Raw genomic sequence first — 230,686 nt, forward strand, 5'->3', positions numbered from 1 at the left:
CTGGCGGTTAACGGCCAGTTGCCGGTAGGTTGCAGCAGGCCGGATAGATCCAGCACCAGGCCGTCCCGCTGCAGGTGCACCGAGTCAATCTGCATGCCGGCAGCGGTCCAGTGCGCCGCCAGTTGCAGGCCCTGGAGTTCTTCGCTGCCGTTGAACAGCAGGCTGCCGACGCGGATGTCACCCAACTGAAGGGCGACCGGCAATTTCAGGTCCGGCAGGGTGATCGGGCCGCTGCTTTCTTCCGCGCTGGGTGGAAATTGCAGGCTCACCTGCTCCACATCCAGTTGGTTGATGCACACCGTCATGCGCATCAGGCACGCCGGCGACCAGTCGAACTTCGGTGCTTGCAGCTCTACGTGGCTGCTGTCTTGTTGCCATAACAGATGGTCGGCACTCCACTGCCCGCCCAGGCGACCCTGGAAATTTTCCACGGTCAACCCCGGCACCTGGCCCAGCACCCAACGGCTGCCAACTTGGGTACCCAGCACCGTCCACAGCGCCAGCACTATCACCGCGAGGACCGCCAGCACGGCCAGCCCCGCTATTTTCAAACCACGCATCACAGCTCAGGCCCCATGGAAAAGTGCAAACGAATGCCGCCCGGATCTTCGAGGGCATGGGCCAGGTCGAGGCGGATCGGACCGACCGGCGACACCCAGCGCACGCCCACACCCACACCGGTTTTCAGGCTCGGCATTTCCAGGGTGTTGAACGAGTTGCCTTGGTCGATAAAGGTCGCGATCCGCCATTTTTCGGCGATGGAATATTGATACTCGGCGCTCAGGGCCACCATGTAGCGGCCACCGATGCGGTCGCCACGGTCATTCTCCGGCGACAGGGTCTGGTACTCGTAACCGCGCACGCTCTGGTCGCCGCCGGCAAAAAACCGCAACGACGGCGGCACGGACTTGTAGCCATTGGTGGCACTGCCGCCAAATTGCGCGCGGGCCAGGAAGCGGTGGTTGTCCCACAACGTGGTCAGGCCCTTGATCGTCGCCGTGCCGTAAAGCAGGTTGGTGTCGGAACCCAGCCCTTCCTTGGCGACCTTGGCGTCGAACAACAGGCGATAGCCGTTGTGCGGGTCGATGCGGTTGTCACTGCGCAGGTAGGAGTAACTGATGCCCGGCATCAGCAGCGTGCTCAGGCCCGAGTCGTTGCCCAGGCGATATTCTTCGCGCTGCCACTTGAGCGAGATCACCCGCGTCCAGCCGCTGGGCAACTTGCTGTGCCACTCGGGGCCGAGGGTGAGCAATTTACTCAGGGTGTCGGTGTTGGCGATTTCTTCATTCTGGTAGCCGCCGGCGAAACGCAGTTTGTCGGTCAGGGGCGGGTCCAGGGGAATGTCGTACCACAGCCCGACGTTCTGCCGGGGCGCCGACAGCTCGGCTTCCCAGCCATAACTATGGCCCTGGGGGTTGACCCAATGGCGCGTCCAGTTGGCCTTGCCGCGCGGCCCGACGTCGGTCGAGTAACCCAGGCCCAGGCCCATGGTGCGGGGCTTGCGGGTTTCGAGTTGCACGGCCACAGGGATCACGTCGTTAGTCGACGCGGCGGGAGCGGCGTCCACGCGTACGCCTTCAAAAAAACCGCTGCCTTGCAGGTTCTGGTTGAGTTCGGCGATCAGTTCGGAGTCGTAGGGTGCGCCGCTCTTGAACGGCACCATGCGTTGCAGCAGGTCTTCATCGAAGGGGGTGTCGCCGGCAAAGCTGACCTTGCCCAGGGTGTAACGTGGGCCGCTGTCATAAATGAGTTCGATATCGGCCACGCCCGCCTGGGGGTCCACCGAGAGTTTCTGGCGGGTAAAGCGCCCGCTGAAAAAGCCGTAGCGTGATGCCTGGTTCTGGATAACGCGCTTGGCGTCTTCGTAATTGCCATGGTTGAGCACGGCACCGGGTTTGAGTTCGTCGCTGCCGGGCACGCGAAAGGCTTTGAGGTCGGCCGCCTGGCCATCGACCCTAATAGTCACATTGCGCAAATGCACCGGTTCGCCGGGGTCGATGGTGAGGATCAGGCGCGGGTTCTTGCCGCCCTTCACGTCACTGGCGATCTGCGGCTGGTAGAAACCCAACGCCTGGGCGGCCTTGCGGGCCTGCTCCTCGGCGCCACGGCTGAACCGTTGCAGGGCTTCTTCGTCACGATCGCCGACCCCGCCGATATAGCCTTCGATGTTGGCTTTCAACGCGTCGTTTGAAGGTTTGATGCGCACATCCAATTCGCTTTGCGCCAAGGCGCCGCAGCTCGTGAACAGCAGAATCAAGCCGCTGGTAAATCTTCCTGGAAACTTCATAGGCCGGGATGCTACACGAGCTTGGGAGCGGGTTAGAACCCGGATTTGTCTGAATAATTCTGTCTTAAACCGTTGCAGCCTGTAACACCTGCGGATTTGCGTGAAAGAAAACGTGCTCCAGGACAGGTCCTACAGCCACCTCGCCGATCTCTTCATAGCCCTGGCGTTTATAGAACTCCAGGTAGCGAGAATTCCCCGTATCCAACACCACACCGGAAGAATGCGGGTCTTCGGCGCACCAGTTGTGAACCGCTTCGAGCAATTGCTCGCCGTAGTGTTTGCCCTGGAATTGCGGGTGAATCCCCAGCAGCGGCAGCACATGCACCGAGTCCGAGGGCAGGCACGCCAACACGGCCTGGTGATATTCCAGGTAGCGCCGGGTGCCACGCACCCCGGTGCTCAGCCACATGCGCAATTGCCAGGCCCAGCTTTCGGTAATGCCCAGGCGTCGCGTGGGCGGCGCGATCAGGGCGATGCCGATCAACCGGTCGTTGACCAGCAGGCCAATAGCCGGCAGGTTCTGGAAGAAGTGCTGCTTGACCAGCTCACGCACCGTGGCGCGCACCCGCTGTTCGTAGCCGGGACGTTCGGCTTCAAAGATGTAGGCGAACGTCGGCTCATGGCGATAGGCCTGGTACAGCAGGGAACGGGCTTCGCGGGAATAGCCGCTGTCGAGCATGTGAATCTGGGCGATGGCAGTCGAGGTGTCAGGCATAACAGTGAATCTCCCCTGGGCGCTGACTCAAAAAGGTTGCGCTCTTGTTAGTACGAGCCCACAGCAACCGACTCGTTCCCTCCTTTCAGACCTTAGCAGTGCCCAACTCCTACCGCCACGCTGGCCCCCGTCCGACTTGTCGGCTAGCATCGCCCTTTTGCCAGACTGGACTGCCGACCATGAAAATCGTCTCTTTCAATATCAACGGGCTGCGCGCCCGCCCTCATCAGCTGGCGGCACTGATCGAGAAACACCAGCCGGACGTGATCGGCCTGCAGGAAACCAAGGTCCACGACGACCAGTTCCCGCTGGATGAGATCAAGGCCCTGGGCTATCACGTGTATTACCACGGGCAGAAAGGCCACTATGGTGTTGCCCTGCTCTCGCGCCAGGAACCGCTGGCGCTGCATAAAGGCTTTGCCAGTGACGAAGAAGACGCCCAGCGCCGGTTTATCTGGGGCACCTTCGCCGATGCCAACGGCAACCCGATTACCATCATGAACGGCTATTTCCCACAGGGCGAAAGCCGCGACCACCCTACCAAGTTCCCGGCCAAGCAACGTTTCTACGAAGACCTGCAAACCTTGCTGGAGTCGCAGTTCAGCAATGACCAGGCCGTGGTGGTGATGGGCGATGTGAATATTTCCCCGGAAGACTGCGACATCGGCATCGGTGCCGACAATGCCAAGCGTTGGCTTAAAACCGGCAAGTGCAGCTTCCTGCCGGAAGAGCGCGAGTGGATGGCCCGCCTGAAGAACTGGGGCCTGGTGGACAGCTTCCGTCACCTCAACCCGGACGTCGCCGACCGCTTCAGCTGGTTCGATTACCGCAGCCGCGGTTTTGAAGACGAGCCCAAGCGCGGGCTGCGGATCGACGTGATCATGGCCTCCCAAGGCCTGTTGCCGCGGGTGAAGGACGCCGGTGTGGACTACGACCTGCGCGGTATGGAAAAACCCTCCGATCATGCGCCGATCTGGCTGGAACTGAGCTGATCTGGCACAGAGGGCCGGGTAACCGGCCCTCGTCATATTTATGCAACCTGCCTGACTTAATCTCGCGGCACTCCCTTTGGCTTGAGAAGGTGCCGGCATGATGCTGCGCGTTCTATCCCTGCTGGCCCTGCTCAGCGCATTCCCCCTCACCGCCTTTTCCACCCCGCTGCCCTTCCCCGATCACGGCCCGGCCTTGCGTATCCAGGGTTCCAACACCATCGGCGCGGCACTGGGCCCGGCGCTGGTCAAGGGACTGATGGAGCAACAAGGTTTGCAAGGCGTGCACAGCGAGCCGTCTGACCAAGCCAACGAACAGCAGATCGTCGGCAAGACTCGCCAGGGCCAACAGGTGACGATAGAAGTGGCCGCCCATGGTTCCAGCACCGGGTTCGCCGCACTGAAAAAAGCCAACGCCGACCTCGCGGCGTCGTCCCGGCCGATAAAAGACAGTGAGTTGGTGGAGCTGGAGCCCCTGGGCGACCTGAAAAGCCCGGACGCCGAACAAGTCATCGCGATTGATGGCCTGGCGATCATCCTCAACCCGCGCAACCCGCTGAATACATTGAACACTGAGCAACTGGCGCAGATTTTCAGCGGCGACGTCTCGACCTGGGAACAACTGGGCGGTATCGGCGGCAAGATTCAGGTGTACGCGCGGGATGATCAATCCGGCACCTACGATACGTTCAAGGAGTTGGTGCTCAGCCGTCGCGGCAAATCCCTGGAGGCCAGCGCCAAACGGTTCGAGTCCAGTGAGCAGTTGTCGGATGCGGTCAGCCACGATCCCCAGGGCATCGGCTTTATCGGGCTGCCCTACGTGCGCCAGGCCAAGGCAGTGGCCATTGTCGACGGTGACTCGCAGCCCATGCTGCCGTTGAACAGCCTGATTGCCACCGAGGATTACCCGTTGTCACGCCGGTTGTTTTTCTATCTGCCGCCGGTTGCGCAGAATCCGTGGGCCAAGGCGTTGGTGGACTTTGCGCAAAGCAGCAAGGGCCAGGCGATCGTCGCCGCCAACGGGTTTATCGCACAGCAGGTGCAGGCCATGACCGTGGAGCCGCGCGCGCCGATGCCCGAGGATTACCAGGGGATTGCCCGGCAGGCACAACGGCTGACCGTGAACTTCCGGTTTGAGGAAGGCAGCGCCAGCCTCGACAACAAGGCGCGCCAAGACTTGACGCGTGTGGTGGCTTATATAAAGAGCCACCGCAAGCTGGACAAGCAGGTAACGCTGGTGGGGTTTGGGGATGCCAAAAATGATGCGCAGCGAGCGGCGCTGCTGTCGAAACTGCGGGCGATGGCGGTGCGCAGGGAGTTGGTTAAAAGTGGCGTGGTGCTGAGGGATATCCGCGGCTTTGGCGCCGAGATGCCGGTGGCGGCGAATACGGCGGATGAGGGGCGGATCAAGAACCGGCGGGTGGAGGTTTGGGTTTACTGAGATGCTGAAGTAACAGAAGGTTTCTGTGGCGAGGGGGCTTGTCCCCCGTTGGGCTGCGCAGCAGCCCCATAAGTCCACCCGCATTCTTTCAGGCAGAGTGTGGCGGCAGGTTTGGGGGCTGCTGCGCAGCCCAACGGGGGACAAGCCCCCTCGCCACAAAAGCGCCTCTGCCGCAAAAACACTGCGAGCCTCGGTTTTACTGCCCGCTGCGCATCATCTCCCGCGGTACATACTTGCCGATCTCGAACTTGCCGATCGCTGCCCGGTGCACTTCGTCCGGGCCGTCGGCCAGGCGCAGGGTGCGCTGCATGGCGTACATGTAGGCCAGCGGGAAGTCGTTGGAAACACCCGCCCCGCCGTGGATCTGGATCGCCCGGTCGATCACCTTCAACGCCACGTTCGGCGCCACCACCTTGATCTGCGCGATTTCGCTTTTCGCGACCTTGTTGCCCACGGTGTCCATCATGTAGGCGGCCTTCAGGGTCAGCAGGCGCGCCATGTCGATTTCCATCCGCGAGTCGGCGATCTTGTCGATGTTGCCTCCAAGACGGGCCAACGGCTTGCCGAAGGCGGTACGGCTGACAGAGCGCTTGCACATCAGCTCCAGGGCACGCTCGGCCATGCCGATGGAGCGCATGCAGTGGTGGATACGGCCCGGGCCAAGGCGGCCCTGGGCAATTTCAAAGCCCCGGCCCTCGCCCAGCAGCACGTTTTCGTACGGCACACGGACGTTCTCAAACAGCACTTCGGCGTGGCCGTGGGGCGCGTCGTCGTAGCCGAACACCGGCAGCGGGCGCACGATCTTCACACCGGGCGCATCCACCGGTACCAGAATCATTGAGTGCTGTTGGTGGCGCGGTGCATCCGGGTTGCTCAGGCCCATGAAGATCAGGATCTTGCAGCGCGGGTCGCAGGCGCCGGAGGTCCACCATTTTTTGCCGTTGATCACCCACTCGTCGCCGTCACGTACCGCACGGGCAGCCATGTTGGTGGCATCGGAAGAAGCCACGTCCGGCTCGGTCATGGCGAACGCCGAACGAATCTCGCCCCGCAGCAACGGTTCGAGCCAGCGTTGTTTCTGCTCTTCGTTGGCGTAGCGCACCAGCACTTCCATGTTGCCGGTGTCGGGTGCGGAGCAGTTGAACGGCTCCGGCCCCAGCAAGGAGCGGCCCATGATTTCGGCCAGGGGGGCGTATTCGAGGTTGGTCAGGCCGGCACCCAGCTCGGACTCCGGCAGGAACAGGTTCCACAGGCCTTCGGCTTTAGCCTTGGCTTTCAACTCTTCCATGATTGCGGTGGGCTGCCAGCGATCTCCTTCGCTGACCTGGCGTTCAAACACCGGCTCGGCCGGGTAGACGTAAGCGTCCATGAAGGCGGTGACGCGTTCACGCAGTTCCTGAACCTTGGGCGAATAGGCGAAATCCATGAGCAGCTCCCTTTTTGGAAGGTTGTTTAGGTCATGAAATTGATGCTAGATCAGCGCTGATAATTTACCTAACCTATTCTCGGCGTGTATTAACATTCATCACCGATATATGATCGGCGTATGGACACCTAACAATAAGAGCGCAGCGAAATGAATCTGAGCAAGGTCGACCTCAACCTTTTCATCGTCTTTGACGCGATCTACACCGAAGCCAACCTGACCCGCGCCGGGCAGATTGTCGGGATTACCCAGCCAGCGGTGTCGAACGCTCTGGCACGCCTGCGGGAGACGTTCAACGACCCGCTGTTCGTGCGCACTGCCCAGGGCATGGTGCCCACCCCCATGGCCCAGAACATCATCGGCCCGGTGCGCAATGCGCTGTCGCTGCTGCGGGTGTCGGTGCAGGAAAGCCGGATTTTCAACCCGCAGCAGGCCGCCAAGACCTACCGCATCAGCATGACCGACCTTACCGAAGCGGTGATTCTGCCGCCGCTGTTCCAGCGCCTGCGCCGCCTGGCGCCGACGGTGGTGATCGAGAGCTTCCTGTCCAAACGCCGGGAAACCACCAAGGAACTGGCCGCCGGTCGCCTGGATTTTGCCGTGGATGCGCCGCTCAACACCGACCCGCAAGTGCGCCACGTCAAGCTGATGGAAGACCGCTACGTGTGTGCCATGCGCAAGGGCCATCCGATGGCGGGCAAGGAAAAGCTCACCCTCGATGACTACTTGTCCCTGACGCACATTCATATCTCCAGCCGGCGCAATGGCCTGGGCCACGTGGACCTGGCGTTGGGCAAGATGGGCCTGCAACGCAAGATCGCCCTGCGCTCCCAACATTATTTGATGGCCTCGCAAGTGCTGCAGCAGACCGACATGGTCATGACCGTGCCGGAGCGCTTTGCCCGGCGCCATGAACTGCACTGGTTCAACCTGCCGGTGAACGATGTGCCGATGGTGGAAACCCATTTGTACTGGCACGAAAGCACCGACCAAGACCCCGCCAACCGCTGGATGCGCGAGCAAATGATCGAGTTGTGCCAGCAGGTGACGGCTCATGAGAAGAAGCTGGATAAGCAGCAGGCGTGATGTGTTGCTTGACGTTAACGTCAAGCAACCTTTAGCTTAACGCTCAAGACACTCCTTGAGCGCCCCCATGAGCACGACCTACAGCATCTCCGACCTCGCCCGCGAGCTCGATATCACCACCCGCGCCATTCGCTTCTATGAAGAACAAGGCCTGCTGTCCCCGGAACGCCGGGGCCAGGAGCGTATTTATTCGCCGCGTGACAAGGTCAGCCTGAAGCTCATCCTGCGGGGCAAACGCATCGGGTTCTCCCTGGCCGAGTGCCGGGAGCTGATCGAACTCTACGACCCCACCAGCGGCAATCAGAAACAGCTGCACAGCATGCTGGCGAAAATCGCCGAGCGTCGCGAACAGCTGGAGCAACAGTTGCTGGACATCGAACAGATGAAACTGGAACTGGACACCGCCGAAGAGCGTTGCACCCAGGCGCTGGAACAGACCATTCAGAGCCAGGTTGGCCATTCATAAAAGGTAGCTGCCATGTCCCTCCCCTCTCATGTGCGCCTGGTGGAAGTCGGCCCCCGCGACGGCCTGCAGAATGAAGCGCAACCCATCAGCGTCGCCGACAAGGTGCAATTGGTGGACGCCCTGAGCGCCGCCGGCCTGGGCTACATCGAAGTCGGCAGTTTTGTGTCGCCCAAGTGGGTGCCGCAAATGGCCGGGTCCGCCGAGGTGTTTGCGCAGATCCAGCGCAAGCCCGGGGTGACCTACGGTGCGCTGGCGCCAAACCTGCGGGGCTTTGAAGATGCCCTGGCCGCCGGTGTGAAGGAAGTCGCGGTGTTTGCGGCAGCGTCCGAGGCGTTCTCCCAACGCAACATCAATTGTTCCATCAGCGAAAGCCTGGAGCGCTTCGCGCCGATCATGGACGCGGCCCGGCAGCATGGCGTGAGCGTGCGGGGTTATGTGTCGTGCGTGTTGGGGTGCCCGTACGAAGGCCAGGTCGCGCCGGAGCAAGTGGCGGCGGTAGCCCGGGAGCTGTTTGCGATGGGCTGCTATGAAGTGTCCCTGGGCGACACCATCGGCACCGGTACGGCGGGCGCCACCCGGCGGATGTTCGAGGTGGTCGGCGCGCAGGTGCCACGGGACAAGCTGGCCGGGCATTTTCACGACACCTATGGCCAGGCCATCGCCAATATCTACGCCAGCCTTGAGGAAGGTATCCAGGTATTCGACAGCTCTATCGCGGGCCTCGGCGGCTGCCCCTATGCCAAGGGTGCCAGCGGTAACGTCGCCACTGAAGATGTGTTGTACCTGCTCAATGGCCTGGGCATCGAGACGGGTATCGACATGGACAAGCTGATTCTGGCGGGCCAGCAGATCTGTACGGTATTGGGCCGCCCCACCGGTTCACGCGTGGCCAAAGCCCGTAACGCCACCTGAGTACCGCGCCCGTGACGATGTGTTACCTCGCGGCTACACATCGGGTAACACGGGAACATATTTTGTCGCATTTCCTGAAAGAAATTTCCCACCAAAAAATCAAACCATTGATTTTAAAGGACTTTATAAAGTTGGCACGGCTCCTGCTATCTCCATTGCATAACAAGAATAAAAAGCACCAAACCTAATAAAAATAAGACGTAACGACTCTGACATAACAAAAACAACACGGCAGAGACGCAGCTAACAGATTTTTTTGGAGAAGATGTGCTTTGCAGGGTACGGCTAGCCGAAACCCGCAACCGGATAGAGAAGAACAAAAAACTACCTCAAGGTAGCTACCCTCTGGTTGGATCGCGTGCGAAGAAGCAGATCAGCGTTCAAAAAAATACGTTTGCTCTTGACCCCGGATGGGGGTCGCCAAAAACAGCGGTAAAGGGCCACGGTTGCCAAAAACAACAACAGACCGCCCCTCAATAATAAAAAAAGAGCACGCAACGACAAATTAAAGGGGACCCTCGGGTCCCCTTTGTGCTTTCTCGTGGAAGGTGATTTGCGTGTATATCCGTTTTTTGGGTAACGGCTGGTACGGGTTCCGCTCTTACAGCGGGTCACTTTTGAAAAGAGCCCAAAAGTAACCAAAAGGCTCTTGCCCCACCACTCGGCACCTCGCCTAGGCTCGGTGTGCCCTCACTCCGGCATTACTCCGCGGGCCGCCGCGACGGGGCGTCCCTGCCCCGTCGCGGCTAAACCGGCGTCCTGCCGGTTTACCCGCTCCGTACTACCTGCGTTCGGCCAGCGTGGTTTAACGGGGCGCCTAAGATCAAGATCAACAGCAGATCAAGAACACAGCGGCCTACAGGCCGGCTTGAGTGGTGTGAAGCAAAGGCAACATCAAGATCAAAATCTACAGCGGCCACGGTCAAATGTGGGAGCTGGCTTGCCTGCGATGGCATCGCCTCAGTGCATCTGAAAAAACGAGGTGTCTGCATCGCAGGCAAGCCAGCTCCCACAGAAAAGCAGAGCTGCATCCGTTTCAGATTTGGTTTTCGCTTTGGCTTTTGCTGTGGCTTTTGATCTGGCTTCTACCACTCAAGCCGGCCTGTAGGCCGCTGTGCTCTTGCTTTTGATTTTGATCTGGCTCTGACTGCCCCAATAAGCCCGAGGCCGAACGCAGGGATTGAGGAGCGGGTAAACCGGCAGGACGCCGGTTTAGCCGCGACGGGGCAGGGACGCCCCGTCGCGGCGGCCCGCGGAGCAATGCCGGAGTGAGGGAACACCGAGCCTGGGCGAGGTGCCGACAGGCGGGGCAGAGCGTTTTGGTTACTTTGCCGCTTTTGCAAAGTGACCCGCTGTAAGAGCGGAACCCTAAGTAGCCGTTACCGCAGCAACGGATATGTACACCATCAATCCCCCCCCTCCCCCAACTCCTCAATCATAATCTCCCGCATCCGAAACTTCTGAATCTTCCCCGTCACCGTCATCGGAAACTCATCCACAAATTTGAAATGCTTCGGCATCTTGAAGTGCGCAATCCGCCCCTTGCACCATGTCTGCAGCTCAAGCTCGTTGGCGACATGCCCGGGGTGGAACTTGATCCACGCGACGATCGCCTCGCCATAGCGCTCATCGGGAATGCCGATCACCTGCACATCCGCCACCGCCGGGTGGGTAAAGAAAAACTCCTCCAGCTCCCGCGGGTACACGTTCTCGCCGCCGCGAATGATCATGTCCTTGTTGCGCCCGGCGATGCACACGTAACCGTGCTCATCCATGGTCGCCAGGTCGCCGGTGTGCATCCAGCCCGCCTCATCAATGGCCCCGCGGGTGGCCTCAGGATTGTTCCAGTAACCAAGCATCACGCTGTAGCCACGGGTGCACAGCTCGCCTATCTGGCCCCGGGCCACAGTGTTGCCTGCCTCATCGATAATCTTGCTTTCCAGTTGCGGCTGGGTACGCCCAACGGTGGTCACCCGCCGCTCCAGGTCGTCATCCGGCCCGGTCTGTAATGACACCGGGCTGGTTTCGGTCATGCCGTAGGCAATCTGTACCTCGCTCATGTGCATCTCGCTGATGACCCGGCGCATCACCTCGATCGGGCAGGTGGCGCCCGCCATGATCCCGGTGCGCAGGCGCGACAGGTCGAATTCGCCGCGGCGCGGGTGATCGAGCATGGCAATAAACATGGTGGGCACGCCGTAGAGCCCGGTGGCCTGTTCTTCGGCGACGGCGGTCAGGGTCAGCAGCGGGTCGAAGCCGTCATTCGGGTAGATCATGGTCGTGCCGTGGGTGATGCAGCCCAGGTTGCCCATCACCATGCCGAAGCAGTGATACAGCGGCACCGGAATCACCAGGCGGTCTTGCGCCGTCAGGCCGAGGCTTTCGCCGACCATATAGCCGTTATTGAGGATGTTGTGGTGACTGAGGGTGGCCCCCTTGGGGAAGCCGGTGGTGCCGGAGGTGTACTGGATGTTGACGGGTTGATCGAAGTGCAGGCTGGCCTGGCGGGTGTGCAGTTGCTCGGGCGCGACGCCTGCGCCGAGCGCCGCCAATTGAGACCAGGGCGTGAACCCCGGGGGCGGGTTGGCATCGAGGCTGATGATGCCGCGCAGGTCGGGTTTCAGTTCCTGCAACATGCCGTGGTAATCGGAGGTCTTGAATGACCCGGCGCACACCAGCCACTGGCAACCGGATTGCTTGAGGACGTACTCCAGCTCACTGCTGCGATACGCCGGGTTGATATTGACCAGAATCACGCCGAGCTTGGCGCTGGCAATTTGGCTGATGCACCACTCCGCGCAGTTGGGAGCCCAGATGCCCAGGCGGTCGCCGGTTTGCATGCCCATGGCCAGGAACGCACGCGCATGCAAATCAACCGTCTCTGCCAGTTGCCGCCAGGTGTAGCGACGCGGTTGATGGCGTACCACCAGCGCTTCGCCGTCAGGGTACTGCGCAACCGTGTTATCGAAGGCTTGGCCAATGGTCATGGCCAGCAAGGTCTTGTCCTGCCTGCCACGGCTGTAACTCTGATTCGTCTGATCCATAACGACCCCTGTTGTCTTTTTTGTAGGTTGACGTAAACGTAAACTACGATTGACAGTCCTGCAACGCAAGCTTACGTTAACGTAAAGGTGATCGCCCTCCCCGGCGCATCGGCCACACAAAAACAACGTTAAAAGGTGCCCGTCCATGAGTTACCCCTCCCTGAACTTCGCCCTCGGTGAAACCATCGACATGCTGCGTGACCAGGTGCAGTCCTTCGTGGCCAAGGAACTGGCGCCGCGCGCTGCGCAGATCGACATCGACAACCTGTTCCCCGCCGACATGTGGCGCAAGTTCGGCGACATGGGCCTGCTGGGCATCACCGTGCCGGAAGAATACGGCGGCGCCGGCCTGGGCTACCTGGCCCACGTGGTGGCCATGGAAGAGATCAGTCGGGGTTCGGCTTCGGTGGCGTTGTCCTACGGCGCGCACTCCAACCTCTGCGTCAACCAGATCAACCGCAACGGCACCCACGAACAAAAACTCAAGTACCTGCCCAAGCTGATCAGCGGCGAACACATCGGCGCCCTGGCCATGAGCGAGCCGAATGCCGGCTCCGACGTAGTCTCGATGAAGCTGCGCGCCGATAAACGCGGCAGTGTGTACGTGCTCAACGGCAGCAAGACCTGGATCACCAACGGCCCCGACGCCAACACCTACGTGATCTACGCCAAGACCGACCTGGAAAAGGCTGCCCACGGCATCACCGCGTTTATCGTCGAGCGTGATTCCAAGGGCTTCAGCCGCAGCAACAAGTTCGACAAGCTCGGCATGCGCGGCTCCAACACCTGCGAGCTGTTCTTCGATGACGTCGAAGTGCCGGAAGAAAACATCCTCGGCGTGCTGAATGGCGGCGTGAAGGTGCTGATGAGCGGCCTCGATTACGAACGCGTGGTGCTGTCCGGCGGCCCCACCGGGATCATGCAGGCCTGCATGGACCTGATCGTGCCCTACATCCACGACCGCAAACAGTTCGGCCAGAGCATCGGCGAGTTCCAGTTGATCCAGGGCAAGGTCGCCGACATGTACACCCAACTCAACGCCAGCCGTGCCTACCTGTATGCGGTGGCCCAGGCCTGCGAGCGCGGCGAAACCACGCGCAAGGACGCCGCCGGGGTGATCCTCTACAGCGCCGAGCGCGCCACCCAGATGGCCCTCGACGCGATCCAGATTCTCGGCGGCAATGGCTATATCAATGAATTCCCGGCGGGTCGTCTGCTGCGTGACGCCAAGCTGTATGAAATCGGTGCGGGTACCAGTGAGATCCGGCGCATGTTGATCGGTCGCGAACTGTTTAACGAAACCCGCTGAACGGAGCGCGCCCCATGGCAACCCTGCACACCCAGCTCAACCCGCGCTCGACGGAATTCGCCGCCAACAGTGCGGCGATGCTCCAACAGGTCGACGCCCTGCACAGCCTGCTCGCCCAGGTGCAGCAAGGCGGCGGCGCCAAGGCCCAGGAACGCCACACGTCCCGGGGCAAGCTGTTGCCGCGGGAGCGGATCAATCGTTTGCTCGACCCGGGCTCGCCGTTTCTGGAACTCAGCCAACTGGCGGCGTATCAGGTGTATGGCGAAGACGTGCCCGCGGCCGGCGTGATTGCCGGGATCGGCCGTGTGGAGGGCGTCGAATGCATGATCGTCGCCAACGACGCCACGGTGAAAGGCGGCTCGTACTACCCGCTGACCGTCAAGAAACACCTGCGCGCCCAGACCATCGCCGAGCAGAACCGCCTGCCGTGCATCTACCTGGTGGACTCCGGCGGCGCCAACCTGCCGCGCCAGGATGAAGTGTTCCCGGACCGCGAGCACTTCGGGCGGATCTTCTTCAACCAGGCCAACATGAGTGCCCAGGGCATTCCGCAAATCGCGGTGGTGATGGGTTCCTGCACCGCCGGTGGCGCCTACGTGCCGGCGATGGCGGACGAAGCGATCATGGTCCGCCAGCAAGCCACCATCTTCCTCGCCGGCCCGCCGCTGGTGAAGGCGGCGACCGGCGAAGTGGTGAGTGCCGAAGACCTGGGCGGTGCCGATGTGCACTGCAAGATCTCCGGGGTGGCCGACCACTACGCCGACAGCGATGAGCACGCCCTGGCCCTGGCCCGCCGCAGTGTGGCCAACCTCAATTGGCGCAAACTGGGCCAACTTCAACAGCGCACGCCGGTGGCGCCGTTATACGGCAGCGAAGAGCTGTACGGCGTGATCCCGGCCGACGCCAAGCAACCGTTCGATGTGCGCGAAGTCATCGCGCGGCTGGTGGACGGTTCGGTGTTCGATGAGTTCAAGGCGCTGTTCGGCACTACGCTGGTGTGCGGCTTTGCGCACCTGCACGGCTACCCGATTGCGATCCTGGCCAACAACGGCATCCTCTTCGCCGAAGCCGCGCAGAAAGGCGCGCACTTTATCGAGCTGGCCTGCCAGCGCGGGATTCCGCTGCTGTTCCTGCAAAACATCACCGGCTTTATGGTCGGCCAGAAATACGAGGCCGGCGGTATCGCCAAGCACGGCGCCAAGCTGGTGACGGCCGTGGCCTGTGCCAAGGTGCCGAAGTTCACCGTGATCATCGGTGGCAGCTTCGGCGCCGGTAACTACGGCATGTGCGGCCGCGCCTACGACCCGCGCTTCTTGTGGATGTGGCCCAACGCACGCATCGGCGTGATGGGTGCCGAACAGGCCGCCGGCGTGCTGGTGCAGGTCAAGCGCGAACAGGCCGAGCGCGCAGGCCAGGGTTTCAGCAGCGAAGAGGAAGCCGCGATCAAACAGCCGATCCTCGACCAGTACGAAACCCAGGGCCACCCCTACTACTCCAGCGCACGGTTGTGGGACGACGGCGTCATCGACCCGTTGCAGACCCGCGACGTGCTGGCCCTGGCCTTGTCCGCCGCACTGAACGCCCCCATCGAGCCGAGCCGCTTCGGCGTGTTCCGCATGTAAATGGAGCTGCACCCCATGAGCGATTTCAACACCCTCGAACTGGTCACCGATCCGCGTGGCTTTGCCACCCTGTGGCTCAGTCGTGAAGCCAAGAACAACGCGTTCAACGCCGAAATGATCCGCGAACTGATCATCGCCCTCGACCAGGTCCAGGGCGATCCAGCCCTGCGTTTTTTGGTACTGCGCGGGCGCGGCAAACACTTCAGCGCCGGCGCCGACCTGGCCTGGATGCAGCAGTCGGCCGAGCTGGATTACCACACCAACCTGGACGACGCCCGGGAACTGGCGGAGTTGATGTACAACCTGGCCAAGCTGAAGATTCCGACGCTGGCCGTGGTTCAGGGCGCGGCCTATGGCGGTGCCCTGGGGTTGATCAGTTGCTGCGACATGGCCATCGGCACCGATGAGGCGCAGTTCTGCCTGTCGGAAGTGCGCATCGGCCTGGCGCCTGCAGTGATCAGCCCGTTCGTGGTGCAGGCGATCGGCGAGCGCGCAGCCCGTCGATATGCCCTCACGGCTGATCGCTTTGGGGGCCAGCGCGCACGGGAAATCGGGCTGCTGGCGGAGAGTTATCCGACGGCCGATCTGGATGTGCAGGTTGAACGGTGGGTTACCAACCTGCTGCTCAACAGCCCGGCAGCCATGCGCGCCAGCAAGGATTTGCTGCGTGAGGTCGGCCATGGGGCGCTCACCCCGGCACTGCGTCGCTACTGCGAAAACTCCATCGCGCGGATCCGCGTCAGCGCCGAAGGCCAGGAAGGCTTGCGCGCCTTTTTGCAAAAACGCTCGCCCAACTGGCAGTCCCAGGAGCCGCGTTCATGAAGACGCTTACCACTGTATTGGTGGCCAACCGCGGCGAAATCGCCTGCCGGGTGATGCGCACCGCCAAGGCCATGGGCCTGACTACCGTGGCCGTACACAGCGCCACGGACCGTGACGCACGGCATTCCCGCGAGGCGGATATTCGTGTGGACCTGGGCGGCAGCAAGGCCGCCGACAGTTACCTGCAAATCGACAAGCTGATCGCCGCGGCCCAGGCCAGCGGCGCCCAGGCCATTCACCCGGGTTACGGGTTTCTGTCAGAGAACGCCGGGTTCGCCCGCGCCATTGAAGCCGCCGGGTTGATCTTCCTCGGCCCGCCCGCCTCGGCCATTGATGCCATGGGCAGCAAGTCGGCGGCCAAGGCATTGATGGAAACTGCCGGCGTGCCGCTGGTGCCGGGTTACCACGGCGACGCCCAGGACCTGGAGACCTTTCGCCAGGCGGCCGAGCGCATCGGTTACCCGGTGCTGCTCAAGGCCACGGCGGGCGGTGGCGGCAAGGGCATGAAAGTGGTCGAGGACGTCAGCCAGCTGGCCGAAGCCCTGGCCTCGGCCCAGCGTGAAGCGCTGTCCTCGTTTGGCAATGCGCAGATGCTGGTGGAGAAGTATTTGCTCAAGCCGCGTCACGTGGAAATCCAGGTGTTCGCCGACCAGCATGGGCATTGCCTGTACCTCAACGAGCGCGATTGCTCGATCCAGCGGCGCCACCAGAAAGTCGTCGAGGAAGCACCGGCACCGGGCCTGAGTGCCGAGCAACGCAAGGCCATGGGCGAGGCGGCAGTTCGTGCGGCCCAGGCAATCGGTTATGTGGGTGCGGGCACGGTGGAGTTTCTGCTGGACGCACGGGGCGAGTTTTTCTTCATGGAGATGAACACCCGGCTGCAGGTGGAACACCCGGTGACCGAAGCCATCACCGGCCTGGACCTGGTGGCCTGGCAGATTCGTGTGGCCCAGGGCGAGCCACTGCCGATGACTCAGGAGCAGGTGCCACTGCGGGGGCATGCGATTGAAGTGCGGCTGTACGCCGAGGACCCGGCCAATGATTTCCTGCCGGCCACCGGGCACCTGGCGCTGTACCGCGAGTCCACGCCTGGGCCGGGGCGCCGGGTGGACAGCGGCGTCGAACAAGGCGACAACGTGTCACCGTTCTACGACCCGATGCTGGGCAAGCTGATTGCCTGGGGCGAAGACCGCGAGCAGGCGCGACTGCGGCTGCTGGGTATGCTGGATGAATTTGCCGTGGGTGGCTTGAAGACCAACCTGGGCTTTTTGCGGCGCATCATCGGCCATCCGGCGTTTGCGGCTGCCGAGCTGGATACCGGGTTTATCCCGCGTTATCAGGATGAGCTGCTACCGGCCCCCGGCGAGTTGAGTGATGAGTTCTGGCAGGCCGCGGGCCAGGCGTTCATGCAAACCCGGCCGAGCGCTGATTCCAGTTCACCCTGGGCCGACACCCATGGCTTTCGCGCCGGGTTGCCCGCCGAGGTTTCCCTGCATTTGAGCTGCAACGGCCAGGATCGCCTGGTCACCCTGCAAGCCGGCGTCAACCCGCCCCGGTTGCACGGCGAGCAGTTGCTGATCGACCGGCAAGGTGTGCGCCGCTCTCATCTGGCGGTGCGCGAGGGCGCCAGCCTGTTTCTGCGTTGGGACGGCGAAGTGCACAGCGTCAGCCTGTTCGACCCGATCGCCGCCGTCGACGCCAGCCAGTCCCATCAGGGCGGCCTGACCGCACCGATGAACGGCAGCATCGTGCGGGTGCTGGTGGACGTCGGCCAAACGGTGGAAGCCGGTACGCAACTGGTGGTGCTGGAAGCCATGAAGATGGAACACAGCATTCGCGCGCCCCATGCCGGGGTGGTCAAGGCGCTGTATTGCCAGGAAGGTGAAATGGTCAATGAAGGCAGCGCACTCGTGGAACTGGAAGCCGCGAGCTAAAACCTTGTGACCGCCTGTACCACCACACCGATGATGCGGCACTCCTCGCTGAACAGCATTTTCGGGTAAGTCGAGTTGAGCGGTACCAGGTAAAGCTGACCGCTGTCCTTCACCAGTTTGCGCAAGGTGGCCTGGGGATTAAATGCCCATTGGGCCACCACCAGTTTGCCCGGCTCAGGCCGGATGGCCGGGTCCACCAACACCATCATGCCTTCGGTGATACTCAAGCCGGCGGGGGCGGTCATGGCATCGCCGATCACCCTCAGCCAGAACGCCTTGCCACGGGCCTGATAGTCGCTCATCCGGAAACGTGCAGCACCGTAAGGCCGGGATTCTTCCTGCAATGGGTACCCTCCTTTCCCTTCGCTCACCGGGTAACGGTAATGGGGGTTGTAGTGCGGCGTTGGCTCCAACTCTTCTTCCACCGGTGCGACCGCTTTTTCGCGAACCACCAACGCGACCTCAAGGTCGCCAAGGCCCAGTTCGTCCATCACCCGATTCATGTCGGCAAGGCTCGGCACCCGGCGCTTGTTCAGCCAATGGCCGACTCCGCCCTGGGACATGCCCAGGCGTGAGGCCAATTGATCCTGCGTGACCTTGAGATCTTTCATGCTGGCCTTGACCAGCGCTATCCATTTATCCATGGGGCCTGACAATACGTTGTGTACTCGCAGCGACAATAAACAGTTTGTAGTAATCAATAAAACGCCATAAATACGATTAGTACTAATATCGGTTGCAGGCTTTCGACATCCACCCAGAGCACCGACTTCATGACGACAACCCCCTATCCACTGCCCGAAACCTGCGACGAAGACGAGCTGCTGTTCATGCGCAGCAGCGGCGCTGCCCAACGCGCGCTGGACTATTACTTGAAAGAGGATCTCGCCACGCCGTCCGTTGACGACACCTTGTTTGCAGTCAAACCGGGCATCAGTGATGAGGAAGCGCTGGTGCACGCCTCCGACCTGCTGCGCAGTGCCGCAGCCACTGCCTACGAATCGGCAAACAGCAGCCACGGCAACAGCCGGGACCTGGCGTTTTCAGTGGTCTATTTGATTGATATGGCGAAGGTGATGGTGGAGCGGTCGCTACGGCTTTCGACCCGGGAGGCCGAACACTCGGCGAGGATGTAACAGACGCGAAGGAAAAATATTTCTATCTGGCGGATAAAAACATTTGACTTGCAAATGATAATGATTATTATTGGACCTAGCTGATCGCGAGATCAGTCGATAGACCAAGAGACCTTAGGTCGGACTCTTGGAATATCTCCTCATCAGGCTAATCACGGTTTTTGACCCGGCTCTTTGGCCGGGTCTTTTTTTGCCAGTTTTTCCTGGCGTGGCTTCAGGCTAATGAAGACTGTGTGTTGCTTGATGGCGCGCATGGTAGCAAAAGACTATCGCCAAAAGAAAGTCGATCCGGCGCTCTGGCCCGGTTCTTTCAAAAATAGCACTTGAGAATCAATCTCATAGATTCTAAGCTGCTGCGGCGTCATGGACGACGCCCCCCTCTTCCCCCACAAAAAATTGCATCCAGGCTTTACCCCGCTCCGGTGTAAAATGCCCGCCACAACACTCATATTCAGGCAACCAGACTATGACCGTGGCCTTGACCTCCATCAAGATCAGCACCGACTTCGACAGTGGCAACATCCAGGTGCTCGACGCCAGTGATGCCCACCAGTTGCTGCTGGCCATCAAGCCCGATACACGCAGCCAACACTTCCAGTGGTTCCACTTCAAGGCCGAAGGCATGCACGTGGGCCACAGCCACACCTTTCGCTTGAGCAACGCCGGCCACTCTTCCTACAAGCACGCCTGGAGTGGTTACAACGCCGTGGCGTCCTACGACCATATCAACTGGTTTCGGGTACCCACCCGCTTTGATGGCGAGACGCTGCACATCACCCTCGAAACCCGGGAAAAACAGGCCTGGTTCGCCTACTTCGAACCCTACAGCCGCGAACGCCATGCCTGGCTGATCGACCAGGCGCTGAACCGCGCCGGCACGCAATTGCTGGCCACCGGCAAGAGTGTCGAAGGGCGTGATATCCCGCTGCTGCGCCGGGGCAAAGGCGAGTCCAACAAGCGCAAGGTCTGGATCATCGCCCAGCAGCATCCCGGCGAGCACATGGCCGAATGGTTTATGGAAGGCATCATCGAACGCCTGCAACAGGACGGTGACGCCGAGCTGAAAAAACTGCTGGCCGCCGCCGACCTGTACCTGGTGCCCAACATGAACCCCGATGGCGCGTTCCATGGCCATCTGCGCACCAACGCCATGGGCCAGGACCTTAACCGGGCCTGGCAAAGCGCGAGCCAGGAGATCAGCCCGGAAGTGCTGTTCGTCCAGCAGCAAATGGAAAAGTATGGCGTTGACCTGTTCCTGGATATCCACGGCGACGAAGAAATCCCCTACGTGTTCACCGCCGGCTGCGAAGGCAACCCCGGCTACACGCCGCGCATCGAGCAATTGGAAAAACACTTCCGCAGCCACCTGAGCGGCCTCACCCGCGACTTCCAGACCGTGCACGGCTACACCCGCGACCTGCCGGGGGAAGCCAACATGACGCTGGCGTGCAACAGCGTCGGCGAGAAGTTCGACTGCCTGTCCCTGACCCTGGAAATGCCCTTCAAGGACAACGACGACGCGCCCAACCCGCACACCGGCTGGTCGGGCAAACGCTCGATGCAGTTGGGCAAGGATGTGCTGAGCACCGTGGCGGACATCGTCGGCGTACTGCGCTGATCCCTGCACCCGGCGACCGCTGCGCAATCGCAGCGGTTGCCGGGCAAGGTGTCAGTCCTTGGTTCCAGTCATGCTTTGCAGCACGCCGTCACGCCGGATCAAACCGTGGAACAGCGCCGCCGCCAAGTGCAACAGCACCGTCAGAAACAGCAAATACGCCAGATACCCGTGAGCTTTGCGCAACACCGCAAACAACGGCGCATTCGCCCCGACCAGCGCCGGCAGCTGCACCGAACTGCTGAGCATCACCGGATCGCCGGCCGCCGAAATCATCGCCCAACCCAGCAGCGGCAACACCAGCATCAGGGCGTACAGCACCACATGGGACGCCTTGGCCGCCAGCGCTTGCCACAGCGGCAAGTCCGCGGGAAGCGGCGGCTGACGCGTGGAAAAACGCACGACCAAGCGCACGATCACCAGCGCCAGGATCGCAATACCCAACGGCTTGTGCAGATGGATCAGCCACTCATGGCGCTCCGACACCGACGCCACCATGCCCGCGCCAATAAACAGCATGGCGATGATCATCAACGCCATGAGCCAATGCAGCAGCCGCGCCAGCGGGGCGAAAAACCGGGGTTGAGCATTCATGGCTTCGACTCCTGTGGGGCGCTGTGCAACTGGCTGACTTCGCTGGTGCGACGCAGGTAAGAACTGGCGTACGCCGCCGAACGGGCGGCCAGCAGTGGGTCATTCGAGGCTTCGATACCGCTCGGCAGAATCAGTGGATCAAAGTTGATGTCGCGGCAGTCGCCGTCCATTTGCGGCTGGCTGCTTTCCAGCACCAGCGTGCCCGCGTTCAGCACTTTGTGCTCGCCGCTCCAGGTCTTGCTGGCGTCGTCCACCGGGTCGCCCGGGTTGGCCAGTGTGACGTTCAACTGCCAGCGCAACGGGCCGGCTCCCAGGCGCTGCGCCAGGTCTTTTTCAAGGAAATCGCTGCCGGCTGGCGCCGTGGCACCCGGTGCATCCTGGCTTTGTGGCACGACGCCCCAACGCACGGCCTGGCGCTGGCCACTGGCGTTCACCAGGTAAAACGCGTTGATACCGTTATAGGTTTCGGTGGCATAGCTGGCGGACGGCTTGGCGGTCTTGACCCAGGCCAGGAACGGCACGGTCTCGGGATGCGCCGCGAAAAACGCCGGCATGGCAGTCGGATTCGGCTTGCCGGTGGCCGGGTCTGGTGCACCGGCCTTGAGCATTGCAAAGAAGGCCTCGGGCGTGCCCACCGGGAACACCGGCATGCTGTTCATCCCGGTGCGCCATTGCTGGCCGTTAGCCAAGCTGAATTGCAGGGCAAAACTGCGGATCGGTACGCTGCTGTCCGGCGCATAAGGGTTGCCGCTGGGCAGCGCAAAACGCCCGATAACCGGCGTGCGCGCTTCACTGAAGACCTGGGCACTGGAGTACTGGCGCGCCTCGGGGCTGCTCTCGAAATAACCGGCCACGCACACGCCCTTGGCATGGTTGCGACGGTAACCAGGGTGCAAACCGTTGTTGGTTTCCAGGGCATTGACCAGGGTTTTGGGACGCAACCGTTGTGGGTCGAGGCTGCCATTGACGTAGGCGAACGCCCCGGCCACGACGGCAACCACCACGCCGATGCTGGCCAACCGAATTATCAGGCTTGCGGTGCTCAGCGGCGGACGGGGCGGTGATGAGTGATCTACCATGAAATAACTCCAGGGCCCAAGGCCTTGAGTGGGTGAAACATAAGGTCGGAACACTTGGGACGTACGCCAGCGCACTCTATTCCCTGGCCGGCTGTTTATTTTTATTGGCCTGGAATAACCTTCAACGCCGGACGTCTTCCTAGTCCCAGCGTAGTGACTAGCCAGAATCCCATGCACGAACTCGACGAACAGTTACGTGAACTCATCCCCAGGTTGCGGCGTTTTGCCGTGTCCCTGACGCGTAACAGCAGCAGTGCCGACGACCTGGTACAGGCCAGCCTTGAACGCGCGATCATCAGTTGGGCCGACAAACGCCTCGAAGGCGACTTGCGCGCCTGGCTGTTCTCGATCCTGTACCGGCAGTTTCTCGACGCCCACCGGCGTTCCCGGCGGTACACGCGCATGTTGGAGTTTTTCACCGGCCGCGATGATTCGCAGCCGTCGGTCGAGCGCACGGTCATCGCGCAATCGACCCTGCAAGCCTTCGATAAATTGAACACCGAACAACGTGCCCTGCTGCTGTGGGTGTCGGTGGAAGGCTTGAGCTACAAAGAAGTCGCCGACATCCTCGAGGTGCCTGTGGGCACCGTGATGTCGCGCCTGTCCCGTGCGCGCCAGGCCCTGCGCCAGCTCAGCGACGGCGAAATCACCAGCCCTGCCCTGCGGATACTCAAATGATCAGCCTGCCTCCCAGCGAACGCGATTTGCATGCCTACGTCGATCACCAGCTCCTGGACGCCGACCGCCGTCAGCTCGAAACCTGGCTGGCGGCCCACCCGGAGGTCGCCGCCCAGGTGCATGCCTGGCAGCAGGATGCACAGCACCTGCGGGCATCCCTGAGCGGCGCACTGCAACAGCCGGCCAACCCCGAGCTGGACCCGGCCCTGATTCGCCAGCGGGTCAAACGCCAGTCACGCCGTCACCTCGCGACCGCTGCCGTGCTGTTGATCGCCGTGAGCGTGGGCGGCCTCGGCGGCTGGCAGGCCCGCCAGGCAACCCTGGCCGACAACGTGTTGCCCATGACCGACGCGATGCAGGCCTACCGCCTGTTCGCCCAGGACGGCATCCTGCCCGCCGACTACCACGTGCAAAGCGATGGCGACATGCAAGGCTGGCTCGACCGTTACTTCAACCAGGCCTACCGCCTGCCAGACCTGAGCCAGGCCGGGTTCAAGGCGGTCAGCGGGCGCCTGCTCAGCACCGAACAAGGCGCGGCGGCCATGGTGCTGTATGAAGACCCCCAAGGGCGGCGCATCAGTTTCTACATTCGCCCGCCAGGCCCGGAAAACAAATTCCTGCCCCGGGGCAGCCGCAGTGCCGACGGTCTGCAGGCCGAGTACTGGTCGGGCGCGGGCTACAACTATGCGATGGTCAGCCCGCAAGACCCGTCGACCACACAATTGCTCAAGCAGACGATGCGCTTCTAGAAGCCCACATCCAGCACCACGTTGTCGGTGTAGGTGCCGGCCGGTGGTGTGGCCTGGTTGGGATAGATCGCAGCGTTGTAGTTGAACACCTGGCTGCCGGTGCCCAGGCCATTTCCGGGATTCACCTCCGCCGTGGAGCTGGCGCGCCGGGCGGTGGTCACGCTGCCCCAGCGGGTGGTGGTGGCGCTTTTGAAGATGTCGTAAGTCAGGAAGTTGCTCCCCGAGACCATCCGCCGCTGCCCCCCCACACTCACCGGGTTCAGTCCGTCGCTGATACCCACGGTGTACGCACTGCCCTTGGTGCAGGTAATAGTGGCCTGCCCGTTCACGCTGGAAAAACCACTGATCACTGGCGCGCTGCCAAAACTGATATTGGGCGCGGTGATCTGGCAGTCGTTGCTCACCGTCATGCTGACCGTCAGATTAGCCGTACCCGTGCCGGAATCCCGGAAGACACACAGCGTCCCAACCCCCAGGACCGAGCAATAGTTCCAGACCCAGGCGATGCTGAGTGTCTCGGTGTAGAGGCCGGCAGCCACATTGCTTCCCGTGATCGAGCTCAGGTAAAGCGGCAAGGTTTTGGTGCCCGGCCCGGAAACCAGGCCAACGCTTTGAGCAATGCCGGTAGCACCGAAATCGAATTGGACGCCACGGGTAATCGGGTAACTGGTGCTGTTATTGCCGTAAATCGTATAGCCGATGACATCCCCGGTAGGCCCCACCATGCCGCTGGTCGCCGAGGTGATGGTTGCATAGAAGTGATCACTGGCCGCCAGCAGCGAGATCAGCGTGGCCCCGCAGTTCAAGCCGGCATTGGTGGTAGAACTGGTCTGGGCGGCGGTGCGTACCGTCATCGAACTGATCGAGCCAAAGCTGGCCGGCGAGGTGGTTCCCGGCACCGTACACGCGGCCATGGCCGGGGTCGAAACCCCCAGGCCCACCAGCACCAGCCATCCAACTATCCATCCCTTGCCCCGCACACTCACACTCCTTATGTCATTGGCAAACCAGCGGCCCGATCAGCGGCACCTGCTCCTCGTTGATATCCAGGTCGAACGTCGCCTGGCAGGTACGGCCCTCGCCCACAGTGACCTGCAAGGTGTTGTGGGCCGCCAGGTTCTCCAGGTACACCAGGCCATCCCAACCCACCACCGCCCGCGCCCCGGTTTGTTCATGGCGCACCTGACTGCCCAGCGGCAGGTCCTGATGCTGTGCATCCACCAGGGTGATACTGGCCGCTACCACCCGGCGCAGCGGGAACTCCAACAAGTAGCCACTGCCGCGCCGTACCGCCACGCGCTGCTCGACGTTGGGGGTCTGCACATTGACCGGCAGGTTCAGCGGGTCGATTTCATATTTGCCGCGGTAGTAAGCGCTGCTCCACGGCACCAGCAGATGCCCGTTGCGATCGGTTTCACCCACCAACTGGTTTTCGTAGAGCACCGGCACCCCGGCATAACCGTCGGTGCTCACCACCACAAACGCGTCATTGACCCGGTTGGCCGTGAACACTTGCTTGTCCATCCACACCAGCGAGCCGCTGGCGTCCGCCCAACGGGTCTCGGCGTCGCTGCTGCCGTACACGCCCGCCTGCAATTGCACCGACTGCATGCGCCAGGTCAGGTCGGCCTGGCGATACGCCGGCCCGTCGCCGCTGGCGTAACCCAGGTTGTAGCCCACGCCGCCCTCGGAGGGCACCGCACGGCTGTAGTTGACCCGCTGGCGACTCTCGCCGGCCTGGCTGCGCTCGTTGCTCAGGGCCAGGCTGCCGTAGATGTCGAACGGGATCACCAACTGCGCCTGCATGGCCCAGTTGCTGTCGCCCACCTCGCGGTTGGCCGACAGATAGAAGCTGGTGTTGCGCCACAGCTGCTTGCTCCAGGTCAGGTTCAACAACCGGGTGCGTGAATCATCGGCGGCCTGCACATCGAAATAGCCGGCGCCGATGCTGCCGTAATCGTTGAGGTTCAGGCTCAGGGTCACCTGTTCGCTGCGTTTGCTGAGGCTGGCGTAAGGGGTGTCGACCAGGGTCAGGTCGGCGTACTGGTCGCGGCGCTCCACCCGCTGGTACGACAGGCTGTAGCGCTGGTTGCTGTATTGATAACCGAAGCTCAGTTGCTGGCCGGTCTCGCCGTCAAACTGGCTTTGGCTGAGGGCCGTGTTGAGTACGCCGAAGTTGCCCAGCCTTACGTTACCGCCCAGCCCGCCCAGGGTCAGGTCGCCTGAGGCTTCGGCATGGCTTTCCAGGGTGACGTAGTTCGAGACCCCGTAACGGAACGTGCCGCTGGCCACGCCGGGTCCGTAGCCAAAATCCCGAAGGGTGTAGTCCCGACGTAAATTACCGGCCGCCACCGAAAAATCCGACAAGCCTTTTTGCAGCAGGGTGCTGGTGACGTAGAACGGCACCGTGGTCGACACTTGCCGGCCCAGGGCATCGGTGGTGACCACCACGGCTTCCCCCGCACCGTTGATAAACGGTACGTTGGTCAAGGTGTAAGGGCCCGGCTGCAAGTCGGCGCTGCTGGATTTGTAGCCGTTGATAAACAGGTCCACCGACGACGGCACCGCCGCCTCCCCGGCAAACTGTGGCAAGGGATAGGTCACCAGGTCGGGCCGTACGCCGAAGTCCCGCGACACTTGCACCCCGCCCAGGCGCACCGAACTGCTCCACGGCAACGCGCCGCTGATCACGTCGCCTGCTTCGTAGGTCAGCAGGCGCTCATCGTCGGAAAAGCGCCAGGTGGTGTCATAGCGCCGATAGCCATTGTTCAGGGCGCTGCCATTCGTCTGGCTGCCAAACGTGGTGCGGTATTGGCCGGTATTGGACAGGGTGCCCCACGTGTCGAACAGCCGCAGTTCGTTGAAGACGCCCAGGTAAGTGCCGGCATCATCGGTGTCATTCAGGTAGGCATCGTAGTTGAGCAACGCACCAAAACTGGTGAGCGCCTCGCTGCGCGGATAGTTATTGCGGTTGCCGATAAACTGCTCCGGCAGCCACGCCGGCGGCACCGTCAGCATCAGGCGCTGGCCCTGGCTGTCATAGTCGGTGTGCAGGCCGGGCACGTGGTCCAGCGCGACCTCGCTGGTGATCTCAGCCGGCAGTTTCATGCCGACATCCCGCAACGTCGCCGCCGGCAGAAACAACCCGCCGGCACGCTGATCCACAGCGACCACCCGGCCGGTGTCCATCTGGTTGACCACCAGTTCGAGGAACAACTGTGCATCGGCAACAGCCTCCATACTGCTGGGGGGCGGTGGCAACGGAGCGGCCACGCCAAGCGGCGCAAGCGCCAGGCCAGACAGGCCTCCCACCACCCACACCGATCGCCATAGACTGCGAGCCCGATCATGGCTCACCAAGGCTTTGTGTCCATCAATGGACATCTCCATCCGTTAAGACCAAGGGCTGCTCCATGCCCTATTCCATCGCGTTACCGTCCCGGTGCAAGACTCTCCAGTTGCGTTGCGCCATTGACCCGCACCTGCAACGGCTGATCGCCAGCGACCCCTTCCGGCACCAGCCAGCGCATGGTCGCCCCCGGCAGCACATAGCCCAGCAGGCCGTCCACCAGCGGCCGGGTTTGCCCGCCCTGCTTGAACGCCACATCGGTCAGCCGCGCGTGCACCGCGCCCTGGTTGCGCATCTCCACATAGTTGCGCCCGCCGACGCTGACTTTTTTCCAGCTCAAGTCAGGTTTGCCCGCGCCCTTGGGGTCGCGTTGGCGGGTGGCGTCTTCCTTGCTCCACAGGCCTGCGCCGTAGGCGAACAAGGGTACCGAATAGCGCATCTGAAAGCGGATCGCGGCGGCTGTCTTGCCGTCAGCGGCGGGCGTTTCAGGGGCGGCGGCAGGAATTTCGTCGATGATGATCCGATACGCCAGCTCCTGGCCCGGCGGCACTTCGCGGGTACGGGTCAGGCGCACCAGTTGTTTTTGCCCCGGCTCGATCTTCGCCACCGGCGGGCTGCCAATCACGTCGCGCTGGTTCTGGTACTGCTCGTCAAACCCGCCCTGGCTCCAGGCAAACACTCGAATCTGCAGGTTGGCGGTCTCTGTACCGCGGTTCTCCAACCACAAGGCGCTGGCCTGTTGATCGGCCTCCAGCACCGGGTCGATGGGCCAGATCAGCACTGAGCTGGCGGCCTGGGCCTGCCCCGCACCCAACGCCACCAAACCGATAAAACCCGCAACCCAATACCGCCGGGAAGCTGCAAACATAGATTTCACTCCTTATGCCAATCGCCTTACCAGGACAGCTGCACCTGCAGCACGTCGCTGTACGTCCCCCCAGGCTGATTACCCGGTAACACCACCCGGCCGTAAATCGGCAGGGTTATAGCGTTTGCGTTGCTGTAGCTCACGCTGACGCTTTGGCTGATCCCCAGGCTTTGGCTAAATGCCGCGTCCCGAAACAGCTGATACGCCACTTGGGCACTGCCACTATTGAGCTGCATGCGCCGGCCACCGACGTTGTGCAAACCGCCATCCACGGTCATGTTCAAGGTGACGCCCGGCGTGCACTGCAGCGTTACCCCGCCGCTCAGCGCCACCGAGACCGTACTGGTCGACAACGACGAATAGCTGCCGAACGCCAGGCTGCCGTAATTCGTGCCGCCGCCCACCACCAGGCAGCCCGCGGCAATCGTCGCGCTGACCTGGATTGTCTGGCTGGTCACCGCCAGCAACGACAACGGCATCCCCCAACCGGTGATGACCGCCAGCGTCGCCCAGCAGGCCCGCTTCATGGCACTAGAACGTCAGTTGCACGGACACCGTGTCGGTATAGGTACCGGCCGGCAGCCCCGTCTTGCCCACGGCCTGGCCGTAGATATTCACGGTTTGCGCAACGCCGGTGCTCGGGGCGAGGTTGATGGTGCCGTTGATCGCCAGGATCGATGAATGCCCGGTGTCGGTGTAGAAGTCGTACGGCACGTAATTGGCGACGCCGTCGTACAGCGCCCGGGTGCCGCCGGTGGATTGGCCGTCATGGGACCCGGCCCCCACAGTGATCACCGGCGAGGTGCCCGATGAACACTGAATCGACAACGCGCCCCCGCCGCCGCCCAGCACCTGGCCGGACTGCGTGGTGAACTGGCTGTTGGTGGTACCGAAATTGATCGTACCGAAGTTCAACCCGGTGGTGCCGCCGACGCCGTTGACCAGGCAACTGTTGGTCAGGATCAGGGTCGAGCTGATCTGCCCGGTGACCGTGGTGGCCGTCTGGGCACTCGACACCCAGACCAGTGCCATCAGTGGAAAAACTGCTTTCGAAACAAGTGCATGCATGATGTCCATCCTCATGGTTTACCAATCCAGAGTCACCGTCAGGGTGTCTGTGTAGATGCCGGCCGGTAGGGCCCTGGTATTCGCCACCACCGAGCCGAATACCGGGATCGGTACTTGTGCGCCCTTGGTCACGACGAAATTGCGTTGCTGGCCGATGCTGTAGGTGTTCCGGCCTGCGGGGTCGGCCGACAGCCGATACGGTATGGTTTGGCGGCCATTGCTCAGGCGCCGGGTGGTGCCGTCGCCATGAGCGCCGCCGTCGATGGTCACGGTGAAGCTGCTCACCACCGACGGGTTGCAGGAGACCGCCAGCGCCGCCTTGTCGCCGTCACTGACACTGGCACCCAGGCGGTTGTCCCAGGTGGGCCCGTGGCTGCCAAAGTCCAGCAAGGCCGAGCCTCCGTCGGGGCTGACCGGCGCGCTGTCGGCGCCTTTGCTCACCTGGCAACTGGCAGTAATCACCAGCCGCGCGTGAATCTGACCGGTGACCGCCGCCGCCTGGGCGTCCTCCGCCAGGAGCAACAGGCCGCCCAGCACGATGCAGGCCAGGGCCCGGCTTACCATGTCACCGTCACTTTGAGCAGGTCGGAATAACGCCCCACCGCCGGGACTTCCTTGAGCGGCTCAATGCGCCCATAGAGCGGCAGGTCCACCGTGCCGGAATCAGGCACGCGGCCACTCACCGGTACGTCCACGGCCAAGGGGATACGACGCGCCGCGTCGGCATAAATGCGGTAAGGAATGGGTTTGATCGAAGGGGCGGCGGCGCCCAGGTAACGCACGTCACCCACGCCGCCATGCAGGCCGCCGTCGACACGCACCTGATACGGCGTATCCGGGTTGCACTCCAGGCGTGGCTGGCGCTGGCTGATCAAGGCAGCACTCAACGGGCCCGCCGGGTCATCCAGACGGGAACTGCTGCCAAAATCCAGCACGCCGAGTTGCTCGATGCCGGCCTCGCGGGCGGTGCCCACCAGTTGGCAACCGCGCTGCACGTCGATGCGCACTTCAACCTGGAGCTGAGCGCCATAAACCGTGTTGCAGAGCATCGCGCTCATGATTGCCAAGACTGCGTGTCCCTTCACTGCCCCAAATCCTTATACAGGGGTGACTGCTTTGTATGAGGGTAGTCACTCAAGGGGATTCCGCCAGTCAGGTCACTGGTTTGGATCCCATTGAGCCATGCCTTTTCCAGATAGCTCGCGCCGCGCTTCCCTATTGGTCAAACCGCAACCGGCGCTCTAAAGTGGGCGACCACCGAAACACAGAGTGACTGACATTGGCTGCGTTACCGCCCCTGCTCAAACGGTTGCTGGGTAAACCTGCGGCGCCTGATTCCGCCCCCGGCATTACGACTTTTTTCCAGGACAAGGCCCGGCAACAGGGCTACACCCTCAGCGCCAGCCAGCTGCAGGTCATCGCGTGCATGGCCCGGCAAACCGCCCACCTGCTGGCCGGCCGTCCAACCCGCAGCCTGTACCTGCACGGTGCCGTGGGCCGGGGCAAAAGCTGGTTGCTGGACGGTTTTTTCCAGGCGCTGCCGATTGCCGAGAAGCAGCGCGTGCACTTTCACGATTTTTTCGCCCGCCTGCACCGCGGCATGTTTACCCATCGCCAGCAGCGCGACGCCCTGGCCGTGACCCTGGACGAACTGCTCGAAAGCTGCCGCGTGCTGTGCTTCGACGAGTTTCACGTGCATGACATCGGCGACGCGATGCTGATCAGCCGTCTGTTCAAGGCCCTGTTCCGGCGCGGGGTGTGGGTGCTGGTTACCTCCAATTACCCGCCCGCCGGGTTGTTGCCGAACCCGCTGTACCACCAGCGCTTCAAGCCGGTGATCGAGCTGATCAGTGCGCGCATGGACGTGATGGAAGTCAGCGCGCCCCAGGATTATCGCGGCCTGGCCCAGGCTCACGGTGAGCAGCGTTTCACCACCGGCCAGTTCGTCTGGCCGGGTACACCCGCGCAACGCGAGGCTCTGGATCTGCCGTCAGCGGATCACGCCCCGATCAGCCTGGCCGTCGGTGCCCGGAAACTGATTGCCCGCAGGCACCAGGGCCGCAGCATCGCCTTCACCTTCAGCGACCTGTGCGAGCAACCGACCGCCGTCATGGACTATCTGCAACTGTGCCGCGACTACGACCGCTGGATCATCGATGGCCTGCCACACCTGGCGGATTGCCCGATTGCCGCCCAACAACGCTTTATCAACCTGGTGGACGTACTTTACGACCAGGACAAGCAACTGACGCTGATCGGCGAGCAGCCGCTGGAGCAATCCCTGGGTGGCCAGGCCATCGACCTGGCGCGCACCGCCAGCCGCCTGGGGCAGTTGCAGAAGATCGGGCCACAACCCGCTATCATGAGCGCCATTCACGCCCCTATTGCCGAGTGACGCGCTGTTCATGGATACCCTTGCCCAACTCAAGGCCGGCCAATTGGCCGGTATCAAACGCCTGGACCTGCGCTGCGGGCTGACCGAGTTCCCCCGGGAAATCTTCGACCTGGCCGACTCCCTGGAAATCCTCAACCTCACCGGCAACGCCCTCAGCAGCCTGCCGGATGACCTGCACCGCCTGCCCCATTTACGCGTGCTGTTCTGTTCGGAAAACGCCTTTACCGAGCTGCCGGAATGCCTGGGCCAATGCGCACAGCTGAGCATGATCGGCTTCAAGTCGAACCAGATCAGCAGCGTCCCGGCGGCCGCCTTGCCGCCCCTGCTGCGCTGGCTGATCCTCACCGACAACCGCATCAGCCAGTTGCCGAGCGAACTGGGTGAACGGCCATTGCTGCAAAAACTGATGCTGGCCGGCAACCACCTGGAGCACCTGCCGCCAAGCCTGGCCCAGTGCAAAAACCTCGAACTGATCCGCATCGCCTCCAACCGCATGACCCGCCTGCCGGACTGGTTGCTGACCCTGCCGAGCCTGACCTGGCTGGCCTACGCCGGCAACCCGGTGGAAATGGCCGTGGAAGTGGCTCGCGATGACGCGACGCCGAACATTCCCTGGTCAGAGTTGGCACTGGGCGAGGTGCTCGGCGAAGGCGCTTCGGGGATCATCCGCAAGGCGTCCTGGACCCCGCCCACCGGGCCGGCCAAGGCGGTCGCGGTCAAACTGTATAAAGGCAGCATCACCAGCGACGGCTCGCCGTTACACGAAATGCACGCCTGCATCGCCGCCGGGTTGCATGCCAATTTGATCAAGGTAGAAGGCCGGGTCGTCGGCCATCCCGAAGGCCAGGCGGCGCTGGTGATGCAACTGATCGAGCCGAGCTACCGCAACCTCGCGGCCCTGCCGAGCCTGGCGTCGTGCACCCGTGATATCTACGAACCCAGCACCCGCTTCAGCGCGGACGTGGCGTTGCGCATGGCGCGAGGCATTGCTTCAGTGGCGGCGCACCTGCACGAGCAAGGCATCACCCACGGCGATCTGTACGGCCATAACATTCTGTGGAATGAAGCCGGCGAGTGCCTGCTTGGGGACTTTGGTGCCGCGTCGTTTCACGCCAGGGTCGACAGCCTGGAAACCCGGGCGTTGCAGCGTATCGAAGTGCGGGCGTTCGGGGTGTTGCTGGGGGAGTTGCTGGAACGGATTGATGCGGGGTTGAGCGAGGAGAAACGCGTGGCACTGGAAAGCTTGCGGGATAACTGCTGCCAGCCGGAGGTGCTTGCCCGGCCTGGGTTCGAGGAAATCACAACTCTGTTGCGGTCTTCCTAACTCCGCTAAACCAAATGTGGGAGCAAGCCCGCTCCCACATTTAGATCGGGTTCTCACATCAAATGAGCGTTAACCCGCCAACCCGACAAACATATCCTGCACATCGTCATGGTTGTCCAGACCTTCCAGGAAGGCTTCGACTTCGGCCATCTGCTCATCGCTCAAACCGCTCACCGGGTTTTTCGAGATGTAGCCCAGCTTGGCCGACAATACGGTGAAGCCCTGCTCCGGCAACGCTTTCTGTACGGCGTCCAGGTCGGTGGTTTCGGTGATGAACAAGGTGGTGCCTTCTTCCTCGCCTTCCTCGAAATCCTGCGCACCGGCTTCAATCGCAGCCATTTCCGGATCGGCGTCCGGGCTGTCCGGCGAGGCTTCGATCAGGCCCACATGGTTGAAGTCCCAGGCCACGGAGCCGGAAGCGCCGAGCTGGCCCTTGCGGAACGCCACGCGGATTTCCGCCACGGTGCGGTTGATGTTGTCGGTCACGCATTCAACGATCAGCGGCACCTGGTGCGGGGCAAACCCTTCGTAGGTCACGCGGTGGTATTGCACGGTCTCACCGAGCAGACCGGCGCCTTTCTTGATCGCGCGTTCCAGGGTTTCCTTGGGCATCGAGGCCTTTTTGGCCTGCTCCACCACCAGGCGCAAATGTGCGTTGGTGGCAGTGTCGGCACCGTTGCGGGCGGCAATGGTGATCTCTTTCACCAGCTTGCCGAAGATCTTGCCCTTGGCATTGGATGCCGCTTCTTTATGTTTGACTTTCCACTGTGCGCCCATGACTCACTCTCTTCTGTCCATCGCGCCGAGACGTCTACTGGCCGGCGCTTTGGGGGCAGAGTTTATAGCGCTGAAACACTCTAATCCACCAAAAAACCGGCCATGCCCCTCAGGTGCGCAAGGGATTGATTGCGCGCTCACGGTCCGGCACAAAGTCGCCCACCTGCGCCAGCACTGCGGGCCTGGCATTCCAGTAGGGCATCAACACCAGCGAGGAAAACAGCGCGGCGCCGGCAAACACGATAAACACCGTGACCGTGTCAAAGTAGCCCGGCAGCAAGCCGCCGAGGATCGCCCCCACCGAACCGCAACCGTTGACGAACCCCGCCGCCGTCGCGCCGGCCTTGGCGGTGCCGAAGTCAATGGCGGCGGTGCTGCTGATCATCGAGTCCGGCCCGTACAGGGTCAGGCCCATCACAAACAGCAGCGCCATCACCAGCGCCACGCTGCCAGTGTGCAAGGCGCCCATGAACAGTGCCAGGGCCACGGTCAGCGCCAGCAGGCTGAGGACACAGGCCGGCATGCGCCGCGCACCGAACAACTTGTCGGAAGCCATGCCGATCATGATCGGCCCCAGCAATCCCGCCAGCTCGAACGCCGTCGGCACAATCGCCGCGCCGACCTTGCCCACCGACGGCATCTGCTCATACACAATCACCGGCCCCCACAGCAGGATGGCGTAACGCGCCGGTTTCAACAGAAAGTACGCCAGCCCCAGGGTCAACACGGTGCGGTTGCGCAAGATGGCCCGCAGCGGTTCCAGCACGCTGGCGTTCTTCTCGGCGGCCGTCTGTTCCGGTTCGGGTTCCACTGCCGGCAACCCCACATCCTGTGGCGTGTTGCGCTGGAAGATGAAGAACAGCGCCGCCACCACGAAGACCACGGCGGCACTGGAGATAAACGCCGCATGCCAGGTGCCGATCAGCGTATAGGCCCACCATCCGGCAAACGGCGACGCCACCAGGCCACCAAAGGCGTAACACGAACTCCACAGGCCCAGCACCCGCCCCCGCTGCTGTGCCGGGAAGAAGCTGCCAAGGTTCTTGCACAGCCCCGACCAGCCGGTGGACTGCGCCAGGCCTTGAATCAGCATGCAACTGATAAAGATCGGCAACGTGGCGAACGTGCCCATCACCAAGGCGGCAGCGGCGGAAATCAACAACCCGCCGAGCACCACCACACGCGGCCCGAAACGGTCGGCGAGCATGCCCCAGGTGAACTGGCCGACGGCATAGGCCGCGAGGTAGATGCCATCCAGGTTGGCCATCATCATCTTGTCCAGCGGGAAACTCGGGTCGTCGACGATCCCCGGTTTGGCCACCGAAAAGGCTTTGCGGGTGAAATAGAAGGCCGCGTACGCCAGCCAGGTGATAGCGAAAATCTGCACGCGCCAACGCTTGATGCTACTCAAGGGAGTATTCATGGTGGTTCTGACCTCGGGTGTGAGTGTGCCGGCAGAATGAAAAGCAGACGCCTGTATTTTTATTGTTGAGCACTGCAATACCGACGCCTCGGAGGGCGCGGTACTGGTCAGATGAGCCCTGCTGGTAAGCACGCAAAGACCCATGGCCGCCTTAGGTGCAGGACTCGACCCGCGGCGACTGAGGGCTATCAAAGCAATGGCTGACTAATAGGTAAAATCGATTTATCGTATTTCAAATATAAGCTGAGCTTGTAAGAGGATTCGCGATGTCGGTGTCCCACGCCCAACTCAAAGCCTTCCATGCGGTGGCCGTGCACGGCAGTTTTACCCAGGCCGCCGAGCGCTTGTTCCTCAGCCAGCCGGCCATTTCCGACCAGGTGCGCAAGCTCGAAGAGCGCTTCGGCGTACTGCTGTTTCATCGCAACAAACGTTCAGTGCGGTTGACCGACCTGGGGGAGCGGCTGTTAAGCGTCACCCAGCGCCTGTTTGCGGTCGCCGCCGAAGCCGAGGAGCTGCTGCAGGATTCCCGCGCCTTGCAAACCGGCACCCTGACCCTGGCGGTGGATGCCCCCGTGCATGTGTTGCCGCAGATCGCGCGCTTCTGCCAGTTGTATCCGGGCATCAGCGTGAAGATCGAAACCGGCAACACCGATGAATCGCTGTTTCGCCTGTACCACTACCAGGCCGACCTCGCGCTGCTGGGCCGCGATGTGGACGACGAGCGGCTGCTGTCACTGCCGTTGCCCGATGATCAACTGCTCGCGTTTGTTTCCCGTAACCATCCGTGGGCGGGCCGCGAATCCATCTGCCTGGCGGACCTGGACGATACGCCGCTGGTGTTGCGGGAAATCGGCTCGGTCACCCGCCAGACCCTGGAGCAGGAAATGCACCAGGCCGGGCTGCGGATTCGCCCCGCCATTCAGGTAGAAGGCCGGGAAGCCGCGCGGGAGGCGGTGGTGGTGGGGATTGGCGTGGGGGTGGTGTCGGCCGCGGAATTTGGCGCGGACTCGCGGGTGTATGCGATGCCGATCCGCGACTGCACCCAGCGGATGAAGGAAACCCTGGTGTGCTTGAAAGAGCAGAGCTCGCGGCGGGTGGTGGCGACGTTTCTGGAGATTGTGCGGGAGAGTTTGCGGTGAACTCACGGGCCTCATCGCGGGCAAGCCCGGCTCCCACATGTTGATTTGTGAACATCGGTCCACTGTGGGAGCGGGCTTGCCCGCGATGGCGCCAACTCGATCTTCAGCCAACCCCCACTCAGGGCGCCAATTCGAAAAACGCCTGAATCAACCGCAACTCCCGGCGCCGCTCCATGCACCCGATCACATGCCGGTTCACCAGCCCCTCCCCGTGGATCGGAATCGCATGCACCCGTGGGTCCCGGCTGACCTCCATCGACGACACCACGCCCACCCCCAATTCAGCCGCCACCGCTTCCGTCACCGCCTCACGGCTGTCCAGTTCCAGCAACACCTTGGGCTGCACGCTCGCCAGGGCGCAGGCATCGTCAAAGGTGCGGCGGGTAATCGAGCTGGGCTCACGCAGCACCATGATCACCTGATCCAACTGCTCCAGCCGAATCCCCGCAGGCTCCGCCAGCCATGGATGCCCGGCCGGCACCAGCGCGCAAATCCGTGACTCGATCAATGGCTGCAGGTGCAGGCCCTTGCGCGGTTCCACCTCCGTCAACACCGCCACATCGGCCCGCTCCGACAGCAGCGCGGCGAGGGTTTCCTGAGCGTTGCCCAGGCGCAGATTCACGGTAATCCCCGGGTACCGCTCCCGCAGGCGGGCCAGCATCGGCATGACCATGTGCGGTCCGTCCGCCGCCACTTCCAGGCGCCCAGTGAGCAGTTGCCGGTTGGCTTCCAGCAAGGTCTGCGCCTCTTCCACCAGGCCGAAGATCGCCCGGGTGATGGCCGCCAGCTTGGTGCCCTCCTCGGTCAACGCCACCTGCCGTGCGGTACGTCGGAACAGCGCGATCTGGTAGTGCTCCTCCAGCGCCTTGATATGCCCGGTCACCGCCGGCTGGCTGATGAACAGCCGCTCGGCCGCCCGGGTAAAACTGCCCTCGCGGGCCACGGCATCAAACGCACGCAGTTGAAACAGGTTCATAGTTATCGGCCTCACTGATAGCTCGCATAACAACAAACAATTTGATTGATGACAAGCCAAACTGCAATTTATGCCCCGTAGCTTCATCCCAACGTTTTGCGAGGACATGAGAATGAGTACTGCCGCGCCGATCCTGCTGACCCCCGGGCCCTTGACCACTTCGGCCCGCACCCGCCAGGCCATGATGGTCGATTGGGGTTCATGGGATGACCGCTTCAATCAACTGACCGCCAGCCTGTGCGAGCAACTGCTGGCGATCGTCAACGGCACCGACAGCCACCATTGCGTGCCGTTGCAAGGCAGCGGCACCTTCGCGGTAGAAGCGGCCATCGGCACCCTCGTCCCGCGTGACGGCAAGGTATTGGTGCTGATCAATGGCGCCTACGGCAAGCGCCTGGCGAAGATTTGCGAAGTGCTCGGCCGCGCGTTCAGCACCTTTGAAACCGCCGAAGACGAACCCACCACCGCCGCCGACGTCGACCGCCTGTTGCACGCTGACAAGAGCATCACCCACGTCGCGCTGATCCACTGCGAAACCAGCACCGGGATTCTCAACCCGCTGCCCGAGATCGCCCAGGTCATTGCCCGTCACGGCAAGCGCCTGATCATCGACGCCATGAGTTCCTTCGGCGCGCTGCCGATCAACGCTCGTGAAGTGCCGTTCGACGCACTGATCGCCGCCTCCGGCAAGTGCCTGGAAGGCGTACCGGGCATGGGTTTTGTGTTCGCTGAGAAACAGGCACTGGCCGCTGCCCAAGGCAACAGCCATTCACTGGCGATGGACCTCTTCGACCAGCACAGCTACATGGCCAAGACCGGCCAATGGCGCTTTACCCCGCCGACCCACGTGGTGGCGGCGCTGCACGAAGCCCTGCTGCAATACAACGAAGAAGGCGGCCTGCCCGCCCGCCACCAGCGCTACGCCGACAACTGCCAGGCGCTGCTGGACGGCATGGCCGAACTGGGCCTGCGCAGCTTCCTGCCCGCCGCGATCCAGGCGCCGATCATCGTCACCTTCCACGCGCCGAAAGACCCGCGCTACCAGTTCAAGGAATTCTACGAGCGGGTCAAGGCCAAGGGTTTCATCCTCTATCCCGGCAAATTGACCCAGGTGGAAACCTTCCGCGTGGGCTGCATCGGCCATGTGAACCAGGCCGAAATGCAAGCAGCTGTCGCGGCAGTCGCCGAGGTGCTGCAAGAAATGAACGTGCTCGACATCTGATTGCCAACTTCCAACAGGATCTGAACCATGAACTACGCAAACCCAACCAAGCTTCAAGCCGCGATCCTCGACTGGGCCGGCACCGTGGTCGATTTCGGCTCGTTCGCACCGACGCAGATCTTTGTCGAAGCCTTCGCCGAGTTCGACGTACAGGTCTCCATCGAAGAAGCCCGCGGCCCGATGGGCATGGGCAAGTGGGACCACATCCGCACCCTGTGCGACCAGCCGCAGGTAGCCGAGCGTTACCGCAAAGCCTTTGGCCGCACGCCCACCGATGATGACGTCACCGCCATCTACCAGCGCTTCATGCCGCTGCAGATCGAGAAAATCGCCGAGCACTCGGCCCTGATCCCCGGCGCCCTGGACACCATCGCCAACCTGCGCCGGCAAGGGATCAAGATCGGCTCGTGCTCCGGCTACCCCAAGCAGGTGATGGACAAGGTCGTCGAACTGGCCGCCACCAACGGCTACGTGGCCGACCACGTGGTGGCAACCGACGAAGTGCCCAACGGCCGCCCATGGCCGGCCCAGGCCCTGGCCAACGTGATCGCCCTGGGTATCGATGATGTGGCGGCCTGCGTGAAGATCGACGACACCGTGCCGGGCATCCTCGAAGGCCGTCGCGCCGGGATGTGGACCGTGGCGCTGACCTGTTCGGGCAACGCCCTGGGCCTGACCTACGAACAGTTCCGCGCCCTGGACGCCGGCACACTCGCCAGCGAACGCAAGCGCATCCAGGCCCTGTTCGAAGGCTCGCGCCCGCACTACATGATCGACACCATCACCGACCTGCCGGCAGTGATCGACGACATCAACCAGCGCCTGGCACGGGGCGAAATGCCGCAGGGCAACTGATCGAGATCAAAAGATCGCCTCTGCACCCTCCTCCCACGGGCAAACCTCGTAAAACAGGCTTACATTGAAAGGACTCCGTCGCGAAAGAACGGAGGTTTGCCCTGATGAGTGAGGAAGAAAGCGATGCCCTGGAAAAATTCCGATACGCGTTACAGCACCATGTCGATTGCGTTGCACTGGCTGATGGTGGTGCTGCTGGCGGTGGTTTACGCCTGCATTGAGTTACGCGGGCAGTTTCCCAAAGGCAGCGGCGGCCGTACGTTGATCGTGGAAATGCACTTCATGTTCGGCCTGACCGTGTTTGTGCTGGTGTGGCTACGGTTGTTCGCCCGCAGCCTGGGCGTGGCGCCGAAGATCGTGCCGGCGCCGCCACAATGGCAAACCCTCCTCGCCACCCTGATGCACATGGCGCTGTATGCCTTGATGATCGGCATGCCCATCGCCGGCTGGCTGATTGTCAGCGCCGAGGGGCATTCGGTGATGTTCTACGGTATCGAGTTGCCGCCGCTGATTGCCGAAAACAAGGCCCTGGCCAAGGAGATTGAGCACTGGCACGTGCTGTTCGGCAAGATCGGTTACTGGCTGATCGGGCTGCACGCGTTGGCGGCGATCGTTCACCATTACATCCTGCGCGACAACACGGCGCTGCGGATGATGCCTGGCAAGAGAGGGAGCATTCAGTAACCCCCCCAGGAGCGACACAGCTCCAATGTGGTCGGCTTGCTGTGGTGAGCGGGCTTGCTGTGGTGAGCGGGCTTGCCCCGCGCTGGGCTGCGAAGCAGCCCCATCAATCTGTGGTGAACCCGACGGGGGGCAAGCCCCCTCACCACAGGGCAAGCCCCCTCACCACAGGGCAAGCCCCCTCACCACAGGACAAGCCCCTCACCACAGCAAGCCAGCGCCTACATTAACCGGGCGCAACAGGGAATCCCCGGCGGCCCTGCAAGCCGCCGGTATGAACGAAGATCAGGCGGGTGCCGGGAGCGAAGTACCCCGCCTCAATCCGCTGCTTCAACGCCAACAACGCCTTGCCGGTGTACAGCGGCTCCAGCGGCAGGCCACAGGCTTGCTCGGTGGCGGCGATAAATTCCAGCAACTCTGGATCCACCTTGGCGAAGCCGCCCCGGCTGGCGTCCAGCAATTCATAACCCTCCTGCACCAGCGCCTGTACCTGCTGCGCCACCCCGTGGTCATCGGGCACTGCCAGCGCGCCGTACACCGGATGCGCGCCCGCTTCGGCCAGCACCAGTCCCGCCAGCGTGGTGCCCGTGCCGGCTGCCAGCCACCAACCGTGATAGTCCGTCCAGCCCAGGCCCTTCAATTGCGCCTGCGCATGACTCACCAACACCCCGCAGCCCAACGCCCCCGCCAGGCCACCGCCACCTTCGGGCACCGGATGCAGGTGTGGATACTGCTCGCGCCACGGCAGCCAGAAACCCGGCTCATGGCGCGCGCGATAGCCGCCATAACCCAACCAGTGCAGTTGCATGCCAAAGGCTTTGAGGTCGAGCACTGTGGGGGTGTCTTGCGGATGGCCACGCAGCAGGCCAACGGTAGGAAAGCCGAAGCGTTTCCCGGCTGCCGCCAGTGCATGCAGGTGATTGGAGTAAGCGCCGCCCAGGCTGATGATCCCGCGGGCACCCGCAGCCCGGCCTCGGGCCAGGTGCTCGGTGAGCTTGAACCATTTGTTGCCGCTGATCAGCGGGTCGATGCGGTCCAGGCGCAGCACGGCGACCTCCACCGGCCCCATCCACTCCAGCTTCAGGGGTTCAAGGGGCGCGTGGGGAAGCCAGTCGAAAGGACCCATGAGGGCAGTTCTGCACAAGAAAAGGGGCGGTAGTCTACCACCGCCCCTTGGGGCTTTTTACAGCTCGGCCGCCAGGCGCGAACCCTGGTTGATGGCGCGCTTGGCATCCAGCTCGGCCGCCACATCGGCACCGCCGATCAGGTGCACGTTCTGCCCGGCCGCCACCAGGCCGTCCTGCAGCTCCCGCAGCGGGTCCTGGCCGGCGCAGATCACGATGTTGTCCACCGCCAGCACCTTCGGTTCACCCTCGGCGCCGATGCGGATGTGCAAGCCTTCATCATCGATCTTCAGGTACTCGACGCTGTTGAGCATCTGCACCTGCTTGTTCTTCAAGCCCGTGCGGTGGATCCAGCCGGTGGTCTTGCCCAGGCCGTCGCCAACCTTGGAAGCCTTGCGCTGCAACAGGAACACTTCACGCGCCGGCGCATGGCGCTCGGGCTTGATCCCGGCCACACCACCGCGGGCTTCCAGGTGGGTGTCGATGCCCCACTCTTTCCAGAACGCCTCGCGGTCCAGGCTGGTGGACACGCCCTGGTGCACGAGGAATTCCGACACGTCAAACCCGATACCGCCCGCACCGATCACGGCCACGCGATGGCCCACCGGCTTGCGCTCCAGAATCACGTCCAGGTAACTCAGCACCTTGGCGTTTTCCACGCCGGGAATTGCCGGTGTACGCGGCGCAATGCCGGTGGCCAGGATGATTTCGTCGTAACCGCCCGCCACCAGTTGCTCAACGTCGACCCGGGTGTTCAGGCACAGCTCGACATGGGTGGTCTGCAACTTGCGCTTGAAGTAGCGCAGGGTTTCGAAGAACTCTTCCTTGCCCGGCACGCGTTTGGCGATGTTGAACTGGCCACCAATCTCGCTGGCCGAATCGAACAGGGTCACCTGGTGTCCGCGCTCGGCGGCAACGGTGGCCGCCGCCAGGCCCGCAGGACCGGCACCGACCACGGCGATTTTCTTGATCTGCTTGACCGGCAAGTAGTTGAGCTCGGTCTCGTAGCACGCACGCGGGTTGACCAGGCAGGTGGTCAGCTTGCCGCCGAACGTGTGGTCCAGGCAGGCCTGGTTGCAGCCGATGCAGGTGTTGATCTCATCGGCGCGGCCTTCGGCAGCCTTGTTGACGAAGTCCGGGTCGGCGAGGAATGGGCGAGCCATCGAGACCATGTCGGCATCGCCTTCGGCCAGGATCTGCTCGGCGATTTCCGGGGTGTTGATGCGGTTGGTGGTGATCAGCGGGATCTGCACCGCGCCGCGCAACTTCGCGGTGACCTTGCTGAACGCACCACGCGGCACCTTGGTGGCGATGGTCGGAATGCGTGCTTCGTGCCAGCCGATGCCGGTATTGATGAGGGTCGCACCGGCCTGCTCGATGGCCTTGGCCAACTGCACGATCTCTTCCCAGGTGCTGCCGCCTTCCACCAGGTCGAGCATCGACAGACGGAAGATGATGATGAAGTTCGGGCCTACCGCGTCACGCACCCGACGCACGATTTCCACCGGCAGGCGCATGCGGTTTTCGTAGCTGCCGCCCCAACGGTCGGTGCGGTGGTTGGTGTGGGCGGCGAGGAACTGGTTAATGAAGTAGCCTTCCGACCCCATGATTTCCACGCCGTCGTACTCGGCGACCTGGGCCAGCAGCGAGCAGGTGACGAAATCATTGATCTGTTTTTCGATGCCTTCTTCGTCCAGCTCTTTGGGCTTGAACGGGTTGATCGGCGCCTGGATCGCGCTCGGTGCTACCTGCTTCGGGCTGTAGGCATAACGGCCGGCGTGGAGAATCTGCATGCAGATCTTGCCGCCCGCCTCGTGCACCGCCTGGGTGACGATCTTGTGCTTTTGTGCTTCTTCGTCGGTGGTCAGCTTGGCTGCACCGCCATACACCCCGCCTTCATCGTTCGGGCCAATGCCGCCGGTGACCATCAGGCCCACGCCGCCACGGGCACGCTCGGCAAAATAGGCTGCCATGCGCTCGAAGCCGCCGGGTTTCTCTTCAAGGCCGGTGTGCATCGAGCCCATCAGGGTGCGGTTACGCAGGGTGGTAAAACCCAGGTCCAACGGGGCCAGCAGGTGCGGGTAGGCAGCAGCGGTCATGGTACAGCTCCACAACGGATCATCACGGGACGTGGAGCGCTCGAATGGCACTCCATCGGTTTATGTCCCACAGACTAAGAGTCCGCCGGCTGACGCTCAATGACCGTAAGTGACAACTTAATGATCAAAGTGCGCAGCAGAAAGCATGGCAGCGGTAATCTTCTCCTGTTTTTGCCCCTGCCCGATCATCCAGCGTTGAAACCCGCGGCACTGTTGTTTATGCAGCGTATTGGGGTGCCAACTCAGGTAGTACGGCGCCGCCAGCGGCACGGCGAACCGCCAGGGAATCACCAGCCGACCGGCCCGCAGGTCCCCGGCGATCATTGAGAACTGCGCCAGCACGATGCCTTGCCCATCGATGGCCGCCTGGATCGCGGTAATCGATGACGAATAATTACGGCGGATCACGATGGGCTGGCCGGTTTGCCCTTCCAGCTCGCTGAACCATTGGGTCCACGAAGGCGGCGAATCGAATTTGGGCCGCGAGTCGATGCCGATCAGCCGGTAATCGAGCAAGTCCCGCGCGGACGCAACCCGTTCCAGCAACTGCGGTGAACAGGTGGGCACCACACAATCGCGGAACAGCGGCACGCTATGCCCGGCATGCTCGGGGTGCTCGCCATAACCGATGCGAAAGTCGGCACTTTCCTCCCCCGATGCATCATCGAGGGTGCTGTCCAGGTAGATGTCCAGATCAGTTTCGTCCTGCCCCCATTCGTCGATCAGCGGCGACAGCCATTTGGTCATCAGCGAAGGCAGGCAACTGACATACAGGTTGTTGGGATTTTTCGCCCGCTCAGCCTCGGCCACCGCCAGCCTGAGTTCTTCGAACGCCGCGGTGCAACGGGCATGCAGGCGTTCGCCGACGCTGTTCAAGCGCAGGCGCTGGCCGTCCTTGAGCGTCAGCTTCATGCCCAGAGCCTCTTCGAGCAGTTTCATTTGCTGGCTGACAGCGCCCACCGAGATCTCCAGGCGAATCGCCGCCTGGGAGATACCGGCGCAGTGGCCCACCACTTCAAACACTTGCAACGCGCGCAACGGCGGTAAACGGCTCATGGGGGGAATCTCGCGACTTCAGTAGTTTAGATTTTCTACTAAAAGTAACAGAAAACCCCATATTTTCTTCAGTCAGTGCAACCCGTAGAGTGAAACCACTTTCCAACCCATTGCGTTGCGCCCAGCTGGAGTCACTGATGAAAACCCTGCCTGAACAAATCACCCATGTCGTGTTAGGCGACAGAGAACCCAGCATCGAAGAGTTCGTGGCGATCGCCCGCTATTCAGCCACTGTTTCGTTTGCCGACAGTTACAAGAATCGGGTTAAAAAGTCCCGTGGGTTGATCGAGCGATTCCTCGATGAAAACCGTTTGGTGTACGGCGTGACCACAGGCTTTGGCGACAACGTGCGGCACGTCATCTCGCCGGAAAACGCCAAGGAACTGCAGGTCAATATCGTGCGTTCCCACGCTGTTTCCGTCGGTGAGCCGCTGGTGCGTGAACAGGTGCGTGCGATCCAGTTGATGGTGTTGATCAGCCTGGGCAAAGGCTACTCCGGGGTGCGCCTGGAACTGCTGGAACTGATCGCCGGCCTGCTAAACCACGACGTGGTGCCCTTTGCGCCGGGCGAAGGCTCGGTAGGTTACCTCGCGGTAGAAGGCCACCTGGCCCTGGTGCTGCTCGGCGAAGGCCGGGCCAGCGTCAAGGGCGGTGCACTGGTGGATGGCGCAACCGCCCTGCAACAGGTCGGCCTGCAACCGACCGACCTGCAGTGCAAGGAAGGCCTGGCGATGTTGAACGGCACCACGTCGGTGACCGCCATCGCGACGCTGGCGCTGTACAACGCCATGCAGGCCGCCGACCTCGCGGACGTGGCGGCGGCCATGTCGCTGGAGGCGCTCAAGGGCACCATCCGCGCGTTCGACCCGCGCTACCACTCGATCAAGGCCCACCCTGAACAGGCCGCAACCGCCGCCAACATCAAGGCCATCCTGCACGACAGCCAGCTCATCGAAGAAAATATCGATTATCGCCTGCAGGACGTCTACAGCCTGCGTGCCATCCCCCAAGTGCACGGTGCTTCCCGGCAGTTCATCAATTACGCGCGGGAAACCATCGAGCGCGAAATCAATTCCTCGGGCGACAACCCGGTGATTTTCCCGCTGGACGACGGTGATGGTATCGCGATTTCCGGCGCCAACTTCGACGGCACTTACATCGGTATTTCGGCCGACACTCTGTGTGTGGCGCTGACCAACCTGGCGAAGATTTCCGAGCGCCGCACCGACCGCATGATCAACTCGCACTTCAGCGAAATGCCGGCCTTCCTGGTGCGCAACCCGGGCCTGAACAGCGGCTACATGATTGTCCAGTACACCGCCGCCGGGCTGTACGCCGAGATGAAAACCCTGTCGATGCCGTCGTCGATCGACAGCGTCTCGACCTGCGGCAACCAGGAAGACCCGGTCAGCCTGGCCTACAACGCGGTGATCAAGGCCTACAAAGTCTCGCAAAAACTCCAGTCGGTGGTGGCCATCGAAGTGCTGGTCGCGTGCCAGGCCCTGGATTTCCACGACGTGAACAAGGCATCGACCGCCACCAAGGCTGTCTATGACCTGGTGCGCAGTGAAGTGCCGGTGGCGGACAACGACCGCGCGTTTTACGCTGACATGGCCAGTGTGATTGACCAGGTGCGCAGCGGGAAAATCAACGACCTGGTGGCCCATCACCTGAACTGACAACCACGCCGTCAAACGGCCTGCCCTCCTTTTTGGACGGCGGGCCTTTGGCATTTTCGGCGCAGACAACGCGATACCGGGGACCTTGCCGATGCTTCAACCCACAGACGTTCTACACCTGCTCGACACCTGCTCCATTACCTACGAATACGTGGAACACAGCGCCGTGCGCACCTGCGAAGAAGCCGACAAACTGGACATCGGGATTAGCGGGCAGGCGGTCAAGAACATCTTCCTGTGCGATGCCAAAGGCTTGAATCCCACCCTGGTGGTGCTCAAGAGCGACCAGCGCCTGGACCTGCGCGCACTCTCGCAGACCCTTGGCCTCAAGGGCTTGAGATTCGCCTCGCCGCGCCGCCTGATGGAAACCCTGGGCGTGGAGCCGGGGGCGGTGTCATTGCTGGGGTTGTGCAATGACGTGCAGCGCGCCACCCAGGTTGTGATCGCCGAAGAGGTGTGGAACGGGGACAGGATTCTCTGCCATCCGCTGGTGAATACCGCGACTCTGTCGATCGCAGTCCGCGATATGGCGCGACTGCTAGATCATCTGGGCTTCACGCCGATACTCACCGCCGACGCCTGACAGCGCACGGGCGGGTGCAAAACGCTACCTATCGACCCAAAACAGGGCGACAAAATAGCGCGGAGTTTCTACCTCTGTTTAATTTCTTTTAAAAATCAACAGGTTATTTATTTGTAAAAGCTGGCAAATATTTTGCAATGACATGTATGTACATGTGGAGTCATGTGCAGACTGGAGAGCGAATCGACCAGTCCCCAAACCTGTATGCGTTCGAGAAAAAGTCCTAAGCCCACATCAAAACATTGGTAGGAAATAGAAATGACCGCTAAAAAATCGAATTGGTTAGGCTCTGTTGCTGTAGCGACCTTAGTGATGGCAAGTGCTTCCGGACTGCAGGCAAAGGACTGGACGTCCGTGAACATCGCGACCGAGGGCGCGTACGAGCCCTGGAACCTGACATTGCCAGGCGGGAAGATCAGTGGTTTCGAGCCTGAGCTGATGGACTACCTGTGCGCCAAGATGAAGCTGCAGTGCAAGATCACCGTGCAGAACTGGGATGGCATGATTGCCAGTCTCAACGCAGGGAAGTTTGATGTGTTGATGGATGCGATCGTTATCACTGACGACCGTAAGCAGGTCATGGATTTCTCGATTCCCTACGCGCAGACGCCGGCCAACTTTGTCGCGCAGGATGCGGCGTTGCTGCCGGGTAAAACCGGGGCGGCGAATGCGATTACGCTGAGTGCTGATCCGAAGGCGATTCACGATGCGATTGAGCCGTTGCGTCAGGCGCTGAAGGGTAAAACCATCGGGATCGCTTCAGGCATCATTTACACCAAGTTCATTGATGAGAACTTCAAGGACGTGGCGACGATTCGTGAGTACAACACGTCCGCTGATGCAATTCTTGATCTGCAATCGGGCCGTATTGACGCGATTTTTGATGACGTTACGTTCCTTGATTCGATCATGTCCAAGCCTGAGAACAAGGGGCTGGCGTATACCGGGCCGCAGATCAAAGGCCCTATCTGGGGTGATGGCGAGGGCCTGGGTTTTCGCAAGAGCGATCCGGAGTTGAAGGCCAAGTTCGATGCGGCGTTGAAAGAAGCGATTGCTGATGGGACTGTTAAGAAACTCAGCGAAAAATGGTTCAAGGTGGATCTGACGCCTAAGTCCTGAGGCGCTCTTGGTTGGGGTGGGGGCATATCCGTTATTTGGGTGATGGCTGAGATTGGTTCCGCTCTTACAGCGGGTCACTTTTGAAAAGAGCCCAAAAGTAACCAAAAGGCTCTTGCCCCACCACTCGGCACCTCGCTAAGGCTCGGTGTGCCCTCACTCCGGCTTTGGACCGTGGGCCGCCGCGATGGGCCATCCTTGGCCCAGCGCGGCTAACCCGGCGTCCTGCCGGGTTACCCACGCTCCAAAGCCTGCGTTCGGCCAGCGTGGTTTAACGGGGCGCCTAAGATCAAGATCAAAAGCAGATCAAGAACACAGCGGCCTACAGGCCGGCTTGAGTGGTAGAAGCAAATCAAAATCTAAAGCGGGCACGGTCCACTGTAGGAGCTGGCTTGCCTGCGATGGCATCTACTGGGTGTACCTGACGCACCGAGGTGTCTGCATCGCCGGCAAGCCAGCTCCTACAGAAAAGCAGCTCTGCTTTCGCTCTGGTTTTTGATCTGGCTTTTAACACTCAGGTCGGCTTTCAGGCCGCCGTGCTCTTGCTTTTGATTTTGATTTTGATCTGACTGCCCCAATAAGCCCGAGGCCGAACGCAGGTATTGCGGAGCGGGTAAACCGGCAGGACGCCGGTTTAGCCGCGACGGGGCAGGGACGCCCCGTCGCGGCGGCCCGCGGAGCAATGCCGGAGTGAGGGAACACCGAGCCTAGGCGAGGTGCCGACAGGCGGGGCAGAGCGTTTTGGTTACTTTGCCGCTTTTGCAAAGTGACTCGCTGTAAGAGCGAAACCATAAGCGGCCGTTACCGCAGCAACGGATATGTACTCAAACCCAACCAACACCCAACCACTACTCCGCACTACGCTGCGTATGACTCGATACAAACTGCCGAAACCGCTCCGTCGGCAACCCCTCAAACAACTCCGCCGGCGTGCCCTGGGCATCAATCAACCCATTGGCCATAAACACCACCCGATTCGACACATGCCGCGCAAACCCCATCTCATGGGTCACCACCAACATGGTCCGCCCTTCCTCGGCCAGCGACCGCATCACCCGCAACACCTCCCCTACCAACTCCGGGTCCAGCGCCGACGTCGGCTCATCAAACAACATCACTTGCGGGTTCATCGCCAACGCCCGGGCAATCGCCACCCGCTGCTGCTGCCCACCCGACAAATGCGCTGGGTAATAATCACGGCGGTCATAAAGCCCCACCTTGTGCAGCAGTTGCTCAGCTTCCTCCACACACTCGGCCTTCGAACGCTTGAGCACCCGCATCGGGCCCTCGATGACATTTTGCAAAACCGTCATATGCGACCACAGGTTAAAGCTCTGGAACACCATGCCCAACTTGCTGCGCATGGTCTCCACCTGCCGCGTACTGCCAGGCAACAACCGACCATTGCGCTGACGCTTGAGCTCGATGGTTTCGCCGTCGAGCACGATACTGCCCTCGTCCGGGGTTTCCAGCAGGTTGATACAGCGCAGGAAGGTACTCTTGCCCGAACCGCTGGCGCCGAGGATGGAAATCACGTCACCTTTGTGAGCCTCCAGCGAGATCCCCTTGAGAACCTGTGCCGAACCGAAAGCCTTGTGAATGTTGTTAACCGAAAGGGCGCTCTGAATGTGAGTACTCATGACAAGCTCCGCTGCAATCAGGAATGAGAAATAGGTTCGGGGGTTTGCTTGACCGGTACGTCGTTCGGCCGCTCACGCAGGTGGGGCGACAGACGATGTTCAATCCAGGCCACCACACGCACCACCAGGAAATTCAGGATCAGGTAGATCAGCGCCGCACAAATGAACACTTCCATGGTGCGGTAGGTACGCTGGATGATTTGTTGCGCCACGCCGGTGACGTCCCATACGGTGACCAGGCTGGCCAGTGCGGTGGACTTGACCAGCAAGATGGCCTCGGTGGAATAGGCCGGAAGCGCCTGGCGCAAGGTGACCGGGCCGATCACTCGCCACAACAGGGTCCAACGCCCCATGCCCACTGCCTGCCCCGCTTCGATCTGCCCTTGAGGCACGCTCAGCAGGCCACCGCGAATGATTTCAGCGGTGTAGCCGGCGGTGCACATCGCCAAGGAGACCACGGCGCAGCCATAAGGCGACCTCAACACCACCCACAGGAAGCTGTCGCGAATCGCCGGGAACTGGCCCAGGCCGTAGTAGATCAGGAACATCTGGATCATCAGCGGCGTGCCGCGAAACAGCATGATGTAGAAACGCGCCGGGTAGCTGAGGAATGGCCAGCGGCTGACGCGCATGGACACCACGCCCAGCGACAGCAGCAACCCCAGGGTCAGGGACGAAAAAAACAAGGCCAGGGTGATGGGCAAGGCACCCAGCAACTTGAGCATGGTGTCGGCAAGAAAGGCGAAATCGATCATGGCAAACGGTCCCTTCTCACGACTGTGCAGGATTGCGCCGCTGCGTACGCTGTACGCGCGCTTCGGCAATATTGAAAAGACGGCCAGAAAGCCCGGTCAGAATCAGGTAGCACACGCCGCCGACGATGTAGAACGTGAAGTATTGGCGCGTGGAACCCGCCGCCACCTGGCTGGCTCGCATCAGTTCCACCAGGCCAATCACCGAAATCAGCGCGGAGTCTTTGAGGCTCATTTGCCAGACGTTGCCCAGGCCCGGCAGCGCATACCGCCAGATCTGCGGGATCAGCACCCGGCGAATCCGCGTTGCGCGGTTCATGCCGATCGCCAGTGCCGCCTCAAGCTCACCCTTGGCCACCGCGATAAAGGCACCGCGATAGACCTCAGCCTGATACGACGCCGAGATCAATCCGACGGCGATGGCCCCCACCATGAACGGTGGGACATCGACATAGCCTTCGCCGCCAAACCAGTGATTGACGGCCGTCACCACACTGGCACCGCCGAAATAGAACAGGTAGATCACCAACAGCTCCGGGATCCCCCGGAACAGGATGGAATACGCATCACCCAGGTATCGCAAGGCACGCTTTTTGGAAAGTTTGGCCATGGCCACCAGGCTGCCGACCAGCGCACCGACCACCAGCGCCGCAAGGGTCAACAACACGGTCATGAGGGCGGCCTTGAGCAAGGCCATCCCCCAACCCGTGTCGCCAAAACTGAGCATCTGCATGAGACTCATCAAGTCACTCCTACCGAAAACACATAAAGCACCGGAACCTTGAAATCCGTCTCAACCTGCCCGACGTCCATGAAGCAAAGGGTGCAACTGCCTGACTCTTTCGCGAGCAAGCTCGGCTCCTACAACATCGGCAGGTTCAACCCCTGCTCCTTGGCGCAATCGATCGCGATCTGGTAACCGGCATCCGCATGACGCATCACGCCGGTCGCCGGGTCGTTGTGCAGCACGCGGGCGATACGCTCGGCGGCTTCGTCGGTACCGTCGCAGACAATCACCATGCCCGAGTGCTGGGAGAAGCCCATGCCCACGCCGCCGCCGTGGTGCAACGAAACCCAGGTCGCGCCGCTGGCGGTGTTGAGCAAGGCGTTGAGCAGTGGCCAGTCGGACACGGCGTCGGAACCGTCCTGCATCGATTCGGTTTCACGGTTGGGGCTGGCCACCGAGCCGGAGTCCAGGTGGTCGCGGCCGATCACCACCGGTGCCGACAGCTCGCCGCTGCGCACCATTTCGTTGAACGCCAGGCCGAGCTTGGCGCGCTGGCCCAGGCCAACCCAGCAGATACGCGCCGGCAGGCCCTGGAAGCTGATGCGCTCGCGGGCCATGTCCAGCCAGTTGTGCAGGTGGGCGTCGTCCGGGATCAGCTCTTTGACTTTGGCGTCGGTCTTGTAGATGTCTTGCGGGTCGCCCGACAGCGCAGCCCAACGGAACGGGCCGATGCCACGGCAGAACAGCGGACGGATGTAGGCCGGTACGAAACCCGGGAAGTCGAAGGCGTTTTCCACGCCCACTTCTTGCGCCATCTGACGGATGTTGTTGCCGTAGTCGAACGTCGGGATGCCTTGTTTCTGGAACTCAAGCATGGCCTTGACGTGCACCGCCATCGACTGCTTGGCGGCCTTGATCACTTCGGCCGGTTCGGTCTTGGCGCGGGCGCGGTACTCGTCCCAGGTCCAGCCGGCGGGCAGGTAGCCGTTAAGCGGGTCGTGAGCGCTGGTCTGGTCGGTGACCATGTCCGGGCGCACGCCGCGCTTGACCAGTTCCGGCAGGATTTCCGCCGCGTTGCCCAGCAGGGCGATGGAGATCGCGCGGCCTTCCCTGGTGTATTTGGCGATGCGCGCCAGGGCGTCGTCGAGGTCGGTGGCTTGCTCGTCGACATAACGGCTGTTCAAGCGGAAGTCGATGCTGACCTGCTGGCATTCGATGTTCAGCGAGCAGGCACCGGCCAGGGTCGCGGCCAGTGGCTGGGCGCCGCCCATGCCGCCGAGGCCGGCAGTCAGGACCCAACGGCCCTTGAGGTCATCGTTGTAATGCTGGCGACCGGCTTCGACGAAGGTTTCGTAGGTGCCCTGCACGATGCCCTGGCTGCCGATGTAGATCCAGCTGCCGGCGGTCATCTGGCCGTACATGGCCAGGCCCTTGGCATCCAGTTCGTTGAAATGCTCCCAGCTCGCCCAGTGCGGTACCAGGTTGGAGTTGGCGATCAGCACGCGCGGCGCGTTGCTGTGGGTCTTGAACACGCCGACGGGTTTGCCGGACTGCACCAGCAGGGTTTCGTCGTCATTGAGGTGAGTCAGGCTTTCGACGATCTGGTCGTAGCATTCCCAGTTGCGCGCGGCACGGCCAATGCCGCCGTACACCACCAGTTCTTTCGGATTTTCGGCAACCTGCGGGTCAAGGTTGTTCATCAGCATGCGCAGCGGCGCTTCAGTCAGCCAGCTTTTGGCGGTCAGCGTGTTGCCGCGTGCGGCACGGATTTCAACGTCACGGTACTTCGTAGGCTTGGTCACAAAAAAATCCTCAACGATCAATGCGCGAACATGATGGGTGCGAAGAAGATGTCCATGGACTCTTACGCACACATCTTTACTTGTACATACAAGCATATGCAAGGTTGTTGCCAACTCGACGCGTCGTTGTACAGAGAGGCCTGTAAAGCGCTGAAACACTTGAGTTACGCGGCCAGCCCTCCGCGAACCCATCGCACGAATCAACTTCGGCGAGGAACTTGCGCACGGTATTGAGGCACAAAGTAACAATCTGCCAGAAGCTGGTGCGCGCACGAGTAACATCCCACGGCGTTGACCAGCGCGCGTGCACCTGTGGCCACAACCCGTTACTGTCGACCCTGGAAAGATCCGGCCCGCGGCGAAAACACGCACTCAAGGCTTTTGAGATTTTCGTGCCAAACCACGGTTTTTCGTACCCTGCCCAGAAATTTGAGAGAAAATGCAAACCCAGCACACGGTCCGTTGTCATTTGCCCCATGCGTAAACTTCTTGCCTTCACCCTCATCATGGCCCTGGTCGCCGCCGTTTCCGCCTATCTGGTCTGGACCCAGGAGCGCCCCGTGGGCCATTACCTGTCCGACCTGCGGATCAACCTGGCTGTCGACGAAGGCGTGCCCGCCGACCGCGGCAACCTGCTGGGTATCCAGCCGGAACTGTTCCCCGCCGACTATCAGAGCCTGGAACGCCTGCACCTGAAACTCGCGGCCTATCTGCAAAAGGCCCGGGACCAGGGCCTGGTCAACGACAAGACCATCGTGGTACTGCCGGAACATATCGGCACCTGGCTGATGGTCGGCGGGGAAAAGAACGAGCTGTATCAGGCCACCAATCTCAAGGAGGCGATGAACTGGTTGTCGGCGAGCAACCCGCTGCTGTTCCTGCGGGCGCTGATCAGCGCCAAGGGTGATGACCGCATCGACGACGCCTACCTGCGCATGAAAGCCCCGACCATGGCCCGTGACTATCAGGTGCTGTTTGGCGGCCTGGCCAAGGAGTTCGGCGTGACCCTGGTGGCCGGCTCCATTGCCCTGCCCAACCCGAGCGTGAGCCAGGGCCAACTGCAAATCGGCCATGGCGCGCTGTACAACACCAGCGTGGTGTTTGATCGCGATGGCTTGCCGGTGGGCCAGCCGCAACGCCAGCTGTATCCGATTTTCGACGAGCGCGGCTTTATCGAACCGGGTGACGAAAACACCGTCAGCGTGGTCGACACGCCAGCCGGGCGCCTGGGCATCCTGATCGGCAGCGACAGCTGGTACCCCGACAACTACCGCAAGCTCAACGAGCAAGGGGCGCAATTGGTCGCGGTGCCGGCGTTCGTGATTGGCCGCGAGACCTGGGACAAGCCGTGGCGCGGCTTCAAAAGCGTGTCGACCCCGCCGGAGATCAGCCTCAAGCCCGAAGAACTCAGCGAAGGCGAAGCCTGGCACCGCTTGACCCTGATCAGCCAGCAACCCATCAGCCAGGCCACCGCCGGCATGAGCGTGTTCCTGCGCGGGCAGTTCTTTGACATGGGCAGCGCCGGGCAAAGTTTCCTCAGCAGCAACGGCCAGGTGTTTGCCGACGGCAATGCCCATGGCGCGCGCCTGCTGAACGTGTGGCTGTAAGACGATGAAGCCGGTGCGGCTGGGGGATTTGTCGGTGGGCTTCGTCCACACCTTGGCCGATGCGATCCACAGCCATGGCCTGGACCCGCAACCGTTGCTGCTGCAATACGGCCTTGACCCGGCACGCCTGGCCGAGGCTGGTGCGCGCTTGTCGATCCCGCGCTATATGCGCCTTGGCTTTGCGGCCATCCAGTTGACCGGCGACGCCAGCCTGGGCCTGCGCATGGGCCAACTCAGCCGCTTGAGCCAGGCGGGTCTCGCCGGTGTTACCGCGGCCCAGGCGCCCACCGTGCGCGAAGCCGCCCGCACCCTGACGCGCTTCGAAGCCTTGTACGGCTCCAACTATCGCGGCCAATCAAGCTTTCACGAGGATGCCGACGGCGCCTGGTTGCGCTTCTATTCCATCAGCCCGTACAACGCGTACAACCGGTTTGTGGTGGACTCGATCATCGCCGGCTGGCTGCATCAATTGTCGAGCCTGAGTGCGCAACCGGTGCAGGCGCAGCGTATCGAAATCGAGTTCCAGGCCCCCGACTACAGCGAGCGCTACAGCGTGCTGGGGGACTGCCCGATCCAGTTCGGCGCCGAGCACAATCAACTGCGCCTGAGCCAGCAGACCCTGGCGCTGCGCAACCCGGAACATTGCCCGAGTACCTGGCAATTGCTGGTGCAGTTGTGTGAACGGGAATTGGAGCAGTTGACGCGCACCCGCAGCCTGCGCGAGCGCATTACCCGGTTGCTCGGGCCGATGCTCAACGGTGGCCGGGAACCCGACCTGGAAGAAGTGGCGGCTCGTTTGAAACTGCCGACCTGGACCTTGCGGCGCAAGCTGGCGGAAGAAGGGACTCAGTTCCGGGCGATTCTCAACGACACTCGCCGCGACCTGGCCATGACCTACATTCGCGATACCGAACTGGCGTTCGGTGAAATTGCCTATTTGCTCGGTTTTGCTTCAGCGGAAGCCTTTCAACGGGCCTTCAAGCGCTGGAACAGCCAGACCCCAGGGGAATTTCGCCGCAGTCAGCGGCATTCCGCCTGACGTCTGTCTTACAGCTCGGTGGCATCATCGGCCGGATCCAGCGGATCCAGTTCAAAGGCGTGGTACTCGAGCAGTTCTTCCTGGTAATCGTCCATTGTTGACTCCTTGTTTTATGAAAAGGGGTTGCCTAGTGACCTGCACAACCAGCCTAAAGTGCCGTCATGACGAAAAAATGTCCGGGGCATGACGTTCCTGCACTTCAAGATTAAACGTAGCAGTGTTGGCTGGATTTAGCCGGAGGAATTTTAGATGCAACTGCAATCATTGCAATTGCAATCATAAGCAAGAATACATTAGGGTGGGGCATCCGTTGCCAAGCGACCCAGCCCATGACTGCCGCCACCGAACGCTCCGCCCTGATCTGTATCGACGCCTTGAACGCCGCGCAGCAGCCCCGCTGCTCACCCCTCTACAGCGTGATGAGCATGGCCAACACCCTGGAGTCCAGCCGGCAGGCGTGGGTGATTCGCGGTCAGTCGCGCTCCCGCCGCGTGGTGAGTTGGCCCACCTGGTTCGCGCGCAATACCGGGGAAAAACCGCTGCTGTATCTGCACACGGCCGCTTCGTCGGCGCAGTTGCGGGCGCTGTCCGGCGAGACCCGCCAGCGGGGCATCCTCTGCAACGACAATGCAACCCAGCCCTCCCCTTCACTGCCCTTATGGCTGGCCAGCAATCCTCACTGCACACCTTATGACCCGGCCTCCGGCGAGGAGGCCCGGGCAATTGTGCTGGCGGGTTTGCAGGCGCTCTATGTCGACGGCGAGCCGGGGTTTTACTACCTGGCACTGCACGATCAACACGAAGGGCCAGGGTTGAGCCCGCAGGAGAGTGACCATGCGCTCAGGGGCATGTACCGGGTCCGGCGCTCATACACGAGTGAATTGAGGGTGCGGTTGCTGGGGGCGGGTCGAGCGTTTGAAGAAGTCGTGCACGCCGCGCAGTTGCTCGAGACGGATTGGGGCGTCGAGGCGCAACTGTGGAGTTGCCCCAGCTATACACGGCTGGCCCGCGAGGCGCAGGCGGTGCAGCGCTGGAACCGCCTGCACCCGTTGGCACCGAAGCGCAGCTGCCATCTGCGGGATTACCTTGGAGGCAATGACGCGCCGGTGATCGCGGTCACGGGCTACCCGCAGCCAATCGTCGATCAGCTGGCGGCGCATGTGGATGCACGCTTTGTGGCGTTGGGTGCGGGCTCGGTGGAGGCGTCAGCACCGAGTCGTTACTGGATTGCCACGCTGGCGTTGAAGGCACTGGCGGATGACGGGTGTATCGAAGCAGAACACGTCGAAACCGCCCTGCATCGATATCACCTGAAATGAATCAGGTCTTGCGCCGCCCCCGGGTCTGCACACCCGCCTCCATCGCCAGCCCTGCGGTGCGTTCCAGCGCCTCGGCAAAGCCCCGGCGCTGCTCGCTGTCGAGCTGGGACAAAAACAACTCATCCACGCTGCTTTCGTAGATTTTCCACATTTTTTTACGCAACACGCGGCCCTCTTCGGTGATCGAGACAAAGGCTGCCCGCCCGTCACCATCGGAGCGCGAACGCACCACCAGGCCGTCCTTTTCCAGGCGGTCGACCAGGCGCGTCAGGTTGTAGCGTTCGATGGCCAGCACATCGGCCAATTCGTGCATGCGCCGGGTGCCGTCAGGGCCGCTTTCCAGGCCCCACAAGGCGTCGTACCAGGCGTAAGGCGGCAGACCGGCATCGGCCAGGCGCCGTTCGATTTCACGGATGACCGTCCTGTGGGCCCGAACAAAACGGAACCAGACATCAGGCTCTTTCGACGACATGCAACACCATCCGGGGAATTTCAAGAAGGTTGCAATAGTAGCTCATCCCGCGCTAGATTCAGCCATGTAGTTGCAATTGCAACTACATTCGCAAAGCTCCCACAAAGAGCCCACACGTTGAAACCCGTCCACCCTGGAGCCTGACATGACCCCGAACACTGCAGTACGCCTCGACGACGACCCACAGGAAACCCGCGAATGGCTGGAGTCCATCGAATCGGTGTTGTCCACCGAAGGCCGCCCGCGCGCGCATTACCTGATCGATCAGTTGCTGGATTTCGACGTGGCGCGGCATGGCGACTTCTACGGGCGGGTGACCACGCCTTACGTCAACACCATTCCGGTTGATCGCCAGTTGCCCTACCCCGGCAACCTGGCCACCGAGCGCCGGCTGAATGCGTTTATCCGCTGGAACGCCATGGCCATGGTATTGCGGGCCGGCAAGCACTCAGGCGTAGGTGGGCATATCGCGACGTACGCGTCGGCCGCCGTGCTGTATGACGTAGGCTTCGACCACTTCTTCCGTGGCCGCACCGACAGCTTCGATGGCGACCTGGTGTACATCCAGGGCCACTCCGCGCCGGGCATTTACGGGCGCGCCTACCTCGAAGGCCGGATCAGCGAGGCGCAGCTGGACAACTTCCGTCGGGAAGCCGGTGGCGACGGTTTGTCGTCCTATCCGCATCCACGGCTGATGCCGGACTTCTGGCAATTTCCTACGGTGTCCATGGGCCTTGGGCCGATTACCGCCGCGTATCAGGCGCGCTTCATGCGCTACCTGGAATTCCGCGACCTCAAGCGACACCAGGGTCGCAAGGTGTGGGCGTTCCTCGGTGATGGCGAGATGGACCAGCCGGAATCCCTGGCGGCCATTTCCCTGGCCGGACGCGAGAAACTCGACAACCTGATCTTCGTGGTCAACTGCAACCTGCAACGCCTGGACGGCCCGGTGCGCGGCAATGCCAAGGTGATCCAGGAATTCGAAAGCCTGTACCGCGCCGCTGGCTGGAACGTGATCAAAGTGATTTGGGGCGGCGGCTGGGATGCGCTGCTGGAAAAGGACAACAGCGGTTTGCTGCGCCAACGCATGATGGAGTGCGTGGACGGCGACTATCAGAACTACAAATCGCAAAACGGCGCCTACGTGCGGGAACACTTCTTCGGCAAATACCCGGAGTTGCTGGCACTGGTGGCGGACATGTCCGACGACGATATCTGGAAACTCTCACGGGGCGGCCATGACCCGGACAAGGTCTACAACGCCTATGCCGCCGCCGTGCGCCACAGCGGGCAGCCGACGGTGATCCTGGCAAAAACCGTCAAGGGCTTCGGCATGGGCGAAGCCGGCGAAGGACAGAACATCAACCACCAACTGAAAAAGATGGGCGCGGAGGCCGTCAAGGCCTTCCGCGATCGCTTCGGGCTGGAAGTGGCCGACGATCAACTCGCCGAAATCCCCTACCTCAAGCCCGCCGCCGACAGCGAAGAAGCCCGCTATTTCGCCGCCCGCCGTCAATCATTAGGCGGTTACGTACCGGCCCGCCACAGCGCGGTCGAGTCGTTGAAGATCCCGGAACTGGACGCCTTCGCCACCCAGCTCAAGGACACCGGCGAACGCGCTATCTCCACCACCATGGCCTTTGTGCGCATCCTCGGCACGCTGCTCAAGGACCCGAACCTGGGCAAACTGATCGTGCCCATCGTGCCAGACGAGTCCCGCACCTTCGGCATGGAAAGCCTGTTCCGCCAGATCGGCATTCACTCCGCCGTCGGCCAGCTCTACACCCCACAGGATGCCGGCCAGCTTTCCTACTACAAGGAGAGCAAGGACGGACAGATCATGCAGGAAGGCCTGAATGAATCCGGCGCCATTTCCTCGTGGATCGCGGCGAGCACCTCCTACGCCAACCACGGCGTGATGACCGTGCCGTTCTACATCTTCTATTCGATGTTCGGCTTCCAGCGGGTCGGCGACCTGGCCTGGGCCGCAGGCGATGCACGGGCGCGGGGCTTCCTGCTGGGGGCGACCGCCGGGCGCACGACGCTGATGGGTGAAGGCCTGCAGCATGACGATGGCCACAGCCATGTGCTGTCGTCGGTGATTCCGTGCTGCATTTCCTATGACCCGACCTTTGCCTTCGAGCTGGCGGTAATCATTCGCGAGGGCATGCGCCGGATGTACGTCGAGCAAGAGGACATTTACTACTACATCACCCTGCTCAACGAAAACTACCCGCACCCGGCAATGCCCGAAGGCGTCGAGGACGGGATTCTCAAGGGCATGTATCGGTTACAGGCGGCTGAGGACGCCGCACAACCAAGGGTGCAATTGATGGGCAGCGGTTCGATCCTGCGGGAAGTGATCGCCGCCGCTGACTTGCTGCGCGATGACTTTGCCGTGGCCAGCGATGTGTGGAGTGTCACCAGCCTGACCGAGCTGCGCCGTGAAGGCCATGCCGTGGAACGCTGGAACCTGCTGCACCCGGAGAGCGAACCGCGTACCAGCTATGTCGAGCAGTGCCTTGAGGGCCAGGCTGGCCCCGTGGTGGTCGCCACCGATTACATGAAGATCCTTGCTGACCAGATCCGCCCGTTCGTGCCGGGCCGGCGCTTTGTGGCGCTGGGCACTGATGGCTTCGGGCAATCGGATACCCGCGAAACCTTGCGTGAGTTTTTTGAGGTGGACCGCTACTTCATCGCGCTGGCGGCCCTGAAGGCGCTGGCGGACGACGGCCTGATCAGTCGCGCCAGGGTGGCGGAGGCGATCAGCCGCTACGGGATCAACGTCGACAAGGCCAACCCCGTAGCGGTGTAGTTACTGCACAGGCGTCGGCAGGGGCGGAATCGCTTCGGTCGGCGCCGGCAGCGTCGGCTGGGTAGCCTGCGGCGCAGGTGCCGGGGTTTCCTTGGGAGCAATCGGCGCGGGTTCTGCCGGCGGTGCAACCGGCTCCGATGCCGCAGGCTCTACCGCTGGCGTCACCGGGGCTGCCGGTGTGGCGGGCACTTCTTTCGGCGCTTCTTTAGGCGCCTCGACCTTGTCAGCCGCCGGAGCTGCCTTGGGTTCCGGGATGCCCAGGTCAGCCTTGGGCTTCTCTGGAATATGCGCAGCCTTTTTCACTTCCTGGGGCAGGAAAACGTCCACCAGCGCGAAATAACGCTCATAAAATTTCGGCGCAGACACGGTCTCGCTGGCCACCTTGACCATGGAGTCGTCGGTGGAGCCAATCGGCATCGACACCGAGCCCAACACACCCACGCCGAGGCTGGCGGAGTTGTTGACCTTCTTCAGCGCATAGCGGTCCTGCAAGGCGTTGGCGAACATCGTCGAGTGATGATCACCGCTGCCATCGTCGGCACACACCACGTTGAAACTGATTTGCAGGTGAGTCTCGCCGGTCTGCTGGAAACTCTTGTTACCCACCACCAGCTTCGGATCGCTGCTGGTGATGATGTAACCCTGGCTCAACAGCGCACGCCGCGCCGCTTCACAGGCCGCGGTGTCACTGACCGGGTAATCACGGGAAAACGTACCGGAGTCGTCGAAATTCTCATGTTCATAAATAGCGGTCTTGGGTGACGAGCAGCCCGCAGCGCCCGCCAGCACCAGCGCCAACCCGAGGCTACGCAAGTGAAATGATGTCGACATCGAAAATCCTGAGGAAAACAGTCAGGGCGGTATTGTGCAACAGAACGTGGCCTTGGCGCGCGAATTCCTGTCGGTAAAACGTCACAGCCTTACGGGACGGTGTCTGCAGGAAAAAGCCGCTCGCCCATATGGTCGATAAACACGCGCAGTTTCGCCGAGGCATGGCGACTTGATGGCCAGAGCATCCAGAAGCTGCCGCTGTGTTCCAGGTAATAGTCCAGCACCCGTTGCAGCCGGCCCTGCTCCACCGACTCCCGGACCATAAAGTCCGGCAGGCAGGCAATCCCCAGGCCTTCGTGGGCCACGTGCATCAGCGATTCGATGGTGGTGGAGACCAGTGGTGCACGCAGGACCGGCTCCGGCATGCCCGGCTCCGGGCGCAGCGGCCAGGCTTCCAGCTTGCCGGTGGCGCAGAACTTGTGGCGCAGGCAGGCGTGGTTGTTCAAGTCCCGGGGCTGACGCGGCGTTCCGTGCAGGCGCAGGTACTCGGGGGAAGCCACCAGCACCAGGCGGTAATTCCCGAGGTGGCGTGCCATCAAGCGTGAATCCTCGGGCTTGCCGGTGCGAATCACAGCGTCGAAACCTTCTTCGATCACGTCCACCATGCGGTCGGAGAAGTCCACGTCCAGCTCGATCTCGGGGTAGGCCCGCATGAAATCGGTGAGCACCGGCATCAACAGCCCGCGCACTTGCGGCAGACTAATGCGCAGCTTGCCCCGGGGCGTGGCGGATGCCTGGCTCAGCTCCTGTTCTGCAGCCTCGACCTCGGCCAGGATGCGCCGGGAACGTTCCAGAAACAGCGCGCCCTCGCTGGTCAACGTGATGCTGCGGGTGCTGCGATGGAACAGCCGCACACCCAGGCGCTCTTCGATGCGCGCAATGCTTTTGCCAATCGCCGAGGACGACACCCCCAGCAGGCGCCCGGCCTCGGTAAAGCTGCGGGTTTCCGCCACCTGCACAAACACTGAAATACTGCCGAGGCTGTCCATCGTCTCGCTCCCGAGGATTGCGGACGTTGGCGTCCGATAAGTTCGGAACCTTAGCCTGTTTTTCTCCACCGCGCAGCACCCTACTCTGGCTCCCTGCCCTTTCGTCTGAAACCCGGAGCCACGAAACATGAGCGACAGCGCCTTATCTTCCCCGAGCCTTGCGGCGAGCCGTGAGCGACTGCCCCTGGGCGGCTTGCTGGCACTGGCAACCGCCGGCTTTATCACCATCCTCACCGAGGCCATGCCGGCGGGCCTGCTGCCGCAAATGGGCGCCGGTCTTGGAGTGCCCGACGCCCTGGTGGGCCAGTTGGTAACCCTCTACGCCCTCGGCTCGTTGCTGGCGGCCATTCCCCTGACCATCGCCACCCGTGGCTGGCGCCGGCGGCCGTTACTGATGATTGCCATCGGCGGGTTTGCATTGGTCAACAGCGTAACGGCGTTCTCCAGCGACTACCTGTTGACCCTGGTGGCCAGGTTCTTCGCCGGGGTGTTCGCGGGGTTGCTCTGGGCGCTGCTGGCCGGTTACGCCAGCCGCATGGTTGCACCGCACCTGCAAGGGAGGGCGATTGCCGTGGCCATGCTTGGCGCGCCACTGGCGTTGTCACTGGGCGTGCCTGCCGGGACATTCCTGGGCACCACGGTGGGCTGGCGCCTGAGCTTCGCGATCATGAGCGGCCTTACGGTACTGCTGCTGGCGTGGGTGCGCTGGCAGGTTCCGGACTTTGCCGGGCAGCGAGCGGAAAAACGCCTGGGGCTGCGCCAGGTATTGGCATTGCCGGGGATTCGTCCGGTGCTGTTTGTGACCTTCACCTACGTGCTGGCCCACAACATTCTCTACACCTATATCGCGCCGTTCCTGGTGCCCGCCGGACTGGCCGCAGACATCGACCAAGTGTTGCTGGTATTTGGCCTGGCAGCGCTGCTGGGCATCTGGATTGTGGGTGCGCTGATTGATCAGCGGCTGCGCGCCTTACTGGTGATCAGTTGCGGGATGTTCGCGTTGTCGGCCCTGGCACTGGCGTTCTGGATCACCTCGGCGGCCGTCATCTACACCACGGTGGCGTTGTGGGGGCTGGCGTTTGGCGGACTGCCCGCATTGCTGCAGACGGCGCTGGCCAAGTCGGCCGGGGATTCAGCCGATGCGGCGCAGTCGATGCTGGTCACCGTGTGGAACCTGGGCATCGCCGGTGGCGGGCTGCTGGGCGGCATGTTGCTGCAGGGTTGGGGCGTGACGTCGTTTCCATGGGCCGTCGTCGCATTGGTCGTACTGGCCCTGCTGGCGACACTTCGTTTAAGCGATGTTTAAACAGAAACGTGACGTGATGTTTCTTAACTCTTATGATCGCACCGGGTGCGCTGCTGCATACGCTACAGCGCAGGTTAAAGGATAAGCATTGGTCGGGCCGCCAATGGAGACTTGTCGTGCCTGATAAACACCCTGCTATTCCTCGCCCCCAGGTTTTGGTTGAAGGCGCGCTGTCTGCGCTGGAACGGTTTTCACGCATCGAAGCGGTCAGTGGCATCGTGTTGCTGCTGGCGGCGATCATCGCGCTGATCTGGGCCAACAGCCCCGTCGCCGATTCCTACGAACACTTCTGGAACACCCCACTCACCATCGGGCTGGGGGACTTCACCGTCTCGCGCTCATTGCACTTCCTGGTGAACGACGGGCTGATGACCATCTTCTTCCTGGTGGTGGGCGCCGAAATTCGACAGGAGATCAGGGACGGCGCGCTCGCCAACCTGAAACTGGCCACCTTGCCCCTGGGTGCTGCGCTGGGTGGCGTGCTGATGCCGGCGCTGATTTACACTCTGCTCAACCATGGCACCGTAGCGGCCAGCGGTTGGGCGGTACCCACTGCCACCGACATCGCATTCGCCGTGGGTGTGCTGGCGCTGTTGGGTAAATCCATCCCCGCCGGCGTGCGCATCCTGCTGCTGGCACTGGCGATCATTGATGACATCGTCGCCATCCTGATCATCGCGATTTTCTATACCGCCAGCCTGGACTACATGGGCCTGGTGATTGCGGCCTGCGGGCTGGCGCTGGTGCTGATTTTTCAGCGGATGGGAATTGGCAAGGCGGTTGTGTACCTGCTGCCGGGGGCGATTGTCTGGTTTGGCCTGCTCAAGACCGGTGTGCATCCTACGCTCGCCGGCGTGATGCTGGGCCTGATGACGCCCGTCACGTCCAGGCCCACCCGGGAACGCCCTCTGGACACCATCGGGCGCACGTTCAACGAGCTGATGGAGCGGCTTTCGCAATCGGCTGAAAGTGCCCATCAAGTCGCCAAACCATTAAAGCAACTGAGACAGGCCCAGCGGGAAATGCTGCCGCCGGTGCAACGTATTCAAGCGGGCTTGCACCCGTGGGTCGCCTTTGGCGTCATGCCACTGTTTGCCCTGGCGAACGCAGGGGTGAGCCTGCAGGGTTTCAACCTGGACGACCCGCTGCCCCACGGCGTGTTCATGGGCGTGATACTGGCGCTGGTGCTCGGCAAGCCGCTGGGTGTGATGCTGGCGAGCGTGGCGCTGGTGAAACTGAACATCTGCCAATTGCCGGAGGGCGTGACCTGGAACGGCGTCGCCCTGGTGGGCCTGCTGGCGGGAATTGGTTTCACCATGTCGATCTTCATCTCGTCGCTGGCCTTCTCCGACCCGACGCTACTGTCGGCCGCCAAGCTGAGTGTGCTGACGGCGTCGTCCCTCGCCGCAGTGATTGGCCTGAGTTGGGGCAAGCTCAAGTTTGCGCGCTGACTCAATCGTGGGTTGACGGCTGTTGAGTCAAACCGGAAATCGCGGCGACGACCTTTGTCACACTCTCGGCGACCGCGATTTCCCCGTTTAATCGAATGGCCGGTGTCGTCAGTTGCTTGAGCCACCGCTCATGCCTGGGCCGGCTGCGCCCGGCCCGGTTGCCCGCCTCATAGCTCTCGGCCCATATGAGAAACTTCTGATAGTTCTCGTGCATATCCCCGCCCGGCAAGATCCGCATGCCGAACCGTTGCGACTCGCGCGACTTCAAGCGCTCTATTCGCAGTGCCGTTGGCGTATCGACGAACACCACCAGGTCCGCATCTTGAATCACCTCGGCGCCCCAGCCGTCCATTGATCCGGACAGCACCCAAGGGCCGTCTGCCAGCGCTTGAGTCAACAGCGCGACCCGTTCTTCAGGGGGGCGTGATTTCTCAAAGGGAGGATCCGTTGGGTACCAGTAGTAATCATCGACATCCACATGCGGCAGGTTAAGCCTGTCAGCCAAGGCGCCGCCCAACGTGCTCACGCCTGCGCCCGAAGCCCCGCTGATATAAATCCGTTTGCTCACTGTTTGGCCTCCTGGGTTACGTATCTGAATACTACGTAAAAAAAAGACCCCGGCCTCTTCAGGCCGGGGTCTTTTTATTCAGGCGGTAACGAGATCAGAACTTCTTGATCTCAGCCTTGGTTTCCAACTGCTTGCGATAGGCGGCGAAGTCTTGCTGGCCGACACGGGACGCGAGGAAGCGGCGGTACTGAGCCTTCTCGTCATCGGTCGGTGCAGCCGCTTCGTTGACCGCGTTCAAGCGCACGATCATCAGGCTACCGTCTGGCAGGGTCACGCTGGTGAAGGTCGGCTTGTCCTTGGCCGCAGGCTTTGGCATGCGGAACAGGGCTTGCAGCACCGCTGGCTCGACGCCTTCCTGGCCACGGGTGGCCGCTTCGGTGACTTTCCAGGCCTGGCCATCAACCGGCTGGTTGAGCGGTGTCTTGCCATCACGCAGGCTGGCAATCAGCTCGTCCGCGTGAGTCTTCGCCGCAGCGCTTGCGCGCTCCTTGGTCAACTGGGCGCGGATGGCAGTGGCAACGCTTTCCAGCGGCAGCTGGGTAGGCTTCAAGTGCTCTTTGGCACGCAGCACCACGATGGTTTCCGGATCCAGCTCGATGGCGGTGCTGTTGGCACCTTCATCCAGTACTTCAGGGCTGAATGCAGCGGTCACCACGGCACGGTTTGCCGCGATACCTTCGCCACCTTCACGGCCAAACGGCGCAGAGGTGTGCACGGTCAGCTTCAGGTCCGACGCCGGCTGGGCCAGGTCGGAAGCTTCGAATGCAGCGTCTTCCAGCTGTTTGGTTGCATCGACGAAACGCTGTTCAACCTGTTGGGTCTTGAGCTCGCGGGTCAGCTTGTCTTTCAGGCTGGCGAACGATGGCACTTCCGGTGCTTCAACGCCCAACAGCTTGATCAGGTGCCAGCCGAAGCTTGAACGCACCGGTGCCGAGACCTGGTCCTTGTTCAACGCATACAGCGCTGTTTCGAAGGCCGGGTCGTAGACGCCAGGACCCGCGAAGCCGAGGTCACCGCCGTTGTTCGCCGAACCCGGATCCTGGGAGAACTCTTTCGCCAGGGCTTCAAACTTCTCGCCCTTGGCCAGACGTGCCTGGATCTCTTCGATCTTGGCCTTGGCCTGCTCGTCCGTTGTCTTGTCGTTGACTTCAATCAGGATGTGCGCCGCACGACGCTGTTCAGCGAGGTTGGCGGTTTCTTTCTGATAGAGGGCTTGCAGCTCATCGTCCTTGACCGCGACCTGGTCAAAGAAGGAAGCCTTCTTCAGCTCCAGATAGTCGATGACCACCTGGTCCGGGGTCATGAACTCTTTGGCGTGCTGGTCGTAGTAAGCCTTGACCTCGTCGTCGGTGAGTTTCACCGCCGCCGGATCAGCCTTGACGCTGACAGTGGCGAAATCGCGGGTCTGTTTTTCCAGACGGGCAAAAGCCAGCACTTCGGCATCAGTCACAAAACCGCTGCCGGCAATGCCTGCACGAACCTGCCCGATCAGCATTTCCTGGCTCAGCATCTGACGGAATTGCATACGGCTGTAGCCCAGCTGACGGATCACCTGGTCGAAACGCTCGGCGTTGAACTGGCCATCCACCTGGAATTCCGGTGTCTGCAGGATCACTTGATCCAGCGCAGCTTCGGAGAAAGCGAATTTCGAATCGGCCGCGCCTTGCAGCAGCAGCTTGCGATCGATCAGGCCTTTGAGGGCGGCGTCGCGCAGCAGTTTTTCGTCCAGCAAGGAAGCATCGAAGTCCTTGCCCAGCTGTTGCATCAGCTGACGACGTTGCATGTCGACGGCCTGGCCCAGTTCGCTTTGGGTGATTTCTTCACCGTTGACCTTGGCCACGTCCTGCTTGTTGTTGGTCGAAGCCTGAAAAATAGCCTCGATACCGGTGAACGCCATCAATGCGACGATGATCCCGATAATGGTCTTGGCAATCCAGCCTTGTGAATTGTCCCTGATATTCTGCAGCATGCGTCCCCCAGAAACGGTTGAACTTCAAAATTAGGCAACCGTGGAGCGTGGGTAGAGTCCGGATAGAAGAAAGGCGCATCCGAGGATGCGCCTTCTCGTAACTGGCGGAGCGGACGGGGGTTTGAACCCACACCCCCGGCGTGGCGACCCGATGGATACTTGGGTCAGCTGCCGCTCCGCTGCCAGGTCAGACCTGCGTCCGACCCGGATGGGTAAGGCTTGAACGAAGCTTAGTTAACGGCTTCTTTCAGGGCTTTACCGGCTTTGAAACCTGGTTTTTTGGCAGCGGCGATTTGCAGAGCCTTGCCAGTCTGTGGGTTACGGCCAGTGCGAGCTGGACGATCGGTCACAGAGAAAGTACCGAAACCAACCAGTACCACAGAGTCGCCGGCCTTGAGAGCGCCAGTGACGGATTCGATTACTGCGTCCAGCGCACGGCCAGCAGCGGCTTTCGGGATATCAGCAGATGCAGCGATAGCATCAATCAGTTCCGACTTGTTCACTCTAAGTCCCCTTATATCTATTGAGTATGATTCTAAGTTTTTTGGTGAAAGCAAAAACCAGTGCTGAATGGCCTACAGACACTTAAGAGCCGCTTTATAACAAGGGCTCTAAAAAGCTGTCAAGGAAGCCCCCAGGCTTAAACGTATTAATGCGTGCTAATTCTTTCCTTAGAGTCAGTCTCGCGTTTTTCGTCCTTCGCGACTATCTCCGGAGCCACATCTGGCAAGGGCTCCGGCGCGTATTGCAGCGCAATTTGCAGGACCTCGTCAATCCATTTAACCGGTTTAATCTGCAGATCCTGCTTGATATTGTCAGGAATCTCCTTCAAGTCGCGAACATTCTCTTCAGGAATGATCACGGTCTTGATACCACCACGGTGTGCAGCCAGCAATTTCTCTTTGAGGCCACCAATGGCCAGTACCTGGCCACGCAGGGTAATTTCCCCGGTCATGGCCACATCGGCGCGCACCGGAATGCCGGTCAGGGCTGATACCAGTGCCGTGCACATGCCTACGCCAGCGCTAGGGCCGTCTTTCGGGGTCGCCCCTTCCGGCATGTGGATGTGAGTGTCGTGCTTCTCGTGGAAGTCCAGGGGGATCCCCAGGCTCTTGGCGCGGCTGCGCACCACGGTCTGCGCGGCAGTGATGGATTCGACCATCACGTCACCCAGGGAACCGGTCTTGATCAATTGCCCCTTGCCCGGGATAACCGCGGCCTCGATGGTCAGCAATTCGCCGCCCACCTGGGTCCACGCCAGGCCTGTGACCTGACCCACCTGGTCCTGCTGCTCAGCCAGGCCGTAACGGAATTTACGCACGCCCAGGAAGTGTTCCAGCAGGTCGGCAGTGACCTTCACCGAGAAGCGTTTTTCCAGCGCATGTTCCTTCACCGCCTTGCGGCAGATCTTCGCCAGTTGACGCTCAAGGCCGCGTACACCGGCCTCGCGGGTGTAGAAACGAATGATGTCGCGGATGGCGTCGGCATCAAATTCGATCTCGCCTTTTTTCAGGCCGTTGGCCGCAATCTGCTTGGGCGAGAGGTATTTGACGGCGATGTTGATCTTCTCGTCCTCGGTGTAACCCGGCAGACGAATCACCTCCATCCGGTCCAGCAGGGCTGGCGGAATATTCATCGAGTTGGAGGTGCACAGGAACATTACATCGGACAGGTCGTAGTCGACTTCCAGATAATGGTCGTTGAAATTGTGGTTCTGCTCGGGGTCGAGCACTTCCAGCAATGCAGAGGCCGGATCGCCACGCATGTCGCTGCCCATCTTGTCGATTTCATCGAGCAGGAACAGCGGGTTGCGCACACCCACCTTTGTCATCTTTTGAATCAATCTTCCGGGCATCGAACCGATGTAAGTCCGGCGATGACCACGAATTTCCGCTTCATCACGCACACCACCCAAGGCCATGCGCACAAATTTACGGTTGGTTGCGTGGGCAATCGACTCCGCCAGGGAGGTTTTACCCACACCAGGAGGACCGACCAGGCACAAAACCGGACCGCGAATCTTCTTCACGCGCTTTTGCACGGCGAGGTATTCGAGAATGCGTTCTTTGACTTCTTCGAGGCCGTAGTGATCGGCATCCAGGATGTCTTCGGCACGGGCCAGGTCCAGACGCACTTTGGTCTGGGCCTTCCACGGCACCTGCACCAGCCAGTCGATATAGGAACGAACCACAGTGGCTTCGGCCGACATCGGTGACATTTGCTTGAGCTTGTTCAGCTCGGCAGTGGCTTTGGTCAAGGCGTCTTTCGGCAGGCCGGCGGCATCGATGCGCTTTTTCAGCTCTTCGATTTCGTTATGGCCTTCCTCGCTGTCACCCAGCTCTTTCTGAATGGCCTTCATCTGCTCATTCAGGTAGTACTCGCGCTGGCTGCGCTCCATTTGCTTTTTGACACGGCCACGGATGCGCTTCTCAACCTGCAGCAGGTCGATTTCGGCATCCAGCAGCGCCAGGACGTGTTCGACCCGGGCAGACAAATCGATGATTTCGAGAATGTCCTGCTTCTGCTCGATCTTCAGCGCCATGTGCGCAGCCATGGTGTCGACCAGGCGGCTTGGCTCATCAATGCTGTTGAGGGAAGAGAGGACTTCTGCAGGGACTTTCTTGCCCAGTTGCACGTATTGCTCGAACTGGGACAGCAGGCTGCGAACAAACACTTCAGATTCGCGCTCAGGGGCGTCGACTTCGTCGATCAGCGCCACTTCGGCACGCAGATGGCCGTCCACTTCCATGAAGCGTTCGACCGCACCGCGCTGCTCACCTTCCACCAGCACCTTGACGGTGCCATCAGGCAGCTTGAGCAGTTGCAGGACAGTTGCAACGGTACCAACGCGATACAGGGCATCTTCGCCCGGATCATCGTCAGCAGGATTTCTCTGGGCCAGCAGCAGGATCTGCTTGTCGCCCGTCATCGCGGCCTCGAGGGCTTCGATAGACTTCTCGCGCCCCACGAACAGCGGGATAACCATGTGCGGATAGACGACGACATCACGCAACGGCAGGAGAGGCAATTCGATGGTTGTCTTCATGATTTCGCCTCTATGACAGATGAAAGTAAGCTTGAAACCAAGATGGGGGCTGCCTGCAAAAAAAACAAGCGTAATGGCATCAGTTAAACGCAGTAAAAACAAAGGGGCCCCTGAAGGCCCCTTTATTTTGTACAGCTCGGCGGTGCAACGCTTACGCGTCTGGCGCAGCCTTGGCAGCCGGCTCACTGTTTTCGTAGATATACAGTGGCTTGGACTTGCCTTCTATAACGCTTTCGTCGATCACCACTTTACTCACCTCGGACTGCGAGGGGATTTCGTACATGGTGTCGAGCAGTACGCCTTCGAGGATCGAGCGCAAACCACGGGCGCCGGTCTTGCGCTCCAGTGCCCGCTTGGCCACCGATTTGAGCGCGTCAGCACGGAACTCGAGGTCCACACCTTCCATCTCGAACAACTTGGCGTATTGCTTGGTCAGGGCGTTTTTCGGCTCGGTGAGGATCTGCATCAACGCAGCCTCATCCAGCTCGTCCAACGTCGCCAGGACCGGCAGACGGCCAACGAATTCAGGGATCAGACCAAACTTGACCAAATCGTCAGGCTCGACTTCACGCAGGGATTCACCGACCTTCTTGCCTTCTTCCTTGCTGCGTACTTCTGCACTGAAGCCAATGCCACCACGGGTGGAACGGTTTTGAATAACCTTTTCCAGACCGGAGAACGCACCGCCACAGATGAACAGGATGTTGCGCGTATCAACCTGAAGGAATTCCTGCTGTGGATGCTTGCGGCCGCCTTGTGGCGGTACGGAAGCAACAGTACCTTCGATCAGCTTCAACAGCGCTTGCTGCACGCCTTCACCGGAAACGTCCCGGGTGATCGACGGGTTGTCGGATTTGCGCGAAATCTTGTCGATTTCATCGATGTAGACAATCCCCATCTGGGCCTTTTCCACGTCGTAATCGCATTTCTGCAGCAGCTTCTGAATGATGTTCTCGACGTCTTCACCTACGTAACCGGCCTCGGTAAGCGTGGTTGCGTCGGCGATGGTGAAGGGAACGTTCAGCAGGCGAGCCAGGGTTTCTGCAAGCAGGGTTTTACCCGAACCTGTAGGACCGATCAGCAAGATGTTACTTTTGCCGAGCTCGACATCGTCACTTTTCTTGTCACGCTGGTTCAGACGCTTGTAGTGGTTGTACACCGCTACGGCCAGAACCTTCTTTGCACGCTCTTGACCAATCACATACTGATCAAGGATGCCGCTGATTTCTTTAGGCGAAGGCAATTTATGCGCGCTGCTTTCGGCCTGGGCTTCCTGCACCTCCTCACGGATGATGTCATTGCACAGGTCGACGCACTCGTCGCAGATAAACACCGAGGGGCCGGCAATCAACTTGCGTACTTCATGCTGGCTTTTGCCACAGAAGGAGCAATAGAGCAGCTTGCCGTTGTCCTCGCCGTTGCGGGTGTCAGTCATTCGTTCGATCCAAATCCGATAGGCTTGCAACACAAGATGAAGGCTATTGAGGGCTTTTTCAAGCCCACTGGTGGTCGGACCTGCCGACCAGCCCTATTTTGAGCTGCTTATATTAAGCGGGGCGCTTTTCGATCACTGCGTCGATCAACCCGTATTCACGTGCGGCTTCGGCGCTCATGAAATTGTCACGGTTGGTGTCGCGCTCGATCTCTTCCAGGGTGTGCCCGCTATGTTTGGCCATCAGCGTGTTGAGACGCTCACGAATGAAGAGGATTTCCTTGGCATGGATTTCGATGTCCGATGCCTGGCCCTGGAAACCGCCCAGTGGCTGGTGAATCATCACGCGTGAGTTCGGCAGGCAGTAACGCTTGCCCTCAGCACCAGCGGTCAGCAGGAAAGCACCCATGCTGCACGCCTGACCGATACAGGTGGTCGATACGTTCGGCTTGATGAACTGCATGGTGTCGTAGATCGACATGCCAGCCGTTACCGAGCCGCCCGGGGAGTTGATGTAGAGATGGATGTCCTTGTCCGGGTTTTCCGCTTCAAGGAACAGCAGCTGCGCACAGATCAGGTTGGCCATGTAGTCCTCTACCGGACCAACCAGAAAGATCACTCGCTCCTTGAGCAGGCGCGAGTAGATGTCATAGGCGCGTTCGCCACGAGCAGATTGCTCGACAACCATCGGGACCAGGCCGCCAGCGGCCTGGATATCAGAGTTCTGCTGAATATACGAATTACGGAACATGCTCTGCAGTTACTCCCAAATAGTCATGTCTTGAATACGCATAAGCCAGCGCGAGGCTGGCTTATGGGTGTATTTTCAAACGAGTTGAGCGATCAGTCGGCTTGTGCTGCTTCAGCCGGCTTGACTGCTTCTTCGTAAGAGACCGCTTTATCGGTCACCTTAGCCTTCTGCAGAACAGTATCCACAACTTGCTCTTCCAGCACAACCGAACGCACTTCGTTCAGCTGCTGGTCGTTCTTGTAGTACCAGGACACAACAGCCTCAGGCTCCTGGTAGGCCGAAGCCATTTCCTGGATCATTTCGCGAACGCGGGTTTCGTCAGGCTTGAGGTCGAATTGCTTGACCACTTCAGCCACGATCAGACCCAGTACAACGCGGCGCTTGGCTTGTTCTTCGAACAGCTCGGCCGGCAGTTGGTCAGGCTTGATGTTGCCACCGAACTGCTGAACAGCCTGCACGCGCAGACGGTCAACTTCGTTGGACAGCAGGGCCTTAGGCACTTCGATCGGGTTGGCAGCCAGCAGACCGTCCATCACCTGGTTCTTGACCTTGGATTTGATGGCCTGACGCAGTTCACGCTCCATGTTCTTGCGAACTTCGGTGCGGAAACCTTCGATACCGGTTTCCTTGATGCCGAACTGGTTGAAGAATTCTTCGTTCAGTTCTGGCAGCTTAGGCTCGGAAACGGTGTTGACGGTCACGGTGAACTCGGCGGTTTTGCCAGCCAGGTCCAGGTTCTGATAGTCAGCCGGGAAAGTCAGGTTCAGAACGCGCTCTTCGCCGGCTTTAGCGCCAACCAGGCCGTCTTCAAAACCAGGGATCATGCGGTTGGAACCCAGCACCAGCTGAGTGCCCTTGGCGGAGCCGCCAGCGAATGCTTCGCCGTCTACCTTGCCAACGAAATCGATGTTCAACTGGTCTTCGTTCTGGGCGGCACGATCGGCCACTTCAAAACGGGTGTTCTGCTTGCGCAGGATTTCCAGCATGTTGTCCAGGTCCGAATCAGCCACTTCAGCGCTCAGGCGCTCGATAGCGATGGATTCGAAACCGGCAACGGTGAACTCCGGGAACACTTCGAAGGTTGCGATGTATTCCAGGTCCTTGCCTTTTTCCAGCACTTTCGGCTCAACCGAAGGAGCGCCGGCCGGGTTCAGCTTCTGCTCAACCACAGCTTCGTAGAAGGAAGACTGGATGACGTCGCCTACTGCTTCCTGGCGCGCATCAGCTTCATAACGCTGGCGAATCACGCTCATTGGCACTTTGCCCGGACGGAAGCCGGCAATCTTGGCCTTTTGGGCAGTCTGCTGCAGACGCTTGTTGACCTGAGTCTCGATGCGCTCAGCCGGCACGGTGATGCTCATGCGGCGCTCAAGAGCAGAAGTATTTTCAACAGAAACTTGCATGGATATTCCTCGTTGCACAGACGTTAGCCGGCCGTTTCCGACCCCAGAATCAAGGGCATGCATTCTAGTGGGTCAAACTCAAGAAGTCACCCTACTGAAAACGGGTAAAAAAGCAGCAGGCAATTTATAGGTGCGAATGCACGAATGCACCTCGCCCCGGTAGCAAATACATCCCATCACGCCAGGGCTCTGCGCCAACCCTTCTATATATAGAAGCGGTTGCCGATCATCTCCCTGACAACCGACCCTGCGAGCAAGGCCGGCGGGCAGCGCGGCATCATCGAGCAACATAAATACGACGAAACGCCCTGCCCTTGCAGCCCAGCACCTGCGACCGCGTTGAAACTTCAAACCGCTGAAACAAAAAAGGCGCCAGACTATTAATCTGGCGCCTTTCGAAATATGGGGTGGACGAAGGGGATCGAACCCTCGACAACGGGAGTCACAATCCCGTGCTCTACCAACTGAGCTACGCCCACCATATTGCGTGACCAAAAAGCCTGTCAAAACGGCTATTTGTTGAGCCTCGCGACGACCAGCAGGCCTTCACGAAACTTATTTGGTGCGGATGAAGAGACTCGAACTCTTACGCCTCGCGGCGCTGGAACCTAAATCCAGTGTGTCTACCAATTCCACCACATCCGCATGAAGCTCTTAAAGCAAAGGCGCCAGACTGTTAATCTGGCGCCCTTTGAATATGGGGTGGACGAAGGGGATCGAACCCTCGACAACGGGAGTCACAATCCCGTGCTCTACCAACTGAGCTACGCCCACCATATTGCGCTACTTGTGCCAAAGCTGCCTAATGGCGCACCCGGCAGGACTCGAACCTGCGACCATCCGCTTAGAAGGCGGATGCTCTATCCAGCTGAGCTACGGGCGCCTTATTAATCTGTACTCTTGGAGGATTACAAACTAACCAGTGCTAGGCTGTGCCCGACAAGTGCGACGAATAGTATAGATGCACCCGAAACCCGTCAAATCCTTTTTATAAAAAATTCATTTTATTTAAGGGGTTAGGGGAATTTGCAGACCAAGCGCCTTTGCCCTCACGCCATGGCATGCGAGAATGCGCGCACTTTTCTTCCCCCTCTCGATGGTTAATCACGCGTAATGACTGCACAACTTATCGACGGCAAATCAATCGCCGCCAGCCTGCGCCAGCAGATCGCCAAACGAGTCGCCGAGCGCAGCCAACAAGGCCTGCGCACGCCGGGCCTCGCGGTGATCCTGGTCGGCAGCGATCCTGCCTCTCAGGTTTATGTCTCGCACAAGCGTAAAGACTGTGAAGAGGTCGGCTTTATTTCCAAAGCCTACGACTTGGCTGAAGACACCACCCAGCAGGCCCTCACCGACCTGATCGACAGCCTCAATGACGATCCGGCCATCGACGGCATCCTGCTGCAGCTGCCGTTGCCCGAGCACCTGGACGCGTCCAAATTGCTCGAACGCATCCGCCCGGACAAAGACGTCGACGGTTTCCACCCTTATAACGTCGGCCGCCTGGCCCAGCGCATCCCGCTGCTGCGCCCGTGCACCCCGAAGGGCATCATGACCCTGCTGGAAAGCACCGGCGTCGATCTGTACGGCCTGGATGCCGTAGTCGTGGGCGCATCCAACATCGTGGGGCGCCCGATGGCCATGGAACTGCTGCTGGCCGGCTGCACCGTGACGGTCACCCACCGCTTCACCAAGGACCTGGCCGGCCACGTTGGCCGCGCCGACCTGGTGGTGGTTGCCGCCGGCAAGCCGGGCCTGGTCAAGGGTGAGTGGATCAAGGAAGGCGCCATCGTGATCGACGTGGGCATCAACCGCCAGGACGACGGCAAGCTGGTGGGCGATGTGGTGTACGAAACCGCCCTGCCCCGTGCCGGCTGGATCACCCCGGTACCGGGTGGCGTTGGCCCGATGACCCGCGCCTGCCTGCTGGAAAATACCCTGTACGCAGCCGAAACCCTGCACAGCTAATAACCAGCCGCTCTGAAAAAGCCCTGCCTTATCGCAGGGCTTTTTATTGGCCGGATAAAAAGTACTTTTTTCTTTGTTTTTAAGGGGTTTCATCTGTTTCTAGAAGAACATTCGACAGTTTCTGATCCATACTTCTAGAATGTAACGTTATTTGTCAGAACCTCCGTTGCAGAACGGTATATCCCTACTTTTTTAGCGAGTTCATCCGCGTGAAAATTCATCTTTCCATTGTCAGCCTATTTTTTGCATTTACAGGCACCTTCGCGAGCGCAAGCGAAACCACGATCGCCCCCCGCGACATGTCCACCCTGCACATCGCCTCCGGCAGTGCGATGGTGGTGGACCTGCAGACCAACAAGGTCATCTATGCCAGCAACCCGGATGTCATCGTGCCGATCGCCTCAGTGAGCAAACTGATGACCGGCCTGATCGTGCTGGAAGCCAAGCAGAACATGGATGAATACATCGACATCAACATCAAGGACACGCCGGAGATGAAAGGCGTGTTCTCCCGGGTCAAGATCGGCAGCGAGATGCCGCGCAAAGAGATGCTGCTGATTGCCCTCATGTCTTCGGAAAACCGTGCCGCCGCCAGCCTGGCCCACCACTACCCGGGCGGTTACCCGGCGTTTATCGCGGCGATGAACGCCAAGGCCAAGGCGCTGGGCATGACCAGCACCCATTATGTTGAACCTACCGGCCTGTCGATCCACAACGTGTCTACCGCTCGCGACCTGAGCAAGCTGCTGGCCGCCGCACGCAAATACCCGATGCTCAGCCAGTTGAGTACCACCAAGGAAAAGACCGTCTCGTTCCGCAAACCCAACTACACCCTGGGCTTCTCCAACACCGACCACTTGATCAACCGCGCCAACTGGGACATCAAGCTGACCAAGACCGGCTTCACCAACCAGGCCGGCCACTGCCTGGTGCTGGTCACCAGCATGGGCAATCGCCCGGTGTCGCTGGTGATCCTCGACGCCTTCGGCAAATTCACCCACTTTGCCGATGCCAGCCGTATCCGCAGCTGGGTCGAGACTGGCAAGAGCGGCTCCGTGCCAGACGTGGCGCTGCGCTACAAGGCTGACAAGAACCTGAAGAACCGTCCACGGGCAAATGTCCAGGTGACCGAGTCCCGCTGACAGGTAAACAGCGGCATAAAAAAACGGCGCCCTTGAGCGCCGTTTTTTATTTGGCCTGACTGGCCAGGGTCTTGACCGCCTGGGCCGCTGCCTGTTCCTGGCCCGCCTGGGCCGTGGCACTGGCAGCCTGCTGCCAGCGCTGGGCGTCGACCTTGACCGGCAACTGGGTAGGCCGCTGAATCAGCACGGCCCACTTGCCGCCGTCTTTCCATGCCGACTCAAAGGCGCTGAAGTCCATCGGCATGCGACGCGCCAACCCCGACCGCAGCAGCACCATGCTCTTCTGCTTGTTGTAGCCCACCACCACGACATACCGCGGCCCCGCCCAGAAGGTCGAACCCTGGGTGATACGCGCCATCACCGGGTACCCGGCCGCGACCTGCGCCAGCATCGCCGGCAACTGCTCGTCCAGCGGGTACACCAGCATCCCGTATTCACGGGCCAGCACCTGCATGTTGCGCTCGAGGTCTGCCTCGGCGCCCGGCAAATGCAGCGGCTTATCCAGCAAGCCCGGTGTAATCACAATGCCTTGTTGAGACAGCATGCTGGCCAGAGCAGCCGGGCCACCGAGGTAAGTCTCGCCGCGAAACGCCGGCACGCCCTTGAGCTCGACGCTCTCCGGCAGGCCCGGGATGCTCGTGGGTTTTGGGTGCGAGGAGCAGGCTGCCAGCCCCATGAAACAGGCTGCGACCCACCAGGAGGTTTTAATGTTCGAGGGAAACCGCAACTTCGTCACTCACTTGATCAACGGCCGACGTGGGCCCTGATCATAGGACGCTCTTGAGCGCGGGTATAGCCTTGTACCGCAGTAAAAGGCCCGCCATAGAGCAAACAAGTTGGACGCACACGACCATTGGTCAATAGCAGGCAACCTGCGGATAGCTAGACTGTCCATTGAGAAGACAGTGTGTGCCCTGTACCGGGCGAAAGGAGGCACTTAATGAGCCTGACAACAACGATTTTGCTTTTGATCTGTGGCTGGCTGGCCGTCGCCGCCGCCATGCTCTGGGGCGTGATGCGCGTAACCCGTCGCCACCATCACCCTCAAGTAAAACCCGCAGCACCCGGCAAGCTGCACAAACCCGCCGGGCACCACGCCTGACGCCTTAGCCAGGCATGCAGCTGAAGTCTTCAGTCTGCGCCAATTCCTTGCCGTGGCTGTCCTTCAACTCGGCGCGTACCGTGGTACCGAGGCTGGATTCCACCAGGGTGTAATGCTCGCCGGCCTTGAAGTTGCCGTAGGTAACATGCCCGCGACAATCCTGCTGGTTGTCATCCCCCGCCTCTTCTTCAAACAAGGTGACATCCAGGCGATGGGCGCCGGGTTTCACTTCGAAGTAGCGACCATCATCAATGTTTTTCCCGTCTACCCGCTCGGCCATCAGGTCGTTGGGAGCCTCTTCTTGCAGGCCGATCCAGGCTTCGCTCGGGTCCGCTTTCGGAATCGGGCCGGCGCACGCCGACAACAGCAGGACCGCACTCAAGGCCGGGATCAACAACAAGGGTTTAAGAGACATGGCAGAACTCCAAATGGATAAAGAGTGAACGGGCAAAACGACTTCCGTTCGATCGGTATCCAGCTTGGTACTGTCACCATTATTGAACAAATGAATACATATGAAAGGATCTTCAGCCGTTAACTAAATCTTCCTTCACCTGGCTGAAAGGTGCGTGTTAGGTGGGTCCGTCAAGACTGCGAGCGTTTGCAATCCCACTCCTTTGGAGGTTACGGCATGCTCGGGCTGGTAAAGACCGCACTGCTCAAGCCCTACACGTTTATCGTGCTGGCAATTTTCATCTGCATCATTGGGCCCATGGCGGCCTTGCGTACCCCCACCGACGTATTTCCCGACATTGGCATCCCCGTAGTCGCGGTGGTCTGGCAGTACAACGGCCTGTCTCCGGACGCCATGGCCGGTCGCGTGATCTACACCTACGAACGCTCCCTGAGTACCACCGTCAACGACATCGAACACATTGAATCGCAGTCGTTACCCGGCATGGGCATCGTGAAGATTTTCTTCCAGCCCGGCGTGGATATCCGCACCGCCAACGCTCAGGTAACAGCGGTGTCACAAACCGTACTCAAGCAGATGCCACCGGGCATCACCCCACCGCTGATCCTCAACTACAGCGCCTCCACGGTGCCGATCCTGCAGATGGCGTTCTCCAGCCCCAGCCTGTCGGAAGCGAAGATCCGCGACCTGGTGCAGAACAACATCCGCCTGCCGCTCAGTGCCCTGCCCGGCCTGGCCATGCCAACCCCGATGGGCGGCAAGCAACGCCAGATCACCCTCGACCTCGACCCGCAGGCGCTGGCCGCCAAAGGCCTGTCGGCGCAAGACGTGGGCAACGCCCTGGCCTTGCAGAACCAGATCATCCCCGTGGGTACCGCCAAACTCGGCCCCAACGAATACACGATTTTGCTCAACAACAGCCCCAAGGCGATTGATGAGCTCAACGACCTGCCGATCAAGACGGTCGACGGCGCAATCATTACCATCGGCCAGGTGGCCCACGTGCGTGACGGCTCGCCGCCGCAGACCAATATCGTGCGCGTCGACGGCCACCGTGCCGTGCTGATGCCAGCCCTGAAAAACGGCAGCATCTCCACCCTGTCGATCATCGACGGCATCCGCCAGATGCTGCCGCGCATCAATGAAACCCTGCCGCCTTCGCTGAAGACCTCACTGCTGGGGGACGCCTCGGTGTTCGTCAAACAGTCGGTGGGCAGCGTGGCCCAGGAAGGCATCATCGCGGCCCTGCTGACCAGTGCGATGATCCTGCTGTTCCTCGGCAGCTGGCGCTCGACCATCATCATCGCCGCCTCGATTCCCCTGGCAGTGCTCTCGGCCATCGCGCTGCTGGCGGCCACCGGTCAAACCCTCAACGTCATGACCCTCGGCGGGCTGGCGTTGGCGGTGGGGATCCTGGTGGATGACGCCACGGTGACCATCGAAAACATCAACTGGCACCTGGAACAAGGCAAGGCGGTGAAGGACGCGATCCTCGACGGCGCCAAGCAAATCGTCGGCCCGGCGTTCGTGTCCCTGCTGTGTATCTGCATCGTGTTTGTGCCGATGTTCATGCTGCAAGGCATCGCCGGCTATCTGTTCCGCCCGATGGCCCTGGCGGTGATTTTCGCCATGGCCAGTTCGTTCATCCTCTCGCGGACATTGGTACCGACCCTGGCGATGTTCCTGCTCAAGCCTCATGTGCCGGAGCAGGGCGAAGGTCATCACCCGGAAGATGCATTCATCAACCACCACGAGGGCGACCAGCACAAACCCCAACGCAACGCCGTGCTGCAATCGGTGCTGAATTTCCAGCAGGGTTTCGAGCGTCACTTCTCCAACCTGCGGGACGTTTACCACAGCCTGCTGACCCTCGCCCTGGGCGCACGCAAGCGGTTCATCGTGGGGTTCCTGGCGTGCATCCTCGCCTCGTTCCTGCTGTTGCCAAGCCTGGGCCAGGACTTCTTCCCGGCCACCGACGCCGGCGCCATGGCCCTGCACGTGCGCTTGCCGCTGGGTACGCGGATCGAAGAAAGCGCTGCGGCGTTTGACCGGATTGAAGCGCGGATTCGCGAGATCGTTCCGGCAGACGAGCTGGACACCATCGTCGACAACATCGGCATCCCGCTGAGCGGCATCGACATGGCCTACAGCAGCAGCGGCACCATTGGCCCACAAGACGGTGACATCCAGGTCACCCTGAAAAAAGACCATGCACCGACTGCCGACTACGTGAAAAAACTGCGCGAAGCGCTGCCCGAAAGTTTCCCCGGCAGCCAGTTCGCATTCCTCCCGGCAGACATCAGCAGCCAGATCCTCAACTTCGGATCGCCGGCACCGCTGGACGTGAAAATCTCCGGGCGCAGCGATGAAGAAAACCGCGCCTACGCCATCGAACTGGAACGTCGCCTGAAACACATACCGGGCATTGCCGACCTGCGTATCCAGCAGTCCACCGGCTACCCGTCACTGCAGGTCAACGTGGACCGGATGCGCGCCAACGGCCTGGGCATTACCGAGCGTGACGTGACCAACAGCATGGTTGCGTCCCTGGCCGGCAGTTCGCAAACGGCGCCGACCTTCTGGCTCAACCCGGCCAACGGCGTGTCGTATTCGATCGTGGCTGCAACGCCGCAATACCGCCTCGACAGCCTGCCGTCCCTGGAAGCGCTGCCGGTGACCGGTGCCGATGGCCAGTCGCAGATCCTCGGCGGCGTGGCGACGATCTCCCGCGTGCAAAGCCCGGCGGTGGTGACCCACTACAACATCGAACCGACCCTGGACCTGTACGCCAACGTGCAAGGCCGCGACCTCGGCGGCGTCGCCAGCGACGTGCAAAAGGTGCTGAACGACATGGCCCCGATGCGCCCCAAAGGCGCGACCATCAGCCTGCACGGGCAGATCGATGCCCTCCATGAGGCGTTCAACGGTTTGAGCTTTGGCCTGCTCGGTGCAGTGGTACTGATCTACCTGCTGATCGTGGTCAACTTCCAGTCCTGGACCGACCCGTTCGTGATCATCACCGCACTCCCGGCGGCCTTGGCGGGCATCGTGTGGATGCTGTTCCTCAGCGGCACCTCATTGTCGGTGCCTGCACTCACGGGGGCCATCCTCTGTATGGGCGTGGCCACCGCCAACTCGATCCTGGTGGTGAGCTTCTGCCGAGAGCGCCTGGCCGAACATGGCGATGCACTCAAGGCGGCACTTGAAGCGGGCTACACACGCTTCCGTCCCGTGTGCATGACCGCCCTGGCGATGATCATCGGCATGCTGCCGCTGGCCTTGTCCGAAGAACAAAACGCGCCGCTGGGACGTGCCGTGATCGGCGGCCTGATCCTCGCCACCACTGCCACTTTGCTGTTTGTACCCGTGGTCTTCAGTCTGGTCCACGGTCGTCACCCTACTCGCGCTGCTGCTGGAGAAACCCCACATGTCGTCTGATCACAAACCCTCGCGCAAGCGTCTGATGCTCATGGGTGTCGGCGGCCTGACACTGGCCGCCCTGTTGGTCGCCAACGGCCTGCACGCCCGTACGATGCATGAAAAATCCGTCACTGCCTGGACTGAAACCGCCGCTGTCCCGCAAGTGCTGGTATTCCAGCCCAAACAGAACGCGGCCGGCGACACCCTGCGCCTGCCCGCGCACCTCGAAGCCTGGAGCAAGGCACCGATTCATGCACGGGTCAGCGGTTACCTGAAAGACTGGAAAGTCGACATCGGCAGCCAGGTCAAGGCTGGGCAAATCCTCGCCGAAATCGACAGCCCAGACCTCGACCAGCAAGTGGCGCAAACCCACGCTCGCATGGTGCAGGAACAGGCCAATGCACGCCTGGCGGAAACCACCGCCACCCGCTGGAAAAACCTGCTGGACAGCCATTCGGTTTCGCGCCAGGAGGCCGATGAAAAAACCTCGAATGCCCTGGCCGCCAAGGCCAACGCCCAGGCTGCCGAAGCTGACTATGCACGGCTCTCGGCGCTGGAAGACTACAAGACCATCCGCGCACCGTTCGCCGGTGTGATCACCGCGCGCAACACCGATATCGGCCAACTGATCAAGGCCGACAGCGACAGCGATCCGGAGCTGTTCGACATCGCCGACACCCACCAACTGCGCCTCTACGTGCCGGTGCCGCAGAACTATGCAGCAGTGATTCATCCGGGGCTCGCCGCACAACTGACGGTACCCGAGCATCCCGGCGAACACTTCAGCGCGAAGCTGATGGGCGACTCCACCGCCATCGACCGCCGCTCCGGCACCTTGCTTGCGCAGTTCGTGGCCGACAACCCGGACGGCAAGTTGCTGCCCGGCGACTACGCAGAAGCCACCCTGGCCATCCCGGCCGATACCCATGGCGTGAGCATCCCGGCCAGCGCATTGATCTTCCGCGCCGAAGGCACCCAGGTCGCGGTACTGGATGCAAAGAATCACGTGCACCTGCAAGACATCCACATCGGCCTCGACCTGGGCGAACGCTTGGTGATCGACCAGGGCCTGAAACCCGCCGACCGCGTGGTCGACAACCCGCCCGATGCGTTGCGCGAAGGCGACGCCGTGCAAATGGCCGACGCCGGAGGTGCCCATGCGCCCAAGGCTTAAACCCCTCGCGGCCCTGGTATTGCTGGCACTGCACGGTTGCTCGCTGGCGCCCACCTACAAGGCACCGACCCTCGACCTGCCGGCCAAGTACCGCGAACAGACCAGCGACGGCCCGTGGCACAGCGCGCAACCGTCCGATCAACTGGCGCCGAAGTGGTGGCAGCTGTACCAGGACCAGCGCCTGAACGACCTGCAGGAACAACTGCTCAAGGCCAACCCGGACCTCGCAGCGGCGCTGGCGCATTTCGATGCGTCCCAGGCCTACGCCAGCCAACTGCATGCCGGGTTGTTCCCGCAAATCACCGCCAGCGCACAACCGTTGCGCCAGCGGCAATCAGACAGCCGGCCGCTGCGGGGCGATACCCAGCCTTCGGTGTACAACAGCAACACGGCCGGTTTTGCGCTGAGTTTTGATCTGGATCTGTGGGGCAAAATCCGCAACCAGGTGGCAGCGGGTGACGCACAGGCACAAGCCTCCGGGGACGATTTGGCGGTGGCACGCCTGAGCCTGCAGCATCAGTTGGCGACGCTGTACGTGCAGCTCAACGGGCTGGATGCCCAGAGCCGGATCCTCAGCAGTTCCCTGGACGATTTTGGCCAGGCGTTGCAACTGACCCGCAGCCGGTATGAAGGGCAGATCGCCTCGGAACTCGACCTGACCCGCGCACAGAACCAGCTGGCTGAAGCCGAGGCGCAGCTGGATGACGTGCGTGGCCAGCGCAATCTCACCGAGCATGCGATTGGGGAGTTGGTGGGCGTCTCCGCCAGCGAATTCCAACTGCCGCCGAGCACGCAACTGATCGCGTTGCCGGGAATACCACACCAGCTGCCGAGCCATCTGCTGCAACGCCGACCGGATATTGCGGCGGCGGAGCGACGGGTGTTTGCCGCCAACGCGAACATCGGGGTGGCGAAGGCCGCGTGGTACCCGGACTTCAGTTTGACCGGGTTGATTGGCGGGCAGACCCAGGGTGTCGGTAACTTGTTCTCGGCGGCCAATCGGTATTGGGCGTTGGGGCCGCTGGTCAACCTGCCGATCTTTGATGGCGGGCGGTTGAGTGCGAATGAGCGCCAGGCCAAAGCCGAGTTTGAAGAGGCTTCGGCGCATTACCGTAGCCAGGTTTTGCGGGCGGTACGTGAGGTGGAAGACAACCTTGGGCAATTGCGTGACTTGCAGCAGGAAGCGATGGATGAACAGGCCGCCGCGAATGCAGCCGAGCACACGCAGGCGCTGGCGATGAACAGTTATCAGGCGGGCGCGGTGAGTTATCTGGATGTGGTGACGGCGCAGACGGCGGCCTTGCAGGCGCAGAGGACGTTGCAGGCGGTGCAGACGCGGCAATTGCAGGCGAGTGTAGGGTTGGTGACGGCGCTGGGTGGCGGCTGGAAGCCCGACGCCTGATACCCATCTCAAGAACAACGAAGATCAAATGTGGGAGCGGGCTTGCCCGCGATGACGGTGGATCAGTCAAACATATCTAGACTGAGCCACCGCCAATTTCAGCCTTCCGGCCGACTATTCAAAAAAACACTCACCACGGTGTAATCCCTGCCATTGGCATGTCGATACAGCGTACTGCTGTGATAGTCAGATACCTCTCCCGCCACGGACACAGTAATCGCAGCGCCCTGAACATCAATCTTTGCCGCTGCGTCACTCGTAACGAGAAATGGACTGGCATCCCTCAACGCAGCCAATATTTCACTATCGTCCTTCAGGTTGCGGTAAACGTAATATCGATAGCTGAACGGAACAGTTGCACCTCCACGATCATCCTTGACGCCATAAACGGCCCCGTCGCCGCCAAGTGGCACTCGCAGCACAACCTCTGCCAATTGCGGGCGACCCGGCGAAAGCAGCCATTCACCGCCGATATACACCAGGCACAGCGCCAGCAGGATCGTAGTGACAACGGAGTAAACCGACTTTCTAGTGGTTCCTGAACCTGGCATACCTGATTCCTTCCTTGATCCAATATTGGTCGACCGGATCATCACCGAAAGGTGCCTCTCCCCACCAACGACCGAACTCGGGTTTAACCGTGCCGGCTCTGGTTTGGCCAAGCCCAGCTGCGCGCAAAAGCACTTCTTCGCTGAAACCTGCCGCGATCCCCACGGCACCATAATGAAAGTTACCAAAGGCTTCATATTCTTTGGATAGTTGCCTGTAGTCCCAAGGACCGCGATTGCGGACCTGAGTATAAAACCAAGAGTACATAAACGCCGAACCAGCCTTCAGAACGTTCTTTTTGTGGAACGCGGTGGCCATGTTTTCGTCGAGCGATGCGCCGGGTGGTGGCATGGGGTTAGCCATCGAATGCTTCCTCTGCATTAGGTTTTTGCGTGGCGGAACCTAACACTGGAAGGCCGAAATGATGAGCGGCTCAAGGAACAAAAGAGACTTCGTACAAAGAATAAAGACATGCCTTACAACGCACCCTCGAAACGACATATTTCCTACGTTTCTTTCGGGTTGCTGGTGGGAACGGGGCCCACTAGTCTTCGTCGGTCGCTGCCAATTCAGCGACCGGACGTGAGAAATCCGAATGACTCCATTGGCGCAAAAGCGCCCGCCGTATACAGTGCAGGCGCTTTTTCTGTGCTCGCTGTTATGGCGGCTGTACGCGGGCACGCTTCGGCGTGGCCAAGCTCCTGGGGTCTTGGTTTTCTCACTCCGCGTACAGCTGCCACCTTCGTTCGTGAGAAAAACCTGGTGGTAGTCCCTAACTCTCCAGGAACTACATCATGATCAAAGACAGTCCAAACCCTCCTTCCGATTCAAACCTGCTCTTCACCCTCCGTCCTGGTCTCGATACCGAAACCCTGCTGGTTAACGCCTCTCAGGATCTGGAGTCCATCAATGCCATTGCCGCGCACCTGGCCTTTGAGGTTGATGGTTCGCAGCGCAGTGTGGTGCTGGGGATGTGTCGGATGCTGGAAGGCGTGCAATTGCTTGTAGATCGGGTGGTGGATGTGACGGTAGCCGCGCGCTGACCCTTTAACTGTGGGAGCCGGGTTTGCCCGGGATGACGGAGTGTCAGGCACCGCCTACTGTGTCTGAAACACTGCTATCGCGGGCAAGCCCGGCTCCCACAGTTGATCAGTGTGAAGCCGGTTGATTCAGGCGGCCAGCTTGCCGCTGGCAATCGCCTGTGATGCCGCCACCATCGCGCGCAACAACACCGCACACCCCGCCGCCAGGTCATCGGGCGCTGCGTTCTCGATTTCGTTATGGCTGATGCCGCCTTCGCACGGCACAAAGATCATGCCCGCCGGCCCCAGTTCTGCGACGAAAATCGCGTCGTGCCCTGCCCCGCTCACAATGTCCATGTTCGACAGGCCCAGACCATTGGCCGCATCCCGCACGGCATCCACGCAGCCTTTGTCGAAGTACAGCGGCGGGAAATCGGCGGTGGGTGTCATCTCGAAGGTCAGGCCGTGCTTGGCGCAGGTTTCGTCGATCACCTTGCGCACCTGGCCGATCATCGAATCCAGTCGCGCCGGTTCCAGGTGACGGAAGTCCAGGGTCATGCGCACTTCGCCAGGAATCACGTTGCGTGAACCCGGATAGGCTTGCAGGCAACCGACGGTGCCGCAGGCGTGAGGCTGATGGCCCAGCGCGGCCGCATTGACGGCGGCGACCACAGCAGCGGCGCCTACCAATGCGTCTTTGCGCAGGTGCATGGGCGTTGGGCCGGCGTGGGCCTCGACGCCGCGCAGTTTCAGGTCGAACCATTTCTGGCCGAGGGCGCCCAGCACCACGCCAATGGTTTTCTTTTCATCCTCAAGAATCGGGCCTTGCTCGATATGCGCTTCGAAATACGCGCCCACCTTGTGCCCGCTCACCGGCCGGGAGCCGGCGTAGCCAATGGCATTCAGCGCGTCACCCACGGTTACACCGTCGGCGTCGGTCTTGGCGAGCGTGTCTGCCAGGGTAAATTTCTCGGCAAACACGCCGGAGCCCATCATGCAGGGCGGAAAGCGCGAGCCTTCTTCGTTGGTCCACACCACCACTTCCAGCGGCGCTTCGGTTTCCACTCTCAAGTCATTGAGGGTGCGCAACACCTCAACGCCCGCCAGCACACCAAAACACCCATCAAACTTGCCACCGGTGGGCTGGGTGTCGATATGGCTGCCGGTCATCACCGGCGGCAATTCGGGATTGCGCCCCGGCCGGCGGGCGAAGATATTGCCCACGCCATCGATGGTCACGGTGCAGCCAGCCTCCTCGCACCACTTCACAAACAGGTCGCGGGCCTGGCGATCGAGGTCGGTAAGGGCCAGGCGGCAGACGCCGCCTTTGGGCGTAGCGCCGAGCTTGGCGAGTTCCATCAGGGACAGCCACAAACGGTCGCGGTTGATGTGCTGATGGGTGGATTGCAGAACGTCTGCGGCAGCGTTCATGGGGATCTCCTCAGGCTACTTTTTTATATGAATCGACTCGGTCAACGGTGGGAGCTGGCTTGCCTGCGATGCGGGCGACTCGGTCTTTCAGTTGCACCGGGTCGATGCCATCGCAGGCAAGCCAGCTCCCACATTGACCGTGTTCACAAGGGTGTTTTTACGGCGACTACGCGGGCGCCGCGCTTCATGCACAGGCCGTAATACAACAACCCGCCCAACGCCGAACCGGTGAACCAGCCGTAGCTGTAGAACCAGCTGAATGCGTCGCTGCCCAGGGACAGCAGGGTCAGCACCACCGGCACGCCGAAGGCCAGGAAGCCATGCCAGTTCCACGCCGGGTACACGTCATCGCGGTACAAACCGGCGAGGTCCAGTTGCTGTTTCTTGATGATGAAATAGTCCACCACCATGATCCCGGCTATCGGCCCCAGCAGGCTTGAGTAACCCAGCAACCAGTTGGAATACACTGTTTCCAGGCTCACGTCGGAGATGATCAGCCCGAGTTTTTTCAGCAGTTCATGGGCCATCAATGCGAGGCCTACCAGGCCCGTCAATACCACCGCCGTGGTGCGGTTGATCAGCTTCGGCGCGATGTTCTGGAAGTCGTTGGTGGGCGAGACGATGTTCGCCGCGGTGTTGGTGGACAAGGTGGCGATGATGATCAGCGCCATCGCCACGGCCACCCACACCGGGCTCTGGATATGGCCGATCAGGGTCACCGGGTCGGAGACGCTGACGCCCACCAGTTTCACCGAGGCAGCGGTCATGATCACGCCGAGGGCGGCGAACAGGAACATGGTCAGCGGCAGGCCGAAAATCTGCCCGAGTATCTGGTCTTTCTGACTTTTGGCGTAGCGGCTGAAGTCGGGAATGTTCAACGATAAAGTGGCCCAGAAACCCACCATCGCGGTCAGGCCCGCCATGAAGTAGCCGGTGAGGCTCGCGCCTTCGGGACGCTTGGGCGGGATCGCCATCAGTTCGGTCAGCGAGACGTTGGGCAAGGCCCATACCAGCAGGCCGATGCCGACCGCTACCAGCAGCGGTGCCGACAAGGTTTCCAGCCATTTGATCGACTCGGCGCCGCGCAACACCACCCACAGGTTCAGCGTCCAGAAGATCATGAAGCCGATTACTTCACCGGTGCCGCCGAGGGATTTCCAGCCCTCGAAAATCGAGCCCAGGAACAGGTGAATCGCCAGCCCGCCAAACATCGTCTGGATGCCAAACCAGCCGCACGCCACCAGCGCGCGGATCAGGCACGGCACGTTGGAGCCCAGCACCCCGAAAGAGGATCGTAGCAATACCGGAAACGGGATGCCGTACTTGGTGCCGGGGAAGGCGTTGAGGGTCAGCGGGATCAGCACGACGATATTGGCCAGCAGGATCGCCATCAGCGCCTCGCCCACCGACAACCCGAAGTACGCGGTGAGCACGCCGCCCAGGGTGTAGGTCGGCACGCAGACCGACATGCCGATCCACAGCGCGGTGATGTGCCACTTGTTCCAGGTGCGTTCGCGCACCTTGGTCGGTGCCATGTCGTGGTTGTAGCGAGGGCTGTCGAGGACGTCGGGGCCGGCGTCGAGTTCGTACAGTCCGTTGCGCTCAATGACTTGCGATCTGTTCTGTTGCATGGCCGCTCCACGGTTTTTTCGAATTATTTTTGCTCATCCCGTGACACGCACAGGATGGCCGGAGTACCTCGTTGACAACATGACATCCGGGACCCGGCCAACCGCCACTGCACTCAATAACCGTGCCGTAAACCGTTACCTTGCCCGCACCGCTTATATAACTCGCTGATGTTTATCAGCTTTATTGTCTCGACCGAAAAGCCCTTCGTTACTTTCAGCGTTACTCAGGCCAAATAACGCAGAAGTTGTCCGAACCCTCAGGACTCAATCTGGTGCAACACAATTATTTTTATTTACCGGCCCCGTCAAGAGGCATGTCTCAAGCGTCTGATTTGCAATAAGAAATGTTGCTCATATTGGGAACCTGTCAAGTGCGTCAAAATGGTGAGAGGTCGCAACATTTTGGTGATTTTGATTTTTTATCGTTTTAATTCAATAAGTTAATACTGATATAAGCTTATGAAAAATATTCTTGCTCATTCGAAAAACTCAGGCTAGTTTCTATTCCTGTCACCGCTGACAGGAATTAACTCTCCAGCGGCGCGATGCATTACAACACTTAGAACTGGCACAAGCCGGTCAAGCCTGTGAGGAACTCGACATGTCGCTGTTGATCCGTGGCGCTACCGTTATTACCCATGATGAAAGTTACCGAGCCGATGTTTTATGCGCAGACGGTCTAATCCGCGCCATTGGCACTGATCTGGATATTCCCGCCGGCACCGAGATACTCGACGGCAGCGGTCAATACCTGATGCCCGGCGGCATCGATCCCCATACCCATATGCAATTGCCCTTCATGGGCACCGTGGCCAGTGAAGACTTTTTCAGTGGCACGGCCGCCGGGTTGGCGGGCGGCACCACGTCGATCATCGACTTTGTGATTCCCAACCCGCAGCAATCCCTGCTGGAAGCTTTCCATCAGTGGCGCGGCTGGGCCGAGAAGTCGGCGTCGGACTACGGTTTTCACGTGGCCATTACCTGGTGGAGCGAGCAGGTCCGCGAGGAAATGGCCGAGCTGGTCAGCCACCACGGCATCAACAGCTTCAAGCACTTCATGGCCTACAAGAACGCGATCATGGCCGCCGACGATACGTTGGTGGCGAGCTTCGAGCGTTGCCTGGAGCTGGGCGCGGTGCCGACGGTGCATGCCGAAAACGGCGAGCTGGTGTACCACCTCCAACGCAAGCTGATGGCCCAGGGCATTACCGGGCCTGAAGCGCATCCGTTGTCGCGGCCTTCGCAAGTGGAAGGCGAAGCCGCCAGCCGGGCGATACGGATTGCCGAAACCATCGGCACGCCGCTGTACCTGGTGCACGTGTCTACCCAGGAAGCGCTGGACGAAATCACCTATGCCCGCAGCAAGGGCCAGCCGGTGTACGGCGAAGTCTTGGCCGGGCATTTGTTGCTGGACGACAGCGTGTATCAACACCCCGACTGGCAGACCGCTGCCGGCTACGTGATGAGCCCGCCCTTCCGCCCGCGCGGGCATCAGGAGGCGCTGTGGCACGGCCTGCAATCGGGCAACCTGCACACCACCGCCACTGACCATTGCTGCTTCTGCGCCGAGCAAAAAGCCGCCGGGCGTGATGACTTCAGCAAGATCCCCAATGGCACCGCCGGTATCGAAGACCGCATGGCGCTGCTGTGGGACGAAGGCGTGAACACCGGGCGTTTGTCGATGCAGGAGTTTGTGGCGCTGACGTCGACCAACACCGCAAAGATCTTCAACCTGTACCCGCGCAAAGGCGCGATTCGCGTGGGTGCCGATGCCGACCTGGTGCTGTGGGATCCGGCAGGCACCCGGACCATTTCCGCGAAGACTCACCATCAGAAAGTCGACTTCAACATCTTCGAAGGCAAGACCGTGCGCGGCGTGCCAAGCCACACCATCAGCCAGGGCAAGCTGGTCTGGGCCGATGGGGATTTGCGCGCCGAACGTGGTGCGGGGCGGTACATCGAACGGCCGGCGTATCCGGCGGTGTTTGAGCAGTTGAGCAAGCGGGCGGAGCGTTCCAGGCCGGTTGCTGTGAAACGCTGAAAGCGGCCTTCGGCCTATCGCGGGCAAGCCCGGCTCCCACATTTTTGAGCGGTGAATACTTCCAAATGTGAGAGCTGGCCTGCCTGCGATGAGGCCGGTACAGGCAATAAAAAAAACCACTGCCCACCAGAGGCAGCACCTCAAAAACCGTGAGGCCAATACCGTGATCCAGACCCTGAACCATCTTCCACACCCCCCTGAAGATGCGGCCGCACTCGCCGCGCATTTCACCGACCTGGCGCCGCCGCTCAATGCCCGGCAAGCCCAACTGGAAGCCTCGCGCTGCCTGTACTGCTACGACGCCCCGTGCGTCAACGCATGCCCCAGCGAGATCGATATCCCTTCGTTCATCCGCAATATCCACACCGAAAACGTCCAGGGCGCTGCGCAGAAGATTCTCTCGGCGAATATCCTCGGCGGCAGTTGCGCCCGGGTCTGCCCGACGGAAATCCTTTGCCAGCAAGCCTGTGTGCGCAACAACGCCGAAGAATGCGCCCCGGTGCTGATCGGCCTGCTGCAGCGTTACGCCGTGGACAACGCGCACTTCAGCGAGCACCCGTTCCAGCGCGCCGCGCCCACCGGCAAGCGCATCGCCGTGGTCGGCGCCGGCCCTGCGGGGTTGTCCTGCGCCCATCGCAGCGCCCTGCACGGTCACGACGTGGTGATTTTCGAAGCCCGGGAAAAAGCCGGTGGCCTGAATGAATACGGGATCGCCAAGTACAAACTGGTGGATGACTTCGCGCAAAAGGAACTGGATTTCCTTCTGCAAATCGGCGGCATTGAAATCCGCCACGGCCAGCGTCTGGGCGACAACCTGACCTTGGGCGAGTTGCACCAGCAATTCGATGCGGTGTTCCTTGGCCTCGGCCTGGCCGCCAGCAAACAGCTCGGCCTGCCTCACGAAGATGCGCCGGGCCTGCTCGCCGCCACCGACTACATCCGCGAACTGCGCCAGGCCGATGACCTCAGCCAACTGCCCCTGGCCGACCGCTGCATCGTCCTCGGCGCCGGCAACACCGCTATCGACATGGCCGTGCAAATGGCCCGCCTCGGTGCCCGTGACGTGAATCTGGTGTACCGCCGTGGCCTGACCGAAATGGGCGCCACTGGCCACGAACAGGACATCGCCAAAGCCAACCAGGTTCGCCTGCTGACCTGGGCCCAGCCCGAAGAGGTGCTGCTCGACGATCAGGGCCATGTGCGCGGCATGCGTTTCGCCCGCACCCGCATGGTGGATGGCCGCCTGCAAGCCACCGGCGAGACCTTCGAACTGGCCGCCGACGCGATCTTCAAGGCCATCGGCCAGGGCTTCGATGACGCGGCGCTGCACGACCCGCTGGCGCACCAACTGCAACGCCAGGGCGATCGTATCTTCGTCAACGAACAGCTGCGCACCAGCATCCCCGGTGTGTATGCCGGTGGCGATTGCGTCAGCCTCGGCCAGGACCTCACCGTGCAGGCCGTGCAACACGGCAAGCTGGCCGCTGAAGCCATGCACGCCCAACTCATGCTGAATGTGGAGGCTGCGTAATGACCGATCTCTCGATTGTGTTCGCCGGCATCAAAGCCCCCAATCCATTCTGGCTGGCCTCCGCGCCGCCCACCGACAAGGCCTACAACGTGGTCCGCGCCTTTGAAGCCGGCTGGGGCGGCGTGGTCTGGAAAACCCTCGGCGAAGACCCGGCCGCGGTCAACGTCTCGTCGCGTTACTCGGCGCACTTTGGCGCCAACCGTGAAGTGCTCGGCATCAACAACATCGAGCTGATCACCGACCGTTCCCTGGAGATCAACCTGCGGGAAATCACCCAGGTGAAAAAGGACTGGCCCGACCGCGCGCTGATCGTGTCGCTGATGGTGCCGTGCGTTGAAGAGTCGTGGAAACACATCCTGCCGCTGGTGGAGGCCACCGGTTGCGACGGCATCGAGCTGAACTTCGGCTGCCCCCACGGCATGCCGGAACGCGGCATGGGCGCGGCGGTGGGCCAGGTGCCGGAGTACGTGGAACAGGTGACCCGCTGGTGCAAGACCTATTGCTCGCTGCCGGTGATCGTCAAGCTCACGCCAAACATCACCGACATTCGCGTGGCGGCCCGGGCGGCGTATCGCGGTGGTGCGGATGCGGTGTCGCTGATCAACACCATCAACTCCATCACCAGTGTCGACCTGGAGCGCATGGTTGCCCTGCCAATGGTCGGCACCCAAAGCACTCACGGTGGCTATTGCGGCTCAGCGGTGAAACCGATTGCCTTGAACATGGTGGCGGAGATTGCCCGGGACCCGCAGACACAAGGCTTGCCGATCTGCGGGATTGGCGGGATCGGCAACTGGCGCGATGCGGCGGAGTTCGTAGCGCTGGGCTGCGGCGCGGTGCAGGTGTGCACGGCGGCGATGCTGCACGGGTTTCGGATCGTCGAAGAGATGAAGGACGGGCTGTCGCGGTGGATGGACAGCCAGGGCTACAGCAGCCTGCAGGAGTTTTCCGGGCGGGCGGTGGGCAATACGACGGATTGGAAGTACCTGGATATCAACTATCAGGTGATCGCCAAGATCGATCAGGAAGCCTGTATTGGCTGCGGGCGCTGCCATATTGCCTGTGAAGACACATCGCACCAGGCGATCGCCAGCTTGAAGCAGGCGGATGGGACGCATAAGTACGAGGTGATCGATGATGAGTGCGTGGGGTGCAACCTGTGCCAGATCACCTGCCCGGTGGCGAACTGTATCGAAATGGTGCCGGTGGACACCGGGAAGCCGTTTTTGAACTGGACGCAGGATCCGCGCAATCCCTACCGGGAAGCGGTGTAGGCCTTTAGATCGCTATCTCAGGCAAGCCAGCTCCCACAGTAGGAATGCATTCCCCTGTGGGAGCTGGCTTGCCTGCGATGAGGCCCTCAAGGTCACGCTAAGGCTCAAGGCTCCAACCCGATCCCCCGCAGGATCACACTCGTCACCGTCTGCACCGCCCGCTCAAACTGCATGTCCGACAACGGCTGATGGTCATTCAGGATTTTCACCTGATGATCAAAGTCAGCGTAGTGCTGGGTCGAGGCCCAGATCATATACAGCAGGCTCGACGGTTCCACCGGCAGGATGCGTTTGTCTTCCACCCACTGGCGAATCTTCGCTTCCTTCATCTTGGCCCAGTCGTACAGGCTCACGTCCAGCGCCTCACCCAGGGTCGGCGCGCCGTGGATGATTTCATTCGCCCAGACTTTCGAACCGTAAGGCCGGCTGCGGGAGTGCTGCATCTTGGCGCGGATGTAGCTGCTGAGCACTACCCGTGGGTCATCGAACATCTCGAAGCACAAGGCGTCCTGCTTCCACACCTCCAGCAGGTCGAACAACACCGCGCTGTACAGCTCGCTCTTGGTGCTGAAGTAGTAATGCAGGTTGGAGCGCGGCAGCTGCACTTCTTCAGCGATGTCGGCCATGGCGGTGCTGCCATAACCCTTCTCGGCGAAGACCTTTTCAGCCGCCAGCAGAATCTTTTCGACGTTGACCCGACGAATACCGATCTTGTGATTGCCCATACGGGCTCCCTGACAACAACATGGCCTCAAGACTACCATCCGCTCCAGTCCGCGCGACACGCCACTGTGAAACTTCGTACAAGAACCTTCCCCGTGGAAACCGGATTGGTTAGCATCGCCATCCCCTCGAAGGATCCTCTCCATGACTATCCGACAGCGAGACGCGTGCGACGACCCGGTGCTTGGCGCACTGTGGGAACGCTCGGTGCGCGCCACCCACGACTTTCTCAGCGAAGACGACATCCAGCGCCTGCTGCCCCTGGTGCGCGACTGCTACCTGCCGATGCCCGCACTTGAAGTGTGGGTGTACGAAGACGCCCAGGGCATTGCCGGCTTTGTCGGCACCGGCGGCAATAACGTAGAGATGCTGTTTATCGACCCGAGCCGGCGCGGCCAGGGCATCGGCCGCCAGTTGCTGGACTTTGTGCGTGCCCGCCACGACACCTTGCGGGTGGATGTGAACGAACAGAATCCACAAGCCGTGGGTTTCTACCTGCACTATGGTTTTACCCGGACCGGCCGCTCGCCCGTCGACGGCGAAGGCAAGCCCTTCCCCTTGTTGCACATGGCTCTACCGAACGACTGACTCTCACCTGAAGGTATTGAACAATGTTGATCAAGAAGACCCTCACCACCGTCGCCCTGCTCGCCTCCCTGCTGGGCGCCTCGGCCGCGTTTGCCCACGCCCACCTGAAAAGCGCGGAGCCTGCCGCCGACACCAGCGTCACCGCCCCCAAGGACCTGCGCCTGACTTTCTCCGAAGGCGTTGAAGCGACCTTCACCAGGGTGTCCCTGAGCAAGGACGGCACTGAAGTGGCGATCAAAGGCCTGGAAACCCCGGACGCCGACAAGAAAGTGCTGGTGGTGACACCGGCCGCACCGTTGGCCGCCGGCACCTACAAAGTGGTGTGGAACGCCGTCTCGGTGGATACCCACAAGAGCAACGGTGAATACAGCTTCAAGGTCGGCCAATAATCCATGGCCACCCTGCTGGTGCTGTGCCGCTTCCTGCATTTCATCGTGGTGCTGTTGATGTTCGGGGCCTGTGTGTTCAGGCCCTGGTTGCTGGGCGCGGGACCGCAACCGGTGCTGGACCGCCAACTGTCGCGCATCACCCAAGGGTTGGCGTGGCTGGCACTGGTGTCGGGGGTGGCGTGGCTGCTGTTGATCAGCGCGAGCATGGCCGGTGTCGGGCTGGGCGGGCTGGAATGGTCGACGGTGCAGTTGGTGCTGGGTAAAACCTTTTTCGGCCAGGTCTGGACCTGGCACCTGGTGCTGAACGTGCTGCTGGTGCTCGGCCTGATGACGCCGTGGAAGGCGGTGCGCCTGCCGCTCTGCGCATTGTTGCTGGCGACGCTCGCACCGGTGGGCCATGGCGCCATGCTCAATGGCCTGGCCGGGCAATTGCTGATCCTCAACCAAGTGGTGCACCTGGTGTGCGTCGGTGCCTGGCTGGGTGGCTTGCTCATGCTGGTGTTGATCCTCAGGCAATCGCCCCGCTATCCATTGGAGCCGATCCTGCAGCGCTTCAGCGGCGTCGGTTATGGCCTGGTCACGGGATTGCTGGTGACCGGCCTGATCAACGTGCGCGTCCTCACCGGGCAGTTCTGGCCAACGCCATTGTTCAGCGGGTTCGCCCTGATCCTGCTGATCAAGGTGCTACTGGTATTCGGCATGCTCGCGCTGGCGCTGTTGAACCGCCTGCGGATCCATAACTGTGAGCAGCGACTGCCAGCGTTGAAGGCCAGCGTGAGGCTGGAACTGTTACTAGGTGTTTCAGCAGTAGCCGCCGTTTCGTTGCTTGGCACCTTGCCGCCCATGGTTCTGAACGGCTGAAAAAAATAGCCCGGGCACGCTCAATGTGGGAGCTGGCTTGCCTGCGATACAGGCAACTCGGTCTTTCAGGTACACCGAGGTGATGCCATCGCAGGCAAGCCGGCTCCTACATTTGATCGGTGGCGCGACCAAAGTCATCGTATAACTTTCGATTGACAACCCCCTGAAACCCCGCAAATATCGCCCCCAATGTTGTACGACAACGTATAACAAAAAATAAAAACAACAAAAGACAAGGGAGCGTCACTGTGAGCCAACACGTCCGCCATTTCTCCTGCACCACCCGCTTCGCCGCCATCGGTTTGAGCAGCCTGGCCTTCACCCTCCCCGTTACCGCCTCGGCAGAAGGCTTCATCGACGACGCCAAAGCCACGCTCAACCTGCGCAACGCTTACTTCAACCGCAACTTCACCAACGCCGCTCACCCGCAGGCCAAGGCCGAAGAGTGGACGCAAAGTTTTATCCTCGACGCCAAGTCCGGCTTCACCCAGGGCACCGTCGGTTTCGGCCTGGACGTGCTGGGCCTGTACTCGCAAAAACTCGATGGTGGCAAAGGCACCGCCGGTACCCAATTGTTGCCGACCGGCAGCGATGGCCGGCCCGTCGACAATTTCGGCCGCCTGGGCGTGGCGCTGAAAACCCGGTTGTCGAAGACCGAATTGAAAGTCGGCGAATGGATGCCGGTGCTGCCGATCCTGCGTTCGGATGACGGCCGTTCGCTGCCGCAAACCTTCCGTGGCGGCCAGGTCACTTCCAGCGAGATTGCCGGCCTGACCCTGTACGGCGGCCAGTTCCGCGGCAACAGCCCGCGCAACGACGCGAGCATGGATGACATGTTCCTCAACGGCAAAGCCGCGTTCACCTCCGACCGCTTCAACTTCGGCGGCGGCGAATACACCTTCAACGACAAACGCACCCAAGTAGGCGTGTGGTACGCCGAACTCAGCGACATCTACCAGCAACAGTATTTCAACCTGACCCACAGCCAGCCCGTGGGCGACTGGACCCTGGGCGCCAACCTCGGTTACTTCACCGGCAAGGAAGACGGCAAGGCCCTGGCCGGCGACCTCGACAACAAAACCGCGTTCGCCCTGCTCTCGGCCAAATACAAAGGCAACAGCTTCTATATCGGCCTGCAGAAACTCACCGGCGACAGCGCCTGGATGCGGGTCAACGGCACCAGCGGCGGCACCCTGGCCAACGACAGCTATAACGCCAGCTACGACAACGCCAAGGAAAAATCCTGGCAGGTGCGGCACGACTTCAACTTCGTGGTGCTGGGCATTCCCGGGCTGACCATGATGAACCGCTACATCAGCGGCGATAACGTGCACACCGGGGCGATCACCAATGGCAAGGAATGGGGCCGCGAGTCGGAACTGGCCTACACCGTGCAGAGCGGTGCGCTGAAGGACCTGAATGTGCGGTGGCGCAACGCGACGATGCGTCGGGATTTCAGTACCAACGAGTTTGATGAAAACCGGATATTCATCAGTTACCCGTTGTCGTTGTTATAGCGGCTTACAAACAACAGGAAAGGCTTTTGTGGTGAGGGAGCTGGCTGTAGTGAGGGAGCTTGCTGTGGCGAGGGAGCTTGCTCCCGCTGGAGTGCGAAGCGCTCCCAGGATTTTGGGGCTGCTGCGCACCCCAGCGGGAGCAAGCTCCCTCGCCACAGGAAGCGATGACCCTCTATCAACTTCGACCAATAGCGCGTTGACAAGTGTAGGAAACCCTAACGATACTTCGGATTAGTCATACGACAACCTACAACAATAACGGGACCACCATGACCACCACAACCGCTCCTACCCCGTTCAACCGCCTGCTGCTCACCGGCGCCGCCGGTGGCCTGGGCAAAGTCTTGCGCGAACGGCTGCGCCCTTACGCCAAGGTGCTGCGCCTGTCGGATATCGCCGACATGGCCCCGGCCACTGATGACAGCGAAGAAGTATTGCCTTGCGATCTGTCCGACAAACAAGCGGTGCACCAATTGGTGGAAGGCGTCGACGCGATCCTGCATTTCGGCGGCGTGTCGGTGGAGCGCTCCTTCGAGGAAGTGCTGGGTGCGAACATCTGCGGGATTTTCCACATCTATGAAGCCGCCCGCCGTCACGGGGTCAAGCGGGTGATCTTCGCCAGCTCCAACCACGTGATCGGCTTCTACAAGCAGGACGAAGCCCTCGACGCCCACTCCCCCCGCCGCCCGGACAGCTACTACGGCCTGTCCAAGTCCTATGGCGAGGACATGGCCAGTTTCTACTTCGACCGCTATGGCATCGAAACCGTCAGCATCCGTATCGGCTCCTCGTTTCCGGAACCCCAGAACCGCCGGATGATGCACACTTGGCTGAGCTTCGACGACCTGACCCAATTGCTCGAACGCTCGCTGTACACACCGAACGTCGGCCATACCGTGGTGTACGGCATGTCGGACAACCTCGATGTGTGGTGGGACAACCGCTTCGCCGCGCACCTGGGCTTCACCCCGCGGGACAGCTCCGAAGTGTTCCGCAAACAGGTGGAAGCCCAACCGCTGCCCGCGGCCGACGACCCGGCGCGGGTCTACCAGGGCGGCGCGTTTTGTGCGGCCGGCCCGTTCGGCGACTGACCACAGACCAACCCAAGGGAATGAGTGGCCATGCAAGCAGAACTGATTGTCGACGCCCGCAACGCGGTGGGTGAATGCCCGGTGTGGGTGCCCAGGGAAAACGCTCTGTACTGGGTGGACATTCCCAACGGCGAACTGCAACGCTGGAGCGCCGCCAGCGGCCAGGTGCAGGCCTGGAAAACCCAACAGATGCTCGCCTGTATCGCGCGTACCGACGCAGGCAATTGGGTCGCAGGCATGGAGACCGGCTTTTTCCAGCTGACGCCCCACGACGACGGCAGGCTCGACACTGCGCTCCTGGCCAACGTCGAGCACGCCCGCCCGGACATGCGCCTGAACGACGGCCGCTGTGATCGCCAGGGCCGGTTCTGGTCCGGCAGCATGGTGCTCAACATGGGCGCCAATGCCGCCGAAGGCGCCCTGTACCGCGTTGAGCACGGCCAGCCCGTGCACACCGCACTCAACGGCTTCATCACGCCCAACGGCCTGGCCTTCAGCCCCGACGGGCGCACGATGTACCTCTCGGATTCACACCCGCTGATCCAGCACATCTGGGCCTTCGACTACGACATCGACAGCGGCACGCCGTCCAACCGCCGGTTGTTTGTGGACATGCACCAGTTCCTCGGCCGCCCCGACGGTGCTGCCGTGGACGCCGAAGGTTGCTACTGGATCTGTGCCAACGACGCCGGGCTGGTGCACCGTTTTACCCCCGACGGTCGCCTCGACCGTTCCCTGGCCGTACCGGTAAAAAAACCCACCATGTGCGCCTTCGGCGGCAGCCGGATGGACACCCTGTTCGTAACCTCGATCCGCGACGATCACAGCCCGCACTCCCTCGCCGGCGGCGTCTTCGCCCTCAACCCTGGCGTACAAGGAATGCCGGAACCCAGCTTCATCCTCTAGCTGCATCGCTGTGCCTTGAACAAAACAATAACAAGACTGGAGAGACACCCCATGGACTTCAAACGCACCTTGCTCGCCGCTGCACTCCCGTTCGTTTTTACCCTCGGCAGCGCCGCCCACGCGCTGGAAATCAAATTCGCCGATATCCACCCCGCCGGCTATCCCACCGTGGTAGCCGAAGAGCAACTGGGTAAAACCCTGGTCGCTGAAAGCAAGGGCGGCCTGACCTTCAAGATGTTCCCCGGCGGCGTGCTGGGTTCGGAAAAGGAAGTGGTCGAGCAGGCCCAGGTCGGCGCAATCCAGATGGCCCGGGTCAGCCTCGGCATCGTCGGGCCGGTGGTGCCGGACGTGAACGTTTTCAACATGCCGTTCGTGTTCCGTGACCAGGTGCACATGCGCAAGGTCATCGACGGTGAGATTGGTGATGAGATCCTCGCCAAGATCACCGATTCGGAATTCAACCTGGTGGCTCTCGCCTGGATGGACGGCGGCACGCGCAACATCTACACCAAGAAACCAGTGCGCAAGATCGAAGACCTCAAGGGCATGAAGATCCGCGTGCAGGGCAACCCGATCTTCATCGAAACCATCAACGCCATGGGCGGCAACGGCATTGCCATGGACACCGGCGAGATCTTCAGTGCCCTGCAGACCGGGGTGATCGATGGCGCGGAAAACAACCCGCCCACCCTGCTGGAACACAACCACTACCAGAACGCCAAGTTCTACAGCCTCACCGGCCACCTGATCCTGCCCGAGCCCATCGTGATGTCGAAAATCACCTGGAACAAGCTCACCCCCGAGCAACAGGTGCTGGTGAAAAACACCGCCAAGGCCGCGCAGATCCAGGAGCGTGAACTGTGGGACGCCAAGTCCGCCAGCAGTGAAGCCAAACTCAAGGCCGCCGGTGTGGAGTTCATCGACATCGACAAAAAACCGTTCTATGAGGCCACCGCCTCGATCCGCGACAAGTACGGCGCACCTTACGCCGACCTGATCAAGCGCATCGAAGCCGTCGAGTAACCCGCCCTCCCCTCATAGACAAGGCCCGGCGCGGTCAGCACCGACGCGCCCGGTCACGGTGAACGCCATGAAGAATTTACTGCTGCGCATCAACGACCGCATTTACATGAGCTGCATCTGGGTCGCCGGCCTCGCCGTTCTCGGTGTCGCCCTGATCATCCCCTGGGGCATCTTCGCCCGCTACGTGCTCGGTACCGGCTCAAGCTGGCCGGAGCCCACCGCCATCCTGCTGATGCTGGTGTTCACCTTTGTCGGTGCCGCGGCCAGTTACCGCGCCGGGGCGCACATGTCGGTGGCCATGGTCACCGACCGCCTGCCGCCGGGCCAACGCAAAGTCGTTGGCATCGTCTCGCAACTGTTGATGGGCACCATCTGCCTGTTCATGGCGATCTGGGGCACCAAGTTGTGCCTGTCCACCTGGAACCAGTTCATGAGCGCCATGCCGACTTTGCGGGTGGGCATCACCTATATGCCGATCCCGATTGGCGGCTTGCTCACGCTGATTTTTGTGCTGGAAAAACTCCTGCTCGGTGACCAGAGCAACCGTCGGGTCGTGCGCTTCGACCTGGTTGAAGAAAGTGAAGGGGCTGCCTGAATGGACGCATTGATTCTGTTGGGCAGCTTTATCGCCTTGATCCTGATCGGCATGCCGGTGGCTTATGCCCTGGGGCTTTCTGCGCTGATCGGCGCGTGGTGGATCGACATTCCGTTCCAGGCCCTGATGATTCAGGTGGCCGGCGGGGTGAACAAGTTTTCGCTGATGGCGATCCCGTTCTTCGTGCTGGCCGGGGCGATCATGGCCGAGGGCGGCATGTCCCGCCGGCTGGTGGCGTTTGCCGGGGTGCTGGTGGGGTTTGTGCGCGGCGGCTTGTCCCTGGTGAACATCATGGCCTCGACGTTTTTCGGGGCGATCTCCGGCTCGTCGGTGGCCGATACCGCCTCCGTGGGTTCGGTGCTGATTCCGGAAATGGAACGCCAGGGGTATCCCCGCGAATTCGCCACCGCCGTCACCGTGAGCGGCTCGGTGCAGGCGTTGCTGACGCCACCCAGCCACAACTCGGTGCTCTATTCCCTGGCGGCCGGCGGCACGGTGTCCATCGCCTCGCTGTTCATGGCCGGCGTGGTCCCGGGCCTGCTGATGAGCGCCTGCCTGATGGTGCTGTGCCTGATCTTCGCGAAAAAGCGCAACTACCCCAAAGGCGAAGTGATCCCCCTGAAACAGGCGCTGAAAATCTGTGCCGACGCCCTGTGGGGCCTGATGGCCATGGTGATCATCCTCGGCGGGATTCTGTCGGGCATCTTCACTGCCACCGAGTCGGCGGCGATTGCGGTGCTGTGGGCGTTCTTCGTGACCATGTTCATCTACCGCGACTACAAGTGGAGCGAGTTGCCCAAGCTGATGCACCGCACGGTGCGCACCATTTCCATCGTGATGATCCTGATCGCGTTCGCCGCCAGCTTCGGCTACATCATGACCCTGATGCAGATCCCGGCGAAGATCACCACGATGTTCCTGACCCTCTCGGACAATCGCTACGTGATCCTGATGTGCATCAACGCCATGCTGCTGTTGCTGGGCACGGTGATGGACATGGCGCCGCTGATTCTGATCCTCACGCCGATTTTGCTGCCGGTGGTCCTGGGCATTGGCGTCGACCCGGTGCACTTCGGCATGATCATGCTGGTAAACCTGGGAATCGGCCTGATCACCCCGCCGGTGGGCGCGGTACTGTTTGTGGGGGCGGCGGTGGGCAAGGTCAGCATCGAGAAGACCGTGAAGGCATTGCTGCCGTTTTATGGCGTGCTGTTCCTGGTGCTGATGGCCGTGACCTACATTCCGGCGTTGTCGTTGTGGTTGCCGCGGTTGGTGCTATAAGCCCCACACTGTGTGTAGTGAGGGAGCTTGCTCCCTCACCACAGCACGCTCACCTGCCACAGACGCATTCATCATCCAATAGGTCTGCTGACACTCATGATGCTTGAACTCGAAGACAACCTGACCCACCTGACGCTCTCGCCAGCGTTCGGTGGGAGTATCGTCAACTGGACCGTGCGCAGCAGCGGCCAGCCCTTGCTGCGCCACACCGACCAACAGGCGTTGGCCAGCGGCCTGCCGGGCAAGCTGGGGTGCTTCCCGCTGGCGCCCTGGTCAAACCGGGTGGCCGAGGGTGGCTTTGATAACCCTGCCGGATGGCTGGCCCTTGAGCCCAACAGCCTGCTGGACCCGTTGCCGATTCACGGCAGTGCCTGGCAGCAGGCGTGGCAAGTGGTCCGTCAGTCGACAGACGAGGCGGTGCTGCAACTGGACAGCCCCACACCGTTTGCGTATCGCGCCGAGCAGCGCTTTCAGTTGAGGGACGGCAGGTTGAGCATCACCCTGCGCGTCACGCACCTGGCGGAAAAAGCCGCGTGGCACGGGCTGGGATTGCATCCGTATCTGCCCCGCAGGCCGGGAACGCAGTTGCAGGCCAAGGCTTCGCAGGTGTGGATGAGTGATGCAACGAAACTGCCGACGGAGCTCGCTACCGTGCCCATCGAGTGGGATTTCCAACGCCTGAAGTCGTTACCCGAGGCGCTGGTGGACAACGGTTTTGGCCAATGGGACGGGCTTTGCCTGATCCAGCAGCCAGACCTGGGTTACACCCTGGAATGCCAGGCCACCGGCAGCGACTACTACCTGCTGTATTGCCCGCCGGGGCTGGATTTTTTCTGCTTCGAGCCGGTGAGTCATCCGGTGAACGCCCATCACCTGCCGGGCAGGCCTGGGCTAAAGCTGTTGGAACAAGGCCAGTCGGCAGAACTGGGTTTCAGCCTGCAATACAGCCCCCTCTAACCACACAAAACCCCATGTAGGAGCTGGCTTGCCTGCGATGCGGGCAACCCGGTCTTTCAGGTACACCGAGGTGATGCCATCGCAGCGATGCGGCGACCCGACAAGCCAGCTCCTACATTGAATGCATTCCACAATGGAGACTTTCGGCGTGTCAGGGAGGGGTGTTTTTCAGGCGCCCCGCCGTGTCGATACTCACCACCACCGACAACCCCGGCCGCAGCCGCTCACTCTGCTCCTGGCCCGGGTCCACGGTGATCCGCACCGGCACGCGCTGGGCGATCTTCACGAAGTTGCCGGTCGCGTTATCCGCCTGCAACAAGCTGAATTCAGACCCGGTGCCCGGTGAAATGCGCTGCACCGTGCCGTGAAACTTGCGGTGGTTCAGGGCATCCACCGTGAAGGTCACCGGCTGGCCGACCTGCACGTTGTCCATCTGGGTTTCTTTCATGTTGGCGATCACCCACAGCTGGTTCGGCACCAGCGCCATCAACTGCGCACCGCTGTTGACGTAGGCCCCGAGGCGCACGCCAATCTGCCCCAGTTGCCCGTCACGCGGGGCGATGATGCGGGTGTTCGACAGGTCGATGCGCGCCAGTTCCACCGCCGCATCCGCGCTGGCCACCGCCGCCTCCAGCGAACCGCGATTGACGATCACCGTCTGCAAATCCTGCCGGGCGATTTCCAGGCTGGCCTGGGCCTGGGCCACGGCCGCAATGGTCTGCGCGTTGGCGGCGCGAGTCACGTCCAGCTCGCGCTTGGACACCGATCCGTCGCTGATCAATTCTTCGTTGCGGCGCAAATCTGCGGTGCTCTTGCGGGCCTGGGCCTGGCTGTCCATCAAGGCCGCCTGGCGCAGCTTGATGGTAGCCTCGGCGCTGTTGCGTTGCTGCACCACATTGGCAAGGGACGCCTGCTGCACCGCCAATTGCGCCAGGGCCTGATCGAGGCGCTGCCTGTAGATGCGGTCATCGAGGCGCACCAGCAAATCCCCGGCCTTGACGTACTGAAAGTCCGTCACCGGCACTTCATACACATAGCCACTGAGCTGCGGCCCGATAATCGTCACCTGGCCACGCACCAGGGCGTTCTCGGTGGTTTCCACGGCGCTGCTGAAGGGCGGCAATTGCCAGGCGTAAAGCACGATCAGCACGCCGACAATCGCAATCGCGGCAAAGCCCATCGAGGAGATGATGCGCACCCGCAAAGAGCGCGGTTCGGTGGCCGGCATGCTCGGCGGTGCGGTGCCTTCCGGCGTGGAAGCGATGGCGTTGGTGGTGGTCGTGGTCGGTTCGGTCATGAAGAAAGTGCGCCGCTGGGTTGAACGGGAGGCGCTGCACTGGCGGCAGCTTTAGTGGTACTCATCAGCCAGAGGCTGCGGATAAAAATCCAGATCATGGTGAGGATGGCGATGATCGCGATCAGCATGAACACATCGTTGTAGGCCATCACATTCGCCTCGCGGGTGGCCGCCGTGGCCAGGCTGCGAATGCCCATCAGGTTACGCAACTCGGGGTCGGCAATCACCCCGCCATAGGCCGAGCCGCCGCTGGCCACCCGCGCGGCCACACGCGGGTCGAGCAAGGTCAGGTGTTCGACGATCATGCTGGAATGGAATTTCTCCCGCACGATCTGGAACGTGCCCAGCAATGCTGCGCCTATCAGGCCGCCGAGGTTCTGGCAGATCCCGAACAGCACCGAAAAACTCACCAGGTTCCTGGGGTTGGTCAGCACGTTCTTCGTGCCCAACACCATGGTCGGCCCGAGGAAGAACGTGCCGCCAAAGCCTAGCAGGAACTGGCTGATGTACATGTTTTGCGGGCGCGTGAGGTTGCTGGAGAAACTGTCCATCACCGAGCCCACGGCCATGAAGGCCAGGGAGATGATCAGCGGCATCAGCAAATGCGCCGGGTTGATGGTCAGCGCACTGACGGCCAGGCCGGCAATCGCCCCCGCCAGCATCACCCAATACAGCGTGCGCATCTGCTCGTTGCTCATGTTCAGCATCTGCATGAAGCCCACAGCGCCGGTGGACTGTTCCGAGAGCACCATGCGAATCAGGATCACCGCCAGCGCGAGGCGAATCATCGCCCCACTGCCCAGCCAGCGGGTCATCAGCAACGGGTTGGCGCGGTTATGCTCGATGGCCAGGCCGGCCATGATCAGCACCAGCGAGCAGGCGGAGGCGATGCCGATCCACGGCGCTTCCAGCCACCAGTCGATACGGCCCAGGGACAGCACGGCGCAGAGCAAGGCGACACCGGTGGCGAGGATCGCGAAGGTGAGGAAGTCGAGCTTTTCGAAGGTCTTGAAGCGATCGCCCGGAGGCAGCTTGAGCAGAAACACGCAGCCCAGGCAGGTCAGGGCCATGCCCAGTTCGAACAGGTACAGGCCGCGCCATTCGGCGATTTGCAGCAGGTCTTCGGAGAATAACCGGGCCAGGGGCAGCGCGAGCTGTGCGGTGCCCAGGCCGAGAACCAGGGCTTTCATCCGCCATTTTGCGGGGAATGCCTGGATCATGTAGTACAGGCCCAGGGAACTGAGGGCGGCGCCCACCATGCCGTGGGCGGCCCGTACGGCGATGGCCGAGCTGAGGTCATTGACGAACAGATGGCCGAAGGTGACCAGGGCGTAGAGCACCAGGAACACTTCGGTGAAAGCGCGCAGGCCGAATTGCTGGCGGAATTTGACCAGCAGCAGGTTCATGGAGACGTTGGTCATGACATAGGCGGCGGGGAGCCAGGCCATTTCTGCGGTGGTGGCGCCCAAGGCGCCTTGCAGGTACACCAGGTTGGCGATCACCAGCGAATTGCCGAGACCGCCGGTGATTGCCACCAGCACGCCGACCAGGGCGTATGCCCAGCGTTTGCGGGTGGAATGCAGCGGCGTCGACGGCGAGCCCGGCAGGCTCGGGCGTTCGTGGGGCTGCCAGGTGTGGGGGGTGTATTTGTCCATTCAGTGACCTTGATGACCGACGTGCAAGGCCGGTAAAACCCTTACTCAGAGAGTAGTTAACCTGAGTCCGGTTCATCTTGCCATCTTGGGAGGGGGTTTGGTGGGTGTGTATATCCGTTGCTGCGGTCAGGGCGGCTATTGATTCCGCTCTTACAGCGGGCACAGTCAAATGTGGGAGCTGGCTTGCCTGCGATAGCATCGCCTCGGTGTACCTGAAAGACCGAGTTGTCTGCATCGCAGGCAAGCCAGCTCCCACAGAAAAGCAGAGCTGCATCCGTTTCAGATTTGGTTTTCGCTTTGGCTTCTACCACTCAAGCCGGCCTGTAGGCCGCTGTGCTCTTGCTTTTGATCTTGATCTGACTGCCCCAATAAGCCCGAGGCCGAACGCAGGGATTGAGGAGCGGGTAAACCGGCAGGACGCCGGTTTAGCCGCGACGGGGCAGGGACGCCCCGTCGCGGCGGCCCGCGGAGCAATGCCGGAGTGAGGGAACACCGAGCCTAGGCGAGGTGCCGACAGGCGGGGCAGAGCGTTTTGGTTACTTTGCCGCTTTTGCAAAGTGACTCGCTGTAAGAGCGAAACCATAAGCCGCCGTTACCCAACTAACGGATATGTACACCGCCCCCCACTCAAATCCACCCCAACCAACTCCAATACGTAGCCGCAAACACCAACATCAACCCATACCCAATCAACGTCACCAAAATCCCAACCTTGGCAAACTGCCGCGCCGTGAACGTCCCAGTCCCCAAACACACCATATTCTGCGGGGCGTTGATCGGCAGGATAAACCCGTAACTCATCACAAACCCCAGCAGCATGGTCATCCCCAGGCGACTGAACTCCCCAGGCAACGTCTGCAACACCGCAATCAAAATCGGCAACAGCGCCGAGGTCAACGCCGTGGCACTGGCAAACCCCAAATGAATCACAATCAAAAACGCCCCCAGAATCGCAAACACCCCCAGCGGCCCCACCTGATCCAGGCCGGTGTGCGCCACCACCTGCGACCCCAACCACTGCCCCGCCTGCGTCGTGAGCAACGCCGTCCCCAGGCTGATACCCACACCAAACACAATCACCGTGCCCCACGGAATCCGCGACTGCACATCCTTCCAGGTCATCACCCCAATCCCCGGCATCAGCAAGAACACCAACCCGGCATACGTCGTCGAGGTCGTATCAAAGCTGTGCAACCGCCCTTCCGTGGCCCAGGCCAACAACAGCAACACCGACACCGTCAGCAAGCGCTTCTGCGGGCCGGTCATCGGCCCGATGTCCACCAGCGACTGCGCCACGGCCTCCTTGCCGCCGGGAATGCTGTCACTCTCCGGCGGCAACAGCTTCAGCACCAGGAACAACAACACCGCCGACATGATCAGCGCCCACGGCGCACCGGCGATCAACCAGTCGATCCACGACACGCGCTGACCCAGCATTTTGTCCATGAAGCCGACAGTCAGCAGGTTCTGCGCCGCCGCCGTCTGGATGCCAACGTTCCAGATGCTGGTGCCCTGGGCCACGACGATCATGATCCCGGCCGCGATATTGGAGCGTTTGTCCACGCCAAACGCGGCGATCACCCCCATCATGATCGGCACCACACACGCGCTGCGAGCCGTCGCGCTGGGCACCACCAGGCTGAGGAGGATGGTCACGGCAATGGCCCCGACAAGAATGCCCCGGGTGCTGGTCCCCACGCGGGTCAGCGTGACCAGCGCGATGCGCCGATCAAGACCGGTATGGGTCATGGCCGCCGCGATAAACAGCGCGCCGGCTACCAGGGCCAAGGCGGGGTTGGAAAACCCGGTCAACGCCATGCTGATGGCTGGGCTGGAACCGATCAGGTGCGTGGGGTCTTGCAGCGACGGCGCAGTGCCGAGCAAAAACGCCATCAGGGAAGTGATCATGATCGCGCTGGCCTCGTACGAGACCGCCTCGGTGATCCACACCACCACGGCAAACGCGAGGATCGCCAGCATTCGGTGCCCGGCCACCGGCAAGTCGGCCGGCAGGGGCAACAGCAGCACGCCGACCATCACCAGCACGCCGACGACCAGGCCCAAGGGCAACTTGAAAGAAGCAGCAGGTGTTGCGGGGGCGCTCATGGGGTTCTCCGTCGGCCTATAAATCAGGCCGACAGCATGAGGCAAAGCGTCACGGCGGGTGTTGACGGGTATCAAGGTGCCGCCCGCTTAGAAGGCCGCCCGCCACAGCATGCCCACCGCCACCAGCACGCACAGGGTGGCAAAACCCACCTGCAGGGTGCGCGCCTTGATCACCGAGCACAGGCGCCGGCCCGCCAACATGCCGACAATGCTCGAACCGATAAACACCCAGCCCACCGGCTCGATACTGACCCCGGCGTGAAACGCGCCGATCACGCCGATCAACGAGATCAGGCTGATCACCATCAAGGAGGTGGCGACGATGCCGCGCATTTGCACGTCGGTCAGTTGCTTGAACGCCGGCACGATCAGAAAGCCGCCGCCCACACCGAGCAAGCCCGATACCGCGCCGGTTACCGCGCCCAGTGCCGCCAGGGTGGCGGTGCACTTGGCCGTCCAGGAAAAGCGCCCGGTCTGTTGGTCGAGCATGCAGTTCTTCTGGCCCCAGGACGCGGCGCCGTGATCACTCGGGCCGGCCTCCAGCTTCTCGCGCCGCAACATGCGCCAGGCCACCAGCACCATCAGCGCACTGAACAGGCCCATCAGGACCTTCTCCGGCATCTGGTGGGCGAAGAACACCCCCAGCGGCGAAAACAGCGCGCCGAGCAGCGCAATCAGCAGCGCCGCGCGGTAACGCACCAGGCCATGGCGCAACCCATCCAGGGCCCCCACGGCGGCGGCGGCACCCACCGCGAACAACGACACGGGCGCGGCCTGGGTCATGGTCAACCCAAGCCCCAACACCAGCGCCGGAACGCCAAGAATGCCGCCTCCGGCACCGGTCAAGCCCATCACCAACCCCATCAACACGCCCAGAACACTTGCCAGCAGCATAGGGTTGCCTCAATCCACCTTGGCCAGACGGGTCAGCCACTCGCGCCCCTTGAGCATGCCGTTCCAGTAGAACCACGGCAGGAAACTCGCCTTGAGGAACCACGCCGAACGCCGCGCCACGGTCGGGTCGAGGGGGAACGTCGGCAGCAGCTTGCCGCCATACCCGAACTCGGCCAGCACCACCTTGCCCTTCTCCACCGTCAGCGGGCAGGACCCGTAGCCGTCGTATTTGAGGGGCATCGGCGCCTGTTTGCGCAGGGCCAGCAGGTTTTCCGCCACCACCACGATTTGCTTGCGCACCGCGGCGGCGGTCTTTGCGTTGGTGGTGGAGCACACATCGCCCAGGCCGAAGATGTGCGGGTAGCGCAGGTGTTGCAGGCTCTGGGGATTCACTTCGCACCAGCCGGCAGCATCGGCAAGAGGGCTCTGGCGGATAAAGTCCGGGGAGACTTGCGGTGGGACGACGTGCAGCAGGTCGAAGGTTTTCTCTTCGACCCGCACGTTGCCTTCGGCGTCCTTGATTTCAAACCAGGCTTTGCGCGCCGGGCCGTCGACCTTGATCAGGTTGGCGTTGAATGCCAGTTGCGCCGAGTACTTTTCAACGTACTTCATCAGCGGCGGAACGAAGGTCGGCACGCCAAACAAGGCGGCGCCGGCCAGGTTGAATTCGACCTCGATGTTTTTCAGGTCACCCTGCCTGAGCCAGTGATCGCAGGACAGGTACAGGGCCTTTTGCGGGGCGCCGGCGCATTTGATCGGCATGGCCGGTTGGGTAAACAGCGCCTTGCCGTGCTTGAGTTGCTGCACCAGTTGCCAGGTGTAGGCGGCGTGCTCGTAGCTGTAGTTGGACGTCACGCCATGCTGGCCGAGGGTTTCCGGCAGGCCTTCGATCTTTTCCCAGGCCAGGCGCAGGCCCGGGCACACGATGAGGTTTTTCCAGGTGACGCGCTGGCCGCTGTCGAGCACCAGGGTGTGCTCCTCGGGCAGCAATTCGCTGACCGCTGCCTGGATCCAGGTGACGCCGTTGGGCAGCACGTCGGCCATGGGCCGTACGGTCTTGGTCACGTCATACGCGCCGCCGCCGACCAGGGTCCAGGCCGGCTGGTAGTAGTGCTGGTCGCTGGGTTCGATCAGGATGATGTTCAGGTGCGGGTCGCGCTTGAGCAGGCTGGCCAGCAAGCCGATGCCTGCCGAGCCGCCACCGATGACAACGATATCGCCACTGATGGTAGGTCCCCAGTGTTGGTCGTTCATGGTCTATGGCCTTTCGTTTAAAAGTGCACACAAGGGTCGTTGCCGTACGGCGTCACGCCCAGCTTTTTATCACTGCGCCGCAGTACAGGCCGGACAGCGTCTTCATCACTTGAATCACTTCGTGGCTGGCCAGCCCGTAGAAAATGTATTTGCCTTCCCGACGGGTGGCCACCAACCCTTCGTCCCGCAGGATGCCCAACTGTTGCGACAGGGTGGGTTGGCGCACGCCGGTCATGGTTTCCAGCTCGCCGACGTTGCGCTCGCCCTGGGTCAACTGGCAGAGAATCAACAGCCGGTCTTCATTGGCCAGGGCCTTGAGCAAGGCGCAGGCCTTGGACGCGGAGGCACGCAATTGCGCGACTTCGCCTTCACTCAGGTTCGATTCCATTTGCGTGTGGCTCTCTCTGTCACTTAAGCTCAAAACATTATGTGTAAACGTAAAGTGATTGTAACTACTTATTTGGGACAACCGTCATGCCAGCGTTGATTCAATCCTTTCTGGACGAGGCGTCGTCGACCTACACCTACGTCGTCTATGAAACGGACGGTGGCCCCTGCGCCATCGTTGACTCGGTGCTCAATTACGACCCGGCCTCCGGACGCACCGGCACCGGCCAGGCGGACAAGGTGATCGCGTTTGTGCGCGAGCACGGCTTGCAGGTGCAGTGGCTGCTGGAGACCCACGCCCATGCGGATCACCTGTCGGCGGCGCCTTACCTGCGCCGACAGCTGGGGGGCAAGATCGCGATTGGCGAGTCCATCAGCAAGGTGCAGGGGGTGTTCAAGAACCTGTTCAACCTGGAGCCGGAGTTTCGGGTGGACGGGTCGCAGTTCGACCATCTGTTCGCGCCGGATGAGGTTTTTCATATCGGCACCCTGAAGGCCCAGGCGCTGCACGTGCCGGGACATACGCCGGCGGACATGGCTTACCTGATCGATGAACAGTTGATTCTGGTGGGGGACACGCTGTTCATGCCGGATGTGGGAACCGCGCGCTGCGATTTCCCCGGTGGGGATGCGCGCCAGCTGTTTGCGTCGATGCGCAAGCTGTTGGCTTTCGCGCCTGAAACCCGCCTTTATGTGTGCCATGACTATCCGCCCGAAGGCCGCGCAGCCAAGTGCCTGACCACGGTGGCTGAACAACGGGCGGGCAATATTCATGTGCATGACGGGGTGGATGAGGCGGCGTTTGTAGCAATGCGCACCACGCGGGATGCCGGGTTGGGCATGCCGACGTTGTTGCTTCCGGCGATCCAGGTGAATGTGCGGGCCGGGGTGATGCCGCCGGCGGAAGAAAACGGTGTGGTGTATCTGAAGATTCCGCTCAACCAGCTTTGAAATGCACTGCCAATTGTGGGAGCTGGCTTGCCTGCGATAGCGGTGTGTCAGACAGCGCATCGGGTGGCTGATACTCCGCCATCGCGGGCAAGCCCGGCTCCCACAGTTGGGCTGTGTTGTTTATGAACAGGGTGTACTAACCGAGGTTGATGCCGTTGGCCGGCAGCGGCAGTGCCGTCTTGTAGCGCACCTGCTTGAGGGCAAAACTGGAGCGGATGTTGGCGACACCCGGGACTTTGGTCAGGAAGTCCATCATGAAGCGCTCCAGAGACTGGATGGTCGGCACCAGCACCCGAATCAGGTAGTCGGGGTCGCCGGCCATCAGGTAGCACTCCATCACTTCGGGGCGATCCGAAATCGCCCCTTCAAACTGCTGCAAAGCCAGTTCGTTCTGTTTTTCCAGGCTGACATGGATGAACACATTGACGTGCAGCCCCAGCAGGTCGGCGTCCAGCAGCGTCACCTGGTCGCGAATCAGCCCCAGTTCTTCCATGGCCTTGACCCGGTTGAAACACGGCGTGGGCGACAGGTTGACCGAGCGGGCCAGGTCGGCGTTGGTGATGCGGGCGTTCTCCTGAAGGGCGTTCAGAATGCCGATATCGATACGGTCCAGTTTGCGCATGAGACAAAACCACCTGTTTATTATGTTTATGCAGTTTTTTTATCCCCAAATGATCTCCAACGCAACGAAACAGAGATAAATATTCTCCTGAGCCGAGCCTATGATTGTTGTAGGACAAGATTTCTTCTACCCGAAGAAGGACTGTCAGCTACCGCGCCCACTACAAGAAATTCACAAGATAGAGCGTAGAAAGCCATGACTCAGCAGTATGAACCACTGCGCCTGCACGTCCCCGAACCCTCGGGCCGCCCAGGCTGCAAGACCGACTTTACCTACCTGCGCCTGACTGACGCAGGCACCGTGCGCAAACCCCCAATTGACGTAGAACCCGCCGACACCGCCGACCTGGCCAAGGGCCTGATTCGCGTGCTCGACGATCAGGGCCAGGCCCTGGGCCCATGGGCCGAAGGTGTGCCCGTCGAGATTCTGCGCAAGGGCATGCGCGCCATGCTCAAGACGCGAATCTTCGACAACCGCATGGTGGTCGCCCAGCGTCAGAAAAAGATGTCGTTCTACATGCAAAGCCTTGGCGAAGAAGCCATCGGCAGCGCCCAGGCCCTGGCCTTGAACATCGACGACATGTGCTTCCCCACCTACCGCCAGCAAAGCATCCTGATGGCCCGGGAAGTGCCGCTGGTAGACCTGATCTGCCAACTGCTGTCCAACGAGCGTGATCCGCTCAAGGGCCGCCAGTTGCCGATCATGTACTCGGTAAAAGACTTCGGCTTCTTCACCATTTCCGGCAACCTCGCCACCCAATTCGTACAGGGCGTGGGCTGGGGCATGGCCTCGGCGATCAAGGGCGATACCAAGATTGCCTCGGCCTGGATCGGCGACGGCGCCACCGCCGAATCCGACTTCCACACCGCCCTCACCTTCGCCCATGTGTACCGGGCGCCGGTGATCCTCAACGTCGTAAACAACCAGTGGGCGATCTCCACCTTCCAGGCCATCGCCGGCGGTGAAGCCACGACCTTTGCCGGACGCGGCGTAGGTTGCGGCATCGCTTCCCTACGGGTAGACGGCAACGATTTTGTCGCGGTGTACGCCGCCTCTGCCTGGGCCGCCGAACGCGCCCGCCGCAACCTGGGGCCGACCCTGATCGAGTGGGTGACCTACCGCGCCGGCCCGCACTCCACCTCCGATGACCCGTCCAAATACCGTCCCGCCGACGACTGGAGCCACTTCCCGCTGGGCGACCCGATTGCCCGCCTCAAGCAGCACCTGATCAAGATTGGCCAGTGGTCCGAAGAGGAGCACGCGGCGGTCAGTGCCGAGCTTGAAGCCGAAGTGCTCAAGGCCCAGAAAGAAGCCGAACAGTACGGCACCCTGGCCGGTGGCCAGATTCCAAGCGCCGCGACCATGTTCGAAGACGTTTATAAAGAGATGCCGGAGCACTTGAAGCGCCAGCGTCAAGAGTTGGGGATCTGACATGAACGATCACAACAACAATATCCAGCTGGAAACCGCCATGACCACCACGACCATGACCATGATCCAGGCCTTGCGCTCGGCCATGGATGTGATGCTTGAGCGAGACGACAACGTGGTGGTGTTCGGCCAGGACGTCGGTTACTTCGGCGGCGTGTTCCGTTGCACCGAAGGCTTGCAGAACAAGTACGGCACCTCGCGGGTGTTCGACGCACCGATCTCCGAAAGCGGCATCGTCGGTGTGGCGGTCGGCATGGGCGCCTACGGCCTGCGGCCGGTGGCCGAGATTCAGTTCGCCGACTACGTATACCCGGCGACCGACCAGATCATTTCCGAAGCCGCCCGCCTGCGTTATCGCTCGGCCGGCCAGTTCACCGCACCGTTGACCATGCGCATGCCCTGCGGCGGCGGTATCTACGGCGGCCAGACCCACAGCCAGAGTATTGAAGCGGTGTTCACCCAGGTCTGCGGCCTGCGCACAGTGATGCCGTCCAACCCTTACGACGCCAAGGGCCTGCTGATCGCCTCCATCGAAAACGATGACCCGGTGATCTTTCTCGAACCCAAGCGCCTGTATAACGGCCCGTTCGACGGCCACCACGACCGCCCGGTAACCCCGTGGTCCAAGCACCCCCAAGCGCAAGTGCCGGACGGTTACTACACCGTGCCGCTGGATGTGGCCGCCATCGCCCGCCCGGGCAAGGACGTGACCATCCTCACCTACGGCACCACGGTGTATGTGTCGCAAGTCGCCGCTGAAGAAACCGGCATCGATGCCGAAGTCATCGACCTGCGCAGCCTGTGGCCGCTGGACCTGGAAACCATCGTCAACTCCGTGAAGAAAACCCGTCGCTGCGTAATCGTTCACGAAGCCACCCGTACCTGCGGGTTCGGCGCCGAGCTGGTGGCGCTGGTGCAGGAGCATTGCTTCCACTACCTGGAAGCGCCGATCGAGCGCGTTACCGGCTGGGATACCCCGTATCCCCACGCGCAGGAGTGGGCGTATTTCCCTGGCCCGACCCGAGTGGGCGCGGCTTTGCATCGGGTTATGGAGGTCTGAATGGGCACGCACGTTATCAAGATGCCGGACATCGGCGAAGGCATCGCAGAAGTTGAATTGTCGGTGTGGCACGTCAAGGTCGGCGACCTGGTAGTAGAAGACCAGGTGCTGGCGGATGTGATGACCGACAAGGCCATGGTGGACATTCCTTCGCCGGTGCACGGCAAGGTGATTTCCCTCGGCGGCGAGCCGGGCGAAGTCATGGCGGTGGGCAGTATCCTGATCAGTATCGAAGTGGAAGGCGCGGGCAATACCCGGGAATCGGCAGTGGTTGAAGACCTCGCGCCCGCACCCGCACCCGCACCGGCGCCGAAAGTTGAAGCCAAGGCCGCGCCCGTGGTTGAGCCCAAACCGGCCGCCAGGCCTGCGGTGGCGGCACAGGCCCCAGTGGCCCGCGAGGCCGATGACCGTCCGCTGGCCTCCCCGGCCGTGCGCAAACATGCGCTGGATGCTGGCATCCAGCTACGACTGGTCCAGGGTTCCGGCCCGGCCGGCCGGATTCTGCATGAAGATCTGGACGCTTACTTGCTCCAGGGTCCGGCGAAAAATTCCGCGGCCTCCAACCCGTACGCCGAACGCAACGACGAGCAGCAAATCCCGGTGATCGGCATGCGCCGCAAGATCGCCCAGCGCATGCAGGACGCCACCCGGCGTGCCGCGCATTTCAGCTATGTGGAAGAGATCGACGTCACCGCCCTCGACGAGTTGCGCGTGCACCTCAACGAGAAACACGGCGCCACCCGCGGCAAGCTGACCCTGTTGCCGTTCCTGGTACGGGCCATGGTCGTGGCGTTGCGGGACTTCCCGCAGATCAACGCGCGTTATGACGACGAAGCCCAGGTGATCACCCGCCTCGGCGCGGTGCATGTAGGCGTCGCCACCCAGAGCGATGTCGGCCTGATGGTGCCGGTGGTGCGTCACGCCGAAGCCCGCAACCTGTGGGGCACGGCGCAAGAAATCAATCGTTTGGCGAGTGCGGCGCGCAATGGCAAGGCCAGCCGCGATGAGCTGTCGGGTTCGAGCATTACCCTGACCAGCTTGGGCGCGTTGGGCGGGATCGTCAGCACACCGGTGCTGAACCTGCCGGAAGTGGCCATCGTGGGGGTCAACCGGATTGTCGAACGGCCGATGGTGATCAAGGGCCAGATCGTGATTCGCAAGATGATGAACCTCTCCAGCTCCTTCGATCACCGGGTGGTCGATGGCATGGACGCGGCGCAATTCATCCAGGCCATCCGTGGCCTGCTCGAACAACCCGCCAGCCTGTTCCTGGAGTAACCCATGTCTCAAACATTGCACACCACGCTGCTGATTATCGGCGGCGGGCCTGGCGGTTATGTGGCGGCGATTCGCGCTGGCCAACTGGGCATCCCGACCATCCTCGTGGAAGGCCAGTCCCTGGGCGGCACCTGCCTGAACATCGGCTGCATTCCATCGAAGGCGCTGATCCATGTGGCCGAACAGTTCCAGCAAACCGTGCAACACAGCCTGGGTTCACCGTTGGGCATCGAAATCGATGTGCCGACCCTGAACATCGGCAAAAGCGTGGAATGGAAAGACGGCATCGTCGACCGCCTGACCACCGGCGTTGCGGCGCTGCTGAAGAAACACAAAGTGCAGGTCATTCAAGGCTGGGCCAAGGTCGTGGATGGCAAGACCGTCGACGTCGGCGACCAGCGCATCCAGTGCGAGCACCTGCTGCTGGCCACCGGTTCGAAAAGCGTCAACCTGCCGATGCTGCCAATTGGCGGGCCGATCATCTCCTCCACCGAAGCCCTGGCGCCGAAACGCATTCCTAAACGCCTGATCGTGGTGGGCGGCGGCTACATCGGCCTGGAGCTGGGGATTGCCTATCGCAAGCTCGGCGCCGAGGTCAGCGTGGTCGAAGCGCAGGATCGGATCCTGCCGGCCTACGACGCCGAACTGACCCAGCCGGTGGCCGAGTCCCTGAAGCAACTCGGTGTGAAGGTGTTCCTGAAACACAGCGTCACCGGTTTTGAGCACAACACCCTGCAAGTGCGTGACCCCGGCGGCGAGACGCTGTCGCTGGAAACCGACCAGGTGTTGGTTGCCGTTGGTCGCAAACCCAATACCCAGGGCTGGAACCTCGAAGCCTTGAACCTGGACATGAACGGCTCGGCGATCAGGATCGACAGCCGCTGCCAGACCAGCATGCGCAATGTGTGGGCGATCGGCGACCTGAGTGGTGAACCGATGCTCGCCCACCGCGCCATGGCCCAGGGCGAAATGGTTGCCGAACTGATCAGCGGTAAAACCCGCGAATTCAACCCGGCAGCGATCCCGGCGGTGTGCTTCACCGACCCGGAACTGGTGGTGGTCGGCAAGACCCCGGACGAGGCCAAGGCCGCCGGGCTGGACTGCATCGTCTCGAGCTTCCCGTTCGCCGCCAATGGCCGGGCCATGACTCTGGAGTCGAAAACCGGCTTCGTACGGGTGGTGGCGCGCCGCGACAATCACCTGATCGTCGGCTGGCAGGCGGTGGGCGTTGGCGTCTCGGAACTGTCCACGGCCTTCGGCTTGAGCCTGGAAATGGGTTCGCGCCTGGAAGACGTGGCGGGCACCATCCACGCCCATCCGACCCTCGGCGAAGCGGTACAGGAAGCGGCGCTGCGGGCCCTGGGGCATGCATTGCACATGTGAAGGGGGATGCGAATCCCCCCGCTAATGAAGTATTGTTGCGCCCATCCAGAAATAAACCATAAGCCTGCCTTCGACCAGGCGGTTGACAAAAGATAGAGGGTGTCATGGGTAACGAAAGCATCAATTGGGACAAGCTGGGTTTTGACTACATCAAGACCGACAAGCGTTTCCTCCAGACCTGGAAGGACGGCGAGTGGCAAAAAGGCACCCTGACCGACGACAACGTGCTGCACATCAGCGAGGGCTCCACCGCCCTGCACTACGGCCAGCAATGCTTTGAAGGCCTCAAGGCCTACCGCTGCAAGGACGGCTCGATCAACCTGTTCCGCCCGGACCAGAACGCCGCGCGCATGCAGCGCAGCTGTGGCCGCCTGCTGATGCCGCAAGTGCCGACCGACGCCTTTATCGAAGCCTGCAAGGAAGTGGTCCGCGCCAACGAACGTTTCATCCCGCCGTACGGCACCGGCGGCGCGCTGTACCTGCGCCCGTTCGTGATCGGCACCGGTGACAACATCGGCGTGCGCACCGCGCCGGAGTTCATCTTCTCGATCTTCTGCATCCCGGTAGGCGCCTACTTCAAGGGCGGCCTGACCCCGCACAACTTCCTGATCTCCGGTTACGACCGTGCGGCGCCAAACGGCACCGGCGCGGCCAAGGTCGGTGGCAACTACGCCGCCAGCCTGATGCCCGGCTCCCTGGCCAAAAAAGCCAACTTCGCCGACTGCATCTACCTCGACCCGGCCACCCACTCGAAAATCGAAGAAGTCGGCTCGGCCAACTTCTTCGGGATCACCCACGACAACAAGTTCGTCACCCCGAACTCGCCGTCGGTGTTGCCAGGCATCACCCGCCTGTCGCTGATCGAGCTGGCCAAATCGCGCCTGGGCCTGGAAGTGGTTGAAGGCGACGTGCTGATCGACAAGCTGTCGGACTTCAAGGAAGCCGGCGCCTGCGGTACCGCGGCCGTGATCACCCCGATCGGCGGCATCGAGTACAAAGACAAGCTGCACGTGTTCTACAGCGAAAAAGAAGTCGGCCCGGTCACCCAGAAGCTCTACAAAGAGCTGACTGGCGTACAGTCCGGCGACGTCGAAGCGCCTGCGGGCTGGATCGTCAAGGTCTAAGCAACACCGCAAAACAAAATGTGGGAGCGGGCTTGCTCACTCCCACATTTGATCTCCAGTGTTTTCAGAATCAAGCTCAATCTTGCGGAATATTTTCCAGGATCCTCTTGCCCATGCTGATCCTCGGCTCGGCGCCATAACCCAGCGCCTCATAAAACCCCATCACCGCGTCATTGCCGCTGGTGATCTGCAGGTTGATCTTCATACAGCCCAAGGCGGTCAACGCCTGCTCCGCATGCCGCACCAGCGAGGCACCCAGGCCCTGGCGGCGATAGTCGTTGTGCACCGCCACCGAATACAGCCAGCCACGATGCCCGTCGTAGCCGGCGAGGATGGTGCCGATCACCGCCTTCTTGTCGGTGGCCACGAAGAACAACCCATCGTTGACCGCCAACTTCTTGTCGATCGCCAGGCCCGGCAGGTTATGGGCCGCGTCATAACCAAACGCCGCCTGCCACAGCGCCACCACCTGCGCCCGATGCGCACGGTCGCGATAGGCGCCGATGGGATGGCGGGATGACAACGCCTTCTCCATCACCAGCGTGCGCTCATTGCCATGGTAAACGTCGCGCACCGTGTGGAAACCCAGCTTGGTGTAGAACGGTTCGGCGGTCAGGGAAGACGGCACATGCAGCGAGGTCACCCCGGCTTCCCGGGCACGCAACTCGATCTCAATCATCAGCAAGCGCCCGATACCCTGCCCTTGCAGCACCGGATTGACGAACACCGAGCGCACCACATTGGCATCCAGCGCGGCAGTGGCCACGATCACCTCATCCTGGATGGCCACCAGCACCGTTCGACGCCCGAGCAATCCCACCACAGCCTCGGGGGTAAAGTTGCTCGCCACCCGCGCAATCACGTCAGCCGGATAATCCCGGGCGTTGCTGTCATGCAGGGCCGCCAGGATGACCTGGCTGATGCCCTCGGCATCGGTGGTTTGGGCGAGACGAACTTCAGTGGGCATGGGCACTCCTTAATGACGGACTCAATTCCTGCAGCGCCCCCATACTAATGTGGGAGCTGGCTTGCCTGCGATAGCGGTCTGTCAGTCGATACTTGATTGACTGTCAGACCGCTATCGCAGGCAAGCCAGCTCCCACAGTTGACCAGCTTTGTTCCTTCAACCGCACCCAACAGCCGATTCGGCTGCCCCACCCCACTTTTCAGCTTTCCCGGCTGAGCCACCCCCTCACTTCAGCCGGGATTCTTCCTTCACACCGCACAAAATAGCCTCACTGCCCAACCCCATGGACCCATGCACCCATGCAAACCACCAACACTGTCCTGATGATCCGCCCGGCGCACTTCGCCTTTAACCCGGACACCGCGATCAACAACCGCTTCCAGCGCGCGCCCCTCGACCCGGTGGCCGCACAGCGGAAAGCGCTGGAAGAGTTCGACGGCTACGTCGACACCCTGCGCCACCACGGCGTGGAAGTGCTGGTGGTTCAAGACACCCCCGCCCCTCACACCCCGGATTCGATTTTCCCCAACAACTGGTGGAGCAGCCACGCCGACGGCAGCCTGGTGCTCTACCCGATGGAAGGCCAGAACCGACGACTGGAACGCGACAAAGGCGTACTGCAAGTGCTGGAGCAACGCTTTGCGATCCACAACACCATCGACTTCAGCCACCTCGAACAACAGAACATGTTCCTGGAAGGCACCGGCAGCATGGTCCTCGACCGCCAGCACCGCATCAGCTACGCCTGCCACTCCGGGCGTACCCATCAGGATGCCCTGCGCCAGTTTGCCGAACGCCTGGACTATCAGGTCTGCGTGTTCCACGCCGTCGACCGCCACCAGGCGCCGATCTACCACAGCAACGTGATGATGAGCGTCGGCCGCGACCTCTCTGTGGTGTGCCTGCAAGCCCTGCCCGACGACCACGAGCGCCAGGCCCTGGAACGTTCCCTGCGCGACACCGGCAAAGACATCGTCGCCCTGGACTTCGACCAGCTGGAAGCCTTCGCCGGCAACATGCTGGAAGTCCATGACCGCGACGGCCAGCCGCTGCTGGTGATGTCGGCCAGCGCCTGGGGCTCGCTCAAGCCGGCCCAGCGCCAGCACGTGGAGCGCCACACCCGGCCGGTGGTGGTGAACATCGACAACATCGAACGCATCGGCGGCGGCAGTGCCCGCTGCATGTTGGCGGAAGTGCACCTGCCCGCCCGCCCCTCATTTCAATAAGGAGTCTTCCCATGACCCGCTATATCGACGTCAACGACTTGAGCTACCTGGTTTCGCAAAAAGGCCTGCAAACCTGCATCACCGAGATGGCCGAGTACATCCGCGCCGACTACCTGCGCTGGCAGGACTTTGAAAAATGCGCACGCCTGGCCAACCACTCCCCCGAGGGCGTGATCGAGCTGATGCCGGTGTCCGACGCGTCGCTGTACGCCTTCAAATACGTGAACGGCCACCCGAAAAACACCCAGAGCGGCATGCTCACCGTCATGGCCTTCGGCGCCCTGGGCGATGTGGACACCGGCAAACCGGTGCTGCTGGCCGAAATGACCCTGACCACCGCGATCCGCACCGCCGCCACCTCGGCGCTGGTAGCGCGCTACCTGGCCCGGGACAACAGCCGCAGCATGGCGCTGATCGGCAACGGCTCCCAGAGCGAGTTCCAGGCCCTGGCCTTCCACGCCATACTGGGCATCAATGAAATCCGCCTGTTCGACATCGACGCCAAGGCCACCGCCAAGCTGGCCGCCAACCTGAAAGCCTTCCCGGCGATCAAGGTAATCCTGGCGGGCAGCGTGGCCGAAGCGGTGAAAGGCGCCGATATCGTCACCACCGTGACCGCCGACAAGGCCTACGCCACCATCCTGACGGACGAGATGATCGAGCCGGGCATGCACCTGAATGCCGTGGGCGGCGACTGCCCGGGCAAGACCGAGCTGGACCGACGAATCGTCGAACGTGCGCGGGTGATCGTCGAGTACGAACCGCAAAGCCGCATTGAAGGCGAGATCCAGCACATGCCGGAAGATTCGCCGGTCACCGAGCTGTGGCAAGTGATCAACGGCCAGGCCCCGGGCCGCGAAAATGCGCGCCAGGTCACCCTGTTCGACTCGGTGGGTTTTGCCATCGAAGACTACTCCGCCCTGCGTTACGTGCTGGACGTGGCCAAGGCACTGGACGTGGGCAGCGAACTGGAACTGGTGCCGGACTTGGCCGACCCCAAGGACCTGTTTGCCCGCCTGGCTCAGGCACCGGTGGCACAGCAGAAAAAGCGCGCCTGAGACCGCTCTGGCCTGCCGCTTTGCGTGAGGGGCAGGCCGGAAAAAGTCGACTGACAAGCCGATTTAGCGGGTGCCGCAGCCGTTTCCGCTGTGACCCGCGTTTTAACAGCACATTCCGCCCGCCGCGGCAGGGGTAAACGACACAAAAAACGCACCATCTTGAAGCATTCTCTCTGACAAGAAACATCCCAATGTGGCGAGGGAGCTTGCTCCCGCTGGAGTGCGTAGCGCTCCCGGGATTTTGGGGCCGCTGCGCAGCCCAGCGGGAGCAAGCTCCCTCGCCACAAAAGCCAGCTCGCCTTAGCTTTCAGCTTTCTACTGCCCTGACATCAATTACAAAATATAGGGAATACACATGACTCCGCTCCGATCACTTTTCGCTGCGCTGCTCCTGCCATTGGCCGCCACGGCTGCCCAGGCTCAGGAATGGAAAGAAATCCGCTTTGGGGTCTTCCCCGAATACCCACCGTTTGAATCGGTCGCCGCCGACGGCAGCCTGCAAGGCTTCGACATCGACCTGGGCAACGCCATCTGCGCCAAGCTTGAAGTCAAATGCGTGTGGGTCCACAACGAATTCGACGGCATGATCCCGGCGCTGCGGGCGCGCAAGTTCGACGCCATCATGTCTTCCATGGCCGTGACCCCGGCCCGCCAGAAAGTCATCGACTTCAGCGACCGGCTGTTCCTCAGCCCGACCTCGGTGATCACCCGCAAAAGCGCCGACTTCGGCGACACCCCCGAATCCCTCAAAGGCAAACAGGTCGGCGTGCTGCAAGGCTCGCTGCAAGAGGCCTATGCCCGTGCGCACCTGGCAAAACTTGGCGCGCAGATCAAGGCGTACCAGTCTCAGGAACAGAACTACGCCGACCTGCAAAACGGTCGCCTCGACGCCACCCTCACCGACAAGCTCGAAGCCCAGCTCAACTTCCTGTCCAAACCTGAAGGCGCCGACTTCAAGACCGGCCCGGCCTTCAAGGACCCGACCCTGCCGCTCGACATCGCCATGGGCCTGCGCAAGAACGACAAGGACCTGGTGGAACTGATCAACAAAGGCATCGCCGCCGTCCAGGCCGATGGCACCTACGCACAGATCCAAAAGAAATACTTCGGCGATCAGGATATCTACAACGAGTGATATCCATCCCACCCCTGTAGGAGCTGGCTTGCCAGCGATGGCTGCCTGAAGCATTGCGCTGAACTCGACGGCCCCATCGCCGGCAAGCCGGCTCCTACAGGGGACGTCTGAGCCCCACAGAGATCTCCCCTCCATGAATGAATTCCTCAACTTGCAAGGCTTCGGCCCGTTGCTGGCTCAGGGTGCCTGGATGACGGTCAAGCTGGCGTTCCTGGCGCTGGTGCTGAGCCTGTCGCTGGGCCTGATCGCCGCCGGTGCCAAGCTGTCCAGCGTCAAGCTGCTGCGGGTTCCGGCCACGCTCTACACCACGCTGATCCGCAGCGTGCCGGACCTGGTGCTGATCCTGCTGATTTTCTACAGCCTGCAACTGTGGCTGAACGACCTGAGCGAAATGCTCGGCTGGGCCTACTTCGAAATCGACCCGTTCACCGCCGGTGTCATCACCCTCGGTTTTATCTACGGGGCGTATTTCACCGAGAACTTTCGCGGGGCGATTCTCAGCGTGCCGGCCGGCCAACTGGAAGCCGCGACCGCCTACGGCCTGAGCCGCTGGCAGCGCTTTCGCCTGGTGCTGTTCCCGCAGTTGATGCGCTTTGCCCTGCCGGGCCTGGGCAATAACTGGCTGGTGCTGCTCAAGTCCACGGCACTGGTGTCGATCATCGGTCTGTCGGACCTGGTCAAGGCCGCGCAAAACGCCGGCAAGACCACCAACGACCCGCTGTACTTCCTGATCCTCGCGGGCCTGGTGTACCTGGTGATCACCACCCTCTCCAACCGCATCTTCAAACGCCTGGAACGGCGCTACAACGTCGGCATCAAGGGGATGGCGCGATGATCGAACTGATCCAGCAATACGGCCTGGCCTACCTGTTCACCGACGGCAACGGCTTTTCCGGGGTGGCGATGACCCTGTGGCTGTTCATTATCTCGGTGGTACTGGGCTTCTTCCTGTCGATCCCGCTGGCCATCGCAAGGGTGTCGGAGCACTTCTGGATTCGCTGGCCGGTGGAGGTCTACACCTACCTGTTCCGCGGCACGCCGCTGTATATCCAGCTGCTGATTTGCTACACCGGCCTCTACGGCCTGGACGTGGTGCAGGACAACGCCCTGCTCAACCAGTTTTTCCGCAATGCACTGAACTGCACGTTGCTGGCGTTTGTGCTGAACACCTGCGCCTACACCGTGGAAATCTTTGCCGGGGCGATCCGCAACATTCCCCACGGCGAAATCGAAGCAGCCAAGGCCTACGGCCTGCACGGCTGGCGCCTGAACCTGTTTGTGGTAGTGCCCGCCGCACTGCGTCGTGCGCTGCCGGCCTACAGCAACGAAATGATCCTGATGCTGCACGCCACCTCCCTGGCGTTCACCGCCACCATCGCCGACATCCTCAAGGTGGCCCGCGACGCCAACGCCGAAACGTTCCTGACGTTCCAGGCCTTTGGCATCGCGGCCCTGTTGTACATGCTGCTGTCCTTTGCACTGGTGGGCCTGTTTCGACTGGCCGAACGTCGCTGGATGCGTTTTCTTGTTCCTACCCGAGGCTAACCCATGAATCAGTCCGCGCAGGCCCTGGCCGCTTATCCCACCGATGTACGCCCTGCCGCCAAACCGGTTGCCGTGGCCGAGAACGCCAACGTCAAACTCCAGGTCGAAGGCCTGCACAAACGCTATGGTGAGCATGAGGTGCTCAAGGGCGTCTCGCTGAACGCGCGTAATGGCGACGTGATCAGCCTGATCGGCGCCAGCGGCTCCGGCAAAAGCACGATGTTGCGTTGCATCAACTTCCTCGAACAGCCGGACGCCGGGGTCATCACCCTGGACGGCATCAGCATCGAAATGCAGCAAGGCCGCGCCGGCACCCGTGCACCGCATCAGGCGCAATTACAGAACCTGCGCACCCGCCTGGCCATGGTGTTCCAGCACTTCAACCTGTGGAGCCACATGACCGTGCTGGAAAACATCACCATGGCCCCGCGCCGCGTGCTGGGGGTGAGCGCCGCCGAGGCAGAAAAACGCGCACGGATGTACCTCGACAAGGTCGGCCTGCCGGGCCGGGTGGCGGACCAATACCCGGCATTCCTCTCCGGCGGCCAGCAACAGCGCGTCGCCATAGCCCGGGCCCTGGCGATGGAACCGGAGATCATTCTGTTCGACGAACCCACCTCGGCCCTCGACCCTGAACTTGTAGGAGAAGTCCTTAAAGTCATACAGACGTTGGCTGAGGAAGGTCGTACCATGCTCATGGTCACCCACGAAATGGGCTTTGCCCGGCAGGTGTCCAGCCAAGTGCTGTTTCTGCACCAGGGCCGTGTCGAGGAGCAAGGCGGAGCCGAAATCCTCGACCAGCCGAACAGCGAACGCTTGCAGCAATTTCTTTCCAACCGATTGAAGTGAACACCAGACCCCATGGATACCAAGGCCACCGGACCGAACGCTTCCCCTGTGCTGGACCGCATCGATGAAGCCATCATCGACGTGTTGCGGCACCAGGGACGCATCACCTACGAAAAACTCTCGTCGCTGGTGCACCTGACGCCCAGGCCGTGCCTGGAACGGGTGCGCAAGCTGGAGCGACGCGGGGTCATCCGGGGGTATGGGGCAATCATCGATGTGCAGATGGTTTCGCCGGGGCTGTCACTGCTGGTGCTGGTAGCCCTCTCCAACCAGAGCGGGCGCTCGGCGCAGAAAGCGTTCGAGGCGTGCGTCAAGGCCTGCCCGCAAGTGTTCGAATGCCAGTTGATCAGCGGGCCGTTCGACTACAGCCTGCGCATGCGCTGCCGGGACATGGAGCACTATCGGGTGCTGACGGAAACCTGGTTGAACAATGACGAGTTGCACATTGATAAATTGGTGGCGCATCCGGAGTTGGCGGTGGTGAAAAATACCGCCACGGAACTGGCCTGAACACCACCCGCCAAAACCGCACACATCACTGTGGTGAAGGTGCCTCTGTGGTGAGTGGGCTTTTGTAGTGAAAGGGCTTTTGTGGTGAGCAGGCCTTTGTGGTGAAAGGGCTTTTGTGGTGAGCAGGCCTTTGTGGTGAAAGGGCTTTTGTGGTGAGCGGGCTTGCCCCGCGCTGGGCTGCGAAGCAGCCCCAACAAAGTCACCGAGTTCTTTCAGATGGAACCGGAGCGCAGGTTTTGGGGCCGCTTCGCAGCCCAGCGCGGGGCAAGCCCGCTCACCACAGAAGCCTGCTCAACACAGAAACCCACTCACCACAGAAGCCCGCTCACCACAGAAGCCCACTCAACACAAATGCCCGCTCTCACATTTAAATGTGCCCGCTTGAGATTCTCTTACCCTGTTTGGCCCCAATCATCTTCGCCTGCCCATCCCGCTGCTTGCCCGTGCGCGCTTCGCTGATCAACCCCGGAATCAACTTGCCCTCCGGCAGATTCTTCCAGAATCGGCTCGGCAAATGCCCTTCCATCACCTTCGGGTTCAGCCGCGCCGGGTTAAAGATATGGCTGTAATACGTCAGCCACATCGCACTGTGCGGGTCCTCGACATTCTGCGCCAACTGCTGCCACTCCACCGGGCAGTGCCGCTGATGAATCAATTGTTCCCCATCGTAATAAACCCCATCCAGGGGCGTCGCGATCATCCAGCGATGGCGCCCCATGCGCCCGACAAAATGCTGGCTGGCCACCTTCAGGATATCGTGGGCCGGCTCGTGCCAGGCCACATACTCCGGCAACTCCGGCCCCGCCTCGGCCGGCAACGCGATAAACCGCACAAACGCATGCAGGTGATGGGCCTCGCGCTGCACCTGCTTGATCCGGCGCTGCAACTCGCTGCCCAGCTTGTCCCCCGACATCATCGCCGTGCGGTCCCCATGGCTGACGCGCCACAACACCTCATACAACAGGCTCCAGCGCTGCTCACCGTGGTAACACGCGGCAGACTCCAGCAGCTCCAGCAGCGCCTTGGGGATCCGCGCCTGGAACGGCCCGCACTCGGCCGGGTACTGCTCGTCAGTGGCAAACAGGTCCGCCACCTCGGCCACGCCCCAACTCACATGGCTTGGGTCAATCTGATGGCTGAGCAGCCAGCGCGCCTGCTCGCGCCAGGTGCTGAACAGGTTGTCGCACTCCAGGCTGATCATCCCCACAGCCCCATTTGCTGCGGCTGCGGACGGTCGCGCAGTTGTTCACGCAGCAGCACGCTGGTGCTTTCCGCCTGCTGCGGGTGGTAGTCACTGGTGATGAAAAACGGCTTGGCCTTGGCCAGCACGCAACGCATGCGCGCCAGGTCTTCGAAGCGGATCTTGCGCTGGCGGCGCAGGTCCACCAGCCGCTGGGTGGTGCGCAGGCCAATCCCGGGAATGCGCGCAATCAGTGTCGGCTCGGCGCGGTTCAGGTCCAGCGGGAACACCTCGCGGTGCTCCAGGGCCCAAGCCAGTTTCGGGTCGATGTCCAGGGCCAGGTCGCCCGGCCCTTCGAACAGTTCATTGGCGCTGAAACCGTAGCTGCGCAACAGGAAATCCGCCTGGTACAAGCGGTGCTCGCGCATCAGGGGCGGCGCGGCCAGGGGCACGCTTTTGGGGCTGTTGGGAATCGGGCTGAACGCCGAGTAATACACCCGGCGCAATTTGAAGTTGCCGTACAACGCCTCGGCGCTGTGGAGGATGGTGCTGTCGTCGGTGTCATCGGCGCCGACGATCATCTGCGTGCTCTGCCCCGCTGGCGCGAAACGTGGTGCACGGGGTTCGTTGAGCACGGTCTGTTCACCGGTGTAGATGGTTTGCATGGCCTGCTTGATCGAGAAAATCTGCTTCTCGGGCGCCAGGGTCTGCAGGCTCTTGTCGGTCGGCAACTCGATGTTCACGCTGAGGCGGTCGGCATAACGCCCCGCCTCGGCAATCAGCGCCGGGTCGGCTTCGGGAATGGTCTTGAGGTGTATGTAGCCGCGAAAGTCATGCTCTTCGCGCAGGAGCTTGGCGACCCGCACCAACTGCTCCATGGTGTAGTCGGCCGAACGGATGATGCCGGAGCTGAGAAACAGCCCGCTGACGCAGTTGCGCCGGTAGAAGTCGAGGGTCAGGGTCACCACCTCCTCCGGGCTGAAGCGTGCACGGGGCACGTCGCTGGAGCGGCGGTTGACGCAGTATTGGCAGTCGTAGAGGCAGAAGTTGGTCAGCAATACCTTGAGCAGGGACACGCAGCGACCATCGGGCGTATAGCTGTGGCAGATGCCCATGCCATCGGTGGAACCCAGCCCCGCCTTGCCTTCCGAGCTGCGCTTGGGGGCGCCGCTGCTGGCGCAGGAGGCGTCGTACTTGGCGGCGTCGGCGAGGATGCTGAGTTTTTCGATCAACTGCATGGGGCTTCTACCGATACTGGTTTTTTGTACAGTATCAGCAGCAAGCCCCGGGGTTCAAGTGCAGCCTGTCAGCTGGCGGTGGCCAGCAGCAAATCCTGCACCGAACGCCCCTTGCCGCGGCTGCGGTCGTGCTCGTACAGCGACGCGGCAATCTCGTCGGCACGGATCGGCAGGATCGACAGCAACGTATCGCTCAAGCCATGGCTGGCCTGGCTGAAACCCTGCATGTAGATGCCGGCCTTGCAGCGCTCGTCGGTGACGATGCGGTAGTCGCGGCTGACTTCGAAGTCGCCCATGTAGTCCGCCAACGGTGCCAGCAACTGGCGATGCATCTGGCGTTCATACCCGGTGGCCAGCACCACGGCGTCGTAGTGGTTGAGGCTGGTCTCGCCGGTGGCGTTGTTGCGCAACGCCAACTCGACACCCAGCGGCCCGGCCGTGGCTTTTTCCACGGTGGTCAGGGTGCGGAACGCATGACGGGCAATGCCGGAGACTTTCTGGCGGTAGAAAATCCCGTAGATGCGCTCGATCAGGTCCAGGTCCACCACCGAATAGTTGGTGTTGTGGTACTCGTTGACCAGCCGCTCGCGCTCACTGCCGTTCTGCTGGAACACCAGGTCGGTGAATTCCGGCGAGAACACTTCGTTGACGAACGGGCTGTCATCGGCAGGCTTGAGGGCCGAGCCACGCAGGATCATGTCGACCTGCACCGACGGAAAACTGTCGTTCAGATCAATGAAGGCCTCAGCCGCACTCTGCCCGCCGCCGATGATCGCGATGCGCATCGGCTTGCCGTCCACACATGGCTGCTTGGCCATGCGCTCCAGATACTGGGAATGATGGAACACCCGCCCGTCCTCCTTGAGCCCCTTGAAAGACTCGGGAATACGCGGCGTGCCACCGGCGCTGACCACCACCGAACGGGTGGTACGCACGTGTTGCTCACCCTGGCCATCCCGGGAAATCACCCGCAGCGCCTCGACCTGCTGCTGATGCAGGATCGGCTCGATGGCCAGCACTTCCTCACCATAACGGCTCTGCGCCTGGAACTGCCCGGAGACCCAGCGCAGGTAGTCGTTGTACTCCATGCGGCACGGATAAAAAGTGCCCAGGTTGATGAAATCCACCAGGCGACCGTGGGCTTTCAGGTAATTGACGAACGAATACGGGCTGGTGGGGTTGCGCAGGGTCACCAGGTCCTTAAGGAACGAAATCTGCAATTCACTCTGGGCGACCAGGGTGTTGCCGTGCCAGCGGTAGTCGGCCTGCTTGTCGAGAAACAGAACATCCAGCTTGCCCTGGGCTTTCTCGCGTTCCTGCAGGGCGATGGCCAGCGCCAGGTTCGAGGGGCCGAACCCGATACCGATCAGGTCGTGAACGGCGGGCGATGCAATTGCCTGTGTCATTCCAGTGTCCTCTGGATAAGCCCTCTGCTACAGGAGGGAAAGCCTGGTTAACCTGGCGGGCACACGGGTCAATTACACACGTGTAATCCCGGCACAGGTCGTCTGTTGAATAAGAACGAGGACAATGAAAAGAAATTTAACTGGCTGCCAGGTTGCCGGTCAGTTTGCGTCCCACTCACGCATGCGAAGCCGGCAATGTTTCATGGCATTGACGATGTATTTCTCCACCATGCCTTTGGAAATACCCAGGCGGTCGGCGATCTGCGGATGGGACATGCCCTCAAGCTTGCGCAAGTAAAAGCTCTCGCGGCAGACAGGAGACAGCTCATCCAGAGCCTGGCGCACCAGGTCCAGGCGCTGCTTGTGGTCAATGTCGGCCTGGGGGGGCGGGCTGAAAAAACGCTCATCGCCTTCCAGCACGTCTAAAGATTCCATCTGACGCAGCGCCGTGTAGCGCTTGCCGTCAATCACCAGGTTCATCGCGGTGCGGTAGAGAAAGGCACGGGGCTGCTCGATCGGCGTTTCGCTGGAACGCTCCAGCACCCGCAAATAAGCATCGTGCACCACATCTTCGGCCTGCTGCGGGTTGCCCAGCCTGGCACGGAGAAAATACACCAGCTCCCGATAGTAGCTTTCCAACAGGCTTCTCCACCGTGGATCAGACGGCACGTCTCTGACAAATCGATGTACCAAGGAGTTGGTCGCACGATGATGGCAGTTTGAAGCGCGTAATTTATAATAATTCTCATGTAGAGTTAAAGCGCTGGTTACATATTGCCCACGAAACAACTTGTAATCTATCCCTGCCCAGCCACCGAAAACCGTCTTAAATTCCCCTTCCGCCTCCTCGTTTACAGGACAGCCCCCGTGCCGACAGACCGCTGCCCGCGCCCCACCTGCGTGCACCAGCGGACCGAATTCCCTTGGCTGGAACCCTGCATGAAACGTCCCCGAGTTAACCGATACGCCTGGCTGGCAGCGATGTGCCTGGTCCCTATGATTGCCCTGGCCACCTGGCAGGTTCTACCCGCAGGGCGCGACAAGCTGTCCACTGTCCAGGTCACTCGAGGCGACATTGAAAGCAGCGTGACCGCGCTGGGCACCCTGCAACCACGGCGCTACGTCGACGTGGGCGCCCAGGCGTCCGGGCAAATCCGCAAGATCCATGTCGAAGCCGGCGACCAGGTCCAGGAAGGCCAACTGCTGGTGGAAATCGATCCCGCCACACAAAAGGCCAAGCTCGACGCCAGCCGTTTTGCCATCGAAAACCTCAAGGCCCAGTTGCAGGAGCAGCGCGCCCAGCACGACCTGGCGCAGCAGAAATACAAGCGCCAGCAAAACCTCACGGCCGCCGGCGCCACGCGCGAGGAAGATGTACAAACCGCCCAGGCCGAGTGGCGCGCCACCCAGGCCCGGGTCGAGATGTTTCAGGCGCAGATCCGCCAGGCCCAGGCCAGCCTGCGCAGCGACGAAGCGGAGCTTGGCTACACGCGCATCTATGCGCCGATGTCCGGGACGGTGGTGGCAGTCGACGCCCGGGTCGGCCAGACCCTCAACGCACAGCAACAGACCCCCCTGATCATGCGCATCGCCAAGCTTTCACCGATGACCGTTTGGGCGGAGGTCTCGGAAGCCGATATCGGCCACGTCAAACCGGGCATGAGCGCCTACTTCACCACCTTGAGCGGCGGCAGCCGGCGCTGGGCCAGCACCGTGCGACAGATCCTGCCGATCCCGCCCAAGCCGCTGAACGAAACCAGCCAGGGCGGCGGCAGCCCCGCCAGTTCCAGCAAGAGCGGCAGTGGGCGAGTGGTGCTCTATACCGTGCTATTGGATGTCGACAACACCGACCACGCCTTGATGGCAGAGATGACCACCCAGGTGTTTTTCGTCGCCAACTCGGCGAAGAACGTACTCACTGCACCGATCTCCGCGTTGCAGGGCGGCAGTGCCCCGGACCAGCAACTGGCGCGGGTAGTGGCCGCCAACGGCAGCATCAAGACTCACGAGGTGCGCACCGGCATCAGTGACCGGCGGCGGGTCCAGGTGCTGGAAGGGCTCAAGGAAGGCGACCACCTGCTGACCGGCCCGTCCGACGGCAGTGGTGGTTGAATGCCCACCCCACTGATCGAGCTGCGGGACATCCGCAAATCCTACGGCGGCCATGACACCCCGCAGGTCGATGTGCTGCGCGGCATCGACCTGTCGATCCATGCCGGCGAATTCGTCGCCATCGTCGGCACCTCGGGCTCCGGCAAATCCACCCTGATGAACATCCTCGGCTGCCTCGACCGCCCGACCCGGGGCGACTACCTGTTCGCCGGGGAAAATGTTGCACAACTGGGCAGCGACGAGTTGGCCTGGCTGCGCCGCGAAGCCTTTGGTTTTGTGTTTCAGGGGTACCACCTCATTGCGTCCGGCTCGGCCCAGGAAAACGTCGAGATGCCCGCCATCTACGCCGGCCTGCCCGCCGGCGAACGCCATGCCCGCGCCGCAGCGCTGCTGGATCGGCTGGGCCTGGCCAGCCGCACCGGCAACCGCCCCCACCAATTGTCCGGCGGCCAGCAGCAACGAGTGTCGATTGCCCGCGCGCTGATGAATGGCGGCCATATCATCCTTGCCGACGAACCCACCGGCGCCCTCGACAGCCACAGCGGCGCCGAAGTGATGGCACTGCTCGACGAACTGGCGAGCCAGGGCCATGTGGTCATTCTGATCACTCACGATCGGGAAGTGGCCGCGCGGGCCAAGCGCATCATTGAGATCCGCGACGGCCAGATCGTCAGCGACTCGGGCCCGGACAACGCCCCGGCGCAGGCCGTGGAGGGTACGTTGCAGGCCGTAGATTTGCGCCAGCGCCTGGCCGATGGCAGCGAACACACCGGCGCCTGGAAGGGTGAGCTTGTGGATGCGGTGCACGCGGCCTGGCGCGTGATGTGGATCAACCGCTTTCGCACGGCCCTTACGCTGCTGGGCATCGTCATCGGCGTGGCTTCGGTGGTGGTGATGCTGGCCGTCGGCGAAGGCAGCAAGCGCCAGGTAATGGCGCAGATGGGCGCATTCGGCTCCAACATCATCTACCTGAGCGGCCACACCCCCAACCCGCGTACACCGCCGGGCATCATCACGCTGGATGACGTCGCCGCCCTGGGAGACCTGCCACAAGTGCAACGCATCATGCCGGTCAACGGTGCCCAGGCGACCGTACGTTTCGGCAATGTCGACCATGCCGCCTACGTCGGCGGCAACGACACGCACTTCCCGGCCATTTTCAACTGGCCGGTGGTCGAAGGTGACTACTTCACCGACGCCGACGAGCACAGCGCCGCTGCGGTGGCAGTGATCGGCCAGAAAGTGCGTGACACCCTGTTCAAGGACCTCGCCAATCCCATCGGCCAATACATCCTGATCGAAAACGTGCCTTTCCAGGTGGTCGGCGTATTGGCTGGCAAAGGTGCGAGCTCCGGCGACCAGGACAGTGACGACCGGATTGCCGTGCCCTACTCCGCCGCCAGCATCCGCCTGTTCGGCAGCTACAACCCGGAATACGTGGTGATTGCCGCCGCCGATGCGCGCAAGGTCAAGGAGACCGAACAGGCCATCGACCAGTTGATGCTGCGCCTGCACGGTGGCAAACGCGATTATGAACTGACCAACAACGCCGCCATGATCCAGGCCGAGGCCCGCACCCAGAACACCCTGTCGCTGATGCTCGGTGCCATAGCCGCCATTTCATTGCTGGTGGGCGGCATCGGCGTGATGAACATCATGCTGATGACCGTGCGCGAACGCACCCGCGAGATCGGCATCCGCATGGCCACCGGTGCCCGCCAACGGGACATCCTGCGCCAGTTTCTGACCGAGGCCGTGATGCTCTCGGTGGTGGGCGGCCTGGCTGGAATTGCCCTGGCATTGATCATCGGCGGCGTGCTGATCCTCAGTGACATTGCGGTGGCCTTCTCCCTGATGGCCGGGCTCGGCGCCTTTGGTTGCGCCTTGGTCACCGGTGTCCTCTTCGGCTTCATGCCGGCTCGCAAGGCGGCCAGGCTGGACCCGGTCACCGCCCTTACCAGTGAATGATCGCCCTATGAACGTGCAATTGACCGTGATCGCCGCCAGCCTGTTGCTCGCGGCCTGCAACAACCTGGTGCCCAACGTGGAGAGCGGCCTGGCGCCGCCCTCCTCCTGGCAGTCACCGAATACCGAAGGTGCGCGGCAAGACAATCAACGTTGGTGGACACAGTTCGCCAGCCCCGAGCTTGATCAGTTGATCGCCCAGGCCCAGGCCGGAAGCCATGACCTGGCTGCGGCAATGGCCAGGGTTCGCCAGGCCCAGGCCAGCGCAGTGATCGCCGGCGCGCCGTTGCTGCCGGCGCTGACCGGCGGCTCGAACGCCAGCCGCCAGAAATTGCTGCGCGGCAAAGGCTACAGCCAGTTGGACGCCGACAGCGACAACAAGGCGGTGGACTACTTCGACGCCAGCCTCACCGCCAGCTATGAAATCGATTTCTGGGGCGGCCGCCGCGCCGCCCGCGATAGCGCCGTCGAAGGGCTGCGCGCCAGCGAGTTCGATCGGGCCACCGTCGAACTGACCCTGCTGAGCAGCGTCGCCAACAGCTACACCCAAGCCCTGTCCCTGCGCGAGCAAGGGCGCATCGCCGAACTGAACCTGGCCAATGCGCAAAACGTGCTGGACCTGGTGCAGAGCCGCTACAACGCGGGCTCCGCCACCGCCCTGGAGCTGGCCCAACAGAAAAGCCTGGTGGCGGCCCAGCAGCGCCAATTGCCACAGGTGCAGCAACAGGCCCGCGACGCGATGATCACCCTGGCGGCCCTGCTGGGAGAGCCGGTGCAAAACCTCACATTGGGCCAACAGTCGTTCGATGCACTGCACTGGCCGCAGATTACAGCCGGTGTGCCCAGCGACCTGCTGCGGCGCCGGCCGGACATTGCCAGCGCCGAAGCCCGCCTTGCTGCGGCCAAGGCTGACGTGGTCGTCGCCCGCGCCGCGATGTTACCCACCGTGACCTTGGGGGCCAGCCTCGGCTCGGGCGCCAGCACCGCCTCGGACATCCTGCGCAGCCCGTTCTACAACCTGACGGCCGGGCTTACCGCGCCGATCTTCAACAACGGCCAACTGAGCGCCGAACGCGACCGCACCACCGCCCGCCAGGATGAACTGCTGCAAACCTACCGCAGCGCGATCATCAATGGTTTTGCCGATGTCGAAAAAGCCTTGAACACTCTGCATGGCCTGGACCAGCAACGGAGGTGGCAGGGCCAGGAACTGAGCGAGGCGCAAACGGCCTTCCGGATTGCCCAAAGCCGCTATCAGGCCGGCGCCGAGGACTTGCTGACGGTACTGGAAACCCAGCGCACGCTGTACGCGGCCCAGGACCTCAATGTGCAACTGCGACTGGCGCGAGTGCAGGCCAGTATCGCGTTGTACAAGGCACTGGGGGGCAGCTGGCAGGCGCCGACCGTCGCGGATATGCGCTGAAACCGGCGCTATAAAAAAACCGCCTTCACGGCGGTTTTTTGTTGCGTGGAGGGCGCAAGCTCAACTGCCGGCGCCCGGTGTCTCACCGACTCAGAAGGTCCACTTGGCGTTGACCACTGCGTTGCGGGGCTCGCCGTAGGAGCCCGAGTTAAACGTGCCCATGCCGTCGTAGTATTTCTGATCGAACAGGTTGTTAACGTTCAGGCCCACGCTCAGGTGTTCGTCCACCTGGTATTTGGCCAGCAGGCCAACCACGGCGTATGGATCCTGCGTTGCCTTGTAATAAGGGCCTGAGTAGTTGATTTGCGAAGAGGCGTACATCTCGCTTTGCCAGGTAACGTTGCCGCCGACGGTCAACTTGTTCCACTCACCCGGCAGGCGGTACGTAGTGCCGAACTTGAACAGGTTGATCGGCTGGTTGGTCTGGACCCGAGCGCCGTCCTTGTCATGGGACTCACGATAGGTATAGCCACCAAACACATTCCAGCCGCTGGCAACTTCGCCAGAGATTTCCGTCTCGACACCACGGGTATTGGTACCGCTGATGGCCTTGTACACGGCCCGGCCCGAAGAGTCCTGGCCAGACTGCGCCGGCGTGTTCTTCTGCTCGATATCGAATACCGCGATGCTCGCGTTCAGCGCGCCGTTGAAGAACTCACCTTTGAGGCCAATCTCGTAGTTGTCACCTTCAAGAGGAGCGAGTGAGCCACCGGACTCTGTCTTGTAGAACGTCTGCGGCAAGAAGATGCTGGTGTAGCTGGCGTACACCGAGTAAGTGTCATTCAGCTCATAGACGATACCCGCGTATGGCGTAACCACCCCGGTTTTTTTGGTCTTGTCAGTGGCTTTGGTGTCGTTGAGGTAGTTGCTGACTTCGTCTTCCTGGTTCCACCAGCTGAGCCGGGTACCCAGAATGATCGTCAACGGATCAAACGGTTTCAGACGCAGGGCGCCGTAAATGCCGGTCTGCTGCAAGGTCGTGACGGTGCCGCCATCCTTGTAGTACTGACGACGTGGGTACTCGCGACCGTCCCAGTTGAAAATATCCGCCGAACCATAGTCACCATCGTCTTGGTGGCTTGCGTAGTTGGGGAAGTTCAGGTGAGTGCGCGACGTACTGGCCCCCACCACCAATTCATGTTCGCGGCCACCCAGTTGGAACGGACCGGAGGCATAGGCGTCGAGCGTGTCCTGGGTCTGGTAGCTGTCCAGGCGATAGATAAATACCCCTGTGCCTTGCCCAGTCACCGGATCAGGGTAACCACCACTGGCTGAGGCGCCCTGACCTTTACGGTAAGAGTATTGATGGCTGTAGGCGGTCTTCAGGCTCCAGTCATTGTCCAGCTTGTGGTCAAGCATGGTGGTGAAGTTGTAGCTGGTATTGTCCATGTAACTCGAGCGCGAGGCTGGGTTGAATGAACGGGACAGATTGGTTTGCGTACCGTTGCTGTAGAACAAAGGGATATGCCCGTAGCTGCTGCCATTGGCATCATTATTCTGGTAATCGAGGCTCGTTCGCAGCGTAGTGCTGTCGTTCAAGTCGATATCCAACGCGCCGTACATCACCCGCTTTTCCTGGCTGTACCAGTCGATGAACGAGTTCTGCTTCTGGTAGGCCGCGACGAACCGCCCACGTACATTGCCTGTCTCGGTCAGGGGGCCGGAGACATCGACTTCGGAACGGTAGCGGTCCCACGCGCCGGCTTCCCCGGAAACGTAAGCCTGGAAGTCCTTGGTCGGACGCTTGCGCACCAGGTTGATAGTGGCCGATGGAGTCCCCGCACCACTCATCAGGCCAGTAGCGCCTCGTACCACCTCGACCCGGTCATAGATGGCCATGTCCGAGATTGCACCCACGTACTGCTGGGACTCGTTGGCCACTTGCGACGGAATGCCGTCGTACTGGAAATTCTGGATCTCGAAGCCACGGGAGTAGAAAGAATAACGTTCACTGTCGCGATGATTCGCGCTGATACCCGGCGTAAAGGTCAGCACCTCGTTGAGCGTTGAAAGGTGTTGGTCGTCCATCAGTTGCCGGGTAATCACACTCACCGACTGCGGAGTTTCACGCAACGACAACGGCAGCTTGGTTGCAGTGCTGGTGGCTCCCGTAGTGTAGGAGCCGGTGTTTTCGGTGGTAGCCCCCAGCCCTTCGGCACTGATATTGGTCGCCCCCAACGTCAATGCCGAACCACTGGCAGGCGGCATCACAATATAGCTGCCGTTGGCTTCTCGACTGGCCTGCAGGCCACTGCCCGACAACAGCCGGGACAGGCCTTCATCCACGCTGAACTGCCCCCTCAACCCTTGGGTGGTGCGCTGGCTGGCCAGGGCCGGGTCGTAGGAAATCGACACGCCTGCCGCCGAGCCGAACTTCATCAAGGCCTCCGACAACTTGCCGGCCGGAATCGCGAACGCAACCTTGCCCGCCTCGCTCTGGGCGAATGCTGCGCCCGGCGCCAATGCGCCAGCGGCCGGCACGGCCAGTGCAGCACCCAGCATCATCAGGCGAACGGTCTGCGGCAGTTTCTTCAACGCGTAATGCTTGGGTGTGGACAACCAAAGGGGATAAGGCATCGACAGCAATCCTTGAACGATGAGGTGTGTGATTGGCAGGAAGTGATGGCGTCTTTCAGCGCCTCTGGTTAATAAGACGGCCCACTAATGAAAACCATACTCATTTACGAAAATCTTTTTTCGACTATCCATCGACGCGTGAAAGCCCCACCATCAGCCGGGTTTCGGCGTGACCGAAAGGTGCCGTGCATACCAGGGTCGTCGCGGCACACGCCGCCACAGATCGGTCAGTGTGTCCTCCTCGCCAAACGTGATACGCAGTGCCAGCTTCATGGTTTCCGGGTCCATCTCCACCGACTTGCCGACCGCCAGGCCTGGCGTGGTGCTGCAGCCATGGGTCGTCGGGCCCAGCCACGGGTCACTGACCTCGACCCAGCGCCCGGGCGCAAACCAGGGCACGTTATTGACGGTCAGGCGCGTCAGCTCGCCGGGATGGAAACGCTCATGGGCGCGAAACCAGTCCTCCAGCCGATCATCAATCCAGCCATGGAAATGCCAGAACACCGGGTTCACGTGGGAGGAGAACGGGTCGCCGAGAAAGTCGTTTTCCGGCCGGTACCAGCGCGCCGCGAAATCCGCCGGATCGCGCGCCATGGGCACGGCCGCACCGTTGGAAGGGTCGCGGGGCACCGAGGCCCAGCGCATGTGCAGCCAGTCATGCAGGCCCAATTCGATTTCCGAGCCGAACTGGCCCAGGGTCAACCTGGCCAGGTAAGCCGGGTTGCGGTAGCGCGATTCCCAGACTTCAAAATTGCCATGGTAGGTTTCGGCGCTTTTTATATCGCCCACCCACTGCGAGTACTCATCATCGCCTTCTGCCAGCCAGGCAGGTGGTAAAGCGAAACCGTCATGGTTGTCGAAGTACCGCGCAAAGCCCTGGCGGTCGCGCTCCAACTCCGGCTGCGGCAGGGGGAAACGCGGCCATGACGGCAAATCCTGCATCAACCGGGCCGTGCCGAGCATGTGCCGGTGCATGAAGAAGAAGTCCACCCCCGAACCATTGCGATCCTTGCGCGGGCCACGGGCGTCGCGCTCCTGGTCACGCGGCCCGGGCTGCCAGCCGATGCCGCGCAAGGCGTCGCGTTTTTTTTCCGACAGTTTGTGCCAACGGTCACGGGATGCGTGCCATAGCTGATGAAACAATCGGTGCTCCGGGGCGATCAGCCAGGCCAACAGCGTCGGATTCAGCCCGATACGTTCACGCGCCTCAGGGAACACCCGCTTCACCGCAACAAAACGCGCGTCGAGTTGCGGCAGACCCAGGGGACGACTCAGATCCCACACCCGTCCACTCAAGGTGCCACTGCCCGCGTTGCCATGTTCGGCCCAGACCTCATCCAGCACCGCTTCGCACTCATATGCCGGAGCACCGTCAAGGGATTCGCGACTTACCAGACGCCAGGTCAGATGCCGGGTGTCCGCCTCCGCCAGATCACCCTGCACCTGATAGCGCGGTTCGCCCGGCCCGCGCAGAACCTGCGATGTATCCACGCAACCCCGCAGGCCACGCCCACGCGGGGCAATGTCGAGGAACATTTCCAGGCCGTTGACCGGCAATCCCGCCAACGCGGCATCGCGCCCCTGCAGGCGAATGTCCCAGACACCCCGCAACTTGTCGGCCAGGTGCTGGCCGCTGGCATCCGCCAACTCCACGGTCGCCTCGCCGGGGGTTTCCGGCTCCTTGTCCCGCACCCATTCACGGTGGGCGTACCACGCCGCAGGCACCGCCGCCCCCGTCAGGGCCAGGCCCGCCACAAACCCTCGTCGAGAAATCGTCATTGCCCTACCTGTGTCAGCCATGGAGCAGGCCGTATCCAAGCTAGAACGTTGGGTTGCCGGACAAATTTAGGCCCTGCGGCGGTACTCGCTAAATTTCTACGCGCTGCGCTCGTTCTTCCCAGATAGCCAAGGCCACTGCGCCCGACCTCGACGGCAACCTGACTGAGATGGCAATGACAAAATCGCGCTCCAAAAAAGCTCTGTTAATTGGCCTGCCACTGGCCGTCGCCCTCACCGCGGGCGCTGGGTGGCTGGCGTGGGAACAGTGGTTCGCCAACCCCGGCTACCCGATAAAACTCATGCAGCAGGCCGAAGAACTGCAAGACCGCCTGCTCTCCTTCGACAGCCACATCACCGTGCCCCTGGATTTTGGCAGCGCCGGCAATGAAGCCGACAAGGATGGCAGCGGCCAGTTCGACCTGGTCAAGGCCAATCGCGGACGTCTCTCGGGGGCTGCGCTGGGCGTGTTTGGCTGGCCGGAAATCTGGAACGGCCCGAATGCCCCTCACCGCCCTACGGCAGGGTTTGTCGACGAAGCCCGCAAGGAACAGGAAATACGCTACAAGATCATCACCGGCATGGTGCGCGACTTCCCCAACCAGGTCGGGATCGCCTACACGCCGGACGACTACCGGCGCCTGCACGGTGAAGGCAAGTTTGCCGTGTTCATCAACCTGTCCAATGCCTACCCCCTGGGCAACGACCTGAGCCTGCTGGATCTGTGGGCCGCCCGTGGCATGCGTATGTTCGGCTTCAGTTATGTGGGCAACAACGACTGGGCCGACTCCTCGCGCCCGCTGCCGTTCTTCAATGACACGCCCGACGCCTTGGGCGGGTTGTCGGGGATCGGCAAGCAAGCGGTGCAGCGCCTGAACGACCTCGGCGTGATCATCGATGTGTCGCAGATGTCATCCCTCGCGCTGGAACAAGTGGCACAACTGAGCCGCACTCCCATGGTTGCCTCGCACTCGGCCCCCAGGGCGCTGGTGGACATTCCGGTAAACCTCAGCGACAAGGAGCTGCAACTGATCAAGAACAGCGGCGGCGTGGTGCAGATCGTCGCCTTCTCGCCGTACCTGCGACCGCTGAGCCAGCCTACCCAGAACAAACTCAACAAACTGCGCGCGCGCTTCGACCTGCCCCCACTGCCCAACCTGGCCATGGCGCTGATGCCGGGCGACGCGGTGATCACCGTCTGGCCGGAGCAGCGTTTCGGCGAGTACGCCAGCGCTCTCTACGCCATCCTCGATGAAGAGCCCAAGGCCGACCTCAAGGACCTGGGCAATGCCATCGACTACGCCGTGAAAAAAATCGGCATCGACCATGTGGGTATCAGCTCGGACTTCAACGACGGCGGCGGCATCAAGGGCTGGAAGGATGTCACCGAAATTCGCAACGTCACCGCCGAACTGCTGCAGCGGGGTTACTCCGAAGCGGACATCGCCAAGCTGTGGGGCGGCAACTTTCTGCGCGTCTGGGACCAGGTGCAACGCGCCGCCAAACCTGACGCCCCTGTCACTCAACAGAATTGAAGCCATGGCCGACCGTAGAACCTTTCTCAAACAAGCAGGCGTCCTCGCGGCCAGCCTGCCGATCGGCTTCAAGCTTGGCGAAGCGCTGGCCAACACCCCGCCGCCAGCAGCTTCCGGCGACAAGTGGGTGCAACTGCGCCAACTGTTCAACCAGGACCCGGCCTACATCCACTTCTCCAACTTCCTGATCACCTCCCACCCCAAACCGGTACGCGAGGCCATCGAGGCCCATCGCGACCGGCTGGACCGCAACCCCGGCCTGGCGATGGATTGGGACCTGGGCGAAACCGTCAAGCGCGAGGATGAAGTGCGACGCTGGGCCGGCCGCTACCTGGAGGCCCAACCTGGCCAGATCGCCCTCACCGGCAGCACCACCGAAGGCCTGGGCATCATCTACAGCGGCGTGCACGTACGCCCCGACCAGGAAATCCTGACCACCGAACACGAACACTATTCGACCCACAACATACTGCAGTACCGCACCCTCAAGCAGGGCACATCGGTGCGCAAGATCCGCCTGTTCAACGATCCCCATACGCTGTCCACCGACGAAGTGCTGGGCAACATCGACCAGGCCATTCGTCCCAAAACCCGGGTTCTGGGCATGACGTGGGTGCATTCAAGCAGCGGAGTGAAACTGCCCATCAGCGACATCGGCAGCCTGGTGCAGCATCACAACCGCAACCGCGATGACCAGGACCGGATCATTTACTGCGTCGACGGCGTGCACGGCCTGGGCATCGAGGACCTCAGCTTCCCCGAGATGAACTGCGACTACTTCATCGCCGGCACCCACAAATGGCTGTTCGGCCCCCGGGGCACGGGCATTATTTGCGCCCACAGCGAGCAGGTCAAAGACCTCACTCCCACGCTGCCAACCTTTTCCGAGACCACCGATTTCGCCAACACCCTGACACCCGGCGGCTATCACGCCTTCGAGCATCGCTGGGCACTGGACAAGGCCTTCGAACTGCACCTGCAACTGGGCAAGGCCGATGTGCAGGCCCGCGTGCATCAACTCAACAGCTACCTGAAGGAGCGCCTGCTGGCGCTGCCCAACATCGACATGGTGACCCCCACCAGCCCCGACCACTCCGCCGGTTTCAGCTTTTTCCGGCTCAAGGGCCAGGACAGCGATGAAGTCGCCGCCTACCTCATGGCCAATCGTGTGGTGGCAGACGCTGTGGAGCGTGACGTGGGCCCGGTCATCCGTACCGCCCCGGGGCTGCTCAATACCGAGGACGAAGTCGATCGCGTGATTGCCCTGCTGGGCAAACGGCACTGACGAGCCCCCCCTATTTTTTGGCTTATCGATAGAGAGCACCATGACCCCTGTATCTGCTGCCGCACCCAAGCATCTGCGCCCATTGATCAGCGCCCTGGCCCTCACCGCCCTGGCCGCCTGTGCGCTCCCCGCCACGGCGATGGCCGCTGCCGCCCTGCCACCGGGCAAGGTATTCAAGGACTGCAAGGACTGCCCCGAGATGGTCGTGCTGCCTACCGGCACGTTCATCATGGGTACCCCCGAGGACGAACTGGGCCGCCAACCCGACGAAGGCCCGCAACACCCGGTGACCTTTGCCCACCCCGTGGCGATCAGCCGCTTCCAGGTGCTGTCCGGCGAATGGGACGCCTATATCCGCTCCAGCGGCTACGTGATGCCCGACGGCGATACCCGCCCCGGCCGCGAATGCAAGGCCGGCAAACCACGCTACCCCATGGGGCCCAAACAACCGGCGGTGTGCATGGACTACGCCGAAGCCGAAGCCTACGTGGCCTGGCTGTCGAAAAAGACCGGCAAGCACTACCGACTGGTAAGCGAAGCGTTGCGTGAATATGCGGTACGCGGTGGCAGCACCGGGCCCTTCCCGTTCCCGTTCGACGAGGGCTCGGAATACGGCATTTCCAAGCACGCCAATACCTACGGCCCCACGGACGGTTTTACCTACACCTCGCCTGCCGGCAGCTTCGCGCCCAACGCCTTTGGTGTGTATGACGGCCACGGCAACGTCTACGAATGGGTGGCCGACTGTGAGAACGACAGCTACGTCGGCGCCCCGAGCGATGGCAGCGCATGGATGACCGGGCAATGCCAGTACCGGCAGATCCGTGGTAACGACTGGACCGAAGCACCGATTTTCTCGCGCTCCGGCAATCGCAATAACCTGGACCCGGCCGACCGTGGCGACTGGCTGGGATTTCGTGTCGCGCGGGATCTCTGACCCACCGTAATAAAGCTAAATCCCGCCCCACTCGAAACGTCTCCTACAAAAGCCCGCCAGCGATCAAATCGATCGCCGGGCCTCCACTCGCCCTTAGCACGTAGCCACGTCGCGACCGAGGTAGTTTCATGACTGCAAAACCGCGTAGCGCCCTTCGCGAACTCTTGAGCCTGCTCAAGCCCTATCGCTACACCGTCATTCTGTCGATCCTGTTCGGGATTCTCGCAGGCCTGGGCGTCACCGCGCTGCTGGCCACGGTCAACCAGGGCCTGCACAGCGAGTCCGGCCTTACCGCTTCGGTGGTGCTGGCGTTTGCCGGTCTGTGTGTACTCGCCCTGCTCAGCAGCATTGCCGCCGACATCGGCAGCAACTTTGTCGGGCAAAAAGTGATTGCCAAGCTGCGCAAGGACCTCGGGGCCAAGGTGTTGTCAGCGCCGATCGAGCAGATCGAACGCTACCGCAGCCACCGCCTGATTCCGGTACTGACCCACGACGTCGACACCATCAGCGATTTTGCCTTCGCCTTCGCCCCACTGGCGATCTCCATCACCGTCATCCTGGGGTGCCTGGGCTACCTGGCAAGCCTCTCGCTGCCGATCTTCGTCATGACCCTGCTGGCCATCGGGATCGGCTCGGCCATTCAGTTCATCGCACAAAGCAAAGGCATCAAGGGTTTCTACGCCGCGCGGGACGCTGAAGACAACCTGCAAAAACACTACTCGGCCATCGCCGAAGGCGCCAAGGAGCTGCGCATCCATCGCAAGCGCCGTCACGCCATGCTGACCCACCACATCCAGGCCACCGCCGATCACATCTGCGACACCCACGTGCGCTCGATCAATATTTTCGTGATTGCCAAAAGCCTGGGCTCGATGCTGTTCTTCGTGGTCATCGGCCTGGCGCTGACCCTGCAATCGTTCTGGCCCAGCAGCAACCCGGCCATGATGAGCGGCTTTGTCCTGGTACTGCTCTATATGAAAGGCCCGCTGGAAAACCTGATCGCCAACCTGCCGATCATCAGCCGCGCGCAAATCGCCTTCCGCCGCATTGCCGACCTGTCCGAGCGCTTCTCCTCGCCGGAGCCGCACCTGCTGCTCGACGCTGACGAGAGCCGCACACCGCCCATGAAGCACCTGGAACTGCGCGACGTGCAATACGCCTTCCCACCCGTCGAAGGCAGCGAACCGTTCAAGCTGGGCCCGGTCAATCTGACCATCGAGCCCGGGGAAATCCTGTTTATCGTCGGTGAAAACGGCTGCGGCAAGACCACCCTGATCAAATTGCTGCTGGGCCTGTACACCCCGCAACAGGGTGAGATCCGCCTCAACGGCGCCACGGTCGACGCTCTTGGCCTGGACGATTACCGGCAGATGTTCACCACCATTTTTGCCGACTACTACCTGTTCGACGAACTGGTGCAAAGCGATAAAGCACTGCCGGACGATGCCAACCAATACCTGGAACGCATGGAGATCGCCCACAAGGTCAGCATCCGTGACGGCGCGTTCACCACCACCGACCTGTCCACCGGGCAGCGCAAGCGCCTGGCCTTGATCAATGCCTGGCTGGATGAACGGCCGGTGCTGGTCTTCGACGAATGGGCGGCCGACCAGGACCCGACCTTCCGCCGCGTGTTCTATACCGAACTGCTGCCGGACCTCAAGCGCCTGGGCAAAACCATCATCGTGATCTCCCACGACGACCGTTACTTCGACGTCGCCGACCAGTTGGTGCGCATGGAAGCCGGACGCGTCATCACCGAAAAGGCGTTCGCCTGATCCCCCTCCGGCGAGCACCCTGCCGCTCGCCGCCTGCCCTCAAGTCCCCGCCCACACCTAAATCTCGTCGGCCACGCTTCGTCTTTCTGACAACGCATATTTACGCAGCCGATGGCGACGAGACCGAACATGAACCCACTGAATCAACTCCCCGACGACGACCTGCTGGCTTTGTTGATGGCCGACGACGTCGGTTCAGAGCATTCCATCAAGGCTCACACCCATCGCGGCCCCACGCCCCTGTCCTTCGCCCAGCAACGCCTGTGGTTCCTGCAACAGCTGGCGCCCGACAGCAGCGCCTACAACCAGCCCAACGCCCTGCGCCTGCGCGGCCCGTTGAATACACCCGCGCTGGGCACTGCCTTGCAACAGATCATCGACCGGCACGATGTGCTGAAAACCGCATTCCAAACCATCGACGATGAACCCCGGCAAGTGGTGGACACACAAGCCCGGATCCACCTGCAGGAAGAGGACCTGTCGGGCCTGGCGCCCGAATCACGTAGCGCCGCCGTGGCGGATCGCCTTGCCACCGAGGCCGGTACACCGTTTGACCTGGACCGTGCCCCGCTGATTCGCGCCACCCTGATCACACTCGAGCACGACGACCATATCCTGCTGTTGAACATGCACCACATCGTCTCGGACGCCTGGTCCAATCCGATCCTGATGCACGACCTGACACAGGCCTACCAACGCGCCTGCCTGGGCGATACCTCCCCGTTGGCGCGGCCTTCCATCCAGTACGCCGACTACGCACACTGGCAGCGCGAAGAATACCCGCACACCCCCGTGCACCAGCGTGCTGACGACTATTGGGCGGATTACCTGGGACACGAGATTCCCACGCTGAACCTGCCCACCGACCTGCCCCGCTGTGCCGAGCAACAGCACCGCGCCGGCAATCTTCACCTGCCATTGCCCCAAGCCCTGTGCCAACAGCTACAGGATTTCTGCCAGCAACAGGACTTGACGCCGTTTATCGTGCTGCTGGGTGCCTGGCAATTGCTGCTCAGCCGCTACAGCGGTCAGCAGGATTTCACCGTCGGCGTTCCGAATGCCAGCCGCAATCAGAGCGAGACCCAGGACCTGGTGGGGTTCTTCGTCAGCAGCCAGATCTACCGCACGCAACTCACCGACAGCCTCACCACAGGTGAGTTTCTCCAGGCACTGCGCCAGCAATCCCGGGCGGCCATGGAACATGCCGACTACCCGATTGAACTGATCATCGAGCGTCTGCAACTGCAACGCAGCACCCAGGCCAATCCGCTGTTCCAGACCCTGTTCAACTGGCGTGTGAGCCAGGACCAGCCAGGTGCGCTGAAGCTCGGTGAGCTGACTCTGGAGTTGCTGCCGGTGGCGCAACATGAGGCCAAGTTCGACCTGTCGATGGACGTGGACTACTCGCCACGGCACATCACGGCGAACATCGAATACAGCACCGCGCTGTTCAGCCTGGCAACGATTGAACGCCTGGGCCAGCATTGGCTGAGTTTGTTGCAGAGTCTCATGCAAGGCCCACAGCAGCGGCTGGCCGAACTGGCCATGCTGGACCGCGCCGAGCAGCAACAGATTGTTAGCGCATGGAACAACACCCGCACCCAGTACCCGCTGGACCACAGCGTGCAACAGTTGATCGAGGCCCAGGTGGCCGCCACGCCGGAGGCACCAGCCCTGGTCTTTGGCGAACATCAACTGAGCTATCGCCAGCTCAACCAGCACGCCAACCAGCTCGCCCACAAACTGATCGAACTGGGCGTCGGCCCGGATGGGCTGGTGGGCATTGCCACCGAACGCAGCCTGGAAATGGTCATCGGCCTGCTGGCCGTGCTCAAGGCCGGGGGCGCCTACGTACCGCTGGACCCGGAATACCCGCAGGACCGCCTGAGCTACATGATTGAAGACAGCGGCATTGGCCTGCTGTTGACCCAGCAGCACCTGCTTGCGCAGTTGCCGATTCCGGCTACGCTGCCGACGTTGGCGCTGGATCAACTGGACGTCAGCGGTTATGCCGAGGTCAATCCTGAGGTTGCCGTCGAGGGCGAAAACCTCGCCTACGTCATCTACACCTCCGGCTCCACCGGTAAGCCCAAAGGCGCCGGCAACCGCCATTCGGCGCTGACCAACCGCCTGTGCTGGATGCAACAGGCCTACGCATTGACCGATGCCGATACCGTGCTGCAAAAAACCCCGTTCAGCTTCGACGTGTCGGTGTGGGAGTTTTTCTGGCCGCTGATGACCGGTGCTCGTCTGGCCGTCGCCGGGCCTGGCGACCATCGCGATCCGGCCACACTGGTGAGCCTGATCCAGCGCTACCAGGTCAGCACCCTGCACTTCGTGCCGTCGATGCTGCAGGTGTTTTTGCTGGATGAAAACGTTGCCCGATGCACCAGCCTTACGCGCATCGTCTGCAGCGGCGAAGCCCTGCCCGTGGACGCGCAACAACAGGTATTCGCCAAGCTGCCGAACGCCGGCCTGTTCAACCTCTACGGCCCCACCGAGGCCGCCATCGACGTGACCCACTGGACCTGCCGCGAAGAAGGCAAGGCCAGCGTGCCGATCGGCCAGCCGATCGCCAACCTCACCACCTACATCCTCGATGCCGAACTGCAGCCGGTACCGGCCGGGGTCATCGGCGAGTTGTACCTGGGCGGCGAAGGCCTGGCCCGGGGTTACCACCGCCGCCCGGCCCTCACCGCCGAGCGCTTCATGACCAGCCCGTTTGGTGACGGCCAACGTCTGTATCGCACCGGCGACCTGGCCAGTTATCGCACCGATGGCGTGATCGAATACCGCGGCCGTATCGACCACCAGGTAAAAATCCGCGGCCTGCGCATCGAGCTGGGGGAAATCGAAACCCGCCTGATGGAACTGGACTGCGTGCGCGAAGCCGTGGTGATCGCCGCTGATGGGCAGTTGGTCGCCTATGCAGTGCCGACCGAAGCCCGTGACGCCGGTGAACTGCGCAGCGAAATCAGGCAACGCCTGGGCGAACACTTGCCTGATTACATGGTGCCCGCCCAACTGATCTTCCTCGATCAATTGCCCCTGAGCCCGAACGGCAAACTGGACCGCAAGGCCCTGCCAAAACCCGATGCAAGCCTGCTGCAAAAAGCCTACGTGGCACCACAAAGCCCGTTGGAGCAGCAAATCGCAGCGATCTGGCAAGACGTGCTCAAGCGCGAAACCGTCGGCCTGCACGACGACTTCTTTGAGCTGGGCGGCCATTCACTACTGGCCACCCAGGTCGTCTCCCGGGTACGTCATGCCCTCAACACCAATGTGCCCCTGCGCAACCTGTTCGAGAGCAGCACCTTACAGGCGTTCGTCGCTACCCTGGAGCAGCAACCGGCCCGCCAAGAGCCGCCGTTGGTAAGGGTCGAGCGTGATCAGCCGCTGCGGTTGTCCTACGCTCAGGAACGCCAGTGGTTCCTCTGGCAACTGGATCCCCAGAGCACCGCTTATCACATCCCGGCGGCCTTGCGCCTGCGGGGCAACCTGGACACACAGGCGCTGCAACGCTGCTTTGACCGGCTGATTGCCCGCCATGAAAGCCTGCGCACCTCGTTCATCCAGGACGGCGATCGCACCCTGCAACGAATTGCCACTCACACCCACCTGGCAATCACCGTCGAGTCGCGGCCGGGGGCCGACGAGCAGGCGATCCAGGCGTGTGTCGAACACGAAATCCAGCAGTTGTTCGATCTGCAGCACGGCCCGTTGTTACGGGTCAAACTGCTGAAACTGGCGGATGACGATCACGTCCTGATCATCACCCAGCACCATATCGTCTCCGACGGCTGGTCGATCAACGTGATGATCCAGGAGTTGATTGCCCTATACACAGGCTTCAGCCAGCAACAGGACGTCAGCCTGCCAGACCTGCCCGTGCAGTACGCCGACTATGGCGTGTGGCAACGCCAGTGGATGGAAGCCGGGGAGCGCGAGCGCCAACTGACCTACTGGACGGGGCAATTGGGCGATGAGCACACAGTACTGGAACTGCCCACCGACCACACTCGGCCGTCCGAGCAAAGCTATCGTGGGGCCCAGCTGGAACTGGCGTTGGGCAGCGAGCTGAATCAGTCACTCAAACAATTGGCCCAGCAGCAAGGCGTGACGCTGTTCATGCTGTTGCTGGCCTCGTTCCAGACCCTGTTGCATCGCTACAGCGGGCAAACCGATATCCGTGTCGGCGTGCCGATTGCCAACCGCAACCGCGTGGAAACCGAAGGGCTGATCGGATTTTTCGTCAACACCCAGGTGCTGCGCGCAGAGCTCAACAGCCAGTCCCGGTTTGTCGAGGTGCTGCAACAGGTCAAGCATCATGCCTTGCATGCCCAGGCCCACCAGGACCTGCCCTTCGAACAACTGGTGGAGGCGCTGCAACCGGAACGCAGCCTCAGCCATAGCCCGCTGTTCCAGGTGATGTACAACCATGCCAGCGTGCAGCCTCAAAACAGCGTCACACTTCCCGGCCTGAGCCTTGAAGTACTGGAAGGCACGCTGCCCAGCACTCAGTTCGACCTCTCCCTGGATACCACCGAGTCTGCCGATGGGCTGCTTGCAACCCTCACCTATGCCATCGACCTGTTTGAAGCCCGGACCATCCAGCGCCTCGCCGGGCATTGGCAAAACCTGCTGCAGTCCATCGTTCGCAATCCGCAGCAACGCCTGGGTGAACTGGAGATGCTGGGCCGTGAAGAACGGCACCTGATGCTCCATGACTGGAGTAGCGCCCGCCTTGATTACCCGAGCGAACAGCGGGTCCATCAGCTGTTTGAAGCCCAGGTCGCGAAGCAACCTTGCGCACCGGCCTTGCTCTTCGAAGACCGCCAGTTGAGCTACGCCGAACTCAATACCCGGGCCAATCGCCTGGCCCGGCATCTGGTGAGCCTGGGCGTCGGCCCCGACGTGCTGGTGGGGATCGCCGTGGAGCGCGGCCTGGACATGATCATCGGCCTATTGGCGGTGCTCAAGGCCGGCGGCGGTTATGTGCCGCTGGACCCGGAATACCCCCAGGATCGCCTGCTGTGCATGGTCGAAGACAGCGGCACCCGGCTGATACTGACCCAGAGCCATTTACGTGAACGACTGGCGATTCCCGCCTATGTCGAACACCTGTGCCTGGACCACGAGCAGGCCTGGATCGACCTGGACGACAGCAACCTGCTCAACCGCGCCCACGCCGAGAACCTCGCGTATGTGATGTTCACCTCGGGCTCCACCGGGCGGCCAAAAGGCGTGGGCATCAACCAGTCTTCGCTGACTCGGCATGCCTATGTGTCCCTGGAGTTTTTCAATCTCAACGGTGCCGACCGCATCCTGCAGTTCTCCACTTTCAACTTCGACGGCTTCGTCGAGCAGCTTTACCCGGCGCTGATCTGTGGCGCCTCGGTGGTGCTGCGCGGCACCGAGATCTGGGACACCGAGACCTTCTACCGCGAACTGATCCGGCACCAGATCAGCGTGGTCGACCTGACCACCGCCTACTGGAACCTGCTGGCCAAGGACTTCGCCGTGGCCGGCCCGCGGGATTACGGGCGCCTCAAGCAAGTGCATGCCGGCGGTGAAGCCATGCCGCCCGAAGGCCTTGCCGCGTGGGGCCAGGCTGGCCTTGGCCACGTCAAGTTGCTCAACACCTACGGCCCCACCGAAGCCACCGTCACCGTCACCGCGCTCGACTGCACCGACTACGTGACCGGCGCACGCCCCACGCCGTTGACCATGCCCATCGGCAAGGTCTTGGCCGGGCGCAGCATCTACCTGCTGGACGACAGCGGCGCCCCGGCCCCGATAGGTGTGGTGGGTGAACTGGTGATCGGCGGCGAGTTGCTGGCCCGTGGGTATTTCAATCGCCCGGACCTGACCGCCGAACGCTTCATGCCCGATCCGTTCAGCCAAAGTGGCGGCCGGCTGTACCGCACCGGCGACCTGGCGCGCTACAACGCTGACGGGGTGATCGAGTACGTGGGGCGGATCGACCATCAGGTGAAGATTCGCGGTTTCCGCATCGAACTGGGGGAAATCGAGGCCCGGTTGCTGGAGCAGGACGCGGTGCGAGACGCCATTGTCCTCGCGCAACCGGCAGCCAGTGGTTTGCAACTGGTGGGTTACGTGGTGCCCCACGCCAGCGCCGTGCCGCAAGCGCAGTTGCGCCAATCGATCAAGGCTGCCTTGGCGGTGGTGCTGCCGGACTACATGGTGCCGGGTTTCCTGATGTTCCTCGATGTGCTGCCCCTGAGCCCGAATGGCAAGCTGGACCGCAAGGCCCTGCCCAAACCGGATGCCAGCCAACAGCAAAACCACTATGTGGCGCCGCGGACGGCGCTGGAAATCCAGGTCGCCGGGATCTGGCAAAGCGTGCTCAACCTTGAGCAGGTAGGCCTTACGGATGACTTTTTCGCCCTGGGCGGCCACTCGCTGCTGGCGACCCAGATTATCTCCAGGGTGCGCCAGGCCCTGAGCCTTGACGTCGCACTGCGCAGCCTGTTCGAACGCAGCGTGCTCGGTGATTTCGTTGCAGGCCTGGAAGGCCGCTCCCGGCAGCATGAGCGGCCCCTGGTGCCCGTCGAACGCAATCAACCGCTGCCCCTGTCCTACGCACAGGAGCGCCAGTGGTTCCTCTGGCAACTGGACCCGCACAGCGCCGCCTACCACCTTCCAGCCGCCCTGCGCCTCAAGGGCAAGCTGGATGTGGCGGCGCTGGAGCAAGCCTTCAACCAACTGATCGCCCGCCACGAGGCCCTGCGTACGACTTTCGTGGTGGACAACGAACAACCCCGGCAAGTCATCGGCGCCCAGGCGCCCAGGCCCCTTGTGGTTGAGACCCTGAACGGCACGCCGGACGATGCCACGATCAAGGCCTTTGTGGAGCACGAAACCCGGCAACTGTTCGACCTGCAACAGGGCCCACTGCTGCGGGTCAGGCTGCTGCGCCTGGCAAACGATGAGCATGTGCTGGTGCTCACCCAGCACCATATCGTCTCCGATGGCTGGTCGGTGCAGTTGATGGTTGAAGAACTGATCACCCTGTACAGCGCCGCCCAGGCCGGGCAGCCTCACTCGCTGGCACCCTTGCCGATCCAGTACGCCGACTATGCCGTATGGCAACGGCAATGGATGCAAGCCGGCGAGCGCGAACGCCAGTTGGCGTACTGGACCAGCCAATTGGCCGGCGCAAACAGCGTATTGGAGTTGCCGACAGATCGCCCGCGCCCGGCTGAACAAAGCTACCGTGGTGCCCACTTGCCACTCACCCTGGCGCCTGGCCTGGGCGACGCGGTGCAACAGTTGGCCCATAGCCTCGGTATTACGCCCTTCATGCTGTTGCTGGCGTCATTCCAGATCCTGTTGCATCGCTACAGCGGCCAACACGATATCCGCGTCGGCGTGCCGATTGCCAACCGCAACCGGGTCGAAACCGAGGGGCTGATCGGCTTCTTCGTCAACACTCAAATCATGAAGTCCGAGTTCAGCGCGCAACTGCGGGTCGAAGATCTGCTGCAACAGGTCAAGCAACATGCACTGGATGCCCAGGCGCATCAGGACCTGCCGTTCGAACAACTGGTGGAGGCGTTGCAACCGGAGCGCAGCCTCAGCCATAACCCGCTGTTCCAAGTGATGTTCAACCACCAGAGTGCCGACAAACGCAGCGCTACCGAAGGCCAATCACTGCCTTCGGCGCTGCAGGTCGAGGGGTTGGACTGGGAAGGCAATACCTCGCAATTTGACCTGACCCTCAGCACCATCGAATCGGCCGAAGGCCTGGGCGCAACCCTGACCTACGCCACCGACCTGTTCAACGCCGCCACCATTGAGCGCCTCGGTCGGCATTGGCAACAACTGCTGCAAAGCCTTCTTGAGAAACCACACCAGCGGGTTGCAGACCTGCCGATGCTGGACCGCGCCGAGCAGCAACAGATCGTCAGCGCATGGAACAACACCCGCACCCAGTACCCGCTGGACCACAGCGTGCAACAGTTGATCGAGGCCCAGGTGGCCGCCACGCCGGAGGCACCAGCCCTGGTCTTTGGCGAACATCAACTGAGCTATCGCCAGCTCAACCAGCACGCCAACCAGCTCGCCCACAAACTGATCGAACTGGGCGTCGGCCCGGATGGGCTGGTGGGCATTGCCACCGAACGCAGCCTGGAAATGGTCATCGGCCTGCTGGCCGTGCTCAAGGCCGGGGGCGCCTACGTACCGCTGGACCCGGAATACCCGCAGGACCGCCTGAGCTACATGATTGAAGACAGCGGCATTGGCCTGCTGTTGACCCAGCAGCACCTGCTTGCGCAGTTGCCGATTCCGGCTACGCTGCCGACGTTGGCGCTGGATCAACTGGACGTCAGCGGTTATGCCGAGGTCAATCCTGAGGTTGCCGTCGAGGGCGAAAACCTCGCCTACGTCATCTACACCTCCGGCTCCACCGGTAAGCCCAAAGGCGCCGGCAACCGCCATTCGGCGCTGACCAACCGCCTGTGCTGGATGCAACAGGCCTACGCATTGACCGATGCCGATACCGTGCTGCAAAAAACCCCGTTCAGCTTCGACGTGTCGGTGTGGGAGTTTTTCTGGCCGCTGATGACCGGTGCTCGTCTGGCCGTCGCCGGGCCTGGCGACCATCGCGATCCGGCCACACTGGTGAGCCTGATCCAGCGCTACCAGGTCAGCACCCTGCACTTCGTGCCGTCGATGCTGCAGGTGTTTTTGCTGGATGAAAACGTTGCCCGATGCACCTGTCTTACGCGCATCGTCTGCAGCGGCGAAGCCCTGCCCGTGGACGCGCAACAACAGGTATTCGCCAAGCTGCCGAACGCCGGCCTGTTCAACCTCTACGGCCCCACCGAGGCCGCCATCGACGTGACCCACTGGACCTGCCGCGAAGAAGGCAAGGCCAGCGTGCCGATCGGCCAGCCGATCGCCAACCTCACCACCTACATCCTCGATGCCGAACTGCAGCCGGTACCGGCCGGGGTCATCGGCGAGTTGTACCTGGGCGGCGAAGGCCTGGCCCGGGGTTACCACCGCCGCCCGGCCCTCACCGCCGAGCGCTTCATGACCAGCCCGTTTGGTGACGGCCAACGTCTGTATCGCACCGGCGACCTGGCCAGTTATCGCACCGACGGCGTGATCGAATACCGTGGCCGTATCGACCACCAGGTAAAAATCCGCGGCCTGCGCATCGAGCTGGGGGAAATCGAAACCCGCCTGATGGAACTGGACTGCGTGCGCGAAGCCGTGGTGATCGCGGCTGATGGGCAGTTGGTCGCCTATGCAGTGCCGACCGAAGCCCGTGACGCCGGTGAACTGCGCAGCGAAATCAGGCAACGCCTGGGCGAACACTTGCCTGATTACATGGTGCCCGCCCAACTGACCTTCCTCGATCAATTGCCCCTGAGCCCGAACGGCAAACTGGACCGCAAGGCCCTGCCAAAACCCGATGCAAGCCTGCTGCAAAAAGCTTACGTGGCACCACAAAGCCCGTTGGAGCAACAAATCGCAGCGATCTGGCAAGACGTGCTGAAACTGGAACGCGTCGGCCTGAGCGACAACTTCTTCGAGCTGGGCGGTGACTCGATCATCTCTATCCAGGTGGTCAGCCGCGCCCGCCAGCAAGGCATCGCGTTTACGCCCAAGGAGCTGTTCCAGCACCAGACCGTGCAGGGCCTGGCCAGCGTGGCCCGTAGCGGCGCGAATGCCCAAGTGATCGACCAGGGCCCCGCCACCGGAACCCTGCCGTTGCTGCCGACTCATCAGGTGTTTTTTGAAACTGCGATCCCTGAGCGCCATCACTGGAACCAGTCGGTACTGCTCAAACCTGCACAACCGCTCATGGCCGATGCGCTGCAGCAGGCGTTGCACGCAGTGATTGAGCATCACGACGCCCTGCGCTTGAGCTTCGAACAGCGAGCCGGTGACTGGAGCGCACATTACCGGCCGCTGGGCGACTGGCAGTTGCAACAGGTTGAAGCCACCGCCGAGCAACTGTCGGACCTGTGTGATAAGGCCCAGGGCAGCCTCGACCTGCAACAAGGCCCGCTGATCCGCGCGCTGTTGGTCCACCTGGCCGATGGCACTCAGCGCCTGCTGCTGGTGATCCACCACCTGGCGGTGGATGGCGTGTCCTGGCGGATTCTCTTTGAAGACCTGCAAAACGCTTATCAACAGGTGAGCAACCAGCAGCCGGTGCAACTGCCGGCACGCACCAGTTCGGTCAAGGCCTGGGCCGAGCGCCTGCAACACCGCGCCAGCGGCAACCAGGACGAACTCAGCTACTGGCAGGATCAACTGCGCGACGCCATGGTCGACCTGCCATGCGAGCGCCCGAATGGCAGCCTGGACAATCGCCACAGCCACACGCTGCATACCCACCTTGATGCCCGGCAGACACGACACTTGCTGCAGCAGGCGCCGAAGGCATATCGCACGCAGATCAACGACTTGCTGCTGACCGCCCTGGCGCGCGTCATCAGCCGCTGGACCGGCACCCCACATTGCCTGATCGAGCTCGAAGGCCATGGTCGCGAAGACCTGTTCGACGACGTCGACCTGACCCGCACGGTGGGGTGGTTCACCAGCCTGTTCCCGGTCAAGCTGGTGCCGGCGGTGAGCCTTGGCGACTCGATCAAACAGATCAAGGAGCAACTGCGGGCAATCCCCGATAAAGGCCTGGGTTATGGCGCCCTGCGCTACCTAGGCGCACCGCAGGTCCGGGCCAGTCTCGCCGCACTGCCAACCCCACGGATCACGTTCAACTACCTGGGTCAGTTCGATGCCAGCTTCGATACCGAACAGGGCTCGTTGTTGGCACCTGCCACCGAAGGCAGTGGCCGCGAGCAGGCATTGGACGCGCCACTGGGCAACTGGCTGAGCCTCAATGGCCAGGTGTATGGCGACGAGCTGACCCTGGGTTGGCAATTCAGCCGCGAGATGTTCGACGAGGCGACCATCGCCCAACTGGCCGATGACCTCAAGCAAGAACTGCTGGCGCTGATCGAGCATTGCTGCGACGACGCCAACATGGGCGTGACGCCGTCCGACTTCCCGCTGGCGCGTATCAGCCAGGCGCAACTGGACCGCTTGCCGGTACCATTACCCCAACTGGAAGACCTCTACCCGTTGTCGGCGATGCAACAGGGCATGCTGTTTCACACACTGGAAGCGCCGGAAAGCGCGCTGTACGTGAACCAGATGGCCGTCTCGGTCAGCGGCCTGGACGTTGCACGCTTCACCGCGGCCTGGAATGCCGTGATCGAGCGCCATGAAATCCTGCGCACCGGGTTCTGGGCCGACAATCAGTTGGCCGAACCGCTGCAAGTGGTGTATCGCGCAGCGACCATGCCCGTCGAAGTACTCAACTGGCAGCAGCGCGAGGTCACCGCGCACGACCTGGAGGCTCTCGCGAGTCAGGATTGCGCCCGTGGTTTCGAACTGCTGCGTGCACCCCTCACGCGCCTGACCCTGGTACACCTCGCCCCCCAGACCCACTACCTGATCTGGACCAGCCACCACATTCTTATGGACGGCTGGTCCAACTCGCGGCTGCTGGGCGAAGTCTTTGCGATCTACAACGGCCAGGCCGCACCGGCCAAGCGCGGGCATTACCGCGACTACATCCGCTGGCTGCAGGAACAGTCCCAAGCGGTACTGGAGCAGTTCTGGAAGACCAAGCTCCAGGATTTGAGTGGTACCTCGTCCCTGGCCAACAGCCTGTCGCCCAAACCGTCGATGGAACTGGAAGGCCACGCGGCGCTGTATCTGAATTGGGATGCCGCGCAAACCGCTCACTTGCGCGAGCAGGCCCAACGCCTGCGTGTCACCCCCAACACGCTGATCCAGGCCACCTGGCTTTTGCTGTTGCAGCGCTACACCGGCCAGGACACCGTGTGCTTCGGCGCCACCGTCGCCGGTCGCCCGTCCAGCCTGCCAGGCGCCGAGGACATGCTCGGGCTGTTTATCAACACCTTGCCCATCATCCAGACCCCACAACCGCAAATGCCCGTCGCCCAATGGCTGCAAGCGCTGCAAGCCTACAACCTGGAAGTGCGCGACCACGAGCATGCGTCCCTGGCCGACGTACAACGCTGGTCAGGCCAGGGCGGCCAGCCGCTGTTTGACAGCATTCTGGTGTTTGAAAACTACCCGGTTGACGAACGCCTGCAGGAAGCCGGGCAGGAACGCCTGAGCTTCGGCGAAGTCAGCAGTCGCGATGTCACCAACTTTGCGATGGACCTGGCAATCAACCTCGGCGACACCCTGAAGATCGAGTTCCTGTACCTGCGCAACCGCTTCACCGAAGCGGCCACCGCACACGTTCGCCGCAGCTTTGAAACCCTGCTGCTGGAACTGCTGGACAACAGCCAGACGAACGTCGGTAACCTCACGATGCTGGCCGACACCGAGCAGCAACTGTTGCAGCAACGCAACGTACTGAGCCCCGGCACGGCACCGCGCGCCCACCTGGCACAGGTGATCCGCCAGCACGCACTGCAGCGTCCTGACGCAGTGGCGGTGGTGTGCGACGGTATCGAGTTGAGCTACGGCGAGCTGGATGCCCGTGCCAACCGCCTGGCGCATTACCTCATGGCCCAGGGCATCGGCCCGGAAATGTTCGTCGGCGTCGCCCTCGAGCGCTCCGTCGACGTCATCGTCGCCTTCTACGCCGTGATGAAAACCGGCGCCGCCTACGTGCCACTGGACATTGATTACCCGCAAGACCGCGTGCAGTGGATCGTCGAAGACTCTGCCATGAGCGCGCTGATCAGCCAGCACTCACTGCGCTCGCGCTTCGACAGCCTCGGCGTGGCAACGCTGATCGAACTGGATCGCCTGCCGCTGTCGAACTGGCCGGCGAGTTGCCCGGTGCGGGAGGTGCACGACGATAACCTGGCCTACCTGATCTACACCTCCGGCTCCACCGGTAAACCCAAGGGCGTGGCTGTGGCGCACGGGCAAATCCGCATGCATTGCCAGGCGATTGCCGAACGTTACGAGATGGACGCCAGCACACGTGAATTGCTGTTCATGTCCTTCGCCTTCGATGGCGCCCAGGAACGCTGGCTGTCGACCCTGCAAAGCGGCGGGTGCCTGGTGGTGCGTGGCAACCCTCTATGGACCCCGGAAGAAACCTGGCAGGCGCTGCACGCCCACAGCATCAGCATCGCCTGCTTCCCGCCGGCGTATCTGCAGCAGTTGGCCGAGTATGGCGACAGCCAAAACGACGCACCGCCGCCCGTGCGTATCTACTGCTTTGGCGGTGATGCGGTGGCCGAGGCCAACTTCGAATTGGTCAAACGCGTGCTCAAGCCGCAGTTCCTGACCAACGGATACGGCCCTACCGAAACCGTCGTCACCCCGTTGCTGTGGAAAGTGAGTGTGGATCAAAGCTGCGCGGCGGTGTACGCGCCGATCGGCACACGCATCGGTGAACGCACGCTGTATGTGCTGGACGAACACCTCAACCCGGTGCCCGATGGCGTGGCGGGCGAGTTGTACATTGGCGGCGAAGGCGTTGCCCGTGGCTATCACCAGCGACCCGGCCTGAGCGCCGAGCGGTTTGTGGCCGATCCGTTCGCGGCCAACGGCACACGCCTGTATCGCACCGGCGACCTGGTACGCCAACGTCCCGACGGCGTCATCGACTATCTAGGTCGCCTGGACAACCAGGTGAAGATCCGCGGCTTCCGTATCGAACTGGGGGAAATCGAATCGCGCTTGCGCGAAGTCACCGACGTACAGGACGCCGTGGTCGTCGCCCGCGACACCACCGGCGGCAAGCAACTGATCGGTTACGTGGTGGCCGAGGCTTCGGCCGGCCTGGGCGAGCGCCTGCGTGCGGCCTTGCAGGTGGAATTGCCTGACTACATGGTGCCGGCGCAAATCCTCGTGCTCCCGGCCTTCCCGCTCAACCCCAACGGCAAGCTGGACCGCCACGCCTTGCCCGACCCGGACTTCAAGGGCCGTGCCTACGTTGCGCCGCGCAATCCGCTGGAAGCGCAACTGGCGGCGATCTGGCAGGAGGTGCTGGACCTGGAGACTGTGGGCGTCACCGACAACTTCTTCGAACTGGGCGGCGACTCGCTGCGCATTCTCAAGGTGCTGTCCAAGGTACGCAGCCAGCCGGATATCGGCATCGAACTGAAACTGCGGGACATGATCGGCAAGCCGACCATCGCCGAGCTGTCCGGGTTTGCCGAAGACGACGCACGTCTTAATCCGCTGCTGTTGCTTAACAGCGAAACGGCTCATCACTCACCGCTCTTCTGCCTGCATGCAGGGTTCGGCACAGTGTTCGACTATGAACCCCTGGCCCGTCGCCTGGATGGACAGCGCAGTGTCTACGGCCTGCAGTGTCGGATGTTGCTCGACCGCCAGTGGGACGATGAGTCCCTGGCGTCCATGGCCATCGATTACAGCCAGTACATCCGCCAGCAGCAAGCCAGCGGCCCGTATCACCTGATGGGCTGGTCGCTGGGTGGAACGCTCGCGGTGCTGGTGGCCCAGGAGCTGGAAAGCCAGGGCCAGCGCGTGGCGTTTCTCGGCCTGGTGGACAGTTTTATCCCCACCGGCGAGGACGTTTTGAGCGATGACTGGAGTGAAGACTTGCGCGGGTTCCTGGCGGTGCTGTTCGGCCTGCCGGCCGAGAGCCTGCCCACCTTTGAGGTCAAGGCGACAACAGGAAGCACGGTCCTTGAGCACCTGATCGAGCAGGTCCAGACGGGCGCAGCCGCGCAATCGGTGTACGCCGGGATCAGTCCTGAGGAACTGGCCCACACCTTCCAGGTGGCGATGAAACTCAAGGCGTTGTCGCAGCAGATAAGCGGTTTGCCACCAACCCGCGCGCAGGCCGATTGCTGGTGGGCCCGGCAGACGCCCGACCTGCCCGCATCGAACCTGGCCTGCGCCCGGAGCAACGAACAGATCCCGGCCGGCCACTACGACATCCTCAACCATCCGGACCTGCTGCACCGGCTGTTGCAGCACCTGGCGCTGCAACCCGTCGCCAGTTGAAACCGTCGCCGCCCCTGATGGTCAGGGGCGGCGCTTCACCCTATTTCGCAAGGAACATGCAATGCCCCTGGACCCTGATCTCGAAGGCTTTCTGGAACTGGCACAGATGGGTCGCCTGACCGGCAAAAGCCAACCCATGCACGCGCTGAGTGTTGAACAGGCACGACGGGAGTTCGAGCAGACCTCGGCGATTCTCGACCCCAGCCCGCCGGGTTCGGTGGCGGTCACTGCGCTGACGGTCACCGCCCGCGATGGCCGTGCATTGCCCGCCCGCCTCTACCGGGCGCCGGGCACGGCGCAACTGCCGGTGATTGTGTATTTCCACGGCGGCGGCTATGTCGTGGGCAGCCTCGACTCCCACGATTCCATCTGCCGCAGGCTCGCGGCCAGCGGTCAGTACGCGGTGTTCGCCCCCACTTACCGCCTGGCGCCAGAGGCGCGCTTCCCAATAGCCGTGAACGACACGCTCGACGCTGCCAACTGGCTGGCCGAACAAGCCGGCAACCTGCAACTGGACAACCGCCGGATGGCCCTGGCGGGTGACAGTGTGGGCGCGACGCTGGCGACGGTATTGGCGATCACCGCAGTGAAGGCACCGCAACAACTGGCGTTCAAACCCTGGGCCCAGTTGCTGTTTTACCCGGTCACCGATACCTCGCGGCAACGGGATTCCCACAGGCAATATGCCGAGGACTACCTGCTGGAAACCGCCACGCTGAAATGGTTCTACCAACACTATTGCCCGGACGCCCAACAGCGCCTCGACTGGCGGGTCTCGCCGCTGCTGGCCGAAGGGCTGACAGCACTGGCACCGGCCTATATCAGCCTGGCCCAGTACGACCCGCTGTATGACGAAGGGCAGGCCTATGCCCGGTTGCTGGCAGCGAGCGGCACCGCCGTCAGCCTGCATGTGCAGCCGGGGCTGACCCATGACTTCTTGCGCATGAACGGGATCACAACCGCCGTTGCCGGTATTTATGAGGAGGTTTTGAGCTGGTTGGGGGAACAGCGCTGAGTACCGCCTGAGCGTTCCCACTATTTAAAACCGGGGCTGATTGCCAGCCCCGGACACTGCAACTATCCCTGCTGTAACTGGCGAGCCTTTTCCATCAGCGCGGCCTTCTCTTCAGGACTCATTGCATCCAGGCGCAAACGCGCCTGGGCAATCTTCTCCAACTGCCCCGCGACACTTTCACGCTCACGCAGCACCCGCGCCAGTTCCGCCACGCTTGGGTGATCAAACACCACACCGGGATGAATCTCGCATTGCAGCAGCTTGCGAATACCCGCCACCAGTTTGATCACCAGCAAGGAATGCCCACCTGCAGCAAAAAAGTCCTCATCGATGCTCAGCCGTTCCAGCCCGACCAACTGGGCCATGCGCGTAGACAACAACGCTTCAAGCGCATCACGTGGCGCTACGTAAACCGCCCTGGAAACCACCGGCTGAGTGTTCTGCAAGGCCTTGCGGTCAACCTTGCCGTTCGGCAGGCGCGGCATGCGTTCGAGGCTCAGTATCAGGCGCGGCACCATGGCCGCCGGCAGGCGTTGAACCAGTTGGGTTTTCAGGTGAGTCAGTACACTCTCATCCATCGCTGCTCGCAGTACCACGAACGCCTGCGGCTCCTCTTGTACCAGCACCACCACCGCTTCGCTGACCTCAGGCAAACGCAGCAACTGTGCCTCGATCTCCGCCAGTTCAATGCGAAACCCCCGTACCTTGACCTGGTGATCACGGCGGCCAGACAGCTGCACGCCCCCGCCGACCCGATAACGGGCCAGGTCGCCGGTGCGGTACAGGCGCTCGCCGCCCACCAGCGGGCTGTGGATAAATGCGTCGGCGTCAGCCTCGGCATTCAGGTAGCCCCGGCACAGTTGGCGGCCACCGATGAACAACTCGCCCAGTTCGCCCGTCGCCAGCAGTTGCGCATCAGCACCGAGTACAAATACCTGGTTGCCGGGAAGCACCTGTGTCAGCGGGACGCCATGGGTCACGTCGTCACCGGGCAGCAACGCATGCACCATCACCCCCACCGTCGCTTCGGTAGGACCGTAATGATTGAACACTCGGCAGTCGGGGCGCAGTTGATGAATCCGCTGCACCAGGCCTGCGCCGATTGCTTCACCGCCCAGCACCAGCGTGCCAGGCAACACAGCGCTCTGGGCCTCAAGCAAGGCAGCCAGATGGGAAGGCACGATTTTCAGGCAATCGATGCGGTGGTCTCGCAGGAACCCGGCAAAGCCCTGCGGGTCTTGCAGGGTCGCGTCGTCAGCGATATGCAGGGTCGCACCGTTGTACAGCGCGCCGAACAAGGCGGTGTTGCCCAGGTCGGCCGCTACCGTGGAGCTGAAAGCAAAGTGACGGCAGGCAGACAGGCCCAATTGCTGGCTGCTGCCCGCGGTGTAGTTGAGTAACGCGCCATGTTCGATCACCACGCCCTTGGGCTGCCCGGTGGAGCCGGAAGTGAACAGCACATAGGCCACGTCCCGCGCCTGCACGGATGCGGCGATTGTCACCGGTGCATCAAGGCTCAGCCCCGCGAGGTTGAGGACCTTGAGCGAGGCCATCGGGTCGCCCGGGCTCGGCGCTTGTGCCGCCAGTATCAAGCTCGCGGCGGCATGCCGGGCGATTTCGGCCTGGCGCGCCGCTGGCCATTGCGGGTCCAGCGGCAGGTAGGCCGCACCCGCACGCCAGGTGGCAAGCATCGCGACGACCAGTTCTACTGAGCGCGGCAACGCCAGACCGACGATCGACCCTGCCCCTGCGCCCTGACGCAGCAACTCGGCACTCAACTGCGCGGTGCGGGCTTCAAGCTCGGCGTAGCTGAGGGTCTGGCCCGCATGGGCCAGGGCCATCGCCTGCGGCGTCTGATGCGCCCAACCGGCGATACGCTGCGGCAACAGCAACGATGCATCCATCGCTTGCGGTGGCGGATTGAGCGCCAGCAGCCAGCTTTTTTCGGCGGCATCCAACAGATTCAAGCGTGCAACGGTTTCTTGCGGATTGTCGGCAATGCTATGGAGCAGTTGACGGTATTGGGCCAACAGGATCTCGACGGCTTGCGGGGTGTAGCACGCAGGGTTGAAGTCGAGTGACACGCCCTGAGACTCACCATTCGCGGCGACTTCCAGCTGCAGTGCCAACTCGAACTCCGGCACGCCCGCCGGCAGGTCACTGCCGGCCCAGACCAGCCCTGCTACTTCACGCGGCGCCGAAACCCGTCGGCGGCCAAAGCTGATTGCTGGCCTGGCCTGCTGCGGGAACGACAAGGGCGTCCAGTATTCCTGCCAGGTACGGTGCTGATCCAACTGCGCCGCCACGCTCGCAACCAGGTCACGCAAGGTACTCGCCGGATCGATACGAATCGCCAGGGGCAAGGTTTTCTCGAACAGGCCCAGACTGTGGCTGAAGAAATCATAATCCTGGCGCGCGTCATGCCGCCAGCCGGCCAGGAACGTCTCACGACCACTGATGCGCGCCAGCAGTATCCACCAGGCGGCTTGCATCAATACGTCCAGCGGCTGTCCCGACGTGGCCAGACGAGCCAGCAGGGCTTGATCCAGCGGCACGCTCAAACGCTCGGCCGGTGCGGTGCCGCCGGGTGTCAGGCGGTACGGCAGGTCGGGGCCGCTGACCAGCGGCTCGGGGCCTTGCAAATACTGCTGCCAGTAAGCCTTGGCCGTGTCTGCGTCTTCATCGAAGATCACCTCGCCGCGCCATTCCAGGTACTGGGAAAACTGCCCGGGCTCGTCCTCTTCAAACCCTTGCTGCCCATAGGCTGCCAGCAACTCCTGCTGGATCAGGGCCAGGGTCGCGGCATCGGCCGCGTAACGCGCCACGCCGACCAGCAGTTGCCAATGATCCGTTTCCAGGCGTTGCAACAACGCGCCGAACGGCGGCAGTGGTTGCTGCAACCATTGCTGCTGACGGGCGCTCACCTGCTGCGGCGAGCCCACTTCGGGCCACAGGGTCAAGCTTACCGCCTCAGCCGCCACGACCCGCTGACGCAGTCCGTGATAACCGCTGACAGGGGCAAACTGCGCCACCAATGCTTCGTGCCGCAGTGCCAGGCTGTCCAGGGCGTGCTGCAGACGCAACGGGTCCAATTGGCCGCGGATATCCAGTTTGAGGCAGTGGGCCAAATCGCCCCAGCTCGCCCCCTGTTCCCGAGCGTCCAGGTGTTGTTGCTGCTCGATCAGCAGCGCCAATCCTGGGTCCACGATTCCCTGTTGTGCAGTACTCATGCTCCGGCCTCTTCCTTTTCGGTCTCGCCGTGCGCCACTTGCAACGCACTGCGTTCAATCATTTCACCCATGGCCACGACAATCTTGCGCGGCCCTTCGAACGGGTCGCGGGCGTGGGCAGCCAACATGTTGTCCAGCAGGATCACGTCGCCCTTTTGCCAGTCGAACCGCACCGCGCAGGCTTCGTACAGATCGCCCACCAACGCCATGACCTCGTCTTCGATCGGCGAACCATCGCCGTAGTACACATGACGAGGCATGCGGTGCTCGCCGAACAGCGCCAGCAAGTCCTCGCGCACATCCGGGTCCAGGCAGTAGATGTGATGCAGTTGAACCTGGTTGAAGAAGGTTTTTTCACCCGTCACCGGGTGCCGGATAATCGCCGGGCACGGTGTGCGGATTTGCAGCTCATCGTTGTCCAGCCAGGTCCACTCGATGCCCGCAGCTCGGCAACGCGCCTCGACGTCGGCACGCACATCGGTCTTGAAGAAGTGCTGCCAGGACACGTCCAGCTTGTCGGCAAAGGTGCGTACGTACAGCAAGCCCCTGTCTTCGAAACGCTCGCGTATTGCCACCGGCAGCTTGAGGTACATCTGCCGGCAATCCACCACTGGTGTGGCGCCGCCCACCGGCGATGGCTGCTCGCAGAAGAACAGTTGCTTGCGCGGCCAGCGGTCCTGGTGGGAGCTTTCGTTATGGAACAGGATCATTTTCTTTTCAGGGTACGGCGTGGAACGGTAGGTGTTCTTGCCGCCCTCCTTTTTCGGCAAGTCGCCGTATTGGCCATACAGGCCAGGCTGTACGGCCTCGGCAAATGCTTCAAAGTCATGAATGTCGCGCAGCGCAAACCCGCGGAACAGGATCCCCGCGTGGCGAGCCAGCTTGGCCTCCACCAGCGCGCGGTTTTCCTTGATCCACGCCACCAGGTCCAGGCCTGGATCGGTGGGTTCCATCAGTAATGGGAAGTCCTGCTCCGGGACCAGCAGCGATTCACGCATCAGCGCGCCGGCTGGCTTGTCGGTGCGGCTTTGGGACTTTTTCAGGAACTTGCCCAGCTTGTCGGCCTTGATGGCAGGCGGTACGGGCGCGGCGTTTTGCTCAAGGGTGTTGGTAGGCATGGTGATATCCCCTAATTGAATGTTCGGATCACACACAATCTGTTCAAGAATTCCTGTCCAGGCGTTGACGAATGACTCAATGCGTTGTGGTTCAAACAGGTCGCTGGCGTACTGCCAGGTACCGTGCAGGCGGCCGGCATCCTCATCGATGAACAGGGCCATATCGAACTTGGAGTAACCGCCACGGGTTGGCAGCACCTCAACCTCGACCCCCTCCATCTGGCCGCCCTGCACCGGCAGGTTGTTCATCACGAACAGCACCTGGACCAGTGGGTTGAAACCGCGCTGGCGCACAAGTGACGAGGCCTCGACGATCATGTCGAAGGGCAAGTCCTGATGATCGAAGGCGTCCAGTGCAGTGCCCTGGGTACCGGCAAGGAAAGCGCTGAACGGCTGCTGCGCCGTGAAGGTCGAGCGCAGCGGCAGGATATTCACGAAAAAGCCGATCAAGCCTTCCAGCTCCGGCTGCTGACGCCCGGCCACGTCGGCGCCCACCAGCACATCGTCGCAGCCAGTGAGCCGATGGAGCATGACCTGGAACGCCGCCAGCATCGTGCTGTAGAGCGTGACGCCGGCGTTGGCCGACAGCGCCTTCAAGCCGTCATGCAAGGTGGCGGGCAGCGTGAAGCCAAGGTCCCGGCCTTCGTAGGTGGGTGCCTGGGATCGAGGCTTATCGGTGGGCAGTCGCAATACACCGCTGTGCCCGGCCAACGCCTGTTCCCAATAACGCGCCTGCGCTGCCAGCACGCCGGCCTGTTGCAACTGCTGCTGCCACAGCGCGTAGTCGGAGTACTGGATCGGCAAGGGTGGCAGCGGTTCAAGGACACCGGCCTTGGCGCGTCCATAAATCCCCACCAGTTCATTGACCAGCACTGCCATCGACCAGCCATCGGAGATGATGTGGTGCATCGAATACAGCAACACGTGTTCAGTGGGGCCCAGCTTGAGCACCTGCCCGCGCAACAACGGCGCCTGCAACAGGCTGATGGGCTGGCGGGTGTTGGCTACCACGGCGAGGGTAACTCGGCGCTGCTGCTCCGCCGGGTCCAGGGCCGACAGGTCGAGCAGCGGCAGATCGACATCCACGTGCCCGGCGATGATTGCCAGCGGATCGCCCTCCTCGTCAGTGATGTAGGCGGTGCGCAGGGTTTCGTGGCGGGCAATCACCTGCGCCAGGCTGCTGATCAGCAGCGGCAATGACAACTCGCCGCGCAGGCGCACGGCCAGCGGCATGCCATAGGCGCCGCTGGCATCCGAAAGCTGCTCCACAACCCACAGCCGGCGTTGTACCAGGGACAGGCTCGCGCTGGTTTTTTTACCGTGGGCCACCAGCGGAATCTGCACCACCGGCTCGTCCCGCCCGGTTCGGGCTGCCACCGCCGCCACAAAGTCTGCCAGGCGCGGCGCGCCAAACAGGTCGCGCAGGGTAAGGTTGCAGGACAGCAACGTCTTCAGGCGCGCGACCACCTGAGTCGCCAGCAGCGAGTGGCCGCCCAGTTCAAAAAAGTGATCGTCCAGCCCGACCTGTTCCAGCTCCAGCACGCTTTGCCAGATCCCGGCGACCTGGATTTCCAGCGCCGTTCGCGGCGCCACATAGTAATTTTGCTGTTGGCTGGCATCCGGTTTGGGCAGGGCCTTGCGGTCCAGCTTGCCATTCGGGCTCAGGGGCAGCACATCGAGGAACATCAGGAAACCCGGCACCATGTAGTCCGGCAGCACCGCCGCCAAGGCAGCCTTGATCGATTGGCGCAACTGCGCTTGCGGCACGGCACTGGCGTGGGGCACCACGTAACCCACCAGTTGCAAACCACTGGCTGCCGGTTGCGCGAGGACAATGGCGTCTCGCACCGCGTCCTGCTCCAGCAACCGGGCCTCGATTTCCCCCAGTTCGATGCGGAAACCGCGAATCTTCACCTGATGGTCGATCCGCCCCACGTACTCGATCACCCCGTCAGCGTTGTAGCGCGCCAGGTCGCCGGTGCGGTACAGCCGGCCGCCACTTTGGCTGAACGGATCGGGCATGAAGCGTTCGGCGGTCAGGTCCGGGCGATTGAAATACCCACGGGCCAGCAACTCGCCGCCGATCACCAGTTCACCCACCACACCTATCGGGGCCGGGGCGCCGCTGTCGTCCAGCAGGTAGATGCTGCGCCCGGCCAAGACCTTGCCGATGGGCATGGTCAACGGCGTGGGGCGTGCGCCGGTCACGTAGTCGGTGCAGTCGAGCGCGGTGACGGTGACGGTGGCTTCGGTGGGGCCGTAGGTGTTGAGCAACTTGACGTGGCCAAGGCCAGCCTGGCCCCACGCGGCAAGGCCTTCGGGCGGCATGGCTTCACCGCCGGCATGCACTTGCTTGAGGCGCCCGTAATCCCGCGGGCCGGCCACGGCGAAGTCCTTGGCCAGCAGGTTCCAGTAGGCGGTGGTCAGGTCGACCACGCTGATCTGGTGCCGGATCAGTTCGCGGTAGAAGGTCTCGGTGTCCCAGATCTCGGTGCCGCGCAGCACCACCGAGGCGCCACAGATCAGCGCCGGGTAAAGCTGCTCGACGAAGCCGTCGAAGTTGAAAGTGGAGAACTGCAGGATGCGGTCGGCACCGTTGAGGTTGAAAAACTCCAGGGACACATAGGCATGCCGAGTCAGCGAAGACTGGTTGATGCCCACGCCTTTTGGCCGCCCGGTGGAGCCCGAGGTGAACATCACATACGCGAGGTTCTCGGCGTGGGCGCGGTTGAGCAGGTTGCTGTCGTCCAGGTCGATCCAGGCCTGCTCGTGGTCCAGGCACAGGTGTTCGACATAGGCGGGAATCGCCAGTCGTTCACGTAAATGGCTCTGGGTCAGTATCAGCCGGGTGCCGCTGTCTTCGACCATGCACAGCAGGCGATCCTGGGGGTATTCCGGGTCCAGCGGCACATAACCGCCGCCGGCCTTGAGCACCGCCAATAGGCCGATGATCATGTCCAGGCCGCGCTCCACGGCGATCCCCACCAGCACGTCGGGGCCGACGCCCAGGCTCACCAGATGCCGGGCCAGGCGATTGGCCCGGGTGTTGAGTTCGGCGTAGCTCAACTGGCGGTCTTCGAAGAGCAAGGCCGGTGCGCAAGGTTGCTTCGCGACCTGGGCTTCAAACAGCTGATGGACCCGCTGTTCGCTCGGGTAATCAAAGCGGGCGCTGCTCCAGTCATGGACCAGCGACTGGTACTCCTGGGTATCCAGCAGGCTGATTTCTGCCAGCGGCAGCTCGGCCGCACCGAGCACATGGTTGAGCAGATTGCTCAAATGCATACCGAGACGCTGCACCGTCGACGTTGAAAAGTGCGCGTGGGCATAGCTGTAATGCAGGGTCAGGGTATCGCCCAGATTGACCGTCAGGGTCAGCGGGTAGCTGGTCTGCTCATGAGTGTGCAATGCCTCGAATTGCACGCCTTCGGGAGCCCCTTGCTGCAGCACCTCGGAGACCGGATAGTTTTCGAATACCAGGATAGTGTCGAACAGTGCCTCGCCACCACGACCGGCCCAACGCTGGATTTCGTAAAGCGGTGCGTGCTCGTGCTCGCGCAGGCTCAGGTTCAGCATCTGTACGCTTTGCAGCCAACTGCTGACACTTTGCTCCGCCAGCGGGCTGGCCACTACCGGCAAGGTGTTGATGAACAGGCCTATCTGCTGCTCGACTCCGGGCAAATGCGCCGGGCGCCCCGCCACCGTGGCACCAAACGCTACCGTGGCCTGTGCGCTGTAGCGTTGCAGCAGTAACAACCAGGCGGCTTGTACCAGCGTGTTGACCGTGACTTTCTGCTGGCGGGCAAACTCATGCAGGCGCCGGGTCTGCGCGGCTTCCACAACGCAATAGTGTTCACCATAGGCCGGCCCCGATATAGCCGGCATCTGCGTTTGGGCCAGGCGGGTCGGCTGCTCCAGGGGCAGCAACTGCGCCTTCCAGAATGCTTCACTGGCGGCACCATCCTGCTGTTGCAGCCACGCGATGTAATCGCGGTAGCGGCCAACGGCGGCCGGCGGGTTTTGGCCGCTGTAGCGCTGCAACACTTCGCCGAGCAACTGCGAGTTGCTCCAGCCGTCCATGAGGATGTGATGATGGGTGTAAATCAGGTGCCAGTCAGTGTCCGTCAGTTGCACCAAAACCAAGCGTAACAATGGCGGCCGGGCAAGATCAAAAGGTTCGCGGGATTGCGCCTGGGCCAGCGCCTCCAGGGCGGCCGGCACGTCATCACGGTTACGCCAGTCGAGGACGCTGAACGGCAACTGCACCTGGCGGTGCACCACTTGCTGCGCTTGCGACCAGTCGCCGGGCCAGATGAAACCGGTGCGCAGGATGTCCTGGGCGTCGACGGTAGCCTGCCAGGCGGCACGAAAGCGCGCCGCGTCCACCCCCAGCACATTGACGCGCATCTGGTTGATGTAATCGCCGGCGTCCTGCTCGTACAGGCTGTGGAACAACATGCCCTGCTGCATCGGCGACAACGGATACAGGTCTTCGGCCTGGGCCCCCAACTGCGGCAACGCATCCAGCTGGCGCTGGCTGATACCGGCCAACGGGAAATCCGACGGCGTCGCCTGTCCGGCCTCAAGCGCACAGCAATGGGCAATCAACGCCTTGAGTTCGCGGGCATAGTCGTCAGCCAATTGCTGGACGGTCGTGGTCAAGAACATCTCACGGCTGAAACCCCATTGCAGGAACAGTTCCCCGCCGTAGACCTGCCCTTCAACCGTCAGCCAGTTGGCCAACGGCGCCAGGGGGTCCTGGGCCAGGCCATTGCCTTCGGTGGAAGGCACGAACAACGCCGCTTCGTCGAACTGGCGGTCGAATTGCCCAAGGTAGTTAAACGTGATGCGCGGCTGAGCCAGAGCGGCCAGGGCCGCGACCACGGCAGGCTGCGCCAGGTAGCGCAACACACCGTAGCCAATGCCCTTGTCCGGCACCTCACGCAATTGCTCCTTGACCGCCTTGATCGAGTCCGACAGTTCCTGGGCCGGGGTCAGGTTGACCGGGAACAGGCTGGTGAACCAACCAACGGTACGGGTCAGGTCCACGCCGTCAAACAGGTCCTCACGACCATGGCCTTCCAACTGAATCAGGGTACTGCCCTGCCCGCTCCAGCGGCACACCACACGCGCCAGCGCGGTCAGCAGCAGGTCGTTGACCTGGGTTCGATAAGCGGCCGGCGCAAGGGTCAGCAGTTGGCGGGTGGTGTCGGCATCCAGGGTGCAACTGACCTTCTCCTCCAGGTATTGATGCAAGCCGCCGTGGGCATTATCGCAAGGCAAATCCGCCATCGACGCCGCCCCAAGCCGCGCCTGCCAGCCTTCAAGCTGGGGCAGGAAGCGCGCAACGGCGTCTTGCAGCCGGGCGGTCCAGGCTTGATAGGAGGTGGTCTTGCCTGCCAGTTTCGGCACCGTGCTGTCACGCAAACCGGTGTACAGCTGCTGCAAATCATCCAGCAGCACGCGCCAGGACACGCCATCCACCACCAGATGATGGACCACCAGCAGCAAGCGCTGGCTGTGGTCGGGCATCTGCACCAGCAGCGCTCGCAGCAACGGGCCGTCTTGCAGGCTGAGGCTGCGCTGGGCCTCATCACACAGCTCGGCCAGGGCCGCGTTGCTGTCAGCCTGGCGCTGCCATAACACGGATTCAACCGCGGCCTCGCCGTAGTGCTGCTGCCATCCCTCGGCACCCGGCTGATAGCGTAAACGCAGGCCGTCATGGTGGTTGACCATCTGCTGCAACGCGGCATCCAGGTGCGCCGCCATTATCGGCTCGCGCGGCACCAGCAACAGCGACTGATTCCAGTGCTGGCGCTGGGGGATGTCCTGAGCGAAAAACCACTGCTGCACCGGGCTGAGGGCCGCCGGACCGTGGGCAGCACCCTGGTCGATCGCGGTGTGCAGGCGCAGGCTGGCGACTTGTGCCAGGCTACGCAGGGTCTGGTGCTGGAACACGTCCTTGGGGCTCAGGCTGATCTCGGCCTGGCGTGCCCGGCTGACCACTTGCATGGAGACGATGGAGTCGCCGCCCAGTTCGAAGAAGTTGTCGTCCAGCCCCACGCGTTCAATCCCGAGTAACGTTTGCCAGATCGCCGCCAGCGCTTTTTCCGTGTCGCTGCTCGGCTCGACGTGTTGCCGTGCCGGTTGTGAACTGTCGATGGCCGGCAGGGCCTTGCGGTCGAGCTTGCCGTTGGGGGTCAACGGCAAGTGCTCCAGGAACAGCAAATGTGTGGGCACCATGTACGCCGGCAGCACCTGCTTGAGAGCGGCCTTGAGGGTTTCGCGCAAGGCGTCCTGAGCCTCGGCATCGCCAGATAAATCCGGGTTGGTGGGCACCAGATAAGCCACCAGTTGCTGGCCACTTGGGCTGTCCTGGACCAGTACCGCCAACTCACGTATCGCGGGCTGGCGCGACAGTTGCGCCTCGATTTCCCCCAACTCGATACGGAAGCCGCGCACCTTGACCTGATGGTCGATGCGCCCCTGATATTCCAGCACGCCGTCGTCCAGGTAACGCACCAGGTCGCCGGTGCGGTACAGACGTTCACCACTGGTGGCAAACGGGTTGGGTACATAGCGCTCGGCGGTCAGGGCCGCACGCCCCAAATAGCCACGGGTTATCCCCGCGCCCGCCAGGTAGAGTTCGGCGCACACACCCTGGGGCACGGCCTGCAACCGGGCATCCAGCAGGTAGCTGGCAGTATGGTTGATGGGGCGGCCAATACTCGCGCGACCACCGGTAGCACGCCGGGTATAGGTGGAATAAGTGGTGTCTTCAGACGGGCCATAAAGGTCGTAGACATGCTCGATACCCGGCTGTTGATACAACGCCTCCACCAACGCCTGCTTCAGTGGTTCGCCGGCCAGGTTGATGACGCGCACCCCGGGAGGAATCTGCCCGGTGCGCTGGAGCGCGGCAATCGCCGATGGCACCGTGTTGATCAAGCGCACCCGGTCACGGGCCGGCAGGTCGGGCAACTCCAGGGCGTTGCGGGCGATGATCAGCGAACCGCCGGCGGCCAGGGTCACAAACAACTCCCACACCGAGAGGTCGAAACACACCGAGGTCGAGGCCAATACACCCTGCACATCCTCACGGCTGAAGACCCGCTGCGACCAGTCGATCAGCGCCAGCACGTTGCGATGGGCAATTGCCACGCCCTTGGGCTTGCCGGTGGAGCCCGAGGTGTAGATCACATAGGCCAGGTTGTCCGGGGTTACCGCCGTGACCGCTTCGGTGACAGGCCATGGCGCCAGCAGTGATACCGGATCGTCGAGCAAAATCACTTGGGTATCGGGGATGATCGGCAGGGTTGCCGCCACCGCCTGTTCGGTCAGCAGCAGCAAGGCGCGGCTGTCTTCGAGCATGTAGGCCACGCGCTCGGCCGGGTAGTCCGGGTCCAGCGGCACATACGCGCCACCGGCCTTGAGCACCGCCAGCAGCGCCACCAGCAACGCCTCGGAACGGACCATCGCCACGCCGACGCGCACCTCTGGCCCCACACCGTGCTTGATCAGCAGATGGGCCAACTGATTGGATTGCTGATCGAGTTGCTCATAGGTCAGCTCACGGACGCCAAAGGTGACCGCCAGTGCCTGCGGGGTTTGCCGCGCCTGCTCGGCAATGCGCTGATGGATGCACAGCGCCTCGGGGAAGCTGTCGTGACGGGGATTCCAGTCATGCACGATGCGCTGGTATTCGTCTTCGTCCAGCAGCGGCAAATCGCCGACCGCCTGACGGGGATCGGACACCATCCCCTGCAACAGTCGCAACCAATGGCGCGCCATGCGCTCGATGGTGGCCGGGTCGAACAGGTCATCGGCGTAAGTCAGTGCGGCATGCAGGGTGCCGGACTGTTCATAGGTGTCCAGTGTCAGGTCGAATTGCGTGGTACGGCCTTGCCCTTGCACCAGGCTCAGTTCCAGACCTGACGCGGTGCTGACCGTGGAAATATCCGCCACCTGCGGCTGGTGGTTGTACATCACCTGGAACAGCGGTGTGTGGCTCAAGCTGCGCTCGATATTCAGCGCCTCCACCAGCCGTTCGAAGGGCAGATCCTGGTGGGCCTGAGCGCCAAGGGCCGCTTCCTTGATGGCTGCCAGCAGTTCGTCGACAGGGGTTTGCCCGTTCAATTCAGTGCGCAGTACTTGGGTGTTGACGAAGAAACCGATCAGCCCTTCGATCTCGCTGCGGTTACGGTTGGCAATCGGCACGCCAACCCGAATATCGCCCTGACCGGTGTAGCGGTGCAGCAGCACGTTGAACGCGCCCAGTAGCAGCATGAACAGGGTCACTTGATGCAGCTGGGCACAGGCGCGCAATTGCTCTACCAGCCGGGCGTCGACTGCGAAGGTATGACGTGTACCGCGATAGCTGGGCATGGCCGGACGAGGGTGATCCGTGGGCAGTTCCAGCACCGGATGCTCATTACCCAGGCGCGCCTGCCAGTATTCCAGCTGGCGGGCCTGCTCCCCCGCTTCCAGCCAGCGGCGCTGCCACAGGGCGTAGTCGCTGTACTGGATCGGCAGGGCCGGCAACCGTGGCTGCTCATTGCGCTCATGGGCGTCATAGCAGCGAATGAACTCGTCGATCAGCACGTTCATCGACCAGCCATCGGAAACGATGTGGTGCAAGGTCAGCAGCAGCACGTGTTCCTGCTTGGCCAGCTTGAGCAAGTGCACCCTCAGCAAAGGGCCGTTGGCCAGGTCGAAGGGCAGCAGCGACTGGCGGGTGGCGGCCTGTGTCACCGCCTGCTCGCGCTCGGCTGGCGCCAGGGCGCTGAGGTCTGATTGCTCGATGGCCAGCGGCGACTGTGCGGCCACTTGCAACAGACTATCATCCGCCTGGCGCTGGAACACCGTGCGCAAAGTCTCATGGCGGGCCACCAGGCTGGCGAACGCCTGCTCAATTGCCGGCAGGCTCAACGCCCCTTTCAGCCGCACCGCCCCCGGCAGGTTATAGGCGCCACTGGCAGGATCCAGTTGCCACAGAAACCACATCCGCTGCTGCGCGTAGGACAGCGCCTGCCGGTCCTCGGCCTCCACTCCTGCAGGAATCGGAAACCGCGAGAACTCCACCCCTTCCCTCTGCAGCGCCTGGAGGAACATCTGGCGTTTTTCCAGGGGCAACCCGATAAACCGGCGAGCAAGTTTCAAGGAGTCTTCAGCGTTCATTTCTTGGGATCCGGGGCAATAGGCAGGAAGCACAAAGGCACGTCGTCCCTATAAAACGAATCCGGAGGGGAAAAATTAGCGAGGGATTTGGAGCGCAGACAACGGCGTCATCAAGGGTTACATCAAACACCGAGAGCCTCGGCGAGGCTGTCCTATCATTGACGCACCCCATCAATTGCAACTACATTTAGTTACAGGCAAGGATCGCCGTGTCGAAAAATGAAAAGCTGCTGGCCAAACTGCTCAATGAGCACTCGGCCTTTACCTGGCCCGAACTCGTCACACTGCTGCGGCGCCTGGGATACACGCAAATCGAAGGGGCGGGTAGCCGGGTCAGGTTCGACAGGGGGACCCCAGTGCAATGATTACCCTGCACAAGCCTCACCCCGGCAACGAACTGAAACACTACATTCGGCGCCAGATCATCGAACAATTGAAATCAGGAGAACTGATTCAGTGAACAACCAGCTGAAACACAAAAGCTACATCGGCTCCATCGAAGCCAGCATCGAAGACAATTGCCTGTTCGGGAAGCTGCTTTTCATCAAGGCCCTGGTCAGCTACGAGGGAAAAACCGTCGCCGAGTTGGACGCGGCTTTTTGCAGCGCCGTAGACGACTACATCGAGACCTGCCAGGCCCTTGGGCAAACACCGGAAAAGCCTTGCAAGGGCTCGTTCAACGTCCGTGTCGGCCATGACCTCCACTTGGCCGCCGCCCTCGCGGCAACCCGGCAAAAAGTCACGTTGAACGATCTCACGCGGCAAGCGCTGAACGAATTCCTGCAACATCGCGGCGCACTGGTGACAGGGTAATCACCCCAACCGCCGATACCCCAACACCGCCGCACCCAGCACCACCGCACCCGCCGCCAGCGCCACCCAGAACCCGCTGGGGGCGCCGAAGCGGTCGATCATCCAGCCCGAGCTGGCGGCACCAATGGCCACGCCGATGCTCAGGCCGGTGATCAGCCAGGTCATGCCTTCGGTCAGGCGGCTCGGCGGGACGATTTGTTCCACCAACGCCATGGACACGATCAATGTCGGGGCGAAGAACAGGCCGGAGATGAAGATTGCCGCCGCCAACCCGGGAATGTTCGTCACCAGCAACAACGGCAGCGTGGTCACCGCCGTGGCCACGCCGCAGTACAGGAACTGGCGAGGCAACGGGGCTTTCAATTTCAGGGCGCCAAATGCCAGCCCGGCCAGGCACGAACCGATCGCGTACACCGACAGCACAATGCTCGCGGCAGCCGGCTGGCCCTGATGCTGGGCGAAGGCGACGCTGACCACATCCACCACGCCGACGATGACGCCCATGGCCATCAACAGCACCATCAGGATCAACACCGAAGGCGAGGCAATCAGCCAACGGCCGTGTTCGGCGTGGTGCTCGTGCACCGGTGGTTCGGTCTGGCGTTGCAGCACGAAAGCGGTGACCCCCACTGCCAGGAACAGCGCCGCAATCAACGGCCCCGCTTCGGGGAACAGCAACACACACAAACCCACCGAGACCGGCGGGCCGATAATGAACACCACCTCGTCGAGCACCGACTCCAGGGCAAACGCGGTTTGCAGTTTGGGCTGCCCGCGATACAACTCGGTCCAGCGCGCCCGCACCATGGCCGACATGTTGGGCATGCAACCGGCCAGGGCGGCGAAGATGAACAGCGTCCAGGTCGGCGCCTGCATGCGGGTGCAGAGCAACAGCAGCAACAGCGCGCCACCGCCGAGGGAAGCGGCCACCGGCAACACCCGGCCCTGGCCATAACGGTCCACCAACCGCGAAACCTGGGGCGCACAAAACGCGGTAGCCAGGGCGAAGGTGGCGGTCACGGCGCCGGCCAGTCCATAACCGCCGTGCACCTGCGAAAGCATGGTGATCAAGCCGATCCCGGTCATGGAGATCGGCATGCGGGCGAGCATGCCCGCCAATACAAAAGCCCTGGAACCTGGCGCCTGGAACAGCTCGGCGTAGGGGTTTGCCATGGTGTGTCACCTCTTCCTGAGCGCCCTGAAACTTGCTATTCGAGGTTTTCGGGGCAAAATACATACGGTGCGTATGTAACAAATCATGCGTAACATACGCGTCGTATGTCAATCATCTATTGTGAGCCTTATCCATGAGCCGAGCCCGCGCCGACATGATCGAAGACACCCGCGCCCGCCTGATCGCCAGCGCCCGCCAGGCCTTCGCCACGCAAGGTTACGCCCAGACGTCGATGGATGATTTCACCGCGCGCGCCGGCCTGACCCGGGGTGCGTTGTACCATCATTTTGGCGACAAGAAAGGCTTGCTGGCGGCGGTGGTTGCGCAGCTCGACGGTGAAATGGACGCGAGCCTGCACCTTATCTCGGAGCGGGCCGAGAACCCTTGGGACGGGTTTTGCGAACGCTGCCGGGCCTATTTGCGTATGGCCCAGGATGCCGAGGTCCAGCGCATTGTGCTGCAGGATGCGCCGGCGGTGCTGGGGGCAGCCGACCAGCAGCAATGCGTGGACTCGCTGCGCCGGTTGCTTGATGAGCTGATGCACGCGGGGTTCATCGAGCATGCGTGCAGCCAGGCGTTGGCGAGGCTGGTCAATGGCAGCCTGGTGAGCGCATCGCTTTGGATCGCCCAGGATGAAAACCCGAGCGAGCGGTTGGAAGAAGCCTTGCGAGGGCTGGAGTTGTTATTGCGTGGTTTGAAGCTTAATGCGGTTTGCTGAACGAGTTCGGTCGGGGTTTTCAGGGTCAGATGGGGTACATATCCGTTGCTGCGGTAACGGCTGCTTATGGTTTCGCTCTTACAGCGACTCACTTTGGAAAAGCCCCAAAGTAAGCAAAAGGCTCTGCCCCGCCTGTCGGCACCTCGCCTAGGCTCGGTGTTCCCTCACTCCGGCATTGCTCCGCGGGCCGCCGCGACGGGGCGTCCCTGCCCCGTCGCGGCTAAACCGGCGTCCTGCCGGTTTACCCGCTCCTCAATCCCTGCGTTCGGCCTCGGGCTTATTGGGGCAGTCAGAGCCAGATCAAGATCAAAAGCAAGAGCACAGCGGCCTACAGGCCGGCTTGAGTGGTAGAAGCCAAATCAAAAGCGAAAGCCAAAGCGAAAACCAAATCTGAAACTGCTGCGGCTCTGCTTTTCTGTGGGAGCTGGCTTGCCTGCGATGCAGACACCTCGGTTTTTCAGGTACACCGAGGCGATGCTATCGCAGGCAAGCCAGCTCCTACAGTTGGACCGTGCCCGCTGTAGATTTTGATGTTGCCTTTGCTTCACACCACTCAAGCCGGCCTGTAGGCCGCTGTGCTGTTGATCTGCTTTTGATCTTGATCTTAGGCGCCCCGTTAAACCACGCTGGCCGAACGCAGGCTTTGGAGCGTGGGTAACCCGGCAGGACGCCGGGTTAGCCGCGCTGGGCCAAGGATGGCCCATCGCGGCGGCCCACGGTCCAAAGCCGGAGTGAGGGAACACCGAGCCTAGGCGAGGTGCCGAGTGGTGGGGCAAGAGCGTTTTGCTTACTTTTGCGCTGTTCAAAAGTGAGCCGCTGTAAGAGCGGAACCCATATCAGCCATCACCCAAATAACGGATATGTACTCAACCCTCAGACACCCAAAGTCAACCCCAGAATTGACCACCCTAGGTACGCCGCAACATCAACGCCGCCACAGAGCACGCCGCCAACGCCACACACGCCAGAAAGAACGCATCACTGTAGGCCATCAAAAACGCCTGATGGCGAACACCCTGGTCCAGCACAGTCAGCACCACCTGGTGATCCGGCAACTGCTCCTGCAGCACCCCGCCATCGGGCAAACGCGCTTGCAGGGCCGGGTCAAACAGCGTCACCGACTCGCCAATACGCGCCGAATGCACCCGCTCGCGCACCACCACCAATTGCGCCAGCAGCGCCGTACCGACCGCACCGCCAAGGTTGCGCAACATCGAGAACACCGCCGACGCCGACCCGGCCTGAGCCTTGGCCAGCCCATGGACCGCCAGCACCGACAACGCCACCATGATCAGCGGCTGCCCCATGCCACGCACCACGATCGAAGGCACGATCACATTGCTGGCGCTGTCTGCCGACAGGTGCGCGCCCATCCAGCAGCCCAACGCCATGATCGCGAACCCCGAGGCCACCAGCATCTTGGCACTGACCCACTTCATCAGGCGCGGCAGAAACGGCGCCATGATCAGTTGCACCAGGCCGTAGGCGATCAGGCTCACGCCGATTTCGCTGGCGTTGTAGTGCTGCAACTGCGACAGGTAATTGGGCACCAAAAACACCAGGCCGTAGGTGCTGGCACCGAAGATAAACATCGCCACGCTGGCCACGCCAAAGTTGTAGTGCCCCAACAGCCGCAGGTTGATAAAGCTGTGGGCGCCCCACAATTGGCGCACCACAAAACCGATCAAACCGATCACCGCCAGCAGTGTCATCCACACGATAAAGGTCGAGCCGAACCAGTCCTTGCGCCCGCCCTCCTCCAGCACGATCTGCAACGCACCCAGGCCCAGCACCATGCAGCCGATACCCAGCCAGTCACCCTGGCGCAGCAGGCTCAGTTGCATCGGCTGGCGGTCGATGGACCAGGCCACCGCCGCCAGCAACGCGATCCCCGGGAACAGTTGCAGGTAGAAGATCCAGCGCCAGGAATACGCGTCGGTCAGCCAACCGCCAATCGACGGCCCCGCCGCCTGGGCGACGCTGTTGGCGAGGCTGAATAAGGCCATGCCCAGTGGGATCTTGCTGGCCGGCAGCTCCGTGATGATCAGTTGGAACGACAAGGGAATCAGCACCGCCCCGGCCGCGCCCTGCACCACCCGAATGAAGATCATCACTTGCAGGTTCGGCGACAGCGAACACGCCACCGAAGCCACAAGGAAGATCCCCGAGCCCCACAGCATCACCCGGCGCAGGGAAAACACCTGCACCAGCCACGCCGTGAGAGGAATCATGATGATTTCGGCCACTAGGTAAGCGGTGGAAATCCACGAGCCTTCCTCAAAGGTCGCGCCCAGTGCGCCTTCGATTTCCGGCAGCGCGGCGCTGGTGACGTGCACGTTCATGCCGGCCATGAAGCAGCCGAACAACCCGCCGATCACCGCGACCCAGGCGCGAAACGGCACACGCCCTTCAACCTCCATGGACAGGCTCCTGGCGGGCGGCCGGGCGGGTGTCGACCGTGGCGATCACCGACATGCCCGGCAGAATCCGCGACTCGCCGGGCTCCAGGCGGATCTTCACCGGGAACCGCTGGACGATCTTGGTGAAGTTGCCGGTGGCGTTGTCCGGCGGCAACAGCGCGAACACCGCACCGGAGCCGGGGGCGATGCTCTCCACTTGGCCGTGCCAGTGCGCGCCGGAAAAGCTGTCCACCGAGATGTCCACCGATTGCCCGGGCGCCATGTGCTGCAACTGGGTTTCCTTGTAGTTGGCAATCACATACGCCTGCTCCACCGGCACCACCGCCAGCAGCGGCAGGCCGGGCATCACGTATTGCTGGCGACGGACCTTGCGCTGGCCCACCACCCCGTCGAAAGGCGCGCGAATCTCGGTGTCCTTCAGCGCATTGCGGGCCAGGGACAGGTTGGCCTGGGCCTCGCCGATGCGCGCCTGATGCTCGACGACTTGCGCCTGCGCCTGCTGCCGACGCGCCTGCAAAACCTGCAACTGCGCTTGTTGCCGGGCGACCTGGGCGCTCGCTTGCACCAGCGCTGCCTGGGCCTTGGCCTGGCTGGCGCTGACGGTTTCCAGATGCTGGGCGCTGGCAACCTGCTGCGCGACCAATTCGCGGTAACGCTGATAATCGAGCCGCGCGCGCCGGGCTTCGGCCTCGCCACTGCTCAGCTGCGCCCGGGCCTGGGCGATGCGTTGCTGTTGCTCGCTCATTTGCGCGTCGAGGGTTTGCACGCTGGCCTGTTGCGCGGTGGCGGCGGCCTGCGCCTGTTGCAGTTGTGCCTGGGCGCTGTTGAGGCGCTCGGTGAAGTCCCGGTCGTCGATACGCACCAATACATCACCGGCCTTGACCGCCTGGTTGTCCTCCACCAGCACCTGGGCGACATACCCGGCGATGCGCGGGCTGATGGCGACCCAATCGGCGCGCACATAGGCGTCGTCGGTTTCCTCAAGAAAGCGCCCCCATTGCCACCAGTACCCGGCAAAGGCGGCGAGCCCCACCAGCGTAGCCAGAGAAGCAGTGGTCACCAGGGCACGACGATGACGTTGCATTACAGACAGGCGAATGGGTTCAACAGCCTGGTTCATGGTGTGGCTCCATTGACTACAGCGACAGATAAGGGGGCGGTTTGATCGTCACGCTGCCAGCCGCCACCGAGGGCCTGGAACAGGTCGATCTGGCGATTGATCAAGCGCAGGTCGGACTCGGCCACGCGGGCTTCAAGGCCTACCAGGCTGCGTTCGCTGTCCAGCAGTTGCAGGGCATCCAGTGCACCGGCGTGGTAGCCGCGGGAGGCCAGGTCGAAGGCACGGCGGTTGTTGTCCAGGGCTGCGGTCAACGCCTGGCGACGCTGCTGCTCGCCCTGATACAAGGCCATGGCTTGCTCGACCTGCTTCAACGCGTTGAGCACGGTGCCGTCAAACCTCGCCAGGGCCTGGCGGGCTTCGGCCTGGCTCTGCTTGACCCTCGCCTGGGCGATCTGGCGGTTGGGAAAACGCCAGGACACCAGCGGGCCCACGGAATACACCGTCGCGTAGTGGTCCCCCAGCTTGCCCAGGCTGCTGGCAGACGAACCGAGCATCGCGCCGAAGGTAATGCGCGGATAAAGCTCGGCCCGGGACAGGCCCACTGTCAAGGTGGCAGCGCGCAGTTGCCCCTCGGCGCGGCGGATATCCGGCCGGCGTTGCACCAGCGCCCAGCCCTCGCCCACCGGCAACGGCGCTTGCAACTGCGGGCTTTGGGCACAACGGTGTGGCGTCACTTGTTCCGGCGGTAAACCGCTGAGCACCGCCAACTCAAATAAGGCGCTGCTGCGCCGGGCCGTGAACATCGGCAAGGGCGCGCGGGTTTCTTCCAGCAGGCCTTGCAAACGCGTCAGGTCCAGGTCCGTCGCCGCGCCGGCCTTTTGCAGCTTTTGCGTGACCGCGACGCTTTGCTCCAGCACCTGCACCGAGTGCGCCTGCACCTGCGCTTGCAACCCATAGACACACGCCTGGGCATAGGCACGGGCGGTCTGCGCGGCCACCGTCACCCGCAACTCGTCCTCCAGCGCCCGGGCCACCTGGGCATCCGCCCGTGCTGCGGCGATGCGGTAGCGTACCTCGCCCCACAGGTCGAGGGTGTAGCTCAGGGAAAACTCTGGGGTGTGGCTCCATTCGGCACCGGCATGGCCGTGGGTGGCCTGGGCCAGGGTCTGGTCATCACGGCTGCGACCGTAGGCCAGGCCATAGTCCAGGGAAGTGGACGGCAGGCGCTCGCCATCTGCCTGTTCCAGCCGCGCCAGCAAGGCGTCGACGTGGGCCGCAGCGGCCTCAAGGTCTTTGTTCTGGTGCAGGGCCCGTGCTACCAGGGCGTCCAGCTGCGGGTCGCGGTACAGCTGCCACCAACGGGCGGCCAACGGCTCGGCTGACTCGACCGAGAGCCGCGGCGGCACCTGCGCCGTGACGGTCGACGGCTTGCCGGCCACGCCACTGCACCCGGCCAATACGCTCAACAGGGCGATGGGTATCCATGGATGAAAAGAAGGGCTGTGCATCACAAGGCTCGCTCAAGAAGGAGCCTTGCAGGTTAGGCAGGTGGCCTGTCCGATTCGCCCGCGTCAGGGCCATGTATCGTCGCTAAACGGACAACAACGTTACATGACGCAACACTACGCCCCCGGCCGGAAATGACTCGGCGGATAACCCAGCGACCGACGAAACATCGCACTGAACGCACTCGGGCTCTGATACCCATGCTCCAGCGCCACCTCCAGAATCGACACGCCCTGGGCCAGCAGCTTCAAACTCAAGGCCAGCCGGGCACGCTTGCGCCATTCGCCGAAGCTCATGCCCAACTCGCGCTGGAACACCCGGCTCAGGGTACGGGCGCTCATGTTCAGGCTGTCGGCCCAGGATTCCAGGCTGCTGTCATCAGAGGGGTTGCGGATGAAATGCGTGCACAGCCGGGCCAGCCGCGTCTCGCCGGGCACCGGCACGTGCATCGCCACCACCGGTGCGGCCAGCAATTCCATGCGGATCAACTCGACCATGGCCTGCAACCGCGGGCTGTTATGCCCGGCGATCAGGGTGGCGGCAACGATCAGTTCCCGCAGCAACGCCGACACCTCGATCACCTGGCAGGTACGCCCCAGCCCCGGCTCGGCCTCGGGCATCAGGAACAGCGTGCGCATGTGCACTTCGCCAGCCATGCGGATTTCGTGCGGGGTGCCGGCAGGCACCCACAGCGCATGCCCGGACGGCACCAGCCAACTGCCCTGGGCGGTGCTGACCACCATCACCCCGGACACCCCGTGGATCAGTTGTGCCTGGGCGTGGCAATGGGGATGCACCACGTCGTCGTTGCGGTAGTTGTCGGCATAGGCTTCAAGCCATGGGCGGGGTTGGCTGTTCATCGGCTCAGGTCTCGCGTCAATCAGGCATTGATTCTAGCGAAAAGCCCCGTGGCGAAAACGATAGATATAGACAGCCATCGTCGCATTCCAGACAGCCGGTGAACTTGTGAGCCGCCCCGTCAGTCAGCTAATGGGGCACTCTGAAAAAGGTTGGGTGGGCGATGCGTATTTCGTTGGAGCAACAAGTGGCGCTGGTGACGGGCGCCAGTTCCGGGATCGGCGCGGGGGCAGCCAAGGCCCTGGCAGAGGCCGGTGCCGCCGTGGTGCTGAACTACAACGCCCAGGCCGCGCCGGCTGAAGCCTTGGCGGCGCAGATCAATGCCAACGGCGGCCGGGCGATTGCGATTGGCGCCGATGTGTCGAAAGAAGCCGATGTGGAGCGGCTGTTTGCGCAAACCCTTGAGGCGTTCGGGCACCTGGACATTCTGGTGGCCAACTCGGGCATGCAAAAAGATGCCGCCGCCGTCGACATGACCCTCGACGACTGGAACGCCGTAATCGGCGTCAACCTCACCGGCCAGTTCCTGTGCGCCCGTGCGGCCCTGCGAATCTTCAATCGCCAGGGCATCCGCGAAGGGGTGTCCCGGGCCGCCGGAAAAATCATCCACATGAGCTCGGTGCACCAGGTGATTCCCTGGGCCGGGCACGTGAATTACGCCGCGTCCAAGGGTGGCGTTGAAATGCTGATGCGCACCCTGGCCCAGGAAGTCAGCCAGCAGCGCATCCGCATCAACGGCGTCGCACCCGGCGCGATTCGCACCGCGATCAACCGTGCCGCCACCGAAGGCGCGGCCGAGGTGGAACTGCTCAAATTGATTCCCTATGGCCGCGTGGGTGACGTCGAAGACGTGGCCAATGCGGTGGTGTGGCTGGCCAGTGACGCCTCCGACTATGTGGTGGGCAGCACCCTGTTTATTGACGGCGGCATGAGCCTTTATCCGGAGTTTCGTGGCAATGGTTGATTTGAAAAACGAACCACAAAGTGCAATCGATGCCCACGGCATCATTGGCGACATGCGCAGTGCGGCGCTGGTCAACGACAAGGGCAGCATCGACTTTTTCTGCTGGCCGGAATTCGACAGCCCCTCGATCTTTTGCTCATTGCTCGACTCCCCCGCCGCCGGGATATTCCAGCTCACACCGGACCTGCCCGACGCCCGCCGCGAGCAGATTTACCTGCCGGACACCAACGTGCTGCAAACCCGCTGGTTGAGCAATGACGCGGTGGTGGAAGTCACCGACTTCCTGACCATCAGCGAAGAAGCCGACGACCTGCCCATCCTGATCCGTCGGGTGCGGGTGGTCAGCGGCAAGGCGACCATTCACCTGCGCTGCGCGGTTCGCCATGACTATGCCCGCGCCCCCACCCGCGCCACGCTGGATGACGCCGACGTGTGCTTTGAGGCACCAGGCCAACCCGGCCTGCGCCTGACCGGCAGCCACGCCATGCAGCTGGAAGGCGACGCCGCTGTGGCGACCTTTGAACTGGGCCACGAAGAAGGCGCCGAATTTGTCCTCGGCGGCGTGGACGATGCCCGGGTCAAAAGCGACTGCACCGACCTGTGCCTGGAACGCACCCTGAAATTCTGGCGCGGCTGGATCGCCCAGTCCAACTACCGTGGGCGCTGGCGCGAGATGGTCAATCGCTCGGCCCTGGCCCTGAAGCTTCTGACCTCGCGCAAACACGGCGCCATCCTTGCCGCCGCCACCTTCGGCCTGCCGGAAACCCCCGGCGGCGAGCGCAATTGGGACTACCGCTATACCTGGATCCGCGACGCCTCGTTTACCGTCTACGCCTTTATGCGCCTGGGGTTTATCGAGGAAGCCAACGGCTACATGCGCTGGCTGAAAGGCCGCGTCGGTGACTGCAGTGATCAGCCGATGAAAATCAACATCCTGTATGGCATCGATGGCCGCCAGGAACTGCCGGAAACCGAACTGAGCCACCTCAGCGGCCACGGCGGTGCGCAACCGGTGCGCATCGGCAACGAAGCCTACGACCAGGTGCAGCTGGATATCTATGGCGAGCTGATGGACGCGGTGTACCTGGTCAACAAATACGGCGAAGCCATTTCCCACGAGGGCTGGAAACACACCGTGGAAGTGGCCGATCAGGTCTGCGAAACCTGGAACCACAAAGACGTCGGTATCTGGGAAATGCGCGGCGAGCAGCATCACTTCCTGCATTCGCGGCTGATGTGCTGGGTGGCCCTGGACCGGGCGATCCGCCTGGCGTCCAAGCGTTCGCTGCCGGCGCCGTTTGCGCGCTGGGACCAGACGCGCCAGGCGATCTACGCAGACATCTGGAGCAACTTCTGGAACGAAGATCGCGGGCACTTTGTGCAGCATATCGGCAGCACCGCACTGGATGGCTCGATGCTGTTGATGCCGCTGGTGCGCTTTGTGGCGGCGACGGACCCGCGCTGGTTGTCGACACTGAAAGCAATCGAGAAAAGCCTGGTGCGCGACGGCATGGTGTACCGCTACCGCAACGACGACAGCCAGATTGACGGTTTGCAAGGCACCGAAGGCGCGTTTGCCGCGTGTTCGTTCTGGTACGTGGAATGCCTGGCGCGGGCCGGCCAAGTGGAAAAGGCCCACCTGGAGTTTGAGCAGTTGCTGCGCTATGCCAATCCGTTGGGGTTGTATGCCGAAGAGTTCGATAACCAGGCCCGGCATTTGGGGAATACACCACAGGCGTTGAGCCATTTGGCGTTGATCAGCGCGGCGACATTCCTGGACCGGAAGTTGAGCGGGGTGAAGACGGTTTGGCAGCCGTGAGGCCTTACCCCCTCTGACCACAACAGATTAACCCTGTGGGAGCTGGCTTGCCTGCGATAGCGGTGTTTCAGTTATTGATGCATGAGCTGATCCAACGCTATCGCAGGCAAGCCAGCTCCCACAAGGACCGCACCAGACTTGGAGGCCAGGTATTCCCGATGCACAATGCGTAGCCCTTCGATCCATGCCAGGACTCCAATGCGCCAGGTTCTACTGATCATCGACGTACAACCCTCCTTCGCTCCGCCCGACTGGCTGGTGGACGGCATCAACGCCCTGCTGGGCCGCATGCCGTCAGTGGCCACCGTCGAGCGCCACGACGAAAGCATCACCCCGTTCGCCCGCCAACTCGGCTGGCAGCCAGCGCCCGACGACAACAGCCTGATTGCCGCCGACCATGTCTTCATCAAACACGGCTACGCCCCCACGCCTGAAACCATCAGCCACCTGAAAAGCCTCGCGCCGGAGCGGGTACTGGTGTGCGGCATCCAGACCGACACCTGCGTACTGGCGGCCGGGTTTGCGTTGTTTGATGCGGGCTTGCAGCCCACCCTGATCAGCGACTTGACCCTGGGCTCATCGCTGGATCGCTCGGGGAAACTGGGGGCGGACTTGTGGCGGCATCACTTCAAACACATCGTCACCCGCGCAGAAATTTGACCCGCCCCCCACTGTGGCGAGGGAGCTTGCTCCCGCTGGGGCGCGAAGCGGCTCCAAAAAGCTCACCGCAACCTGCCAGAAAGCACACAGTTAACAAAGCGGTCTGCTGCGCAGCCCAACGGGAGCAAGCTCCCTCGCCACAGGTGATCGTCTAGACAAGTAAAGCAATTGCAGCCTTTCGGATGACGTTCGGTAACCCGTTTGGTCTACAGTTCCACCACGTTCTCTCCACCCTCGGAGGCTCCATGCCCGCCCTCGCCCCATTGCTGCACGTGCGCACGCCCATGCTCGATATCGCCTACGAAGCCCATGGCCCGGAAGGCGGCGAGGTGGTGATTCTGCTGCACGGTTTTCCCTACGACCCGCGCGGCTATGACGAGATCGCTCCGGTGGTCGCCGAGCGTGGCTACCGGGTGCTGGTGCCGTACTTGCGCGGGTATGGCCCGACGCGTTTTATCAATGCCGGGGTGATGCGCTCCGGCCAGCAAGCGGCGCTGGCCAAAGACTTGCTGGATTTCATGGACGCCCTGTCCATCGAGACCGCCACGCTGGTGGGCTATGACTGGGGTGGACGCGCCGCGTGTATCGTCGCCGCGCTATGGCCTGAGCGGGTGCGTGGCCTGGTGACGGGCGATGGCTACAACATTCAGGATATTGCCGCGTCGACCCGGCCTCGGGCGCCGGAAAAAGAGCATCGGCTGTGGTACCAGTTTTACCTTCACACCCAACGCGGCGTCGACGGTTTGACCGCCAACCGACGTGAGTTCTGCCAGTTGCTGTGGGCGCTCTGGTCGCCGTCCTGGGCCGAGGGGCCGAGCCTGTACGGCAACACCGCGCCTTCGTTCGATAACCCGGATTTTGTCGAGGTGGTGGTGCACTCCTACCGTCACCGCTTCATGTACGCACCGGGTGACCCAGCGCTGGAAAGCATCGAACAGGCGCTGGTGCAGCCGCCGCCGATTTCGGTGCCGAGCATCTCGCTGTGCGGCGCCGATGACGGCGTGGGCCCGGCCCCGGTGGAAGATGAAGACCTGGGGCTGTTCAGCGGGTTTTATCGCCGCGAGGTGCTGGCCGGTGTGGGCCACAACATTCCCCAGGAGGCGCCACAAGCCACCCTTGGGGCGATCTTCGAATTGCTGGCGCTCAGTCCCCGGCCGGAATCCTGAAGCTGAACACACTGCCCTGCCCCGCCACGCTTTCCGCCCACAGGCTGCCGCCGTGGGCTTCGATAATGCCGTGGGAAATGTACAGCCCCAAGCCGCTGCCGGTGGGGTTGCCTTCGCGGGAGGTCCAGTAGCGATCGAAGATATACGGCAGTTGCGCCGGGTCGATGCCCACGCCGTTGTCACACACGCGAAATAACACCTCGTCCCCCGCCGGCTCGGCAATCACCTCGATCACCCCGCCCACCGGGGTGAACTTCAAGGCGTTACCCAGCAAGTTGGAAAACACCTGGAACAAACGCTCAGGGTCAGCCTGCACACACAACGCCGCAGCAGAACGCCACGTGAGGTCAACGCCCTTGGCGGCTCCCAGCGGCTGCCACATCGAGCAGATTTGCTCCAGGGTCGCCGCCACATCGAGCGGTTGCAGGGAAACGCTGTAGCGCCCGGCCTCGATGCGCGAGATATCGAGCAAGTCTTCCAGCAAGGTGTTCATGCGTGAAGTGGCGTTCTGCATGGTTTCAATCGCGGTGGAAAGGCGCCGGTTCGCCTTGTTGTCGTCGGCAGGCAGCATGCTGCGCATCATGCCGCATTGCATCAGCAGGATGGTCAGCGGGCTGCGCAGGTCGTGGGAGACCACCGCCACCAGTTCATCACGCGCCCGTACGGCTTCGTGCTCGCGCTGGACCTGCCGCGCAAGGTCGTGCTCCAGGGCATTGCGCCGCAGGTTTTCCACCGCCTGCAATTGCGCGAGTGTCCAATACAGCGCCTTGCCGTCGACCTGCTGCTTCCACAGTTCAAACGACAGGCGCGGGCTCAGGGACGTGGCGCCGGGCTCCTGATGTTTGACGGGCTGGCCGCTCCACTCCACCGTGGACTGAACCTGCGGACGAAACCACATCACCGCGTTGTCCACCGGCTTGGGCAGGCAGAACGCCAACAGGCCACTGGCATGAGCCTGATAGGCCGCCGCCGGGGGAAAGTCCACGGACAACTGATGGCTGTGGACCACGCCTTTGCCCTGCTCGCGCACCCACCGGTACAACCCGTGGATTTCTGCGCGTGTGGGGCAAACACCGAACACGTGCAGGCGCCCTTCCACCAGAATTGCCAGGCCACCGGCATCGGTCAGGTTCAGCAGTGTTTGCGCATAGGGCAACAGGCTTTCCATCACGTCGCACTGGTCGGCCGACATGGCCGCCACCAACTCTTCGACCATGGCGGCCTTGTCGAGCTGGTGGCGGCGCTCCTGCCGCTCCTGAAGCAAGGTGATCTGCATCGACAACAACTGGCCGATGCTGGTGCACGCGGTGCGCAGTTCATGGGGCACGCGCAACGGCTCGCGATGGCCACAGGTGATCAGGCCCCAGAGCTGGTCGTCCTTGAGCAGCGAAATGCTCATGGAGGAACGCACGCCCATGTTCTTCAAATAGTGGCAGTGCACCGGGGACACGCTGCGCAACACGGCGAAGCTGAGGTCCAGGGGCGCGCCGGTATCGGGGCGCAGGGCCGGCAGGATAGGCACCGGTTGATATTGGGCATCGGGAATCACCCGGACCCAGTTCAGCCGGTACAGCTCGCGGGCCTGGGGCGGGATGTCCGAGGCGGGAAAACACAACCCCAGGTACGGCTGCATGCCGTCGCTGAGGGCTTCGCCGATGACCTTGCCGTGACCTTCCTGCTCGAAACGGTACAAGGTGACCCGGTCGTAACCGGTCAGGGCGCGAATCTCGGTGACGCTGGTCTGGTACAACCCGTCAAGCGTCTTGGCCGACTGCAAGCGGCGCAGGGTGCGGCCGAGCTGGCCGACGGCGCTGTGCTGAACCGTCATGGCGTGCTCGAGTTCGAGCACCAGCAGGCCCTGATGACGATGCAGCAGGATGTCGTAGGCGTAGCCCTCCAGCGTCAGTTGATGCAACTCGTCTTCGTCGGCGTCCAGGTCTGCCAAGGCCTGAATGACCTTTGCCGCCGCCTTGCTGCCCAGCACACTGGCCAAGGCCTGGCCCGACACGCGCTCTGCGTCCAGGCCCAAGGCGACGCTCAGGTTGCTACTGGCCTGCAGCACCTCTAGCGCCGGCTCGCTCAACGTCAACAGCAGCCCGTGGGGCTGGATCGAGCCGGGAATGTGGATGGGTTCACTGGCGCAATCGTCCAGCGGCGTATCGACCGTGGTCATCGCAGCACCCCGCAGCGTTCCAGCCACTGCTCGAAACGCACAAAGGTCGACTCGGCGACGTTCACCGCCGCCACGCGTTCGGCCGCAGCCTGCAGTGGGGAAAGACACTCAAGGAAGCGTTGCCACAGCGCACTGGTCTCAGCACCGTACACATTCATGAACGCGCCGCCGTTGACCGAGCCGACACCAATTTTGATCTCGATCAGGTTGCGCAACACCTGGCCACCGAGGGTGGCGCCTTCCAGCACATACAGGGCGCCGAGGGCCTGGGCCACGTTCGTGATGGCCGGCAACTCGGAGCAAAGAGGCAAGGCGTCGATTTGCGGGGCACTCAGGCCCAGCGCCAGCAAATCTGCCTGCAAATACGGGGTTTTGCTACGCCGTCCCCATTCCAGCCCAGGGATGATTTCGCCCCAGGGTGCCAGCGCTCGCTCCAGCGGTTGGTAGAAGCCGTAGTAGGCGCTCATCAGCTCGCGGTAGAGCGCCAGGTCCATGCGGGAAAAAGGCAGCCGGGTATCGAGGCGTCGATGCAGGGCAGCGGTCGCCGCGCGCAATTCAACAAGGACAGGAGGTGGTGAATTCATAAGCAGTGCGTACGCCGGAAGGGTCGAAACCGCGACGTAGAGGCCTGGGATCAAGTCACTGCGCAATGGACTGTGGGTAACATAGCACCTTGATACAAAAACATTCCTATTCGTTCATTTCCGATCAGTTCTAACAAGGCGAGGAAAACCGCTCGCGGTAGGCCTGGGGCGTGATCGACACCGCCCGCAGGAAGCTGCGGCGCATGGTTTCCTCGCAACCAAAACCGCAGTGCACGGCAATGCGCTTGATTGACGCGCTGCTGTCCGCCAGTTGCCGGCGGGCGGTTTCCACGCGGATCAGCTCGACGGCCCGCGCGGGCGTCTGGCCGGTTTCGGCGCGGTAGTGGCGCACAAAACTGCGCTCGCTCATGCCCGCCTGGGCGGCCAGCGTGGCGATGTTCAAGTCCAGGGTCAGGTGTTCGGCGATCCAGGCGTGCAACTCAGCAAAACGGCTACCGCCCTTTTGCAGGGACAACGTCACGCTGAATTGCGATTGCCCGCCGGGCCGCTTGAGAAACACCACCAGGTGCCGCGCCACTTCCAGGGCCACGGCGCGGCCCAGGTCCTCTTCCACCAGCGCCAGGCACAGGTCGATGCCGGCGGTCACACCCGCCGACGTCCACAGGTTGCCCTGCTGGATGAAAATCGGATTGGCCTCCACCGTCAGGTGCGGGTATTTGCGTGCCAGTTCTTCGCACCGGGTCCAGTGGGTCACCACGCGGCAGCCGTCCAGCAGACCGCTGGCCGCCAGCAGAAACGCGCCGGTGCACACCGAGGTCATACGCCGCGACTGTGCGGCTTTTTGCCGAACCCAGTCCACCAGCGCTGGGTCTTCGGCGGCACCGTACACGCCCCAACCGCCGGCGATCACCAGCGTGTCGCAGGGCGCGTCGGCGGCCGGCAACGGCTCGGCCACCAGCGCCAGGCCCGCCGAGGTCATCACCGGCTCCGATTGCGCAGCGATCACGCTCACCGCATAGGGCAACGGCAATTCCCGCTGGCGCGCCAGGTCATTGGCCGAGGCAAACACCTGCAAGGGCCCGGTGACGTCGAGCACTTGAACATTGGGAAACGCGAGCACGTTGATGATTCTGGGCATGATTGGCGTAATTCGTGGGTTTAATGGCGTATGCGCCAAAGCCTAGGTGACTAGAGTGAAGCCGTCCATCCCTTTATCAGGCGTATTCCCCATGACTCTACAGATCGGCTTTTTGTTGTTCCCCGGCATCCAGCAACTGGACCTCACCGGGCCCTACGACGTATTGGGATCGCTGCCGGATGTGAAGCTGCATCTGGTCTGGAAGGACCTGGCGCCGGTCACCTCCAGCACCGGCCTGGTGTTCAGCCCGAGCACCACCTTTGAGCAATGCCCAACGCTGGATGTGATCTGCGTACCCGGCGGCTCGGGTGTCGGCGCGTTGATGGAAGATGAGCAAACCCTGGCGTTTCTCAAGGCCCAATCGCACACCGCGCGTTATGTGACGTCGGTGTGCACCGGCTCCCTGGTGCTGGGTGCGGCGGGCTTGCTGCGCGGGCGTCGGGCGACCACCCACTGGGCCTACCACGACCTGCTCGCCCCGCTCGGCGCGATCCCGGTGCAGGAGCGTGTGGTGCGTGACGGCAACCTGTTGACCGGTGGCGGGATTACCGCCGGGATCGACTTTGCCCTGACCCTGGCGGCCGAGCTGTACAGCGAGGCGGCGGCGCAACTGGTGCAGTTGCAGATTGAATACGCCCCGGCCCCGCCGTTCAATGCAGGCCGGCCGGAAAGCGCCCCGCCCCACGTGCTGGAAGAAGCCCGCAAGCGCACCGCCGAGTCGCGCAAGACCCGGAGTGAAATCGTGGCACGGGCGGCAGCGCGATTGGGTTAAGCGCTCGCGTGCCCGTGGCGGTCGGCGGGCACCAGATGCCCGATCGTGCCGTCGCCATACGCCCGTTCCACCTTGGAAATCACCACGTGATAACCGCCGTACCAGCGGCGGTACAGGCGCTTGGCTTCCAGGTGGGTCGGGTGGCTGGCAAAGGCGCGGATTGACGCTTCATCGCGCCAGTAATAACTGGCGTTGATCAACCGGCCATCCACCGAGCGCCACGACTCGGCCCCCACATATCCCGGCAGCCTTGCCGCCAGTGCGTCGATCAAATCCGTGAGGCGCTGGAACTCATCATCCCGTTCACCGGGCTTGTAGATAAAAGCTGCGATGTACATGCGTAACGTCCTTTTATGAGTGGTGTTTCACGTCGGGCGAGCCATCAGCGCCAACCGCACGGCCAGTAACATCAGCACAGTCGCCAGGCCCCATTTCTGTATGCCTGAGCTACCCGATTTGCCGGCAAAAAACCGGCTCAGCGCCCCGCCAAAAACCCCCAGCACGGTATGAAATACACCACTGATCAGCGTCAGGATTATCCCCAGCACGACCAATTGCAACGCGATGGGCCCGGCTTCAGTGCTGACGAACTGCGGCAGGAACACCATGAAAAACAGCAACGCCTTGGGGTTGAGCAGACTGTTGAGCATCGCCCGTACAAACACCCGGCCCAGCGGCACGCGGGTGACATGGGCCGTGTCCAGGGCGGGCGTTTTTTGCAGGGTCTTGAACACCAGCCACAGCAGGTACAACACCCCAGCGTAGCGAATCAGGTCGAAGGCTGGCGGCCAACTGGCGACCAGTGCTGTCACCCCGGTTGCAGTGAGTGCCGTGAGCAGCAGGTCCGCCACGCTGATGCCCAACCCCGAGGCCACCCCGCCACGCCAGCCATAGCTCACGCCGTGGCTAATGACGAAGGCCATGTTTGGTCCCGGGGATAACAACAGCAGTAGAACTGCGCCAGAGAAAACAGCCAGGGTTGCGAGGTCGATCATGCTCAAGCCATCCGCCGGGAAAGCCTGTAGATTAATCAGCTCACCTGATACAAACAAAAAATTGATCTAGATACACTTTGCACGGGAACGCGCCATGGCTCAGGTCCGCTACAAACTGATCGTTGATGAACTGGCTACGCGGCTTCGCGCCGGAAAATTGCCGCCGGGCACTCAGTTACCGACCGTCCGCAACCTGATGAATAGCCATCGCATCGCCCTGGCCACGGCGTTACGTGTGTACAGCGAACTGGAGGCCTGCGGCCTGGTGGTGGGTGAACCGGGCCGCGGCACTTTTGTGCGCGACACCACGTTGCTGCGGGGCATGGGCCTGGTGCAGCAACCGCTGCAACCGGGCACCGTGGACCTGAGCCTCAACTACCCCTCACTGCCCGGTCAGGCCGAGATGCTGCGCGACGGTTTGCGCGCCATTGCCGCCTCGGGAGACCTTGATGCCCTGCTGCATTCTGCTCCGCAAGGTGGCCGCGCCCATGAACGGCAGGCAGCGGCGCGGCACCTGCGCAATCGGCAGATTCGAGTGGGTGGCGAGCAGGTGCTGATCGTCAATGGTGCGCAACAAGGCCTCGCCGTCAGCCTGATGGCGCTGCTGCTACCGGGGGATGTGCTGGCGGTGGACGCGCTGACCTATCCCGGCCTGAAAACCCTGGCCCAGTCCCAGCGCATAGACCTGGAGCCGCTGCCGCAACCAGCTGGCCATACGGATCTGGATGCGCTGGAGGCCCTGTGCAAACGGCGCCCGGTGCGGGCATTTTATTGCATGCCCACGTTGCACAATCCGCTGGGCACGGTGATGGGTGAAGCTGACCGCGAACGCCTTGCAGCGATGGCTGAACGCTACGATTTTCTACTGATCGAAGACGGCGCCTACGCCTTTCTGGCCGAACCCGCGCCCAAGCCGTTGTTCACCTATGCGCCGTTGCGAACGGTGTATGTGTCCGGCCTTTCGAAGAGCGTGGCGTCGGGGTTGCGGGTGGGGTTTATCGTGGCACCCAACGCGTTGGTGCCGGCGTTGGAGCAAGCCATTCGCGTCTCGACCTGGAGCACGCCGACGCTCACGGTCAACCTGGCGTGCCGCTGGATAGAATCCGGCGCAGTGGATGTGCTGGAAGAACAAAAGCGCAAGGATGCGCGCCAACGTCAGGCGCTGGCCCGGGAGGTCTTGCAGGGTTGCGAGATGATTGCGCATACGGCGTCGTATTACCTGTGGCTGGTATTGCCCGAAGGCCTGCGGGCGGATGCGGTGGTGGCTGCGCTTGAGGGCCAGGGTGTGCGTGTCACCAGTGCCGAGCCGTTTGCCTGTACGGCGCATGTGCCGCATGCGTTGCGGGTGGCACTGGGGTCGATTGATTTGGCGACATTGCGGGTGGCCTTGGCGAAAATTCGCGAGGCAATTCGGATATGAATAAAGGGCCAGCAGGGTAAATCCCTTTAATTTGCAGGACGTTTCCGAGACAATCTTTCGGCCTTGTGCCTGCCGGAACCGGTGGCTAGTCTTCGCCGCTTCACTGCTCATCAGTGAACGGGTTTAGTCGCCCGGTTCTGAAAAGGCGCATGGTTTCATCATGAGGTTTTATGGTGGCTGTGCGCAGGGCACCTTCGGGTGCGCCGGGTTTTCCTTTTCAGCCGGTCGACTAACCTGCGTACAGCCGCCACCCTACGTTTAGTCGCGAAGGGCGCCGGCTCCTTACCCGAAAAGGAGTTACACCATGAATAAACCCGTCCCCGACCCACCCCTCGACCAGCTTAAAAACCGCGCCGCGTTCAATCGCGCACTTGAACACTACCTGCCGTCCCAGGGTTTCCACACCGTGAACGAAGACCTGAGCTTCGAAGACTCCCTGCTCTACACCGCCAGCCTGCTCAGCAGCGCCTCCGCCACCGCGCTCGACTGCGGCGAACTGCTGCAAAGCCCCGAGCGGGCGAGGTTGTTGGCGGTGTGGCATTTGCTGGAAATTGCCAAGACCACGGTCGACCGGTCGATTGAATGTTTGCACGTGCGCAGGCCGTAAAAACACACAACGTGACTGTCAGTTTCAAAGGCAACTCCCAAGCCTAGTAGCGCCCCGAGGTGGTGAAGGACCCGCGCCCTCACCACTCGTCGGTTGTCCCCCAAAACCCCCGCATCCTGCACCCGTCAAAAAAAGGTTTTCCTCAGCCGCAGGAAAATTCTCAATTTTGTTCCTACACTCCAAAACGCCAGCATTTTGTTCTCGATAAACCCGAGAACCCGAACATGAAAGTCAACAATTTGTCACGGACAATAATACCTGGAGCGTCTAGCACAGCACTCTTATAAAAAAGTCAAAACCTTGACGAATCGAAGAAAGAGAACCATCATTTAGCCATTACCCCGCAAATTCCCTGCAAATAGATAGGTAATTGCGTTTTACCCAGCGAAGCAGCTGTTCGTCTGGCGCCACTTATAAAGCAAGCCCTGCCTTTATGGATGAGCAGCCGAACAAGGAAGCCCTGGTGTGCAATGAGGGATGTTTTTATGCGCGAGAAGTCGTCAGTCGACAGCCTGTTTTTGACCCGGGCCGGTTTCATTGAGTTTTTTGTTGTTTTCGTAAAGTTGATGCACGGCCTCACCGCCGTTTTACCAGCACTGATCCTGCTGTTTTATCCAGACCCGATGGCCACCGAGCTGCGCGCCCACTTTCTAGGCTTGCTGCTGTTTTTCGCGATCCTGACGATTATTCTGTTTCAGGCCATGGGGGTGTACTCCGAGGAACTGTTCAGCAACCGCCTGCGGTTTCGCACCATGCTGGTGGCCTGGTCTTCCGCGTTTTGCATCCTGCTGTTCATGTACCAGATCCTGCAGATGTTCCCGCAGTTGAGCCCACGCAACCTGGCGTTCTGGTTTGTCACCAGCCTGGGGCTGTTCGGGCTGGAGCGGATGGTGATGCTGCGCCTGTTCCGCAACCTGATGATGAACGGCAAATACCTGCAACGTACGGTGATCCTCGGCTTCACCGACACCGCCGTGCACGTCGCCGACCACTTGCAGCGCAATGGCGATATCCGCTCCGGCCTGATCGGTTTTATCGACGACCGCACCGAACGCATTCCCAAGGAACTGAGCAACCTGCCGCTGCTGGGCAATACCCGCGACCTGGAAAAACTGATCCGCTCCGAGCAGGTCAACCAGGTGATGATCACCCTGCCCTGGGCCGCCGAACAGCGGATCAACGGGCTGGTGAAGCGCCTGCGCCAGATGTCGGTCAACGTGATGCTGGTGCCCGACATGGCCGCCCTGCGCTACGGCCACAGCCGCATCACCGATGTGGGCGGCATCCTGATGTTCAACACGTCCCATGTGCCGCTGCGGGGCTGGTCGCCGTTTATCAAGCGCTGCGAAGACCTGATCCTGGCGGCCCTCGGCCTGGTGGCGCTGTCGCCGATCATGCTGATCACCGCGATCGCCATCAAGCTCGATTCCAAGGGCCCGGTGCTGTTTCGCCAGAACCGTTTTGGCTACAACGACAACGTGATCCGGGTGTTCAAGTTCCGCTCGATGTACGCCGAGATGAGTGACTTCAACGCCGATCGCCAGACCACCCGTGGCGACCCGCGCATCACCCGCGTGGGCCGCTTTATTCGCAAGACCAGCATCGATGAGTTGCCGCAGCTGTTCAACGTGCTGCTGGGCAACATGTCGATGGTCGGCCCGCGCCCCCACGCCACCGCGACCAAGGCCGCCGGGGTTCCCTACGAAGTGGCCGTCAGCGAGTACAGCTCGCGGCACCGGGTAAAACCGGGCATCACTGGCTGGGCGCAAATCAACGGCTATCGTGGTGAGACCGACACCCTGTTCAAGATTCAGAAACGCGTTGAGTACGACTTGGAGTACATCTCGAAGTGGTCGGTGTGGTTCGACTTGTACATCGTTTTCATGACGGTTCCGGCCGTCCTTTCGACCAAGGAAGTCTATTGATGAATACCCTCAACGGATTAATTCCCTGCATCATTTCCGGTGGTTCGGGCACCCGCCTGTGGCCGGTGTCGCGGCAGAACATGCCCAAGCCCTTCATGCGCATGCGTGACGACCAGAGCCTGTTGCAGAAGACCTTCCTGCGGGCCAGTCACTTGCCGGGCGTGGAAAGCGTGCTGACGGTGACCAACCGCGACCTGCTGTTCCGCACCCTCGATGATTACCGCGTGGTCAACAAGACCCACCTGGCCCTTGACCTGCTGCTGGAGCCGTTCGGGCGCAACACCGCCGCCGCGATCGCCGTGGCCGCCCTGCATGTGCAGGAAAATTTTGGCGGCGAAGCGCAGTTGCTGGTGATGCCAGCCGACCATTTGATTCTGGATGAAAGCGCCTTCGCCGACGCCGTCACCCAAGCCCGCGAGCTGGCGGAAGCCGGCTATCTGGTGACCTTCGGCATCCAGCCCGACCACCCGGAAACCGGCTTCGGCTACATCGAGCAAGGCGACGCACTGGGCCAGGGATTCCGGGTCAAGCGCTTCGTCGAGAAGCCTGACCTCGCCACTGCCCAGGGTTATCTGGACGGCGGCAAACACCTGTGGAATGCCGGGATGTTCTGCTTCAAGGCAAACGTCCTGCTGGAGGAACTGGCACTGCACGCGCCTGCGGTACTGGACGCTGCAAAAGCCGCCCTCGACCACAGCCACAGCCTGAATAACAACAATTGCCGCCAGCGTGAATTGAACGCTGAAGGTTTCGGCACCGCGCCCGATATCTCGATCGACGTGGCGCTGATGGAAAAATCCGCACAAGTGGCCGTGGTGCCCTGCGACATCGGCTGGAGTGATATCGGTTCCTGGGAGGCCCTGCGCCAGCTCACGCCGAGCGACGCCAACGGCAACCAGGTCAATGGCGAAGCGATCCTGCATGACGTGCACAACTGCTACATCGACTCGCCCAAACGCGTATTGGGCGCGGTGGGCGTGAGCAACCTGATCGTCGTCGATACCCCGGACGCGATCCTGATTGCCGACGCCCGGCGCAGCCAGGACGTGCGCTACATCGTCGCCGAGCTCAAGCGCCAGGACCATCCGGCGTTCAGCCTGCACCGCACCGTCACCCGGCCGTGGGGCACCTACACGGTGCTGGAAGAAAGCAGCCGCTTCAAGATCAAGCGCATCGTGGTCAAGCCACGGGCCTCGCTGTCGTTGCAGATGCACCATCACCGCAGCGAGCACTGGGTAGTGGTCAGCGGCGCGGCAATGATTACCAACGGTGACCGCGAGTTCCTGATCAACGCCAACGAGTCCACCTACATTCCGGCCGGGCACAAACACCGCCTGACCAACCCTGGCATCATCGACCTGGTGATGATCGAAGTGCAGAGCGGCGAGTACCTGGGCGAAGACGACATTGTGCGGTTTGACGACATCTACGGCCGGGCTCCGGCCGAAGTGAAGAAGTGATGCGTACCGCCCTGATCATCCCGACCCGCAACGCGTCCAGCCACCTCGACCGGCTGCTGCCGGCGCTGCGCATGCAAACCCTGCAACCGGACGAAACCCTGGTGGTCGACAGCGCCTCCAGCGATGACACCGTGGCGCGTTTTCGCGAGTTCGGCGTACGGGTCGAAGTGATCGACGCCAAGGATTTCAACCACGGCGGCACGCGCCGCTGGGCCAGCGAGCAAGTCGACGGCGACGCGCTGATCGTCATGACCCAGGACGCGATTCCCGCCGAACCCGAGACCTTCGCCAACCTGGTGGGCGAGCTGGAACTGGACCCGCTCAATGGCGTTGCGTATGGCCGCCAACTGCCGCACCCGGATGCCGGCGTGCTGGGCGCCCAGTCGCGCCACTTCAATTACCCGCCGCAAAGTCGAAGCAAAAGCCTGGCGGATGCGCCGGAGCTCGGGATCAAGACCTGCTTCAGCTCGGACTCTTTTTCGGTGTACCGGCGCAGCGCCCTGCAAGCCGTCGGTGGCTTTCCCGCGGACGTGATCGGCAGCGAGGACGCCTACGTCGCCGCCCGCATGCTGCTGGAAGGCTACAAGGTGCGCTATGCCGCCACCGCCCTGGTCTATCACTCCCACGATTACCGTCTCATGGATGAGTTTCACCGCTACTTCGACATTGGCGTGTTCTACGGCCGCGAGCCGTGGATTCGCCAGGCTTTTGGCGATGCCGGCGGTGAAGGTAAACGCTATTTACTGGCCGAGCTTCGAGCATTACGCGAAGCCGGTGCATTGCACCGCGTACCCGAAGTACTGGTGCGCAGCGCGTTCAAATTGCTCGGCTACCGGCTGGGCCATCTGGAGCGCCAGCTCCCCCTCGCCCTTAAGCGGCGCATCAGCATGTTCCCCGGTTATTGGAGGTGAGCATCATGACCTACAGGAAGACCCCTTTGATGAAACGAACCTTGCTCGTCCTGGCCATGATGGCATTGGCCGCCTGCAATACCCCGGCGCGGATCGTCGCGCCCGACGGGAAAACCGTGGATGAGGGCAAGCAAGCCCTCGACCGCATGGCGCAGTTGCCACCCGCGGTGGAGCGGATCCGCATCGGCGACCAGCTGCGGATTGTGCGCGATGCCGGGGAAATGCCGACCCTGTCGGCGTTCAACGTCAGCACGATTTATGAGCTGACGCTGTACACCGTGCAGAACGACGGCAAGATCAACTACCCCTTCCTGGGGCCGATCCAGGTGGCGCGACGCACGCCGGCGGAAGTCGCCGCCGAGCTGAGCCAGAAGCTCGCACCGGTGTATCGCGAACCCCGGGTGACGGTGAACATCAACCAGGCACCGGGTAACACGGTGATCGTCGGTGGCGCGGTGTTCAACCCGTCGGCAATCTCCATCGCCACGGCGCCGACCATGGAACAGGCCATTCTCGGTGCCGGCGGCGTGAGCCCGGTGGGCAACGCGAGCATGGTGGCCCTGTTGCGTGAGGACGGCCAAGGCGTCTACCACGCCTACTTCCTCGATTTCAGCCAGTACCTGAAGAACGGCGCACTGGGCCGCAAGCCCGTGGCGCTACAACGCGGTGACGTGGTGTTTGTACCCAAGTCCAACGTCGGCGAACGGATCCAGGGCGTGGACACTTACCTGAACCAGCTGATTCCCTTCACCAAATCCATTGGTGTGGGCTACAGCTACACCACGAACCACTAAAGGAGCGACATCCCATGATCGAGATCCGTTCTTTTCGTGATCTTCTGCGTCTGTTCTTCATCTTCAAGCACGAGTTCAAACTGGCGGCGATTGCCGCGCTGGTGATCATTTTGCTGGGGGCGTTTTTGCTGCCGGCCAAGTATGAATCCACCGCGCGACTGCTGGTCAAACCGGGCCGTGACTCGACGATGCCGATCGAGGTCGACAACCGTCAGCCAATCGTCATGCCGAGCACCCAGCGCGACCCGATTGTCGACGAAGAACGCCTGCTGACCGGGCGTCCTATCGTACGGGCAGTGGCCGAGCATTACCTGGACGTGATGGACAAGATGCAGCCGCCGGAAGGCGTGTGGAAGCGCACCAAGTGGTACGTCAAAAAAGGCATCAGTGCCGTGTTTGACGGTGTGCGAGTGGTGCTGGAAACCGTCGGGATCGTCGAAGAAACCACCCCGGTGGAACGCCTGGCGAAAAGCCTGGAGAAAAACTTCGAAGTGACCCACGCCGTCGGCTCTACGGTGATGGACATCAGCTTCCGCTGGGATGACCCGCAAATCGCCCAGGCGGTGGTCAAGGATTGGGTCGAAACCTACATCGACGAACGCACCCAGGCGTTGGGCCGCAAGAGCCTGTACGCGTTCTATGAAGGCCAGGTGTCTTCCAGCGCTGCCCAGATCAAGAGCTACAAGGACCAGATCCTTACGCACTTGAACGAGATCGGCGCGTCGAGCATCACTGATCGCCTGGAAGACTTGTCCGAGCGAATCAACGTGCTGCGTGGCGAAGTGTTCAACTCCACTCGCCTGATCGCCTCCTCCGACGTGGCGTTGCAGAGCACCCGTGACCAACTCAAGGGCCAGCCCAAAGAGGTGACCACGGTTCGCCAGATCGCGCTGAACCCGCAGCAACAAGACTTGCGTCGCCTGCTGAACCAGAAGCTTCTGGAAAAGGCCGACATGATGCGTACCTACACGGATAACGCGCCGCCGGTCAAAGCCCTGGACGCCTCGATCCGTGCCATGCAGGCCCAGGTGGCCGGTGAAAGCGACACGGTGCAAAGCTCCGAGAACCGCGCGCCGAACACCCTGGAAATCCACCTGCAACGGGTACTGCTGGATGAGACCAGCCGCAACCAGTCCCTGCGTACACAGTTGGTGCAACAGCAAAAACAACTGACGGAACTGGAAGCCCAACGCAAGGAGGCCCTGGCCATTGAGCCGGAACTGGCGCGCCTGGCCCGTGAGCTGAACGGCACCGAGAAAAACTACGCGCTGTATGTGGACAGCCTGGAAAAATCGCGGATCGACCGTGAACTGGACAAGAGCCAAATCAGTAACATCGCGGTGATCGAAGAAGCCACCCTGAACCCTGGGCGCGTATTCCCGAAAACCCTGCTGATGCTGTTGCTGGCGATCCCGTTCTCGATCGTGGTGGGGCTGCTGGTGATCTACCTGTGCTACCTGCTGGATCAACGGATCCACGACGGCGGCCTGGTGGAAGGCAAGTTCGGCCTGCCGCTGTGGACCACGCTGCCGGAGCTGGACACCAGCACCGCGCAAAGCACCAACGCCTTCAACGCGAGCATCTATCGCCTGTACGGCTTGCTGCCGCTGGAGCGCATTGCCGAACAGGGCCTGACCCTGGGGCTGACCTCCGCGCGACATGGTGAAGGCGTGAGCTTTATCGTCGAGCAGTTGCGCCAGTTGCTGGAAGAGAACGGCGTGCGGGTGCGGGTCGGCGGGATTGAGCCCGCGATTCCGGGCCAGGTGGTGTTGCTGGATGCCTCGGCGTTGCTGGACAACCGCGATGCGTTCATCAACCTGCGCCGTGCCGACCTGATTGCACTGGTGGTGGAAGCGCAAAAAAGCACGGTGCCGGTGGTGGAACACGCGCTGTCGATCCTCACCACGGCGTTCGGCAAGGTCGATGGCATCATCATCAACCGCCGCAAGTTCGAGGTGCCGGTCAAGGTGCTGAAAACCATCGCCAAGTACCGGGGTTCGTTCTGATGCGCATTGCCCTGCTCGCTCCCCTGCCACCGGAAAAGAACGGGATCGCCGACTACGCGAACCACTTCAAGACGGCACTGGAGCAACTGGGCGTCGAGGTGGCTACACCCTTGACGGGTGTGGTCGGCAGCACGGCGTCGATCAAGCAAGCCCTTGCCGGTTTCGACTGGCAGGGTGTTGACCTGGTCCACGCCGAGCTGGGCGGTGGGCGGCTGGGGGAGTTTCTGGCCCTGCGCGAGTTGCGCAAGGCCTTCCCTGCCCTGCCGTTGACGGCCACGGTGCATGACCCGGAACGCATGGTCTGGCGGCGCGAGCAATTGCCCTTTCCGCTGAACCTGCTGGAATCCTTGCCCAGCCCATTGCCCCAGGCGGCAGTGGTGCTGGCCGATCCCTTGACCCTGCGCGAAGAACGTCACGTCGCCCAGGGGCTGACCCGGCTGGTGACCCTCACCCGCCTGGGCGCCGACTGCCTGACGGCGCGCATGCAATTGCCCGCTGGCAAGGTGGCGGTGATCAACCACGCCAACCTGGATATTGCGCCCGTGGCGTTGCCGCCACTGGACACGCTGCACCTGCTGTATTTTGGTTTTATCTACCGTGGCAAAGGCATCGAAGACCTGTTGCAGGCACTGGCCGCCGTCTTCGAAAAAGCCCCCGAATTGCGTGACCGTGTGCGCCTGACCCTGGCCGGTGGCACTGCCGCCGAAATGGCGTTTGGCGCGGGCGGCAATTACCTGGAGCAGTTGAAAAGCCAGATCGCCGAACTCGGCCTGGCAAGCTCCATCGACTGGCGGCTGAATTTACCGGCCAGCGACATTGCGCAGACGATCCAGGCGCACCATGTAATGGTGCTGCCGTATCGCGAATCGAAAAAACTCGGCCTGCTGGGCCGCCAGCGCGGCACCAGCGGCGCGCTGTCGTGGGCAGCGGCTTGCGGGCGCGGTGCGATTACGTCCGATGCCCGGGCGTTTGCCGAGGAAGTAGCCACCGGCAACGGCGCCATCTATGCACAAGGCGACGTGGCTGCGCTGAGCGAACAACTGCTGTTGCTCGCGCGCAACCCGCAACGGGCCAGGGACTGGGCCGAACGTGCCGCCGCGATTGGCCGTGAACGGCTGTGGCCGTTGACCGCACAGAAGTTCGCAAGCCTGTTTGAACACGCCATTGCAGGAGGCAACCATGGCACGTAAACGGACTTACCTGGCCACCCTGGCGGTCGTCGCCGCACTGGGTTTGACCGCCTTTCTCTGGGGCCGCCCGGCCGACGCCGAGAGCCATGTGCTCAAGAGCAACAAAGAGATCGTGTGGAAGGATTTCCTGGGGGTGAACGCGCAGTTCCTGTGGTTCAGCCCCGAGCGTTATCAGAAGCAGATTGACCGCCTCAAGGCCCTGGGCCTGGAATGGGTGCGCCTGGACCTGCACTGGGACCAGCTGGAAACCGCCGAGAACCAGTACAACGTCGCGACCCTCGACGAACTGGTGAACAAGCTGCAACAGAACCAGATCAAGTCGGTGTTCTACCTGGTGGGCTCGGCGAAGTTCGCCACCACTGCGCCGGCCTCCTCGCCGTATCAGGACCAGTTCCCGCCCAAAGACCCGAACATCTTCGCCAACCGCATGGCGTTGCTGGCCCAGCGTTACCCCAGCGTGGAAGCCTGGCAGGTGTGGAACGAGCCGAACCTGCTGGGGTTCTGGCGCCCCGTCGCCGACCCGGCCGGCTACGCCAACCTGTTGCAAGTCACCGCTGCCGCGCTGCGGGTGGTGAACCCGAGCAAGCCGGTGGTGGCCGCCGGCATGGCGTTCTTCAGCGAAATGCCCAATGGCCAGAACATGCTCGACGGGCTGCTGCAACTGGGCGTGCCGAGCCTGAATACTGTCATGTCGTATCACCCTTATACCCAATTGCCCGAGGGCAACACCCCGTCGACCCTGGACTTTGTCGCCAAGACCAGCGCCCTCAACCAGAAACTGCGGGCTGCCGGGGTGACGACCCTGTGGAGCACCGAGTGGGGCTGGTCGACCTATAAAGGCCCGAAAGAGGTCCAGGATTTCATCACCCCGCAAGGCCAGGCCGACTACATCGTGCGCCGCATCGCGCTGATGAGCGCGCTGGATTTCGACAAGATTTTCCTGTTCACCCTGAGCGACCTGGACCAGCGCGCCAGCGTACGCGACCGGAGTTACGGCTTGCTGGATATCGACACCAACCCCAAGCCGTCCTATACCGCGTTGCAGAATTTCCTCCAGGTGAGCGGGCCAAAATTGACCCCCGCCGACCCACCCACCGCCGACCAGTTGCCCGACGGCCTGTTCAGCATCGGCTGGACCCGTACCGACGGGCGCAAGGTGTGGTTCTTCTGGTCGGCCCGTGGCGGCAACGCGCACTTGCCCGGCATGACCACTGCCACCTTGTATGACCCCTTGCGCGGCACCGAAACACCCTTGAGTGGCACCAATGGCCTGGACGTACCGGTCAAGCCGAACCTGCAAATTCTGTTATGGGATTGAAGCCACCCATGCGCATCCTCTGGATCCTGCCCTACTCGCCTTGGCCCGCTACCAGCGGCGGCAAGACGCGCCAGTTTCATTTGTTGCGCAGCCTGGCTGCGCGCGGGCACCGGATCACCTTGCTGTTGCATGACAAACACCCGGTGTCGCTGACGGATCGCCAGGTACTGGAAGCCTTCCTGGAGCACGTGATCATCCTGCCGCGCCGCCCGCTGCGCAGCCTGAAAACCCTGCTGGCCGGGCTGTTTGCGCCGTACCCGTTGCTGGCCAGTGTGAATGGCCTGTCGGGTGAGCTGCAGGACACCTTCGAGCGCTTGCTGGCCGAGCATTGGGACGTGGTGCAGATCGAACACACCTACACCTTCCAGCCTTACGAAGATGCATTGGCCCGTCGCTCCCAGCCGTTTGTGCTGACCGAACACAATGTCGAATCGTCCCTCGGGGCCGCTACTTACGACCGCCTGCCCGGCTGGGCGCTGCCGTTCATTCGCTACGATCAATGGCGCTACGGCCGCTGGGAACACCGGGTCATGCGCCAGGCGGCGCAGGTGGTGGCCGTGACTGACGCTGACGCCCAGACCCTGGCGCAGATTGCCGGAAAGCCGGTACCGGTGGTGGTCAATGGCGTGGATTGCGCGCATTTTGCCGCCGCCCGCCCCGACCCGACGACCCGCCGTGTGCTGTTTCTGGGCAACTACGAATACGCGCCCAACGTCGATGCCATCGAGTGGGCCCTGGATGAAATCCTGCCGAAGGTCTGGGCACGCTGCCCCGATGCGCGCATGAGCGTGTGCGGCTTCGGCATGCCCGAAAGCTGGCGCGAACGCTGGAAAGACGGGCGCATCGAGTGGCAAGGGTTTGTGCCCAACCTGCTGGCCCTGCAATCGAGCTGCTCGGTGTTTTTGGCGCCGTTGCGCCATGGCGGCGGCTCCAAGCTCAAGGTGCTGGAAGCCCTGGCCGCCGGCCTGCCGCTGGCAAGTACCGACCAGGGCGTGTCTGGCCTGGACCTGGTGGAAGGCCTGGACTACCTCGGCGGCCAGACCGCCGACAGCCTGGCCGATGCCGTGGTGCGCCTGCTGCAACAGCCTGAAGTGGCCGCCCCGATGGGCGAAGCCGGTCGCGCCTATGTGCGCCGCGCCCATGACTGGAGTGTCGCCGCCAGCCAACTGGAGCAGGTGTACGCACAACTGTCGCCCCTGAGCCAAAAGGAGCCGGCATGCGCGTAGGCCTCGATTACCGCACCGTCGGCACCTCGCCGCAATCGGGCATCAGCCGCCAGGTGTACGCCCTGGAAGATGCCCTGCGCGCCATGCCGGGCATCGAGCTTGAGCGCTTCAGCGTCGCGCCGCTCGGAGATGAGCTGCGCCTGAATGCCCATTGCCCGGACTGGGGTTGCGCCAAGACCGCCATGCACCAGCCCCATCAGCGCCTGCGTTTCGAGGCCGGATTCCTGCCCAAGGCCCTGCGCGATGAGCGTATCGATGTATACATCAGCACCTTCAACATGGGCCTGCCGCTGCCGCCCAAACCCAAAGGCCTGCGCACCGTGGTGCTGCTGCATGATCTGTTTCAGATCACCCTGGACAACTACCACGCCAATCGCCTGAAGGCGCTGATCTACAAGGCCAGCGATCGCGCGTCGATCACCTATGCAGTGCACTCGGCAGACCGGGTGTGGACGCCTTCGCAGTACAGTGCCGATGAAACGGTGCGGCTGTTTCCCAAAGCGGCGGGCAAGATTCGCGTATTGCCCAATCAGGTGGTCGGCTTTACCGGACTGCCGGCGGACCTCACGGCCCGGCAACTGCCCGAGCACTACTGGCTGTTGGTGGGCACCCGGGAATTGCGCAAGAACGTGCCGTTCCTGGTGGACGCCTGGCACCAGGCCCGCAGCCAATCGCCGAGCGTGCCTGAACTGGTGCTGGTGGGCAGCCTGGAACATTTGCCCGAAGCGCAACGCAATTACCCCGGGATACGCGCGTTGAGCGGCGTATCCGACGCCGAGTTGCACGGCCTCTACCGCAAGGCCTCGCGCCTGTGGCAGCCTTCCTATGCGGAAGGGTTTGGCTTGCCGGTGATCGAAGCCCTGAGTGTCGGCACCCCGGTTGCGGTGGCCAGCGGTACCTCGCTGGACGAAATCACCCCTCCGTTGGCGCCACGTTTTTCACCCACCGACGGTGCAGCCCTGGTGCAATTGATGTTGCACCTGGCCGACCAACCCGTTGAACAGCCACCTGAACAGTTACGCAGCTGGGCCGAACGCTTCAACCACCAGGCCTATCGTCGGCGCCTGGCCGAACTGATCGAGGAATTGAATTGAGAATCTCACTGGGTAGCCTCGTCGCCATCGTCTTCGGCCTGCTGTTTGGTGGGTTGATCCTGTTCCTTTCCCCGGTCAAGGCCTTGCTGGCGGTGATCGGCCTGGCCGCTGCCGTGACGATTTTGCGGTTCCCGTTCTGGGGACTGCTGCTGTTCGCCCTGGTGGCAACGTTCATGCCCTACTCCACCCTCAACCTGGGGATTCGCAGTACGGTCAGCGAAGCGCTGATCGCCCTGACCTGGGCGGCGGTGATCTGGCACGGTTTCCTCTCGCGCCTGCCGGCTGCGCCACCGCTGTCGCGGCGCCCTACCGACCGCATGTTGATGTGGCTGATGATCTTCACCGTGGTGCCGTTTATCGTCGGCCAGGTCAGCATCACTGCCGAGGCCAGCGGCCTGGCGAACTGGTTGCGCTGGCTGCTGAACCTGTCGGTGCTGTTCCTCGCCGCCAAGCTGCTGGTTGAACAGAAGAACCGCGAAGCCCTGGTGATCGCCTTGTTGCTGGGCACCCTGGCGATGCTGGTGATGTCCATCGGCGTATTTATCCGCTCGCGCTCCGCCTCGGGCATGTTGCCGATCCTGACCCTGATGAACTACGGCAGCCTCGACACCCTGTCCCTGGGCCTGGGTGCCATGGCCTCGCGGATGGGTTCGCCATGGATGCACCCGAATGCCACCGGCGGGATCATGGCGCTGCTGCTGCCGTTGGCGTTCTGCTACGGCATCACCAACACCGGCTGGAAACGCGGCCTCGGCCTGGGCGTTGCCTGCCTGGGTGCGGCAGCCCTGCTGTTGGCCAGTAGCCGGGGGGCGATGGTCAGCCTGGCGCTGGTACTGATCTGGATGGCGTCGCGGCGGGTGCCCTACACCGGGCGTTTGCTGATGATCGGCGTGGCGTTGGCCGTGGCGCTGGTGCTGTCGTACCCACCGCTGCAGGAACGTCTGGCGACGATCTTTTCGGCGCAGAACGCGAGTACCGAAGTGCGCTTCGACGAATACCGGATGTTCCCTCAGGCCGTGGCCAGCTACCCGCTGGGTATCGGCTTCAAGGTTGACCCTCCGGTACCCGGCACGCACTTGCTGGGGATCTCCAACCTGTGGCTGAACTTCGTCTACAAGACCGGCGTGATCAGCATGCTGCTGTTTATCGCCGTAACCTGGCGCTGGTGGCGCGAGTCCCGGCCGGAGATCGGCCCGATCCGCCTGACCAAGGACAACGCGATCTGGCTGGGCAGCACGGCGGGGATTCTGTCGGCACTGGTCAGCGGTTTTTTTGACCACTACTTCAGCTTCGCCCTGGTGATGATTGCGCTGTTCTGGCTGATGGTGGGGATCAACGTGCTGGAGGCGCGGCGGCTGTTTCCGGCGCGCCTGCCAAAGGCCAAGACCGTGTCCTACCGCAAGCCCGTGCTCGATAGCGTCGGGCCCTAGGCATGCTGGGATCGGCGTTCTGGTTGACCCTGGCGACGTTGCTGGGGCTGTGCCTCGGGTTTGCCCGTGAGTGGTTGTTGGTGGCGGCCTGGGGTGCGGGCGAGCGCAGCGATGCGTTTCTGATCGCGCTGTTTTTGCCCGAAGCGTTGCGCATGTCGCTGGCCGGGGGCGTGCTGAGTGCCGCCGCCCTGCCGCTGTACCTGCAACGCAAGGACGGCGAGCGCCTGGATTGGCTGGCGGTGTTGTTCCCGGCGCTGCTGCTGATCGCCCTGGTGACCAGCCTGCTGCTGACGTTGCTGGCGCCATGGCTGGTGCAACTGCTCGGCCCGGGGCTGGCGGCGACGGCCACCAGCCTCGCCAGCAGCAACTTGCAGATTCTTGCCTGGAGCGTGCCGGGGCTGATGCTGCATGCGCTGTTCAGTATCCCGCTACAGGCCAACGAGCGCTTTGTGGTCGCGGGGCTCGGCTCGTTGCTGTTCAACCTGCCACCGGTGACCTACCTCGCCCTCGCCGGTACCGCCACACAACCGCACTCGCTGGCACTGGCCTGCCTCACCGGCAGCCTGCTGATGCCGCTGGCGCTGTTGCCGTCGATGCTGCGCCTGGGCTGGCGGCCGTGGCGGCTGAGGGCTTCAACACTGGAATTACGCGAGCTGGGCGCACGCATAGGCCCGCTGCTTTTAAGCAACGGCGCCAGCCAGGGTTTGGCGTTGATTGAACGGCTGGTGGCGTCCTTGCTGGGTGAAGGCGCGGTGACCTGGGTCAACCTGGCCCGCAAGCTGATGAACTTGCCGTTGATTGCCCTGATGAGCCTTAACCAGGTGCTGCTGGGCATGATGAGCCGCCGCCAGGGCGATGAGCGCCTGGCCCTGCTCAAGCGCGGCGTGGAAACCGCCAGCCTGCTGACCCTGCCGGCCGGCGTCGGCCTGGTGGCGGCGGCGCCAAGCCTGGTGGCGTTGCTGCTGCCGGCGCAGTCGGTGGATTCGCCGTTGCCGCTGCTGTTGGCCTGGTTCGCCGTGCCGCTGGTGTTCGGCGCCTGGAATGCCCTGCTGGCGCGCTATGCCTATGCCGCTGGCGACACCCGCCAACCGCTGCGTTGCGAGCTGTTGGGGAGCCTGGTGAACGTATTGCTGCTGGGTGTGCTGCCGTTTGTGTTTGGCCTGGCGGGCATCCCGATCGCCGCCCTCGCCGGGGTGCTGTGCACCGCGTTGCTGTTGATGCAACGCCAGGGCTTGCTCGGCGCCCTGCCCTGGAAGTGGCACTGGGTGTTGAGTGGGCTGGTGATGGGTTTGGCCGCGTTGGTGTTGTTTCGGATTCAAGGTATTTGGCTGCAGCTGGGGTTGAGCACCCTGGCTGGGGCCGTGGTGTTGCTGGGCATGGGCCTGTGGCTCAAGCCGTGGCGCAAGGCAGATTTATAGAGTGGGAGCAGTCAGGTGAAAAAACGCTGGATTCAAATGGATATTGCCAAGGGCATTGGCATCCTGATCATCGTGTTCGGGCACGGCTGGTTCGTGGAGCATTCCCCGAACCTGCTGTACCCGATACTCGCGGTCTTCATCCTGCCGCTGTTCTTCTTCCTCTCCGGGGTGTTCTTCAAGCCCGAGCAGCCGTTTGTTGAAATGGCGGTGCGCAAGGCCGATGCCCTGCTCAAGCCGTTCTTCACCACGATGCTGGTGTACGTATTGGTGCGCGACATCCTGCGCGGCCAACCGCTGCTGCCCGACATTGGTGGCGTGCTCTACGCCTCGGTGGATACCCTGCCGTGGCAGGCCTTGTGGTTTTTGCCGCACTTCTGGGTAGCGATATTGTTTGGCTGGGTGATGCTGCGGCTGATGCAACGCCTGGGCCTGTCCCTGGTGTGGAGTTGCGTGGTGGTGGGCGTGCAGTTGCTGCTGGGGGTCTGGACCCTGGACTGGTTCTGGCAGGTACCGATCACCGTTGGCGGCCAGACCTGGACGATGCCGGGGCTGCCCTTCAGCCTGGATGTGACGCTGATCAGCAGCACCTATTTCATCCTCGGCTACCTGCTGCGGGACATTCTGCGCAAACACCAGAGTTCGCTGCTGAGCATGGTGGTGGCGCTGGTGGTGTACTTCGCGATTTTCATCCCGACCTGGGACACCATGGACCTGGCCCAACGGCGCTATGACCATTGGCTGTGGACGAGTGCCCTGGCGGTAATCGGTGTGTACATCTGCTGGGCGCTGGCCGGGTTGATGATGACGTCTGCGGTGCTGACCCGCGCCATGACTTACATCGGACAGTCGACACTGATCCTGTTGATTTTCCACGGCGAGATCCAGCACAAGACCATTGCCCTGCTGCAGCACCTGGGTTTGCCGGATGTGGCGGCGGCGTTTATCGGGCTGGTGGTGGCGGTGGTGGTGCCGCTGATGATCGGCGAAGTGATCAAGCGGGTAGCGTTCCTGCGGTTTTTCTACTTCCCGTTCCCGGTGCGCAAGGCGCCGGTGGTGGCCGGGGAAAAGCCTGGGGCATAAACCCCAGGCCTGCGGCCCCTAGAAGTCGTACTTGAGGCTGGTCATCAGGTTACGCGGCGCACCATACATCCCGTGGTTGCCCGCGTAGCTGAGGTACTCCCGGTCAAACAGGTTGTTGAGGTTGACCGACGTGCTCAGCTTGGGCGTTATGTCGTAGCGCACCAGCAGGTTGGCGATCGCATAGCTGCCTTGGCTGAAGGTGTGCAGGTCCTCCCCCACCTTGCTCTGCCAGTTCACCCCACCGCCCACGGTGAGCCTGTTCAAATCACCCGGCAGGCGGTACGTGGTGAAGGTCTTCAAACTCTGGCGCGGCAAGGTGGTGACGATGCGCTTGTCGTCGGCATCGGTGCTCACCGCGTATGCGTAGCCGGCGGAGGCTTGCCAGCCTTCGGCGAGTTCACCGCTGAGTTCCAGCTCCACGCCTTCGGTGGTGGTGCCTTTCTCGTTGCGATAGGTATTGCCGCCCGGGGTATCGATCCAGATCGCCAGGTTGTCCTGTTCCAGCTTGAACAAGGCCAAGCTGGTGTTGAGCTGCTCATCGAAGAAGCTGCCCTTGAGCCCCACCTCGTAACCTTTGCCCTCCATCGGTTCCAGGGGCTTGTTGTTGATGTCCCGCACCCACGTCGCCTGGGGGTTGAAAATCTTGGTGTAGCTGGCGTACGCCGACCAGTGCTCGGTGAGGTCATACACCACCCCGGCGTAAGGAATGTAGACCCCGGTTTGCGATTCATCGGTACGGGTCGCATCGCCCACATACGGCCGGTCCCGGGTTTCACGCTTCCAGTCGATCACCCGGCTGCCGAGGATCACGCTGAGGTCATCGGTGACCCGCAGCCGCGTGCTCAGGTACGCCGCGTACTGGCTCTCGTCTGCCGAGGATTTGCCGGTGACGTTGAAGTCAGGCTTGGCCGAATGCCCATCCCAGGTGAACAGATTGTCGATCGCGCCCGCCGGCGAGCCGGAATAGTCGTAGTGCCAGCCACCATAGCTGGGCACGCTTTCGCGGTATTTGGACAGGGTGACACCGGCGATCAGCTCATGCTCGCGCCCCAGCAAGTCGAACGGCCCGGTGGCATAAAGGTCGAGGTTGTCCTGACGCGGGGTGCCCGAGAAACGCACCGGCAACTGGGTGGTGCCGCTGCCGTCACTGTTGAGGGAACCGTTGACGTAATTGAAGACCTCGTCGAACTGGTTTTCGCTGTGGGTGAATTCGGCTTTGGCACTCCAGCCGTTATCGAACTTCTGCTCGATGGAGGTGAAGAAACTGGTTTGTTCGTGATCATTGTAGGACCAGGCCGGCGCGGTGTTCAGCGAGCGGCCGAGGTTGGTTCGCGAGCCATCGGCAAAGCGTGTGGGCAAGCCGGAACGGGCCGGCGAGTCGACGTCGGTGCGCAGGTAACTGAAGCCCAGGGTCAGCAACGTGTCTTCGCTCAAGTCGAATTCGGTGATGCCATAGAGCAGTTGGGTTTCCTGTTTGTAGCGGTCGATCCAGGCGTGTTCGGTCTTGTAGTCCGCCACCAGCCGCCCGCGTACGTTGCCGGTCTCGGTCAGCGGGCCGGACACGTCGAAGCCGCTGCCATAACGGTCCCAGTTACCCGCCTCGGCCGTCACGCTGGCCCGGGCTTGCGCCGTCGGGCGTTTGCGAATCAGGTTGATGGTGGCCGAGGGGTTGCCCATGCCGCTGATCAGACCGGTGGCGCCGCGCACGATTTCCACCCGGTCGTACATGGCCATGCTTTGGGTGTAGTTGTCCATGCGGGTGACGGTGGGCACGCCGTCGATTTCGAAGTTCTGGATCTGAAACCCCCGGGAGAAATAGCCGTCGCTTTCCGAGCCCAGGCCGTCGCGCAATACGATGATGCCAGGAGTGGCGTCGAGGGTATCGCTGAGGGTGCTCAGGCGTTGATCGTCCAGGCGTTGGCGGGTCATCACCGTGAGCGATTGCGGGGTTTCCCTGGGAGTGAGGTTCAGGCGCGTCGAGCTGCTGGAGGACTGGGTGGTGTAGGAGCCGGTGCCCTCGGTGGTCGAGCCCGGGGCCTTGCCGGAGATTGACACGGTGCCCAGTTGCAAGGCCCCGCCGGTGGGGCGCGGCTCCAGGGAATAGCTTTCACCACTGCCGCGTACGGCTTGCAGGTCGGTGCTGCCGAGCAGGATCGCCAGGCCGCTGTCCAGGTCATGCAGCCCTTGCAGGCCGGCGCTGGTCTTACCCTCGGTGAGCGCCGCCGGGTACGACAGCAGGATATGCGTGACCTGGCCAAACTGGTTCAGCGCACCCGCCAGGGAACCCGGCTTGATATCGAACCTGTATTGCTCAGCCGCCTGTACCCACGCCGGCGCCAGCAGCACCGGTGCTGCCATGGTCAGGCCGGCAATGCCCCGAACCACTGCAACGGCCAATGTCTTCTTCAATGTTGTACGTATCGGTTGCCGCGCTTGCATACCTTGCTCCCCAGTAAAGTTGGCTTCTGGGGATACGAGTCTCGTGAGAAACGCAAACGGACCACCCTCGGGCAAAAAATAAATTCAGACCGCATGACGGCGCGGCTTCAAGGTGACCCAGAAACGCGTGAAATGGGCCACGTCCAGCTTCAGGGTTTGCCCCAGTGTCGTGAGGATGCGGTCGGTGTCGCCCAACGGAAATGTGCCGGACACCCGCAGGTCACTCACGGCCGGATCACAGGCCAGGTGGCCACGCCGGTAGCGGCTCAGTTCATGGAGGAAGTCTTCCAGGCGCCGCCCCTGGGCGACCAGCATGCCGCGACTCCAAGCCAGTTCGCCGTCGCGCTGGGGCCTGCGAGCCAGCAGTGTGTTAGCGTCGAAACTGATGATTTCCCCGGGTTGCAGACTGATGGTGCCCATGGGGATTTGCGCCGAAAGCACACCCTGGTCGGCGCCCAGTTGGGTGAAGCCACCACGCTGGCGAATGCTGAAGCGACTGGCGGTGGCACGGGTCAGGCCTTCGGCGGTTTTTACCCACAGGGGGCGCGTATCCGCCGGGTTGGGCAGCACCAGGATTTCGCCACGCAACAGGCTGATCTGCCGAACGTCCTCGGTGTATTTCACGTCGATGGCCGTGTCGGTATTGAGCTGGACTTCGGTGTTGTCCGCCAGGTCGATACGCCATTGTTCGCCGACACCGGTGCTGTACTCGCTGGTCCAGTGCTGCACCAAGGGTGTATCCCGGGCCGCCCATGCCACGCTGCCGGCTGCCAGTAGCAGCGCAAGGTTCTTGATCACCCGGCGCCGCGACAAAGCCGGCAGCAGTGCCGCATTCACCAAGGCCTGGTGAGCCGGCGCACGCACGTCGTGCATGCGCTGAAAAAATCGTTGCGAATGCTGCCACGCCAGCTCATGGGCCGGGTCTTGCTGGCGCCAGGCAAGCCAGGCGGCACGGGTCTGTTCGCTGACATCCGGCGATTGCAATTCCAGTTGCCAATGCATGGCCTGCTCGGCCGCCTCCAGGGACAGTGGCGAAGGTTTCATCAGCGCTGGCTGTCCAGCAGGATGCACTGGGCGCCGGCCTTGACGATGTAGCGCTTGACCGTGGTGATGCTCGCGCCGAGGCGCTCGGCAATTTCGCCGTGGCTCAGGCCATCGAGTTGCGACCAGAGGAATGCCTGGCGCACCGGCAGCGCCAGGCGGCTGAGTACTTCGTCGAGGGCAGCCAGGGTTTCGAGGAGGATCCACTGGGTTTCGGCGCTGGGGGCCGACTCTTCCGGCAACAGGGCCAGGGCCTGCATATAGGCCTTTTCGAGTTTTTGCCGGCGAAAGTGATTGGACAGCACGCTCTGCGCGACCTTGGCCAGAAAGCTGCGGGGCGCCAGGACTTCAAGCGGCTGGTTCTTGGCGAGCAAGCGCAGGAAGGTGTCCTGGGCCAGGTCGGCGGCGCTCTGCGAGCAATTCAAGCGACGCCACAGCCACTGCTGCAACCAGCGGTGTTGCTGCTGGTAAAGCGTGGCCAGGTCAGTGGGAGTTGTCGCAGGAGTCGGGGACATGAAAGGCGCGCAGAGTGCAAATGATAACGCTTATCATATGACTCATGACGCCAGCGCTGCAAGTTTCTACCGCAAGGGCCGGCTGGCGGCCACTTGCGGGTGTTCAATCATCCAGTGCCGGTTGGGGCGCTGGATGCTTGGCGTTCTTGCCGGCCTTGGCGCCAGGCTTGGCAGCCGCCGGGGCCGCGGGTTCAGGCTCGGCCGGGGCAGCCAGGTCCTTTTCCGCCTGGGGCATCTGGTCAATCGCGCTGAAGAAATCCGCCAGGTTGAGGGTGTCCGGCGGCACGGTCTTCTCGAGTTTCTTCTCGCCGTCCTTGCCCACCAGAATCACTTTGGTGCCACTGCCGGCACCCAGCTTGAGTGCGCGGATCAGCGCGTTGGTTTCAGGCGGCGCGAGCTTCTTGTTGTCCTTTGCGTCCTTGGCGAACTTCTCGCCCTCGGCACCGATGCTGCCGAAGGACACGGTGTAGAGCACCATGTTGCGCTCTTCAAAGGACTGCTTGTTGGCAGGCTCGTCCAGCTGTTTCTTGAGGGTGGCCAACGTCGGGTTACCGGAGTCGAGTTCCACCACCACCAACGGGCGTGACTTGCCCAGGTCCTGCTTGAGCGGATTGAGATCATCCGCGGCCAGCAGCGGCCCCGTAAAAGCCATCAAGGTAGCCAGGGTCAGCGACCGGATGAGCATGCACACCTCCTTTGAATTCCATGCAGGGTTCTTGAGTTTCATGTCTGCGACAGTCAAATTCAAGGATGATTCCTACGACAACTTCAGAAAGCGTAGGTCAGGACGCCCGCGAAGCAAGGCGTTTAGCCACCTTACGCCTCATTGTTTCTTTTGATTGCGGTTGCTCACCGCGGCCAGTGTCGGGCAAACACCGGCGCTACGCCGGGGTCGGTATCCACCTGTGCCAGCACCCGGACGAACTCAGGCCGCGATTGTTGTAGCGCCTCACGCCCTCCCGCCCATCGCGACACCGCCGCAGCCATGATCCCCAGTGCATTCAGCCCCTGCGCCGGGGTGAACAGTTGATCGGCAAATTGATCGGCAAACACTTCCCAGGCCCCATGCAGGCGGCGACGGGTGCCGCTGACCAGCTGTTCATGCTGCTGCGCTTCGGCGCTGTCGGTCCAGCGTTCCGGGTAGTCGATGATGCCGATCGCCGAATAACAGTTGGCCGCGATGTACACCAGGCCACGAATGACTTGGGCAGGCTTCTGGGGCAGCAGGCCGGAGGCAGGAAATTGCAGACCGAGGTGAATCAGGATCGCCGCACTTTCGGTCAACACGCTGCCATCGGGCAGTTGCAGGGTAGGAATTTGCTTGAGCGGGTTGATCCGCGCCAGGGCCTCGCTGCCCGCGCTGTGCTCCCAGGAGCAGGCGTCAACCTGACGCCACTCAACACCGCAACGCTGCAGGGCGACTTCGATGATGCACGAGCCGGTGCCTTGGGTTCCGTAAAGGGTGTACACGGTGCCGAGCCTCCTGGCAGTGGGTTGAGGTGTTAGGCTAGGCCGTTCAATCGTTCAACGGGAAGCCATCATGCACAGTAAACGCGTCACGATCGAAGACTGGGACGGCGACGGCGCCATTCGCCTGCCAGACGAAGCCTTGCAGGAGTTGGGGCTGGATGTGGGCGACACGCTGTATATCGTCGAGACCTATGTGGGCACGCAGAAAGGCTTTGTGTTGTCGACCACACCGAAAATCGCCGACCGGATGGATGAGTTGGTGGAGGAGTTGAGCCACAAGCCCTGAGGCTTGCGGCAACCCTCAGTAAGCCAGCTTGGCCAGCAAACCCGCCTTCACCTGCGGCCATTCCGGATCAATGATGCTGAAGCGCACCGAGTTGCGCTTGCGGCCATCGGGCATGATGCGCTCGTGGCGCACGATCCCTTCCTGTACCGCACCGAGGCGCAGGATCGCGGCCCGGGATTTCTCATTCAGTTCATCGGTGGTGAACTGCACCCGCACACAGTCCATGACTTCAAACGCGTGGGTCAGCAGCAATAGCTTGGCCTCGGTGTTGACCCCGGACTTCTGCACCGACTGGCTGATAAACGTGTGGCCGATCTCCAGCTTGCGGTTGACCCGATCAACCTTCCAGAAGCGGGTGCTGCCCACTACCTCGCCGGTGTCACGGCGCACGATCACAAACGGCATCATGGTGCCTGCGTCACGCCCGGCCAGGGCGATGTCCACGTACTTGTCGACCGTGTCGGGGCCCGGCACATTGGTCACCTTCAGGTTCCACAATTGCCCGTCGGCGGCGGCCTGTACCAGGGCGGCCGAATGTTCGCGTTGCAGGGGGCGGAGTTCGACCGTGGTGCCGGTCAGGGTGATTTCAGTCATGGGAGTGCTGCGCCGTCTGGTGGTCGTCAGTGGCCAAGATTGCAGGCTCTGGCCACTGCAAGGCAAGCCGTTTTAGAACAAGCCCATCTGGCCACCCACCAGGGTGCCAAAGTCGTCGCTGACAAACGGCAGGATCGCGTCTGCCACCGGTTGCAGTTGCCGGGTGACGTAGTGGTCGTAGTCGATCGGTGCCTGGCGCACTTCCAGCGGTTCCGGGCCGTTGACGGTGATCACGTAGCTGATCCAGCCGCCGTTCTGGTACTGGCGCGGGCGGCCCTGGCGGTCGTTGTATTCGTCGGCCAGGCGCGCGGCGCGCACATGGGGCGGCACGTTGCGTTCGTAGTCGCCCAGTTGCCGGCGCAGGCGTTTGCGGTAGATCAGTAACTCGTCGAGCTCACCACTCAAGGTGCGGCGCACGTAGTCGCGCACGTAATCCTGATGGGGCTGGCGGTGGAAGATCCGACGGTAGAGCTCCTGCTGGAATTGCCGGGCCAGGGGCGACCAGTCGCTGCGCACGGTTTCCAGGCCTTTGTAGATCATTTCTTCGCTGCCATCGGCGCGGGTGACCAGCCCGGCGTAGCGCTTTTTGCTGCCCTCTTCCGCGCCGCGAATGGTCGGCATCAGGAAGCGGCTGAAGTGGGTTTCGTATTGCAGCTCCAGGGCACTCTGCAGGCCGAACTCCTTCTGCAGGCGTTCGCGCCACCAGGTGTTGACGTGCTGCACCAGGTCCAGGCCGATGCGCGTGGCGTCTTCCTGGGAGTGGGCGCTGCCGAGCCAGACGAAGGTGGAGTCGGTGTCGCCGTAGATCACTTCATAGCCCCGGGCTTCGACCAGTTCGCGGGTCTGGCGCATGATCTGGTGGCCGCGCAGGGTGATGGACGACGCCAGCCGGGTGTCGAAGAAGCGGCAACCGCTGGAACCGAGTACACCGTAGAAGGCGTTCATGATGATCTTCAGGGCCTGTGACAGCGGCGCGTTGTGTTCGCGCTTGGCCACTTCGCGGCCTTCGGAAACCCGCGCGACGATCGATGGCAGGCAATGCCGGGTACGGGAAAACCGCGCACCGCGAAAGCCTTCCACCGACTCGCTGTCTTCGGGGTGACGCAGGCCTTCGATCAGGCCCACCGGGTCGATCAGAAAGCTGCGGATGATCGACGGGTAAAGGCTTTTGTAGTCGAGCACCAGCACCGATTCGTAGAGGCCCGGGCGCGAGTCCATGACAAACCCGCCGGGGCTGGCCTGGGGCGGTTTGTCTCCCAGGTTCGGCGCGACGAAACCCTGGCGGTGCATCAGCGGCATGTACAGGTGAGTGAACGCGGCCACCGAACCGCCGTTGCGGTCTGCCGGCAGGCCGGTGACGCTGGCCCGCTCCAGGAGAAATTTCAGCAGCTCGGTCTTCTCGAAAATCCGCGTCACCAGCTCGCAGTCCTTGAGGTTGTAGCGCGCCAGTGCAGGCTTGTCCTCGGCAAACATGCGGTTGATTTCGTCCATGCGCTGGTACGGCGTAGAGATCGATTTGCCTTCGCCGAGCAAGGTCTGGGCGACGTTTTCCAGGCTGAAGGATTCAAAACTCCAGGTCGCCGACCGCAGGGCTTCGATGCCATCGATGATCAGCCGCCCGGCCGCCGCGGCGAAGTAGTGATTGCGGCTGCCGTGTTCGCGCCAGCCCATGGCATCGCCGCCACGGCCGAGCAACAGCGGCACGTTCAGGCGCTGCGCATGTTCGTGCAGGACACGCAGGTCGAACTGCACCAGGTTCCAGCCGATGATCGCGTCGGGATCATGGGTGGCGAGCCACTGGTTCAGGCGTTCCAGCAGTTCGGCGCGGGTGTCGCAGTAGTCGAGCTTGAAGTCCACCGCGTCGGTTTTGTTCGGTGGGCCGAGCATGTACACCTGGCGCTCGCCGCAGCCTTCGAGGGCGATGGAATACAGGTCGCCCTGGGCGGTGGTCTCGATGTCCAGCGATACCAGCTTGAGGGGCGGGCGGTAATCCGGCGCAGGTTTCATCTGCGCCTCCACCAGCATGCCGCCCTCGCCCGGCGTGCCGCCGAACCACACCGGTGCGGTGATGAAGCGCTCCATCATGTAGCGATCGGGTGGGCGCACATCGCCTTCGTAGACGTCGATGCCGGCTTTGCGCAGGCGTTTTTCCAGGTCCATCGATTGGCGATGCTGTTTGGTGTAGAGGCCCAGCACCGGGCGATGGTGGAAATCGCACAGCGCCAGGTCGCGCCACTCGATGCCGCGCTCACCCTTGAGTTGCAGTTCGGCGGGCTTGCGATGGGCCTGGGGGATGAACATCACGGAGGTCTGCACCGGCAAGCGCACAAACCTTGGGCCTTGATCGGTGGCCAGCCAGAAACTGACCTCCGTGCCCGCCGGGGTGTCGCGCCAATGCCGGGTCAGGACAAACCCCTGCTGTAAATCCACCTTGCCACACCTCAAGAATCACTTTCAGGGCGTGATTCTACTCGGCCTGTGACAAGGCGCGACGATTTAACGGAAATGACCTACGCCTACGGAGACCGCAACCTCACAAACTTGTTGCAGAATATTAATGACAATTACTATCATTCGCACCGGAGTCGTATCCGCGCAGCGAGGACGCGCAACGTTGTTGCCCTTTTCCTCACAGTGACGGTTCGCCGTCAGGATCGACCATGCCCACTTCCACCCGTTTGGCTGTGCCGTTTCGCCCTACCCTGCTCGCCCTTTGCTGCTCCCTGAGCCTCGCCGCTCACGCCGCAACTCCAGAAACCCCGCAGGATGCGAACAACAGTCAGGACGGCAAGGCGCTGGAATTGGGCGCCACCACCATCAGTGCCGACGCGCCTACGCCCAATGCCCTGCCCCCGGTGTACGCCGGCGGCCAGGTCGCCCGTGGCGGGCAACTGGGTGTGCTGGGCAACCAGGACATCATGGACGTGCCGTTCAGCATGTCTTCCTACACCGAAAAACTGATCCGCGACCAGCAGGCCGAAAACGTCGGCGACGTGCTGCTCAACGATTCGTCCGTGCGCCAGGCGTCGGGTTATGCGAACCAGGCCCAGGCCTTTGTGATTCGTGGCTTGCCGCTGAATGGCGACGACATTTCGTTCAACGGTTTGTACGGCATCCTGCCGCGCCAGATCATGTCCACCGACGCCCTGGAACGGGTTGAAGTGTTCAAGGGCCCCAACGCCTTTATCAACGGCGTGACGCCCGGCGGCTCCGGGATTGGCGGCGGTGTGAACCTGCAACCCAAACGCGCCGATGATGTGCCGTTGCGCCGTTTCAGCACCGACATCAGCAGTGATGGCCGGGTCGGCGAGCACCTGGACATCGGCCAGCGTTTTGGTGAAGACAACCGGTTTGGCGCGCGGGTGAATATTTCCCAGCGTGAAGGCGATACCGGGATTGATGACGAGAGCCAGCGCTCGAAGCTGTTTGCGGTTGGCCTGGATTATCGCGGTGACGCCCTGCGCTTGTCGGGGGATTTTGTCTACTCGAAACAGCAGATCAATGGCGGGCGCAACACCGTATTGCTCGGCCAGAACCTGACCCACATCCCCAACGCGCCGTCGGCCGACATCAACTACGCGCCGAGCTGGGGCACCAGCAGCCTGGAAGACACCTTCGGCATGCTGCGCGCCGAGTACGACCTGAACGACACCTGGACGGCCTACATCGCTGGCGGCGCCAAACACACCAACGAGATTGGCCGTTACTCGTCGGTCACCCTGAATGACACCCTGGGCAATGCCACCGTCAGCGGCTCGCGCATCGCCCACCAGGAAGACAACACCAGCCTGATGGCGGGCCTGAACGGCAAGTTCCAGACCGGCTCGGTCAGCCACAAGCTGAACCTCGGGCTGACCGGCATCTGGGCCCAGACGCGCAACGCCTATGACTTCGACTTCACCGGCCACGCCAGCAATATCTATAACCCGGTGGACGTTGCCGAGCCGGTCAAGGGCGGCTCGGTGGGCGGCGACCTGAACGACCCGGGTATCACCGCCAAGACCTTCGCCCGCAGTGCGGCGGTCTCGGATACCCTGGGCTTTATGGATGATCGCTTGCTGGTGACTGCCGGTTTGCGCCGCCAGGAACTGGTGGTTCAGGGCTTTGCCTACGGCACCGGCACTCGCACTGCCGACTACGACAAGTCGATCACTACACCGGTGTATGGCCTGGTGTTCAAGCCGTGGGACCATGTGTCGTTCTATGCCAACCATATTGAAGGGCTGGCACAGGGGCCTACCGCGCCTCAGACCGCCGGCACCGCCCCCATCAGCAACGCCGGGCAGGCCTACGCCCCGGCGCGCTCGAAACAGACCGAAGCCGGGGTCAAGGTCGACATGGGTACCTATGGCGCAACCCTGGGCGTGTATCGCATCGAGCAACCAACCGACGGTTACTCACAACTCAGCGCCGACGGGTTAAGCGCCACCTATGTTCGCCAGGGCGAGCAAGTCAACAAAGGCGTGGAGCTCAACGTCTTCGGCGAACCGATCGCCGGCCTTCGTTTGCTGGGCGGTGCAACCATCATCCACACCGAAGTCCACGGCACCCAGAACGGCGCCAACGACGGCAACCGCGCCATCGGCGTACCGACCTTCCAGTTGAATGCCGGCGTGGATTGGGATGTACCGGGACTGCAAGGGGTGACGGTTAACGGCCGCATGCTACGCACTGGCGGCCAATATGCCGACGCCGCCAACACCCTCAGCCTGCCCACCTGGAACCGCTTCGACGTGGGCGCGCGCTACACCTTCAAGGTGGATCAGCGTGACGTCACCCTCGGCGCCACCGTGGAGAACGTCGCCAATACCAAGTACTGGGAATCGGCACTCGGCGGCTACCTGACCCAAGGTGATCCGCGTGTGGCCAAGCTGTCGGCCAGCATCGACTTCTAACCCCAGCTCCTACAGAAAAGCAGATCTGTTTTCAGCCCTTTTGTTTGCCGGATATTGGACAGCCGCGTGCCAACTGCGTAGTTTTTCACCCACTGCGCACAAGGACCCCGGCATGTCCCCCGACCTCACTTCCATCGAGCTGTTCCTCAAGGCGGTCAAGCTGGGCAACCTGTCCCGGGCGGCCGAGCAATCCCATATCTCCCTCTCTGCCGCCAGCCGACGCCTGTCGCTGCTGGAGCAGCACTTCAAGGTCGCCCTGCTGACCCGCACTTCCACCGGCGTTTCACCGACGGCGGCCGGGGAGGTGTTGGCCCAGCATGCACAGTCGATCCTGCGGGCAGTGGACGGCATGCACGCGGACCTCGCCGACTACGCCAAGGGCGCCACCGGCCGGGTGTGCCTGTACGCCAACAGTTCAGCAATGAGCCAGGAACTGCCGCGCCAATTGACCCAGTGGAACACGTTGCACCCGGGCATCCGCCTGGACATTCGCGAGGAGCGCAGCCGGGAAATTCTCCAGGCGGTACGCGATGGCGTGGCGGATGTCGGCATTGTCACCACCCGGCACAGCGGTGAAGAACTGCGCTTTGAGCCCTACTGCCAGGACCGCCTGTGCCTGATCGTGCCCAACGACCATCCATTGAAAATGCGCCACGCGCGCTTTGAAGATTTGCTCGGCTATGACTTCGTTGGGCTGGAAGACAACGCCGCCATCACCCCGCTGATTACCGACGCCGCCGCCGCGATCGGCATGCCGTTGCGGCTACGGATGCAGGTGCGCAGTTTCGAAGCGGTGTGCCGCCTGATCGCCGCCGGCCAGGGCGTGGGCGTGTTGCCACAGGGCGCGGTGCAGATTTTCCGCAAGGAGATGGCCTTGCGCTTTATCGAAATCGACGACAGCTGGGCCGACCGGCAGATGTACCTGTGCATGCGCAAGGAACAGCCTTCACTGACCAGCCTGGCGCTGTTCGACTACCTCAGCGCCAACCCGGCATAACCCTTCGGCCTTCGAATTTCGCGAAGGCCGATTCCACAATTAGCAATTCCCCTGTTGCCGCAGCTGTGCCAAGAATGCCCCCGCCAGACCTTCCTATAAAAACAACACAGGAGACACGGCGTGTCCCAATCCCCCACCCGCTCCACCCACCGCATCGCCGTGATTCCCGGCGACGGCATCGGCCGCGAAGTGGTGCCCGAAGGCCTGCGGGTACTCGACGCCGTCAGCCGGCGCTTCGGTATTCACTTTCACTTCGACCACTTTGCCTGGTGCAGCGAGCACTACCTGGCCCACGGCACGATGATGCCCGACGACTGGGCCGAACAGATCGGCAGCCATGACGCGATCTTCTTCGGCGCCGTCGGCGCGCCAGACATCATTGCCGACCACACCGCTGTGTGGGAGTCGCTGCTGAAGATCCGCCGCCAGTTCGATCAATACGTGAATATCCGCCCGGTGCGCCTGATGCCCGGCGTGCCCTGCCCGCTGGCCGGCCGTGTACCGGGGGACATCGACTTCATCGTGGTGCGGGAAAACACCGAAGGCGAATATTCCAGCGTCGGTGGGCGCATGTGGGAAGGCACCTCGCGGGAAATCGCGGTGCAGGAATCGATCTTCTCCCGCGAAGGTGTGGACCGCGTGGTGGATTACGCTTTCAAACTGGCGCAACAACGGCCCCGGAAAAACCTGGTGGCGGCGACCAAATCCAACGGTATCTCGATCACCATGCCGTTCTGGGACGAGCGGGTGAACGAGATTGCACGGCGCTACCCGGACGTGAAAACCGCCAAGTTCCACATCGACATTCTGTGCGCGCACTTCGTGCAGCATCCCGACTGGTTCGATGTGGTGGTGGCGTCCAACCTGTTCGGCGACATCCTTTCCGACCTCGGCCCGGCGTGCACCGGCACCATCGGCATTGCGCCGTCGGCCAACCTCAATCCGGAGCGGCGCTACCCGTCGTTGTTTGAACCGGTGCACGGCTCGGCGCCGGACATTGCCGGGCTGGGCGTCGCCAATCCGATCGGGCAGATCTGGTCGGCCGCACTGATGATCGAGCACCTGGGTGACGGTGATCCGCTTTATCAGGAAGCCGCGGCGGCCATCGTGTCCGCCATCGAAACGGTGCTTGCCGAAGGCCCGCGCACCCGGGAAATGGGCGGCAGCGCCAGCACCGTCGAAGTGGGCCGCGCCATCGCCGAATGCGTCGCAGGGAACAGGAGCTGAACATGACCCACGCACATTACATCGCCAACCAATGGCGGGCGTCGACCTCGCTGGAAGACATTCCGGTGATCGACCCGAGCACCGGCGAAACCTATTCGAGCATTGCCCGTGGCACGGCCGCCGATATCGACGCGGCGATCAGCGCGGCGCGCCAGGCCCTCGGGGAAACCTTTGATGGACCGTGGGGCCAGTTGTCTGCCGTAGAGCGCAGCCGCCTGCTGGCCAAGCTCGGTGTGGCGGTGCTGGAACATCATGAAGAGCTGGCGCAGATCGAAGCGCGGGACACCGGCAAGGCATTGAAGGTCGCCCGCGCCGATGCCACCGCCCTTGCCCGCTATTTCGAATATTACGCGGGTGCCGCCGACAAGCTGCACGGCGAAACCCTGCCGTATCAGGCCGGCTACACGGTGCTGACGGTACGCGAGCCCCATGGCGTGACCGGGCATATCATCCCGTGGAATTACCCGATGCAGATTTTCGGGCGCAGCGTCGGCGCCTCCCTGGCGGCGGGCAATGCCTGTGTGGTCAAGCCGGCGGAAGATGCCAGTCTGTCGTTGCTGCGCCTGGCGGAAATTGCCACGGAGGTGGGCTTTCCGGCGGGCGCGATCAATGTGGTCACCGGTTATGGCTACGAAGCCGGCGCGGCGTTGTGCGCACACCCGGGCATCGATCACATCTCGTTCACCGGCTCCACTGTCACCGGCACGGCGGTGTCGAAAGCCGCCGCCGAACGCCACTGCCCGGTGACGCTGGAGCTGGGCGGCAAGTCGCCGCAACTGGTGTTTGCCGATGCCGACCTGGATGAAGCGCTGCCGGTGCTGGTGAATGCCATCGTGCAGAACTGCGGGCAAACCTGCTCCGCCGGCAGCCGCTTGCTGGTGGAGCGCAGCATTTACGAAACCCTGCTGGCGCGCCTCAGCCAGCGTTTTTCCGAGCTGCGCGCCGGGCCTTCAGCGCTGGACCTGGACATGGGCCCGCTGATCAACCAGAAGCAGCAACGCCAGGTGCGCGAGTTTATTCGCGAAGCCGAACAGGCCGGGATCACCGTCGCCGCGCGCGGCACGGTGGTGGCCGAGGCCGGCAGCGCCGGGTATTTCCAGGAGGCGGTGCTGTTCCGCGACGTACCGCCCGACAGTCGCCTGGCGCAACAGGAAGTCTTCGGCCCGGTACTCGCCGTAATGCCCTTCGACGATGAAGCCGACGCGATTCGCCTGGCCAACGGCACCGAATTCGGCCTGGTGGCCGGCGTGTGGACCCGCGACGGCGCACGCCAAATGCGCCTGGCCCGCAAGCTGCGCTGCGGCCAGGTGTTCATCAATAACTACGGGGCCGGTGGTGGCGTCGAACTGCCATTTGGTGGGGTAAAGGCCAGCGGTTATGGCCGGGAAAAGGGCTTCGAGGCGCTGCTGGGCTTTACCACCTTGAAGACCATTGCGATCAAACACGGTTGATTCCTCACAACAACAAGAACGGAGAACACACCATGCGTTTAGCCAATAAAGTTGCGATCGTCACCGGCGCCGGTTCGGGTTTTGGTGAGGGCATCGCCAAGACCTTTGCCCGCCAGGGCGCCAAGGTGATCGTCGCCGACATGAACGCGGTCGGCGGCCAGCGGGTGGTCAATGAAATCGCCGAAAGCGGCGGCCATGCGCATTTCATCGAGGTCAACGTGGCCAACGATGAAAGCATGGGCGCCCTGTTGCGCGGCACCCTGGAACAGTTCGGCGGCCTGGATATCGTCATCAACAACGCCGGCACCACCCACCGCAACCGGCCGATGCTGGAGGTCGACGAGGCCGAGTTCGACCGGGTGTTTGCGGTCAACGTCAAAAGCATCTTCCTGAGCGCCAGGCATTTTGTGCCGCACTTTCGCGGCCAGGGCGGCGGTGTGTTCGTCAACATTGCCTCGACGGCGGCGATCCGTCCGCGTCCGGGACTGGTCTGGTATAACGGCAGCAAGGGCGCAGTGGTGGTCATGAGCAAGACCATGGCGGCAGAGTTGGGGCCGGACAATATCCGCGTCAACTGCGTGAATCCGGTCGTCGGTGCCACGGCATTGCTCAGCGAATTCATGGGCGTGCCGGACACCCCGGAAAACCGCCAGAAGTTCATGGCAACCATTCCCCTGGGGCGCTTTTCCACCCCGCAAGATGTGGCCAACGCCTGCCTGTACCTGGCGTCGGACGAAGCGGCGTTCATCACCGGCACCTGCCTGGAAGTCGATGGCGGACGCTGCGTGTAACTCACTCTCACAGGGACCGGAATTGCTATGTGTGATCTTCATAATAAGAACGAGCCGAACACCAGACAATTGCTTGAAGGCCTGCCAAAGAACTGGGGTAAATGGGGACCGGACGACGAAGTCGGCGCCCTCAATTACCTGACTGAAGCCGAAGTACTGCGGGGCGTCGCCTCGGTGCGCCAGGGCAAGACCTTTACCCTGCAAGTGCAGATCGGCCATCCTGACGGCGACCCGATGTGGCCGGCGCGCAACCCGTCGATGCGCTTCAACACCCTGGACCACAGCCATTACCACTTCGGCAAACAGCCGCACATGACCGGCGGCGCGGCGTACTCCGACGACGTGATCTTCATGCAGCTGCAAGGCTCGACCCAGTACGACGCCCTCGGGCACGCCTGGTACGACAATCAACTGTGGAACGGCTACGACGCCAACACCACGGTCGGCGGCATGGCCAAGGCCAGTGTGCTGGCCATCGCCGAACGGGGCGTGGTGGGTCGCGCCGTGCTGATCGACATGGCCCGGTATCGCGGCAAGAAGTGCCTGGGCCGTGGCGAAACCTTCAACCACCTGGACTTGCTCGACGCCGCCAAGGCCCAAGGCGTGACCATTGAGAAGCGCGACATCCTGATCATCCGCACCGGCTCCATGGGTGCGTTTTATGAACTGGGCAAAACCGAGTTCTTCAAGGACCTGATGGAGCCGGGGCTGACTTACAGCCGGGAGCTGGTGGAGTGGTTCCACGAGATGGAAATCCCCAACCTGGTGACCGACACCATCGCCAACGAAGTGATCACCGACCCGGTGTCCGGGGTGCAGATTCCGCTGCATTGCGCGCTGATGCGCAACCTGGGGATCGCCTTCACCGAAATCGTGCTGCTGGAGGAACTGGCCGCCGATTGCGCGGACGACGGCCAATGGAAGTTCCTCTACACCGCCGCCCCGTTAAAGATTGTCGGGGGCAGTGGCGCGCCGGTGAACCCGGTGGTGATCAAGTAACCCGAGGATCAGACCTGACCTTTGTCCCATAGCCGGACTAACTCTCCAGGTGCCAACTCTTCAGGCACCTGGAGCATCAACCGGTCATCGCGATCATCCTGGCGAAAGCGCACTTCGATTTGGTAGAAGCGCTGGTCGCCCCTTCCCGACTCAACCGAGGCCAGTGGCAGGCAACCGTTGAGCAACGTGCAGATCTGTTCGCGCTCATCCAGATTGCACTGGGCAAACTCGATCTCGCGGGGCCGGCTCAACATCGCTGTTACCCCGCCTTGGCGGGACAGACGCACCGTGGCATCGCTGCCCAGGGGTGGTAGCTGTTTCATCGCATTCTCCTCATCCCGGGCTCACACCCACACCGGCCCAGGCTTTCTCCACCGCCTTGGCCTGGGTGGCGCCGAAACGCTCACGGGCATGCGCGACGGTCAAGGTGGCAAAGCCTTGGAAGTCCGCATCATTATCGAGTTGTTTATCGCAGAGGGTGTCATACCAGACTTGCCCTGCCTGCTCCCAGGCCGCCCCGCCCAAGGCCGTCGCTGCGAGGTAAAACGCACGGTTGGGGATCCCGGAGTTCAAGTGCACGCCGCCATTGTCATCCTGAGTGACGACGAAGTCCCGCATATGCGCCGGCTGCGGGTCCTTGCCCAGTACCGGGTCGTCATAGGCGGTGCCGGGATGGGACATGGAGCGCAGGCCTTTGCCATGGACCTTGTCGGTCAGCAAATCCGCGCCGATGAGCCAGTCCGCCTGCTCGGCCGTGTGCTTGAGCGCGTATTGCCGGGTAAGGACGCCGAACACGTCGGAGATTGATTCGTTGAGCGCCCCGGACTGGTTGCGGTAAACCAGGCCGGCTTCGCTCTCGATGATGCCGTGGGTCAGTTCGTGGGCGACCACGTCCAGGGACCGGGTAAAGCGCTGGAACACCTCACCATCGCCGTCGCCGAAGACCATTTGCGCACCATTCCAGAAGGCGTTGTCATAGCCTTCGCCATAATGCACGGTGCCGGTCAGTGCGAAACCGCGATTATCGATGGAGTCGCGCCCGTAAACCTGCCAGAAAAAATCATGGGTCGCGCCCAAGGCATCGTAAGCCTCATCCACCGCCGCATCGCCGCTGGCCCGCTGCCCTTCTGCGCGTACCAGGTCACCCGGGAGCACCGTCAGGTGGCCGGCGTCGTAGACATTGCGTTGCAACGCGCCGGTAACGGGCGCCGCCGAAGCCTGGCCAGGCTTGCCTGGATTGGGCAGTAACTGGCGAACGTGGGTCAGGGTATTCAGGGCTCGCGAGCGCTGCCAATCTGAACCGTGGTCGATCAGCCGATGGAGAATGTAGGGCGGGATAAATCCCGGGCACGAACCTGGACTGGGCATGGGCGTTCTCCTTGTCAGATAGCTGTCTGTCTTGTTGTGATGCGGTTTTGCCCCCGAGGTTCGATTGGATCGGGTGGCGAATTTGCGTATCGCCGACTCGCCACTAGACTCAGGACTCCTCTTACATGGAAGTCCACTCAATGAATGTCATTCGCCCTCTTCGCCAGGCCATTGCCCTGGCAATCCTGTTATCCGCCGGTGCCCTGACGGCACATGCCGCCGATATCCCGCTGTCCAAGTCGCTGGAAGCCGATGAGGTGACCACCAAGGTGCTCAAAGTGGATGCCGCCAGCCATCAGGTGGTGCTCCAGGGCGCTGAAGGCCGCGAGGTGCATGTGCAGCTCAGCGACCAGGCCAAGGACCTGGGCAACCTCAAGGTTGGCGATCAGGTCAAGGTGCTGGTGACCCATTCGGTCGCAGCCGTACTGGACACCGACATCGACAAAGGCGCGCCCGACGCCACCGAGAAAGCCGGCGTGCTGCGCGCCACGGCGGATAACCCGAACCCGGGCGGTGCTGCCTTCCGCCAGGTGCAGGTGCAACTGAAGATCACCCACATCGACTTGAAGAAAAACCAGGTGACCCTGGAAAACCCGGCGGGCCTGAGCAAAGTGCTGACCGTGGAAAAACCGGAAATCCGCGCCGGCCTCAAAGACCTCAAGGTCGGCCAGAGCGTGTTGGTGACCTACACCGACACCCTGGAAATCAGCACTGCCCACGAAGGCTGACGGCAGCGCAGGCCCTTCAGCTCAAGGCTGATGGGCCTGCGCCAAATAGTCTTCGATGTTGTTCATCTGATCGTCCCAGCCTCGGGAGTTCTTCTTGTAGGCTTTTTGGCGGCGAGCTTCCGGGATTGCGTCAAACCCT

At 62.1% G+C, this 230,686-nt stretch carries 177 protein-coding genes, 4 tRNA genes and 1 pseudogene (2 of these 182 cut by a window edge); 100 read left to right on the forward strand and 82 right to left on the reverse strand.

Translation table 11 applies throughout. The features are described from left to right. The 3 genes from HKK54_RS32565 to HKK54_RS32575 all read right to left on the reverse strand — a co-directional run. On the reverse strand, nucleotides 1-560 hold the start of the coding sequence (locus HKK54_RS32565) for a translocation/assembly module TamB domain-containing protein (protein ID WP_178121012.1). The gene continues 3,112 nt to the left of window position 1, outside the view; only the first 560 of its 3,672 coding nucleotides appear in the window; the start codon lies at nucleotides 558-560; its stop codon lies beyond the left edge, outside the window. Beyond that, nucleotides 560-2,287: an autotransporter assembly complex protein TamA gene (locus HKK54_RS32570; RefSeq protein WP_169389130.1), complete on the reverse strand. Its 1,728-nt coding sequence runs from the start codon at nucleotides 2,285-2,287 to the stop codon at nucleotides 560-562. Before HKK54_RS32570 ends, HKK54_RS32565 begins: the two co-directional genes overlap by 1 nt. A 64-nt stretch (nucleotides 2,288-2,351) precedes the next feature. Beyond that, on the reverse strand, nucleotides 2,352-3,002 hold the full coding sequence (locus HKK54_RS32575) for a GNAT family N-acetyltransferase (protein ID WP_010166963.1): 651 nt from the start codon (nucleotides 3,000-3,002) through the stop codon (nucleotides 2,352-2,354). Between the two features lie 179 nt (nucleotides 3,003-3,181). Between HKK54_RS32575 and xthA the strand changes: the two genes are divergently transcribed. Then, the gene (xthA, locus tag HKK54_RS32580; RefSeq protein ID WP_010166961.1) at nucleotides 3,182-3,994 is read left to right on the forward strand and encodes an exodeoxyribonuclease III; all 813 of its coding nucleotides are present in this window, start codon (nucleotides 3,182-3,184) and stop codon (nucleotides 3,992-3,994) included. Nucleotides 3,995-4,091: 97 nt separating this feature from the next. After that, nucleotides 4,092-5,432 carry a substrate-binding domain-containing protein gene (locus HKK54_RS32585; protein ID WP_029615765.1) on the forward strand — a complete coding sequence of 447 codons (1,341 nt, stop codon included), beginning with the start codon at nucleotides 4,092-4,094 and terminating at the stop codon, nucleotides 5,430-5,432. A gap of 196 nt (nucleotides 5,433-5,628) precedes the next feature. On the opposite strand, the gene HKK54_RS32590 is transcribed toward HKK54_RS32585, so the two are convergent. Continuing rightward, nucleotides 5,629-6,858 carry an acyl-CoA dehydrogenase gene (locus tag HKK54_RS32590; RefSeq protein WP_169389131.1) on the reverse strand — a complete coding sequence of 410 codons (1,230 nt, stop codon included), beginning with the start codon at nucleotides 6,856-6,858 and terminating at the stop codon, nucleotides 5,629-5,631. A 150-nt stretch (nucleotides 6,859-7,008) separates the two neighbouring features. Here HKK54_RS32590 and HKK54_RS32595 point away from each other — a divergent pair, with 150 nt between their 5' ends. The 3 genes from HKK54_RS32595 (at nucleotide 7,009) to HKK54_RS32605 (ending at nucleotide 9,322) form a co-directional block, all read left to right on the forward strand. Beyond that, nucleotides 7,009-7,944, forward strand: a complete 936-nt coding sequence (locus tag HKK54_RS32595) for a LysR family transcriptional regulator (RefSeq protein WP_010166954.1) — start codon at nucleotides 7,009-7,011, stop codon at nucleotides 7,942-7,944. 67 nt (nucleotides 7,945-8,011) lie between these two features. Next, nucleotides 8,012-8,410 (forward strand): MerR family transcriptional regulator, encoded by a 399-nt coding sequence (locus HKK54_RS32600; RefSeq protein ID WP_010166953.1) that lies wholly within the window; start codon nucleotides 8,012-8,014, stop codon nucleotides 8,408-8,410. Nucleotides 8,411-8,422: 12 nt separating this feature from the next. Continuing rightward, nucleotides 8,423-9,322 carry a hydroxymethylglutaryl-CoA lyase gene (locus HKK54_RS32605; protein WP_169389132.1) on the forward strand — a complete coding sequence of 300 codons (900 nt, stop codon included), beginning with the start codon at nucleotides 8,423-8,425 and terminating at the stop codon, nucleotides 9,320-9,322. A gap of 1,406 nt (nucleotides 9,323-10,728) precedes the next feature. On the opposite strand, the gene HKK54_RS32610 is transcribed toward HKK54_RS32605, so the two are convergent. Then, nucleotides 10,729-12,366, reverse strand: a complete 1,638-nt coding sequence (locus tag HKK54_RS32610) for an AMP-binding protein (protein WP_010166939.1) — start codon at nucleotides 12,364-12,366, stop codon at nucleotides 10,729-10,731. 145 nt (nucleotides 12,367-12,511) lie between these two features. Between HKK54_RS32610 and HKK54_RS32615 the strand changes: the two genes are divergently transcribed. Genes HKK54_RS32615 through HKK54_RS32630 form a run of 4 tightly spaced genes read left to right on the forward strand, consistent with a single transcriptional unit; the run spans nucleotide 12,512 to nucleotide 18,053 of the window. Then, nucleotides 12,512-13,675, forward strand: coding sequence for an isovaleryl-CoA dehydrogenase (locus tag HKK54_RS32615; protein WP_169389133.1), 1,164 nt, complete (start codon nucleotides 12,512-12,514; stop codon nucleotides 13,673-13,675). A 14-nt stretch (nucleotides 13,676-13,689) separates the two neighbouring features. Further along, entirely contained in the window at nucleotides 13,690-15,297 is a 1,608-nt protein-coding gene (locus HKK54_RS32620) for a carboxyl transferase domain-containing protein (protein ID WP_169389134.1), read from the forward strand. 15 nt (nucleotides 15,298-15,312) lie between these two features. After that, entirely contained in the window at nucleotides 15,313-16,119 is an 807-nt protein-coding gene (locus HKK54_RS32625) for a gamma-carboxygeranoyl-CoA hydratase (RefSeq protein ID WP_010166934.1), read from the forward strand. Continuing rightward, on the forward strand, nucleotides 16,116-18,053 hold the full coding sequence (locus tag HKK54_RS32630) for an acetyl/propionyl/methylcrotonyl-CoA carboxylase subunit alpha (protein ID WP_169389135.1): 1,938 nt from the start codon (nucleotides 16,116-16,118) through the stop codon (nucleotides 18,051-18,053). The genes HKK54_RS32625 and HKK54_RS32630 overlap by 4 nt, the downstream gene beginning before the upstream one ends. Here HKK54_RS32630 and HKK54_RS32635 read toward each other — a convergent pair. Further along, entirely contained in the window at nucleotides 18,050-18,697 is a 648-nt protein-coding gene (locus HKK54_RS32635) for a LexA family protein (protein WP_169389136.1), read from the reverse strand. The genes HKK54_RS32630 and HKK54_RS32635 overlap by 4 nt on opposite strands. Nucleotides 18,698-18,826: 129 nt before the next feature. On the opposite strand from HKK54_RS32635, the gene HKK54_RS32640 reads away from it, so the two are divergent. Continuing rightward, nucleotides 18,827-19,189 carry a DUF6124 family protein gene (locus HKK54_RS32640; protein WP_169389137.1) on the forward strand — a complete coding sequence of 121 codons (363 nt, stop codon included), beginning with the start codon at nucleotides 18,827-18,829 and terminating at the stop codon, nucleotides 19,187-19,189. Between the two features lie 466 nt (nucleotides 19,190-19,655). Continuing rightward, nucleotides 19,656-20,807 carry a M14 family metallopeptidase gene (locus tag HKK54_RS32645; protein ID WP_169389138.1) on the forward strand — a complete coding sequence of 384 codons (1,152 nt, stop codon included), beginning with the start codon at nucleotides 19,656-19,658 and terminating at the stop codon, nucleotides 20,805-20,807. Between the two features lie 51 nt (nucleotides 20,808-20,858). Here HKK54_RS32645 and HKK54_RS32650 read toward each other — a convergent pair whose 3' ends face one another. Further along, a complete protein-coding gene (locus tag HKK54_RS32650) occupies nucleotides 20,859-21,398 on the reverse strand; it encodes a cytochrome b (protein ID WP_010166924.1) in 540 nt (179 codons plus the stop codon). Next, the gene (locus tag HKK54_RS32655) at nucleotides 21,395-22,477 is read right to left on the reverse strand and encodes a catalase family peroxidase (RefSeq protein ID WP_169389139.1); all 1,083 of its coding nucleotides are present in this window, start codon (nucleotides 22,475-22,477) and stop codon (nucleotides 21,395-21,397) included. The genes HKK54_RS32650 and HKK54_RS32655 overlap by 4 nt, the downstream gene beginning before the upstream one ends. Nucleotides 22,478-22,648: 171 nt before the next feature. Here HKK54_RS32655 and HKK54_RS32660 point away from each other — a divergent pair, with 171 nt between their 5' ends. Together HKK54_RS32660 and HKK54_RS32665 are read left to right on the forward strand one after the other, a co-directional pair. After that, complete coding sequence (locus HKK54_RS32660; protein WP_010166918.1) at nucleotides 22,649-23,155, forward strand: RNA polymerase sigma factor; 507 nt, start codon at nucleotides 22,649-22,651, stop codon at nucleotides 23,153-23,155. Then, a complete protein-coding gene (locus HKK54_RS32665; RefSeq protein WP_169389140.1) occupies nucleotides 23,152-23,904 on the forward strand; it encodes an anti-sigma factor family protein in 753 nt (250 codons plus the stop codon). Before HKK54_RS32660 ends, HKK54_RS32665 begins: the two co-directional genes overlap by 4 nt. Here the strand turns inward: HKK54_RS32665 and HKK54_RS32670 are convergent. Genes HKK54_RS32670 through HKK54_RS32700 form a run of 7 tightly spaced genes read right to left on the reverse strand, consistent with a single transcriptional unit; the run spans nucleotide 23,901 to nucleotide 30,247 of the window. Further along, entirely contained in the window at nucleotides 23,901-24,884 is a 984-nt protein-coding gene (locus tag HKK54_RS32670) for a Csu type fimbrial protein (protein ID WP_272903024.1), read from the reverse strand. The two genes, HKK54_RS32665 and HKK54_RS32670, sit on opposite strands and share 4 nt — an antisense overlap. A gap of 16 nt (nucleotides 24,885-24,900) precedes the next feature. Continuing rightward, nucleotides 24,901-27,294 carry a fimbria/pilus outer membrane usher protein gene (locus tag HKK54_RS32675; RefSeq protein ID WP_169389142.1) on the reverse strand — a complete coding sequence of 798 codons (2,394 nt, stop codon included), beginning with the start codon at nucleotides 27,292-27,294 and terminating at the stop codon, nucleotides 24,901-24,903. A 41-nt stretch (nucleotides 27,295-27,335) separates the two neighbouring features. Then, nucleotides 27,336-28,121, reverse strand: a complete 786-nt coding sequence (locus tag HKK54_RS32680; RefSeq protein WP_169389143.1) for a fimbrial biogenesis chaperone — start codon at nucleotides 28,119-28,121, stop codon at nucleotides 27,336-27,338. A gap of 26 nt (nucleotides 28,122-28,147) precedes the next feature. Further along, entirely contained in the window at nucleotides 28,148-28,648 is a 501-nt protein-coding gene (locus HKK54_RS32685) for a Csu type fimbrial protein (RefSeq protein WP_010166908.1), read from the reverse strand. Between the two features lie 4 nt (nucleotides 28,649-28,652). After that, a complete protein-coding gene (locus tag HKK54_RS32690) occupies nucleotides 28,653-29,189 on the reverse strand; it encodes a Csu type fimbrial protein (RefSeq protein ID WP_169389144.1) in 537 nt (178 codons plus the stop codon). Between the two features lie 18 nt (nucleotides 29,190-29,207). After that, nucleotides 29,208-29,753: a Csu type fimbrial protein gene (locus HKK54_RS32695; protein WP_010166904.1), complete on the reverse strand. Its 546-nt coding sequence runs from the start codon at nucleotides 29,751-29,753 to the stop codon at nucleotides 29,208-29,210. Further along, a complete protein-coding gene (locus tag HKK54_RS32700; RefSeq protein ID WP_442962348.1) occupies nucleotides 29,747-30,247 on the reverse strand; it encodes a Csu type fimbrial protein in 501 nt (166 codons plus the stop codon). The genes HKK54_RS32695 and HKK54_RS32700 overlap by 7 nt, the downstream gene beginning before the upstream one ends. A gap of 221 nt (nucleotides 30,248-30,468) precedes the next feature. Between HKK54_RS32700 and zapE the strand changes: the two genes are divergently transcribed. Together zapE and HKK54_RS32710 are read left to right on the forward strand one after the other, a co-directional pair. Continuing rightward, nucleotides 30,469-31,584, forward strand: coding sequence for a cell division protein ZapE (gene zapE, locus HKK54_RS32705; RefSeq protein WP_169389145.1), 1,116 nt, complete (start codon nucleotides 30,469-30,471; stop codon nucleotides 31,582-31,584). Between the two features lie 10 nt (nucleotides 31,585-31,594). Continuing rightward, on the forward strand, nucleotides 31,595-32,908 hold the full coding sequence (locus HKK54_RS32710; RefSeq protein ID WP_169389146.1) for a leucine-rich repeat-containing protein kinase family protein: 1,314 nt from the start codon (nucleotides 31,595-31,597) through the stop codon (nucleotides 32,906-32,908). Between the two features lie 69 nt (nucleotides 32,909-32,977). On the opposite strand, the gene HKK54_RS32715 is transcribed toward HKK54_RS32710, so the two are convergent. Together HKK54_RS32715 and HKK54_RS32720 are read right to left on the reverse strand one after the other, a co-directional pair. After that, complete coding sequence (locus tag HKK54_RS32715; protein WP_010166897.1) at nucleotides 32,978-33,685, reverse strand: YebC/PmpR family DNA-binding transcriptional regulator; 708 nt, start codon at nucleotides 33,683-33,685, stop codon at nucleotides 32,978-32,980. 109 nt (nucleotides 33,686-33,794) lie between these two features. Beyond that, nucleotides 33,795-35,108: an MFS transporter gene (locus HKK54_RS32720; protein ID WP_169389147.1), complete on the reverse strand. Its 1,314-nt coding sequence runs from the start codon at nucleotides 35,106-35,108 to the stop codon at nucleotides 33,795-33,797. Between the two features lie 266 nt (nucleotides 35,109-35,374). Between HKK54_RS32720 and HKK54_RS32725 the strand changes: the two genes are divergently transcribed. Further along, nucleotides 35,375-36,247, forward strand: coding sequence for a LysR substrate-binding domain-containing protein (locus HKK54_RS32725; protein WP_169389148.1), 873 nt, complete (start codon nucleotides 35,375-35,377; stop codon nucleotides 36,245-36,247). A 118-nt stretch (nucleotides 36,248-36,365) separates the two neighbouring features. On the opposite strand, the gene HKK54_RS32730 is transcribed toward HKK54_RS32725, so the two are convergent. Further along, a complete protein-coding gene (locus HKK54_RS32730) occupies nucleotides 36,366-37,223 on the reverse strand; it encodes a LysR substrate-binding domain-containing protein (protein WP_169389149.1) in 858 nt (285 codons plus the stop codon). 112 nt (nucleotides 37,224-37,335) lie between these two features. Between HKK54_RS32730 and HKK54_RS32735 the strand changes: the two genes are divergently transcribed. From HKK54_RS32735 to HKK54_RS32745, 3 genes are all read left to right on the forward strand, one after another. Next, nucleotides 37,336-38,445 carry a 2-aminoethylphosphonate--pyruvate transaminase gene (locus HKK54_RS32735; RefSeq protein WP_010166889.1) on the forward strand — a complete coding sequence of 370 codons (1,110 nt, stop codon included), beginning with the start codon at nucleotides 37,336-37,338 and terminating at the stop codon, nucleotides 38,443-38,445. 27 nt (nucleotides 38,446-38,472) lie between these two features. Continuing rightward, nucleotides 38,473-39,300, forward strand: coding sequence for a phosphonoacetaldehyde hydrolase (phnX, locus tag HKK54_RS32740; protein WP_169389150.1), 828 nt, complete (start codon nucleotides 38,473-38,475; stop codon nucleotides 39,298-39,300). Between the two features lie 123 nt (nucleotides 39,301-39,423). Beyond that, complete coding sequence (locus HKK54_RS32745) at nucleotides 39,424-39,984, forward strand: cytochrome b (RefSeq protein WP_010166885.1); 561 nt, start codon at nucleotides 39,424-39,426, stop codon at nucleotides 39,982-39,984. Between the two features lie 223 nt (nucleotides 39,985-40,207). On the opposite strand, the gene HKK54_RS32750 is transcribed toward HKK54_RS32745, so the two are convergent. From HKK54_RS32750 to HKK54_RS32760, 3 genes are all read right to left on the reverse strand, one after another. Beyond that, nucleotides 40,208-41,107, reverse strand: coding sequence for a 1-aminocyclopropane-1-carboxylate deaminase/D-cysteine desulfhydrase (locus tag HKK54_RS32750; RefSeq protein ID WP_169389151.1), 900 nt, complete (start codon nucleotides 41,105-41,107; stop codon nucleotides 40,208-40,210). A gap of 57 nt (nucleotides 41,108-41,164) precedes the next feature. Then, entirely contained in the window at nucleotides 41,165-43,204 is a 2,040-nt protein-coding gene (locus tag HKK54_RS32755) for an NADPH-dependent 2,4-dienoyl-CoA reductase (protein WP_169389152.1), read from the reverse strand. A 117-nt stretch (nucleotides 43,205-43,321) separates the two neighbouring features. Continuing rightward, on the reverse strand, nucleotides 43,322-44,260 hold the full coding sequence (locus HKK54_RS32760; protein WP_169389153.1) for a LysR substrate-binding domain-containing protein: 939 nt from the start codon (nucleotides 44,258-44,260) through the stop codon (nucleotides 43,322-43,324). Nucleotides 44,261-44,397: 137 nt separating this feature from the next. On the opposite strand from HKK54_RS32760, the gene HKK54_RS32765 reads away from it, so the two are divergent. The 3 genes from HKK54_RS32765 (at nucleotide 44,398) to HKK54_RS32775 (ending at nucleotide 47,641) form a co-directional block, all read left to right on the forward strand. Next, nucleotides 44,398-45,939 carry an HAL/PAL/TAL family ammonia-lyase gene (locus HKK54_RS32765; protein ID WP_010166877.1) on the forward strand — a complete coding sequence of 514 codons (1,542 nt, stop codon included), beginning with the start codon at nucleotides 44,398-44,400 and terminating at the stop codon, nucleotides 45,937-45,939. Nucleotides 45,940-46,030: 91 nt separating this feature from the next. Further along, nucleotides 46,031-46,522, forward strand: coding sequence for a prolyl-tRNA synthetase associated domain-containing protein (locus HKK54_RS32770; protein ID WP_169389154.1), 492 nt, complete (start codon nucleotides 46,031-46,033; stop codon nucleotides 46,520-46,522). 354 nt (nucleotides 46,523-46,876) lie between these two features. Continuing rightward, nucleotides 46,877-47,641, forward strand: a complete 765-nt coding sequence (locus tag HKK54_RS32775; RefSeq protein WP_003212408.1) for a transporter substrate-binding domain-containing protein — start codon at nucleotides 46,877-46,879, stop codon at nucleotides 47,639-47,641. 845 nt (nucleotides 47,642-48,486) lie between these two features. Here HKK54_RS32775 and HKK54_RS32780 read toward each other — a convergent pair. From HKK54_RS32780 to hutU, 4 genes are all read right to left on the reverse strand, one after another. After that, complete coding sequence (locus HKK54_RS32780) at nucleotides 48,487-49,278, reverse strand: ABC transporter ATP-binding protein (RefSeq protein WP_010166871.1); 792 nt, start codon at nucleotides 49,276-49,278, stop codon at nucleotides 48,487-48,489. A gap of 17 nt (nucleotides 49,279-49,295) precedes the next feature. After that, nucleotides 49,296-50,033 carry an ABC transporter permease gene (locus HKK54_RS32785; RefSeq protein WP_088426180.1) on the reverse strand — a complete coding sequence of 246 codons (738 nt, stop codon included), beginning with the start codon at nucleotides 50,031-50,033 and terminating at the stop codon, nucleotides 49,296-49,298. A 16-nt stretch (nucleotides 50,034-50,049) separates the two neighbouring features. Continuing rightward, nucleotides 50,050-50,772 carry an ABC transporter permease gene (locus tag HKK54_RS32790; protein ID WP_003220032.1) on the reverse strand — a complete coding sequence of 241 codons (723 nt, stop codon included), beginning with the start codon at nucleotides 50,770-50,772 and terminating at the stop codon, nucleotides 50,050-50,052. Between the two features lie 119 nt (nucleotides 50,773-50,891). Next, nucleotides 50,892-52,559 carry a urocanate hydratase gene (hutU, locus tag HKK54_RS32795; protein WP_169389155.1) on the reverse strand — a complete coding sequence of 556 codons (1,668 nt, stop codon included), beginning with the start codon at nucleotides 52,557-52,559 and terminating at the stop codon, nucleotides 50,892-50,894. Nucleotides 52,560-53,035: 476 nt separating this feature from the next. On the opposite strand from hutU, the gene HKK54_RS32800 reads away from it, so the two are divergent. From HKK54_RS32800 to HKK54_RS32810, 3 genes are all read left to right on the forward strand, one after another. After that, complete coding sequence (locus tag HKK54_RS32800; RefSeq protein WP_169389156.1) at nucleotides 53,036-54,166, forward strand: carbon-nitrogen hydrolase family protein; 1,131 nt, start codon at nucleotides 53,036-53,038, stop codon at nucleotides 54,164-54,166. Between the two features lie 4 nt (nucleotides 54,167-54,170). Continuing rightward, nucleotides 54,171-55,205, forward strand: coding sequence for an AraC family transcriptional regulator (locus HKK54_RS32805; protein ID WP_010166867.1), 1,035 nt, complete (start codon nucleotides 54,171-54,173; stop codon nucleotides 55,203-55,205). A 329-nt stretch (nucleotides 55,206-55,534) separates the two neighbouring features. After that, nucleotides 55,535-56,524 (forward strand): transketolase-like TK C-terminal-containing protein, encoded by a 990-nt coding sequence (locus HKK54_RS32810; protein WP_169389157.1) that lies wholly within the window; start codon nucleotides 55,535-55,537, stop codon nucleotides 56,522-56,524. A gap of 1 nt (nucleotide 56,525) precedes the next feature. Here HKK54_RS32810 and HKK54_RS32815 read toward each other — a convergent pair whose 3' ends face one another. After that, a complete protein-coding gene (locus HKK54_RS32815) occupies nucleotides 56,526-56,996 on the reverse strand; it encodes a MarR family winged helix-turn-helix transcriptional regulator (RefSeq protein ID WP_010166862.1) in 471 nt (156 codons plus the stop codon). Nucleotides 56,997-57,141: 145 nt separating this feature from the next. Here HKK54_RS32815 and aceE point away from each other — a divergent pair, with 145 nt between their 5' ends. Continuing rightward, a complete protein-coding gene (gene aceE / locus HKK54_RS32820) occupies nucleotides 57,142-59,811 on the forward strand; it encodes a pyruvate dehydrogenase (acetyl-transferring), homodimeric type (protein WP_169389158.1) in 2,670 nt (889 codons plus the stop codon). On the opposite strand, the gene HKK54_RS32825 is transcribed toward aceE, so the two are convergent. Continuing rightward, nucleotides 59,812-60,642, reverse strand: a complete 831-nt coding sequence (locus tag HKK54_RS32825; protein ID WP_169389159.1) for a DUF2242 domain-containing protein — start codon at nucleotides 60,640-60,642, stop codon at nucleotides 59,812-59,814. It abuts the gene before it with no gap. A gap of 89 nt (nucleotides 60,643-60,731) precedes the next feature. Next, complete coding sequence (locus HKK54_RS32830) at nucleotides 60,732-61,631, reverse strand: LysR family transcriptional regulator (protein WP_169389160.1); 900 nt, start codon at nucleotides 61,629-61,631, stop codon at nucleotides 60,732-60,734. A 127-nt stretch (nucleotides 61,632-61,758) separates the two neighbouring features. Here HKK54_RS32830 and HKK54_RS32835 point away from each other — a divergent pair, with 127 nt between their 5' ends. Continuing rightward, the gene (locus HKK54_RS32835; protein WP_169389161.1) at nucleotides 61,759-62,937 is read left to right on the forward strand and encodes an MFS transporter; all 1,179 of its coding nucleotides are present in this window, start codon (nucleotides 61,759-61,761) and stop codon (nucleotides 62,935-62,937) included. 116 nt (nucleotides 62,938-63,053) lie between these two features. Further along, complete coding sequence (gene nhaA / locus HKK54_RS32840) at nucleotides 63,054-64,388, forward strand: Na+/H+ antiporter NhaA (protein WP_169389162.1); 1,335 nt, start codon at nucleotides 63,054-63,056, stop codon at nucleotides 64,386-64,388. Nucleotide 64,389: 1 nt separating this feature from the next. Here the strand turns inward: nhaA and HKK54_RS32845 are convergent, their stop codons facing one another. The 11 genes from HKK54_RS32845 to HKK54_RS32895 form a co-directional block, all read right to left on the reverse strand. Next, nucleotides 64,390-64,956: an AAA family ATPase gene (locus HKK54_RS32845; protein ID WP_169389163.1), complete on the reverse strand. Its 567-nt coding sequence runs from the start codon at nucleotides 64,954-64,956 to the stop codon at nucleotides 64,390-64,392. A gap of 94 nt (nucleotides 64,957-65,050) precedes the next feature. Beyond that, a complete protein-coding gene (locus HKK54_RS32850; protein WP_169389164.1) occupies nucleotides 65,051-66,925 on the reverse strand; it encodes a SurA N-terminal domain-containing protein in 1,875 nt (624 codons plus the stop codon). 230 nt (nucleotides 66,926-67,155) lie between these two features. Next, nucleotides 67,156-67,428: an HU family DNA-binding protein gene (locus tag HKK54_RS32855; protein ID WP_003174819.1), complete on the reverse strand. Its 273-nt coding sequence runs from the start codon at nucleotides 67,426-67,428 to the stop codon at nucleotides 67,156-67,158. A gap of 146 nt (nucleotides 67,429-67,574) precedes the next feature. Then, nucleotides 67,575-69,971, reverse strand: a complete 2,397-nt coding sequence (lon, locus tag HKK54_RS32860; protein ID WP_003207858.1) for an endopeptidase La — start codon at nucleotides 69,969-69,971, stop codon at nucleotides 67,575-67,577. Nucleotides 69,972-70,122: 151 nt separating this feature from the next. Beyond that, a complete protein-coding gene (gene clpX, locus HKK54_RS32865) occupies nucleotides 70,123-71,406 on the reverse strand; it encodes an ATP-dependent Clp protease ATP-binding subunit ClpX (RefSeq protein WP_003207856.1) in 1,284 nt (427 codons plus the stop codon). Nucleotides 71,407-71,518: 112 nt separating this feature from the next. Further along, a complete protein-coding gene (gene clpP, locus HKK54_RS32870) occupies nucleotides 71,519-72,154 on the reverse strand; it encodes an ATP-dependent Clp endopeptidase proteolytic subunit ClpP (RefSeq protein WP_003174822.1) in 636 nt (211 codons plus the stop codon). 92 nt (nucleotides 72,155-72,246) lie between these two features. Then, nucleotides 72,247-73,557, reverse strand: a complete 1,311-nt coding sequence (gene tig, locus HKK54_RS32875; RefSeq protein ID WP_169389165.1) for a trigger factor — start codon at nucleotides 73,555-73,557, stop codon at nucleotides 72,247-72,249. 403 nt (nucleotides 73,558-73,960) lie between these two features. Continuing rightward, nucleotides 73,961-74,036: transfer RNA gene (locus HKK54_RS32880), tRNA-His, on the reverse strand. An 81-nt stretch (nucleotides 74,037-74,117) separates the two neighbouring features. Then, nucleotides 74,118-74,202, reverse strand: a tRNA-Leu gene (locus HKK54_RS32885). A gap of 53 nt (nucleotides 74,203-74,255) precedes the next feature. Then, a tRNA-His gene (locus tag HKK54_RS32890) sits at nucleotides 74,256-74,331 on the reverse strand. A gap of 32 nt (nucleotides 74,332-74,363) precedes the next feature. Then, a tRNA-Arg gene (locus tag HKK54_RS32895) sits at nucleotides 74,364-74,440 on the reverse strand. A gap of 230 nt (nucleotides 74,441-74,670) precedes the next feature. Here HKK54_RS32895 and folD point away from each other — a divergent pair. Together folD and pbpG are read left to right on the forward strand one after the other, a co-directional pair. Further along, on the forward strand, nucleotides 74,671-75,525 hold the full coding sequence (gene folD, locus HKK54_RS32900; RefSeq protein WP_010166832.1) for a bifunctional methylenetetrahydrofolate dehydrogenase/methenyltetrahydrofolate cyclohydrolase FolD: 855 nt from the start codon (nucleotides 74,671-74,673) through the stop codon (nucleotides 75,523-75,525). Nucleotides 75,526-75,734: 209 nt separating this feature from the next. After that, the gene (gene pbpG / locus HKK54_RS32905) at nucleotides 75,735-76,667 is read left to right on the forward strand and encodes a D-alanyl-D-alanine endopeptidase (RefSeq protein WP_029615757.1); all 933 of its coding nucleotides are present in this window, start codon (nucleotides 75,735-75,737) and stop codon (nucleotides 76,665-76,667) included. Nucleotides 76,668-76,713: 46 nt separating this feature from the next. Here pbpG and HKK54_RS32910 read toward each other — a convergent pair whose 3' ends face one another. After that, entirely contained in the window at nucleotides 76,714-77,343 is a 630-nt protein-coding gene (locus HKK54_RS32910) for a peptidase C39 family protein (RefSeq protein ID WP_010166827.1), read from the reverse strand. Between the two features lie 264 nt (nucleotides 77,344-77,607). Here HKK54_RS32910 and HKK54_RS32915 point away from each other — a divergent pair, with 264 nt between their 5' ends. Then, the gene (locus HKK54_RS32915) at nucleotides 77,608-77,769 is read left to right on the forward strand and encodes a hypothetical protein (protein ID WP_010166825.1); all 162 of its coding nucleotides are present in this window, start codon (nucleotides 77,608-77,610) and stop codon (nucleotides 77,767-77,769) included. 4 nt (nucleotides 77,770-77,773) lie between these two features. Here the strand turns inward: HKK54_RS32915 and HKK54_RS32920 are convergent, their stop codons facing one another. Beyond that, nucleotides 77,774-78,184, reverse strand: a complete 411-nt coding sequence (locus tag HKK54_RS32920) for a PA0061/PA0062 family lipoprotein (protein ID WP_010166823.1) — start codon at nucleotides 78,182-78,184, stop codon at nucleotides 77,774-77,776. A gap of 216 nt (nucleotides 78,185-78,400) precedes the next feature. Here HKK54_RS32920 and HKK54_RS32925 point away from each other — a divergent pair, with 216 nt between their 5' ends. From HKK54_RS32925 to HKK54_RS32935, 3 genes are read left to right on the forward strand one after another with little or no spacing between them, the layout of a single operon-like run. Further along, nucleotides 78,401-81,622 (forward strand): efflux RND transporter permease subunit, encoded by a 3,222-nt coding sequence (locus tag HKK54_RS32925; protein ID WP_010166821.1) that lies wholly within the window; start codon nucleotides 78,401-78,403, stop codon nucleotides 81,620-81,622. Further along, the gene (locus tag HKK54_RS32930) at nucleotides 81,612-82,778 is read left to right on the forward strand and encodes an efflux RND transporter periplasmic adaptor subunit (RefSeq protein ID WP_010166819.1); all 1,167 of its coding nucleotides are present in this window, start codon (nucleotides 81,612-81,614) and stop codon (nucleotides 82,776-82,778) included. The genes HKK54_RS32925 and HKK54_RS32930 overlap by 11 nt, the downstream gene beginning before the upstream one ends. Beyond that, nucleotides 82,762-84,180, forward strand: a complete 1,419-nt coding sequence (locus tag HKK54_RS32935) for an efflux transporter outer membrane subunit (RefSeq protein ID WP_169389166.1) — start codon at nucleotides 82,762-82,764, stop codon at nucleotides 84,178-84,180. Before HKK54_RS32930 ends, HKK54_RS32935 begins: the two co-directional genes overlap by 17 nt. A 98-nt stretch (nucleotides 84,181-84,278) precedes the next feature. Here the strand turns inward: HKK54_RS32935 and HKK54_RS32940 are convergent, their stop codons facing one another. After that, on the reverse strand, nucleotides 84,279-84,731 hold the full coding sequence (locus tag HKK54_RS32940; protein ID WP_169389167.1) for a hypothetical protein: 453 nt from the start codon (nucleotides 84,729-84,731) through the stop codon (nucleotides 84,279-84,281). Then, on the reverse strand, nucleotides 84,709-85,092 hold the full coding sequence (locus tag HKK54_RS32945; protein ID WP_237151037.1) for a polymorphic toxin type 44 domain-containing protein: 384 nt from the start codon (nucleotides 85,090-85,092) through the stop codon (nucleotides 84,709-84,711). The genes HKK54_RS32940 and HKK54_RS32945 overlap by 23 nt, the downstream gene beginning before the upstream one ends. A 431-nt stretch (nucleotides 85,093-85,523) precedes the next feature. On the opposite strand from HKK54_RS32945, the gene HKK54_RS32950 reads away from it, so the two are divergent. Continuing rightward, on the forward strand, nucleotides 85,524-85,772 hold the full coding sequence (locus tag HKK54_RS32950; protein WP_169389168.1) for a DUF6124 family protein: 249 nt from the start codon (nucleotides 85,524-85,526) through the stop codon (nucleotides 85,770-85,772). 126 nt (nucleotides 85,773-85,898) lie between these two features. On the opposite strand, the gene HKK54_RS32955 is transcribed toward HKK54_RS32950, so the two are convergent. Next, nucleotides 85,899-87,182, reverse strand: coding sequence for a Zn-dependent hydrolase (locus HKK54_RS32955; RefSeq protein ID WP_169389169.1), 1,284 nt, complete (start codon nucleotides 87,180-87,182; stop codon nucleotides 85,899-85,901). A gap of 143 nt (nucleotides 87,183-87,325) precedes the next feature. Then, entirely contained in the window at nucleotides 87,326-88,813 is a 1,488-nt protein-coding gene (locus HKK54_RS32960; protein ID WP_169389170.1) for an NCS1 family nucleobase:cation symporter-1, read from the reverse strand. A 601-nt stretch (nucleotides 88,814-89,414) separates the two neighbouring features. Here HKK54_RS32960 and hydA point away from each other — a divergent pair. The 3 genes from hydA (at nucleotide 89,415) to preA (ending at nucleotide 93,659) form a co-directional block, all read left to right on the forward strand. Further along, nucleotides 89,415-90,854, forward strand: coding sequence for a dihydropyrimidinase (gene hydA / locus HKK54_RS32965; RefSeq protein WP_010166811.1), 1,440 nt, complete (start codon nucleotides 89,415-89,417; stop codon nucleotides 90,852-90,854). Nucleotides 90,855-91,017: 163 nt separating this feature from the next. After that, complete coding sequence (locus tag HKK54_RS32970; protein ID WP_169389171.1) at nucleotides 91,018-92,385, forward strand: NAD(P)-dependent oxidoreductase; 1,368 nt, start codon at nucleotides 91,018-91,020, stop codon at nucleotides 92,383-92,385. Next, on the forward strand, nucleotides 92,385-93,659 hold the full coding sequence (gene preA, locus HKK54_RS32975; RefSeq protein ID WP_169389172.1) for an NAD-dependent dihydropyrimidine dehydrogenase subunit PreA: 1,275 nt from the start codon (nucleotides 92,385-92,387) through the stop codon (nucleotides 93,657-93,659). The genes HKK54_RS32970 and preA overlap by 1 nt, the downstream gene beginning before the upstream one ends. A gap of 104 nt (nucleotides 93,660-93,763) precedes the next feature. Here preA and HKK54_RS32980 read toward each other — a convergent pair whose 3' ends face one another. Continuing rightward, complete coding sequence (locus HKK54_RS32980) at nucleotides 93,764-94,384, reverse strand: TetR/AcrR family transcriptional regulator (protein WP_003207828.1); 621 nt, start codon at nucleotides 94,382-94,384, stop codon at nucleotides 93,764-93,766. A 142-nt stretch (nucleotides 94,385-94,526) separates the two neighbouring features. On the opposite strand from HKK54_RS32980, the gene HKK54_RS32985 reads away from it, so the two are divergent. The 10 genes from HKK54_RS32985 to HKK54_RS33030 all read left to right on the forward strand — a co-directional run bounded on the left by HKK54_RS32985 (nucleotide 94,527) and on the right by HKK54_RS33030 (nucleotide 103,590). Continuing rightward, nucleotides 94,527-94,970, forward strand: a complete 444-nt coding sequence (locus HKK54_RS32985) for a GNAT family N-acetyltransferase (RefSeq protein ID WP_169389173.1) — start codon at nucleotides 94,527-94,529, stop codon at nucleotides 94,968-94,970. Between the two features lie 23 nt (nucleotides 94,971-94,993). After that, entirely contained in the window at nucleotides 94,994-95,359 is a 366-nt protein-coding gene (gene copC / locus HKK54_RS32990; RefSeq protein WP_010166804.1) for a copper homeostasis periplasmic binding protein CopC, read from the forward strand. 3 nt (nucleotides 95,360-95,362) lie between these two features. Beyond that, nucleotides 95,363-96,220 (forward strand): copper homeostasis membrane protein CopD, encoded by an 858-nt coding sequence (copD, locus tag HKK54_RS32995; protein WP_169389174.1) that lies wholly within the window; start codon nucleotides 95,363-95,365, stop codon nucleotides 96,218-96,220. 248 nt (nucleotides 96,221-96,468) lie between these two features. Continuing rightward, the gene (locus tag HKK54_RS33000) at nucleotides 96,469-97,737 is read left to right on the forward strand and encodes an OprD family porin (protein ID WP_169389175.1); all 1,269 of its coding nucleotides are present in this window, start codon (nucleotides 96,469-96,471) and stop codon (nucleotides 97,735-97,737) included. 269 nt (nucleotides 97,738-98,006) lie between these two features. Continuing rightward, nucleotides 98,007-98,828, forward strand: coding sequence for an NAD-dependent epimerase/dehydratase family protein (locus HKK54_RS33005; RefSeq protein ID WP_010166800.1), 822 nt, complete (start codon nucleotides 98,007-98,009; stop codon nucleotides 98,826-98,828). A gap of 30 nt (nucleotides 98,829-98,858) precedes the next feature. After that, nucleotides 98,859-99,734, forward strand: a complete 876-nt coding sequence (locus tag HKK54_RS33010) for an SMP-30/gluconolactonase/LRE family protein (protein WP_169389176.1) — start codon at nucleotides 98,859-98,861, stop codon at nucleotides 99,732-99,734. Between the two features lie 51 nt (nucleotides 99,735-99,785). After that, nucleotides 99,786-100,757 (forward strand): TRAP transporter substrate-binding protein, encoded by a 972-nt coding sequence (locus tag HKK54_RS33015; RefSeq protein ID WP_010166796.1) that lies wholly within the window; start codon nucleotides 99,786-99,788, stop codon nucleotides 100,755-100,757. 67 nt (nucleotides 100,758-100,824) lie between these two features. Beyond that, a complete protein-coding gene (locus HKK54_RS33020; RefSeq protein WP_010166794.1) occupies nucleotides 100,825-101,352 on the forward strand; it encodes a TRAP transporter small permease in 528 nt (175 codons plus the stop codon). Then, on the forward strand, nucleotides 101,353-102,633 hold the full coding sequence (locus HKK54_RS33025; protein WP_169389177.1) for a TRAP transporter large permease: 1,281 nt from the start codon (nucleotides 101,353-101,355) through the stop codon (nucleotides 102,631-102,633). Between the two features lie 96 nt (nucleotides 102,634-102,729). Further along, a complete protein-coding gene (locus HKK54_RS33030) occupies nucleotides 102,730-103,590 on the forward strand; it encodes an aldose 1-epimerase (RefSeq protein ID WP_169389178.1) in 861 nt (286 codons plus the stop codon). 151 nt (nucleotides 103,591-103,741) lie between these two features. On the opposite strand, the gene HKK54_RS33035 is transcribed toward HKK54_RS33030, so the two are convergent. The 6 genes from HKK54_RS33035 to HKK54_RS33060 all read right to left on the reverse strand — a co-directional run bounded on the left by HKK54_RS33035 (nucleotide 103,742) and on the right by HKK54_RS33060 (nucleotide 111,184). Continuing rightward, nucleotides 103,742-104,887, reverse strand: a complete 1,146-nt coding sequence (locus HKK54_RS33035) for an HlyD family secretion protein (RefSeq protein ID WP_010166789.1) — start codon at nucleotides 104,885-104,887, stop codon at nucleotides 103,742-103,744. After that, nucleotides 104,884-106,542, reverse strand: a complete 1,659-nt coding sequence (locus tag HKK54_RS33040) for an MFS transporter (protein ID WP_010166787.1) — start codon at nucleotides 106,540-106,542, stop codon at nucleotides 104,884-104,886. The genes HKK54_RS33035 and HKK54_RS33040 overlap by 4 nt, the downstream gene beginning before the upstream one ends. Before the next feature lie 627 nt (nucleotides 106,543-107,169). After that, nucleotides 107,170-108,648 carry a DASS family sodium-coupled anion symporter gene (locus tag HKK54_RS33045; protein WP_010166777.1) on the reverse strand — a complete coding sequence of 493 codons (1,479 nt, stop codon included), beginning with the start codon at nucleotides 108,646-108,648 and terminating at the stop codon, nucleotides 107,170-107,172. An 87-nt stretch (nucleotides 108,649-108,735) separates the two neighbouring features. Beyond that, a complete protein-coding gene (locus tag HKK54_RS33050; RefSeq protein WP_010166776.1) occupies nucleotides 108,736-109,542 on the reverse strand; it encodes a sulfite exporter TauE/SafE family protein in 807 nt (268 codons plus the stop codon). 9 nt (nucleotides 109,543-109,551) lie between these two features. Further along, nucleotides 109,552-110,796 carry an NAD(P)/FAD-dependent oxidoreductase gene (locus HKK54_RS33055; RefSeq protein ID WP_169389179.1) on the reverse strand — a complete coding sequence of 415 codons (1,245 nt, stop codon included), beginning with the start codon at nucleotides 110,794-110,796 and terminating at the stop codon, nucleotides 109,552-109,554. A 52-nt stretch (nucleotides 110,797-110,848) separates the two neighbouring features. Next, nucleotides 110,849-111,184: an ArsR/SmtB family transcription factor gene (locus HKK54_RS33060; RefSeq protein ID WP_010166774.1), complete on the reverse strand. Its 336-nt coding sequence runs from the start codon at nucleotides 111,182-111,184 to the stop codon at nucleotides 110,849-110,851. An 86-nt stretch (nucleotides 111,185-111,270) separates the two neighbouring features. On the opposite strand from HKK54_RS33060, the gene HKK54_RS33065 reads away from it, so the two are divergent. Beyond that, nucleotides 111,271-112,134 carry an MBL fold metallo-hydrolase gene (locus tag HKK54_RS33065; RefSeq protein WP_169389180.1) on the forward strand — a complete coding sequence of 288 codons (864 nt, stop codon included), beginning with the start codon at nucleotides 111,271-111,273 and terminating at the stop codon, nucleotides 112,132-112,134. A 136-nt stretch (nucleotides 112,135-112,270) separates the two neighbouring features. Here the strand turns inward: HKK54_RS33065 and bkdR are convergent, their stop codons facing one another. After that, nucleotides 112,271-112,756 carry a Bkd operon transcriptional regulator BkdR gene (bkdR, locus tag HKK54_RS33070; protein ID WP_003212855.1) on the reverse strand — a complete coding sequence of 162 codons (486 nt, stop codon included), beginning with the start codon at nucleotides 112,754-112,756 and terminating at the stop codon, nucleotides 112,271-112,273. A 195-nt stretch (nucleotides 112,757-112,951) separates the two neighbouring features. Here bkdR and HKK54_RS33075 point away from each other — a divergent pair, with 195 nt between their 5' ends. From HKK54_RS33075 to HKK54_RS33095, 5 genes are all read left to right on the forward strand, one after another. After that, on the forward strand, nucleotides 112,952-114,187 hold the full coding sequence (locus HKK54_RS33075; RefSeq protein ID WP_010166769.1) for a 3-methyl-2-oxobutanoate dehydrogenase (2-methylpropanoyl-transferring) subunit alpha: 1,236 nt from the start codon (nucleotides 112,952-112,954) through the stop codon (nucleotides 114,185-114,187). Nucleotide 114,188: 1 nt separating this feature from the next. Then, nucleotides 114,189-115,247: an alpha-ketoacid dehydrogenase subunit beta gene (locus HKK54_RS33080; RefSeq protein WP_010166768.1), complete on the forward strand. Its 1,059-nt coding sequence runs from the start codon at nucleotides 114,189-114,191 to the stop codon at nucleotides 115,245-115,247. Further along, nucleotides 115,248-116,525 (forward strand): dihydrolipoamide acetyltransferase family protein, encoded by a 1,278-nt coding sequence (locus HKK54_RS33085; protein WP_169389181.1) that lies wholly within the window; start codon nucleotides 115,248-115,250, stop codon nucleotides 116,523-116,525. It abuts the gene before it with no gap. Between the two features lie 3 nt (nucleotides 116,526-116,528). Then, nucleotides 116,529-117,908, forward strand: coding sequence for a dihydrolipoyl dehydrogenase (gene lpdA, locus HKK54_RS33090; RefSeq protein ID WP_169389182.1), 1,380 nt, complete (start codon nucleotides 116,529-116,531; stop codon nucleotides 117,906-117,908). A gap of 104 nt (nucleotides 117,909-118,012) precedes the next feature. After that, a complete protein-coding gene (locus tag HKK54_RS33095) occupies nucleotides 118,013-119,032 on the forward strand; it encodes a branched-chain amino acid aminotransferase (RefSeq protein ID WP_169389183.1) in 1,020 nt (339 codons plus the stop codon). 76 nt (nucleotides 119,033-119,108) lie between these two features. On the opposite strand, the gene HKK54_RS33100 is transcribed toward HKK54_RS33095, so the two are convergent. After that, on the reverse strand, nucleotides 119,109-119,999 hold the full coding sequence (locus tag HKK54_RS33100) for a GNAT family acetyltransferase (protein WP_169389184.1): 891 nt from the start codon (nucleotides 119,997-119,999) through the stop codon (nucleotides 119,109-119,111). Nucleotides 120,000-120,298: 299 nt separating this feature from the next. Between HKK54_RS33100 and ctlX the strand changes: the two genes are divergently transcribed. The 7 genes from ctlX to HKK54_RS33135 all read left to right on the forward strand — a co-directional run bounded on the left by ctlX (nucleotide 120,299) and on the right by HKK54_RS33135 (nucleotide 126,322). Next, on the forward strand, nucleotides 120,299-121,225 hold the full coding sequence (gene ctlX / locus HKK54_RS33105; RefSeq protein WP_169389185.1) for a citrulline utilization hydrolase CtlX: 927 nt from the start codon (nucleotides 120,299-120,301) through the stop codon (nucleotides 121,223-121,225). A gap of 11 nt (nucleotides 121,226-121,236) precedes the next feature. Then, nucleotides 121,237-122,283, forward strand: coding sequence for an ornithine cyclodeaminase (locus tag HKK54_RS33110; protein WP_169389186.1), 1,047 nt, complete (start codon nucleotides 121,237-121,239; stop codon nucleotides 122,281-122,283). A gap of 355 nt (nucleotides 122,284-122,638) precedes the next feature. Beyond that, nucleotides 122,639-123,418, forward strand: a complete 780-nt coding sequence (locus HKK54_RS33115; RefSeq protein WP_010166754.1) for an ABC transporter substrate-binding protein — start codon at nucleotides 122,639-122,641, stop codon at nucleotides 123,416-123,418. Nucleotides 123,419-123,551: 133 nt separating this feature from the next. Continuing rightward, nucleotides 123,552-124,253 (forward strand): ABC transporter permease, encoded by a 702-nt coding sequence (locus HKK54_RS33120; RefSeq protein ID WP_010166737.1) that lies wholly within the window; start codon nucleotides 123,552-123,554, stop codon nucleotides 124,251-124,253. Next, complete coding sequence (locus HKK54_RS33125; RefSeq protein ID WP_008434490.1) at nucleotides 124,250-124,963, forward strand: ABC transporter permease; 714 nt, start codon at nucleotides 124,250-124,252, stop codon at nucleotides 124,961-124,963. Before HKK54_RS33120 ends, HKK54_RS33125 begins: the two co-directional genes overlap by 4 nt. Nucleotides 124,964-124,966: 3 nt before the next feature. Then, a complete protein-coding gene (locus tag HKK54_RS33130; RefSeq protein ID WP_237151038.1) occupies nucleotides 124,967-125,812 on the forward strand; it encodes an ABC transporter ATP-binding protein in 846 nt (281 codons plus the stop codon). 12 nt (nucleotides 125,813-125,824) lie between these two features. Then, complete coding sequence (locus HKK54_RS33135) at nucleotides 125,825-126,322, forward strand: Lrp/AsnC family transcriptional regulator (protein WP_003208571.1); 498 nt, start codon at nucleotides 125,825-125,827, stop codon at nucleotides 126,320-126,322. A 367-nt stretch (nucleotides 126,323-126,689) separates the two neighbouring features. Here the strand turns inward: HKK54_RS33135 and HKK54_RS33140 are convergent, their stop codons facing one another. From HKK54_RS33140 to HKK54_RS33155, 4 genes are all read right to left on the reverse strand, one after another. Beyond that, nucleotides 126,690-127,523: a TIGR03915 family putative DNA repair protein gene (locus HKK54_RS33140; protein WP_169389187.1), complete on the reverse strand. Its 834-nt coding sequence runs from the start codon at nucleotides 127,521-127,523 to the stop codon at nucleotides 126,690-126,692. Further along, nucleotides 127,520-128,740: a putative DNA modification/repair radical SAM protein gene (locus HKK54_RS33145; protein ID WP_010166733.1), complete on the reverse strand. Its 1,221-nt coding sequence runs from the start codon at nucleotides 128,738-128,740 to the stop codon at nucleotides 127,520-127,522. Before HKK54_RS33145 ends, HKK54_RS33140 begins: the two co-directional genes overlap by 4 nt. 68 nt (nucleotides 128,741-128,808) lie before the next feature. Then, entirely contained in the window at nucleotides 128,809-130,146 is a 1,338-nt protein-coding gene (locus tag HKK54_RS33150; protein WP_169389188.1) for a lysine N(6)-hydroxylase/L-ornithine N(5)-oxygenase family protein, read from the reverse strand. Nucleotides 130,147-130,305: 159 nt separating this feature from the next. Further along, nucleotides 130,306-130,788, reverse strand: coding sequence for a sigma-70 family RNA polymerase sigma factor (locus tag HKK54_RS33155; protein WP_029615754.1), 483 nt, complete (start codon nucleotides 130,786-130,788; stop codon nucleotides 130,306-130,308). A 297-nt stretch (nucleotides 130,789-131,085) separates the two neighbouring features. Here HKK54_RS33155 and HKK54_RS33160 point away from each other — a divergent pair, with 297 nt between their 5' ends. From HKK54_RS33160 to HKK54_RS33170, 3 genes are read left to right on the forward strand one after another with little or no spacing between them, the layout of a single operon-like run. Next, nucleotides 131,086-132,258, forward strand: a complete 1,173-nt coding sequence (locus tag HKK54_RS33160; RefSeq protein WP_010166727.1) for an efflux RND transporter periplasmic adaptor subunit — start codon at nucleotides 131,086-131,088, stop codon at nucleotides 132,256-132,258. Next, on the forward strand, nucleotides 132,259-134,226 hold the full coding sequence (locus tag HKK54_RS33165; RefSeq protein ID WP_010166724.1) for a MacB family efflux pump subunit: 1,968 nt from the start codon (nucleotides 132,259-132,261) through the stop codon (nucleotides 134,224-134,226). A 7-nt stretch (nucleotides 134,227-134,233) separates the two neighbouring features. Continuing rightward, nucleotides 134,234-135,646 (forward strand): efflux transporter outer membrane subunit, encoded by a 1,413-nt coding sequence (locus HKK54_RS33170; RefSeq protein WP_169389189.1) that lies wholly within the window; start codon nucleotides 134,234-134,236, stop codon nucleotides 135,644-135,646. Between the two features lie 90 nt (nucleotides 135,647-135,736). Here the strand turns inward: HKK54_RS33170 and HKK54_RS33175 are convergent, their stop codons facing one another. Together HKK54_RS33175 and pvdP are read right to left on the reverse strand one after the other, a co-directional pair. Continuing rightward, nucleotides 135,737-138,223 carry a TonB-dependent siderophore receptor gene (locus HKK54_RS33175; RefSeq protein WP_010166718.1) on the reverse strand — a complete coding sequence of 829 codons (2,487 nt, stop codon included), beginning with the start codon at nucleotides 138,221-138,223 and terminating at the stop codon, nucleotides 135,737-135,739. A gap of 153 nt (nucleotides 138,224-138,376) precedes the next feature. After that, complete coding sequence (gene pvdP, locus HKK54_RS33180) at nucleotides 138,377-140,002, reverse strand: pyoverdine maturation tyrosinase PvdP (protein WP_169389190.1); 1,626 nt, start codon at nucleotides 140,000-140,002, stop codon at nucleotides 138,377-138,379. 173 nt (nucleotides 140,003-140,175) lie between these two features. On the opposite strand from pvdP, the gene pvdM reads away from it, so the two are divergent. The 6 genes from pvdM (at nucleotide 140,176) to HKK54_RS33210 (ending at nucleotide 161,564) form a co-directional block, all read left to right on the forward strand. Then, nucleotides 140,176-141,534 carry a pyoverdine-tailoring dipeptidase-like protein PvdM gene (gene pvdM / locus HKK54_RS33185; RefSeq protein WP_010166714.1) on the forward strand — a complete coding sequence of 453 codons (1,359 nt, stop codon included), beginning with the start codon at nucleotides 140,176-140,178 and terminating at the stop codon, nucleotides 141,532-141,534. 4 nt (nucleotides 141,535-141,538) lie between these two features. Further along, on the forward strand, nucleotides 141,539-142,819 hold the full coding sequence (gene pvdN, locus HKK54_RS33190; protein WP_169389191.1) for a pyoverdine-tailoring periplasmic protein PvdN: 1,281 nt from the start codon (nucleotides 141,539-141,541) through the stop codon (nucleotides 142,817-142,819). Between the two features lie 40 nt (nucleotides 142,820-142,859). Continuing rightward, nucleotides 142,860-143,756, forward strand: a complete 897-nt coding sequence (pvdO, locus tag HKK54_RS33195) for a dihydropyoverdine dehydrogenase (RefSeq protein ID WP_010166712.1) — start codon at nucleotides 142,860-142,862, stop codon at nucleotides 143,754-143,756. A gap of 128 nt (nucleotides 143,757-143,884) precedes the next feature. Further along, on the forward strand, nucleotides 143,885-145,534 hold the full coding sequence (locus tag HKK54_RS33200; protein ID WP_169389192.1) for a cyclic peptide export ABC transporter: 1,650 nt from the start codon (nucleotides 143,885-143,887) through the stop codon (nucleotides 145,532-145,534). Between the two features lie 129 nt (nucleotides 145,535-145,663). After that, nucleotides 145,664-160,549 (forward strand): non-ribosomal peptide synthase/polyketide synthase, encoded by a 14,886-nt coding sequence (locus HKK54_RS33205; protein ID WP_169389193.1) that lies wholly within the window; start codon nucleotides 145,664-145,666, stop codon nucleotides 160,547-160,549. Between the two features lie 61 nt (nucleotides 160,550-160,610). Further along, on the forward strand, nucleotides 160,611-161,564 hold the full coding sequence (locus HKK54_RS33210; RefSeq protein ID WP_169389194.1) for an alpha/beta hydrolase: 954 nt from the start codon (nucleotides 160,611-160,613) through the stop codon (nucleotides 161,562-161,564). Between the two features lie 62 nt (nucleotides 161,565-161,626). Here HKK54_RS33210 and HKK54_RS33215 read toward each other — a convergent pair whose 3' ends face one another. Both HKK54_RS33215 and HKK54_RS33220 read right to left on the reverse strand, forming a co-directional pair. Then, nucleotides 161,627-164,794, reverse strand: a complete 3,168-nt coding sequence (locus tag HKK54_RS33215) for a non-ribosomal peptide synthetase (protein WP_169389195.1) — start codon at nucleotides 164,792-164,794, stop codon at nucleotides 161,627-161,629. Next, on the reverse strand, nucleotides 164,791-175,086 hold the full coding sequence (locus tag HKK54_RS33220; RefSeq protein ID WP_169389196.1) for a non-ribosomal peptide synthetase: 10,296 nt from the start codon (nucleotides 175,084-175,086) through the stop codon (nucleotides 164,791-164,793). Before HKK54_RS33220 ends, HKK54_RS33215 begins: the two co-directional genes overlap by 4 nt. 209 nt (nucleotides 175,087-175,295) lie before the next feature. Between HKK54_RS33220 and HKK54_RS33770 the strand changes: the two are divergent. Together HKK54_RS33770 and HKK54_RS33230 are read left to right on the forward strand one after the other, a co-directional pair. Then, nucleotides 175,296-175,546, forward strand: a pseudogene (locus HKK54_RS33770) (type II toxin-antitoxin system HicA family toxin). Beyond that, on the forward strand, nucleotides 175,543-175,899 hold the full coding sequence (locus tag HKK54_RS33230) for a type II toxin-antitoxin system HicB family antitoxin (RefSeq protein WP_169389197.1): 357 nt from the start codon (nucleotides 175,543-175,545) through the stop codon (nucleotides 175,897-175,899). Before HKK54_RS33770 ends, HKK54_RS33230 begins: the two are co-directional and overlap by 4 nt. Here HKK54_RS33230 and HKK54_RS33235 read toward each other — a convergent pair whose 3' ends face one another. Further along, nucleotides 175,900-177,072: an MFS transporter gene (locus HKK54_RS33235; RefSeq protein ID WP_169389198.1), complete on the reverse strand. Its 1,173-nt coding sequence runs from the start codon at nucleotides 177,070-177,072 to the stop codon at nucleotides 175,900-175,902. A 134-nt stretch (nucleotides 177,073-177,206) separates the two neighbouring features. On the opposite strand from HKK54_RS33235, the gene HKK54_RS33240 reads away from it, so the two are divergent. Further along, the gene (locus tag HKK54_RS33240; RefSeq protein WP_169389199.1) at nucleotides 177,207-177,791 is read left to right on the forward strand and encodes a TetR/AcrR family transcriptional regulator; all 585 of its coding nucleotides are present in this window, start codon (nucleotides 177,207-177,209) and stop codon (nucleotides 177,789-177,791) included. 908 nt (nucleotides 177,792-178,699) lie between these two features. On the opposite strand, the gene HKK54_RS33245 is transcribed toward HKK54_RS33240, so the two are convergent. The 4 genes from HKK54_RS33245 to HKK54_RS33260 all read right to left on the reverse strand — a co-directional run bounded on the left by HKK54_RS33245 (nucleotide 178,700) and on the right by HKK54_RS33260 (nucleotide 183,637). After that, nucleotides 178,700-180,211, reverse strand: a complete 1,512-nt coding sequence (locus HKK54_RS33245; protein WP_169389200.1) for an MDR family MFS transporter — start codon at nucleotides 180,209-180,211, stop codon at nucleotides 178,700-178,702. Further along, nucleotides 180,201-181,331, reverse strand: a complete 1,131-nt coding sequence (locus tag HKK54_RS33250) for an HlyD family secretion protein (RefSeq protein WP_169389201.1) — start codon at nucleotides 181,329-181,331, stop codon at nucleotides 180,201-180,203. Before HKK54_RS33250 ends, HKK54_RS33245 begins: the two co-directional genes overlap by 11 nt. Then, nucleotides 181,328-182,779, reverse strand: a complete 1,452-nt coding sequence (locus tag HKK54_RS33255; RefSeq protein WP_169389202.1) for an efflux transporter outer membrane subunit — start codon at nucleotides 182,777-182,779, stop codon at nucleotides 181,328-181,330. The genes HKK54_RS33250 and HKK54_RS33255 overlap by 4 nt, the downstream gene beginning before the upstream one ends. 114 nt (nucleotides 182,780-182,893) lie before the next feature. Continuing rightward, nucleotides 182,894-183,637 (reverse strand): AraC family transcriptional regulator, encoded by a 744-nt coding sequence (locus tag HKK54_RS33260; protein WP_169389203.1) that lies wholly within the window; start codon nucleotides 183,635-183,637, stop codon nucleotides 182,894-182,896. Nucleotides 183,638-183,798: 161 nt separating this feature from the next. Here HKK54_RS33260 and HKK54_RS33265 point away from each other — a divergent pair, with 161 nt between their 5' ends. From HKK54_RS33265 to HKK54_RS33280, 4 genes are all read left to right on the forward strand, one after another. After that, nucleotides 183,799-184,599 carry a glucose 1-dehydrogenase gene (locus tag HKK54_RS33265; protein ID WP_010166680.1) on the forward strand — a complete coding sequence of 267 codons (801 nt, stop codon included), beginning with the start codon at nucleotides 183,799-183,801 and terminating at the stop codon, nucleotides 184,597-184,599. Then, the gene (locus HKK54_RS33270; RefSeq protein WP_169389204.1) at nucleotides 184,592-186,418 is read left to right on the forward strand and encodes a glycoside hydrolase family 15 protein; all 1,827 of its coding nucleotides are present in this window, start codon (nucleotides 184,592-184,594) and stop codon (nucleotides 186,416-186,418) included. Before HKK54_RS33265 ends, HKK54_RS33270 begins: the two co-directional genes overlap by 8 nt. A gap of 198 nt (nucleotides 186,419-186,616) precedes the next feature. After that, complete coding sequence (locus HKK54_RS33275) at nucleotides 186,617-187,078, forward strand: cysteine hydrolase family protein (protein ID WP_169389205.1); 462 nt, start codon at nucleotides 186,617-186,619, stop codon at nucleotides 187,076-187,078. Nucleotides 187,079-187,323: 245 nt separating this feature from the next. Continuing rightward, a complete protein-coding gene (locus HKK54_RS33280; RefSeq protein ID WP_010166668.1) occupies nucleotides 187,324-188,244 on the forward strand; it encodes an alpha/beta fold hydrolase in 921 nt (306 codons plus the stop codon). On the opposite strand, the gene HKK54_RS33285 is transcribed toward HKK54_RS33280, so the two are convergent. The 3 genes from HKK54_RS33285 to HKK54_RS33295 all read right to left on the reverse strand — a co-directional run bounded on the left by HKK54_RS33285 (nucleotide 188,222) and on the right by HKK54_RS33295 (nucleotide 192,100). Further along, nucleotides 188,222-190,417, reverse strand: coding sequence for an ATP-binding protein (locus HKK54_RS33285; protein ID WP_169389206.1), 2,196 nt, complete (start codon nucleotides 190,415-190,417; stop codon nucleotides 188,222-188,224). The genes HKK54_RS33280 and HKK54_RS33285 overlap by 23 nt on opposite strands. Next, the gene (locus HKK54_RS33290; protein ID WP_169389207.1) at nucleotides 190,414-191,001 is read right to left on the reverse strand and encodes a biliverdin-producing heme oxygenase; all 588 of its coding nucleotides are present in this window, start codon (nucleotides 190,999-191,001) and stop codon (nucleotides 190,414-190,416) included. The genes HKK54_RS33285 and HKK54_RS33290 overlap by 4 nt, the downstream gene beginning before the upstream one ends. Nucleotides 191,002-191,131: 130 nt before the next feature. After that, complete coding sequence (locus tag HKK54_RS33295) at nucleotides 191,132-192,100, reverse strand: GlxA family transcriptional regulator (protein WP_169389208.1); 969 nt, start codon at nucleotides 192,098-192,100, stop codon at nucleotides 191,132-191,134. Between the two features lie 91 nt (nucleotides 192,101-192,191). Between HKK54_RS33295 and inhA the strand changes: the two genes are divergently transcribed. Continuing rightward, nucleotides 192,192-192,872: an isonitrile hydratase gene (inhA, locus tag HKK54_RS33300; protein WP_169389209.1), complete on the forward strand. Its 681-nt coding sequence runs from the start codon at nucleotides 192,192-192,194 to the stop codon at nucleotides 192,870-192,872. On the opposite strand, the gene HKK54_RS33305 is transcribed toward inhA, so the two are convergent. Next, on the reverse strand, nucleotides 192,869-193,210 hold the full coding sequence (locus HKK54_RS33305) for an antibiotic biosynthesis monooxygenase family protein (RefSeq protein WP_169389210.1): 342 nt from the start codon (nucleotides 193,208-193,210) through the stop codon (nucleotides 192,869-192,871). The two genes, inhA and HKK54_RS33305, sit on opposite strands and share 4 nt — an antisense overlap. Before the next feature lie 27 nt (nucleotides 193,211-193,237). Beyond that, nucleotides 193,238-193,867, reverse strand: a complete 630-nt coding sequence (locus HKK54_RS33310; protein WP_169389211.1) for a LysE family translocator — start codon at nucleotides 193,865-193,867, stop codon at nucleotides 193,238-193,240. A 94-nt stretch (nucleotides 193,868-193,961) separates the two neighbouring features. On the opposite strand from HKK54_RS33310, the gene HKK54_RS33315 reads away from it, so the two are divergent. From HKK54_RS33315 to HKK54_RS33380, 14 genes are all read left to right on the forward strand, one after another. Further along, the gene (locus HKK54_RS33315) at nucleotides 193,962-195,287 is read left to right on the forward strand and encodes an aminotransferase-like domain-containing protein (protein WP_169389212.1); all 1,326 of its coding nucleotides are present in this window, start codon (nucleotides 193,962-193,964) and stop codon (nucleotides 195,285-195,287) included. A gap of 304 nt (nucleotides 195,288-195,591) precedes the next feature. Beyond that, nucleotides 195,592-195,894: a DUF6124 family protein gene (locus HKK54_RS33320; protein ID WP_010166657.1), complete on the forward strand. Its 303-nt coding sequence runs from the start codon at nucleotides 195,592-195,594 to the stop codon at nucleotides 195,892-195,894. 485 nt (nucleotides 195,895-196,379) lie between these two features. Beyond that, a complete protein-coding gene (locus tag HKK54_RS33325) occupies nucleotides 196,380-197,819 on the forward strand; it encodes an undecaprenyl-phosphate glucose phosphotransferase (protein ID WP_010166655.1) in 1,440 nt (479 codons plus the stop codon). Then, nucleotides 197,819-199,279, forward strand: a complete 1,461-nt coding sequence (locus HKK54_RS33330; protein ID WP_010166653.1) for a mannose-1-phosphate guanylyltransferase/mannose-6-phosphate isomerase — start codon at nucleotides 197,819-197,821, stop codon at nucleotides 199,277-199,279. The genes HKK54_RS33325 and HKK54_RS33330 overlap by 1 nt, the downstream gene beginning before the upstream one ends. Continuing rightward, nucleotides 199,279-200,190, forward strand: coding sequence for a glycosyltransferase family 2 protein (locus HKK54_RS33335; RefSeq protein ID WP_169389213.1), 912 nt, complete (start codon nucleotides 199,279-199,281; stop codon nucleotides 200,188-200,190). The genes HKK54_RS33330 and HKK54_RS33335 overlap by 1 nt, the downstream gene beginning before the upstream one ends. A gap of 29 nt (nucleotides 200,191-200,219) precedes the next feature. After that, on the forward strand, nucleotides 200,220-200,984 hold the full coding sequence (locus HKK54_RS33340; RefSeq protein WP_010166652.1) for a polysaccharide biosynthesis/export family protein: 765 nt from the start codon (nucleotides 200,220-200,222) through the stop codon (nucleotides 200,982-200,984). A gap of 14 nt (nucleotides 200,985-200,998) precedes the next feature. Beyond that, nucleotides 200,999-202,990, forward strand: a complete 1,992-nt coding sequence (locus HKK54_RS33345; RefSeq protein WP_010166651.1) for a GumC family protein — start codon at nucleotides 200,999-201,001, stop codon at nucleotides 202,988-202,990. Further along, nucleotides 202,990-204,180 (forward strand): glycosyltransferase, encoded by a 1,191-nt coding sequence (locus HKK54_RS33350; RefSeq protein WP_010166650.1) that lies wholly within the window; start codon nucleotides 202,990-202,992, stop codon nucleotides 204,178-204,180. The genes HKK54_RS33345 and HKK54_RS33350 overlap by 1 nt, the downstream gene beginning before the upstream one ends. After that, entirely contained in the window at nucleotides 204,170-205,498 is a 1,329-nt protein-coding gene (locus HKK54_RS33355; protein WP_169389214.1) for a GH39 family glycosyl hydrolase, read from the forward strand. The genes HKK54_RS33350 and HKK54_RS33355 overlap by 11 nt, the downstream gene beginning before the upstream one ends. Nucleotides 205,499-205,506: 8 nt before the next feature. Beyond that, nucleotides 205,507-206,724, forward strand: coding sequence for a glycosyltransferase family 4 protein (locus HKK54_RS33360; RefSeq protein WP_010166648.1), 1,218 nt, complete (start codon nucleotides 205,507-205,509; stop codon nucleotides 206,722-206,724). Then, nucleotides 206,715-207,818, forward strand: a complete 1,104-nt coding sequence (locus tag HKK54_RS33365; RefSeq protein WP_169389215.1) for a glycosyltransferase family 4 protein — start codon at nucleotides 206,715-206,717, stop codon at nucleotides 207,816-207,818. The genes HKK54_RS33360 and HKK54_RS33365 overlap by 10 nt, the downstream gene beginning before the upstream one ends. Before the next feature lie 2 nt (nucleotides 207,819-207,820). Further along, nucleotides 207,821-209,248 (forward strand): O-antigen ligase family protein, encoded by a 1,428-nt coding sequence (locus HKK54_RS33370; RefSeq protein WP_169389411.1) that lies wholly within the window; start codon nucleotides 207,821-207,823, stop codon nucleotides 209,246-209,248. 2 nt (nucleotides 209,249-209,250) lie between these two features. Next, nucleotides 209,251-210,666: a lipid II flippase MurJ gene (locus tag HKK54_RS33375; RefSeq protein ID WP_169389216.1), complete on the forward strand. Its 1,416-nt coding sequence runs from the start codon at nucleotides 209,251-209,253 to the stop codon at nucleotides 210,664-210,666. A 15-nt stretch (nucleotides 210,667-210,681) separates the two neighbouring features. Then, nucleotides 210,682-211,746, forward strand: a complete 1,065-nt coding sequence (locus tag HKK54_RS33380; RefSeq protein ID WP_169389217.1) for an acyltransferase family protein — start codon at nucleotides 210,682-210,684, stop codon at nucleotides 211,744-211,746. An 18-nt stretch (nucleotides 211,747-211,764) separates the two neighbouring features. On the opposite strand, the gene HKK54_RS33385 is transcribed toward HKK54_RS33380, so the two are convergent. The 5 genes from HKK54_RS33385 to HKK54_RS33405 form a co-directional block, all read right to left on the reverse strand. After that, nucleotides 211,765-214,185 carry a TonB-dependent siderophore receptor gene (locus HKK54_RS33385; RefSeq protein ID WP_050543193.1) on the reverse strand — a complete coding sequence of 807 codons (2,421 nt, stop codon included), beginning with the start codon at nucleotides 214,183-214,185 and terminating at the stop codon, nucleotides 211,765-211,767. A gap of 84 nt (nucleotides 214,186-214,269) precedes the next feature. After that, nucleotides 214,270-215,229, reverse strand: a complete 960-nt coding sequence (locus HKK54_RS33390; RefSeq protein WP_010166637.1) for a FecR domain-containing protein — start codon at nucleotides 215,227-215,229, stop codon at nucleotides 214,270-214,272. Beyond that, a complete protein-coding gene (locus HKK54_RS33395) occupies nucleotides 215,229-215,741 on the reverse strand; it encodes a sigma-70 family RNA polymerase sigma factor (protein WP_029615745.1) in 513 nt (170 codons plus the stop codon). Before HKK54_RS33395 ends, HKK54_RS33390 begins: the two co-directional genes overlap by 1 nt. A gap of 103 nt (nucleotides 215,742-215,844) precedes the next feature. Continuing rightward, nucleotides 215,845-216,426, reverse strand: coding sequence for a DUF4174 domain-containing protein (locus HKK54_RS33400; protein WP_010166633.1), 582 nt, complete (start codon nucleotides 216,424-216,426; stop codon nucleotides 215,845-215,847). 164 nt (nucleotides 216,427-216,590) lie between these two features. Then, the gene (locus tag HKK54_RS33405; protein ID WP_169389218.1) at nucleotides 216,591-217,211 is read right to left on the reverse strand and encodes a glutathione S-transferase N-terminal domain-containing protein; all 621 of its coding nucleotides are present in this window, start codon (nucleotides 217,209-217,211) and stop codon (nucleotides 216,591-216,593) included. Between the two features lie 70 nt (nucleotides 217,212-217,281). Here HKK54_RS33405 and HKK54_RS33410 point away from each other — a divergent pair, with 70 nt between their 5' ends. Next, nucleotides 217,282-217,497: an AbrB/MazE/SpoVT family DNA-binding domain-containing protein gene (locus HKK54_RS33410; RefSeq protein ID WP_003208231.1), complete on the forward strand. Its 216-nt coding sequence runs from the start codon at nucleotides 217,282-217,284 to the stop codon at nucleotides 217,495-217,497. Nucleotides 217,498-217,512: 15 nt separating this feature from the next. Here the strand turns inward: HKK54_RS33410 and HKK54_RS33415 are convergent, their stop codons facing one another. Continuing rightward, a complete protein-coding gene (locus HKK54_RS33415; RefSeq protein WP_010166626.1) occupies nucleotides 217,513-218,091 on the reverse strand; it encodes a GNAT family N-acetyltransferase in 579 nt (192 codons plus the stop codon). Nucleotides 218,092-218,163: 72 nt separating this feature from the next. Beyond that, on the reverse strand, nucleotides 218,164-220,521 hold the full coding sequence (locus HKK54_RS33420) for a DNA polymerase II (RefSeq protein ID WP_169389219.1): 2,358 nt from the start codon (nucleotides 220,519-220,521) through the stop codon (nucleotides 218,164-218,166). A gap of 230 nt (nucleotides 220,522-220,751) precedes the next feature. Here HKK54_RS33420 and HKK54_RS33425 point away from each other — a divergent pair, with 230 nt between their 5' ends. From HKK54_RS33425 to HKK54_RS33450, 6 genes are all read left to right on the forward strand, one after another. Then, on the forward strand, nucleotides 220,752-222,986 hold the full coding sequence (locus tag HKK54_RS33425; RefSeq protein ID WP_169389220.1) for a TonB-dependent receptor: 2,235 nt from the start codon (nucleotides 220,752-220,754) through the stop codon (nucleotides 222,984-222,986). A 112-nt stretch (nucleotides 222,987-223,098) separates the two neighbouring features. Further along, nucleotides 223,099-223,983 (forward strand): LysR family transcriptional regulator, encoded by an 885-nt coding sequence (locus tag HKK54_RS33430; protein WP_169389221.1) that lies wholly within the window; start codon nucleotides 223,099-223,101, stop codon nucleotides 223,981-223,983. Nucleotides 223,984-224,103: 120 nt separating this feature from the next. Next, a complete protein-coding gene (locus tag HKK54_RS33435) occupies nucleotides 224,104-225,210 on the forward strand; it encodes a tartrate dehydrogenase (RefSeq protein ID WP_169389222.1) in 1,107 nt (368 codons plus the stop codon). A gap of 2 nt (nucleotides 225,211-225,212) precedes the next feature. After that, nucleotides 225,213-226,661, forward strand: a complete 1,449-nt coding sequence (locus tag HKK54_RS33440) for an aldehyde dehydrogenase family protein (RefSeq protein ID WP_169389223.1) — start codon at nucleotides 225,213-225,215, stop codon at nucleotides 226,659-226,661. A 32-nt stretch (nucleotides 226,662-226,693) separates the two neighbouring features. Continuing rightward, complete coding sequence (locus HKK54_RS33445) at nucleotides 226,694-227,452, forward strand: SDR family oxidoreductase (protein WP_010166615.1); 759 nt, start codon at nucleotides 226,694-226,696, stop codon at nucleotides 227,450-227,452. A 27-nt stretch (nucleotides 227,453-227,479) separates the two neighbouring features. Continuing rightward, a complete protein-coding gene (locus HKK54_RS33450; protein WP_010166613.1) occupies nucleotides 227,480-228,451 on the forward strand; it encodes a cyclase family protein in 972 nt (323 codons plus the stop codon). Between the two features lie 8 nt (nucleotides 228,452-228,459). Here HKK54_RS33450 and HKK54_RS33455 read toward each other — a convergent pair whose 3' ends face one another. Further along, nucleotides 228,460-228,774 (reverse strand): protealysin inhibitor emfourin, encoded by a 315-nt coding sequence (locus HKK54_RS33455; RefSeq protein ID WP_169389224.1) that lies wholly within the window; start codon nucleotides 228,772-228,774, stop codon nucleotides 228,460-228,462. Between the two features lie 10 nt (nucleotides 228,775-228,784). After that, the gene (locus HKK54_RS33460; RefSeq protein ID WP_169389225.1) at nucleotides 228,785-229,819 is read right to left on the reverse strand and encodes a M4 family metallopeptidase; all 1,035 of its coding nucleotides are present in this window, start codon (nucleotides 229,817-229,819) and stop codon (nucleotides 228,785-228,787) included. A 140-nt stretch (nucleotides 229,820-229,959) separates the two neighbouring features. Here HKK54_RS33460 and HKK54_RS33465 point away from each other — a divergent pair, with 140 nt between their 5' ends. Continuing rightward, nucleotides 229,960-230,547 (forward strand): hypothetical protein, encoded by a 588-nt coding sequence (locus tag HKK54_RS33465; protein ID WP_010166606.1) that lies wholly within the window; start codon nucleotides 229,960-229,962, stop codon nucleotides 230,545-230,547. A gap of 21 nt (nucleotides 230,548-230,568) precedes the next feature. Here the strand turns inward: HKK54_RS33465 and HKK54_RS33470 are convergent, their stop codons facing one another. Continuing rightward, nucleotides 230,569-230,686, reverse strand: partial view of an SRPBCC family protein gene (locus tag HKK54_RS33470; RefSeq protein ID WP_169389226.1) — the final stretch only. It continues 350 nt past the right edge of the window; 118 of the gene's 468 nt are visible here — the last part of the coding sequence; its start codon lies off the right edge, out of view — the gene reads right to left on this strand; it ends in the stop codon at nucleotides 230,569-230,571.

This window comes from Pseudomonas sp. ADAK13 (assembly GCF_012935715.1).
In the GTDB taxonomy this organism is placed as follows: Bacteria; Pseudomonadota; Gammaproteobacteria; order Pseudomonadales; family Pseudomonadaceae; genus Aquipseudomonas.

Excerpts from the sequence above, each read along its gene's own strand:
- HKK54_RS32575 (WP_010166963.1), bottom strand. The coding sequence starts at position 3,002 with ATGCCTGACACCTCGACTGCCATCGCCCAGATTCACATGCTCGACAGC.
- hydA (WP_010166811.1), top strand. The coding sequence starts at position 89,415 with ATGTCGCTGTTGATCCGTGGCGCTACCGTTATTACCCATGATGAAAGT.
- pvdO (WP_010166712.1), top strand. The coding sequence starts at position 142,860 with ATGACCCCTGTATCTGCTGCCGCACCCAAGCATCTGCGCCCATTGATC.
- HKK54_RS32645 (WP_169389138.1), top strand. The coding sequence starts at position 19,656 with ATGACCGTGGCCTTGACCTCCATCAAGATCAGCACCGACTTCGACAGT.
- HKK54_RS33025 (WP_169389177.1), top strand. The coding sequence starts at position 101,353 with ATGGACGCATTGATTCTGTTGGGCAGCTTTATCGCCTTGATCCTGATC.
- pvdN (WP_169389191.1), top strand. The coding sequence starts at position 141,539 with ATGGCCGACCGTAGAACCTTTCTCAAACAAGCAGGCGTCCTCGCGGCC.
- HKK54_RS32655 (WP_169389139.1), bottom strand. The coding sequence starts at position 22,477 with ATGGTAGATCACTCATCACCGCCCCGTCCGCCGCTGAGCACCGCAAGC.
- HKK54_RS33160 (WP_010166727.1), top strand. The coding sequence starts at position 131,086 with ATGAAACGTCCCCGAGTTAACCGATACGCCTGGCTGGCAGCGATGTGC.
- HKK54_RS32710 (WP_169389146.1), top strand. The coding sequence starts at position 31,595 with ATGGATACCCTTGCCCAACTCAAGGCCGGCCAATTGGCCGGTATCAAA.
- HKK54_RS32600 (WP_010166953.1), top strand. The coding sequence starts at position 8,012 with ATGAGCACGACCTACAGCATCTCCGACCTCGCCCGCGAGCTCGATATC.
- HKK54_RS32830 (WP_169389160.1), bottom strand. The coding sequence starts at position 61,631 with ATGGACAGCCTCGGCAGTATTTCAGTGTTTGTGCAGGTGGCGGAAACC.
- HKK54_RS32925 (WP_010166821.1), top strand. The coding sequence starts at position 78,401 with ATGCTCGGGCTGGTAAAGACCGCACTGCTCAAGCCCTACACGTTTATC.
- HKK54_RS33335 (WP_169389213.1), top strand. The coding sequence starts at position 199,279 with ATGCGTACCGCCCTGATCATCCCGACCCGCAACGCGTCCAGCCACCTC.
- HKK54_RS33050 (WP_010166776.1), bottom strand. The coding sequence starts at position 109,542 with ATGCTGCTGGCAAGTGTTCTGGGCGTGTTGATGGGGTTGGTGATGGGC.
- HKK54_RS33355 (WP_169389214.1), top strand. The coding sequence starts at position 204,170 with ATGGCACGTAAACGGACTTACCTGGCCACCCTGGCGGTCGTCGCCGCA.
- HKK54_RS33340 (WP_010166652.1), top strand. The coding sequence starts at position 200,220 with ATGAAACGAACCTTGCTCGTCCTGGCCATGATGGCATTGGCCGCCTGC.
- HKK54_RS32660 (WP_010166918.1), top strand. The coding sequence starts at position 22,649 with ATGCACGAACTCGACGAACAGTTACGTGAACTCATCCCCAGGTTGCGG.
- HKK54_RS33240 (WP_169389199.1), top strand. The coding sequence starts at position 177,207 with ATGAGCCGAGCCCGCGCCGACATGATCGAAGACACCCGCGCCCGCCTG.
- HKK54_RS33140 (WP_169389187.1), bottom strand. The coding sequence starts at position 127,523 with ATGATCAGCCTGGAGTGCGACAACCTGTTCAGCACCTGGCGCGAGCAG.
- HKK54_RS33280 (WP_010166668.1), top strand. The coding sequence starts at position 187,324 with ATGCCCGCCCTCGCCCCATTGCTGCACGTGCGCACGCCCATGCTCGAT.
- HKK54_RS32720 (WP_169389147.1), bottom strand. The coding sequence starts at position 35,108 with ATGAATACTCCCTTGAGTAGCATCAAGCGTTGGCGCGTGCAGATTTTC.
- HKK54_RS32675 (WP_169389142.1), bottom strand. The coding sequence starts at position 27,294 with ATGGAGATGTCCATTGATGGACACAAAGCCTTGGTGAGCCATGATCGG.
- clpX (WP_003207856.1), bottom strand. The coding sequence starts at position 71,406 with ATGACTGACACCCGCAACGGCGAGGACAACGGCAAGCTGCTCTATTGC.
- HKK54_RS33290 (WP_169389207.1), bottom strand. The coding sequence starts at position 191,001 with ATGAATTCACCACCTCCTGTCCTTGTTGAATTGCGCGCGGCGACCGCT.
- HKK54_RS33015 (WP_010166796.1), top strand. The coding sequence starts at position 99,786 with ATGGACTTCAAACGCACCTTGCTCGCCGCTGCACTCCCGTTCGTTTTT.
- HKK54_RS33390 (WP_010166637.1), bottom strand. The coding sequence starts at position 215,229 with ATGAAACCTTCGCCACTGTCCCTGGAGGCGGCCGAGCAGGCCATGCAT.
- HKK54_RS32790 (WP_003220032.1), bottom strand. The coding sequence starts at position 50,772 with ATGAGTCTCATGCAGATGCTCAGTTTTGGCGACACGGGTTGGGGGATG.
- HKK54_RS33095 (WP_169389183.1), top strand. The coding sequence starts at position 118,013 with ATGGGTAACGAAAGCATCAATTGGGACAAGCTGGGTTTTGACTACATC.
- HKK54_RS33055 (WP_169389179.1), bottom strand. The coding sequence starts at position 110,796 with ATGAACGACCAACACTGGGGACCTACCATCAGTGGCGATATCGTTGTC.
- HKK54_RS33350 (WP_010166650.1), top strand. The coding sequence starts at position 202,990 with ATGCGCATTGCCCTGCTCGCTCCCCTGCCACCGGAAAAGAACGGGATC.
- HKK54_RS32730 (WP_169389149.1), bottom strand. The coding sequence starts at position 37,223 with ATGAACCTGTTTCAACTGCGTGCGTTTGATGCCGTGGCCCGCGAGGGC.
- HKK54_RS33210 (WP_169389194.1), top strand. The coding sequence starts at position 160,611 with ATGCCCCTGGACCCTGATCTCGAAGGCTTTCTGGAACTGGCACAGATG.
- HKK54_RS33035 (WP_010166789.1), bottom strand. The coding sequence starts at position 104,887 with ATGACCGAACCGACCACGACCACCACCAACGCCATCGCTTCCACGCCG.
- inhA (WP_169389209.1), top strand. The coding sequence starts at position 192,192 with ATGACTCTACAGATCGGCTTTTTGTTGTTCCCCGGCATCCAGCAACTG.
- HKK54_RS33450 (WP_010166613.1), top strand. The coding sequence starts at position 227,480 with ATGTGTGATCTTCATAATAAGAACGAGCCGAACACCAGACAATTGCTT.
- HKK54_RS33460 (WP_169389225.1), bottom strand. The coding sequence starts at position 229,819 with ATGCCCAGTCCAGGTTCGTGCCCGGGATTTATCCCGCCCTACATTCTC.
- HKK54_RS32570 (WP_169389130.1), bottom strand. The coding sequence starts at position 2,287 with ATGAAGTTTCCAGGAAGATTTACCAGCGGCTTGATTCTGCTGTTCACG.
- HKK54_RS32815 (WP_010166862.1), bottom strand. The coding sequence starts at position 56,996 with ATGTCGTCGAAAGAGCCTGATGTCTGGTTCCGTTTTGTTCGGGCCCAC.
- HKK54_RS32800 (WP_169389156.1), top strand. The coding sequence starts at position 53,036 with ATGCGTAAACTTCTTGCCTTCACCCTCATCATGGCCCTGGTCGCCGCC.
- HKK54_RS33245 (WP_169389200.1), bottom strand. The coding sequence starts at position 180,211 with ATGGAGGTTGAAGGGCGTGTGCCGTTTCGCGCCTGGGTCGCGGTGATC.
- HKK54_RS33465 (WP_010166606.1), top strand. The coding sequence starts at position 229,960 with ATGAATGTCATTCGCCCTCTTCGCCAGGCCATTGCCCTGGCAATCCTG.
- HKK54_RS32650 (WP_010166924.1), bottom strand. The coding sequence starts at position 21,398 with ATGAATGCTCAACCCCGGTTTTTCGCCCCGCTGGCGCGGCTGCTGCAT.
- HKK54_RS32850 (WP_169389164.1), bottom strand. The coding sequence starts at position 66,925 with ATGCTGCAGAATATCAGGGACAATTCACAAGGCTGGATTGCCAAGACC.
- HKK54_RS32950 (WP_169389168.1), top strand. The coding sequence starts at position 85,524 with ATGATCAAAGACAGTCCAAACCCTCCTTCCGATTCAAACCTGCTCTTC.
- HKK54_RS32960 (WP_169389170.1), bottom strand. The coding sequence starts at position 88,813 with ATGCAACAGAACAGATCGCAAGTCATTGAGCGCAACGGACTGTACGAA.
- HKK54_RS33415 (WP_010166626.1), bottom strand. The coding sequence starts at position 218,091 with ATGACTGAAATCACCCTGACCGGCACCACGGTCGAACTCCGCCCCCTG.
- HKK54_RS32745 (WP_010166885.1), top strand. The coding sequence starts at position 39,424 with ATGCCCTGGAAAAATTCCGATACGCGTTACAGCACCATGTCGATTGCG.
- HKK54_RS32835 (WP_169389161.1), top strand. The coding sequence starts at position 61,759 with ATGAGCGACAGCGCCTTATCTTCCCCGAGCCTTGCGGCGAGCCGTGAG.
- HKK54_RS33010 (WP_169389176.1), top strand. The coding sequence starts at position 98,859 with ATGCAAGCAGAACTGATTGTCGACGCCCGCAACGCGGTGGGTGAATGC.
- HKK54_RS33445 (WP_010166615.1), top strand. The coding sequence starts at position 226,694 with ATGCGTTTAGCCAATAAAGTTGCGATCGTCACCGGCGCCGGTTCGGGT.
- HKK54_RS32635 (WP_169389136.1), bottom strand. The coding sequence starts at position 18,697 with ATGGATAAATGGATAGCGCTGGTCAAGGCCAGCATGAAAGATCTCAAG.
- HKK54_RS33040 (WP_010166787.1), bottom strand. The coding sequence starts at position 106,542 with ATGGACAAATACACCCCCCACACCTGGCAGCCCCACGAACGCCCGAGC.
- HKK54_RS33045 (WP_010166777.1), bottom strand. The coding sequence starts at position 108,648 with ATGAGCGCCCCCGCAACACCTGCTGCTTCTTTCAAGTTGCCCTTGGGC.
- HKK54_RS33320 (WP_010166657.1), top strand. The coding sequence starts at position 195,592 with ATGAATAAACCCGTCCCCGACCCACCCCTCGACCAGCTTAAAAACCGC.
- HKK54_RS33030 (WP_169389178.1), top strand. The coding sequence starts at position 102,730 with ATGATGCTTGAACTCGAAGACAACCTGACCCACCTGACGCTCTCGCCA.
- HKK54_RS33120 (WP_010166737.1), top strand. The coding sequence starts at position 123,552 with ATGAATGAATTCCTCAACTTGCAAGGCTTCGGCCCGTTGCTGGCTCAG.
- HKK54_RS32695 (WP_010166904.1), bottom strand. The coding sequence starts at position 29,753 with ATGGTAAGCCGGGCCCTGGCCTGCATCGTGCTGGGCGGCCTGTTGCTC.
- HKK54_RS32955 (WP_169389169.1), bottom strand. The coding sequence starts at position 87,182 with ATGAACGCTGCCGCAGACGTTCTGCAATCCACCCATCAGCACATCAAC.
- HKK54_RS33145 (WP_010166733.1), bottom strand. The coding sequence starts at position 128,740 with ATGCAGTTGATCGAAAAACTCAGCATCCTCGCCGACGCCGCCAAGTAC.
- HKK54_RS33200 (WP_169389192.1), top strand. The coding sequence starts at position 143,885 with ATGACTGCAAAACCGCGTAGCGCCCTTCGCGAACTCTTGAGCCTGCTC.
- HKK54_RS33060 (WP_010166774.1), bottom strand. The coding sequence starts at position 111,184 with ATGGAATCGAACCTGAGTGAAGGCGAAGTCGCGCAATTGCGTGCCTCC.
- HKK54_RS32935 (WP_169389166.1), top strand. The coding sequence starts at position 82,762 with ATGCGCCCAAGGCTTAAACCCCTCGCGGCCCTGGTATTGCTGGCACTG.
- HKK54_RS32915 (WP_010166825.1), top strand. The coding sequence starts at position 77,608 with ATGAGCCTGACAACAACGATTTTGCTTTTGATCTGTGGCTGGCTGGCC.
- HKK54_RS32630 (WP_169389135.1), top strand. The coding sequence starts at position 16,116 with ATGAAGACGCTTACCACTGTATTGGTGGCCAACCGCGGCGAAATCGCC.
- HKK54_RS33150 (WP_169389188.1), bottom strand. The coding sequence starts at position 130,146 with ATGACACAGGCAATTGCATCGCCCGCCGTTCACGACCTGATCGGTATC.
- HKK54_RS33100 (WP_169389184.1), bottom strand. The coding sequence starts at position 119,999 with ATGCCCACTGAAGTTCGTCTCGCCCAAACCACCGATGCCGAGGGCATC.
- HKK54_RS33315 (WP_169389212.1), top strand. The coding sequence starts at position 193,962 with ATGGCTCAGGTCCGCTACAAACTGATCGTTGATGAACTGGCTACGCGG.
- HKK54_RS33110 (WP_169389186.1), top strand. The coding sequence starts at position 121,237 with ATGACCCGCTATATCGACGTCAACGACTTGAGCTACCTGGTTTCGCAA.
- HKK54_RS33395 (WP_029615745.1), bottom strand. The coding sequence starts at position 215,741 with ATGTCCCCGACTCCTGCGACAACTCCCACTGACCTGGCCACGCTTTAC.
- HKK54_RS33410 (WP_003208231.1), top strand. The coding sequence starts at position 217,282 with ATGCACAGTAAACGCGTCACGATCGAAGACTGGGACGGCGACGGCGCC.
- HKK54_RS32595 (WP_010166954.1), top strand. The coding sequence starts at position 7,009 with ATGAATCTGAGCAAGGTCGACCTCAACCTTTTCATCGTCTTTGACGCG.
- HKK54_RS32785 (WP_088426180.1), bottom strand. The coding sequence starts at position 50,033 with ATGATCGATTTCGCCTTTCTTGCCGACACCATGCTCAAGTTGCTGGGT.
- pvdM (WP_010166714.1), top strand. The coding sequence starts at position 140,176 with ATGACAAAATCGCGCTCCAAAAAAGCTCTGTTAATTGGCCTGCCACTG.
- HKK54_RS32980 (WP_003207828.1), bottom strand. The coding sequence starts at position 94,384 with ATGGGCAATCACAAGATCGGTATTCGTCGGGTCAACGTCGAAAAGATT.
- copC (WP_010166804.1), top strand. The coding sequence starts at position 94,994 with ATGTTGATCAAGAAGACCCTCACCACCGTCGCCCTGCTCGCCTCCCTG.
- HKK54_RS33365 (WP_169389215.1), top strand. The coding sequence starts at position 206,715 with ATGCGCGTAGGCCTCGATTACCGCACCGTCGGCACCTCGCCGCAATCG.
- HKK54_RS32615 (WP_169389133.1), top strand. The coding sequence starts at position 12,512 with ATGAGTTACCCCTCCCTGAACTTCGCCCTCGGTGAAACCATCGACATG.
- HKK54_RS32765 (WP_010166877.1), top strand. The coding sequence starts at position 44,398 with ATGAAAACCCTGCCTGAACAAATCACCCATGTCGTGTTAGGCGACAGA.
- HKK54_RS33130 (WP_237151038.1), top strand. The coding sequence starts at position 124,967 with ATGAATCAGTCCGCGCAGGCCCTGGCCGCTTATCCCACCGATGTACGC.
- lpdA (WP_169389182.1), top strand. The coding sequence starts at position 116,529 with ATGTCTCAAACATTGCACACCACGCTGCTGATTATCGGCGGCGGGCCT.
- HKK54_RS32985 (WP_169389173.1), top strand. The coding sequence starts at position 94,527 with ATGACTATCCGACAGCGAGACGCGTGCGACGACCCGGTGCTTGGCGCA.
- HKK54_RS32945 (WP_237151037.1), bottom strand. The coding sequence starts at position 85,092 with ATGGCTAACCCCATGCCACCACCCGGCGCATCGCTCGACGAAAACATG.
- HKK54_RS33205 (WP_169389193.1), top strand. The coding sequence starts at position 145,664 with ATGAACCCACTGAATCAACTCCCCGACGACGACCTGCTGGCTTTGTTG.
- clpP (WP_003174822.1), bottom strand. The coding sequence starts at position 72,154 with ATGTTCCGTAATTCGTATATTCAGCAGAACTCTGATATCCAGGCCGCT.
- copD (WP_169389174.1), top strand. The coding sequence starts at position 95,363 with ATGGCCACCCTGCTGGTGCTGTGCCGCTTCCTGCATTTCATCGTGGTG.
- HKK54_RS33430 (WP_169389221.1), top strand. The coding sequence starts at position 223,099 with ATGTCCCCCGACCTCACTTCCATCGAGCTGTTCCTCAAGGCGGTCAAG.
- HKK54_RS33075 (WP_010166769.1), top strand. The coding sequence starts at position 112,952 with ATGACTCAGCAGTATGAACCACTGCGCCTGCACGTCCCCGAACCCTCG.
- HKK54_RS32825 (WP_169389159.1), bottom strand. The coding sequence starts at position 60,642 with ATGTCGACATCATTTCACTTGCGTAGCCTCGGGTTGGCGCTGGTGCTG.
- HKK54_RS33220 (WP_169389196.1), bottom strand. The coding sequence starts at position 175,086 with ATGAACGCTGAAGACTCCTTGAAACTTGCTCGCCGGTTTATCGGGTTG.
- HKK54_RS33170 (WP_169389189.1), top strand. The coding sequence starts at position 134,234 with ATGAACGTGCAATTGACCGTGATCGCCGCCAGCCTGTTGCTCGCGGCC.
- HKK54_RS33175 (WP_010166718.1), bottom strand. The coding sequence starts at position 138,223 with ATGCCTTATCCCCTTTGGTTGTCCACACCCAAGCATTACGCGTTGAAG.
- HKK54_RS33235 (WP_169389198.1), bottom strand. The coding sequence starts at position 177,072 with ATGGCAAACCCCTACGCCGAGCTGTTCCAGGCGCCAGGTTCCAGGGCT.
- bkdR (WP_003212855.1), bottom strand. The coding sequence starts at position 112,756 with ATGCGCAAACTGGACCGTATCGATATCGGCATTCTGAACGCCCTTCAG.
- HKK54_RS32735 (WP_010166889.1), top strand. The coding sequence starts at position 37,336 with ATGAGTACTGCCGCGCCGATCCTGCTGACCCCCGGGCCCTTGACCACT.
- HKK54_RS33375 (WP_169389216.1), top strand. The coding sequence starts at position 209,251 with ATGCTGGGATCGGCGTTCTGGTTGACCCTGGCGACGTTGCTGGGGCTG.
- HKK54_RS32605 (WP_169389132.1), top strand. The coding sequence starts at position 8,423 with ATGTCCCTCCCCTCTCATGTGCGCCTGGTGGAAGTCGGCCCCCGCGAC.
- HKK54_RS33115 (WP_010166754.1), top strand. The coding sequence starts at position 122,639 with ATGACTCCGCTCCGATCACTTTTCGCTGCGCTGCTCCTGCCATTGGCC.
- HKK54_RS32610 (WP_010166939.1), bottom strand. The coding sequence starts at position 12,366 with ATGGATCAGACGAATCAGAGTTACAGCCGTGGCAGGCAGGACAAGACC.
- HKK54_RS32940 (WP_169389167.1), bottom strand. The coding sequence starts at position 84,731 with ATGCCAGGTTCAGGAACCACTAGAAAGTCGGTTTACTCCGTTGTCACT.
- HKK54_RS33295 (WP_169389208.1), bottom strand. The coding sequence starts at position 192,100 with ATGCCCAGAATCATCAACGTGCTCGCGTTTCCCAATGTTCAAGTGCTC.
- pvdP (WP_169389190.1), bottom strand. The coding sequence starts at position 140,002 with ATGACGATTTCTCGACGAGGGTTTGTGGCGGGCCTGGCCCTGACGGGG.
- HKK54_RS32585 (WP_029615765.1), top strand. The coding sequence starts at position 4,092 with ATGATGCTGCGCGTTCTATCCCTGCTGGCCCTGCTCAGCGCATTCCCC.
- HKK54_RS33455 (WP_169389224.1), bottom strand. The coding sequence starts at position 228,774 with ATGAAACAGCTACCACCCCTGGGCAGCGATGCCACGGTGCGTCTGTCC.
- HKK54_RS33125 (WP_008434490.1), top strand. The coding sequence starts at position 124,250 with ATGATCGAACTGATCCAGCAATACGGCCTGGCCTACCTGTTCACCGAC.
- HKK54_RS32910 (WP_010166827.1), bottom strand. The coding sequence starts at position 77,343 with ATGGGGCTGGCAGCCTGCTCCTCGCACCCAAAACCCACGAGCATCCCG.
- preA (WP_169389172.1), top strand. The coding sequence starts at position 92,385 with ATGACCGATCTCTCGATTGTGTTCGCCGGCATCAAAGCCCCCAATCCA.
- HKK54_RS33360 (WP_010166648.1), top strand. The coding sequence starts at position 205,507 with ATGCGCATCCTCTGGATCCTGCCCTACTCGCCTTGGCCCGCTACCAGC.
- ctlX (WP_169389185.1), top strand. The coding sequence starts at position 120,299 with ATGCAAACCACCAACACTGTCCTGATGATCCGCCCGGCGCACTTCGCC.
- HKK54_RS32625 (WP_010166934.1), top strand. The coding sequence starts at position 15,313 with ATGAGCGATTTCAACACCCTCGAACTGGTCACCGATCCGCGTGGCTTT.
- HKK54_RS33310 (WP_169389211.1), bottom strand. The coding sequence starts at position 193,867 with ATGATCGACCTCGCAACCCTGGCTGTTTTCTCTGGCGCAGTTCTACTG.
- HKK54_RS32665 (WP_169389140.1), top strand. The coding sequence starts at position 23,152 with ATGATCAGCCTGCCTCCCAGCGAACGCGATTTGCATGCCTACGTCGAT.
- HKK54_RS33085 (WP_169389181.1), top strand. The coding sequence starts at position 115,248 with ATGGGCACGCACGTTATCAAGATGCCGGACATCGGCGAAGGCATCGCA.
- HKK54_RS33270 (WP_169389204.1), top strand. The coding sequence starts at position 184,592 with ATGGTTGATTTGAAAAACGAACCACAAAGTGCAATCGATGCCCACGGC.
- HKK54_RS32760 (WP_169389153.1), bottom strand. The coding sequence starts at position 44,260 with ATGAGCCGTTTACCGCCGTTGCGCGCGTTGCAAGTGTTTGAAGTGGTG.
- xthA (WP_010166961.1), top strand. The coding sequence starts at position 3,182 with ATGAAAATCGTCTCTTTCAATATCAACGGGCTGCGCGCCCGCCCTCAT.
- HKK54_RS32700 (WP_442962348.1), bottom strand. The coding sequence starts at position 30,247 with ATGAGCGCGATGCTCTGCAACACGGTTTATGGCGCTCAGCTCCAGGTT.
- HKK54_RS33165 (WP_010166724.1), top strand. The coding sequence starts at position 132,259 with ATGCCCACCCCACTGATCGAGCTGCGGGACATCCGCAAATCCTACGGC.
- aceE (WP_169389158.1), top strand. The coding sequence starts at position 57,142 with ATGACCCCGAACACTGCAGTACGCCTCGACGACGACCCACAGGAAACC.
- HKK54_RS33400 (WP_010166633.1), bottom strand. The coding sequence starts at position 216,426 with ATGCTCATCCGGTCGCTGACCCTGGCTACCTTGATGGCTTTTACGGGG.
- HKK54_RS33020 (WP_010166794.1), top strand. The coding sequence starts at position 100,825 with ATGAAGAATTTACTGCTGCGCATCAACGACCGCATTTACATGAGCTGC.
- HKK54_RS33325 (WP_010166655.1), top strand. The coding sequence starts at position 196,380 with ATGCGCGAGAAGTCGTCAGTCGACAGCCTGTTTTTGACCCGGGCCGGT.
- HKK54_RS32755 (WP_169389152.1), bottom strand. The coding sequence starts at position 43,204 with ATGACCGCTGCTGCCTACCCGCACCTGCTGGCCCCGTTGGACCTGGGT.
- HKK54_RS32805 (WP_010166867.1), top strand. The coding sequence starts at position 54,171 with ATGAAGCCGGTGCGGCTGGGGGATTTGTCGGTGGGCTTCGTCCACACC.
- HKK54_RS32930 (WP_010166819.1), top strand. The coding sequence starts at position 81,612 with ATGTCGTCTGATCACAAACCCTCGCGCAAGCGTCTGATGCTCATGGGT.
- HKK54_RS33345 (WP_010166651.1), top strand. The coding sequence starts at position 200,999 with ATGATCGAGATCCGTTCTTTTCGTGATCTTCTGCGTCTGTTCTTCATC.
- HKK54_RS32620 (WP_169389134.1), top strand. The coding sequence starts at position 13,690 with ATGGCAACCCTGCACACCCAGCTCAACCCGCGCTCGACGGAATTCGCC.
- HKK54_RS32750 (WP_169389151.1), bottom strand. The coding sequence starts at position 41,107 with ATGGGTCCTTTCGACTGGCTTCCCCACGCGCCCCTTGAACCCCTGAAG.
- HKK54_RS32780 (WP_010166871.1), bottom strand. The coding sequence starts at position 49,278 with ATGAGTACTCACATTCAGAGCGCCCTTTCGGTTAACAACATTCACAAG.
- HKK54_RS32810 (WP_169389157.1), top strand. The coding sequence starts at position 55,535 with ATGACTGCCGCCACCGAACGCTCCGCCCTGATCTGTATCGACGCCTTG.
- HKK54_RS33250 (WP_169389201.1), bottom strand. The coding sequence starts at position 181,331 with ATGAACCAGGCTGTTGAACCCATTCGCCTGTCTGTAATGCAACGTCAT.
- HKK54_RS32685 (WP_010166908.1), bottom strand. The coding sequence starts at position 28,648 with ATGAAGCGGGCCTGCTGGGCGACGCTGGCGGTCATCACCGGTTGGGGG.
- HKK54_RS32640 (WP_169389137.1), top strand. The coding sequence starts at position 18,827 with ATGACGACAACCCCCTATCCACTGCCCGAAACCTGCGACGAAGACGAG.
- HKK54_RS33275 (WP_169389205.1), top strand. The coding sequence starts at position 186,617 with ATGCGCCAGGTTCTACTGATCATCGACGTACAACCCTCCTTCGCTCCG.
- HKK54_RS33385 (WP_050543193.1), bottom strand. The coding sequence starts at position 214,185 with ATGCAAGCGCGGCAACCGATACGTACAACATTGAAGAAGACATTGGCC.
- HKK54_RS33255 (WP_169389202.1), bottom strand. The coding sequence starts at position 182,779 with ATGCACAGCCCTTCTTTTCATCCATGGATACCCATCGCCCTGTTGAGC.
- HKK54_RS33425 (WP_169389220.1), top strand. The coding sequence starts at position 220,752 with ATGCCCACTTCCACCCGTTTGGCTGTGCCGTTTCGCCCTACCCTGCTC.
- HKK54_RS32715 (WP_010166897.1), bottom strand. The coding sequence starts at position 33,685 with ATGGGCGCACAGTGGAAAGTCAAACATAAAGAAGCGGCATCCAATGCC.
- HKK54_RS32725 (WP_169389148.1), top strand. The coding sequence starts at position 35,375 with ATGTCGGTGTCCCACGCCCAACTCAAAGCCTTCCATGCGGTGGCCGTG.
- HKK54_RS32590 (WP_169389131.1), bottom strand. The coding sequence starts at position 6,858 with ATGGATTTCGCCTATTCGCCCAAGGTTCAGGAACTGCGTGAACGCGTC.
- HKK54_RS33285 (WP_169389206.1), bottom strand. The coding sequence starts at position 190,417 with ATGACCACGGTCGATACGCCGCTGGACGATTGCGCCAGTGAACCCATC.
- lon (WP_003207858.1), bottom strand. The coding sequence starts at position 69,971 with ATGAAGACAACCATCGAATTGCCTCTCCTGCCGTTGCGTGATGTCGTC.
- HKK54_RS32680 (WP_169389143.1), bottom strand. The coding sequence starts at position 28,121 with ATGTTTGCAGCTTCCCGGCGGTATTGGGTTGCGGGTTTTATCGGTTTG.
- HKK54_RS33265 (WP_010166680.1), top strand. The coding sequence starts at position 183,799 with ATGCGTATTTCGTTGGAGCAACAAGTGGCGCTGGTGACGGGCGCCAGT.
- tig (WP_169389165.1), bottom strand. The coding sequence starts at position 73,557 with ATGCAAGTTTCTGTTGAAAATACTTCTGCTCTTGAGCGCCGCATGAGC.
- HKK54_RS32920 (WP_010166823.1), bottom strand. The coding sequence starts at position 78,184 with ATGTCTCTTAAACCCTTGTTGTTGATCCCGGCCTTGAGTGCGGTCCTG.
- HKK54_RS32770 (WP_169389154.1), top strand. The coding sequence starts at position 46,031 with ATGCTTCAACCCACAGACGTTCTACACCTGCTCGACACCTGCTCCATT.
- HKK54_RS33005 (WP_010166800.1), top strand. The coding sequence starts at position 98,007 with ATGACCACCACAACCGCTCCTACCCCGTTCAACCGCCTGCTGCTCACC.
- HKK54_RS33215 (WP_169389195.1), bottom strand. The coding sequence starts at position 164,794 with ATGAGTACTGCACAACAGGGAATCGTGGACCCAGGATTGGCGCTGCTG.
- HKK54_RS33080 (WP_010166768.1), top strand. The coding sequence starts at position 114,189 with ATGAACGATCACAACAACAATATCCAGCTGGAAACCGCCATGACCACC.
- HKK54_RS33330 (WP_010166653.1), top strand. The coding sequence starts at position 197,819 with ATGAATACCCTCAACGGATTAATTCCCTGCATCATTTCCGGTGGTTCG.
- HKK54_RS33440 (WP_169389223.1), top strand. The coding sequence starts at position 225,213 with ATGACCCACGCACATTACATCGCCAACCAATGGCGGGCGTCGACCTCG.
- HKK54_RS32690 (WP_169389144.1), bottom strand. The coding sequence starts at position 29,189 with ATGCATGCACTTGTTTCGAAAGCAGTTTTTCCACTGATGGCACTGGTC.
- HKK54_RS33305 (WP_169389210.1), bottom strand. The coding sequence starts at position 193,210 with ATGTACATCGCAGCTTTTATCTACAAGCCCGGTGAACGGGATGATGAG.
- HKK54_RS33260 (WP_169389203.1), bottom strand. The coding sequence starts at position 183,637 with ATGAACAGCCAACCCCGCCCATGGCTTGAAGCCTATGCCGACAACTAC.
- HKK54_RS33135 (WP_003208571.1), top strand. The coding sequence starts at position 125,825 with ATGGATACCAAGGCCACCGGACCGAACGCTTCCCCTGTGCTGGACCGC.
- folD (WP_010166832.1), top strand. The coding sequence starts at position 74,671 with ATGACTGCACAACTTATCGACGGCAAATCAATCGCCGCCAGCCTGCGC.
- phnX (WP_169389150.1), top strand. The coding sequence starts at position 38,473 with ATGAACTACGCAAACCCAACCAAGCTTCAAGCCGCGATCCTCGACTGG.
- HKK54_RS33065 (WP_169389180.1), top strand. The coding sequence starts at position 111,271 with ATGCCAGCGTTGATTCAATCCTTTCTGGACGAGGCGTCGTCGACCTAC.